At 43.4% G+C, this 230,686-nt stretch carries 184 protein-coding genes and 1 tRNA gene (2 of these 185 cut by a window edge); 109 read left to right on the forward strand and 76 right to left on the reverse strand.

The features are described from left to right. Together MHM98_RS13290 and MHM98_RS13295 are read left to right on the forward strand one after the other, a co-directional pair. Window positions 1-412, forward strand: partial view of a TonB-dependent receptor gene (locus tag MHM98_RS13290; protein ID WP_239439834.1) — the end only. The gene continues 2,273 nt to the left of window position 1, outside the view; 412 of the gene's 2,685 nt are visible here — the last part of the coding sequence; the start codon falls outside the window, past its left edge; the stop codon is at window positions 410-412. Window positions 413-433: 21 nt separating this feature from the next. Beyond that, the gene (locus MHM98_RS13295) at window positions 434-3,001 is read left to right on the forward strand and encodes a PKD domain-containing protein (protein ID WP_239439835.1); all 2,568 of its coding nucleotides are present in this window, start codon (window positions 434-436) and stop codon (window positions 2,999-3,001) included. 58 nt (window positions 3,002-3,059) lie between these two features. Here the strand turns inward: MHM98_RS13295 and speB are convergent, their stop codons facing one another. From speB to MHM98_RS13310, 3 genes are all read right to left on the reverse strand, one after another. Further along, window positions 3,060-3,884 carry an agmatinase gene (gene speB / locus MHM98_RS13300; RefSeq protein ID WP_239439836.1) on the reverse strand — a complete coding sequence of 275 codons (825 nt, stop codon included), beginning with the start codon at window positions 3,882-3,884 and terminating at the stop codon, window positions 3,060-3,062. 112 nt (window positions 3,885-3,996) lie between these two features. Next, window positions 3,997-4,425: an Lrp/AsnC family transcriptional regulator gene (locus tag MHM98_RS13305; protein WP_239439837.1), complete on the reverse strand. Its 429-nt coding sequence runs from the start codon at window positions 4,423-4,425 to the stop codon at window positions 3,997-3,999. 2 nt (window positions 4,426-4,427) lie between these two features. Next, a complete protein-coding gene (locus tag MHM98_RS13310; RefSeq protein WP_239439838.1) occupies window positions 4,428-5,135 on the reverse strand; it encodes a hypothetical protein in 708 nt (235 codons plus the stop codon). A 201-nt stretch (window positions 5,136-5,336) separates the two neighbouring features. Between MHM98_RS13310 and yiaY the strand changes: the two genes are divergently transcribed. Beyond that, window positions 5,337-6,485, forward strand: coding sequence for an L-threonine dehydrogenase (yiaY, locus tag MHM98_RS13315; RefSeq protein WP_239439839.1), 1,149 nt, complete (start codon window positions 5,337-5,339; stop codon window positions 6,483-6,485). Between the two features lie 95 nt (window positions 6,486-6,580). Here the strand turns inward: yiaY and MHM98_RS13320 are convergent, their stop codons facing one another. The 4 genes from MHM98_RS13320 to MHM98_RS13335 form a co-directional block, all read right to left on the reverse strand. Next, window positions 6,581-8,998, reverse strand: coding sequence for a PKD domain-containing protein (locus MHM98_RS13320; protein WP_239439840.1), 2,418 nt, complete (start codon window positions 8,996-8,998; stop codon window positions 6,581-6,583). A 14-nt stretch (window positions 8,999-9,012) separates the two neighbouring features. Beyond that, entirely contained in the window at window positions 9,013-11,751 is a 2,739-nt protein-coding gene (locus MHM98_RS13325; protein ID WP_239439841.1) for a TonB-dependent receptor, read from the reverse strand. Between the two features lie 81 nt (window positions 11,752-11,832). Next, window positions 11,833-12,816 (reverse strand): FecR domain-containing protein, encoded by a 984-nt coding sequence (locus MHM98_RS13330; protein ID WP_239439842.1) that lies wholly within the window; start codon window positions 12,814-12,816, stop codon window positions 11,833-11,835. 7 nt (window positions 12,817-12,823) lie between these two features. Then, window positions 12,824-13,339 carry a sigma-70 family RNA polymerase sigma factor gene (locus MHM98_RS13335; protein ID WP_239439843.1) on the reverse strand — a complete coding sequence of 172 codons (516 nt, stop codon included), beginning with the start codon at window positions 13,337-13,339 and terminating at the stop codon, window positions 12,824-12,826. A gap of 170 nt (window positions 13,340-13,509) precedes the next feature. On the opposite strand from MHM98_RS13335, the gene exbB reads away from it, so the two are divergent. Genes exbB through MHM98_RS13350 form a run of 3 tightly spaced genes read left to right on the forward strand, consistent with a single transcriptional unit; the run spans window position 13,510 to window position 15,760 of the window. Continuing rightward, window positions 13,510-14,475 (forward strand): tonB-system energizer ExbB, encoded by a 966-nt coding sequence (gene exbB, locus MHM98_RS13340; RefSeq protein WP_239439844.1) that lies wholly within the window; start codon window positions 13,510-13,512, stop codon window positions 14,473-14,475. Continuing rightward, window positions 14,475-14,900: a biopolymer transporter ExbD gene (locus tag MHM98_RS13345; protein ID WP_239439845.1), complete on the forward strand. Its 426-nt coding sequence runs from the start codon at window positions 14,475-14,477 to the stop codon at window positions 14,898-14,900. Before exbB ends, MHM98_RS13345 begins: the two co-directional genes overlap by 1 nt. A gap of 2 nt (window positions 14,901-14,902) precedes the next feature. Then, a complete protein-coding gene (locus tag MHM98_RS13350) occupies window positions 14,903-15,760 on the forward strand; it encodes an energy transducer TonB (protein WP_239439846.1) in 858 nt (285 codons plus the stop codon). 76 nt (window positions 15,761-15,836) lie between these two features. On the opposite strand, the gene MHM98_RS13355 is transcribed toward MHM98_RS13350, so the two are convergent. From MHM98_RS13355 to trxC, 3 genes are all read right to left on the reverse strand, one after another. Next, the gene (locus tag MHM98_RS13355) at window positions 15,837-16,082 is read right to left on the reverse strand and encodes a DUF3297 family protein (RefSeq protein ID WP_239439847.1); all 246 of its coding nucleotides are present in this window, start codon (window positions 16,080-16,082) and stop codon (window positions 15,837-15,839) included. A gap of 97 nt (window positions 16,083-16,179) precedes the next feature. Further along, window positions 16,180-16,383, reverse strand: a complete 204-nt coding sequence (locus tag MHM98_RS13360) for a ribosome alternative rescue factor ArfA (RefSeq protein WP_239439848.1) — start codon at window positions 16,381-16,383, stop codon at window positions 16,180-16,182. A 101-nt stretch (window positions 16,384-16,484) separates the two neighbouring features. Beyond that, window positions 16,485-16,916, reverse strand: coding sequence for a thioredoxin TrxC (trxC, locus tag MHM98_RS13365; protein WP_239439849.1), 432 nt, complete (start codon window positions 16,914-16,916; stop codon window positions 16,485-16,487). Between the two features lie 252 nt (window positions 16,917-17,168). On the opposite strand from trxC, the gene MHM98_RS13370 reads away from it, so the two are divergent. Next, window positions 17,169-18,560: a nicotinate phosphoribosyltransferase gene (locus tag MHM98_RS13370; protein WP_239439850.1), complete on the forward strand. Its 1,392-nt coding sequence runs from the start codon at window positions 17,169-17,171 to the stop codon at window positions 18,558-18,560. Between the two features lie 21 nt (window positions 18,561-18,581). Here the strand turns inward: MHM98_RS13370 and MHM98_RS13375 are convergent, their stop codons facing one another. Next, window positions 18,582-19,601 (reverse strand): AraC family transcriptional regulator, encoded by a 1,020-nt coding sequence (locus tag MHM98_RS13375; protein ID WP_239439851.1) that lies wholly within the window; start codon window positions 19,599-19,601, stop codon window positions 18,582-18,584. A gap of 129 nt (window positions 19,602-19,730) precedes the next feature. Here MHM98_RS13375 and MHM98_RS13380 point away from each other — a divergent pair, with 129 nt between their 5' ends. The 3 genes from MHM98_RS13380 to MHM98_RS13390 all read left to right on the forward strand — a co-directional run bounded on the left by MHM98_RS13380 (window position 19,731) and on the right by MHM98_RS13390 (window position 25,007). After that, window positions 19,731-21,008: a serine hydrolase gene (locus MHM98_RS13380; RefSeq protein ID WP_239439852.1), complete on the forward strand. Its 1,278-nt coding sequence runs from the start codon at window positions 19,731-19,733 to the stop codon at window positions 21,006-21,008. Between the two features lie 57 nt (window positions 21,009-21,065). After that, a complete protein-coding gene (locus MHM98_RS13385; protein ID WP_239439853.1) occupies window positions 21,066-23,384 on the forward strand; it encodes a TonB-dependent receptor in 2,319 nt (772 codons plus the stop codon). Between the two features lie 63 nt (window positions 23,385-23,447). Next, window positions 23,448-25,007: an AMP-binding protein gene (locus tag MHM98_RS13390; protein WP_239439854.1), complete on the forward strand. Its 1,560-nt coding sequence runs from the start codon at window positions 23,448-23,450 to the stop codon at window positions 25,005-25,007. A 136-nt stretch (window positions 25,008-25,143) separates the two neighbouring features. On the opposite strand, the gene MHM98_RS13395 is transcribed toward MHM98_RS13390, so the two are convergent. After that, on the reverse strand, window positions 25,144-25,476 hold the full coding sequence (locus MHM98_RS13395; protein WP_239439855.1) for a DUF2185 domain-containing protein: 333 nt from the start codon (window positions 25,474-25,476) through the stop codon (window positions 25,144-25,146). Window positions 25,477-25,619: 143 nt separating this feature from the next. On the opposite strand from MHM98_RS13395, the gene MHM98_RS13400 reads away from it, so the two are divergent. Together MHM98_RS13400 and MHM98_RS13405 are read left to right on the forward strand one after the other, a co-directional pair. Further along, the gene (locus tag MHM98_RS13400) at window positions 25,620-25,877 is read left to right on the forward strand and encodes a type II toxin-antitoxin system ParD family antitoxin (protein WP_239439856.1); all 258 of its coding nucleotides are present in this window, start codon (window positions 25,620-25,622) and stop codon (window positions 25,875-25,877) included. Then, on the forward strand, window positions 25,864-26,160 hold the full coding sequence (locus tag MHM98_RS13405) for a type II toxin-antitoxin system RelE/ParE family toxin (protein WP_239439857.1): 297 nt from the start codon (window positions 25,864-25,866) through the stop codon (window positions 26,158-26,160). Before MHM98_RS13400 ends, MHM98_RS13405 begins: the two co-directional genes overlap by 14 nt. Before the next feature lie 40 nt (window positions 26,161-26,200). Here the strand turns inward: MHM98_RS13405 and MHM98_RS13410 are convergent. The 6 genes from MHM98_RS13410 to rpsU form a co-directional block, all read right to left on the reverse strand. Continuing rightward, window positions 26,201-26,277 (reverse strand) — tRNA-Ile (locus MHM98_RS13410). 222 nt (window positions 26,278-26,499) lie between these two features. Continuing rightward, window positions 26,500-26,919 carry a VOC family protein gene (locus MHM98_RS13415; RefSeq protein ID WP_239439858.1) on the reverse strand — a complete coding sequence of 140 codons (420 nt, stop codon included), beginning with the start codon at window positions 26,917-26,919 and terminating at the stop codon, window positions 26,500-26,502. 208 nt (window positions 26,920-27,127) lie between these two features. Continuing rightward, window positions 27,128-28,975, reverse strand: a complete 1,848-nt coding sequence (rpoD, locus tag MHM98_RS13420; protein WP_239439859.1) for an RNA polymerase sigma factor RpoD — start codon at window positions 28,973-28,975, stop codon at window positions 27,128-27,130. Window positions 28,976-29,074: 99 nt separating this feature from the next. After that, the gene (gene dnaG / locus MHM98_RS13425) at window positions 29,075-30,850 is read right to left on the reverse strand and encodes a DNA primase (protein ID WP_239439860.1); all 1,776 of its coding nucleotides are present in this window, start codon (window positions 30,848-30,850) and stop codon (window positions 29,075-29,077) included. Window positions 30,851-31,013: 163 nt separating this feature from the next. After that, window positions 31,014-31,460 carry a GatB/YqeY domain-containing protein gene (locus MHM98_RS13430; protein WP_239439861.1) on the reverse strand — a complete coding sequence of 149 codons (447 nt, stop codon included), beginning with the start codon at window positions 31,458-31,460 and terminating at the stop codon, window positions 31,014-31,016. Between the two features lie 25 nt (window positions 31,461-31,485). Further along, window positions 31,486-31,701, reverse strand: coding sequence for a 30S ribosomal protein S21 (gene rpsU / locus MHM98_RS13435; protein WP_239439862.1), 216 nt, complete (start codon window positions 31,699-31,701; stop codon window positions 31,486-31,488). Window positions 31,702-31,887: 186 nt separating this feature from the next. Here rpsU and tsaD point away from each other — a divergent pair, with 186 nt between their 5' ends. Continuing rightward, complete coding sequence (gene tsaD / locus MHM98_RS13440) at window positions 31,888-32,916, forward strand: tRNA (adenosine(37)-N6)-threonylcarbamoyltransferase complex transferase subunit TsaD (RefSeq protein WP_239439863.1); 1,029 nt, start codon at window positions 31,888-31,890, stop codon at window positions 32,914-32,916. Window positions 32,917-32,943: 27 nt separating this feature from the next. Continuing rightward, on the forward strand, window positions 32,944-33,477 hold the full coding sequence (locus MHM98_RS13445; RefSeq protein ID WP_239439864.1) for a polymorphic toxin type 28 domain-containing protein: 534 nt from the start codon (window positions 32,944-32,946) through the stop codon (window positions 33,475-33,477). A gap of 141 nt (window positions 33,478-33,618) precedes the next feature. Here MHM98_RS13445 and MHM98_RS13450 read toward each other — a convergent pair whose 3' ends face one another. Both MHM98_RS13450 and plsY read right to left on the reverse strand, forming a co-directional pair. Continuing rightward, the gene (locus MHM98_RS13450; protein WP_239439865.1) at window positions 33,619-33,993 is read right to left on the reverse strand and encodes a hypothetical protein; all 375 of its coding nucleotides are present in this window, start codon (window positions 33,991-33,993) and stop codon (window positions 33,619-33,621) included. Continuing rightward, window positions 33,994-34,602 carry a glycerol-3-phosphate 1-O-acyltransferase PlsY gene (gene plsY / locus MHM98_RS13455; protein ID WP_239439866.1) on the reverse strand — a complete coding sequence of 203 codons (609 nt, stop codon included), beginning with the start codon at window positions 34,600-34,602 and terminating at the stop codon, window positions 33,994-33,996. Window positions 34,603-34,797: 195 nt separating this feature from the next. Here plsY and folB point away from each other — a divergent pair, with 195 nt between their 5' ends. The 4 genes from folB (at window position 34,798) to MHM98_RS13475 (ending at window position 38,848) form a co-directional block, all read left to right on the forward strand. Further along, a complete protein-coding gene (gene folB, locus MHM98_RS13460; protein WP_239439867.1) occupies window positions 34,798-35,154 on the forward strand; it encodes a dihydroneopterin aldolase in 357 nt (118 codons plus the stop codon). Continuing rightward, complete coding sequence (gene folK / locus MHM98_RS13465) at window positions 35,154-35,651, forward strand: 2-amino-4-hydroxy-6-hydroxymethyldihydropteridine diphosphokinase (RefSeq protein ID WP_239439868.1); 498 nt, start codon at window positions 35,154-35,156, stop codon at window positions 35,649-35,651. Before folB ends, folK begins: the two co-directional genes overlap by 1 nt. After that, window positions 35,651-36,448 carry an undecaprenyl-diphosphate phosphatase gene (locus MHM98_RS13470; protein WP_239439869.1) on the forward strand — a complete coding sequence of 266 codons (798 nt, stop codon included), beginning with the start codon at window positions 35,651-35,653 and terminating at the stop codon, window positions 36,446-36,448. The genes folK and MHM98_RS13470 overlap by 1 nt, the downstream gene beginning before the upstream one ends. Window positions 36,449-36,748: 300 nt before the next feature. Continuing rightward, the gene (locus MHM98_RS13475; RefSeq protein WP_239439870.1) at window positions 36,749-38,848 is read left to right on the forward strand and encodes a hypothetical protein; all 2,100 of its coding nucleotides are present in this window, start codon (window positions 36,749-36,751) and stop codon (window positions 38,846-38,848) included. Window positions 38,849-38,921: 73 nt separating this feature from the next. On the opposite strand, the gene MHM98_RS13480 is transcribed toward MHM98_RS13475, so the two are convergent. Next, window positions 38,922-40,130 (reverse strand): multifunctional CCA addition/repair protein, encoded by a 1,209-nt coding sequence (locus tag MHM98_RS13480; protein ID WP_239439871.1) that lies wholly within the window; start codon window positions 40,128-40,130, stop codon window positions 38,922-38,924. Window positions 40,131-40,270: 140 nt separating this feature from the next. Here MHM98_RS13480 and MHM98_RS13485 point away from each other — a divergent pair, with 140 nt between their 5' ends. From MHM98_RS13485 to MHM98_RS13525, 9 genes are all read left to right on the forward strand, one after another. After that, window positions 40,271-41,866, forward strand: coding sequence for an ExeA family protein (locus MHM98_RS13485; protein WP_239439872.1), 1,596 nt, complete (start codon window positions 40,271-40,273; stop codon window positions 41,864-41,866). Further along, window positions 41,866-42,567, forward strand: a complete 702-nt coding sequence (locus tag MHM98_RS13490; RefSeq protein ID WP_239439873.1) for a general secretion pathway protein GspB — start codon at window positions 41,866-41,868, stop codon at window positions 42,565-42,567. The genes MHM98_RS13485 and MHM98_RS13490 overlap by 1 nt, the downstream gene beginning before the upstream one ends. A gap of 76 nt (window positions 42,568-42,643) precedes the next feature. Further along, window positions 42,644-43,768 (forward strand): YjgN family protein, encoded by a 1,125-nt coding sequence (locus MHM98_RS13495; RefSeq protein WP_239439874.1) that lies wholly within the window; start codon window positions 42,644-42,646, stop codon window positions 43,766-43,768. Next, complete coding sequence (locus MHM98_RS13500; RefSeq protein WP_239439875.1) at window positions 43,768-44,793, forward strand: M48 family metallopeptidase; 1,026 nt, start codon at window positions 43,768-43,770, stop codon at window positions 44,791-44,793. Before MHM98_RS13495 ends, MHM98_RS13500 begins: the two co-directional genes overlap by 1 nt. A gap of 93 nt (window positions 44,794-44,886) precedes the next feature. Beyond that, window positions 44,887-45,519: a signal peptidase I gene (gene lepB / locus MHM98_RS13505; protein WP_239439876.1), complete on the forward strand. Its 633-nt coding sequence runs from the start codon at window positions 44,887-44,889 to the stop codon at window positions 45,517-45,519. 115 nt (window positions 45,520-45,634) lie between these two features. Beyond that, on the forward strand, window positions 45,635-46,636 hold the full coding sequence (locus MHM98_RS13510) for a Fe(3+) ABC transporter substrate-binding protein (RefSeq protein WP_239440117.1): 1,002 nt from the start codon (window positions 45,635-45,637) through the stop codon (window positions 46,634-46,636). 93 nt (window positions 46,637-46,729) lie between these two features. Continuing rightward, on the forward strand, window positions 46,730-48,361 hold the full coding sequence (locus tag MHM98_RS13515) for an iron ABC transporter permease (protein ID WP_239440118.1): 1,632 nt from the start codon (window positions 46,730-46,732) through the stop codon (window positions 48,359-48,361). 1 nt (window position 48,362) lies between these two features. Next, window positions 48,363-49,397, forward strand: coding sequence for an ABC transporter ATP-binding protein (locus MHM98_RS13520; protein ID WP_239439877.1), 1,035 nt, complete (start codon window positions 48,363-48,365; stop codon window positions 49,395-49,397). Window positions 49,398-49,446: 49 nt separating this feature from the next. Further along, on the forward strand, window positions 49,447-50,364 hold the full coding sequence (locus MHM98_RS13525; RefSeq protein ID WP_239439878.1) for a Dyp-type peroxidase: 918 nt from the start codon (window positions 49,447-49,449) through the stop codon (window positions 50,362-50,364). Between the two features lie 166 nt (window positions 50,365-50,530). Here the strand turns inward: MHM98_RS13525 and argR are convergent, their stop codons facing one another. Beyond that, window positions 50,531-51,001 carry a transcriptional regulator ArgR gene (argR, locus tag MHM98_RS13530; RefSeq protein WP_239439879.1) on the reverse strand — a complete coding sequence of 157 codons (471 nt, stop codon included), beginning with the start codon at window positions 50,999-51,001 and terminating at the stop codon, window positions 50,531-50,533. A gap of 365 nt (window positions 51,002-51,366) precedes the next feature. Here argR and mdh point away from each other — a divergent pair, with 365 nt between their 5' ends. From mdh to deoA, 17 genes are all read left to right on the forward strand, one after another. Further along, window positions 51,367-52,302 (forward strand): malate dehydrogenase, encoded by a 936-nt coding sequence (gene mdh / locus MHM98_RS13535; protein ID WP_239439880.1) that lies wholly within the window; start codon window positions 51,367-51,369, stop codon window positions 52,300-52,302. 146 nt (window positions 52,303-52,448) lie between these two features. Beyond that, the gene (locus MHM98_RS13540) at window positions 52,449-52,940 is read left to right on the forward strand and encodes a prepilin-type N-terminal cleavage/methylation domain-containing protein (protein WP_239439881.1); all 492 of its coding nucleotides are present in this window, start codon (window positions 52,449-52,451) and stop codon (window positions 52,938-52,940) included. Continuing rightward, window positions 52,930-53,469 carry a prepilin-type N-terminal cleavage/methylation domain-containing protein gene (locus MHM98_RS13545; protein WP_239439882.1) on the forward strand — a complete coding sequence of 180 codons (540 nt, stop codon included), beginning with the start codon at window positions 52,930-52,932 and terminating at the stop codon, window positions 53,467-53,469. The genes MHM98_RS13540 and MHM98_RS13545 overlap by 11 nt, the downstream gene beginning before the upstream one ends. Next, a complete protein-coding gene (locus MHM98_RS13550) occupies window positions 53,469-54,251 on the forward strand; it encodes a type II secretion system protein (RefSeq protein WP_239439883.1) in 783 nt (260 codons plus the stop codon). Before MHM98_RS13545 ends, MHM98_RS13550 begins: the two co-directional genes overlap by 1 nt. After that, window positions 54,241-54,678 carry a hypothetical protein gene (locus MHM98_RS13555; protein ID WP_239439884.1) on the forward strand — a complete coding sequence of 146 codons (438 nt, stop codon included), beginning with the start codon at window positions 54,241-54,243 and terminating at the stop codon, window positions 54,676-54,678. The genes MHM98_RS13550 and MHM98_RS13555 overlap by 11 nt, the downstream gene beginning before the upstream one ends. A 117-nt stretch (window positions 54,679-54,795) precedes the next feature. Next, window positions 54,796-59,568, forward strand: a complete 4,773-nt coding sequence (locus tag MHM98_RS13560) for a DUF6701 domain-containing protein (RefSeq protein ID WP_239439885.1) — start codon at window positions 54,796-54,798, stop codon at window positions 59,566-59,568. A 169-nt stretch (window positions 59,569-59,737) separates the two neighbouring features. Beyond that, window positions 59,738-60,781: a rod shape-determining protein gene (locus MHM98_RS13565; protein WP_239439886.1), complete on the forward strand. Its 1,044-nt coding sequence runs from the start codon at window positions 59,738-59,740 to the stop codon at window positions 60,779-60,781. Between the two features lie 60 nt (window positions 60,782-60,841). Next, window positions 60,842-61,702, forward strand: coding sequence for a rod shape-determining protein MreC (mreC, locus tag MHM98_RS13570; protein ID WP_239439887.1), 861 nt, complete (start codon window positions 60,842-60,844; stop codon window positions 61,700-61,702). Between the two features lie 2 nt (window positions 61,703-61,704). Continuing rightward, window positions 61,705-62,196: a rod shape-determining protein MreD gene (gene mreD / locus MHM98_RS13575; protein WP_239439888.1), complete on the forward strand. Its 492-nt coding sequence runs from the start codon at window positions 61,705-61,707 to the stop codon at window positions 62,194-62,196. Between the two features lie 25 nt (window positions 62,197-62,221). Next, complete coding sequence (locus tag MHM98_RS13580) at window positions 62,222-62,797, forward strand: Maf family protein (protein ID WP_239439889.1); 576 nt, start codon at window positions 62,222-62,224, stop codon at window positions 62,795-62,797. 58 nt (window positions 62,798-62,855) lie between these two features. Further along, the gene (rng, locus tag MHM98_RS13585) at window positions 62,856-64,316 is read left to right on the forward strand and encodes a ribonuclease G (protein WP_239440119.1); all 1,461 of its coding nucleotides are present in this window, start codon (window positions 62,856-62,858) and stop codon (window positions 64,314-64,316) included. Further along, a complete protein-coding gene (locus MHM98_RS13590; RefSeq protein WP_239439890.1) occupies window positions 64,316-68,209 on the forward strand; it encodes a YhdP family protein in 3,894 nt (1,297 codons plus the stop codon). The genes rng and MHM98_RS13590 overlap by 1 nt, the downstream gene beginning before the upstream one ends. Then, window positions 68,169-69,005, forward strand: coding sequence for a carbon-nitrogen hydrolase family protein (locus MHM98_RS13595; protein ID WP_239439891.1), 837 nt, complete (start codon window positions 68,169-68,171; stop codon window positions 69,003-69,005). Before MHM98_RS13590 ends, MHM98_RS13595 begins: the two co-directional genes overlap by 41 nt. A gap of 37 nt (window positions 69,006-69,042) precedes the next feature. Then, on the forward strand, window positions 69,043-70,488 hold the full coding sequence (gene tldD, locus MHM98_RS13600; protein ID WP_239439892.1) for a metalloprotease TldD: 1,446 nt from the start codon (window positions 69,043-69,045) through the stop codon (window positions 70,486-70,488). A 163-nt stretch (window positions 70,489-70,651) separates the two neighbouring features. Continuing rightward, entirely contained in the window at window positions 70,652-72,208 is a 1,557-nt protein-coding gene (locus MHM98_RS13605) for a PAS domain-containing methyl-accepting chemotaxis protein (RefSeq protein WP_239439893.1), read from the forward strand. Window positions 72,209-72,495: 287 nt separating this feature from the next. Then, window positions 72,496-73,263, forward strand: coding sequence for a deoxyribose-phosphate aldolase (gene deoC, locus MHM98_RS13610; RefSeq protein ID WP_239439894.1), 768 nt, complete (start codon window positions 72,496-72,498; stop codon window positions 73,261-73,263). 11 nt (window positions 73,264-73,274) lie between these two features. Continuing rightward, complete coding sequence (gene deoA, locus MHM98_RS13615; RefSeq protein ID WP_239439895.1) at window positions 73,275-74,612, forward strand: thymidine phosphorylase; 1,338 nt, start codon at window positions 73,275-73,277, stop codon at window positions 74,610-74,612. Window positions 74,613-74,833: 221 nt separating this feature from the next. On the opposite strand, the gene MHM98_RS13620 is transcribed toward deoA, so the two are convergent. Together MHM98_RS13620 and MHM98_RS13625 are read right to left on the reverse strand one after the other, a co-directional pair. Then, complete coding sequence (locus MHM98_RS13620) at window positions 74,834-75,127, reverse strand: HigA family addiction module antitoxin (RefSeq protein ID WP_239439896.1); 294 nt, start codon at window positions 75,125-75,127, stop codon at window positions 74,834-74,836. Continuing rightward, on the reverse strand, window positions 75,127-75,405 hold the full coding sequence (locus tag MHM98_RS13625) for a type II toxin-antitoxin system RelE/ParE family toxin (RefSeq protein WP_239439897.1): 279 nt from the start codon (window positions 75,403-75,405) through the stop codon (window positions 75,127-75,129). Before MHM98_RS13625 ends, MHM98_RS13620 begins: the two co-directional genes overlap by 1 nt. 148 nt (window positions 75,406-75,553) lie before the next feature. On the opposite strand from MHM98_RS13625, the gene MHM98_RS13630 reads away from it, so the two are divergent. The 10 genes from MHM98_RS13630 to MHM98_RS13675 all read left to right on the forward strand — a co-directional run bounded on the left by MHM98_RS13630 (window position 75,554) and on the right by MHM98_RS13675 (window position 89,095). Further along, entirely contained in the window at window positions 75,554-76,291 is a 738-nt protein-coding gene (locus MHM98_RS13630; protein ID WP_239439898.1) for a DUF1538 domain-containing protein, read from the forward strand. Next, window positions 76,288-77,094, forward strand: a complete 807-nt coding sequence (locus tag MHM98_RS13635) for a DUF1538 domain-containing protein (RefSeq protein WP_239439899.1) — start codon at window positions 76,288-76,290, stop codon at window positions 77,092-77,094. Before MHM98_RS13630 ends, MHM98_RS13635 begins: the two co-directional genes overlap by 4 nt. A 2-nt stretch (window positions 77,095-77,096) precedes the next feature. Then, window positions 77,097-77,447, forward strand: coding sequence for a P-II family nitrogen regulator (locus MHM98_RS13640; RefSeq protein WP_239439900.1), 351 nt, complete (start codon window positions 77,097-77,099; stop codon window positions 77,445-77,447). After that, window positions 77,444-77,827, forward strand: a complete 384-nt coding sequence (locus tag MHM98_RS13645) for a CBS domain-containing protein (RefSeq protein WP_239439901.1) — start codon at window positions 77,444-77,446, stop codon at window positions 77,825-77,827. Before MHM98_RS13640 ends, MHM98_RS13645 begins: the two co-directional genes overlap by 4 nt. A 399-nt stretch (window positions 77,828-78,226) precedes the next feature. Beyond that, a complete protein-coding gene (gene hsdR / locus MHM98_RS13650) occupies window positions 78,227-81,754 on the forward strand; it encodes a type I restriction-modification system endonuclease (RefSeq protein WP_239439902.1) in 3,528 nt (1,175 codons plus the stop codon). A 269-nt stretch (window positions 81,755-82,023) separates the two neighbouring features. Beyond that, the gene (locus tag MHM98_RS13655) at window positions 82,024-83,145 is read left to right on the forward strand and encodes a Fic family protein (protein ID WP_239439903.1); all 1,122 of its coding nucleotides are present in this window, start codon (window positions 82,024-82,026) and stop codon (window positions 83,143-83,145) included. A gap of 25 nt (window positions 83,146-83,170) precedes the next feature. After that, window positions 83,171-84,784 carry an N-6 DNA methylase gene (locus MHM98_RS13660; protein ID WP_239439904.1) on the forward strand — a complete coding sequence of 538 codons (1,614 nt, stop codon included), beginning with the start codon at window positions 83,171-83,173 and terminating at the stop codon, window positions 84,782-84,784. Further along, window positions 84,784-86,259: a restriction endonuclease subunit S gene (locus MHM98_RS13665; protein WP_239439905.1), complete on the forward strand. Its 1,476-nt coding sequence runs from the start codon at window positions 84,784-84,786 to the stop codon at window positions 86,257-86,259. The genes MHM98_RS13660 and MHM98_RS13665 overlap by 1 nt, the downstream gene beginning before the upstream one ends. 9 nt (window positions 86,260-86,268) lie before the next feature. Further along, window positions 86,269-87,975 carry an AAA family ATPase gene (locus MHM98_RS13670; protein WP_239439906.1) on the forward strand — a complete coding sequence of 569 codons (1,707 nt, stop codon included), beginning with the start codon at window positions 86,269-86,271 and terminating at the stop codon, window positions 87,973-87,975. A gap of 1 nt (window position 87,976) precedes the next feature. Further along, on the forward strand, window positions 87,977-89,095 hold the full coding sequence (locus tag MHM98_RS13675; protein ID WP_239439907.1) for a hypothetical protein: 1,119 nt from the start codon (window positions 87,977-87,979) through the stop codon (window positions 89,093-89,095). A gap of 157 nt (window positions 89,096-89,252) precedes the next feature. Here MHM98_RS13675 and MHM98_RS13680 read toward each other — a convergent pair whose 3' ends face one another. Then, the gene (locus tag MHM98_RS13680; protein WP_239439908.1) at window positions 89,253-89,882 is read right to left on the reverse strand and encodes a cation transporter; all 630 of its coding nucleotides are present in this window, start codon (window positions 89,880-89,882) and stop codon (window positions 89,253-89,255) included. 84 nt (window positions 89,883-89,966) lie between these two features. On the opposite strand from MHM98_RS13680, the gene MHM98_RS13685 reads away from it, so the two are divergent. After that, window positions 89,967-90,368 (forward strand): helix-turn-helix domain-containing protein, encoded by a 402-nt coding sequence (locus tag MHM98_RS13685; RefSeq protein ID WP_239439909.1) that lies wholly within the window; start codon window positions 89,967-89,969, stop codon window positions 90,366-90,368. 5 nt (window positions 90,369-90,373) lie between these two features. Here MHM98_RS13685 and MHM98_RS13690 read toward each other — a convergent pair whose 3' ends face one another. Next, on the reverse strand, window positions 90,374-90,982 hold the full coding sequence (locus MHM98_RS13690; RefSeq protein WP_239439910.1) for a hypothetical protein: 609 nt from the start codon (window positions 90,980-90,982) through the stop codon (window positions 90,374-90,376). A 137-nt stretch (window positions 90,983-91,119) separates the two neighbouring features. Here MHM98_RS13690 and MHM98_RS13695 point away from each other — a divergent pair, with 137 nt between their 5' ends. The 7 genes from MHM98_RS13695 to MHM98_RS13725 all read left to right on the forward strand — a co-directional run bounded on the left by MHM98_RS13695 (window position 91,120) and on the right by MHM98_RS13725 (window position 103,161). Next, window positions 91,120-95,340, forward strand: coding sequence for a DEAD/DEAH box helicase (locus tag MHM98_RS13695; protein WP_239439911.1), 4,221 nt, complete (start codon window positions 91,120-91,122; stop codon window positions 95,338-95,340). Window positions 95,341-95,447: 107 nt separating this feature from the next. Beyond that, window positions 95,448-96,374, forward strand: a complete 927-nt coding sequence (locus tag MHM98_RS13700) for a MipA/OmpV family protein (RefSeq protein ID WP_239439912.1) — start codon at window positions 95,448-95,450, stop codon at window positions 96,372-96,374. A gap of 9 nt (window positions 96,375-96,383) precedes the next feature. Continuing rightward, window positions 96,384-96,788: a DUF3019 domain-containing protein gene (locus tag MHM98_RS13705; RefSeq protein ID WP_239439913.1), complete on the forward strand. Its 405-nt coding sequence runs from the start codon at window positions 96,384-96,386 to the stop codon at window positions 96,786-96,788. A 14-nt stretch (window positions 96,789-96,802) separates the two neighbouring features. Further along, the gene (locus MHM98_RS13710; RefSeq protein WP_275441606.1) at window positions 96,803-97,510 is read left to right on the forward strand and encodes a response regulator; all 708 of its coding nucleotides are present in this window, start codon (window positions 96,803-96,805) and stop codon (window positions 97,508-97,510) included. Further along, window positions 97,510-98,796 carry an ATP-binding protein gene (locus MHM98_RS13715; protein WP_239439914.1) on the forward strand — a complete coding sequence of 429 codons (1,287 nt, stop codon included), beginning with the start codon at window positions 97,510-97,512 and terminating at the stop codon, window positions 98,794-98,796. The genes MHM98_RS13710 and MHM98_RS13715 overlap by 1 nt, the downstream gene beginning before the upstream one ends. A 73-nt stretch (window positions 98,797-98,869) precedes the next feature. After that, window positions 98,870-100,996, forward strand: coding sequence for a hypothetical protein (locus MHM98_RS13720; protein WP_239439915.1), 2,127 nt, complete (start codon window positions 98,870-98,872; stop codon window positions 100,994-100,996). 2 nt (window positions 100,997-100,998) lie between these two features. Then, entirely contained in the window at window positions 100,999-103,161 is a 2,163-nt protein-coding gene (locus tag MHM98_RS13725) for a hypothetical protein (RefSeq protein WP_239439916.1), read from the forward strand. Window positions 103,162-103,186: 25 nt separating this feature from the next. Here MHM98_RS13725 and MHM98_RS13730 read toward each other — a convergent pair whose 3' ends face one another. From MHM98_RS13730 to MHM98_RS13740, 3 genes are all read right to left on the reverse strand, one after another. Continuing rightward, complete coding sequence (locus MHM98_RS13730; RefSeq protein WP_239439917.1) at window positions 103,187-104,260, reverse strand: hypothetical protein; 1,074 nt, start codon at window positions 104,258-104,260, stop codon at window positions 103,187-103,189. 82 nt (window positions 104,261-104,342) lie between these two features. Continuing rightward, a complete protein-coding gene (locus MHM98_RS13735; RefSeq protein WP_239439918.1) occupies window positions 104,343-105,494 on the reverse strand; it encodes a nuclear transport factor 2 family protein in 1,152 nt (383 codons plus the stop codon). Window positions 105,495-105,637: 143 nt separating this feature from the next. Further along, window positions 105,638-109,192: a thrombospondin type 3 repeat-containing protein gene (locus MHM98_RS13740; protein ID WP_239439919.1), complete on the reverse strand. Its 3,555-nt coding sequence runs from the start codon at window positions 109,190-109,192 to the stop codon at window positions 105,638-105,640. A 305-nt stretch (window positions 109,193-109,497) separates the two neighbouring features. Here MHM98_RS13740 and MHM98_RS13745 point away from each other — a divergent pair, with 305 nt between their 5' ends. After that, complete coding sequence (locus MHM98_RS13745) at window positions 109,498-109,956, forward strand: SRPBCC family protein (protein WP_239439920.1); 459 nt, start codon at window positions 109,498-109,500, stop codon at window positions 109,954-109,956. Between the two features lie 44 nt (window positions 109,957-110,000). Here the strand turns inward: MHM98_RS13745 and azu are convergent, their stop codons facing one another. Further along, entirely contained in the window at window positions 110,001-110,444 is a 444-nt protein-coding gene (gene azu, locus MHM98_RS13750; RefSeq protein ID WP_239439921.1) for an azurin, read from the reverse strand. Between the two features lie 269 nt (window positions 110,445-110,713). Here azu and MHM98_RS13755 point away from each other — a divergent pair, with 269 nt between their 5' ends. Beyond that, entirely contained in the window at window positions 110,714-112,237 is a 1,524-nt protein-coding gene (locus MHM98_RS13755; RefSeq protein ID WP_239439922.1) for an MFS transporter, read from the forward strand. A gap of 9 nt (window positions 112,238-112,246) precedes the next feature. Further along, on the forward strand, window positions 112,247-114,694 hold the full coding sequence (locus MHM98_RS13760; protein ID WP_239439923.1) for a glucan 1,4-alpha-glucosidase: 2,448 nt from the start codon (window positions 112,247-112,249) through the stop codon (window positions 114,692-114,694). Between the two features lie 62 nt (window positions 114,695-114,756). Here the strand turns inward: MHM98_RS13760 and MHM98_RS13765 are convergent, their stop codons facing one another. Then, complete coding sequence (locus tag MHM98_RS13765; protein WP_239439924.1) at window positions 114,757-115,155, reverse strand: hypothetical protein; 399 nt, start codon at window positions 115,153-115,155, stop codon at window positions 114,757-114,759. Between the two features lie 70 nt (window positions 115,156-115,225). On the opposite strand from MHM98_RS13765, the gene MHM98_RS13770 reads away from it, so the two are divergent. Together MHM98_RS13770 and MHM98_RS13775 are read left to right on the forward strand one after the other, a co-directional pair. After that, the gene (locus tag MHM98_RS13770; RefSeq protein WP_239439925.1) at window positions 115,226-116,275 is read left to right on the forward strand and encodes a serine hydrolase domain-containing protein; all 1,050 of its coding nucleotides are present in this window, start codon (window positions 115,226-115,228) and stop codon (window positions 116,273-116,275) included. Beyond that, entirely contained in the window at window positions 116,275-116,784 is a 510-nt protein-coding gene (locus MHM98_RS13775) for a DUF1697 domain-containing protein (RefSeq protein ID WP_239439926.1), read from the forward strand. The genes MHM98_RS13770 and MHM98_RS13775 overlap by 1 nt, the downstream gene beginning before the upstream one ends. A 45-nt stretch (window positions 116,785-116,829) precedes the next feature. On the opposite strand, the gene MHM98_RS13780 is transcribed toward MHM98_RS13775, so the two are convergent. The 8 genes from MHM98_RS13780 to MHM98_RS13815 all read right to left on the reverse strand — a co-directional run bounded on the left by MHM98_RS13780 (window position 116,830) and on the right by MHM98_RS13815 (window position 128,325). Then, window positions 116,830-119,259 (reverse strand): ABC transporter permease, encoded by a 2,430-nt coding sequence (locus MHM98_RS13780; protein WP_239439927.1) that lies wholly within the window; start codon window positions 119,257-119,259, stop codon window positions 116,830-116,832. After that, window positions 119,256-119,972, reverse strand: a complete 717-nt coding sequence (locus tag MHM98_RS13785; RefSeq protein WP_239439928.1) for an ABC transporter ATP-binding protein — start codon at window positions 119,970-119,972, stop codon at window positions 119,256-119,258. Before MHM98_RS13785 ends, MHM98_RS13780 begins: the two co-directional genes overlap by 4 nt. Window positions 119,973-120,004: 32 nt before the next feature. Continuing rightward, complete coding sequence (locus MHM98_RS13790) at window positions 120,005-121,261, reverse strand: HlyD family efflux transporter periplasmic adaptor subunit (RefSeq protein ID WP_239439929.1); 1,257 nt, start codon at window positions 121,259-121,261, stop codon at window positions 120,005-120,007. Window positions 121,262-121,440: 179 nt separating this feature from the next. Beyond that, complete coding sequence (locus tag MHM98_RS13795; protein WP_239439930.1) at window positions 121,441-122,715, reverse strand: HAMP domain-containing sensor histidine kinase; 1,275 nt, start codon at window positions 122,713-122,715, stop codon at window positions 121,441-121,443. Beyond that, window positions 122,696-124,063 carry a sigma-54 dependent transcriptional regulator gene (locus MHM98_RS13800; protein ID WP_239439931.1) on the reverse strand — a complete coding sequence of 456 codons (1,368 nt, stop codon included), beginning with the start codon at window positions 124,061-124,063 and terminating at the stop codon, window positions 122,696-122,698. The genes MHM98_RS13795 and MHM98_RS13800 overlap by 20 nt, the downstream gene beginning before the upstream one ends. A 135-nt stretch (window positions 124,064-124,198) precedes the next feature. Then, a complete protein-coding gene (locus MHM98_RS13805; protein WP_239439932.1) occupies window positions 124,199-125,218 on the reverse strand; it encodes a LacI family DNA-binding transcriptional regulator in 1,020 nt (339 codons plus the stop codon). 126 nt (window positions 125,219-125,344) lie between these two features. Further along, a complete protein-coding gene (gene fucP / locus MHM98_RS13810; protein ID WP_239439933.1) occupies window positions 125,345-126,613 on the reverse strand; it encodes an L-fucose:H+ symporter permease in 1,269 nt (422 codons plus the stop codon). Between the two features lie 71 nt (window positions 126,614-126,684). After that, a complete protein-coding gene (locus MHM98_RS13815) occupies window positions 126,685-128,325 on the reverse strand; it encodes an alpha-glucosidase (protein ID WP_239439934.1) in 1,641 nt (546 codons plus the stop codon). A gap of 431 nt (window positions 128,326-128,756) precedes the next feature. Here MHM98_RS13815 and MHM98_RS13820 point away from each other — a divergent pair, with 431 nt between their 5' ends. Both MHM98_RS13820 and MHM98_RS13825 read left to right on the forward strand, forming a co-directional pair. Then, window positions 128,757-131,561, forward strand: coding sequence for a TonB-dependent receptor (locus tag MHM98_RS13820; RefSeq protein WP_239439935.1), 2,805 nt, complete (start codon window positions 128,757-128,759; stop codon window positions 131,559-131,561). Window positions 131,562-131,856: 295 nt separating this feature from the next. After that, on the forward strand, window positions 131,857-133,341 hold the full coding sequence (locus tag MHM98_RS13825; RefSeq protein WP_239439936.1) for a tryptophan halogenase family protein: 1,485 nt from the start codon (window positions 131,857-131,859) through the stop codon (window positions 133,339-133,341). Between the two features lie 323 nt (window positions 133,342-133,664). Here the strand turns inward: MHM98_RS13825 and MHM98_RS13830 are convergent, their stop codons facing one another. Beyond that, on the reverse strand, window positions 133,665-135,332 hold the full coding sequence (locus MHM98_RS13830) for an alkaline phosphatase (RefSeq protein ID WP_239439937.1): 1,668 nt from the start codon (window positions 135,330-135,332) through the stop codon (window positions 133,665-133,667). A gap of 192 nt (window positions 135,333-135,524) precedes the next feature. Between MHM98_RS13830 and MHM98_RS13835 the strand changes: the two genes are divergently transcribed. From MHM98_RS13835 to MHM98_RS13845, 3 genes are all read left to right on the forward strand, one after another. Continuing rightward, complete coding sequence (locus tag MHM98_RS13835; protein WP_239439938.1) at window positions 135,525-136,142, forward strand: hypothetical protein; 618 nt, start codon at window positions 135,525-135,527, stop codon at window positions 136,140-136,142. A 109-nt stretch (window positions 136,143-136,251) separates the two neighbouring features. Further along, the gene (locus MHM98_RS13840) at window positions 136,252-136,716 is read left to right on the forward strand and encodes a DUF4920 domain-containing protein (RefSeq protein ID WP_239439939.1); all 465 of its coding nucleotides are present in this window, start codon (window positions 136,252-136,254) and stop codon (window positions 136,714-136,716) included. Then, window positions 136,709-137,275, forward strand: a complete 567-nt coding sequence (locus MHM98_RS13845) for a PepSY-associated TM helix domain-containing protein (RefSeq protein ID WP_239439940.1) — start codon at window positions 136,709-136,711, stop codon at window positions 137,273-137,275. The genes MHM98_RS13840 and MHM98_RS13845 overlap by 8 nt, the downstream gene beginning before the upstream one ends. Here the strand turns inward: MHM98_RS13845 and MHM98_RS13850 are convergent. Both MHM98_RS13850 and MHM98_RS13855 read right to left on the reverse strand, forming a co-directional pair. Next, window positions 137,272-138,312, reverse strand: coding sequence for an AraC family transcriptional regulator (locus MHM98_RS13850; protein ID WP_239439941.1), 1,041 nt, complete (start codon window positions 138,310-138,312; stop codon window positions 137,272-137,274). The genes MHM98_RS13845 and MHM98_RS13850 overlap by 4 nt on opposite strands. Beyond that, on the reverse strand, window positions 138,309-139,319 hold the full coding sequence (locus MHM98_RS13855; protein WP_239439942.1) for an AraC family transcriptional regulator: 1,011 nt from the start codon (window positions 139,317-139,319) through the stop codon (window positions 138,309-138,311). Before MHM98_RS13855 ends, MHM98_RS13850 begins: the two co-directional genes overlap by 4 nt. Before the next feature lie 123 nt (window positions 139,320-139,442). Here MHM98_RS13855 and MHM98_RS13860 point away from each other — a divergent pair, with 123 nt between their 5' ends. Together MHM98_RS13860 and MHM98_RS13865 are read left to right on the forward strand one after the other, a co-directional pair. Next, complete coding sequence (locus tag MHM98_RS13860) at window positions 139,443-139,868, forward strand: SRPBCC family protein (protein WP_239439943.1); 426 nt, start codon at window positions 139,443-139,445, stop codon at window positions 139,866-139,868. Further along, window positions 139,868-140,686: a sterol desaturase family protein gene (locus tag MHM98_RS13865; RefSeq protein WP_239439944.1), complete on the forward strand. Its 819-nt coding sequence runs from the start codon at window positions 139,868-139,870 to the stop codon at window positions 140,684-140,686. The genes MHM98_RS13860 and MHM98_RS13865 overlap by 1 nt, the downstream gene beginning before the upstream one ends. Before the next feature lie 24 nt (window positions 140,687-140,710). On the opposite strand, the gene MHM98_RS13870 is transcribed toward MHM98_RS13865, so the two are convergent. After that, a complete protein-coding gene (locus MHM98_RS13870) occupies window positions 140,711-141,397 on the reverse strand; it encodes a flagellin (RefSeq protein WP_239439945.1) in 687 nt (228 codons plus the stop codon). Between the two features lie 399 nt (window positions 141,398-141,796). Between MHM98_RS13870 and MHM98_RS13875 the strand changes: the two genes are divergently transcribed. After that, window positions 141,797-146,275 (forward strand): EAL domain-containing protein, encoded by a 4,479-nt coding sequence (locus MHM98_RS13875; RefSeq protein ID WP_239439946.1) that lies wholly within the window; start codon window positions 141,797-141,799, stop codon window positions 146,273-146,275. Here the strand turns inward: MHM98_RS13875 and MHM98_RS13880 are convergent. Continuing rightward, on the reverse strand, window positions 146,272-146,748 hold the full coding sequence (locus MHM98_RS13880) for a DUF2947 domain-containing protein (protein WP_239439947.1): 477 nt from the start codon (window positions 146,746-146,748) through the stop codon (window positions 146,272-146,274). The two genes, MHM98_RS13875 and MHM98_RS13880, sit on opposite strands and share 4 nt — an antisense overlap. A gap of 114 nt (window positions 146,749-146,862) precedes the next feature. On the opposite strand from MHM98_RS13880, the gene MHM98_RS13885 reads away from it, so the two are divergent. After that, a complete protein-coding gene (locus MHM98_RS13885) occupies window positions 146,863-148,695 on the forward strand; it encodes a DUF4153 domain-containing protein (RefSeq protein ID WP_239439948.1) in 1,833 nt (610 codons plus the stop codon). Here MHM98_RS13885 and MHM98_RS13890 read toward each other — a convergent pair. From MHM98_RS13890 to MHM98_RS13900, 3 genes are all read right to left on the reverse strand, one after another. Beyond that, window positions 148,692-149,996, reverse strand: a complete 1,305-nt coding sequence (locus tag MHM98_RS13890) for an NAD(P)/FAD-dependent oxidoreductase (protein ID WP_239439949.1) — start codon at window positions 149,994-149,996, stop codon at window positions 148,692-148,694. The two genes, MHM98_RS13885 and MHM98_RS13890, sit on opposite strands and share 4 nt — an antisense overlap. Before the next feature lie 215 nt (window positions 149,997-150,211). Next, a complete protein-coding gene (locus tag MHM98_RS13895; RefSeq protein WP_239439950.1) occupies window positions 150,212-151,441 on the reverse strand; it encodes an ectonucleotide pyrophosphatase/phosphodiesterase in 1,230 nt (409 codons plus the stop codon). A 39-nt stretch (window positions 151,442-151,480) separates the two neighbouring features. Next, on the reverse strand, window positions 151,481-152,368 hold the full coding sequence (locus MHM98_RS13900) for a DMT family transporter (RefSeq protein ID WP_239439951.1): 888 nt from the start codon (window positions 152,366-152,368) through the stop codon (window positions 151,481-151,483). A gap of 345 nt (window positions 152,369-152,713) precedes the next feature. Here MHM98_RS13900 and MHM98_RS13905 point away from each other — a divergent pair, with 345 nt between their 5' ends. Both MHM98_RS13905 and MHM98_RS13910 read left to right on the forward strand, forming a co-directional pair. Beyond that, on the forward strand, window positions 152,714-154,321 hold the full coding sequence (locus tag MHM98_RS13905) for a YdiU family protein (RefSeq protein WP_239439952.1): 1,608 nt from the start codon (window positions 152,714-152,716) through the stop codon (window positions 154,319-154,321). A gap of 310 nt (window positions 154,322-154,631) precedes the next feature. Continuing rightward, the gene (locus tag MHM98_RS13910; protein WP_239439953.1) at window positions 154,632-155,618 is read left to right on the forward strand and encodes a rhodanese-related sulfurtransferase; all 987 of its coding nucleotides are present in this window, start codon (window positions 154,632-154,634) and stop codon (window positions 155,616-155,618) included. 70 nt (window positions 155,619-155,688) lie between these two features. Here MHM98_RS13910 and MHM98_RS13915 read toward each other — a convergent pair whose 3' ends face one another. Next, entirely contained in the window at window positions 155,689-156,075 is a 387-nt protein-coding gene (locus MHM98_RS13915) for a DUF1761 domain-containing protein (RefSeq protein WP_239439954.1), read from the reverse strand. Window positions 156,076-156,197: 122 nt separating this feature from the next. On the opposite strand from MHM98_RS13915, the gene glpK reads away from it, so the two are divergent. From glpK to MHM98_RS13930, 3 genes are all read left to right on the forward strand, one after another. Next, on the forward strand, window positions 156,198-157,679 hold the full coding sequence (glpK, locus tag MHM98_RS13920; protein WP_239439955.1) for a glycerol kinase GlpK: 1,482 nt from the start codon (window positions 156,198-156,200) through the stop codon (window positions 157,677-157,679). Between the two features lie 125 nt (window positions 157,680-157,804). Then, entirely contained in the window at window positions 157,805-160,519 is a 2,715-nt protein-coding gene (locus tag MHM98_RS13925) for a response regulator (protein ID WP_239439956.1), read from the forward strand. A gap of 1 nt (window position 160,520) precedes the next feature. Continuing rightward, window positions 160,521-161,366, forward strand: a complete 846-nt coding sequence (locus MHM98_RS13930; RefSeq protein WP_239439957.1) for a sulfurtransferase — start codon at window positions 160,521-160,523, stop codon at window positions 161,364-161,366. Here the strand turns inward: MHM98_RS13930 and mgtE are convergent. From mgtE to MHM98_RS13965, 7 genes are all read right to left on the reverse strand, one after another. After that, entirely contained in the window at window positions 161,363-162,724 is a 1,362-nt protein-coding gene (gene mgtE, locus MHM98_RS13935) for a magnesium transporter (protein WP_239439962.1), read from the reverse strand. The genes MHM98_RS13930 and mgtE overlap by 4 nt on opposite strands. A gap of 182 nt (window positions 162,725-162,906) precedes the next feature. Then, the gene (gene rapZ, locus MHM98_RS13940; RefSeq protein ID WP_239439963.1) at window positions 162,907-163,776 is read right to left on the reverse strand and encodes an RNase adapter RapZ; all 870 of its coding nucleotides are present in this window, start codon (window positions 163,774-163,776) and stop codon (window positions 162,907-162,909) included. A gap of 186 nt (window positions 163,777-163,962) precedes the next feature. Continuing rightward, window positions 163,963-166,260, reverse strand: a complete 2,298-nt coding sequence (pbpC, locus tag MHM98_RS13945) for a penicillin-binding protein 1C (protein ID WP_239439964.1) — start codon at window positions 166,258-166,260, stop codon at window positions 163,963-163,965. Then, window positions 166,260-171,086, reverse strand: a complete 4,827-nt coding sequence (locus tag MHM98_RS13950; protein WP_239439966.1) for an MG2 domain-containing protein — start codon at window positions 171,084-171,086, stop codon at window positions 166,260-166,262. The genes pbpC and MHM98_RS13950 overlap by 1 nt, the downstream gene beginning before the upstream one ends. Window positions 171,087-171,361: 275 nt before the next feature. Next, window positions 171,362-171,649: an antibiotic biosynthesis monooxygenase family protein gene (locus tag MHM98_RS13955; RefSeq protein ID WP_239439967.1), complete on the reverse strand. Its 288-nt coding sequence runs from the start codon at window positions 171,647-171,649 to the stop codon at window positions 171,362-171,364. 16 nt (window positions 171,650-171,665) lie between these two features. Continuing rightward, on the reverse strand, window positions 171,666-171,878 hold the full coding sequence (locus MHM98_RS13960) for a SlyX family protein (protein WP_239439968.1): 213 nt from the start codon (window positions 171,876-171,878) through the stop codon (window positions 171,666-171,668). Window positions 171,879-171,893: 15 nt separating this feature from the next. Then, window positions 171,894-172,862: a hypothetical protein gene (locus MHM98_RS13965; RefSeq protein WP_239439969.1), complete on the reverse strand. Its 969-nt coding sequence runs from the start codon at window positions 172,860-172,862 to the stop codon at window positions 171,894-171,896. Between the two features lie 200 nt (window positions 172,863-173,062). On the opposite strand from MHM98_RS13965, the gene fkpA reads away from it, so the two are divergent. The 4 genes from fkpA (at window position 173,063) to MHM98_RS13985 (ending at window position 176,414) form a co-directional block, all read left to right on the forward strand. Next, window positions 173,063-173,857: an FKBP-type peptidyl-prolyl cis-trans isomerase gene (fkpA, locus tag MHM98_RS13970; RefSeq protein ID WP_239439970.1), complete on the forward strand. Its 795-nt coding sequence runs from the start codon at window positions 173,063-173,065 to the stop codon at window positions 173,855-173,857. Between the two features lie 211 nt (window positions 173,858-174,068). Further along, complete coding sequence (locus MHM98_RS13975; RefSeq protein ID WP_239439971.1) at window positions 174,069-174,614, forward strand: cytochrome b; 546 nt, start codon at window positions 174,069-174,071, stop codon at window positions 174,612-174,614. 12 nt (window positions 174,615-174,626) lie between these two features. Beyond that, window positions 174,627-175,199, forward strand: coding sequence for a YceI family protein (locus MHM98_RS13980; RefSeq protein ID WP_239439972.1), 573 nt, complete (start codon window positions 174,627-174,629; stop codon window positions 175,197-175,199). A gap of 111 nt (window positions 175,200-175,310) precedes the next feature. Next, on the forward strand, window positions 175,311-176,414 hold the full coding sequence (locus MHM98_RS13985; RefSeq protein ID WP_239439973.1) for a PQQ-dependent sugar dehydrogenase: 1,104 nt from the start codon (window positions 175,311-175,313) through the stop codon (window positions 176,412-176,414). On the opposite strand, the gene MHM98_RS13990 is transcribed toward MHM98_RS13985, so the two are convergent. The 3 genes from MHM98_RS13990 to MHM98_RS14000 form a co-directional block, all read right to left on the reverse strand. Beyond that, window positions 176,409-177,401 (reverse strand): phospholipase A, encoded by a 993-nt coding sequence (locus MHM98_RS13990; protein ID WP_239439975.1) that lies wholly within the window; start codon window positions 177,399-177,401, stop codon window positions 176,409-176,411. The genes MHM98_RS13985 and MHM98_RS13990 overlap by 6 nt on opposite strands. 65 nt (window positions 177,402-177,466) lie before the next feature. Next, window positions 177,467-177,907: a hypothetical protein gene (locus MHM98_RS13995; protein WP_239439976.1), complete on the reverse strand. Its 441-nt coding sequence runs from the start codon at window positions 177,905-177,907 to the stop codon at window positions 177,467-177,469. A 183-nt stretch (window positions 177,908-178,090) separates the two neighbouring features. After that, complete coding sequence (locus MHM98_RS14000) at window positions 178,091-180,622, reverse strand: zinc-dependent metalloprotease (RefSeq protein ID WP_239439977.1); 2,532 nt, start codon at window positions 180,620-180,622, stop codon at window positions 178,091-178,093. Window positions 180,623-180,901: 279 nt separating this feature from the next. Between MHM98_RS14000 and MHM98_RS14005 the strand changes: the two genes are divergently transcribed. The 5 genes from MHM98_RS14005 to MHM98_RS14025 all read left to right on the forward strand — a co-directional run bounded on the left by MHM98_RS14005 (window position 180,902) and on the right by MHM98_RS14025 (window position 184,879). Further along, complete coding sequence (locus tag MHM98_RS14005; protein WP_239439978.1) at window positions 180,902-181,378, forward strand: hypothetical protein; 477 nt, start codon at window positions 180,902-180,904, stop codon at window positions 181,376-181,378. Between the two features lie 86 nt (window positions 181,379-181,464). Next, window positions 181,465-181,866 carry a hypothetical protein gene (locus MHM98_RS14010; protein ID WP_239439979.1) on the forward strand — a complete coding sequence of 134 codons (402 nt, stop codon included), beginning with the start codon at window positions 181,465-181,467 and terminating at the stop codon, window positions 181,864-181,866. 18 nt (window positions 181,867-181,884) lie between these two features. Continuing rightward, window positions 181,885-182,595 (forward strand): response regulator transcription factor, encoded by a 711-nt coding sequence (locus MHM98_RS14015; RefSeq protein WP_239439980.1) that lies wholly within the window; start codon window positions 181,885-181,887, stop codon window positions 182,593-182,595. Beyond that, a complete protein-coding gene (locus MHM98_RS14020; RefSeq protein WP_239439981.1) occupies window positions 182,595-183,941 on the forward strand; it encodes an ATP-binding protein in 1,347 nt (448 codons plus the stop codon). The genes MHM98_RS14015 and MHM98_RS14020 overlap by 1 nt, the downstream gene beginning before the upstream one ends. A gap of 224 nt (window positions 183,942-184,165) precedes the next feature. After that, window positions 184,166-184,879 (forward strand): sterol desaturase family protein, encoded by a 714-nt coding sequence (locus MHM98_RS14025; RefSeq protein ID WP_239439982.1) that lies wholly within the window; start codon window positions 184,166-184,168, stop codon window positions 184,877-184,879. A 64-nt stretch (window positions 184,880-184,943) separates the two neighbouring features. Here MHM98_RS14025 and MHM98_RS14030 read toward each other — a convergent pair whose 3' ends face one another. Continuing rightward, window positions 184,944-185,183: a DUF465 domain-containing protein gene (locus MHM98_RS14030; RefSeq protein ID WP_239439983.1), complete on the reverse strand. Its 240-nt coding sequence runs from the start codon at window positions 185,181-185,183 to the stop codon at window positions 184,944-184,946. A 183-nt stretch (window positions 185,184-185,366) separates the two neighbouring features. Here MHM98_RS14030 and MHM98_RS14035 point away from each other — a divergent pair, with 183 nt between their 5' ends. Beyond that, window positions 185,367-185,870 (forward strand): putative 4-hydroxy-4-methyl-2-oxoglutarate aldolase, encoded by a 504-nt coding sequence (locus tag MHM98_RS14035; RefSeq protein ID WP_239439984.1) that lies wholly within the window; start codon window positions 185,367-185,369, stop codon window positions 185,868-185,870. A gap of 4 nt (window positions 185,871-185,874) precedes the next feature. On the opposite strand, the gene yjgA is transcribed toward MHM98_RS14035, so the two are convergent. Beyond that, window positions 185,875-186,402, reverse strand: coding sequence for a ribosome biogenesis factor YjgA (gene yjgA / locus MHM98_RS14040; protein ID WP_239439985.1), 528 nt, complete (start codon window positions 186,400-186,402; stop codon window positions 185,875-185,877). Between the two features lie 119 nt (window positions 186,403-186,521). Between yjgA and pmbA the strand changes: the two genes are divergently transcribed. From pmbA to MHM98_RS14060, 4 genes are all read left to right on the forward strand, one after another. Then, window positions 186,522-187,865, forward strand: a complete 1,344-nt coding sequence (gene pmbA / locus MHM98_RS14045) for a metalloprotease PmbA (RefSeq protein ID WP_239439986.1) — start codon at window positions 186,522-186,524, stop codon at window positions 187,863-187,865. Window positions 187,866-188,069: 204 nt separating this feature from the next. After that, window positions 188,070-190,508 (forward strand): GGDEF and EAL domain-containing protein, encoded by a 2,439-nt coding sequence (locus MHM98_RS14050; RefSeq protein WP_239439987.1) that lies wholly within the window; start codon window positions 188,070-188,072, stop codon window positions 190,506-190,508. A 258-nt stretch (window positions 190,509-190,766) separates the two neighbouring features. Then, window positions 190,767-193,031 (forward strand): aminotransferase class V-fold PLP-dependent enzyme, encoded by a 2,265-nt coding sequence (locus tag MHM98_RS14055; protein ID WP_239439988.1) that lies wholly within the window; start codon window positions 190,767-190,769, stop codon window positions 193,029-193,031. A gap of 102 nt (window positions 193,032-193,133) precedes the next feature. Next, complete coding sequence (locus MHM98_RS14060) at window positions 193,134-193,619, forward strand: hypothetical protein (protein ID WP_239439989.1); 486 nt, start codon at window positions 193,134-193,136, stop codon at window positions 193,617-193,619. Between the two features lie 89 nt (window positions 193,620-193,708). Here the strand turns inward: MHM98_RS14060 and MHM98_RS14065 are convergent, their stop codons facing one another. From MHM98_RS14065 to MHM98_RS14085, 5 genes are read right to left on the reverse strand one after another with little or no spacing between them, the layout of a single operon-like run. Next, window positions 193,709-194,944 (reverse strand): ABC transporter permease, encoded by a 1,236-nt coding sequence (locus MHM98_RS14065; protein ID WP_239439990.1) that lies wholly within the window; start codon window positions 194,942-194,944, stop codon window positions 193,709-193,711. Further along, window positions 194,944-196,128, reverse strand: coding sequence for an HlyD family efflux transporter periplasmic adaptor subunit (locus MHM98_RS14070; protein ID WP_239439991.1), 1,185 nt, complete (start codon window positions 196,126-196,128; stop codon window positions 194,944-194,946). The genes MHM98_RS14065 and MHM98_RS14070 overlap by 1 nt, the downstream gene beginning before the upstream one ends. After that, window positions 196,125-197,279 (reverse strand): efflux RND transporter periplasmic adaptor subunit, encoded by a 1,155-nt coding sequence (locus tag MHM98_RS14075; protein ID WP_239439992.1) that lies wholly within the window; start codon window positions 197,277-197,279, stop codon window positions 196,125-196,127. The genes MHM98_RS14070 and MHM98_RS14075 overlap by 4 nt, the downstream gene beginning before the upstream one ends. Next, on the reverse strand, window positions 197,276-198,241 hold the full coding sequence (locus MHM98_RS14080) for an HlyD family efflux transporter periplasmic adaptor subunit (protein WP_239439993.1): 966 nt from the start codon (window positions 198,239-198,241) through the stop codon (window positions 197,276-197,278). The genes MHM98_RS14075 and MHM98_RS14080 overlap by 4 nt, the downstream gene beginning before the upstream one ends. Next, a complete protein-coding gene (locus tag MHM98_RS14085) occupies window positions 198,241-198,945 on the reverse strand; it encodes an ABC transporter ATP-binding protein (protein WP_239439994.1) in 705 nt (234 codons plus the stop codon). The genes MHM98_RS14080 and MHM98_RS14085 overlap by 1 nt, the downstream gene beginning before the upstream one ends. 279 nt (window positions 198,946-199,224) lie before the next feature. On the opposite strand from MHM98_RS14085, the gene MHM98_RS14090 reads away from it, so the two are divergent. Together MHM98_RS14090 and plsB are read left to right on the forward strand one after the other, a co-directional pair. After that, window positions 199,225-199,467, forward strand: coding sequence for a DUF6289 family protein (locus MHM98_RS14090; protein ID WP_239439995.1), 243 nt, complete (start codon window positions 199,225-199,227; stop codon window positions 199,465-199,467). A gap of 146 nt (window positions 199,468-199,613) precedes the next feature. Next, window positions 199,614-202,043 carry a glycerol-3-phosphate 1-O-acyltransferase PlsB gene (plsB, locus tag MHM98_RS14095; protein ID WP_239439996.1) on the forward strand — a complete coding sequence of 810 codons (2,430 nt, stop codon included), beginning with the start codon at window positions 199,614-199,616 and terminating at the stop codon, window positions 202,041-202,043. Between the two features lie 624 nt (window positions 202,044-202,667). Here plsB and ubiA read toward each other — a convergent pair. Both ubiA and MHM98_RS14105 read right to left on the reverse strand, forming a co-directional pair. Further along, window positions 202,668-203,537, reverse strand: coding sequence for a 4-hydroxybenzoate octaprenyltransferase (gene ubiA / locus MHM98_RS14100; protein ID WP_239439997.1), 870 nt, complete (start codon window positions 203,535-203,537; stop codon window positions 202,668-202,670). Then, on the reverse strand, window positions 203,534-204,163 hold the full coding sequence (locus MHM98_RS14105; protein WP_239439998.1) for a chorismate lyase: 630 nt from the start codon (window positions 204,161-204,163) through the stop codon (window positions 203,534-203,536). The genes ubiA and MHM98_RS14105 overlap by 4 nt, the downstream gene beginning before the upstream one ends. Before the next feature lie 179 nt (window positions 204,164-204,342). Here MHM98_RS14105 and MHM98_RS14110 point away from each other — a divergent pair, with 179 nt between their 5' ends. Continuing rightward, on the forward strand, window positions 204,343-204,729 hold the full coding sequence (locus MHM98_RS14110) for a flagellar basal body-associated protein FliL (protein WP_239439999.1): 387 nt from the start codon (window positions 204,343-204,345) through the stop codon (window positions 204,727-204,729). Window positions 204,730-204,760: 31 nt separating this feature from the next. Here the strand turns inward: MHM98_RS14110 and MHM98_RS14115 are convergent, their stop codons facing one another. After that, complete coding sequence (locus tag MHM98_RS14115; protein ID WP_239440000.1) at window positions 204,761-205,615, reverse strand: rhomboid family intramembrane serine protease; 855 nt, start codon at window positions 205,613-205,615, stop codon at window positions 204,761-204,763. Between the two features lie 4 nt (window positions 205,616-205,619). Beyond that, entirely contained in the window at window positions 205,620-206,684 is a 1,065-nt protein-coding gene (locus tag MHM98_RS14120) for a polysaccharide deacetylase family protein (RefSeq protein WP_239440001.1), read from the reverse strand. Between the two features lie 24 nt (window positions 206,685-206,708). Here MHM98_RS14120 and MHM98_RS14125 point away from each other — a divergent pair, with 24 nt between their 5' ends. Then, the gene (locus tag MHM98_RS14125) at window positions 206,709-208,046 is read left to right on the forward strand and encodes an MATE family efflux transporter (protein WP_239440002.1); all 1,338 of its coding nucleotides are present in this window, start codon (window positions 206,709-206,711) and stop codon (window positions 208,044-208,046) included. Here the strand turns inward: MHM98_RS14125 and MHM98_RS14130 are convergent. The 4 genes from MHM98_RS14130 to MHM98_RS14145 all read right to left on the reverse strand — a co-directional run bounded on the left by MHM98_RS14130 (window position 208,030) and on the right by MHM98_RS14145 (window position 212,966). Then, window positions 208,030-208,329, reverse strand: coding sequence for a DUF962 domain-containing protein (locus MHM98_RS14130; protein WP_239440003.1), 300 nt, complete (start codon window positions 208,327-208,329; stop codon window positions 208,030-208,032). The two genes, MHM98_RS14125 and MHM98_RS14130, sit on opposite strands and share 17 nt — an antisense overlap. A 26-nt stretch (window positions 208,330-208,355) precedes the next feature. Further along, the gene (gene fre / locus MHM98_RS14135) at window positions 208,356-209,057 is read right to left on the reverse strand and encodes an NAD(P)H-flavin reductase (protein ID WP_239440004.1); all 702 of its coding nucleotides are present in this window, start codon (window positions 209,055-209,057) and stop codon (window positions 208,356-208,358) included. A 99-nt stretch (window positions 209,058-209,156) separates the two neighbouring features. Further along, window positions 209,157-210,635 carry a 4-hydroxy-3-polyprenylbenzoate decarboxylase gene (gene ubiD, locus MHM98_RS14140; protein WP_239440005.1) on the reverse strand — a complete coding sequence of 493 codons (1,479 nt, stop codon included), beginning with the start codon at window positions 210,633-210,635 and terminating at the stop codon, window positions 209,157-209,159. 540 nt (window positions 210,636-211,175) lie between these two features. Beyond that, window positions 211,176-212,966 (reverse strand): protein-disulfide reductase DsbD, encoded by a 1,791-nt coding sequence (locus tag MHM98_RS14145; RefSeq protein ID WP_239440006.1) that lies wholly within the window; start codon window positions 212,964-212,966, stop codon window positions 211,176-211,178. A 213-nt stretch (window positions 212,967-213,179) separates the two neighbouring features. On the opposite strand from MHM98_RS14145, the gene MHM98_RS14150 reads away from it, so the two are divergent. From MHM98_RS14150 to MHM98_RS14165, 4 genes are all read left to right on the forward strand, one after another. Then, window positions 213,180-213,689 carry an FxsA family protein gene (locus MHM98_RS14150; RefSeq protein ID WP_239440007.1) on the forward strand — a complete coding sequence of 170 codons (510 nt, stop codon included), beginning with the start codon at window positions 213,180-213,182 and terminating at the stop codon, window positions 213,687-213,689. 134 nt (window positions 213,690-213,823) lie between these two features. Next, window positions 213,824-215,743, forward strand: a complete 1,920-nt coding sequence (locus MHM98_RS14155) for a methyl-accepting chemotaxis protein (protein ID WP_239440008.1) — start codon at window positions 213,824-213,826, stop codon at window positions 215,741-215,743. A 25-nt stretch (window positions 215,744-215,768) separates the two neighbouring features. Continuing rightward, window positions 215,769-216,680: a prohibitin family protein gene (locus tag MHM98_RS14160; RefSeq protein WP_239440009.1), complete on the forward strand. Its 912-nt coding sequence runs from the start codon at window positions 215,769-215,771 to the stop codon at window positions 216,678-216,680. A gap of 237 nt (window positions 216,681-216,917) precedes the next feature. After that, window positions 216,918-220,094, forward strand: a complete 3,177-nt coding sequence (locus tag MHM98_RS14165) for an HD domain-containing phosphohydrolase (RefSeq protein WP_239440010.1) — start codon at window positions 216,918-216,920, stop codon at window positions 220,092-220,094. A gap of 443 nt (window positions 220,095-220,537) precedes the next feature. Here the strand turns inward: MHM98_RS14165 and MHM98_RS14170 are convergent, their stop codons facing one another. Continuing rightward, window positions 220,538-221,869, reverse strand: coding sequence for an MATE family efflux transporter (locus MHM98_RS14170; protein WP_343229218.1), 1,332 nt, complete (start codon window positions 221,867-221,869; stop codon window positions 220,538-220,540). Window positions 221,870-222,042: 173 nt separating this feature from the next. Here MHM98_RS14170 and MHM98_RS14175 point away from each other — a divergent pair, with 173 nt between their 5' ends. The 4 genes from MHM98_RS14175 to MHM98_RS14190 all read left to right on the forward strand — a co-directional run bounded on the left by MHM98_RS14175 (window position 222,043) and on the right by MHM98_RS14190 (window position 226,394). Beyond that, window positions 222,043-222,336: a co-chaperone GroES gene (locus tag MHM98_RS14175; RefSeq protein ID WP_239440011.1), complete on the forward strand. Its 294-nt coding sequence runs from the start codon at window positions 222,043-222,045 to the stop codon at window positions 222,334-222,336. Window positions 222,337-222,358: 22 nt separating this feature from the next. After that, window positions 222,359-224,008, forward strand: coding sequence for a chaperonin GroEL (gene groL / locus MHM98_RS14180; protein ID WP_239440012.1), 1,650 nt, complete (start codon window positions 222,359-222,361; stop codon window positions 224,006-224,008). Window positions 224,009-224,471: 463 nt separating this feature from the next. Next, window positions 224,472-225,551, forward strand: coding sequence for a hypothetical protein (locus MHM98_RS14185; protein ID WP_239440013.1), 1,080 nt, complete (start codon window positions 224,472-224,474; stop codon window positions 225,549-225,551). Window positions 225,552-226,013: 462 nt separating this feature from the next. Next, window positions 226,014-226,394, forward strand: coding sequence for a hypothetical protein (locus MHM98_RS14190; protein ID WP_239440014.1), 381 nt, complete (start codon window positions 226,014-226,016; stop codon window positions 226,392-226,394). A gap of 346 nt (window positions 226,395-226,740) precedes the next feature. Here the strand turns inward: MHM98_RS14190 and MHM98_RS14195 are convergent, their stop codons facing one another. Next, window positions 226,741-229,239 (reverse strand): EAL domain-containing protein, encoded by a 2,499-nt coding sequence (locus MHM98_RS14195; protein WP_239440015.1) that lies wholly within the window; start codon window positions 229,237-229,239, stop codon window positions 226,741-226,743. A 119-nt stretch (window positions 229,240-229,358) separates the two neighbouring features. On the opposite strand from MHM98_RS14195, the gene MHM98_RS14200 reads away from it, so the two are divergent. Further along, complete coding sequence (locus MHM98_RS14200) at window positions 229,359-229,697, forward strand: DUF4144 domain-containing protein (protein ID WP_239440016.1); 339 nt, start codon at window positions 229,359-229,361, stop codon at window positions 229,695-229,697. Between the two features lie 2 nt (window positions 229,698-229,699). Here the strand turns inward: MHM98_RS14200 and MHM98_RS14205 are convergent, their stop codons facing one another. Next, complete coding sequence (locus MHM98_RS14205; protein ID WP_239440017.1) at window positions 229,700-230,251, reverse strand: hypothetical protein; 552 nt, start codon at window positions 230,249-230,251, stop codon at window positions 229,700-229,702. Between the two features lie 204 nt (window positions 230,252-230,455). Here MHM98_RS14205 and MHM98_RS14210 point away from each other — a divergent pair, with 204 nt between their 5' ends. Beyond that, window positions 230,456-230,686 carry the start of a glutathione S-transferase N-terminal domain-containing protein gene (locus tag MHM98_RS14210; protein WP_239440018.1) on the forward strand. It continues 366 nt past the right edge of the window, so 231 of the gene's 597 nt are visible here — the first part of the coding sequence; the start codon lies at window positions 230,456-230,458; its stop codon lies beyond the right edge, outside the window.

A 230,686-nucleotide genomic window follows, 5' to 3' on the forward strand; every position in this document is an offset into this window, starting at 1 on the left:
CTTTATCGAAGTGTGCCATTACGGCAGTTTTCGCCGTGAACGTTGCAATGACTACGGCATCGCTAATTCGTATATCAATAACATGATCCCACCAAATCAGCACGCTAATGCAACTATTGCGGGACGGTGGTTGGATAAAACATTGGAGATTGGTACGCGTTTGACCTGGATGGGTAAGCGCAACGAAGTCCCTGAATTCGACGATCAAACCCAACAAGGGCGTTTACAGCCAATTGCTTGGCACAGTTATCAGCTCATCAACCTATTCGCTAGTTATAGCTGGAATAAACAACTCGATATCGATTTGAACATCGATAACCTTACTGACAAATATTATTTAGACGCACTGAGTCTCGGCTTAGTGCCTGCTCCAGGGCGGACAATGCGTCTTAATTTTACCTATCGCTTTTAAATTAATAACAGGAACTCAATAATGAAAAAATGCGTTAATCCATTTGCATTGACCGTTGCCAGTTCACTCGTCCTGATGCTGACGGGATGTGGTGGTTCAAGTGACACTAAAGTGACTCTGCCGCCGATGGCTGTTGCGCTTATTTCTCAAGACAAAGTTAATATCAATGAGAGTGTCAACCTTGATGGAACTCAAAGTATTTCGCCAAATGCAGGTGTAAGTCAGTGGACTTGGATGGTGGACTCTGCACCTGCTGATAGCATTGCTAAACCAGCTGAAAATGCGCAATCTACCACGTTCACTGCCGATAAAATTGGTGATTACACCTTGTGTTTAACGGTACAAGATGATCAGAAAAGTAGTGCGCCAAATTGTCAGCAGTTAACGGCGGTTAATCCTAATCCAACGGCAGTTTCTTTAGCTGAAATGGGTTCTAGTGTGGGTGATCAGGTGCAATTAGATGCCAGTAACAGTTTGCCACCAACAGAAGGCGATGCCAGTGCATTATCTTATCAATGGAAATTGATTAAAAAGCCAGAAGACAGTGCTGCTGAGCTCGACGATGCTGGATATGTTAAACCGCGTTTAACTACCGATATTGAAGGTGATTACGAACTAGAGTTGGTTGTTAGTTATCTCGATAAGGTTAGTCCCGCGATTAATGTCGTGATACGCGCCTCGGCGTTAAATGCTATTCCAAATCCAGAATTTACTATCACTGGTGGCGATGCGGACGGCTGGGTATTGGGAGATACCGTCACCTTAGATGCGAGCGCGACAGTCGATGCGGATGGTGATGAACTCGAGTATCGCTGGTTCTTGGGATCTGCTGAGCGTCCTTTCGTGCCAGATGGCTCAAGCGCAACATTAGATAAGCACACCGGTAAAGTAGTGACATTTACCCCTGATAAATTTGGTCAGTTTAGCGTTGAGCTAGCGGTATATGACGGCACTATTCGTAAAACAGTAAACAAGCGTATTGAGGTCAATCAGTTAGCGAGCGATCACGTTAACAATAAGCCAATGGCAAAAGTGGGCGCTAACTTTACAACTGGCACCTATGAAGTTGAGCTAGCGGATACCCTGCAATTATGGGCATTTGATAGTGTCGATATTGAGACAGGTAATCCTTATTACATGATGTATGAATGGGAACTATTGTCCTACCCTGATGGTTTTGACCCTGCGACAGCTGATTTAGCAAATCCATTTGCGCCATCACTATCTATGCCTGTTGCTGGTGATTATACTCTGCAGCTTCGCGCTAATGATGGCGTTGAGTGGAGTGAGCCAGTAACTGGAACTTTTACTGCGCTTGTCGGTGCCAATCGCAAACCTACTGCTTCAGCTAAACTCGCCGGTGCAGGGAATGCAGCACTAATCGGTCAAACTATTACATTTGATGGTGGCGAGAGTAAAGATCCTGACGACAATGAGCTGACGTACCACTGGACACTAATCGATAAGCCAAATGGTAGTACTGCAGAATTAAAAGATGCTAACAAAGTGACACCGTCGCTAGTGGCTGATAAAGCTGGTGCTTATGTTGTTGAAATGCATGTCACCGATAGTCATGGCGCAAGCAGTGTCGGTGGCTTTGCTGGACCACAACGTGTTTTAGCTATGGCAAAAGCAGAAAATAACTTGCCTATTATACGTCCGCAATTAGAGCGTGAGTTTTCTGATGAACAACCACTAGTTGTCTATCCTGTTACTGATTTGGTGTTCGATGCTGACACGGGTAATTTTGATCGACGCTCGCTTAATTCATCGGTTGTCGTAAGTAGTGATGCGTTCGATCCTGATGGTGATCCATTGAGCTACTTATGGCACTTAAAAGAATCACCAGAAAGTAGTGAATTGGTGCTTCCGGCTAGTATTGCAGGTTTTGGTTATAGCCATAGTCTATGTATGAATGGACGTCGTGTAACAAGTGATGGTGAATACAAAACCAATAAAGAGTTATTTGAAGGCGTATTAGCGATGCGTGAGTGGACTTGTCAAAATATCGGTTTTGCACCGTCTATAGCAGGAGACTATGTCGTGTCGTTACAGGTATCTGATGGCATTGAGACTACCGAGGCTGTAGAGTTTGCTATACCAGCCGTTGCACCTGCGGATTATCCTACATTGCTACTCGAAGACTTACATGACTCTGTAGTTTTGGGTCTTGATGGTTTACGCCGCCAAGCAGGCATGTCACATCGTCAGAAGTTGTTCCCATATAACGTAGCAGAAAAGAGTAACTTCCCGATCTTTAATTCGTACCTTAATGCTAATGGGGATACTTTAGCAAAACGTTTTACGTTAACTGCATTTGATCAAGATTACACTATTACTAACTTGAAAGCGGTTTCGCAAGATGACTTTACCGCTAGCTTTAAAGGGCTCGAAGATGGTCAAGTGATTAAGCAAGGTGAGTCTGTGACTTTCGATTTAATTATTACCTCGCCAACTGATGTAACAGTTAATCAATTTGACTCTACCAATGCCGGTGAAGAATTACATTGGTCGTTTGAGATTGCACAGCGCCCTAACTGGACATTCGATTACTCACCTTATATTTACGCGTCTCGCGCTAGCGAATAGACCTAGAAACTCATCCAATAAGAAGCAAGTAAAAGAGACGTCCGAGACGTCTCTTTTTTTACGCCAACATCTTGCCGCACACTTCTTTGTATAACTTAGTGGCGACCATAGCGGTCATGCCGTTGATATCCCGCTGTGGGTTATATTCTACGATATCAGCACCGATAACAGGTACATTAAGCGAGTGAATGACATCAAGAATTTGCCTCACGCTTAAGCCGCCGGGCTCGAAATGGGATACGCCGGGCGCATAAGCGGGATCTAAGGCATCTAAGTCGATAGTGATATACACAGGTTCATCAATATTAATTTGTTCTGCACCACGCCAGTTAGTCATCTCGTGTACTTCAACGTTAAACTTTTCGGCTTGGTCACGTTGGTGTTGGTTTAAAGTACGAATACCTATTTGCACTAAGTGATTTGCAAGTTTGTTCTCCATAATCCGCGCGAACGGGCAGGCATGGGAAAGCGGGTTGTTATCTAAAATATCGTACAAATCAGGATGAGCATCGAAATGTAGAATCGTAAAACTGCCGTGATATTTCGCCAGTGATTTAATAATAGGGTAAGTCACCGAATGATCGCCACCGAAGGTAAGTGGCTTGGCGCCTTGCTTACCAATAGCGTCTATCGCTGTTTCTAGATTATCAAAAGCCTTGTTGTCATCAGAGCAATCGACAACGCCTGCATCGACAATTCGAGGGTTATGATTGAGCTCTTGCCCGAGTTCAGTACTGGAATTGGCGGAGCCGCACCTCATCATTTCACGAATTGCAGCGGGCCCTTCGGATGGCCCACGCAGATGCGATGAATTAGCGTCGAAGGGCATATCCAATAGTGCGATATCGTCTTGGCTTAATGGTTTCTGTGGAGGTGTTTGCATGGTAGTCATTTTTGTATTTAGTGTGACTACTACTTTAATGAGCTTAGGTGAGTGCAGCTACCGCCAAATAGCGGGAATTGGTGACTAATTTTATGCAAAGTGACGGTTGGGACTAGCGCTGAAAAAACGAATTTAGAACGATGTTTGTGTCGGTATTACTAATACCGTCGATAGTGCCAAAATGAGCGAGTATTGCGTCGAGTTTAGCGACGTTAGCGACAGATAACTCGATAAACAAATCACCTTGGCCGTTAATTGCTGCGCAGCGCGTCACCTCTGGTATATCCTCAAGTTGAGCCACCACATCGTCAAATGCCTTAGTATCGACCGTTAACGTACCAATCACTGAAATTGCCTCGATACTATGACGGTTAACAATGGCTTTGTAGCCCGTAATCACCCCTTTATCTTGCAAGCGGTTTATCCGCTCAGTCACAGTGGTACGAGACAAATGCACCTGCCGCGCGATCTCGCTGACAGGCATACGCGCGTTGTCGGAGAGTAGTTCAATAATGCGTTGATCTTTGGCGTCTAGTTTCATGATTATTTTATTGTCGTATCGAGCTGAACTAATTGGTCTTTATCAACATAATACAAATGGAATTCGTCGGCTTTCTTTATAAGTACAGTATCGTCCTCGATGATACGGTAATGTTCAATGTTTTTGAGAAGCTGCTTTAGGTTCTTTCCATCACTATCTGAGACCCAGAAATCGGACTTATCTTCATCATCTAAAAAGCCATCTTGATTTGAGTCTTGAGGTATCAAAGTATATAAATTTTTACTGAGCAGATAAGCGTGTTCTGTTTTTTCTGTGTTTTTCAGCGAGGTATCTGCTATCAATGTATGCGATTTCAATAGCGGATAGCTACTTCCGTCAACACTAGTGAATAGTATGTTGACGGTGTGATGACTGAGGTAACTAAAATTGTTTTTTCCTGAATTTATAATGAGTGGGGCAATTGAACTTTCGCGATTCTCTTTTTGTTGGATTTTTATTTTATCCGACAAGATCTCAAATAGAAATTTGTCTTCTAATTTAGTTAGATACCGTTTCTTATAATCAATATTAGTCGTTTCTTTCGTATCATTGATCACTGTAATTGGCTGGTTGTAATGATCTGATTTAGTTAAATAATTTATTCCTTTTATGATTAATATAGCTGCTAAAAGTAACGCAACTAGTACTGCCCCCGAGAAGAAAATAACTCTGTTAGCTTTATCAATAAAGTTCATGAATTTAGACGACATTAAATAATCCTTATTTTTGCTTAGTCATTAAGTGGTTGAGGTGTCAGATAAGGGGCAACAATACCCAATAACCCTATGGAATGTCGAGGAAAAACAGTTACTTTATTTACACAAAGACTCCTTGTTTTAAATCAATATTGCGGCGATGGTGAAGTGCTAATTTATTCCTAGAAACTAAATAATCTCTAGGAGAGCACGACAATGAGCGCGATGTTTTTTATGCCGTCAATGAATTTAATGGGCGAGGGCTGTGTTAATGAAGCCGTTGAATTTATCAAATCACAAGGTTTTAAAAAATGTTTGGTAGTGAGTGATACCGTACTGAATGAAATCGGTGTGGTAAAAGGCTTTACCGACTTACTCGACACCGCAGATGTGCAAAGTGTGGTGTTTGATAAGGCCCAGCCAAACCCTACCGTAGGCAATGTAGAAGCTGGCCTTGCTGTGCTTAAACAACACGACTGTGATTTTGTTGTGTCATTGGGTGGTGGTTCGCCACACGATTGCGCTAAAGGTATTGCGCTGGTGGCTACAAATGGTGGTGATATTAGTGATTATGAAGGTGTCGATAAATCGGCAAATCCACAGCTGCCATTAATTGCTATTAATTCGACCGCCGGTACGGCATCAGAAATGACTCGTTTTGCGATTATTACCGACGAAGTTCGACACGTGAAAATGGCGATTGTCGATAAGCACACTACGCCAATTTTATCAGTGAACGATCCATCGATGATGACAGGTATGCCGCCGTCATTAACCGCTGCAACAGGTATGGATGCGCTAACACATGCCATTGAAGCTTATGTATCTACGGCAGCAACTCCACTCACCGATGCAGTTGCACTCAAAGCGATTGAGCTAATCAATCGATACTTACCAACCGCTGTACAAGATGGTAATAACATCGAAGCGCGTGAAAATATGGCGTATGCCCAGTTTATGGCTGGCATGGCATTTAATAACGCATCATTGGGCTATGTTCATGCAATGGCGCATCAGCTGGGCGGTTTTTACGACTTACCACATGGCGTGTGTAATGCGGTGCTATTACCTCATGTCCAGCGCTACAACGCGCAAGTTGTGCCGCAACGATTAGCAGATATTGCTCAGGCAATGGATGTTGATATTAGCGGTTTATCAGCTGAGCAAGGCGCTGAAGTGGCTATCGCGGCTATTGAAACACTGGCCAAAAACGTTGGTATTCCTGCTGGGCTAAAAGAACTAGATGTGCTTGAGAAAGACATTGCAACCTTGGCTGATAATGCGCTTAAAGACGTGTGCGGTTTAACTAATCCGAAGCAGGCTACTCACCAAGAAATTAGTGATATCTATCTCGCCGCAATGTAATGTTGAAGATATAGTGAGTAGCAATAAAAAAGGAGCTAAAAACTAGCTCCTTTTTGACTATTGCTCTTCGCTATTATTGTTATTTCAACGCTGGTTTATTTGATTTGACCAGCAGTACATTGTTCCCATTTACTGAAGCTGCTGTTGCTAGCACCTAACCAGTTTTCGTACACGAAAGTAATCTCTGGGATTTCTTTAATGTTGAATGAGAAGTGGAAGCCTTCGCCGCGCTCTTCGGTTCTTACACAAGGAATAGCTCGCATCCATGTTTTGAACTCAAGCGTTTCCCCTTTCTTAATGACTTGGCCTTCTTCAAGGTTTTCGAAACGTGGTGTTAAATCATCTAAACCGCCGTTAATGTGGCTAACTTTGACGTTTTCGATGGTGTAATCACCGTCTACGGCTTCAAGTGCCCATGCTATAGCGCTGTCTTCTTCGATTGGACGAGTTGCTGGACTAAATACATTTCCATAAGGTGGTTTATTTTCGTATGGAAGTGGGTGCCATAAGTCACCGCTTGAGCTAACGTTGCGCAGACGTACGCCTTTGGCGTCTTCAAAGCTATCTACTTTTACAACGAAATCGTATGGGTCGGCGTCGTCAATTAAGTCAGTCGCGTAGTAACGGAAGGTGTATTCTCCTGGTTTGGTAAATACCTTACCACGAGTGTTAGCACAGGAATCGTCGCTTGGTGAGCTAGTAAATTCGCCGCCTTCTGGCTTTTTGATTAATTCATTTTCAGTGTGCTCGAAAATATCGATTTCATCGCCATCAGAGTCAACGACTACTGGGCGGTGTAATAACGACATACAAGGAAGAATTTGGTAGTAGTTTTCCCCTGGATTCAAACGGCCCCAGTTACGCGCCCAAACTACTGAGCGAATTTCTGGTTTAGTGTTCGAGGTTTTTGCAAAGCCAGTATCTTGTTCGTAAGACTTAGCGCGTAGACCGCGATCATCTTCAACGATTAGGCGTGCCGTGTAAGAACCTGGAACGTCAGTTTTCACAACAGCTCGGCGTAGCTCGCCACTTTCTGGCTCAATAACTGGTGTGATAACTGCTTTACTACCGTCTGGTTTATCGGCTAATTCCCAGTGGAAAGTCATAGGATCGCCGTTACGATCACTGCTTGATGCGTCAAACACTAGGTCTTCACCAACAAGCACTGATTGGGCCTTCACATCGACACTTCGGGTTGATGGTTGTGAGTTAACTTGGCCGATAAGTGCTTGCATATTGGCTTCGGCGGTAATTTGGTTGACGCCATCTGAGATAGTCATGCGTACACTGTATTTACCGACAACGTCAAGTTTTTGAATTTTCTTACCAAGTGGTTTCCAGCTACCGATGTTAACGAGTTCTACAGTACTATCAGCAGGCTTTTCAATTAGCTCAGCACTAACGATTTGTAGCGGTTCACCTTCTGGATCGTAACCAACAAAGTTAAACTCAGCGCGACGACCAACTTCTTGTTCGCCAACACTGTATGAAGGGAAGTAGCCCGTTGCTTCGATTTTACCAACTGGTGGTTGGTTAGTTGTTACCGCAGGATCTTTTTCTACGGTGATAGTCACTTCTTTATCTTCGCTCTTACGTTCGCCGTCAAACACAAAGAACTTAAGTTTGTATTCACCCGCAGCCACAGGTGTGAAGCGCACTGTATCTGTTTTAGTGTCGAATAATTCTGGTACTGGTACACCACGCGGATCGACTGGAGAGTAAGACCAAGACCAGCGGTACTGCAACGATTCGCCTTCTGGATCGCTACTTGCACTGCCATCAATAACTACTTCTTTACCAAGTGTTACTGTCATATCTTCGGCTTTAGCCATCGGTTGTGCGTTACCCGAAGCTACTTTAACAGTGACTTCAACAGGTTTACTGCTGGTGTCTTCGAACTTAACAACTAGCTCAAGTTTGTATTCACCTTCTAGATCTAGGTTAATGCTCGCCTGTGCTTCATTGCTATTACTAATGTAACCCGCACTGTCAGCTGGCTTTTCTTTTAGCGTCCATTGGTAAACAAGGTCACCTGATTTACCTGTTGGTAAAGTACTCTTACTCGCGTCTAAACCGACGTTTTCAGTACCTAGTGTTACGCTGTAGTTGGTTTCTGAGTGAGCTACTGGATATGGGCTAGTCGCAGTGATTGTCATGCGCTTAGCTTCACTTTGCTGTTTGCCGTCATTGACGATTAGGCTTACAACATAGTCACCAGCGAGATCGGCAGTAAAGTCTGTTGTTTTCTCGTCGGTATTCGCTAGCTCGGCCATGCTCAGATCTGGACGAGAAATCATTTGCCACGCGTAAGTTAAGTTAGCATCACGCGGTGTAGTACTTGTACTGGCGTCAAGATTAACTTTTACGTTGCCATCTTTAAGAGAAAATGTGCTCTCTGTCGGTGCTGACATTGCAAATGCCGCTGTGGGTTTCTTTGGCGTGCTGCTGCCACCACAAGCGGTGAGCATGAGCGACAAGCCTATCGTGGCCAAGAGGCCAAGCGTTCGTTTCATTAGTTATTCTCCAGTTAAAATTGAAGGTTTAAGCCAAGGCGTGCAGTTCTGCCGGGGGCAGGTACTAGACCAAGGCTTAAAGCGTCGATGTAATAGCGATCTGTGACATTGTCGACAGTGAAATCGATTGTTATGTCGTCGCTGAATTTGTATTTAGCGTATAGGTCGAGTAAGCGATAACTCTCCCATAGCACCGGGGGATTAAAGCCTGTGTTTGCGTTGTAACGCGGCACTGAATTACGTTTACCGATGAAGGTTGCACGTGTGCCAAACTCGAGTTTTTGGTTGAGTAATCGGCCACCCAAGTGCAGCGTTGCCTGCCATTGTGGCGGGATCATATTGTTGATATAGCTGTGCTCAATGCCCCAATCTGTACACGCGAAACGCACCTCGGTGCCGTTGTGACATACTTCTATCAAGTTGTATTTGGTGCCTTTGAATTCGATGAGCCATTTGGTGGCGTCGTAGCTGACATCTAATTCAATACCTTCAAGATCTAAGCTTTCGATGTTGCGCAAACGGAAGAAATCGAATCCTTGTTGGCGCTCTTCCCATGCATTACGGCGGGTGCGAGTGATGTAGTCGTCAACGTGATTGTCAAAATAGGCTAATTTTGCGCGCAATTGATGCTGGTTATTAAATAGTGATTTATCGACATAACTGATGCCAATTTCATTATTTTTTGCGTGCTCGGGATTAATAGGGATATCGAGAGCAGGGCTTACTGACCAGCCGGATGTGCTTTCGAATAGACTCGGCATGCGCAGCGCCTGAGCGTGACGTAAATACATCATGATTTTGTCAGTTGGTTGCCATGTAATTGCAACTAATGGTGCACTACCCGAATGATCGTTTTTGTAGTTTACTGGCAAACATCCGTCGTTACCGTCTGATACGCAGGCTGGATCGCTGGTTTCCAATGGCAACGGATTGCTGTCTTTCGATTCAAATTTGCTGTATCGGATCCCTGCATCTAGCGTCCACTGTGGCATAAACTGCCACTTTAACGCACTAAATGCGCTAAATTCGCGACGCCAGCCCTTACGTGAGCCCGCGTAAAACCCTTCGGCTTCTGGCGTGTCTGTATCCATATCTTCCCATTGACCTGAAATGCCGTAATTTAAAGTCATATCACCCCATTGGAAGAAGCGCATACTATTGGTGATGTCGATACCCCAGCGCTGGTAATTATCTTGACGTTTAGTGTTATCTTCTAAATCGACCGAACCGACTCCCGGTGTGTTTAACACAGTCGTTGCGTCGGTATGCCAAAGGTTTGCACGTAAATCAGCCCAATCGTATTCGACAGGTTGCCAACGATAGCGGGCGGTGTAAGTTTTGTTGAGAACTTCACTGTCTAGCCACTGTCTGGCTTGCCCAAAGCGCAAAATTTGCGATGGCATCATCTCACCGTAAGCACTGTCATAACGGATATGGCTTAACTCAACACTTTGATCTTGTGGTAGGAAATAACTGCCTTTTAGCAGCAGTGATTCACTGGAAAAATTGGTATTGGGAATGCGCTCTGCGCCGCGAAAACGCGAAATGTATTCTAGCTTGACGGGGGTATCTGTTTTCCACGGGAAGACCTGAGGTTCGCCAATGGTTAATTCTGGCGTAGTGCCTTTGGTGCCCGAGTAATAATTGCCTTGCTCGCGTTTGGCATAGGCGACAACGATATCGCCCCAATCGAAACGCTTGCCGCCCGCTAAGCTGGCTGCATAACTATTGAAATTAAACAGTCCGGGCCTATCCATACCTTCTTCTGGTGCAAAATGCTCAGGCATTTTTGTGCGCTCAGGGCAGCGCGATGCAAAGCGACAATCGGAGAAGTAAACGGCTGATGAAACAATGCGCGCCGACTCTTTGTCGATACGTGTAGATCCATTTGGAATGTAGTAGCCAGCGTAAGTCCCTGCCGCTGGCGTTGATGATGTGTTGCCAACGCCAGAGACACGCATTCTAAAACCGGATAATTCTCCTTGTTTTACAATATCTTCGATGCCAAGCGTATTAACGCTCACCATACCGCCTGTAGCACCAGTGCCTTGAGCAACCATAGCAGGCCCTTTGACAATTTGTAAGTTGCCTATTAAATCGGGATCGATATAGCTGCGACTCGATACACCTGCATAGCCGCGGTACACCGTGGTTTCTTGACGACTGCCATCGATCAGAACAGGTACACGCCCTTGACCTTGCATGCCGCGAATATTGACATCGAGCCCGCCCGAGTTGCGGTTTTCACTGATTATTACACCCGGAGTGCCTTGGAAAATATCCCCCACCGATGTGCCACGAAAACGCTCAATAGTCTCTTGGGTAATGACATTGACAGAAGCTGACTCGCGGTAGGTTTTATCTTTGAGTTTAGCGCGCTGGCTTTCAACGGTGATGGTATTGAGCGTTGTACCGTCGCCATTGCCGCCAGCTAGTGACTTCTTTTTGATTAGCCATGCGTTATCGGTCACTTTAATTGGCATTAAATCGGTATTCTGCAACAGAGTGAATAACACTATATCGGCGCTGAAATTGCCATTGATAGCACTAACAGAAATACCCTCAACATCTTGCTGAGCATAAGACAAGGTGATTTTGGCTTGTCGCGATAGTTGGTCAAGAACATCGTTTAATTGACCAGCTGGTAGACTTACTTTCAATGGCGCAGTAGCAAATGCAGGCGTCGCAAGAGGAGCGATGCCCAAGGAGAGAAATGCGGTGATATACAGTGATTTTGTGACGCGATTAAGCATGTATTTTCGGCTCTAAAATTCAATTGACACTTATAAGCCGAATGAAAAATAAAAAACCGTAAATAAAATTGAGAATTATTTTTAATTAGGTGAAATTGTTGCCCAAAATCGAGTTAAGTAGCGTACTTTGGCACCTGCGCTTAAGGCAATAGTTTTGAGAATAGTATCCATATCTGCCAGTTGATATACCCCTGAGACAAGGGTGTTATCTAACTGTGAATCGCACTTCAGATACCCCGGATAATAGCGGCTCAATTCCTGTAGAAATGATTTCATGGGCATGTTGCGCACCGAAAAAATACCGTCAACCCAACTCGTATAATCAAAAGTATTGCTATTGAGAGATTCAACGCGATGTGCATCGACGCGATAGGTTTTCCCTGCCTCAATGGTTAATCGATGTTTCGAACCTTTGGCTAGCAATGAAGCCTTACCCTGCGAGACTTGAACAATGGCATGATTATTTGTGCGTCTGACAAAAATTTTACTACTCGCTGTTTTGAGCTGTCCAAATGGCATGTCGATGTGCAGTGGCGAACGTGCCTTTGCAACCGATAACGTCATTTCTCCACGGGTAAGTGCTAAATCACGTCTAAGGGGAGAAAAGGCAACTTCTACAGTGCTATCCCGATTCAGCCACAGCTCGCTATTGTCTTCTAGAATGTGAAAACGCGCATTACTACTCGATGCATAGTCTGCTTGAAGGTGCTCTAACGCCCCTTGGCGTTGGGCAACTAACGCGACAGCGCCAACGGCTAGTGCTGAACCTGCAACGCGTTTAATGGCTTGGCGGCGAGTCACATCTTGGTAGTCGGCGTCAGTTTTTATGAGCGTGTGTTTGACTAACGTTGAGGTCGTCGGTGTGTTAGAAAACGTTTGGTTAATGCGAGTGAGTCGTTGCCACGCAAGCTCATGGTCGGGATTTTGGGCGCGCCATTGGTTACAAGCATTGATGGTTGATAGAGGGCTTTCACTTGATTCAATTTGTACATGCCAATTAATGGCTTGATGGACAATTGCCTCGTCAATAGGCTGAGTATCTGCAGAGTGTTGCTGTTGATTCATTCGCTTACTACTCTTGGGGGTAACTTGCTTTGTAACAGGCCAACATGGCTTTAGCGACGTATTTCTCTACGGATGAGAGACTTACACTGAGCTCTGTGGCAATAACGCGGTAGCTTAGGCCGTCGAGTCTTGCCATCAAAAATGCTTGTTTTTCTATTGGTCTTAGGCCATTAAGCAATTTATCGATTTGTGTGAGTAAACTAAATACTAGCCATTGCTCTTCGCATGAAGGTTGTTCTGCTTCCGGTAACGTTGCGAGCATGGCGAGATAGTTCTTTTCTAATAATTGTCGCCGAGCTTGGTCAACCAATAAGTTGCCAGCTATTTTGGCGAGCCAAGAGCGAGGGCTTTGAATTGTCTCAATGACTTGAGGTCGATTGAGTAATCGAATAAAGGTATCTTGAGCTAAGTCTTGGGCACAGTCCCAGTTTGGCGAGCGCCTAGCAATCCAGCGCACCAACCATTGGTGGTGTTCTTGATAGAGTTTGTTTAACCCTGCATTAGCGTCAAATTTGCTGGCCAACAGCTACTTCCTCAACCGCATTAGAAAAAATGGGTCGCAATTGTAAATGATATTGATTATCATTTGAAGTCTGTAGGGCGACTATTTTCAAGTTTATTGAAAAAAAAGCTGCGTTAAATCGTCTTTCGTTCGTCATTAATAATAAAGCAATCAATACAAAGGGCTTGTCTATGCCTAGCAAAAAATGGCTTAACGCAGTTGTGTTAAGTGTCATGGGGTATGTTTTCTGCGGCGCGGCTGTAGCCAATACCGTTACACCTGTCCACGACTTGTCACCGTGGGGAATGTATTTAGCGGCAGATGCCGTTGTTAAGTCCGTTATGATCGGTTTGGTGATCGCGTCGTTGGTCACTTGGACTATTTTAATTTACAAGACAGTGCAATTACGCAGGGCAAAAGGGCATAGCGAGCGACTGCTAACTCATTTAATCCAGTGTGAAAGCTTCGATAATATGAATATCGAGCAGCAAGAGTCACAGGCTATTCGTCTGATTCAAGCCTGTCATCAAGAATTCGGTTTGAGCCTTAATGGTGTTGTTTCCGAAGCTGGCTTAAAAGAGCGAGTTAATGCTCGCCTTGAACGTATTAAAGCGTCAATTATTGCTCACACTAACCAAGGAACAGGAATTCTTGCAACGATAGGATCGGTTGCTCCGTTTGTCGGATTATTCGGCACTGTGTGGGGCATTATGAATAGTTTTATTGGTATCGCTGAAAGCCAAACAACTAACCTTGCCGTTGTTGCTCCGGGTATCGCCGAAGCGCTTTTGGCTACGGCCATGGGCTTGGTCGCGGCGATTCCGGCAGTAATGGCTTATAACTACTTCACTCGAGTAATCAGTGGCTATAAAGCGAATTTAACTGATATCAGCAGCGCGTTAATGATCTTACTGAGCCGCGAACTAGATCAGCAAAACGATCACGCCAAAGCGCTTAAATTATCGATTTTCACTTCGCAAGATGAGCAGGAAGAGATTGTTGAATCGCAAACAGATACTGAATCGACAAATACCGAAACCAGTGATTCTGATGAGCAAGTTGAAAAGACTGAACAATCCAATACACAAGAGGTTTTAGTAGAGTCGGAGTCTCAACAGTCAAATAAAGCACCATCTGCAGCGGAGTCGATTAGCTAATGGCATTTAATATGCAAAATGACAACGATGAATTTCAAGAGCAACACGAAATCAACGTCACGCCTTTTATTGATGTTATTTTGGTACTACTGATTATTTTCATGGTGGCGGCGCCACTTGCGACCGTGAGTGTGCCAGTCAATTTGCCAACCTCTACTGCCAGTAAAGAAGCGCCAAAGGCCGAGCCAGTTTATCTGACGTTGCAGCAAGATTTAACCTTAACGCTGGGCGAAAAACAGCAGGTTAGCCGTGAACAATTGACAGACCAACTATTGGCTAGTGATATTGGTATTGAGCGCCAAATTTATTTACGCGCTGACAAATCGGTACCTTACGGTGAACTGATGCAAGTGATGAATGTTTTAGCGCAAGCTGGTTACGTCAAAATAGCCTTAATGGGGCTAGAAGCTGCGGCTGAAAAGTAATCATGAATCAATTGTTTAAGGCATTGGCGCAACCTAAATGGCGCATCGCTCGTTGGGTATTGGCGGCAATTGCTGCTATTGCTGCTCACGCTGTGGTGATCGCTATTTTTTTGTGGCGACCTGATGCGTCACTTCAGATTGCGCCTGCTGCTGCGCCACAAATCTTTCAGGTTAGTATGGTCGCAGCTCCCAAAACAACCATGAGTCAAGAGCAAGTTGAGCCACAACAAGCTGTGGTGCCACAGGTTCAACAACGGCAACCTAAAGCTGTGGTTAAGCCGACTGTTGAAACCGTAAAACCGGTAAGTGATATCGCCTCTGACTTTGTGATAAAAAAAGTAGACAAGACTGAGCAAAAAACAGAGTTAGAACCACCAGAAGTACCTGCCGATAAGCCAAAACCCATTGTTATCGAGCCGAAAGAGCCAGAGAAGGAGCAAAAGCAGGCCGTTGAGGAAACTGCACCTGCGCAACAAGCTCAAGCCAGCAGTACACCATCGTTAAGTCAGGCAAAAGAAGCGCCGCAAGCATCTGCGCCGCGTGTTGGGGCGCTTAGCGAAATGGATGCACAAGCCGTTATTAGTTGGCAAAATAATTTAGCAGCACATTTAGAGCGCCGAAAGCGCTATCCCAGAGCGGCGCAAATTCGCGGTCAACAAGGTGTACCTTGGGTGAGTTTTACCATGGATCGCCAAGGCAAGGTGCAGGATGTGAAGTTGCATCGACCAAGTGGTGTAGAGGTGTTAGATCGCGAAGTCATCGCGTTAGTTAAGCGGGCTCAGCCACTACCAATACCGCCAGAAAATACGCCTGATAGAGCGTTGTCGGTTACCGTACCAGTGGCGTTTTTTATTCAATAAAGCCGAATGTAAAAAGGCGCTAATTGCAACAATTAGCGCCTTGTCAATGTGTAAGCATAGTTAACCTAAACTCAGGTTATTTATAAAACGCTTCAATCTCGCCTTTTACTTTCATTAGCAATGGCTGACCGCGACGGTCTAGCGCTTTGCCAGCCGCTACTTTTACCCAGCCTTCGCTGATGCAGTATTCGTCAACGTCGAAACGCTCTTTGCCGTTAACACGAATGCCGATGTCGTGTTGGAAAATAGCTTCGTTGTAAAACGGGCTGCGTGGGTTAACGCATAGGCGATCTGGTAATTCTGGTTTATTTGTTTCTGTCATGATGCTTCAACTTGAATTGAAAGAAAGTGGCTATTCTATGAGAGTTACTAAGCTCGCTCAATAGAAAGTCTTATGTAATGTGCGCTGATGCTGTGAGCTAAGCGGCCATTAAATAAGACTCTCGTCTTACGTGTTTGTTTTTACGTTGATAAGAGCCTTTACCTTTTTTCGCTTTGACTACCTGCATTTTATATTGCTTTGAGGTCACTAATGCAGCGAGAAAATTATCTTGTATTGTGCCGCGACCGATATCGCTTGCGTTGGACCGTGACTGTGTCACAGGTTTCTTTTGTTTAGCCATGATGGACTCCGAATAAATAGATGACGCTTTGCCTCAACGACAAAGCGCTGTGATTATAAATTATCCGACATTAAGATCAATCAAAGGCTAAAACAGAAGAGTTAACTTGCTTTTTGCACACAACTCATAATCCATTGTTTCATTTGTGACTCGTTTAAACCGCCAGAAATACGGTCTACCGCTTGGCCTTTATAGAAGAAAATAAGTGTCGGTAAGCTGCGGATTCCTGCGTCAGCGGAAATCTGTTGTACTTGTTCAGTATCGACTTTAGCGAACAAAAATGACGGTGTTGCCGCTGCTACTTTGCTAAACACTGGCGCCATGTTCTGACAAGGACCACACCAGCCAGCCCAAAAATCGACAATGACTGGTAAATCATTTCGTTCGATAAATGGATAAAAGGTGTTGTTTCCCAAAGCCACTGGCTGCGATGAATAAATCCCTTGTTGGCATTTGCCACATTTTCCCTTGGTGTGATCTTGGTCGTCTGGGATACGGTTGGTAGTGAAGCAATTAGCGCAGGTGATGTTCATAGTAAAATCGAGTTATGGTTTTAATTACGATGGATAGTAGCAGATTTTAGTTAGGCCGAATAACTCGAATCAACTGCAACATTTTGAGGACAAGAGCGGATAATGAGCGCTTTGTTCGCATTTTTTAAATCAATTCTCATTTAACCCGTCTTTTGCTATTTAGTTCTTGTCATATTTGGTTATTATGACGTCACTTAATACTCATTCTTATTTCCGTCTTCAGTATGAAGCGGCAGGACTTTTGATACTCCAATGGTAAAACGCAGCATTATCTTAAATACCGATTCTTACAAAGCATCGCACTATCTTCAGTATCCACCAGGTACTAGCCACATTTCTAGCTACATTGAAGCGCGTGGCGGTCAGTTTAAACAGGCGGTATTTTTCGGACTGCAAATGTTTATCAAAGAGTATTTAAGCAAGCCCATTACTCATGATGATGTCGATGAGGCTAAAGATATTATTACTGCTCACGGCCTGCCGTTTAATGAAGCTGGCTGGCGTCATATTGTCGATGCGCATCAAGGCTTTTTACCTATTGAGATTCAAGCGATTCCAGAAGGTACAGTCATCCCCGTGCTTAATGCCATGGTGCAGGTGACCAATACCGATCCTCAATGTGCGTGGCTAACGAGTTATGTTGAAACAGCGTTGCTGCGCGCTGTGTGGTATCCAACTACGGTTGCTACTGTGTCGTGGCATTGTCGCAAAGTGATTACGAAATACATGACTGAAACATGCGATTCATTAGACGGTATCGATTTCAAACTTCACGATTTTGGCGCTCGTGGCGCCACCACTGAAGAAGCTGCTGCTATTGGCGGTGCGGCGCATCTGGTGAACTTCATGGGCACAGATACTGTGAGCGCGATTGTCGCAGCGAGACAGTATTACAACGCTGAAATGGCGGGTTTTTCGATTCCAGCGTCTGAGCACAGTACCATTACCGCGTGGGGGCGTGAAAACGAGGCCAAAGCTTACGCCAATATGCTCGACCAATTCTCTGGCGAAGGCAAGCTGGTGGCAGTGGTGAGTGACTCTTACGATTTGTGGAATGCCATCGACAACATCTGGGGCGACGAGCTTAAACAGCGCGTTGAATCAACAGGCGGCACCTTGGTTGTACGTCCAGATAGTGGCGATCCTGTGGCTATTGTTACCGAAACCATTGAGCGTTTGATGGCGAGATTCGGCCATAGTGTGAACAGCAAAGGCTACCGCGTACTACCTGATTGCATCCGCGTGATTCAAGGAGATGGTATTTCGTTAAATACCATTGAAGCTATTCTAGAAGCCATGAAACAGGCTGGTTTAAGCGCCGATAATATTGCTTTTGGCATGGGTGGCGAGCTGCTACAAAAAGTGAATCGCGATACGTTAAAATTTGCCATGAAAGCTTCAGCAGTGACCATCGATGGCACTATGCACGATGTTTACAAGGATCCTATTACCGATAGTGGCAAGCGCTCGAAAAAAGGCATTTTAGCTGTGGCTCAAGATGACGAAGGTAACTTCCAAACCATTCGCCAACAAGACTTAGGTGATCGTCAGAATCTGCTGCAAACGGTGTTTAAAAATGGCGAGTTAGTTAAAGATACAAGCTTTGAACAAGTTCGAGAAAACGCGGCAGCTCATTGTTCATAGAGCTTGTTAGGTGAACTGAAATCAAGCCGATAATCTTAGCTTACGCCATACCTTAGGCGACATTTCATGTGTCGCCGTAAATGCGCGGGTAAAAGCGCTTAGCTCGCTGTAACCCAGCAGTCGTGATATTTTCGACAACGATAACTCTTGTTGCATCAACATTCTTACCGCGCAGGCATCCCGCACTTGTTGCACGGCTTTTTTGAAAGTCGTGCCTTCTTTCTTCAGTCTATTTTGCAGCGTGCGATGATGAATATTCATCATCTTAGCAACGCCTTCAATGGTGCAAAAATCGGTAGTTAAAGTACTAAAAATTAATGCCTTTACCGATGATTCGAAGGTTTGATTACTCGGAAAAATAACCGCGAGATCGATCATGCGTTTGAGCAGTGCGCCGTATTTTTTGTGGCAGAAATGATCGTTTGGCGTGAGCAGCGCTCGTCGTTTTAGCACCACGCCATCAAAGTCTTGTTCGTAACGGATAGGGCAATTGAAATAGCGCATTAATTCTTGCTGGCCTTCGCATTTAGGCTTAATCAATGACACATACTCGATGTTGTCATTATTGTCGTTAATGACTTTTTTGATGACGTGAAACGAATAGGACAGGCTGTATAGACTGTGCTCTGCTACGTTGTATTCGATTGAAGAAAAACTCGATCGTTTGATAAATAAGTAATCGTCATCGGTGTGCCAATCCCAATACGTAATTTCCGAGAAATGCTTGCGATATTGCAGAGCGTTTTGCAGCATTACGCCCAAATTGGGGGAGTTTAACAACAGGTCGACATAGAAGTTCTCGCCTTGCTGATGCTGTATTTTTGATAGCATTAACGACGGATGAGCGTAGGGTAGAACTTGCTTGAGGTGCTCTAACATATTCAAAAAACTGGAATAGGGTAACAACACCGATGGGTCAGTTTCGATAGACGGCGATAAGCCCATTTGTTGATAGATAGAGTCGGGACAAATATCGTGTTGGCGCAATAATTCGGAAACACCAACATACATAAAGCTCGATATATTGGGTTCACTATTCATTGCATATTCCTTAACAACTTTGCTGATAATTCACTCAGAATTTTCATTTTTTATGTCCTAATGTCAAGAATTACTTTTTTTGACTACTTAGTATTTGAACAGGTTTAGGACATCTGAGTTAAAATTTTAATGAAAAAGTTAATTGCAGTTAGCGCGTTACTTCCCCTTTTATTTCCCGTTCACCTTGTGGCAGAGCAAGCGAAAAACAGCGAAATCATGGCGGGTTTTCCTCCCACAGCAGAGACTCAAGTTACCTTTGCCAACTATCGCGATTACGGCAAAAGCAAATGGTCGTTTAATAACATCAGTGCCGTGTATAACACTGCACAAATTCCACGCGGTTTAAAATCTTGGCAGTTTAACGACACTGGCAACAAACTCAGTAAAGCCGATGCTAAAAAAATTAGCCAAGTGTTCGCCGCTAACGATGCGGATAGTGTCATTATCATTAAAGATGGCGCGATCTTACACGAGCAATATTGGAATTTTGCCGCGCCGCAAAAGAAACACATTTGGTTTTCTGTCACTAAATCACTGGTAAGTGCGTCATTTGGTGTGCTGGTGGAGCAAGGGAAAGTAAAACTAACAGATTCTCCCGCTAAATATCTACCTGAGCTTAAGGGCAGTGGTTTTGAGCGGGTAACTATTCAGCAGTTATTAAATCACTCCACTGGCATCGACTTTAAAGAAAACTACACCGATCTCAGCAGCGACTTTCTGCGCTATTACGCGCCAGCTATGAACATGGCGTATATTCCAGGTGGTCGCGATGCAAATCCTAACACCACTGACATTTACGGCATCTATGATTTCTTAGCTAACTTCATCAAAGCCAATAAAGCGATAACACCGGGAGATGTATTTGAATACAACTCCGCCAATACAGATGTGCTTGGCTGGCTTATCTCACGGTTAAGTGGCATGCCGCTGAACGACTATATATATCAACACATATGGCGAAAAATAGGTGCCGACCACGACGCATTCATTGCCGTCGACCGAGCCTACATGCCAGTTGCAACGGCTGGCATGAATTCCACCCTGCGTGATGCTGCTAAGTTCGGCCAAATGATTTTGCAAGATGGCCAGTTTAACGGCGAACAAGTGTTACCGAAAACATGGCTCGATCGCATCACTCAAGTGAGCGCTGTGCAAAAAGCCAAAATGAAGGCCAATCCAAAATATAAAAACGCCGGTTGGGAAGCTTACAACAACATGTGGTGGATCCTCGATAGCGATCAAGGAGAGTTCGCGGGCTCAGGCATTCACGGCCAAGTCATCTATATCAACAAATCTAAAAATACCGTCGCGGTGTTCTTCTCAAGTCAGAAAATAGCCGCCAATCCCTACAGTAAAAAATACGCTAACAAGCTGAACGCACTTAGAGAAGTAGTCAGTCAGCTGTAATGCGCTAGCAAGTCATAACGATAACAACAAAAATGCTTAAACAAGCGGGAGTAAACAATGAGAAAAACTAAAGGCTTTCCTCTTTCACTAGTGTGCTGTGCAGTATTGGCAGCGGGTAATACGGCTTATGCCGAAGAAAAAGAGAAATCGGCAGAGAAGAAAGACAACATTGAAGTCATCATGGTTTCAGCGCAAAAACGGGTGCAGCGGATTATTGATGTACCGACGTCTATTGTCGCGGTTAAAGGTGAAGACATCGAAAAAACAGGTGCGCAGCAATTAGCTGACATCGAACAAATTGTGCCGAACATGGAAGTGGAAGAGTTTAACTCATTTAACAACGCAGTCTACATTCGCGGCGTTGGTGCACACTCGCGTCAAATATCTTTCGATACACGAGTTGGTGTTTATCTCGACGGCGTTTATCTTGGCCAATCTCCCGGTTTAAATCAAGAGTTGATGGACGTTGAAAGCATTGAAGTATTGCGTGGTCCGCAAGGCTCGCTATTTGGTAAAAACACCGTGGCAGGTGCGGTAAATATTATTACTAAAAAGCCTCACGATGAATTTGAAGGCGCGGTAAAAGTGCGTTTGGGTAATTATAGCGATCGCAATCTCAGCGGCTTCTTCAACGTGCCGTTATCAGACGATGTATTTTTCAAAGCGACCGCCAGCACGACAACGCGCGATGGTTTTGTCGATAACGTCAACCCAGCCGCCAAAGGCACGCTAGGTAATCGCGATGTGCAAAATATTCGTGCGCAGCTACAAGTAGAAAGCTTCGAAAACCTAGAATTACTCTTTACGGTCGATGTCCTAACTGCTGACGAAAATCCGCTTTTTGGTGAGCACATCACTGACTTTGCAGGCCTGCGCACAGTTGAAGAAGAAGGAAAACCAATTCGTCAAACTAATAACAATACGCTAAATAAAGAAGCGCGTGATGCCTCCGGCGTTAGCATGCAAGCCCTTTACAATCTCGATAATGGCGGCTCGTTTAAATCGATCACCGCCAAGCGCAATACCGAGATGGATGTGCTGTGGGATCTCGACTACAGCTCGCTAAGCATGATGGATATTAACTATCGCGACGAATACGATCAGTTTACCCAAGAGTTTCAATATACCTCGCCAAGCGACGATAAACTTGAATATATCGTCGGTCTTTATTACTACAACCAAGATTCATCAACAGATCGCAAAGTAATTTCATTAGACGACAGCCGCTACGTAATGGATCAAACATTCCTAGCAGGCCTGTTAGCGGCCAATAACCTAACTCCACAGCCTAATGGCGCACTAACAGGTACGGCGTTTGAGTTTCTTTATCCCGGTTTAATTACCCACAAAGGCACCGTTGAAACTACCAGTTACGCGATTTTCGGTAACTTAACTTATCGCTTCGCGGAAGATTGGCAATTAGGTGTTGGCTTGCGCTATGGCGAAGAGAAGCGCAGCGTCGATTGGAGCGTTGACGGTAGTAATTCAGGCGCATTTAGAATCGCGACTCATCACTTGGTGGACGAACTTACTGATGATGATCTACTGCCATCGCTATCGTTAAATTACGACGTCGACTCAAACACAGTAGCTTATGCACGTTACGCTGAAGGCAGTAAATCGGGTGGCTACAACTTAGATTTCGTTAACCAACTGCAATTACAGGCACTGACTTTTGAGCCTGAAAAATCGAAGAATATCGAAGTCGGTATCAAAGGTTTCTCCAGCGACAGCAACTTCCGCTACTCGGTGACGCTATTTAAAACTACCTATGACAACTACCAACAATCGCAATTTATCGATGTCAGTGATGGTGATTCGTCGGCCACTGTCATCGCTATTTCGAATGCTGCAGAGGCATCAACTCAAGGTCTTGAAGCAGAGTTCTCCGGTGATATTACCGACAACCTAACCTACAGCGCTTCTATCGGTATTCTCGATGCAACATTTGATTACTTCCCTAACGGCGGTGCGGCTGCAGCGCCAGATGTGACGGGTAATCGCCTACCGCAGGCTGCCGAAAAACAAGCGGCATTCGCCTTAGATTACATCGCTGACTTTAACGATGGCGACGGTCAATGGTTTGCCCATGTCGATGTCTCTTACACGGGAGATGCTTACACCACTAATAACAATGTTAAAGAGCAAGCATTAGCGTCAGGCGAAACAGTGCCTTTTGGCTACATTCCAGATCGCACCTCAGTCAACGCACGTATTGGTGTTGAGTTTGAGAAATGGTCGGCGTCTTTGTGGATGCGTAACGCGTTAGACAGCGACGACGTTGTATTTAGCCGCCGCGAATTCTTCAACGGCATTAACGAAGGGTGGAACGCGCCGCGTACATTCGGCATTGAAGCAACCTACAAGTTTCAGTAAAGCATTTCACATTAATCAGTTGCCGAGCATTGCGCTCGGCGCTCAAGACAAGAGTTTAAGATAATGAATGAACAAACAAGCTTAGCCAATCACCTTGAACAAGCCTTGCATAAATACGCCGATAACCCTGCGTATAGTTGTCTCGGACAAACCCTCACCTTTGCCGAAATCGATGAAAAGTCTCGTGCGTTAGCGGCATGGCTGCAGCATCATCCGGCACTGTCGCAAGGAGACAGGGTCGTAATTCAATTGCCGAACATTACTCAATATCCAATCGCCGCCTACGCTGTGCTGCGTGCGGGCATGGTGATAGTGAACACCAACCCGCTTTACACACCAACCGAGATGCGTCATCAATACAAAGACTCTGGCGCTAAAGCGGTAATTATCTTGGCGGATTTACTGCCGAAACTTAATGAAGTAATTAGCGAAACAGATATTGGCTGCGTTATTTCTACCACGCCAGCCGATTTACTCACAGGCGCTATCAATGATAAAAGCGATGGCATTGTCTGTTTTAATCAAGCGTTGGCAAAGGGGCAAGAATTAGCGCTGCAACCGCGGATCAGTGAGCAACCAGGTGATATCTGTATTTTACAATACACTGGTGGCACTACAGGCGTGTCGAAAGGCGCAATGCTCACCAATAGCAATGTGATTACCAACGCCAAACAAACCATGTTGCGCTTGGCAAATGGCTGTCGCGAAGGACAGGAAATCTTTGTTTGTCCACTGCCGCTTTATCATATTTACGCCTTTACCGTGAACATGGTGACCTTTGCCTGCAATGGTAATTTGAATGTTTTAATTCCCAACCCACGTGATTTATCAGCGTTTATCGATGCCATTAAACCGTTCAAATTTACAGGCATGTCTGGCATTAACACGCTGTTTATTGGCCTGTGCATGCAAGATGCCTTTAAAGCGTTGGATTTTTCCGAGTTTAAACTCACTATCTCAGGCGGCACTAGCTTGACCTCAGTCGCTGCTGAAACGTGGCGCAAAGTAACGGGCTGCTCAATTTCAGAAGGATACGGTCTATCCGAAACCTCGCCTGTGGTGTGTCTCAATGAACCGGGTAATGAAGTGCTAGGCACCGTTGGTAAACCGCTAATCGAAACTGACGTTGAGCTGCGAAACGAAGCGGGTGAAAGCGTGCCTTTTGGTGATGAAGGCGAACTGGTGGTGCGCGGCCCACAAGTGATGAAAGGCTACTGGCAGCAAGCAGAAGAAACTGCCAAGGTTTTCACCGAAGATGGCTTTTTCAGAACGGGCGATGTTGCTGTGCGCTTAGCAACTGGCGAGATCAAAATTGTCGACCGTTTAAAAGATATGATTATTGTCTCAGGATTTAACGTGTATCCCAACGAAGTCGAAGACGTGCTTACCAAACACCCAAACATCGTCGAAGCCGCTGTTATCGGTGAAAGCGATGATAAAACGGGTGAGAAAGTCGCAGCGTTTATTACCGTGTCTAGCGATATCGCAGAAAACGATATCATCGAGCACTGTAAATTGATGCTAACCAACTACAAGGTGCCAAAAAAGCTGGTGATAATGGAAGAACTGCCGAAATCTACCGTCGGCAAAATCCTCCGCCGCGAGTTACGCACGGCGGGGTAGTAGCTTATTGGTTTTGAGTTAGTTGACTCTTTTGTGAAATGAAATCGCCTAGTGGTTGCTAGGCGATTTTTTGTGTGTGGATAGTTGTATCAGTCAGTAAACTTCAATTTATTCTGGCTCTATTGGTTTGGAATGCTTAGTAAACTAATTCAAGTGCATCAGTAAAAACATTTCGCTCTACTTCGGCTGGATAAGGTAGCGATAAAAATTCAGCAACTTCTGGAGCAACATCAACAATTGAAGTAGCGTTGTACATAGCAAAGTTATCGGGATTGTCTACGTACTCTTGGTTTTCTTCGCCAGAGAAAAAGCGCCAACCGCTGTCATCGTTATTTATTGGTTGCTCTCGATAGAAATAAACTATGCGCTTACCCTGTTGTATTATTTCGTTGCTAACAATGACGTAACCAATATCCATGGTTGTGCTCAATTCTTTAATGAATAAGACTAGAGAAATTAAACACTTCATCTCGGCCATTCAAGTTTTAATTTCAAATTTACTTTGACCTCATTAATTCATTGAGCTGACCATCTAGAGCAAGAACATTGGAAAAACTTGTAGTATGAAGTAGTATTAAATACTACTTTTGTCTTTTAAGAAGGAGACCTGCTATGGCAATGGTTAAGAAAAGTATCACCGTAACCGAACATCAAGAGCAATGGATGCAACATCAATTGGCCAGCGGAAATTACGCCAGTGATAGCGAATTATTACGCGACTTGATAAGAAAAGAACAGATGCGTACCAATGAAGTCGAAGTGATTAGACAAGAGCTTATAAAAGCTGAGAAAAGCGGTTTTAGCGTTCGCTCTACTGAAGATATTGTCAATGCAGTGATTACTCGGAAGCAGGCCAATGGCGGCTTATAGACTCAGTCGTGCCGCCGACCAAGATATTGAAAACCTGTTTGAATATGGTATCGATAATTTCGGGTTGCTTGCCGCGAAGCTGTATCTAGAAGGGTTGGTAAAAAGGTTCGACGAAATAGCCTTGAATCCCTTGCACTACCCAGCAGTCGATCATATTCGAATTGGCTATCGTCGCAGCGTATACGCTACTCATTCTATTTATTTTAAATGGAATGATGAGCAAGTTGATATCATGCGAATTTTGCGAGCAGAAAATATTTCAACTGCATTAGGTTTTGATTAGTTGTCAACTAATTGATTATAAGTGCATGGATTGAATTAAATGGTGGCCCCTCCCAGACTCGAACTGGGGACCTGACGATTATGAGTCGTATGCTCTAACCAACTGAGCTAAGGGGCCAAAAGATGCTAAACAGATTTGTTTAAGCGGCGGTAAGTATAAGCATTTATTTTTAATACGTCACGTGATTGGCGGTGATTTTCCGGTAAAAATCGTTAAATGGTTAATTATTCTCCATCGTTTTGAATTTTATAAAGTTCTACTTCCTACAAAATTAGCAAATAGAAAGCGCTGTCTGATGACGGCGCTTTTTGTTTTTGTGCTTGGGTAAATATCTGCATGTTAGGCGTCTAGATTGCGCTCTGCTGGAATATCTGACAGGTATTGCACTAGTTCGACTTCGTAGCCGTTGGGATCGAGGAAATAGATGTTTTTGCGATGAGCATCTTCGCGTAGTGGGATTTTTATTTCGAATCCAGCAGCCTGTAGGCGCTTAGTCGCAGCGTCTAAATTAGCCGTGCTAAAGGCGAAGTGGCTAAGGCCTAGCGTGTTAGTTTCTAAATCGCGATTGGTGCCTGTGCCGCTGTCGTTAAAGGTTAGGAATTGATAGTCATCGCCAAAGTGTACCCAGTTGCGTGGTGTGCCATACCAGTTGCCTTGGCCGCTGCTGCGCACTTTCCAGTGTGGGGCAATGGCGCTGTAGAATTTGATGGTTTCGTCGAGGTCTTTTACTACTAGGTTTAGGTGTTCGATAGTTAACATAAGTATCTCCTTGATAAGTCTTTTTTATCTTGTTCGTTGATTCGATGGAGCTACTGTAAAACCTCAACCTTAGTTGAGGTAAAGCGATTGGCGATTGTTGTTTTAGATGATGGTGATAGGTTTTTTCTATCTTGAATTACAGAAATAAAAAAAACCGTTATTTCCTGCGAAATAACGGTTTTCAATCAAGCGATTGTTAGCGAGTTAATTACTCGTCTAAGAAGCTCTTAAGTTGTTCTGAACGAGAAGGATGACGCAGTTTACGTAGTGCCTTAGCTTCGATTTGACGGATACGCTCACGTGTTACGTCGAATTGCTTACCAACTTCTTCTAACGTGTGGTCAGTGTTCATGTCGATACCGAAACGCATACGTAGCACTTTAGCTTCACGAGCTGTTAGGCCTGCTAGTACGTCGTTAGTTGCTAGTTTTAAGCCTTCAGACGTTGCAGACTGTAGTGGTAGTTCTAGCGTAGTATCTTCGATGAAATCACCTAGGTGCGAATCGTCATCATCACCGATTGGGGTTTCCATTGAGATTGGCTCTTTGGCAATCTTAAGCACTTTACGGATTTTGTCTTCTGGCATTTGCATGCGTTCAGCTAACTCTTCCGGTTGTGGCTCACGACCCATTTCTTGCAGCATTTGGCGAGAAATACGGTTTAGTTTGTTAATTGTTTCGATCATGTGTACCGGAATACGGATGGTACGCGCTTGGTCGGCGATTGAACGAGTGATTGCTTGACGGATCCACCATGTGGCGTAAGTCGAGAATTTGTAACCACGACGGTATTCGAACTTGTCTACCGCTTTCATTAGACCGATGTTACCTTCTTGGATTAGATCCAAGAATTGTAGGCCGCGGTTGGTGTATTTCTTAGCAATCGAGATTACAAGACGTAAGTTCGCTTCAACCATTTCTTTCTTCGCACGACGTGCTTTGGCTTCACCAATCGACATGCGACGGTTGATGTCTTTGATTGAAGCAATGGTTAAGTCAGTTTCTTGCTCGATGTCTTTTAACTTGTTGATGGCACGTAGGATATCGCGCTCGTTATCTTCTAGCGCTTGTACGTATGGTTCGCCTGATTGTAGGGCGTCCATTAACCAAGTTTTGTCAGACTCGTTGCCTGGGAATACCTTAGTAAATTCGCGTTTTGGCATTTTAGCGCGGTTAACGGCGAATTTTAGAATTAGACGTTCTTGAACACGGATGCGGTCCATCACGTCGCGCATGTTTTTAACCATGCGGTCGAATTGCTTAGGTACTAAGCGGAACTGACGGAATACTTCACTTAGGTCGCTAGTCGCTTTGATTGTATCAGCGTGGTCACGGCCTTTGTTGTTCGCTAGTTCTTTAACTTTTTCGAATGCAGCGCGAAGCTCGCCGAACTTTTCAGCCGCTTCTTCAGGATCTGGACCTGTATCTACTTCTTCGTCTTCAGAATCGTCGTCATCTGCTGATTCTTCGTCTTCTTCATCGTCTTGTTGCTCTTCAGTTAGGGCAGAGCCGATGTGTGACGCGCCAGCGTTTAGGAAGTCGTCTTCTTCGTTTGGATCGATAAAGCTGGTGATGATGTCGCTTAGGCGCATCTCTTCAGCTTCGTACTTGTCGTATTGATCAAGTAGTGATGCGATAGCAGCTGGGTAATCAGAAACTGCTACTTGAACTTGTTTGATGCCTTCTTCGATGCGCTTAGCGATTACGATTTCGCCTTCGCGAGTAAGAAGTTCAACGGTACCCATTTCACGCATGTACATGCGAACTGGGTCTGTGGTACGGCCAATTTCACCTTCTACGGTGGCTAGCACTTGCGCCGCTGCTTCAGCAGCATCTTCGTCAGTGCTGTTCTCAGACATCATCAGGGTATCTTGGTCTGGTGCGTTTTCGAACACCTGAATACCCATATCGTTGATCATCTGGATAATATCTTCAATCTGATCGGAATCGACCATGTCTGCTGGTAAATGGTCATTAACCTCGGCATAGGTTAAGTAACCTTGCTCTTTACCTTTAGCAACAAGAAGTTTTAGACGAGACTGTGAGGTTTGCTCCATAGATTTTATCCACTTTTAATGCTGACAAAAAAGATTAGCAACAAAAAGTTGCACAAGGTTTAAATTATAACTGTTTTGACCAAATGCCGCTAGCCCAAGTTAGCGCTCATTTGTGATTAATTGCGCATATTCTTTGCGCTCGTCACTGGTTAATCCTTCGACGCGGTCTTTGTGGGCAAGTTGCTCTAATCGCAGCTCTAAATGCTTGTTAATAATTTGCACTATGGTGTCGACAAAATGCGATTGTAAGTTGCTGTCGTCAACGTCGTGTTGCCAGCTAGCAAGCTTGAGCAAAGCGCCGTATTCTGGGGCGTTACGCCAGCGCTCTAGTAATTGCGGGGCGCTAATTTGTGGATTCTCACGCACTTGGTCGACGAGCTTTTGCAGTAGATCTGTGCCCTTGAGATTTACCTGATCAAGCGGCGGCATGCCTTCGAGCGATAGCGCTAAACTTGGGTGCTGAACCAGTAAACCAATGGCTTGACGAACGATAGTGCCGCGATTGGCTTTTTTGCGTTGCTGTTTGTTTTCACTTGGCGTTTCTGGCGTGATGAAACGGTTGAGTGATTCGCTGTCCATACCGAGGTATTTCGCCAGCTTGTCCTTCATCATTTGCTGGAATACGCCATCGCTGATGCTGTTGACCATCGGCAGTGCAAGGTTGGCGAGTTTTGAGCGGCCATCTTCACTTGCCATGTCGACTTGGGCGATGAGGTTGTCGAACATAAACTGCGACAAGGGCAGGGCATCGTCCACTAATTTTACAAATTCGTCGTGGCCGACTTCGCGGATCATTGAATCGGGATCCTCGCCATCGGGTAAGAACATGAATTTGATTTGGCGGCCGTCTTGCAGCTGCGGCAATGAGTTTTGCAGTGTGCGCCATGCGGCATCACGACCGGCGCGATCGCCATCGTAACAGCAGATAATTTCGCTGGTGTTGCGAAACATCAGTTGAATTTGTTCACTAGTGGTGGAAGTGCCAAGTGAGGCCACCGACCAATCGACGCCGTGTTGTGCGAGTGCTACTACGTCCATGTATCCTTCTACAACGAGTAGACGTTTTAAGTCGCGATTGGCTTGTTTAGCTTCGTAAAAACCGTATAGCTCAAGGCCTTTAGAGAAGATTGGCGTTTCTGGCGAGTTGAGGTATTTCGGCGTTGAGTCGTCGAGTACACGGCCACCAAAACCAATAACACGGCCACGACGATCGCGGATCGGAAACATCACGCGATGACGAAAACGATCGTAAACCCGGCCTTTTTCGTTTTTGATTAATACACCGGTATCTAACAGCTGAGTTTCACGTTGCTTGTCGAACTTGCCGCCGTTGTGGGTAAATTTATCTTTAACCACTTGCCAGTCATCTGGCGAATAACCAATGCCGAAACGTTTGGCGACATCGCCGCTAAGACCGCGCTTTTTCAAGTAGTCGATTACCTGTTGACTGTTGGTGTTGGTTTTAAGCTGCTGACGGTAGAAACTCGCTACCTGATCCATTAGCTGGTAGTAATCGAGCTTTTGTTGCTTTTCGATGCTGTATTGCTGCGCCGATTTTTTGCTATCGCCACTTTGCTCGCGCGGTACATCAAGATTGTACATGCTGGCGAGTTCTTCGATGGTGTCAACAAAATCGAGGCGGTCGTATTCCATCAAAAATGAGATGACATTACCGCTAACACCGCAACCAAAACAATGGTAGAACTGCTTTTCTTGGCTAACGTGAAACGATGGTGTTTTTTCACCGTGAAATGGACAACAGGCGACGTGGCTTTTACCAGCCTTTTTGAGTTTAACTCGTGAATCAATTAGTTCGACAATATCGGTGCGTGCAATGAGATCATCAATAAATTGTTGTGGAATTAAACCGGCCATGAAAAATCGTGTGTCTCTTAGGTGAAGCAAAAAAGTTAGTTTACATCTTTCGAACTGGGATCAAAAGCGAGTAAATTTATTGGGGAGTAGAAATAAAAATGCCGCGCTAAAAGCACGGCAAATTTATCACTAGTTGTGCATTGCTGCACTGAAAGATTAGGACTTAGCTGTTTAACGCAGCCTTGATTAAGCCACTAATTTTTCCTAAATCAGCGCGACCTTGAACTTGCGGCTTGAGTAGGCCCATGACCTTACCCATCTGTTGCATTGAAGTCGCTCCGGCTTCTTCGATAGCAGCTTTGATCAACGTGTTGATCTCGTCATCTGTCAGTGGTTTTGGAAGGAATTCCTCAATCACTGTGATTTCTTGCTGTTCTACCTCGGCAAGATCTTGACGATCTGCTTCAATGTATTGCTGTGCGGCATCGCGGCGTTGTTTAACCATTTTAACGAGTACAGCTAGTACAGCTTCGTCGTCTAATGTGGTTTGCTCGTCGATTTCGATTTGTTTCACAGCAGCTTGAGCCATGCGAATTGTCTTTAAGCGTAACTTTTCTTTGTTACGCATAGCGACTTTCATTTGCTCAGATAATTGCGCTTTTAGTTCCATGATCTTACTAAAATCCAACTAGTGCTTAGTAAAGACGCTTGCGACGTGCGTTGTCACGGCTTAGCTTTTTAGCTAAACGCTTAGAAGCTGCAGCTTTAGCGCGCTTACGCTCAGTTGTTGGCTTCTCGTAGTGCTCACGACGACGAACTTCAGATAAGATACCTGCTTTTTCGCATGAACGTTTGAAACGACGTAGTGCTACGTCAAATGGTTCGTTTTCTCTAACTTTAACTATTGGCATTTGCCTTTCACCTCGAAGGTTTGTTTCATTAAGCCAATTGCAATTTTTTGCAGGGCCGTAAAAATTTGGTGCGCTATTTTAGTCTAAGCAGCGGGGGCTTGTAAAGAAAGATCATAAGCAAGCTGCAAAATTAATTTCATCAGCGTACAATTGCCGCCTATTTATTGAGTTTGAAGCGACAAAAAGATGCGAATTTTAGGAATTGAAACCTCTTGTGATGAGACTGGGATTGCCATTTATGACGATGAACAGGGACTGTTAGCACACAAATTATACAGTCAGGTTAAGCTGCATGCCGATTATGGTGGCGTTGTTCCTGAATTGGCTTCGCGTGATCATTCGCGAAAGATCATTGGTTTGATCCGCGAGACGTTAAAAGCGGCAAATTGCACGCAAGACGATCTCAATGGGATCGCCTACACCGCAGGACCAGGCTTGGTTGGCGCGTTATTGGTTGGTGCATCCGTGGCACGATCCTTAGCTTATGCGTGGAACAAACCAGCGGTTGCTGTTCATCATATGGAAGGCCATTTATTGGCGCCAATGCTGGAAGAAAATAAGCCTGAATTTCCGTTTTTAGCCTTGCTAGTTTCTGGCGGTCACACGCAAATGGTCAAGGTTGATGGCATTGGTGAATATGAGGTAATGGGCGAGTCTATTGACGATGCGGCCGGTGAAGCCTTCGATAAAACGGCAAAATTGCTTGGTTTGGATTATCCGGGTGGCCCTCGTTTATCTAAATTAGCAGAATCGGGAGATAGCTCACGTTTTACTTTCCCGAGACCGATGACTAATAAGCCGGGTTTGGATTTTTCGTTTAGTGGTTTGAAGACTTTTGCAGCAAATACGATCAACGATCATAGCGAAAATGGTGAAATGCCAGACCAACAAACGATGGCTGATATCGCCCGCGCATTTGAAGATGCCGTGGTTGATACGCTAATGATCAAATGTAAGCGCGCGTTAAAAGAAAGTGGCCTAAAGCGTATAGTCATTGCTGGCGGCGTAAGTGCCAATCGTCATTTGCGTGAGCAATTAGAAATTTTAATGAAGTCGCGTGGCGGCGAGGCGTTTTATCCAGCGTTGGAGTTTTGTGCCGACAATGGCGCAATGATCGCTTACGCAGGCATGCAGCGTTTGAAAGCCAATCAAACAGTAGGCTTAGAGATTAGTGCTACGCCACGTTGGCCAATGGATCAACTGCCTCCTGTTTAGGTAAGGTTTTTGTAAAGGAATTACACAGTGAAATTATTTATTAAATTAATGTTGGCGCTTGTCATCATCGCAGTTGGTGGGCTTTTTATTCTTAAAAAGCCAGACGGCACACCTTGGCTCAATATAAATGATTTCACGCCATCAACATCGCCGTTAGAAAATATTACTAAGCAATTTGAAAGCTCATTAAATGATGCCCAGCAAAGCGCGGCTGAGCTTATCGGCGACAAATCAGTTGAAAACAAACCTGTCATTTATCGATGGAAGAATCAGGATGGTAACTGGCAGATGTCTGATTTACCTCCGACGGACGGCACGCCTTTTGAGACAGTGCATGTCGAGCAGAGTGGCAATATCATTGATTTGTCTGCTGGAAGTTCTCAAGTTGTTGAAAATAACAAGCCAAGTGTAATAACTAATTATTCATTAATGATTCCAACTCCTACGACAACTTCGTCACAGCAAACCAAAAAGCTTATTGAAGACGCTAAGAATATTCAGTCTTTGTTAGATAAACGTGCCGAAAAAATCAAGGCTGCGACTGAAAGCACAAAGGATTAGTAGTGCACGAGATGTAACGGGCATCACGCATCGCCTTTCTTCTACTTTTAGTAAGAACTGGTTATTCAAATGAGTTTTTCATTTATATCGTTTAGCTGAAGCTTGAGACGATATTTGACTTAAATTTTTATCCTTTCTGAATTATTTATTCTTGTGCCAACTGTCATTATTCTTTACCGAGCAGTCAGCGTTTAATTCAACAACTTCGATTGCTTCAGGTACATGTCTGAAGTTACTAAATTTCCATTTGTAGAAGCTTGTTATTAATTGCGTACTTAGTTCTTTGGGGCCTTCTATAACACGGACATTTGAAGGTGATTTATTAGTGAGTTCAAATCTAATTTTGAAGACTGCATTAGCGCAAAGCTTTTTATATTCTTGCTCGATTTTAGGCGAGTAAGTGATATGTCTAATACCTTGAGGTGGGCAATAGTTATGTTCTTTGCAGGCGGTTATAGCTAATACGTTAGTTGATACCAGCAACGCTGAAAGCAGCAAAAGAAATCTTATTTTCAATTAGTCTTCCCCTTTCTTAAACTTCTTCCACACCTTAGGCTCTTCACCTTTTAATAATCGTTGGATATTTGGATGGTGACGGATGACGATGAGTGCGCAAAGCATGACTACGGGAATGGTGTATTCGGGTTTAATGTAAAAGGTAAAAATTGGCGTTAAAAATGCGGCGCAGATTGCTGCAACTGATGAGTAGCCAGTAATTAATAAGATCACAAACCAACAAGCGATGAGCATGCCGCCGAGATCTGCACCGATGGGGAAAATTGCGCCCAGAGCGGTCGCAACGCCTTTTCCGCCTTTAAATTCAAAGAAAATTGGGAAGATATGACCAAGACATGCCGCAATAGCGATAATGCCAAGCGCTACGGGTGGTAAGCCAAGGAAGTAAGAGCACCAAACGGGAATAGTGCCTTTGAGCATATCTGCTAAGAGGACAAGAATGGCGGGCGTTGTGCCGCCAATTCGCAGCATGTTTGTCGCACCGGGGTTGTTAGAACCATGAGTTCTTGGGTCTGGCAGTTTGTATGCGCGCGCAACAATAACCGCACTAGATAACGATCCTGCAAGGTAGGCAATAATAACCATCATTATGGTAAGAGGGATCGTCATTTAGTTTCATTCATCCTAGCGTGGTGGCGATTGCAGTAGATTTAGACATTATGGCTGTTTTCCTTTTTAAAATAAGCTATATTAGCGCCGTTTGTTAATAGCTTACATTTTGCCCTTAGCGGCTAAGTATATGCTGTTAAAATAAAAAAAGGTATCCGACCTTTATTAAGTTTCACACCTTATTTGAGAAGCCCTATGGACATCGTTTTTATTAATCAGTTAACCGTTGAGACAACAATCGGCGCGTATGACTGGGAAAAGACTATTAAGCAAACGCTTAAGATCGATCTTGAGATGGCATGGGACAATAGAGCGCCTGCGCTGAATGATGACTTAACCAAAGCGTTAGATTACGCCACTGTGTCTGAGCGCATTACTAGCTGGTTAGAAGCGCAAAAAATCGAGTTAATTGAAACTGTTGCCGAGCGCATTGCGGAAATGCTGATGGATGAATTTGCTATTGAATGGCTCAAGTTGACTATCCACAAACCAGATGCAGTAGCCAATGCTGGCGGTGTTGGTGTGATGATTGAGCGTGGAGTTAAGCGCTAATGGCGCGTATTTATATTAGCTTAGGAAGCAATATCAATAAGGCCCATAATGTGCGTCAGGGTATTGCTGCTATGCGTGAGTTCATTAGCGATTTTAGTGTCTCAGATGTCTTTGAAAGTGAGTCTGTCGGTTTTGATGGCAGTAACTTTTATAATTTGGTGTGTGGTGGTGAGACACAGCTCAGTGTTGATGAAGTTTGTACGCGTCTGCGTCAAATTGAAGTGGATAATGGGCGTGATCGCAGTGCTAAAAAGTTTAGTTCGCGCACCTTAGATCTCGATTTATTAGTGTATGACGATTTGGTTGTTGAGCAACCGGCGCAATTACCGCGTCATGAAATTGATAAAAATGCGTTCGTATTGTGGCCGTTAGCGCAAATTGCTCCGGAATTTATTCACCCTGTATTAAACCTTTCTTTTTTATCGTTGTGGGATAACTACGACAAATCTCAACAATCGCTATGGGCGGTTGAATTCGACTGGCAAGGAATTATTTAATGTCGATTCTCGAAATCTTCATCTTGGCGCTGATCCAAGGTTTTACCGAATTTTTACCTGTTTCAAGCTCGGCGCATCTTATTTTACCGTCGCAAATTTTAGGCTGGAATGATCAAGGCTTGGCATTTGATGTCGCTGTCCACATCGGGACATTATTGGCGGTAGTGATTTATTTCCGCAAAGAAGTCTTTACTCTCTTGGGAGCTTGGGGCGCGTCATTTACTGGAAAACACAACGGCGAAAGTCGCTTGGCGTGGTTTATTTTATTAGGCAGTATTCCACTGGGCTTAGCAGGTTTTTTAGGGAAAGATTTTATTGAGTTGTACTTGCGTAGCGCTTGGGTGATTGCTGCATCGACTATTATCTTTGGTCTGTTGCTGTGGTGGGTCGATGTTAAAGCAAAGCAAGTAAAAGATGAGTACGAGTTAACCTTGTCTAATGCCTTGTTTATTGGCTTGTCACAAGCAATAGCACTTATTCCTGGTACGTCGCGTTCAGGTATTACCATGACGGCTGGTTTAATGCTGGGAATGACGCGTGAAAGCGCAGCGCGCTATTCTTTTCTATTGTCGATTCCTGCAATTATTATGAGTGGCGGCTACATGGCACTTGGCTTTTTAGATGAGGGTGTTGTAGTCAATTGGAGCGAGCTTGGCTATGGCGCAATTTTGTCTTTTGTCAGTGCGTATTTGTGTATCACATTCTTCCTGAAAGTGATTAGCAAAATGGGTATGTTGCCATTTGTGATTTATCGTTTATTACTCGGTGCAGGCTTAATTATCTTCTTATCAGTTTAGAGCCATTCTTTAGTATGGTTAACGATGAAATACCATGGCGTTTTTGCGAGCGGTGGTGTTTCATCTTAACTTTTTCATTAGTTTCTATCCTTTCTATTTAAATCAAATCGTTAGTTAATTTTACTCATCTTACCTCCTTGTTATTTCGAGTGTCATGGCGATTTTTCGTGCATATATTGCACTCTCTACTAAGATCTACAGGCCCAGTAAGGGCTTATCTGGAAAGCTGAACTGGGATTTAAGCTATACCGTGAGAGGTATATGTAGGTTCCGTTCAATTAACAGATAAAGGTAGTTGCTATGAAGTATTTTAGTAGTTTTAAGATGTCCTTTATGTTGGTGGTTAGTTTAGTTTTAACTGCTAATGGTCTATTTGTTAGCAAGGCATACAGCTCTGCTGACGATCAACGTAAAAAGATTGCAGATATTCATTTCCCCGACAGTAAATTCCGACGTTGTATTCAAGATCATCAAAAGATCTATGTAAAAGATCTCTTTTCAATTTTTTGTAATTCACGAGATATCAGTGATGTTACTGGAATTGAAGAGTTAAGAGCGCTGCGCATAGCGCACTTAAATAACAATGAGATACGCAAAATAGATGTCAGAAGAAACATTCATCTCATTGGTTTGTATTTGAACAATAATCAATTGAAGCATCTAAATGTTAGAAAGAATAGAATGCTTAAACGATTGTTTTTAAATAATAACAACATCAAAAAAATTGATCTAACGAGTAATGCGAAGCTGGACTATTTGCTCTTGGAAAATAATGAACTTAATTATTTATATCTTGGAAAAAATCACTTGTTAGATCGATTGAATGTTAATGGCAATCAACTCAAGAAACTTCTACTACACAAAAATCCTAACTTATTGATGCTTAAAGCTGATGAAAATCACTTACAAACTTTAGACATTAGCAGTAGTAGTGAATTGGAGTATTTATCGGTTATTGATAACGAGCTAACCGAACTGAAAGTGGGTAAAAGTCCTAAGCTTAAAGTATTGAAAGCTATTTATAATAATTTCGATCGTCTGCACTTGGTCAAAAATAAAAAGCTAAAAGAACTATCTTTTAATCAAAAAGTTAAGTGTATTGGTGCGGTGTGCCCAATGGCAACACATGAGCGTCCGCGACTCGCAGATATAGCGTTTAAAGACGGTAATTTAGAACAGTGTGTGCTTAATGCTAATTCCGATTATGTTGATCAGTTATCGACTCTAAGCTGTGTTGGTAAAGGGATTATGTATAGCGATGGCCTTGAGCAGCTCACAGCGCTTGAACATTTAATATTGCGCCAAAATTATTTAACCACTATCGATGTGAGTCAGATGACGATGTTGCGAGAGTTGAGCTTGCTCAAGAATAGTATTCGAAATCTAGATATTACGCATAATTCGAAATTAGAAAGGGCATTATTGGGGAGTAATGAGTTAACCGAATTAGATGTAACGAAAAACGCTATGCTGACGCATTTATTCGTTAACAGTAATAAGCTTGAGCAGCTCAATGTCGATAATAACCCTGCACTAGTTAGTTTGTTTATTCGTGAAAATCCGATGGTAAGTATCGATGTTAGTAATAATGCTGCCTTAGAAACCATTAACCTCGATGCGACCACCGTGTGTTATGGCGAACCTTGTCCTAAATATATTGTTGATTCACAAGTCGTCGGTAATGGAATTTTTAGTCCTTCTGAATTGCTTGTAAATCACGGGCATGTGGCTAAATTCTTTATCAGATCAGATGTCGGTCATCGCATTGCGAATCTGGTGGGGACATTGGATTGTGCTGGTGAGTTAGATGGCAATATTTATACAACACAGCCTATTACTCAGCGCTGTCGTATTTATGTTAGCTTTGAGCAAGAAAAGCTAGTCGATATTGCTTTTGCTGATGAAAACCTCAGAAACTGTATTCTTAAAGCTAATGAAGATAAAACTCATGCCTCTGAAATTACAAAAGTTAATTGCAGTAGTAAGGGTATAGTGTCAGCTAAAGGCATCGAAAAATTAACTGAATTAACCAGTCTAACTTTGCGCAACAATCAGCTTACCGATATCGATTTATCGCACAATACTAAGTTGCGTACTCTCTCTTTATTAAAGAACCAGATAACAGATATCGATTTGTCTAACAATGGATTGCTCGATCGTGTTGTGTTAGGTAATAACCGATTAATGGCATTAGATGTGAGCAGTAATACGGCGCTGACGGCACTGTTGTTAAACGATAATCAGCTCACGGCAATTGATGTGTCTAATAATCCAGTCTTGTTGCAGCTGTATTTATTGCGTAATCAGTTAACTGATGTGGACTTAACCAACAATACCTTGATTAATGATTTGCAAATTGATGATGGCGTTACTTGTGTCGGTATTGCCTGCAATAACTAATTTGCTATAGCTAATTTTGCAAAGAAATGAATTAGCCCAGCTAGTTTTAATTAATAGCTGGGCTTTTTGTGTCTTAATCCGAAATAGCGGCAACGCGTGCTTTAAAGAGTGCTGGTTTGATCGCTGGACCTGTAATGCCTTGTTTAATGATGTCTTGCACATTAACAGCACTGGCTTTGTTCAAATAATCGAGCATAGTTTGGCGTTGTGGATAAGGTTCATCTTCAAAATGGAGGCGGCCTCTGGCGTCGGCTTCACAAGCGAGTAGAAATTGCTCGAAACGCTGTGGCTTACGCCAAGCATCGGTCTTATCAAATAGCTTAACAATGGTATCTTTGCGCATTTCATCCATGCGATGGATTTTACAGTGATGATCGCTAACCATCAGTGCTAAATCTTTGTAGGTATTTGGCACTCGCAAGCGCAGACACAATTGTTCGATGAGTGGCAATCCGAGTTGACCGTGCCCGTGATGAGAAGGCCACTTCTCTGGTGGAGTGACGGCTTTACCAAGATCGTGAATGAGGGCGGCAAAGCGCACTTCGCTATCAGTAGTTAGTTCACCGGCTTTTTGCAAAACCATCATGGTGTGAATGCCACTATCAATCTCAGGATGCCATTTGGCGGGATTTGGCACGCCGTAAAGGTTGTCTAGCTCTGGGAAAAGCACTGCGAGTGCGTCGCAAGCTCTTAAAACTTCGAAAAACACCTGTGGTGATTGTGAATCCAGTGCGCGTGATGTTTCTTGCCACACGCGTTCGCAGGTGAGGTGATCGAGTTCGCCACTGTTTGCTAGCTCTCTCATTAACTCGATAGTGCTAGCGTGTACGGTGAACCCTAGATGCGCGAAACGAGCAGCGAAGCGAGCGACGCGCAAAACGCGTAGCGGGTCTTCACTAAATGCTGGCGATACATGACGTAATATACGATTGTCGAGATCGGCCTGTCCACCGTGTGGATCAAACAGTTCACCTTGCTCGTCTTGAGCAATGGCATTTATGGTGAGATCGCGACGAATAAGGTCGTCTTCCAGCGTGACATCTGGCGCACTATACACCGTAAATCCGGTGTAACCGCTGCCCGACTTGCGTTCGGTACGCGCTAGCGCATGCTCTTCTTTGGTTTTAGGGTGGAGAAATACTGGAAAGTCTTTACCAACTTGTTGAAACCCTTGCGTCAGCATTTGCTCAGGTGTAGCGCCAACTACCACCCAATCGTGGTCTTTTACTTCAATATTTAATAGTTTGTCGCGAACTGCACCGCCAACGAGGTATATTTCCAAAACACTTTCCAATTCATTCAATAACGCGACTAGTATATTAAAAATTAATCATTGCTCAAAACGCAGCTGAACTTTATGCTATAGCGCGGATCTGAGAATGAGTTTCAGTTGTTTTAATTGTAGGGATGAAGGAATAAATTATGTATCAGGCTTTTTACGGCCTTAATGAAGCGCCATTTACCATAGCGCCCAATCCCAAATATTTGTTTTTAAGCCAGCAGCATCAGCAGGCGGTGACTCATTTACAATACTGCCTTAAAGAAGGCGGTGGTTTTGTGCTGCTCACCGGTGAAGTGGGCACAGGAAAAACTACCTTAGCCCGTTCATTGCTAAGCCAGCTTGATGACACCACTGATATCGCATCTATCTTAAACCCAGCGCTGAGTGAATTAGAACTGCTGGCGACGCTGTGTGATGAGCTTAAAATCGATTATCCGGCTGATCCAACGCTCAAACAGCTTACTGATCTTATCGCAGAATTTCTATCGAATAATCATCAGCAAGGGCGTAATACCTTATTGGTTATCGATGAAGCGCAACACCTACAAGCCGAGGTATTAGAGCAGCTTCGTCTTTTGACCAATCTTGAAACTGATCATAAAAAGCTATTGCAGGTAGTGCTAATTGGTCAGCCAGAATTGCAACAACAACTCAAACAAAATCATTTGCGTCAGTTGGCGCAGCGCATCACTGCGCGTTATCACTTATTGCCACTCAATAATGTTGATGTTAGTGCTTACATCGCCCATCGATTAGCTATTGCAGGACGCGATAGTGCGTTATTCACTAAAGCGGCTTGTAATAAGGTGCATCAATTAAGCGGCGGCATAGCCCGTATTATTAATTTGATTTGTGATAAAGCACTGCTTAGCGCTTACGGTCAACAGCTGACGGAAATTGGCCCGAAAACGATTACTGAAGTCGCACAAGATATTTTGGCGATTGATATGCCTGTTAATAAATCAGTTGCTACGCCGCCATGGGCAATGCCAGCTTTGGTGAGTGTTTTTACTATGCTGATCGGTTATGGCATTACAGCTTGGGCATTAAATCAAACCGCCCAAGAGCAACAAACCAAGGTGATTACCCAGCCTGTTAAAACGATACAGCCATTGGTTGAAATGAAAGCTGATAATAGTCAACTGACGTCTATTTTGCGAGAAGCAACCAGTCAATCAACGGCGTTTTCGGCACTAATGGGGGCATGGGGCACAGCACATGGCGCAGGTAGCAATGGCTGTGTGCAGGCTAAGAGTTATGGCCTGCGTTGTTTCGCCGCTAGCGGTTGGCAAGCGTTATTAGAATACAATCATCCAGCATTAGTGACGCTAAAAGACGGCGGTCAATTGTATTACGGCGTGATTTTAAACGCCGATGATGAGCAAGCTATCAAAATGCAATTTAATCGCTCGCAACTCACCGTTACCAAAGCGTGGTTATTAGAGCGATTAACAGGGGAGTTCACCTTGTTATGGCAGCCAAATTTTGATTATGAGCGCGCATTAAATATCGGTCAGCGTGGTCAAGGAGTGAGTGAGTTAGCACAAATGCTCAATCAGCTTTATGCGCCGGGGAGTTATCCCAGCGATGTGTTTGATGATCAGTTGCGACAAAAAGTGAGACGTTTTCAAAGCGACAATCAACTGATGGTAGATGGAATTGCTGGTGCAAAAACACTGATTCGCTTGCAAAGCGTTACTGGCAAAAACACACTGCAGCTACGAGGTAATCAATAATGAATCAATCGTTTAATAGCTGGTGGCTGTTACCGTTAGTAACTTTGGGCTGTGGTATTGCTATTGCCGTTTTTAATCATACTCCGACTCCGACGATTAGCGCGGCGACTGAGAGCTTACAGCAAGTGCCGATGCAACAGCCTGTTTCCGCTGCACAAACAACAAATACTCCATTGCAAGTGACTCAAGTATCACTGCCTCCTAAGCCACTGCCATATCAGCCGCGATTAACGGCCAAGTTAAAGAACGATCGCGTGGTGGTTGAGCAAGAATCGGCGCTGACAACTATTCAGCCTAAGCCAGCGACAAATGCTGCGGTTGTAGAGGACTTTTCTCGCGTTAAGGACTCTGTTCAAGCAGGTCAGTTAACTGCTTCGCAATCGAAATTAGCCCAGCAGTTTAGCCAAGTGATGCAGGAGATGGCCAATGAAGAGGCAGCTCCGAAATCAGAGGTGAAGTTGCACGCGCAGCCGCTGACGCTTTACCCGCAATGGTATCAAGATTTGGTACCCGCCTTAGAGTTTAGCTCGCATATTTATGCCAGTAACGCGGATGATCGTTGGGTTCGAGTTAACGATCAAGTGGTGAAAGAAGGCGAGCTCATTAACGCAAATATGCGTTTGGTTCGCGTCGAGCCGCAAGAAGTCGTGATTGAAATGCAAGAACGCCACTTTACGCTACCAGCTTTGAGTAGCTGGTAATATTTTATTTTTTTAATCTACACTTTGTAAACGCGTGCTCAATGAGGTGTGCGCATTACAGATAAGGAATCACAATATGGACGTTATCGATACGCCACAAAACCCACCTGAAAATTCTGAGCCAGCGCTAGTAACACCGCCGCCAGCTCCACCTTACAGAAAAGTACCTGTTGTTTTTGGTGGCGATGCCAAAGAATTCTTCGGTATCTGGATTGTCAATGTGCTACTAACGATAGTTACATTGGGTATTTATTCTGCATGGGCTAAAGTGCGCACTCAGCAATACTTTTACGGCAACACTAAAATCGAAGGCCACGCCTTCAGTTATTTAGCTCAGCCATTGCAAATTTTGAAGGGACGAATCCTTGCGGTAATTTTATTTGCTATCTACACACTGACACTGCAATTTTACCCAGTTTGGGGGTTGGTAGTGATTTTTGCGATGTTGTTTTTGGTGCCTTGGCTTATCAATCAAAGTCTGCGTTTTAACTTGCGAATGAGTAGCTATCGCAACGTGCGCTTCTCCTTTAAGGGCTCATACGGCGAAGCCTTTGTCTATTTCATTTTGTTGCCTATTGCCTCTGTTTTTACTCTGTATTTGATGCTGCCATTTGCATTTAAGAAAATGGATGAATACGTTCACAATAACATTAGCTATGGCGATAAAAAACTGAGCGCTAATCTCAAATCGGGCGAATATTACGTGACAAGTTTACTCGTGTTTGCACTGTCGTTTGGGGTGATTATCGCTATGGGTATTATGATGGCGGTGTTTGGCGGCATGGGCGCGTTAGCTGGTGTGGAGTCAGATGCTGCAACGACAGGCATGGGTATTGTTATGATGGTGGCAATGATGGCAATGTACATCTTGATGATCAGTCTTTGTAGCGCGGTTTATCGCGGTAGAATTCGCAATCACATTTTGAATAACTGTGAGTTTGATGGACTAGCACAGCCTCGTTCTAACGTTGATATTTGGAGCTATGTGAAGCTTATTTTTGTCAATGTGTTAGCCGTTGCTTTAACCTTTGGTTTTGCCTATCCATGGGTGAAAGTGCGTACGGCACGTTTCTTATCACAAGCAACGTCAGTGCTAATCGATAATGAAGCAGATGGCGCTATCGATGAAATGGTAGAGTCGCAATCGGCCTTTGGTGAAGAAGCTGCCGAAGTATTTGACGTTGATATTGCGTTAACCTAATGCAGTCAATTCACGGAAATTACTACTTCCCAAGAAGTAGCAAATCGAAAGTCGCAACGGTATCAGTGGTTTCTGATACCGTTAGTGTTCATTACGACAATCAATGTGCGTTCATTGTTGAAAAAGATCACATTCAAGTTAGCTCTCCCATTCCAGGTGTCGCAACAGAAATTGAGTTTAAAGACGGTGGACGTTTTATTGCAAGTGACGCGAGTCAGCGGCTTGAGGTCGGTAATTCTCAACTAGAAAAGTTGGAAAAGAATAAGCCACTTATTGTTGCATCTATTGCATTAATACCTTTGTGCTTATGGTTTATTCTGGCGGTGGGAATGCCTTACGTCGCTGATAAATCTGTGGCTCTGGTGCCACAATCTGTTCCCGAACAAATGGGTAAGCAGTCGTTTGAAATTATCGAAGAATTATTTCTTGAGCCTAGTGAACTGCCAGAAGAGAAGCAAGAAGCGGTAAAGAAACAATGGCAAGATGCCATTGCTAGCTTGGTTCTATCACAAGACGTTAATTACAATCTTCACGTTTATAAGAGTGAGTATTTTGGCCCCAATGCTTTCGCATTGCCCAATGGCACTGTAGTTATTACCGATGCCCTGATTGAAAAGCTCGATGATAAGCCAGATGCAATCCTCGCTGTCTTGTTACATGAAATTGGCCACGTAGAAGGCAAGCATAGCCTGCGTTTAGTGGCGCAATCTATCAGTAATACGCTGGCTATTGCGGTTATTTTCGGTGATGTCGACACGCTGGGTGAGGCCATTCTAGGTACGGGCTCTGCGTTAGTGATGAACGCGTTCTCTCGTGAGATGGAAGAGGAAGCGGATGATTATGCACTAGCTCATTTGGTTAAGCTGGGCAAATCACCTGAAGCATTTGGCGATGCGATGTCAGTGTTTCTCGATCTAAAATCTCAACACGAAGAATCTGACTTACTTAAGTATTTATCGACTCACCCAGAGGTAAAAGACCGTATTAAGAAAGCCAAGGAATACGGACTGTTTACTGAGGAGTAGTATTTAGTTACACATTGTTTGGCTAGATCGAAATGCCGTGGGAACTTATTTAACTTATTGATCACTAATCCTTTACTAACACGAGGATGAGTTATGAATAAAGTGAAAAAGTTTATTAAAGAAAACCGCGGTATTATGATCTTTTTACTCTTAATGAGTATGTTTAGAAGTGCCGTAGCCGACTATAACAGTGTGCCAACTGGCTCGATGATTCCCACCATTATCCCCGGTGATCAAATCACCATCGATAAACTTGCTTACGATATTAACGTTCCCTTTATTTATCATTCCTTAGTAAAGCTTGGTGACCCCAAACGCGGCGAAATAGTAGTGTTTGAATCGCAAGCCGCTGATATGCGCATGGTTAAGCGAGTGATTGGCGAGCCGGGTGATGTCGTTGCAATGCGTGACAACAAGTTATTTATTAACGGCAAGGCCATGGATTATCAAATGAACTCGGCGGAAGTTGTTGAGCAATTACCTGAGCTTGCGCATCAAATTCAAGTTGTTGGCTATAGCGATATTACATCATTTGGCCCAGTGACCGTACCGCAGGATCAATACTTGGTACTTGGCGATAATCGCAATAATAGTTCTGACTCACGCGTTTACGGTTTTATTCCACGTGATGAGATAATCGGCCGCGCAACACGCGTGATGGTTTCATTTGATTATGATGCTCATTACAAGCCGCGTGGCGATCGTTTGTGGAAGCCGCTTATTTAGATCGCTATTGCAATCCTTATGTAAATCTTTGTATAAATGCTTGCCAGTTAAGTCAAGATGGCTATAATGCCGCTTAATGATAATTATTACTATTTAGAAGGTTGCTATGAAATCGATGATCGCAATGGCTGTTGGCATGATGTCAGTAGCGGGTTCATTCGCAGTACAAGCTGCAGAAGAAGTTAATATTTACTCTTACCGTCAGTCGTTCTTAATCGATCCTGTGGTAGAGAAATTTGAAAAAGACACAGGCATCAACGTAAACGTAGTATTTGCTAAGAAAGGCCTAGCGGAGCGTTTAAAGCGCGAAGGTAAATTAACTAAGGCAGACTTGGTATTAACTACTGATATCAGCCGTCTAATGGAATTAAAAGACAAAGGCCTAGTGGCTGCAGTCGATAGTAAAGTTATTGAAGGTAACGTACCTGCAAACTTACGCGATCCAGAAGATGAGTGGTTTGCATTAACAACGCGCGTACGTAATGTTTACGCGTCAAAAGAGCGCTTTGGTAACAAAGCGATCAGTTACGAAGATTTAGCTAAACCTGAATTCAAAGGCAAAATCTGTACTCGCAGTGGTAAGCATCCTTACACAGTAGCACTTGTGTCTTCGATGATTGCACATCACGGTGAAGCGAAAGCTAAAGAATGGTTAATGGGCGTTAAAGAAAACTTAGCGCGTAAACCGCAAGGTAACGATCGTGGTCAAATCAAAGCTATTGCTGCTGGCCAATGTGATGTTTCACTAGGTAACAGCTACTACTTCGGTAAAATGCTAACAGACGCTAAGCAAAAACCAACAGCCGATCAAGTACACATCTTATTCCCGAACCAAGACGGTCGCGGTGCACACGTAAACGTGAGTGGTATGGCGCTAACTAAATATGCTCCAAACAAAGATGCTGCTATCAAGCTAATGGAATACCTAACAGGTGATTTAGCTCAAGGTATCTACGCTCAAGTAAACATGGAATACCCAGTTAAACCAGGCGTTGAAAAATCTAAATTAGTTGCTTCTTGGGGCGACTTTAAAGCTGACGATTTAGCGATGAGTGACATTGCGAAGTACCGTCCTACTGCACTTAAGTTATTAGACCAAGTTAAATTCGATTTATAATCAATAGCGGCCCAGCCTATCTTAAGCTAAGATAGGCTCAGCCAATATTTAGGACAGGTTAGTCCTTGATAAATTGAATGTTATAAGAGACTTATTTTGATAGTGCTCAACAAGAAATGGCCAGCGTTTAGCTGGCTTTTATCGTTTTTACTCTTCCTTCCGCTACTCGCTATTATTTGGCAATCCTTTGGCGATGACGGCAATGTATTTGCTGAGTTATGGCAAAGCGTACTGCCTGATTACATGCTAAACACCGCACTTGTCGTTGGTACCGTCGGCTTTTTATCGATGCTAATAGGTGTACCTGTCGCTTGGCTGGTGGCAATGTGCGAGTTTCCGGGGCGCAAATTATTTTTATGGGGCATGTTGCTTCCTTTAGCTATGCCATCTTATGTTGTTGCCTTCGTTTATACCGATTTATTGGAATATGCCGGGCCTGTCCAAACGGCGCTGCGTGAATTCTTCGGCTGGAAATCGGCACAAGACTACGCATTTTTCGATGTTCGTACCTGGTTTGGCGCCGCGGTGATGCTGGCTCTCGTGTTATATCCTTATGTTTATTTGTTGGCGAGAACGGCGTTTCTCGAGCAATCACAGTCATTGGCACAATCCGCGCGGATGTTAGGTGCCAATGCGTGGCAGAGTTTTTGGCGGGTGTCGTTACCATTAGCGCGTCCAGCGATAGCTGTTGCTGTGGCTTTGGTGGCCATGGAGTCACTGGCTGATTTTGCGGTGGTGCATTATTTTGCGGTGCCGACTTTAACAACTGCGGTGTACGATACGTGGCTTGGTTACGGCAGTTTAGCGGCGGCTGCGCGTTTGTCGGCGTTAATGCTGGCTGTCCTGTTTGTACTTATCGCATTAGAGCGCGTTGGCCGAGCCAAGCAGCGCCATTATCAGCGGGCTGATTCGGGCGAGCCTGTTATGCGCCATCAGCTTAGTGGTATCAAAAAATGGTTAGCGACATTGTTGTGTTTAACTATCTTTATGGCGGGCTTTGGCGTGCCATTTATTTCATTAGTGAATATGGCGATTGATTATTTTGATGTGTCGTGGAATCGTGAGTTCTTCGATTACAGCGTCAATAGCCTACTGTTAGCATCGACGGTTTCCTTGGTGTGCTTGTTTATTGCTATCTTACTTGGTTACTTTAAGCGTCTATCAAGCGGTAAATATGCTGCGCTAGCGCCGAAAATCGCTAGTACGGGTTATGCACTGCCGGGCACTGTGCTGGCGATTGGTGTGATAATTCCGCTGACACTATTCGATCACGGCATCAATGAGTTCCTTGAGTCTTTCGGTATTGAAGGCCCGGGCTTGTTGCTTTCAGGTACTGTCTTTGCCATTGCTGCAGGTTATACGGTGCGCTTTTGTGCCATCGCTATCGGTTCTATTGAGTCGAGCTTTAATAAGATTTCGCCATCGATTGATATGGTAACGCTGACCTTAGGAAAATCACCATTAGGCATGTTGTTTAAGGTGCATTTACCACTGATCAAAAAAGGCTGTTTTGCGGCGCTGTTGTTAGTGTTTATCGAATCGATGAAAGAGTTACCAGCCGCGTTGTTATTACGCCCGTTTAACTACGAAACACTTGCCACTTATGTTTATCAATTTGTGTCTGACGAACAATTAGAATACGGCGCACTAGCCGCTATTGTGATTGTTTTGGTTGGACTAATTCCTCTTGTTTTCTTAAATCGTTCACTGGAGCAACAACACTAATATGACGCAGTTAACTATCAGTAATTTGTCGAGCAAATACGACGACAAAGCCGTTATCGAAGGGTTGTCGCTTAGTTTAGAAAGCAATGAAATCGTCGCGTTATTAGGGCCTAGTGGTTGTGGTAAAACGACCTTGCTGCGTGCCATTGCAGGATTGCAGCCTATTTGTGACGGTGAAATATCGCTGGGTAATACGGTAATCAGCACGCCTAAGAAATCAGTGCCGAGCGAAAAGCGCAATGTTGGGATGATTTTTCAGGATTATGCCCTGTTTCCACATTTGAGTGTTAACGACAACGTGGCCTTTGGTTTGCAAAAACTTGATAAGTCGAAACGTCAGGCGGTGGTTGATGACATGCTGCGCTTGGTTAAGTTATTGGGCTATGGCGATCGTTTTCCACATGAATTATCAGGTGGTCAGCAGCAACGTGTCGCTATCGCTCGTGCTTTGGCCTACAAACCGCAACTCATGCTACTCGATGAGCCTTTCTCAAATATCGATAGCCAGTCGCGTGGCGAGATTATGCAAGAGATGCGTCAGATCCTTAAAGAGCAAGGCGTGCCAGCGGTTTTTGTGACTCACAGTAAAGACGAAGCCTTTGCGTTTGCCGATAAAATTGCCATCTTTAACGATGGAAAAATCGAGCAAATTGATAGTGGGAGTGTGTTATATGCACAACCTAGTTCTTGCTATGTCGCTAATTTTATGGGAAAAACTAATTACTTAACCATTGAAAGTGCTACCAAAGAGCATTTGAATACGGCACTGGGACCACTAACGTTGAATGGCGCTGAGCTGCCATTGGATCATAATGTGGTGATGTTGCGACCTGAGCAAATTGTTATTGATGAAAACTCAGCGCATAGATTTGTTGTTAAACAGGCGATATTTGCTGGTAGTCATTGGATTTATCAAGTTGCAGCAAAAGCTGACGATAAGGTGTTAGTGGAAGTGCATTCACATGAGCGTTTAGCGCTGGACCAAGAGCTTGGTTTGACGGTGACAGCGCACCAATGGGTAACTTTTAAAACATAACTCTAGAATAGAATAATAATCAGCACGCGCAGCAAGCGTTGGAGTAATAATGGCAAGAGAACAATCTGGAATTTGCGCCGAAGGAAATTTACATAGCCAATATTTGCTATTCGATTGTCATGAAGGCATGGAGGCTGCTATTCGCAGCCAGCTGGTGGAAATCAGTCACTATCTCGAAGAGATGGCTGACGAATACAGTGATGTGGCGTTTTCAGGCTTTATTGCCGTGGGCGCCAATTATTGGGAAAACCTCTATCCCGATTCCAAACCAAAGATGCTAAGGCCATTTCCATCACTCAGCCAAGATGATCGTCATGCGCCAGCTTTTCCTATCGATCTCTTTATTCAAATTCGCTGTGATCGCAGCGATATTAATCATTTGGTCAGCCGTGAGATTTGTTTGATGCTTGAAGATCTTGCCAGCCTCGTCGAAGAAGTTCGTGGATTTAGATACTTAGACAGTCGCGATCTTACTGGTTTTGTCGATGGCACCGAAAATCCTAAAGGCTTGCATCGCCAAGAAGTGGCGTTAGTTGGTGAAGAAGATAATGAATTCCGCGGCGGTAGTTATGTTCATATTCAGCGTTATGTTCATGATCTTACACAGTGGGATAAGCTAAAGATCAAAGCACAAGAAGATATTATTGGCCGCACCAAGCAAGACAATCACGAATATTCATCGTTTAACAAACCGAAAACCTCGCACATTCGCCGTACAGGGTTAAAAGATGATGCAGGCAATTCTGTTGAGATCTTACGCCAGTCGATGCCTTATGGTGATATGAAAGAGCAGGGGCTGTTCTTTATTTCCTGTTGTAAAACGCCGCTAAATTTTGAATTAATGCTGCGTAGTATGATTGTTGGTGACAATAAAGGGCATTACGATCATTTACTCAAATATACCCAAGCAGTAACTGGTGCAGCGTTCTTCGCGCCAGCGGTGAGTTATTTTTCAGCGCATAGCTAGTTTGCCTTTCAGGCAATAAAAAAGAGAAGATAAGGCTTCTCTTTTTTTATGTTCCGGATAAACGGGCAGGGTATATGCTCCTGCAATCCCTAAGTACCGACATCCTTGTCGGCAATGCCGCAGTACCATGGATGGCCAAAAATGACGGGATTCGAGCTCGAGTAAATTACAAACTAACGTTAAAAATCTCTTTGATAGTTGCCAGTGTTTTTTGAATTTCGCTGACCTGTGCTGGCGCGATGAAGATAGTGTCGTCACCGGCGATGGTGCCTAAGATACCTTCAGCTTTACCAATAGAATCTAGTAAGCGAGCAATAAGCTGCGCTGCGCCTGGGCTGGTACGGATAACGATCATTGAGTCGTTGTGATCCAAATCGATTACCAAGTTTTTCAGTGGACTACTGGTGTTTGGAACGCCCATTTCTGCTGGTAGGCAGTAAACCATTTCTTGTTTGGCGTTGCGGGTGCGAACGGCACCAAACTTACTGAGCATGCGAGAGACTTTAGATTGATTGATATTTTCAAATCCTAATTCTTGCAGTGCGTGAACGATGTCGCCTTGAGAGCCAAAACACTCTTCTTTTAATAGGGCTTTAAATGCTTTTACAAGCTGGTCTTGTTTTTGAGAAGGTCTCATTTTGTACCATTATTGTTGTTATTTTTGGAAATGATATGCATAAGTGATGCATAAAAACACAGTTATATTCAATAACTATGTGCATTATTGCATAAATCAAGGGCTGTAAACCATTATTTTTTTGTGATGTAAGTATTTATTTCCAGTTTTTATAACTTTGCAAAAAAATGCCTAAGACAAGCGTTTAAGATGGCTTTGGCTTGCGTAAAAACTAGGTTATACTGCGTGCGAATTTTACAACGGGTGCAGCTTTAGTCGCATGGTTTTTAGCGATTAATTTCACTACAGTGAATGCATCTCATCGTTAGACATATTATCGGCTGACGATTTATTAAAAATTGAAATAATCTCTAAGGGAGAAAGTTATGAAAGTTGCAGTATTAGGCGCTGCTGGTGGCATTGGCCAAGCACTAGGTTTATTGTTAAAAACTCAACTACCTGCGGGCAGCGAGTTATCTCTATATGATATCGCGCCAGTAACTCCAGGTGTTGCTGCTGATCTTAGCCACATCCCAACTGATGTTAAAGTAACAGGTTTCGCAGGTGAAGATTCTACGCCAGCACTTGAAGGTGCAGACGTAGTATTAATCTCTGCAGGTGTTGCACGTAAGCCAGGTATGGATCGTTCAGATCTTTTCAACATCAACGCTGGTATCGTTAAAACGTTAATCGGTGCTTGTGCTGACACTTGTCCAAAAGCATTAATCGGTGTTATCACTAACCCAGTAAACACAACAGTTGCTATCGCCGCTGAAGTATTAAAAGAGAAGGGTGTTTACGATCCAGCTCGTTTATTCGGTGTGACTACACTTGACGTTATCCGCGCTAACACTTTCGTTGGTGAAGCTAAGGGCGTTAACCCTGCAGACGTAAACGTTCCAGTAATCGGTGGTCACTCTGGTGTTACTATCCTACCGTTACTATCTCAATCTGGTTTCGAATTCTCAGACGAAGAAATTGCTGCACTAACAAACCGCATCCAAAACGCTGGTACTGAAGTTGTTGAAGCTAAAGCTGGTGGCGGTTCTGCTACATTATCAATGGGGCAAGCTGCTGCACGTTTCGGTCTATCACTAGTTCGCGCATTAAACGGCGAAGAAAACGTTGTTGAGTGTACTTATGTTGAAGGTCCAGGCGAGAAAGCTCGTTTCTTCGCACAGCCAGTTCTTTTAGGTAAGAACGGTGTAGAAAAAGTATTAAGCTACGGCGAAGTTTCTGCATTTGAATCTGACGCACTAGAAGGTGCTTTAGAGACGCTAAAAGGCGACATCACTTTAGGTGAAGAGTTCGTTAACGCTTAATCGTTAATCCTCTTTCTTGGAAAGCCATATCACTTCGGTGATGTGGCTTTTTTTGTTTATGCTTCATGAGCTTGATTAAGGTTTAAACCAAGCTTATCATGATTTACTCATTCCATTTCTTTTCGGCACCACAATAGGAAGCACTGATGAAGTATTCACGCGCTTTTACATTGATAGAGCTAATTATGGTGATTTTAATCATCAGTGTTTTGGCGGTCACTATAGTGCCTAAATTCTTTACGTCATCCGAAGTTGAACACTTTGCGGTTCGCGATCAATTGATTTCGCAATTGCGTTTGGCTCAGCTTAAGTCAATGAATCAAATAGATAAGTGTCATCGAGTAGTGATTGATTCAAGTGGTGCTAAGTTGGCTGAAATGACTTTGAATACGAGCGTAAATCCTAGTGTTTGCAATAGTAGTTCACTGGTTGTTTTACAAGATTCCTTGCTCGAGTTTTCAGAAACATCAGTTAGTCTCGCAGTTTCATCACCTCCTTCAATTTTGAATATTGACTTTAAGTCTGACAATCAAGGCATTGGGCAATGCAATGGTTCAGCGGGCTGTACGATTGATATCATTGGCTCTGAAACACTACAAATAAAGATAGAAAGTCAGGGGTATATTCATGCGCTTTAATACCCCTTCTAAAGGATTTACCTTAATAGAGCTTGTCATTGGCATCGTGGTATTTTCCGTTGCCATGACTATGGTTTTTTCGGTGATAGTTCCCCGTGCTGAGCAAAGTGTCGACCCAATTTATCAGGTACGCGCCGCCAAGCTCGCGAGTGCTTTAATGAGTGAAATTAGCAGCAAAGCTTATGATGAAAACTCTAATCCATCCTTAGCGCAGGGCCCTTGTGGCAGTAGCACTAATCCATTGGCTTGCACCGTATCGCTAGGCCCTGAAGAAGGCGCAGCGGCGCGTAATTTATTCGATGATGTTGACGATTACGATGGCTTTACCATTGACGGTCTTCTGCTCAATGACAATAGTGCGAAATACGCCGATTTATATGCCAATTATCAACTAAGTGTCAGCGTCGATTACGATGGCAATTATGATGGCACTGCCGATACGGCAACCAATGCAAAATTAATTACCGTCACAGTCACCATGCCGAATAACGAGCAAGTGTCTTTTGCCAGCTATCGAGGTAACTACTAATGAAGCGTAACAACGGCGGTTTTACGCTCATTGAGTTGGTGCTAGTCATTTTAGTGCTAGCTATTGTTAGCACGGGGATAGTGACTTTTATTCGCTATGGTGTGCAGACCTATCAAGACACGGCGGGTCGTGATAAGCAAATCAGCGATAGTCGATTTGTGATTGAGCGTATCACGCGCGAGTTACGCAATGCGTTGCCTAATAGCGTGCGAGTGACTAATGGCGGCGATTGTGTTGAGTTTATTCCTATCTTGGCAAGCTCAACTTATGTCGATATTCCGGTTTTACCAGATGCAGCAAGCTCGACGGTGACGATAGTTGCTAGCAGTGAACCTTTTACACCAACCAATACCAAATTGGTGGTTTATCCGCTGAGTGTTGGCGAAGTTTATGTCAATGGCACTCAAACAACGGGTAAAGTATTTAATGTTGATAGTTATTCTGCGGCTGTCGATAATGTAGTTACTGTGACTTTGACCAATGCAGTGCATTTTGATGATGATTCCCCCAACCAGCGTTATTTCATTATTCGCGAAAATGTGGCGTATTGCTGGGACACTAGCGGTGATATCAAGCGTTATCAAAACGTTGCTAACCCGCCTAGTGGTACAGGCGTATTGATGGCAGAAAATGTAGTTAAACCAAGCGGTTCGACGCCGATATTTAGTTATCAAGGTGATACGCTAATTCGCAATGCAATCGTGTTAATGGACTTTAGCTTTCGATATGACGATGAGCGTTTGCGACTCGTTAATGAGGTGAATATTGCCAATGTTCCGTAATCAAACCTCTAGTCCTCAGCTTAAAAAACAGCGTGGTAGCATGTTGGTTATCGCGTTGTTCGTGATTATTGTACTGGCCTTCTTAGCCTATGCGATGATACGAATTACTAATACTAGCGCCAGCGCCAATGTGTATGAGGTGTATGGGACTAGGGCGCTCAACGCCGCAAATTCCGGTGTTGAAAAGGCACTCAATGATATCTTCGGACCAGGCAATTCAGGAACCAGTTGTCCTGCTGCGGCGTCACTCACCAATCTATCTTTAGGCGGAACACCAGAATTCGCAGGTTGTATTGTCAATGTGACCTGTAATTCATTTACCGTGACGCAAACAGGATTTGTTCATTTTCAGATAGAAAGTACGGCAAATTGCAGTGCTGGTGATTTTACTACCCAGCGTAGTGTAGTGGTTGAGGCGAGAAATTAGTCGTTATTTTTGAATGAATGTAGTAATTTTTTAGTGTGTAACTCGTTCGTATAGACTAATCGTACGATTGATAAACTTGTTTAGTATCTTTTTATTTTGATGAGAACGAAATTTACCATGCCCATTATTTCTTTGAAAAATCTGTTTTTTTCGATCTTAATTATCAGCTGCACGTTTTTCATTAATGAAAAGTCTTTTGCTCGTGATGGTACTTTACGACATCATTATACTTTTGATGAAAATTGGACTAATCAAGTCTTGGATTCTATTGGCGGAAGAGACGGAGTATTAAGAGGAGTCTCTATTTCAAGAATTGATGAAACTGCAGCTGGCAACTTTTCTGACGGATGTTATGCCGCTCAGTTCTCTGGCTCGGGTATTTTTGTACTAGACAACACCAAAGTTAAAACAGGTAACAATCAGGTTAACTCTTTCTCGTTTTGGATGAAATGGTATGGTGCTAATAGTCAAATGCCAATGGCTTTTTCTCTATACGATTTATGGCTATATAACTCTAAATTTGGCTTCAATTCATGGGTTAACAATGTTTATGGCATTAATTCTTCAACTGTAAATAATCGATGGGTGCATGTTGCTGCCGTTTTCAAAAATGGTGATATGGGCTCAAATAAGCTATATATCAATGGTATTGAACAGAACCTTTCTGGAACCATTAGCAATAGAAATGCTGATGCTACTAAAGATATGGCGATTGGTGGCCATATATCAGGAAACGGCTCGAACTATCGTTTCAATGGAGTTATTGATGAGTTTAAGATTTATAATGGTGAAATTTCTTCAACTCAAATTGCGAATGATATGGCGGCAGTTACAAATGGCTGTGGCATAAATATATCTGCTATTGAACTTACGAGTATAAGTACTGAGTCAGACGCGAATGTCTGTGCTGTAGATGGGTATCGTTTACGTTTACTAGACGGTAGTAATCAAGTTATTAACAGAGCTGGAACCACTGTTAGTTTATCAAGTAGCGATAATCGCGGTAGTTGGTCAGTCCGTCAAGGATATGGAACAATTGAAGCTAGTTCAGATGATAATGGGCAAGCCAGTTACACTTTTAGTGCTTTAGACAATGGCGAAGTTATTCTTGACTATATTCATAATGATTCAGGAACTGTGAATTTGTCGGCACAGTTTAGTTCTTTGAATTCTACGGTTACAAGGTCATTTAGTTCAAATAACCCTTTATCGCCATGGAAGCTTGAAGCAGGTAATTTTACACTTGGATCATCTAATTCTCGTAATGGTTATGAAAGAATTGATTTTAAGCAGACATATCCATACCCACCAATAGTAACAATTAATCCAACAAACCAAGAGTCGGACCCTGTTGAAGTTCGCATTAAAAATGTCACAACAACTGGTTTTGATGTTTCTACTGTGTCTTATCGAACTAATCAAAATATTAATTCGATGAACTTGTCTTATATAGCTGTTGAACCAGGGCGCCATCAGTTTACAGATGGCAGGGAGATTGAAGCTTGTGTGGTGTCAACTCGGCAGTTTCATGATAAAACTGATGGTAGTTCATCTGAACGGTCGATTAGTTTCACTTCGGCGTTTCAGCAGGCGCCAACTATAGTCACTAAGCTACAATCTGTGAATAATACGACAGATCGCGCTAATGACCATTACGTAGCACCTTGGTTTACAGCACCATCACGAGTGACAACAGCAAGCGGAACTCGAATTACTTTAGAACGTTCAGAGGCAATCACTGGCACAATACGTTCTACCGAAGTTGTCGGCTATATTGCTATTGATGCGAATGCTACCGGCAGTTTTAGTAGTAATAGCGGCAATTCAGTGAGCTATGAATCAATCACAACGCCAGATGCTGTGACTCATGTTGTTTATAATGTTACAACTCAATTGTCATTGTCTTCACCACCCTTGTGGGCTGGTTCAAAGATGACCCAAGACGGTGGTGACGGCGGTTGGGTAGTGCGCCACAATGTTTCGAATAATGGTGTCTTTACTGCAGTTGATGAAGATGACTTGGATGGTGAGCGTGCTCATACGACAGAGCGTTTAGGTATTTTATTATTTACTCGCGATTTTGATGCGATCATTTCCCAAGAGGTGCTCGATAACCTAATTGACTACACGGAAGATGGAGCGCGAGTTGTTCAAATTACCGGTAATAACGTGACCGCTTGGAATAGTAACTTGAACGACGCTCCTTCCGTTGACTGGCGGCCTCAAGGGAGTTTATGGTCGACGGAGCAGCCTGATTCATTGGTTTCATTCAAGGTAAATACGGATAGTGGAGCAACTTGGAATGGCAATACTAACTCTCAAGCTTATGGTATTTTAGTTATTGATGCACAGCGTGAAATAACATCTGATATTTTGGCTGCATCTAATATGCACTCTGATGGGCAAGCTACTCATATTCAAGTCTTTGCTTATGACGGCCCATCGCCAGCAAATATTGAGGTTCCAGCCTCTGTATTGTCGCCTGCCAATAGTGCTAACTCTCCTGCTTATAATGCAAACGGATGGGTAGAAGTCTTATCAAAATCACCGATTAATCAAAACCCAAGAAACAACTTAACATCTCCTACGCGTAATTCAGTAGTGATGACTCGTTATAATCTCGCACAAAAGCATTCAGCACGCTGGTGGAAAGTTCATGTATATAATGATGGTACTGGCTCTCCATCAGATCCTAGTTATATCGAGCTACGCTCATTTAAAATTTTTGGTGAAGTGACACCTGAGCTAGTTGATCATTTTAGATTCGACTTTTCACCCAATGGTCTAACGTGCCAAGCTAGTTCCGTGAGGTTAACAGCTTGTGAAAACGCCAGTTGTAATAACAAATCAACTATAAATACGAGCTTTACATTGTCGCCAGCAGGGCAGTGGACTGGCACGGACGTCACCAGTGACAATGTAAGTTTTACTAAGGAAACTGATTTGTTTTTGTCGCAAAACTCATTAGCGACAATTGCTTTAGGTGGCAGTGGATTTAATCCAACACCGTCAAACTCAACGCCGATTCAATGTTATAACGGTACAACGCCAATCAATTGTGAGATTGCTTTTAAAGATAGTGGCTTCTTGTTCAATCAAATACCCACTCAAATCTCCGGTAAGCCTTCCAATACTGAATTCAATAAGAAAGTTTTGACAATAAAAGCGGTCGCGAAAAATTCGGTCACAGGTGTGTGTGAAAACGTGTTCGCTAATAATACTGACGTGATGCTTCAGCTGAAAACAAACTGTCATGTTGATATTGGCAATTGCAGTAGTGCATTTATCACCAAAGAAGGTGGTACTTCTGCTGAACAAATTAATGGAACCTATAGTGATGTAACCTTGAGGTTTGGCGCAGGTTCAACAGCGCAATATTCCTATGAGTACTTTAATGCGGGTGAGATGTCGCTGAGCGCTCGAAAAGTAGTGACTTTGCCGTCTGGAGACAACGCTGTTTTGGAAGACAGTTCTAATAGTTTTGTTATTAAACCATTTGGCTTTAAGTTTGTTTTCCCTGAAGATTCAGATCCGTACGACGATGGCAATCCGAGTGGGGATTTCTCGAAATTTAAGCAAGCTGGTCAAGCGTTTAAAATTACTGCTGTACCAATCATGTGGCAATCAGGGGAGGATGGAGATCCTAATGTACCGTCAACTCATGATGGTAATATCGATGCAAACAAAAATGCAGATGACAACGTTGCTGTAGCTAATTTTGCTGGTGAAAGTGTTAAGTTGGCGCATCAGTTAGTATTGCCTACAGTTGCTCAAGGCGGCAATGCTGGCTCCTTTACTGCAACTAATACGGCCTTAGATAATTCTATGGCTTCGTTTGTTGATGCGCGTTGGAATGAAGTTGGAATTATTAATATTGCCGCTGATTTAGTCGATGGCAATTACCGCGGCGGTGGCAATGTCATTGGTTATGCCAATAATGTTGGCAGATTTTATCCTGATCATTTTACGGTGAGTAACCTCGTTACCGGTGATTTAACAGGTCAATGTGTCAATCAAACATTTATTGGTGAGTTGACTGCAGATGGTGCCGATAGTGATAGCGCGCTTGATGGTGCTTTGCGCTATTATTCTACGAATCCTGCAATGCGAATTAATGCAATGGCGAGTGATGGCACAACGGTATTGAATAATTACCGCGGCAATTTTATGCGCTTGCAAGATAGCAGTGTGACAGTGAGCCCTGCGATAAGCACCAATGGCTTGACAGTCAATAGTTATAAAGATAATCGTGATGTTGAAACTGGTACGATAAACGAATCTGCTGGTGTCGTTACCTATACTATGTCAGATAACGACAACTTTACATTTGATCGCAACACTGCAGCTAAAATAGCACCCTTTAGCGCAACATTAAATTTCCCTGTGGCACAGATAGAAGATCTGGATAAAGTAGTTTTAAAAACAGGAGTGAGTGTGACTTTATCGGCCGCGTCAACGGCTGGACACAAAATGGTCTACGGCCGCATTAAACTCCACAACGCTTTTGGTCCCGATAATCAAGCGTTGGCAATGCCAGTGGAGCATCAGTTGTACAATGGCACTGAGTTTGTCACCAATACCGTCATTGGTAATGGCTGCTCTTATCCTGTGACGCCAAGTAGCGATTTCACCTTGGGTACTAGCCCGTTTGGCGATATCACTGCAGCCTCGTTAACAACACCTCTGACTTGGCAATCAGGGCTTGGTCGTTTATTGCTCCCTGCAAGTAATTTTAGTGGCGAATTGCCAATGGAGATGGATGTTCCGACTTGGTTAAGGTTTGACTGGGATAATAAACCTGCAACTGCCGATACTAATCCAAACGCCAATGCAGTCTTTGGTCGCTATCGCGGAAACGATCGCGTGATCAATTGGCGCGAACGTCGCTAACAGCATTCGAAAGACGTTTAACAACCGTCATTTTTGTACAAAAATGACTGTTTTTTTAAATTGTTGTCGATATGTCGTAAATCAGTGATTTGAATGCTTGTTTCAAGCGTTAGTCAATGGCATAGTTGCAGGGTTTTATTTCTGTAATTTTTCAAGTTGGGCGTATTCGATGTTTAAAAAGCTACGTGGATTGTTTTCAAACGATCTTTCAATCGATCTTGGCACTGCCAATACTCTAATTTACGTACGTGACCAAGGGATTGTTTTAGACGAGCCATCAGTGGTTGCTATTCAAGATGATCGCAGCGCTGGTACACGCCGTGTGGCTGCCGTAGGTGCAGACGCAAAACGCATGCTAGGTCGTACTCCTGGCAACATTAAAGCTATTCGTCCAATGAAAGACGGTGTAATCGCCGACTTCCACGTGACAGAAAAAATGCTGCAATACTTCATCAAGCAAGTTCACAACAATAACGTTTTACGTCCAAGTCCTCGCGTTTTGGTGTGTGTTCCTTGTGGGTCTACGCAAGTTGAACGTCGTGCGATTAAAGAATCTGCTGAAGGTGCAGGTGCACGTGATGTTCACTTAATCGATGAGCCAATGGCTGCGGCGATTGGTGCTGGCTTACCGGTATCTGAAGCTATGGGTTCTATGGTTATCGATATCGGTGGTGGTACAACAGAAGTTGCAATTATCTCGCTAAACGGCGTGGTTTATTCAAGTTCAGTGCGCATTGGTGGTGACAAGTTTGACGATGCCATCATCAACTATGTACGTCGTAACTTTGGTAGCTTAATTGGTGAAGCAACGGCTGAGCGTATCAAACACGAAATTGGTAGCGCTTACCCTGGCGATGAGCTGCGTGAAATTGAAGTACGCGGTCGTAATCTTGCCGAAGGTGTACCACGTAGTTTCAGCTTAAACAGCAATGAGATTTTAGAAGCTCTGCAAGAGCCATTAACGGGTATTGTCAGTGCGGTAATGACTGCACTTGAGCAATCGCCACCAGAGCTAGCGTCAGATATTTCTGAGCGCGGTATGGTATTAACAGGCGGTGGTGCACTGCTTCGCGATTTAGATCGTTTGATCATGGAAGAAACTGGTATTCCAGTTGTTGTGGCTGATGATCCACTAACTTGTGTTGCTCGTGGCGGCGGTAAAGCCCTTGAGATGATCGATATGCACGGCGGTGATATTTTTACCTATGAGTAAAAATTATTCCTCGGTGAATATCCGATTGGAATCTCTACAGCAATGTGTGGGGCGTGACTAATGAAGACTATTTTCACTCGTCGCTTCCCTGCTAGCGTTAAAATCTCTGCGGTTTTTATTTTGTCATTGGCACTGTTTCTCAGTGCCGATTCACTTGCGCCAACTCGTCAATACCTCGCTACTTTTTTTAGTCCTTTGCAAATCATTGCTAGTGCACCTTTAGAAGCGCTAGATAATGTCTCTGAAACGGTTAAATCTCGCGAAACCCTGATGGAAGAAAATCAGGCGCTGCGCCAATTGGAATTGTCGATTAGTGATCGCTTACTCAAGCTTGAGCATCTCGAACAAGAGAATGCGCGCTTGCGAGCTATGTTAGGATCGCCAGTTGCTACGACACAGCGTAAACTCATTGCGCGTGTCCAATCGGTGGATTCCGACCCATTTCGCCTGCAAGTCGTATTAAACAAAGGTGCTAAAGACGAGGTTTTTGTCGGCCAGCCTGTCGTCGATGAACACGGCGTTGTAGGGCAAGTGGTGGAAGTGAATGAGCTTTCCAGTCGCGTATTGTTGATTGCTGATAACAGCCATGCCATTCCGCTGCGTAATCAGCGCAACGATGTTCGCCTGATCGGGTTAGGTCGTGGCGATGTTCACCAAATGGAACTGCAGTACGTGACCAAAAATACCGATGTAAAAATTGGCGATATGTTGGTGACTTCTGGTCTTGGTGATCGTTTTCCTGAAGGCTATCCTGTGGCGACAGTGACCGGCATCGAAAATCGCGGCTCTGAGATTTATTCCACCATTCACATTCGTCCTATCGCGCAGTTAGATCGTATTCGCTATGTTTTACTATTGTGGCCTGAGTTAGCCACTGGTGACGATAACGCCGAAGTTACGCCTCAAGCATCGAGTCAATAATCATGCGCCGCGGCTCTTTCTTTACCTTAGTTATTATTTGGCTATCACTGATTTGTGCGGCGTTTTTACAGGTGTTGCCATTGCCGCCGTTTATTGATGAGTTTCTAAGGCCGCAATGGATGTTGCTAACGGCGATGTATTGGGCGCTGGCATTACCACATCGTTTCGGTATTGGCAGTGCATGGCTAGCTGGTTTGACGCTAGATATTTTATGGGGCTCAACACTTGGTTTTAACGGACTAGCTTTTGGTTTGTGTGCGGCCTTTATCGTTGAAAACTGCCATAAAATACGCACGTATTCGGTATGGCATCAAGCGCTTATTTTACTTGGTGTCGTATTGGTGTATCAGTTGATTTTTGCGGGGTTATCTTCGTGGATTGATCACGCCTTGGTGCCAAATAGTTACTATGCATCGAGCTTTATCACCTTATTAGCATGGCCGTGGATTTTCTTTACCCTGCGTAAAGTTCGCCGTCGTTTATTCCTTTCTTAATCTATTTGTTCAGCGAACTACTATTATGTCTGCAAGTATTTATCTCGCCTCTCAGTCTCCGCGTCGTCGCGAGTTACTCGAGCAAATTAATATCGGTTATGAGTTATTAAGTGCCAGTATTGATGAAACGCCGCTCGACAATGAGGCAGCTGCCGATTATGTTAAACGATTAGCGGTTGAAAAAGCGCGAGCTGGTCAAGCATTTGCGACCGAAAACAAACCTGTATTGGGCGCTGATACCATTGTGGTTATCGATGAAAAATTGCTAGGTAAGCCTCGAGATCAAGAACATGCTATTTCGATGTTAATGGCCCTTAGTAATCGTCAACATCAGGTAATGACAGCAGTGGCGTTGGTGCTGGATGATGAGGTTGTTTGCGATGTGGTAACCACTAGTGTGACCTTTCGCGCAATTAGTGAACAAGAAGCACTGAACTATTGGCATAGCGGCGAGCCTAAAGACAAGGCGGGAGGCTATGGTATTCAGGGATTAGGTGGTCAATTCGTTGAAAAAATCGATGGCTGTTACTTTGCAGTCGTCGGTTTACCACTAATGAAAACACAACAGTTAATAGCTGAACTATTATCTACACAGAAATAAGCGACGTTGATAAAACGCTAAGCGAGTATCTATGCCACAAGAACAGGAACAAAAGAATATTGCTGCCGAGCTACTGATTAACGTGACGCCGAGTGAAACCCGTGTTGCGTTAGTTGAAGATGGTACTTTGCAAGAAGTACATATCGAGCGACTCGCTAAAAAGGGCATTGTCGGCAATATCTACAAGGGAAAGATAAGCCGTGTGTTGCCGGGTATGCAGGCGGCATTTGTCGATATCGGATTAGATAAGGCGGCGTTTTTACACGCGTCAGATATTGTGGTTCGCCGCGAAGGCGAAGATGACAAAAATGCGAAAGTGCCTGATATCACTGAGCTGGCTAAGCAAGGTCAGTTTATGACGGTGCAGGTGATTAAGGATCCTATTAGTTCGAAAGGCGCTCGCTTAACAACGGATATTACGCTACCGTCTCGCTATTTGGTGTTTATGCCGGGGGCGAAGCACGTCGGTGTGTCACAGCGCATCGAGAATGAAGCCGATCGCAATCGCTTGAAATCCGTTGTTGGTAAATATACGCATGAACACGGCAGTTATATTATTCGTACCGCCGCAGAAGGCATTGGTGAGCGGGAGTTAGAGCAAGACGCCGCATTTTTAAAGCGTTTGTGGAGCAAGATTATTGAGCGCCGTCAGCGTTCTAAAACCAGTGCCTTGTTGTATGAAGATCTGAGTTTATCACTGCGTCTGTTACGCGACTTTGTTGGCACAGATCTAGAGCGGATTCGCGTTGACTCTAAACTAACATTTGAAGCCTTAAGTGAATTCACACAGGAGTTTGTGCCTGAGCTTAACGATAAGCTTGAATATTATTTCGGTGAGCGTCCTATTTTCGAGTGTTATCAAGTCGAAAATGAAATTAAGCGCGCCTTAGAGCGCAAAGTGGAGCTTAAATCCGGTGGTTATTTGATTATCGATCAAACCGAAGCCATGACCACCATAGATATCAATACTGGTGCCTTTGTTGGCCACCGTAATCTCGAAGACACGATTTTCTCGACTAATTTAGAGGCGACCAAAGCTATTGCGAGACAGCTGCGATTGCGTAATCTCGGCGGTATTATCATTATCGACTTTATCGATATGGAACAAGATGAGCATCGTCGCCGTGTCCTCAGTGCGCTGGAAAGTGCATTAGCTAAAGATCGCGTGCGCACCAATGTGAGTAAATTCTCATCCTTAGGATTGGTGGAAATGACCCGCAAGCGCACCCGTGAGAGTTTAGAGCACGTGCTGTGTAAAGAGTGCCCAAGCTGTAAAGGACGTGGCTCGTTAAAAACTACTGAAAGTATCTGTTATGAAATTTTCCGTGAAGTAATTCGTGTCGATCGCGCTCATGCAGCCGATCGTTTTGTGGTTTACGCGTCGGAATCTGTGTGTGATGCACTACTCAATCAAGAGACACATTACCTTGCCGATCTAGAGCTATTCCTTGGCAAAGAAGTGAAAATTGAACCTGAGCCTCGCTATGGCCACGAGCGTTATGACGTGGTGATGATGTAATGAAATGGTTGCCTACCCTTTGCAAAAATTGCATTGCCAAATTGTGGATGGTAGGCATAGTCGCGCTTGTTTTAGTGGCATTAACCTTTAGCGCTATTCGCGGCGCATTACCTTATTTAAATCAATATCAAGAGCAAGTATCGCAAGAGCTTTTTGAGCGTTACGACATTCACTTGGCCATGAAATCTGTCAAAGGTTTTTGGCATAACGGTGGCCCACTATTGGTTGTTGATGAGCTCAGCTTTGAAAACAGCGAAAAGCTGGGGATTAGCGTTAGTGCCAAACAAGCCAAATTACACTTTGATATTGTTGAATCGGCGTTGGCGTTATCGCCGCGTTTTAAGCTGATTGAAATAGACTCTCCCCATATTTTTCTCGATGATCTCAATAAGCTGAAATCAGAACCTACAGCAGAAGATGAGCAAGATTCGGGAGAATTGCTACACCTAACTCGCTCAGCAGTGATTAAGAACGCTAAGGTGGAGTTTGCTGAGCGATTTGGCGCGTTACCAGCGATAGATATTGCTCGGGTGGCATGGCATGACGCTATCGAGCAGCGTCAGTTACAGGTGTTGTTAACAAAAGACAATAAGCAACAGCAGCCATTAAAATTGATTGTTGATCTGCATGGCGCAACTCAGCATGAACTGCGTGGTCAAGTTTATGTAAAAGCGCAAGATTGGCATTGGCTTGAAAATTTAAAACCTCTACTTCCGCAGCTAGCGACTAATGCTAGTGCACAAGCAAGCTTTGAATTATGGGCGGATTTTTCCGCTGGCCAGTTAGATTCAATGATGCTTAAGCTCGGTGAAAATAACCTTTCTTGGGACGGGGCAACGAAGCGAGAGCGATTAGAATTCAGACCTGAATTAGTCCAATGGTTACCCTATCAACAAGGGTGGGTTTTTGAAGCAAAAGCCATTATCCCAGTGCTGAATAAGCAAGACCTAGCGCCGTTAAATATTGCTATGCATCGTATAAACGACCGCTTACAACTCGATGTTGAGTCTATCCCTGTGGCTAAGCTTGCGCCTGTCGCTGGCTTATTATCGAGTGTTGATAAAGCGACTTTAACGCTGCTTGAAAAGTTAAAGCTGACGGGGGACTTAAAAGGTGTTTCCTTGGTATCGAGCCCTGACAATTTACAATATCGCGGTCGCTTAACTGACTTTTCAATGGTCAATGTTGATGGTATTCCCGGTGTTAAGCCGCTGACCGCTGTTTTTGAAGGGAGTGACAACGCTGGCTCGGTGACGATTGAAGCAAGCGAACAAAGATTAGATTTCGGTCGTTACTTTAAGGCGCCCATAGCACTTAGTAAGTTAAACACTGAGCTTAATTGGCGCTCACAAGATGGTGTATTTACGTTAGCGAGTCCAATGACTCAGTTAGCCAATGATGATCTAACAACGGCTATTTCATGGCAACTGCAGTTTGCCGATGGCCATGCGCCAACACTTTCATTGCTGGGTGATGCCAAACTCTCAGACGCTAGACAAGCGCAATATTATTTACCCCGTGTGATACTCAGTGATGAACTCGTAGATTATTTATCGGGGGCGATAAAAGCGGGACACAGTGATAATGTAAAACTGCTGTGGCAGGGTAACGTTGAACATTTTCCTTATACAGCTCATCAAGGTATTTTCGAAATAAATGCGCTGATTAAAGACGCTTCTTTTGATTTTGATAGCGACTGGCATCCGGTTACTGATGCTACGGTAGACCTACTGTTTAGAAACGAAGCCATGGTGATCACGGGCTATGAAGGCATCTTAAATAACCTTTCTTTTGAGGCGTTAACCGTTGCTATTCCTGATCTAATGGCAGACACAACTAAATTAGAAATTCGCGCCGATGTAAAACAACCACAACATAAAATAAATACCTTTGTTAGTGATTCACCAATCAACGATAGTTTAGGCCCTGTATTGAGCCAACTTGATGCTAAGGGAGATATTCTCACCAAGCTGGCGATTGATATTCCGTTTGACGGAACTCTGCCACAAGTATCTGGTGTGGTTAAGCTTAACAACAATGACTTGTCGATTAAGGCAATTGATTTAGACATTGGTAAGTTAAGTGGTGATATCGCATTCAACGGCGGTGATATTTCCGCTAAAAATCTGCAGGGCATTCTCTATCAGCAGCCTGTGACTTTGGCGCTAGAAAGCCGCCCATTCGGGGACTCTTACGGTATTGAAGTTGATCTAGATGCCAAGTGGCATACCAATAAAATGCCAGACATTTGGCAGCAGTATTTAAATCCTTACATAGACGGTAGTCTCGATTGGCAAGGGAAACTAACCCTAAAAATCAGTGAAGACGATGTTTATTATCAGTCTTTTGTACGCTCGCCGATGACGGGATTGGAATTAAAACTACCTAAGCCGTTAGATAAATACGTCGACCAACAAGAAGACTTATTGGTGACCAGTAGTGGTAATGTCGAGGGCGGGTTATTTAATCTAGCACTTGGCTCAAGAGCTGAAGTGTTTGCGCGCATTGATTCCAGCGATTCGAGTGTTGAAGTGCCTGCTATTACATTGTTGGTTGGCCGTAAATTCAAAGCACAAGACGAGATTGCCGAGAACGGCATGACCATCAATATCGATCTCGATTCACTAGCGCTGGATGAATGGCAAACCTTTATCGATAATATCGAGCAAGGACAAAGTAAAGATCAATTATTCCCACCTCTGAATCGCATTAATGCTCGTGTCAAAACGCTTTCAGTACTAGGCCATGATTTTAGCGATGTCCAACTCGGCGGTGCTAAAGTTGACGATTATTGGCAAGTACAAGTCAACAGTGAGCAAGCCACTGGCCAACTGCAATTATTCGATGATTGGTTTGGTAAAGGTATTGTCGCCAATTTTGATCGCTTGGTGCTCGATAAGCCAAGTGAAGAGGGTAATGATAAAGCTGCTACTCGTGAATCATTAAGAGAGTTACCGCCTTTAAACTTTAAATGTGTAAGTTGTTTGGTCTCTGGATTTGAGTTAGGCGAAATAAGCTTTAATTCTGCACCGCATTTGCAAGGTATCGCCATTAACAAAGTTAAAGTTAAAGTTAATGCCAATGAATCGAGCTTATCGGCCAATGCAATATGGGGTTTTGATACCGATGGCGAATACTTCTCGGTAACAGGTGATATCAACAGTAAAAACATTGAGTCTATGTTGGCGATTTTTGACTATTCTACCAGCATCAAAGAAAGTAGTGTTCGCACTGATTTTGATTTGATGTGGCGCGCTGGCTTAGATAAATTATCGTTGGATAAACTCAGTGGTGATGTTAAGTGGAAACTCGGCGAAGGGCACATTGCAGAGGTCAGTGATAAAGGCGCGCGAATATTTTCACTATTTAGTCTAGATTCGCTACGTCGTAAGCTGGTATTAGATTTTAGAGATGTTTTCCAGAAAGGGATCTTCTTTAACGATTTCACTGGCAGTTTTAAGATTACTAACGGCGTAGCCGTTACTGAAGATGCGCATATGGATGGTGTTGCTGGTGGCGTTGATGTTGTTGGTTCAGTTAACTTAACCAGTCAAGAGCTCGATTATTACATTAGTTTTTCACCGGCGCTGTTTTCAAATCTACCTGTCATCGCTGGTGTGGCGGCGAGTGAACCGCAAATGTTTGTATTAACTTTCGCCATTACCAAAGTGCTCGAACCTATTGTTGACGTTATATCGCAGGTTAACTTTAAACTATCTGGCACTGTCGATGAGCCTAATTTTGAAGAAATTGACCGCAAACAGAAAAAATACAAAGTCCCTGAACATATTTTACCGCAGTCCAAGCCTGTGACTGCTCAGCCTGCATCCCCCGAAGGAGAAAAAGTTGCCGATGAACAACGTCAAACTGATCGCAGTACAACTCGTATCTAGTCCATCAATTGAAGAGAATCTTGTTGCTATCGACGAGCAACTGCAGGCGATTCGCAAGCAATATCCAAGTGGTGATATCTTGGCGGTGTTGCCAGAGTGTTGTCTGATGTTCGCCACTAAAGATAGCGAAGTCCGCCAATTTTCAGAGCACAAAGGACAAGGGCCAATGCAGGACGCCTTGTCCGAGCTAAGTCAAAAGTATCAGCTGTATATCGTCGCCGGAACCATTGCAATTAAAGCTGAAGACGGTCGCCACTTTGCCGCTAGTTTATTATTTGATCCGCAAGGTAATGAGTTAGGACAATACAACAAAATCCATCTCTTTGATGTGGATGTCAGCGATGGCTACGGCAGTTACCGCGAGTCTGAAAATACCCACCCTGGGCAGCATATAAGTGTTGTTGAAACGCCAATTGGCAATATCGGCATGGCGGTGTGCTATGATTTGCGCTTTGGCGCATTCTTCAATGAAATGCGCGCCCGCGGCGCCGAAATACTGGTGTTGCCGAGTGCTTTTACTCATGCCACTGGTCACGCGCATTGGGAGTTATTGTGCCGTGCCCGCGCGGTTGAAAACCAGTGTTACATGGTGGCGTCAAATCAAGGTGGCTTGCACAAAAATGGCCGCGAAACATGGGGCCAGTCAATGGTTGTTGACCCTTGGGGCGCTATTGAATCACAAATTGCTAGTGGCGAAGGTTATGCCGTTGGCGAGTTTGACCGCGACAAATTAGCGGCAATTCGTCAGAAGATGCCAATGGCTAGTCAGCAGCGATTTGAATCGAAATTAAAATAAAAAATTTGGTGCATTGCGCCGTATAACTGAGAAATTTATGAGCTTTAACACCGTTAGTGAATCACTGTTAACCCAATCAGGTTTAACCGTTGATAGTTTACAGCAGCATTTGTCGAATCTTACTACCCACCAAGTCGACTTTGCCGATCTGTTTTTTCAAGCGTCACATCACGAGTCGTGGGTGCTTGAAGATGGCATCATCAAAGAAGGTAGCTTTAACATCGAACGCGGTGTTGGCGTGCGTGCGATTAGCGGTGAAAAAACGGGTTTTGCCTACGCCGATGAAATTAACGATAAGTCGATTAATCAAAGTGTGATTGCCGCGCGCGGTATTGCCAGTGCAGGACAAAGTGCCAGTGTACAAGCGTGGAAAAAGAGTGAGCCCATTGCTACTTACCAAGGCCTTAATCCATTGAGCTTAATGAGTGAAGTAGAAAAGCTTGATATCTTGCGTTCGATGGACACCTTTGCTCGCGGTTTAGATCCGCGCGTTAGCCAAGTAGTCGCTAGTATCACAGGCGTTTATGAAGAAGTGCTGGTGGCAGCAACAGATGGCACCTTAGCCACTGATATTCGCCCGTTAGTGCGTTTAAACTGTAGCGTGATTGTTGATGACAATGGCAAACGTGAACGCGGTGCTGCTGGCGGCGGTGGACGTACAGATTACAGTTTCTTTACCCAAATCCACAACGGTGAAAAGCGCTTTGAAACCTACGCCAAAGAAGCAGTGCGCCAAGCTCTTGTTAACCTAAGTGCCATCGATGCACCCGCAGGCTTAATGCCAGTAGTGCTTGGTAATGGTTGGCCAGCTGTATTACTACACGAAGCCGTTGGTCACGGTTTAGAGGGAGATTTTAACCGTAAGGGATCATCGGCGTTTAGCGGTAAAATCGGTCAGAAAGTAGCATCAGAGCTGTGTACGGTGATTGATGATGGCACCATCGGTGATCGTCGTGGTTCATTAAATATCGACGATGAAGGTACACCTGCCAAACGCAATGTTCTTATCGAAAACGGTATTTTAAAGGGCTACATGTTTGATAAGCACAATGCGCATTTAATGGATACGCAAAGTACGGGTAATGGCCGCCGTGAATCATATGCATCATTGCCAATGCCGCGTATGACTAATACCTTTATGTTGGCGGGTGAAAGCGATCCTAAAGATATTATCGCCAGCGTTGAAGAGGGCATTTATGCGCCGAACTTTGGTGGTGGTCAGGTAGATATTACTTCGGGCAAATTCGTATTCTCCGCATCCGAAGCCTACCTAATTAAAAACGGTGAGATTGGTGCTGCTATTAAAGGCGCAACCTTAATTGGCAGTGGTTCTGAAGCCATGCAGCAGATTTCTATGGTAGGTAATGATCTGTCTCTCGATCCAGGCGTTGGCGTTTGCGGCAAAGACGGTCAAAGTGTTCCTGTAGGTGTTGGTCAGCCAACACTTAAACTCGATGAGTTAACTGTTGGTGGTACGCAGTAAACTCTATTTCAAGAGCGGTGTGCGCGCCGCTCTTGTTGCTTGTAACAAATTGTTTAGGAGAACAATTGGGGATTGACACTGATCAATTTACATTCAAAAAATTAAGCGTATCTTGATATTTCTTAATTAGTTCAATAGTTTGAGTATTGTATTAGGAAGTATTGTGAAGCATAACCTACCCATTTCTGATAAAGAAAATGTGCTGGACAAGGACGCTCTGCTCATTTCAACAACCGATTTACAAGGCCGGATTACCTTAGTCAATGACGACTTCGTTAAATACAGCGGTTTTTCTGCTGCAGAACTAATCGGTCAACATCATAATATCGTGCGACACCCTGAAGTACCTGCAGCTGTTTTTGCCGAAATGTGGCAAAAACTCAAAGGCGACAAGTCTTATATGGTCGTGGTAAAGAATCGCTGTAAAAACGGGGATTTTTATTGGGTGAATGCATACGTAACACCGGTGACAGAAAATGGACAAACCATTGGTTATCAGTCGGTCCGCACTAAGGCTAGCGATGAAGATATAGCTAGCGCTAAAACTTTGTATCAACAGCTTAATCATAATAAACCGTCGATTTCTATTAGAGACTTAAGGCTGAGCATTAGTGTGCCATTGTTAATCGGTATCGCGAGCTTGCTGCCTGCATCTGTGAACTATTTTGCGCAGTTAAGCGATACCATGGCGCTGTTGGTTGATTTGATGGTCGCAGGTAGCATGGCTTTCTTGGGATGGTTAATGATAGCGCCATACCGTCATTTAGTCGCCCAATCTCAGGATTTTATTAATTCGAAAACCTTGAATCGATTATACGCGGGCTCAGTTAGCGGCATTGGCCAATTAAAAACTCACATTAGAATGAACGAAGCACAGCTGCAAACTCTAATGGGGAGAGTGTCTCATTCGTCTAGAGATCTTACTAAATTGAGCACTGGGGCTAACGACATAGCTAAGCAGACGAGTCAATCGCTGTCACTACAGAGCCAAGAGCTAACCTCGATGAAGGTTGCTTTTGAGCAAATGGTCGCCAGCATTGCTGAAGTTGCACAAAATGTTCAGTTGACCGCTAATGAAACATCTAATGTAAGTAGGGAAACCGAGCATTCAGCGTCTTTGATTAGCACCACTATTGTTGATATTGATAATCTTGCCACTAAGTTGGACGAAGTGCTCAATCGATTATCTCGTTTGAAATTAGCTTCTGAAGATATTGGTAAGGTATTGGAAATTATCACTGGTATTGCGGAACAAACGAATCTACTCGCTTTGAACGCAGCAATCGAAGCCGCTCGAGCGGGCGAGCAAGGCCGTGGTTTTGCCGTTGTTGCTGATGAAGTACGTTCATTAGCCACTAAAACGCAAGAATCAACAGAGCAAATTCGCGATACTATTCAATCGTTACAACAAGAAGCTATTATTGCTGAACAGCAGACCCATCAAGTGCAACAACAAGCGCGAGTGTGTGTTGATAATGTGAATGAATCTGGCGACAAGATCACAATGATCAACAACGCGATCGAGTCGATAGATAAAATGAATATGCAGAACTCGTCCACCGCCGAAGAGCAGCGAGTTGTCAGTCATAATATCAATGAACAGCTCACTAATATCAGCAGTGAAATCAATGCAACAGAGCAGCTATCATTAAAAGCTAGCCAATCGGCTAATCAACTAGTGAATTCAGTGCGCGATATTATGCAATCACTAACTAGGTAGGTATCAATAATAGAATTTATAAACGTTAAATTATGATCTCAGTCATTAAAGCTGGCTGTGCAACTTGCAGCGAGCACAATAATTTCATTTAATGAGCGCGCTTGTTATTGGTTTACACCTAACATGCGGTATAAAAGGAATTAAATTTGCGGCTCCTATGGAATTGGAGTGAATAGCAAAGTCTTCAAGGAACCAAGTCCACGACTCTATCGCACATAGAGAGTGAACTATCTTCTCTTATTGAGAGCCTCTCTCCTTTGTGCCATTTATTACTATTGGAGAACCTCATGTCACAATTAAAAGTTGCCGCGCAAAAAGCCCTAGGCTTAATGGATTTAACCACTTTAAACGATAACGATACTAACGAAATAGTTGCAGCTCTGTGTCAGCAATCACGCAGCGCAGCTGGTGAAACGGCGGCAATCTGTATCTACCCACAATTCATACCTGCGGCTAAAGCAGCTTTTGCTGAGCTTGGCATCGATAATGTAGCCATCGCCACAGTGACTAACTTCCCACACGGTAATGATGATGTTGCTATCGCGGTGAGCGAGACTCAAAAGGCCGTTGAATTAGGCGCTGATGAAGTAGATGTTGTATTCCCATATCGAGCGCTGATTGCTGGCAACACACAGGTAGGTTTTGATTTAGTTAAAGCCTGTAAAGAAGCCTGTGGCGATGTGATGCTAAAGGTCATTATCGAGTCTGGCGAATTAAAAACACCAGAGTTAATTAAGCAAGCGAGTGAAATTTCAATCGATGCTGGCGCTGATTTTATCAAAACCAGTACTGGTAAAGTGCCAGTAAATGCGACGCTAGAATCTGCTGAAATTATGCTGAATGTTATTAAGGCAAAGAATACTAACGTTGGCTTTAAAGCTGCTGGTGGCGTTAGAACAGCGAGCGATGCTAAAGAATATTTAGATTTAACTGCGCAAATCATGGGCGAAGAGTGGATCGACGCTCAGCACTTTAGATTCGGTGCATCTAGCTTATTAGCGGATCTACTCTCAACGCTAGAAGTTGAGCATCAAGTGGCGAAAGGCGATTACTAGGAGCAACGATTATGTTTCTAGCTCAAGAAATTATTCGCTTAAAGCGTGATGGCAATGTGCTATCACATGCTCAAATTAAGCAATTTGTGCAAGGCATTGGCGATAACTCAATTTCCAATGAACAAGTAGCTGCCTTTGCTATGGCTACTTATTTCAACGGCATGAACATAGACGAGCGCGTGGCACTAACCACCGCGATGCGCGATTCTGGTGATGTGCTTAATTGGCAAGCGCTGAATCTTAACGGCCCTATTGTCGATAAGCACAGCACGGGCGGCGTTGGCGACTTAGTATCCTTAGTACTCGGTCCTATTGTCGCTGCTTGCGGCGGCTATGTGCCTATGATTTCTGGTCGCGGCCTTGGTCATACAGGCGGTACGTTAGATAAACTCGATGCCATTCGCGGTTATCAAACGCAGGTGACTACCGATAAATTTCGTCAGGTGGTTAAAGACGTTGGCGTTGCAATAATTGGCCAGTCTGCCAACTTGGTGCCTGCCGATAAACGCATGTACGCGATGCGTGATGTTACTGCGACTGTCGAGTCGTTAGATCTCATTACCGCTTCTATCTTATCCAAGAAACTAGCTAGCGGCTTAGATGCCTTGGTGATGGATGTTAAAGCAGGCAGCGGCGCTGTGATGTCGACGTTTGAAGACTCTGTAGCGCTGGCGAAAAGCATCGTTGAGGTTGGTAATGGCGCAGGTGTTAATACTAGCTGTTTAATCACCGATATGTCGCAAGTGTTAGCCGATAGTGCAGGTAACGCGCTAGAAATTCGCGAAACCATCGACTTTCTAACAGGTAACTACCGCTCGCCGAAACTAGCCAATGTAATTTATGCGCTAGCAGATGAAATGTTAGTGGTATCGGGCCTTGCCGCGAACAAAGAGCAGGCGGCTGTTAAGCGTCAAGCAGTGCTGGACTCTGGCGCGGCAGCCGAGAAGTTTGCTCACATGGTGGTAGAACTAGGCGGACCCGCGAATTTACTTGAACAACCGGAAAGCTATCTGCCAACTGCGCAGCTAATCAAGCCTGTGTACGCGTCTCAAACGGGTTATCTCACGGCAATGGATACACGCGCCTTTGGCATGGCAGTAGTTAGTCTTGGTGGTGGTCGTACTCGCGCATCGGATCAATTAGATTACGCAGTGGGTTTAAATCAAATCGCGCATTTAGGCACGCAATTAGACAGTGAAACACCACTGTGTTTTGTCCACGCACAAGATGAAAACGCCTTTAAAGAAATTGAACAGCAGCTACAAGCCGCAGTGACTGTTTCTGGTAAGCCGAATGAGCCTGTGACTAGCATCTATCAGTCGATTGCTAAGCAGGACTTGATGCATTAGTAGCAGATATGTATGTGAAGTGAAAAACGCCTCATATTTTTGATATGAGGCGTTTTTATATACCCGTAGTCGTTGGAAAAGCTTGAATTTATTGTGAGAATAAAATGTAAGCTTCAAGGCGCGTGATTGAGCAATAGCTGGCTATTGGGATTGAACGCAACGCAGAAGATGTCATTTTTGGCCACAATAAAACAAGCACCTTCATTGATTACGGGTACATATTACGCGATAGCAAAGTCGATGCTATGTACATTTGTAAGGTTAACGCTTTGTTTGGCTTGCCATAGATTGTAATTATCTTGCATTTGCAACCAACTCTCTGGCGTACGCCCCAGTGTTTTTGAAAGTCGTAGTGCCATCTCAGGGGAAATAGAGCTTTGACCTTTTAAAATTCTATTTAATGTCGATGCTGAAACATCGAGCTTCTTAGCGACGAAGCGGCAGCTGTAACCAAAGGGCTCCATATAAACATCGGTAATAAACTCACCCGGATGCGGTGGATTATGCATAGTCATTAGTGATAATCCTCATAATTTAAAATGTATGCATTGCCATCGATAAACTCAAAAGTGACGCGCCAATTGCCGTTCACGGTAACTGACCAGATTCCACTTCGATTGCCTTTTAATGGATGAAGTTTAAACCCTGGCAAATCAATATCATCGATAATTGAAGCGGTATCGATAGCGGCTAATTGCATTCTTAGACGGCGTTCGTGTTTGGCTTGAATACCTGCCTTGTTTCCCGTCTCAAAGAATTTTTTTAGACCTTTATGCTTAAATGATTTTATCATTTGATGAGTGTAGCGTGTTGCGCAACAGCTGTCTAATCAACAACCAATAAATTTTTATTTTACTACCCCGTTACTAGTTGCTTTAGATCAAACCTTGGCTGCAAAAGTTTGATTAAGATCACCATTATTAAACGGAGGTAAATGAACATTGCGTGACACCTTAATCAAACTTCTCAAGTTTCTTGTCGGTAGCATCAGGGATTTAGCACCCATCATCGCTGTGGTGTTGTTCTTTCAGCTCGTTGTCTTACAGCAACCGCTGCCAAATGTTGGTCAGTTAATCGTGGGCGTGCTTTTTGTACTCCTCGGTTTAACTTTCTTTATTCACGGCCTTGAACAAGGGCTCTTTCCCATTGGCGAATCGATGGCGCATGCCTTTGCCCGCAAGGGCAGCGTGCCTTGGTTGCTAATTTTTTCCTTCGCATTGGGTTTTGGCACCACGGTCGCTGAGCCCGCATTAATCGCTGTTGCTGCCGAAGCGGCAAAAGTCGCTGCCGATGGACAGATGATTCAGTCAACACCCGAGGCGATGAGTAGCTATGCCGATGGTCTGCGGATGAGTGTGGCGCTTAGTGTTGGTTTAGCTATTTTGCTCGGCGTGTTACGAATTTTAAAAGGCTGGCCTGTGCAGTGGTTTATTATCGGCGGCTATATCTTAGTGGTGATTATGACGGCCTTTGCACCGGAAGCCATTATTGGTATTGCGTATGATTCTGGTGGTGTAACTACCTCGACTATCACTGTACCGCTTGTGACCGCGCTGGGGGTCGGCTTGGCATCGTCAATTAAAGGCCGTAATCCAATGATCGATGGCTTTGGCCTGATAGCTTTGGCTTCGCTAACACCAATGATTTTCGTCATGGGCTACGGGATGATTGTCTTATGATATTAAGTGATGTTTTAACGCAAATCTTTGATACCACGGTAGCGACTTTCCGTGATGTATTGCCTATTGCCGCCATCTTATTTGGTTTCCAATTTGCGGTGATCCGCAAGCCGTTACCGAATTTTATGAAGGTTATTACCGGCTTTATTTGGGTACTTATTGGCTTGTCGCTATTTTTAATTGGTCTTGAATGGGCGCTATTCCCACTCGGCCGCCTGATGGCGGAGCAGTTAACCAATCCAATGTTTATTTCGGGCGCGCAATCTGCCGCCGAAGCTGCTGATGTGGTACTTCATTGGACGGATTATTATTGGGTGTATATTTTCGCCTTTCTCATTGGCTTTGCCACGACTATTGCCGAACCATCGCTTATTGCTGTGGCCATTAAAGCCAACGAAGTATCCGGTGGCTCTATCGGTATTTGGGGGCTGCGTTTATCGGTGGCACTTGGCGTGGCGGTAGGCATTTCGCTGGGCTGTTACCGCATCGTGGTTGGCGATCCTATCCATTACTACATTATGTTTGGTTACGTTGTGGTGGTGATTCAAACCGTGATGAGCCCGAAATTAATTATTCCATTGGCCTATGACTCCGGCGGCGTAACGACCTCTACCGTGACAGTGCCTTTAGTTGCGGCACTTGGACTTGGTCTTGCCGAAACAGTACCCGGTAGAAACCCATTAATTGATGGCTTTGGCTTAATTGCCTTTGCTAGTTTATTCCCAATCATGTCGGTAATGGCTTATGCCAAAATTACTGAAATACTAACATCCAGAAAACAAAGTGAAGAGGATGGAAACTGATTATGCATTTTAAATTAATCGTTGTTTTTTGCGAAGACTCTCGCACCGATAAAGTGATGGACGCTGCCCGAGACGCTGGTGCTACAGGCGCTACCATCATTAACAATGCCCGCGGCGAAGGACTAAAGCAATCGAAGACCTTTTTTGGTTTGACCCTCGATACTCAGCGCGATGTATTACTGTTCATCGTTGAAGAGCACTTGAGTCGTCATATTTTAGAAACCATTAATGTGGTCGGTAAGTTTGATAGCAAGCCAGGCTCTGGCATGGCTATTCAAATTGATGTCGAAGATGCCGTTGGTGTTAATCACCAAATCAATCAACTTAAATCAACTGTGGAGAACGAACTGTGAGCACTGGACCATTAATTAAATCTCAAGATGTGATGTCGAATAACTTCGTGAAACTCGACGGTATGTGCACGGTACAAGAAGCGATTGATGCCATGCGCGCAAATAACACTGACGTGATTATTGTCGATAAGCGCAGTGAGCACGATGCTTACGGTATTGTAGTGTTGTCTGATATTGCAAAAAAAGTGATGGCAAAAGATCGCGCGCCAGAGCGAGTGAATATCTATGAAATCATGGCTAAGCCATTAATCTCTTTGCCACCACATATGGATGTGCGTTATTGCGCCCGCCTATTCGAGCGCTTTGGATTAGCGTATGCGCCTGTGATTGAAAACGAAGAAGTATTAGGGCTCGTGGGGTATCGCGAGCTAGTATTGTAGGATTAGTGATAAATACTAATTTGACGGCTCATCAATTATTGCATGAGCTGTAGTAGCTCAGACTTGATCTGACAGTTACCCGTTTTAATAACGGTGTCTGTCAGGTTAGATTTGAGCTAAATTCTTTTCAGCCCAAAGTGCAGCCACCGAACTGGTATTTGATGCCATAGTAAAACTATGTGGTGAACTGCTTTAACTCTGCATATTATTCCTCGCAGGAAAACGATCATCCTGCAATAGCCGCCAATTTCATAGGGATAAGAGTTTCTGCAAGGTATTGCAGATAAACGGTTATATCGTCTTGCCAAGACTATGACTAACCCTCTGTGAAAGTTGAACAAATTCCGTTATTCTAAGTAACAATAAGACAAAAAATAACGGCTCGAAGGAACGATATCAGTGGCGAGTAATTTCAGTTTTTTAGAAAGTCATGACCCTATTTTTTATCAATTAGCGCATAACGCAGAAACCGTTTTTGCGACAGACCCAAATACTACATTGATAAAATTGCGACAATTTGGCGAAGCCATTGCACAGGAAATTGCGACTGGCGCAGGGATTTTTTTTGATGAACAGACTAGCCAAAAAGATTTACTCTTTAGAATTCATCGTGACTTAAATTTAGATCCGCTTATTAAAGATGTCTTTCACCACCTTCGTATTGAAGGCAATAAAGCAACTCATCGGTTTAAGACAAAACATAAAGAAGCCATGGACGGGTTGCGTGTTGCTCGCCAACTGGCAATTTGGTTTCATAAGTCGTCAGATAAATGCCCAGCCAATTTTAAGCCTGGTCCATTTGTGCCACCAGAAGACCCAAGTGAACACCATAGAGCACTGCAAAAACAAATTTTACAGCTTCAGTCTGAACTGACAAATACTCACCAACAGCTTAAGTCAAATCAGCAGCTTACTCAGCTCTTACAGCAAGAAAAAGAAGAGTACGCCGTATTAGCTGAGCAAATGGACAAAGAGGCTCGCCAATATAAATCATTGTTCGAGTCACAAGATAAAGAGTTAGAAAAGCAGCGTGCTGAATTCAACGAAAAATTAGCAACGACGCAAAAGCAAGAGCAGCAGCAAAGCGACGAAGAAAAACAAGCAACCAGACAAAAGCAAAAGATTTATGCCAAGCAGCTTAGAGAAGCCACTAAGGTGCTGTACCTCAATGAAGAGGTTACTCGTATTGTTATCGATCAGCACTTAATTGAAGCTGGTTGGGAGACAGATACTGAAAACTTAAACTTTAAAAAGAACAAAACCATGCCTGAAAAAGGCAAAAACATGGCGATTGCCGAATGGCCAACGGAGTATGAAGGTAAAAAAGGCTATGCCGATTATGTTCTGTTTAAAGGGTTAACACCGATAGCAGTGGTAGAAGCGAAAAAAGAAAACACCAATGTCGCCGGTAAAATAGGTCAAGCTGAACGCTATTCCAAAGGATTTAAAGATACGCCTCCTTTAATACCAGCTTGGGAGCTTGAAGGCAGAACCATTGCATGGCCAGAGGGAGAACAAGGCCACTATCATGTGCCATTTGTATACTCATCGAACGGACGTCCGTTTGTAAAACAGCTAGCTGAACAATCAGGGATTTGGTTCCGCGATGTGCGTGACCACAGCAATATTGCAAGGTCGCTAGCTAATTTTCACAGCCCAACAGGCCTTGAAGATAAATTAACGCGTAGTAAACAAGCTGCAGAGCAAACACTAAAGAACGAAGGTTTCGGCTACCTTAAGCTGCGCGACTATCAAGAAAAGGCAATTAAAGGCGTTGAAACAGCGTTAGCGCAAGATGCCCAGCAATGTTTGTTAGCCATGGCAACAGGCACAGGTAAAACCCGAACGATTATTGGCTTGATGTATCGATTTTTAAAAGCAGAGCGGTTTAAACGGATATTGTTTTTAGTCGACAGAACGTCTCTTGGGACTCAAGCACTAGATAGTTTCAATGAAGCGCCACTCGAAGAAAGTAAACCGCTTTCTAAAATTTATAACATTGCTGAACTTGGCGATATGGCGGCTGAAGCAGAAACACGCATACAAGTGGCAACCGTTCAGGCAATGGTTAAACGCTTGTTTATGTCAGACTCGCCAATTCCTGTTGATGAATTCGATTGTATTATTGTTGATGAAGCGCACCGGGGTTATACGCTTGATCAAGAAATGACTGAAGGTGAACTTGAAACAAGAGATGCTTCACAGTACCTGTCCAGCTATCGTCGTGTGCTCGACTATTTCGATGCGGTGCGTATTGGTTTAACAGCTACGCCAGCGAAACATACAACTGAAATATTTGGCAAACCCGTATACACCTACTCATATCGTGAAGCCGTTGCTGAAGACTGGTTAATTGACCATGAACCGCCTATTCGATACCAAACTAAGCTATCAAAAGCGGGTATTAAATTTGAGAAGGGTGAAAAAGTCAGTGCCATCAACACAGGAACAGGTGAAGTAGAGTCGGCCGAACTGGAAGATGAAGTTAACTTTGCGGTAGAAGCATTTAATAAGCGCGTGATTAACGAAAACTTTAATCGTGTGATCTGCGAAGAGTTGGTTAAAGAACTTGACCCATTTGGTGAAGAGAAAACCATGATTTTTTGCGCAACCGATATGCACGCTGACATGGTTAAACGCTTACTCGACGAATCCTTCAAAGAGATTTATAACGGCGATTACAATCAAGCTGCAGTATTAAAAATTACAGGTCAAACCGACAAAGTTGAAAAGGCCATTAGCCGTTTTAAAAACGAAGACTATCCGAACATTGCTATTACCGTAGATTTACTAACAACAGGTATCGATGTACCAAAAATTTGTAATTTGGTGTTTATGCGTCGAGTGCGTTCGCGCATTTTATATGAGCAAATGATAGGGCGCGCAACGCGCCGTTGTGATGACATTGGTAAAACGGTTTTCCGTATTTACGATCCAGTTGATATATACGCTGCACTTGAAGATGTTTCTACCATGAAGCCTTTAGTGAAAAACCCGAACATCACCATAGAACAGCTAGTGGATGAGCTCACCGATGAAAAGCGTTTAGAAAAAGCGCTCGCCACTCCCGGAGAGAATAAAGGTGAGGCAGCAGATACATCTCATGCAGATGACTTACTTGATCAGCTCAGCCAAAAGGTCATGCGTATATTGCGTAAGGCAAAGAAAAAAGCGGAGTCTCGACAAGACATCAAAGAGAAGCTTGAAGAGCTCACTCAGCTCTGGGGAACCGAAACAGATAAACTTCCACAGCACCTGCGTGAACTCGGTCCTAAGCAAGCAGTAAAGTTTATTAAAGATAGCGGTGGTTTATTACCTCAGCTTACTGCGGTCAATCAATTACTAGGTTCAGAGCGTTACCCTCTTATCTCAACACATGAGGATCAACTAGAGGTCCGTGAGCAAAGTTATGGCAAATATAAGCGTCCAGAAGATTATCTCGGTAGCTTTGAAAGCTTCATTAAACACCAAATTAATGAGTCAGTAGCGCTTTCCACAGTGGTTAACAAACCAAAAGACTTAACACGCGAACAACTGAAAGAAGTACGACTAATGCTCGATGCCGCAGGCTTTGGCGAAAAAACATTAGAAACAGCGTGGAAGAATAAAACCAATCAAGACATTGCAGCTTCTATCGTGGGGTATATTCGCCAAGCAGCCATTGGTGAAGCGTTAATGCCATTTTCTGAGCGTGTGCAACTGGCTATGCAGAAAATGTATCAACTGCACAACTGGGCACCTGCACAACGTAAATGGCTTGACCGACTCGCGAAACAGCTTACACATGAAGTGGTTGTTGATAAGAGCTTTATTAATCAGCGCTTCGCAACACATGGTGGTATTAAAACGCTTAATAGGGTTTTGAATGACCAACTAGACGATGTATTAAATGAAATAAACGACGCATTATGGCCTGAGCAGGCGTAAAACTGCCTTGAGCAGGCATAAGGCTAGCAAGGCGGTTATGGCAACTGCACATATTTAGGCATATGTATCTTTTTGGCTTTTTCTATACATAACTTAATTACGTGTCGAAAAATTTTGATTATATCGACACAACTCCTTTATATGTCGATAGTATCGACATAAGTTCATTACATGTCGAAATATCGAGCTTTTTTCGACATAAAGTGTTTACATGTTGATGCAATCGACATAAGCTAATCGTTATGTTGATATTTTAAGGTTTTTTAAACATGACATGGCAAGCTGAACAGCCGTTTAATACCATGCCACCATTACCGCCGTTAGGTGATACCTTGGAAAGTATTGAAATACTTAAGGCATGTATACCAGCTAGAGCTGCGTTAGCAGAACTAAAGCAAGCAGGGGAGCTACTGCCAAACCAAGGCCTTCTGATCAACCTCATTCCATTACTTGAAGCAAAAGACAGTTCTGAAATAGAAAACATCGTCACCACAACCGATAAACTATTTCAGTATGCGCAAGAAGACAGCAGTGCCGATAATGCCACCAAAGAAGCACTACGATATCGTACCGCTTTGTATGAAGGCTTTATACAGCTTTCAAAAAGGCCACTAAACACCAATACCGCAGTAGAAGTGTGTAGCACCATCAAATCGGTTGAGATGGAAATACGCAAAGTGCCAGGCACTGTGCTAAGTAATCAGGCAACGGGTGAAATCATCTATACGCCACCAGTAGGTGAGCAAGTGTTGCGAGATCTACTATCAAACTGGGAGCAATTCCTTCACGCAGAAGACGATATTGATCCACTCATTAAAATGGCAGTATCCCACTATCAGTTTGAAGCAATTCATCCATTTATTGACGGTAATGGCCGTACTGGCAGGGTACTTAACATTTTATATCTGATAGAGCGGGATTTATTAACACTGCCTATTTTGTACCTCAGTCGTTACATCGTACAAAATAAGCAAGATTATTATCGACTGCTCTTGTCGGTAACTCGTGATGGCGATTGGCAGCCATGGATTATCTATATGCTTAATGCAGTTGAACAAACCGCCAAATGGACAACCAATAAAATAGCTGCAGTGCGAGAACTTATTGAACACACAACCGTATTTGTAAAAGAACAGCTACCCAAAATTTACAGCCATGAGTTAGTACAAGTGATTTTTGAGCAGCCTTACTGCCGCATTAACAACTTAGTGGAAAGCGACATAGCAAAACGACAAACAGCTTCTGTTTACTTAAAGCAACTCTGTGATATTGGTGTACTAACAGAAGTCACAGCAGGTAAAGAAAAGCTATTTGTTCACCCTAAGCTTATTACGCTCATGACAACAGACAATCATAATTTCTCTCCTTACTTCTCAGAAAGCCAAGTATAAAAGTAAGGCACATAAAGGACTCAACATGACCCATAACGACATCGTACAAAAACTATGGAACCTGTGTGACGTATTACGTGACGACGGTATTAACTATTCAGACTATGTAACCGAGCTGGTATTGCTGCTGTTTATTAAAATGGTGCACGAGAATAACGAAGCCGGCATTTTAAACCGTCACCCATTGCCAGAAGGTTGCCGTTGGCAAGATTTAAACGGTAAAGACGGACTGGTACTACTTAACGACTATAAAGCAATTTTGTTGGCGTTATCAACCGGTAAACGCACCGAAGCTGATCCTGAAAATCCAGGTCAAACCATGGAAGTGACTATTCATGAAGATCCGCTTATACAAGCTATTTATGCCGATGCACAAACACGTTTACGTGAACCACGTCATTTAAAACAGCTTATTGAAGCCATTGATAAAATCGACTGGTTCAGCGCAGCAAAAGACGGCCTAGGTGACTTATACGAAGGACTACTAGAGAAAAACGCGAACGAGACGAAGTCGGGCGCAGGGCAATACTTCACACCACGCGCACTTATTGACTCTATGGTGCGTTGTATTAAGCCGCAAGCAGGTGAGGTAATTCAAGATCCAGCCGCGGGTACCGCAGGTTTCTTGATTGCCGCTGATAACTTCATTAAAGAACAAACCGATGATTTGTTTGACTTAAACGAGCAACAGCAGCAATTTCAAAAAACTAAAGCTTATATGGGGGTAGAGCTAGTACCCAACACCCGCCGTTTAGCGCTTATGAACTGCTTACTGCACAATATTGAAGGCGACGACGAAGGCGCGGTGCATTTAGGTAATGCTTTAGGTCAAGTGGGTTCAAGCTTAGCTAAAGCTGATGTAATCTTAGCAAACCCACCCTTTGGTACGTCAAAAGGTGGTGAGGCCTCCATTACCCGTGACGATTTAACCTACCGCACTAGTAACAAACAACTAGCGTTTTTACAGCATATTTACCGTAACTTAAAACCGGGTGGCCGTGCCGCCGTTGTATTACCGGATAATGTGTTGTTTGAAGCTGGCGTGGGTACCGATATCCGTCGTGATTTAATGGATAAATGTAACCTGCATACTATTTTGCGTTTACCAACAGGCATTTTCTACGCACAAGGTGTAAAAACTAATGTGCTTTTCTTTACCAAAGGTGCTGCTGACGATAAAAGCCAAAAAGAAAGCTGTACCAAAAATGTTTGGGTCTATGACTTAAGAACCAATATGCCTTCATTTGGCAAACGCACCCCGTTTGGCGAAAGCCACCTTAAGCCGTTTGAAGCAGTTTACGGCGAAGATGCTAACGGCACATCACCGCGCACTGAAGGTGAATACAGTTTTGGTGCAGAGGAAATCGCAGTAGACAAAAGCGCAGAAGAAAATAAAGGAGTTGATGGAAGCGAGGAAGCGCAGCAAAAGTTAGCCCATTCACGCTGGCGCTGTTTTACACGTGAATGGATAGCCGATACCAAAGGTGATTCACTCGATATTAGTTGGTTAAAAGACAAAGACAGTGTTGATGCTGCCGACCTACCTGTTCCGGAAGTATTAGCACAAGAAGCCAAAGATGGATTGACCAGTGCGCTGGTGGAGTTGGATGAGTTGCTTGATGAATTGGGAGAAGCTTAATGGTTGAGCAATGGACAGTCGTTAAGCTTGCTGATATAGCAGAAATTCAAACTGGATCGACACCAAGTAAGAAAAATCCAGAGTTTTATGGTGGAGAGTATCCTTTATTCAAACCAGGTGATCTTGGAAGCATTTATCCGGTAAATAAAACGGAAGATTACTTAACAGAATCGGGCAGAGAAGTTGCAAGACAAATACCAGAGAATAGTACGTATGTAACCTGTATTGGGGCAACAATAGGTAAGACAGGGTTTGTGGATGTTCCTGCAACTTGTAACCAGCAGATCAACACTCTTTCTCCATTGAATGGAGTTGAGCCGAAGTTATTATTTTATTGGATGCTTTCACCTCAGATGAATAGACAGGTTGTACTGGGCTCATCCAGTACAACGATGCCAATTATTAATAAATCTCGGTTTTCAAATCTGGATAGTGTTCTCCCCCCTCTCGCTGAGCAGAAGGTGATTGCGGACAAACTGGATAAGTTATTAGCGAAAGTCGACAGCATAAAAGCGCGCCTCGACGCCGTCCCCGACACCCTAAAACGCTTCCGCCAATCAGTCCTCGCCGCCGCCGTAAGCGGTAAATTGACCGAAGAGTGGCGAAAAGATAACGCTGAGAAAATCTTATGTAAAAGTCAATTTATCGAACTACTTAATGAGTTAAACACAAGTAGAACGAAAGTTGATATTAAACGTATTAATAAGGTTAAAAATAGTGATTGGTTTTATGACAAATCAGATTTAGTTCCTAATGGGTGGATCCAGGCAAACTTGATTGAAGTTACATCGTTAATCACATGTGGGGTTGCGAAGAAGCCTAACTATGTAGAAGAAGGAATCCCTTTTCTATCAGCTCAAAATAGCAAACCTTTTGCACCTAATCTAAATAAGATTAAGTATGTTTCTGAAGACGATTTTCGAACGTTTACTGTAGGTGGAGCCCCAAAAAAAGGTGATATTTTATACTCTCGAGTCGGCGCAAACTTTGGAGAAGCATGCGTCGTACCATGGGACTTTGATTTCGCTATTTATGTTAGTTTGACACTTATCAAACCTATTCAAAAAGTACTAGATAGTGAGTATCTGACAATCTTTCTGAATTCATTAGATGGTGTTCTGCAATCTCGAGGAGGGATAATGGGCTCTGGGATTCAAAACTTGAATGTTGAAAGTGTTAGAAAGTATAAGATTTTACTTCCATCCATTGATGAGCAAGCTGAAATCGTCCACCGTGTAGAAAAGCTCTTCGCCTACGCCGACAAAGTTGAAGCTGAAGTCAACGCAGCTCAAGAGCGCGTAAATAAACTCACCCAATCGATCCTCGCTAAAGCGTTTCGTGGTGAGCTCACCGCCAAATGGCGCGAGCAAACCCCTGAACTCATCAGCGATGAAAACTCAGCAGAAGCCTTGCTAGAAAAGATCAAAGCCGAGCGGGAAAAGCTCAAGCCTACAAAGAAGAGAAAAGCGAAATAAGGAAGTTGTATGAAGTTAATTAGCGTGGAGCTGACAGGAAGTTATAAGGGATTGCACGACAGCGTTTTCGACTTCTCTGAATCCAATAGTTTTTTGCTCGCATTTATAGGGTTAAATGGGTGTGGTAAGTCGCAACTTTTGGAGCTTGTCGCCGAATCATTTGCATTTATAGAGCGCTGTCAACGTCGCGAGTTTAGAATTCGAAAACCATTAGGTTTTGATGTGGCTATAGTATATCAATTGAGCCTTCCGACTAATCACAGTACTGGCTCAGCAAACATGGTCGCTGGTAGTCGTATGGCAGTTGCTGGAGGAATCCATAATCCAAAGTTTAAAGTTAACATCAAAACTGATGGTGACGTAAAATGTTATATTGATACAAATGAGACTTGGCAAAATATAGGTATTGGAGAACTGACTCTTCCTGATTATATAGTTGGTTATTCGTCAGGTCTGAATGAGAATTTGCAGAGAGCATTTTTAAAAAATGCAGTTCAATATTTTGATGTCATGAATACGAAGCTGAAATGGCGAAAAGAACTGTCTGGTGAGCTGAATGATACTCAAATGGTTGAGGTGAATGAAAAATATTTAACCCGATATCCGCACATATTTGATGCTCCAACAGGTGAGGCTCTTGAACAAGATGGTCTTATGTCGCTTCGGGAAAGGCCTGTTAATCTTAGTCAGCTCGTATATTTAGATTATGACAGTGCAGGATTAGTTGTTGCTTCATTAGCTATGTTAGATCGCGCTTTCCGACAAGAAGTGTTTGATCAACTGAGATTCAAACATCCTTCTCGCTTGGTTATTGAATACGATTTAAGGGGAGACCTTGGGGAAGAGGAGTCTATTCGCGATATTAGAGTATTGATAAGGATTGCGGGCAGAGATAACTTTGAAGGAATTGGTAAGCAAACAACAGATACCCAGTTCGATCTTTATGAACTGGACTACCTTCATGGAAAAATTACATTTGATTTTAATGATGTTGAAACCTTGTCACGCCTCAGAGAAGAGAACTACAGCGACCCTGTAATTTTCTTTGCTCGTTTATATAAGTTACAACAACTTGGAGCCAAAAACTGGCGCGGTGTAGACAGGACTGCGCTAAGAAGAGACGACTTCCTTGGAACCGTTAAGAAGCCATTAAAAAGCAAATTGCCACTCACTATCCGGTTGATGGAATTGGCTGATGACGAAGGAGAGTTTGCTAACTATGATGACTTATCAGATGGCGAGGCACAATTACTCCAAACACTAGCGTGTTTAAAGGTATTTAGCCAAGATCCAAGTAATCAGAGGCAGGCGCTTTTTCTTTTTGATGAACCCGAAACTCACTATAATCCTGCTTGGCGAACGTACTTCCACAAACACATAAAACAATGTTTAGGGGGAGACATAAGCAGAACTAAACTTCTAATGACTTCTCATTCACCTTTTATGGTTTCATCCTTAAAGCAGGAAAATGTTTATTTCTTTGAGCGTGATGAGCAATTTAAAGTTCATATGAAACCGTCGCGTGAGCAAACTTATGGCGCCTCTTTTGATGTACTAATTAAGCAGTTCTTCGGTCTACGTTCATTAATTTCACAAACAGTAGTAGATGAGATTCGAAGGCAATTGAAGCAAGGAGATGCTCAAGTGCTTGAATGGATTAGAGAGAATTTGGGTAGCTCTCCCGAAAAGGCCTATTTACTCAGGAAGCTTGGTTGATATGTTGTTTGTTCTAGATCCTACTAGCCCTAAATTTATGGTGTTTGAAAAGTTAAACGAGGAGTTATTATACTTTCTACAACATTCGGTAGCTGGAGGTCGGTTTAAGCGGTCTTTACTCTCTCGACATGCTGTAGGTCAAGCATGTTGGGACAATGCGAAAGCTAACAATGCTGGAGCAAAAGGAGATTTAACACGCGATAAATTTCATAAGCTGTTCTTAGCTTTAAAAGAAGAAGCTCAAGCAGTACGACACCAGTTATTCGTTACAATGCAAAACAATCAGAACTTAAATACGTTTTTTTCAGCCCCTAACCGGTCTTTGCTGAGCTTTCTTTCAGATAACAGCTTTAAGGCGTTGAAAAACCTGGCAAGTCACTTGTATTGTTCTACAAAAGATTTACAAGGCGTAATTACAGCAGCAAACAATAAAAATATTGGCAATCATTTTAATGATTTTAGATTGATTAACGGGGAGGTCTGTCGAGCTTGTGGTATGGAAAAGCTTGCTCCGTTTAGGGCTCATGTTGATGATGAAGAGCAATGGCGAGCTGACTATGACCATCAACTTTGTAAATCTAAGTATCCTCTTTATGCTGTTCATCCTGACAACTTAGTACCACTTTGCCGAACATGTAATCAAGATGCTAAGAAAGCTAAAGATCTTTTTAAATGCACTAATGGCCTGGATCGATTAGCTTTAAACCCATTTACAGAAGATGCCCATAACTTTCTGACTGTTGAAATTGAAAATTTATTAGATCCAGAACCTAAAGCGATACTAAAATGGAATACTCGTAATGCAGCCACGTTAGATAAACTGAACACTTGGGACGATGTATATGAAATCCGCAATAGAGTTGAAGGTAAGTACATTTCGATAGTTAATATTATCCAAGATGAGATTAACCCTTCAAATGCACAAGAGCTTGATGTTGGTGTACAAAGTAAAACAAGGCAAATAAATGCAAACACATTAAAGCGGAAGGAGTGGGCATTCTGGGAACGAAAAGTATTTTCTGCTATCAATGCTGTTGATAAATCGGCATTTTGGGCGCAACTTGAATTTAGCAATGAACAAGGGGAGGAAGGTGGCGAATATATAATCCAAGGTGATTAGCATTGCAATTTAGATTTCGATGCATTTTACGCAAATACGCCGTGAAAACATCCTTGTTGGCTAAATTTTTCATCCTTGAAAAATAATATTTGCTCCATATACATCAAAATCTATCCCGTTTTATCTCTAAACGTTAAAGCGCTCTTGCCACGGCTCATCAGTGATGATGAGCTTGCTGCGCGTCTCGCTTCTCCGTTGTCGCCTGCTGAACAATTTTCCATGCTGAATTGAGAAATAGTACGGCTAAGAATGCTGCTACTGCCAGATCGATGTAGGCGGAGTTGGTGAACCACACACCAGATGCTGCGATAACGATAACGACGTTTCCTATGGCGTCATTGCGGCTACATAGCCAAACCGAACGAACGTTAGCGTCGCCATCTTTGTGTTTGCGCAATAGCCATACACTGAGTAAGTTGGCGAGTAGTGCGGCGATAGCTACTGATCCCATAGTAAGAGCGTGAGGCTCATTGAGTACAAATAAGCGGTAGATAGTGCCGCCAAAAACGATTAGCGCCATAATCACTAAGCTATAACCTTTAATGAGTGCGGCATTGCTGCGAATGGTAATGGACTTGCCAATTACCCATAAACTCAGGCCATAGGTAAGACTGTCGGCGAGAAAGTCTAGCGCATCTGCTTGCAAGGCTTGTGATTCTGCACCGATACCCGAAATCATTTCCACGCCAAACATGATGGCGTTGATGGCAATGACCCACCACAAAATGCGGCGATATTCTGCGCTCATTCCATCAAAATCTTTTTTGTGTCCACAGCAGGCTGACATGATTTTCTCCGTAGAAAAATACTGACAATAAGGTTATCTTAAAACCTCTAGTTACTAGAGGTTCAAGCTTTTGGGTGAAAAATTATGAAAAAAACTGAAGTCTATAGTATTGGTCAGCTAGCAAAGGCGACATCAATAAAGATCCCAACCATTCGCTACTACGAAGAAATCGCTATTCTGCCAGCCGCTAATCGCAGCTTGGGTAATCAACGACGTTATAGCGCGAAACATCTTCAGCGGCTTAAGTTTATTGGCCACTCACGCGCCTTAGGTTTTAGCTTGGAGGAGATCAAGCAGCTAATTCATTTGCAAGAATGCAGTAATCATTCATCGCATGAAGCCCATGCAATCGCGACCAAGCATTTGGTGGATGTGGAGCAAAAAATAAGCCAGCTACAGGCGCTGGCTCAGGAGTTATCTAATATAGTGGCGAGTTGTCATTGTGAAGATGAATATCACTGTCGCGTATTAGACGCACTTAATTAAAAAGCTTAGAACGAGAATGAGACAGTAACGCCACTGTAAACATCATCGAGCGCTTCCCAGTCTTCGCTGTCGATTTGCCTATAACGAACTTGGCCATTAATTGATATGCGATCTAATTTAATACCGCCGCCGATACCGACATAGGCATCGAGAGAATCGCTGCGGTGATAATGATTGTGGCCAAAATCGTGGTCATGATCATGATAGCGATCGTGATAGTAGTCATCGTCATCATAGTAATGATCGTGGTCGTGATAACTATCTTCATCCAAATGACCGCGGCCAAAAAGCTCCCCTAAATCGACACCCGCTTCGAGATAGAGAGATACATCTGAAAAATAACCGATTTTGCCGCCGAGTTCCCACGCTAGATAGTCTTCGACATTGAGCTTGGTGGTAACAATGTCTGCGCGTCCAAGCGACATGGAAATTGCACCACCAAAATTGCTGTCGTGTTGCTTAAAGTTAAAAGCCGCACCAGCGCTAGAAATATTACTTTCGCCATTGACTTCGTGAGTAACAAAAACTGATGTCGATTCATCTCTGTGGTCGGCAAAGCTCACGCCACTGATAAATAAAGAGAGAGCACTTATAAGGGGGAGCGTATTTTTCATAGTAAGACTTCCTGTGTTTTGGAAACAGAACTATAGGTTGCTGAAACTGAACGCCAGTTTAAGCGCGTAGATAAGACGGTGAAATATTTAAATAAACGCGATACCATGGATTTAATATTCAAATTTAGAACCTCAATATGTCGTTTCTTACTAACATTGACGTTGCCATCTACAAACACAAAGCCCTTTATAATGCTCTCGCTAGCGATCAACAGCTGGTGTTAAAAGTGTTGGCGGTGATTAATCATCGCTTGGGGCAAGCGAAGTTCAGACAGATCTTACAAGAGTTAAGCCACCTCGATGAATTCAATCGCATCAAGCTTCACAATACTTTTAGCCATGAAGTGCGCGATGAGTGGATAGTTCAAGATTTAGTTTCGGTAACCCAAGACGGCATTTTGCTAACCCCTTATTTGGCGGATGAACTGACGCGTGAAGCTTTAGATGAAGGAGCCTTTGAAGCCATTACTGAGGTTGTCGAACGTGTGCATCCTATGATGTCAGCGTATTCGTGGGGACGACCGAGTTACAGCAATACTCAGCGCATAATTCGCGATAGTTTTTATCGCAACCAATTTCAGCTTTGCGGTGAGTTATTTGAGTTTAATAAAGATCCACAACGCGTCGACGATCCTGCCTACAGCACCCTGATCAAACTGTGTTTCTACCCATTTCGCGAAGATAAGTTTTTGCAGTTGCCGCCGCAAATGGAATATGTGGCTTTTGCTAGCTTGTTGCGCAAACTACGAGAAGGGAATAAAGATCGCACAGAAGTCGTTGAACTACTAGCGTCATTGCAAGACAAGCTGTTTCCTCTCAATGACAATTTTCGATTGCTGCTAGCAGAGCAATACATTTATCAAAATCGTTTACAACAGGCGACGGCGCTGCTTGGACAAGAGCAATCGACCTACGGACTACAACTGCAGGGAATTCTAGCGGTTTTAAATGGTGAGATGGCTGTTGCTATCAATATTTTTCAGCAAGCGCTGGTGGCTAAAAATAAAATCTCTCGTCGCAAACGCCAATACATTGGCGAACTCAGTGGCTTATTTTATGCCTTTGCACTGTTGGAGCAAGGTAGCGATCAAGCGCCTGAACAGCTAACGGTATTGGCAAAGGAGTGGGACAATCAAGTTGAAGATCGCCGCTTTGAAAGTAGCTATCAGCAAAGTTATGCCTGTTTGCATCGTTTTAATATGGTGCTCTCGGGACGCGCTAAACAGCTGGAGCTTAGCGAACCTTACTCCCACATTAAAAATTATTCCTATAGTGTTTATGTCACTGTCTGCTGTCTTAGTTTGTTGTGGTCTAATCAACAACCTAGCGCGGTATTCCTTCGTCAATTAAGCGAGGCTTATCAGGACTTTGCTGATAATGGCGAGTGGCTATGGGCTAAAGTGGCCGCCGATGTTTTGAATCGGTGTCAGCAAGTTTTACCTGTCGCCCTTGATTGCCAAGACAATGGCATCAATCTTTCTCAAATTATTCGCCGTAAAGAGCAATGGGATTTAGCGCTTGAGCAATTGTTGGCGTTAGATAAAACGCCGACAAAGCCTATACCGAGTGACAAACAACAGCGCTTAATTTGGATATTACAGCATTCTCGCTATGGTGATGAGTTAGTTGCCAAAGAGCAAAAGCTGGGAAAATCTGGCTGGAGTAAAGGACGTACTGTTGCCCTTAAACGACTAGCCGATGAAATCACGACATTTGATTACTTATCTCCTCAAGATCACGATATTTGTCAGCAAATTAAAGCAACCTATGTTGGTGGCTATTACGGCAAAGAGCACTATGCGTTAGAAGGTGTTAATGCACTTCGTAGTGCGGCTGGCGCAGAGAATATCTATACCGAAGACGATTTAACAACGCCTATTGCTATTTCCGAGCGTGAACCTGAGTTAATCATTACTAAAAATAGTGACGGCTATTTACTGGCAATGAGTAACCTGCCTAGCGATTTAGATGATGGTGACAGCTGTTATTCACTCACTGAAATTGCCGCTAAAAAATACGAACTTGTGGTTTATGAGCGTAAACATCGGCAAATAGCTGAGATTGTCGGTGAAAGTGGCATATTGGTACCGGAAGAAGCCAAAGAGCGTGTGATGCAGAGTATTAAGGTTATTGCGCCAATGCTAAACATCCAATCTGATCTCGAAGGTATTAGTACGTCAGTCGCCCAAGTTAACGCCGATAATGCGCTCTATATCAACATTGAACAGGCAGGCGAAGGCTTGAGTTTTCAAGTGTGTGTTCAGCCATTGGGACCTGATGGACCTAGCATTGCGCCGGGTCAGGGCAATCCAATGTTATCGCAAGAGATTGGCGGCAAACGCCAGAGTACTCAGCGCAATTTAGATGCTGAGCGTCATCAATTATTTTCGCTGTATCAACATATTCCGCTGTTCGAACAAATGATCGATTCACGCCTGCTGTGTGACAGGCTCGATGAAGCGCTAGAAACTCTGCAAGATTTAGAGTCGGTGGTTAAAGCGCCACAAGACTTTGGTGGTTTATCGCTAGTGTTGCAATGGCCGAAAGGCAAGAAGCTTAAGCTGAGCGATCCTCAAGAAATGGCCCATCTTAAACTGGCGATTACCAAACAAAAAGAGTGGTTTAGCCTCGATGGCACTTTAACCGTGAGCGACGAGCAGGTATTAGCGCTTAAAGAGTTAATGGACTTACTCAAGCAAGGAAATTCACGTTTTATAAAGCTCGATGAACAGCAGGTGTTGGTGCTAACCAAAGAATTAGCGCAACGACTGCACGAAATCGAAAATATGACTCTCGACGGTAAGTTTCACGCCATTGCCAGCCCATTAGTCGATGTGGTGACTCAAGGCATGCGCATGAAAACACTTCATGCGTGGGAACGACAACGAGCACTGCTCAAAGAAGCGGAATCACTAACGCCAGAGGTGCCATCGACGCTGCAAGCACAGCTTCGAGACTATCAACTCGATGGTTTTGATTGGGCAATGCGCTTGGCACATTGGGGCGCTGGTGCTTGTTTAGCCGACGATATGGGCTTGGGTAAAACACTGCAAGCATTGGCAGTAGTGTTGGCGCGCGCACCGCAAGGACCGAGTTTAATTCTAGCGCCGACCTCGGTGTGTTTTAACTGGCAGCAAGAAATTGCCAAGTTTGCACCAACCTTAAAAGTGCACGTTTTTGGCCGCGATAGTCACATCGATGATCGCCAGCAGGTGTTAGACAAGTTAACTGCGTTTGATGTGGTGATTTGTAGCTATGGCTTACTGCAACGAGAAGGTGAGCGTTTGGCAAAAGTAGATTGGATTAGTGCGGTTGCCGATGAGGCGCAAGCATTAAAAAATCCAATGGCCAAACGCACGCAAGCGGCATTGGCGCTGAACGCAAAATTTAAAATGGTAACTACGGGCACGCCGATTGAGAATAATCTAACGGAATTGTGGAGCATTTTCCGTTTTATCAATCCGGGCTTATTAGGCAGTCAAAAACAGTTTCACAAGCGCTTTGCCCAGCTTATTGAAAGTAATGAAGAGAGTGATGCGGCTGCTAAACAGCGGGCTAGCTTTGGCTTACGACAAGTGATCGCGCCATTTATATTACGCCGCTTAAAACAACAGGTACTGACTGAATTGCCTGCCAGAACGGAAATCAATTTACCTATTGAACTGTCGCAAGAAGAAGTGACCTTTTACGAAGCGCTGCGCCGTCAAGCTATTGAGAACTTAACCCAAGAAGAGGTAGAGCCGGGACAGCAACACATCAAGATGCTAGCGGAAATTATGAAATTGCGCCGCGCTTGCTGTCATCCAAGCTTGGTGATGGAACAAAGCACTATCGAAAGCTCAAAGCTCAAGGTTTTTGATAAGTTGATGGTCGAACTGCAAGAAAATAATCACAAATGCTTGGTGTTTAGTCAGTTCGTCGGTCATTTACAAATTCTAAAACAACGTTTGATGGCCAATGGCATTAGCTTCCAATATCTCGACGGTGCAACCACTGCTCAGGCGAGACAAAAAGCGGTTAATGATTTTCAGGCGGGCGTTGGCGATGTATTTTTAATTAGTTTAAAAGCGGGTGGCTCAGGGCTTAACCTGACCGCGGCTGATTATGTGGTGCATATGGATCCGTGGTGGAATCCTGCGGTGGAAGATCAAGCAAGTGATCGCGCGCATCGCATGGGACAAACCCGCCCAGTAACCATCTATCGCTTTATTGCCAAAAACACCATTGAAGATAAGATTTTGTCGTTGCATCAACACAAACGCGATTTGGCCAATAGCCTACTCGAAGGCAGTGATGACCTATCGAAAGTATCAACAGAGGCAATGATGGCGTTGTTGCAAGAGTCTTGGACGGCTTAGACCAATGTTGATACAAACTGATACATTTACAAAAATACTGTTACGCATATTTCTAAACATTGTCGTTAGGATGAAAGCACAAGATAGGAACTAAGGAATACAGGACAATGAAACGACTACTGCTCTCATCACTTATTGCCATGGCCACGGCTGCACCAGCAGCTTCGGTATTGGCGGAAACTCAGGATACCGAAAAGAAAGAAAAACCAACGGTTGAGCACGAAAAGAAACACAAACACACTCATAATCACGACAGTGACGAAGACGGACGCGAGTTTAATATTCGTATCGGCTTCGAAGATGACGATGAGCACGAACATGATAGCGGTAATGTGCGTGATGGATTCTACCTTGGCTTAAGTGCTATTAGCAGCTTTGGCGATGATTTTCGCGATCCGTTACATGACGATAGTGACGCGGAATTTGAAACCGACATTAGTTTCCGCGCCCAAATTGGCGGCTTTTTTGTTGAATCACCGGGTTTGAGCTCTCGTCGTATACACGGTTTATACGCCCCGTCAGCTTGGGGTTATAACTTCTACAGCGACGATACTTGGGCGATGGATCTGTACTATGAGACCTCGGTGCGTCACATCGAAGGGCTTGAAGGTATTGAAAACCTACATCGCAGTAAACGCGGTGGTTTACGAGCAACAGGATATTTCGATTCAAGTCAGTTGCAAGTGATGTTCTCACCTTACAGTCCCGACAATGGTGACGAAGACGGTGTTGAGGCGTCAGTGTCTTACAACATGGAATGGCAGGTTCGAAATGTCGGCATTTATAGTGCAGTTGGTGCTCATTATCGCTCAAAAGACGTGATTGACAGCTACTCACACAAGCTCGACGGTTCAGAAGATTATGCTGGCGTTAGCTATTCTGCCGAAGTTGGCTTGGAATATCCGATAAGCACTGATTGGGTGTTTGGTGGTTTCGTTCGCTACGAAACACTGTCAGAGCGCACTAAAGCGGCTCGCAACGATGGTGTTAAAGATGGCACTCGTGCCGGTGTTCTTCTAACGTATGTGTTTTAGGACGGCGCCATGAAATCTATTGTAATGACAGTATTTGCCTTTTTAGTGACAGTTGGCTCATTAACTTCTGCGGCGCAGGCAATGCCGGCAACGCCAGATCCAAAACTCGTGGTACAGCCAGAACAATGCGTTGCTATGAAACAGGGCAACCCGTGTTTTGCAAGCGTTGAAATCGCGTGGAAAATGCCGGAGCAAGGCCACTATTGTTTGTATTCAAACATGCAACAGCAAGCGATTCGTTGCTGGAAAAACCACAATGCGGGCCAAGCGGAGTTTGAAGTTAAGGCAACCAATAATGTGGTATTTACTATCAGGCAAGCCAATGAAGAGTCCGTATTAGCTACCGGTTTAATGAAGCTTGCGTGGGTATATAAGAAAAAAGGTCAACCTCGTCGTTCTTGGCGATTGTTTTAACAAGGATTAAATAGTTGATAGAGCAAGATCACATACTGCTAGTTGAAGATGACATCGCACTCGCGCAGTGGATGCAAGATTATCTAATTGCCCGAGAATTTAAAGTGACTACTTGTCATCGCGGCGATGAAGCGGTGGATTTAATTGAGCAATTAAATCCCGATCTCGTGCTTCTCGACGGTATGTTACCAGGGATGGACGGTTTAGATGTGTGCAAAGCCGTTCGCCCTCAGTTTGCCAATCCCATTATTATGATAACGGCGCGTGACGAAGAAATCGATGAAGTGCTAGGGCTAGAAATGGGCGCTGATGACTACATGACTAAGCCTATTCGCGCCCGTGCACTACTGGCGCGCATCAAATTGGCCTTGCGTCGTCGTCCAAGTGTTGAGCAAACGCTTTCGAATCTTCACCAAGTCGTGCTTGGTGGGTTAATTGTCGATAATCAAAATCGCAGTGTGATCCTCAATGACGAAGCTATTAATGTTTCTTCTAATGAGTTCGATGTGTTGTGGTTGTTAGCGAAACAAGCGGGAGAAGTGGTATCTCGGGAATCATTAGTCGCAGACCTCAGAGGCTTTGATTATGACGGCTTTGATCGGTCTGTTGATCTGCGAGTCTCACGCCTGCGCAAAAAACTTGGCGATGATTCAGCCAGTCCTTATCGCATTAAAACCATTTGGGGCAAAGGCTACTTGCTCGCTAAGGATAGTTGGTCGTAATGCGCCGTCTTATTATTTCACTCATTGTTGTGTCACTGGTGGCGACTATCGGCTTAGGGCTGGTGTTCGATAAAGTGGTGGCACAGTATTTTATCAGTCATACCAAGGCAGATAATGATGCGATTAGCGAATTAGAAGTATTGGGTGAGCATTTGGCTAAAACGCTTAATCAGGTTGCTGAGCCCGCAGAGTTCGTCGAAAACTGGCCTGTGGCAGATAGCCATCAATTGTCGCTGCTCTCCGCCCAAAAACCGTTGTTGCCACAAGCGTTAATAAACGAGCTAGTTCACGGCAAAAGCGTGATGTTAGAAACAGATAGCGGCTTATCGCTCTATTTTCTCCTCAAAAACCATCAACAATTGTTAGTGCTACAAGCGCCGCCTTTAACCTCTCATGCCATTGATTCGTCGCTGCGGATTATTCTCACCAGTGCCTTTTATCTACTAATGATGTTATTGATGTTGGCGTGGCTTTATCCACTATTGCGCCGCTTACTCAAACTGCGTCAGGTGGCCAAAGCCTTTGGTGAAGGAGATTTGTCACAGCGTGTTAATGTGAGTTCGGTGACTTATATTCGTGATTTAGAAACAGAGTTTAACCACATGGCGCAGCGCATCGAAGATCTGGTGAGTGATGTTAAGTTACTCAGTAGCGCCGTATCTCACGATTTACGCACACCATTAGCTCGCATTCGCTTTGGCCTAGATACGTTAGCGGAAGAAGACGATCCGAAACTCCGTCAACGTTTTGAACAACGTATTAGCGATAACGTTGATGAAATGGTGGAGCTGGTGGAAACCCTGCTTAATTACGCGCGGTTAGATCAAGCTATGGTGAATTTAGATAAGCACCGAGTTGCTATCAGCCCTATTATCGACAGTTGTATTAAGAATAAAGCCAGCGACCAAATGTCGATTTCCACGACAGGTGAGAGCGACATAACAGTGTATGGTGATTCCGCCTATTTGATGATTTTAATGAATAACTTGCTGCAAAATGCGGTGAACTACGGTGAAAGTGAAGTTATGGTCGATATCACATCGGAAAGTGAGCAAGTTATTATTAGCGTAAGTGATGATGGTAATGGTATAGCTCCTGAAGATCGCGAGCAAATTATTAAACCCTTCATTCGTGGTAATGACAGCGAACAAACAGTCAAAGGCTATGGCATGGGACTCGCCATTGTCAGCCGTATCTTACAATGGCATCAAGGAAACTTAGCCATTTCACATTGCGAAAAACTCGGCGGCGCTAAGTTCTCCATCACACTTCCTTCACAATCCTAAATGTTAGCCAAGCGTCTTTGAAATAGCCGCCTATACTTATCGATTAACTTTACCAATTAAAAGGAAGTGATTGATGGATGAGTTGCGGGTGCTGGCGTTAGTTATCTCTTTTATTTCGTTAATTATTTGGATTGTGCGGATGCGCCGATTTAAACAAACGAAAAAGGAAGCGGAACAACGAGCTAAGCAATTGGTTACTGAGCTTGCTAGCGAATCAGAGTTGTCTGACGAAGGCTTTGAGACCATGCAGGCGTTTTATCAGCAATCGTTTTCCAATCGCGATCTATTTATGCTGTCTGGTGAACTTTCGATCACCCAATACGAAGCTCATGGTCAGGTGCGAGATAGATTGGTTATGCTTGATGGCACTCGTATTCATCTCCCTGAGCCTTTAGTTCCTTATGCAACCACTGACGATGAAGTGTCGATGCGTGGCATTATTCACCAAGATACTTTTTATCCCGCTGCTATCGATGGCTTGTGGCACGTGGTGGACGAAGCGTCGCAATTTGATGCTTATCAGCAGCTAGAAGCAGCCTATTTAGCGCCTAAAATCGGTGAAATTGCCGATATTGATTTATCCATTGTTGGTAGTCGCGAGTTAGATGAACGTGAGTGGCCACTGGTGAGAAAGCAAGGCGTTGGCGCGAAATGGTGGGGCTGGTTGTATTTTCTCGTGCTGATTTATTATGGCGTATATTGCTTTATGGCGGAGGGTGAGCTGAATGATTGGTGGTTTATAGTGCCGCTGCCAGTTGTGCTGTTGATTGGCCATCTATGGCATTGGTTAAGCTTTGTTAAAAACAACAGCCAGCAACGGCCTAAAGTATTAAAACTACAGGGCAAGGTGGTTAATCTTTCGATTGATAAAGCAAATACGGAGGTGGCAGAGCTATCATTTAATGACACCACTTTCGACGACAAACTCATTCGTTTTACCGTGCCACTTGCTTGGATTGATGATCGTATTGTGGGTCACTCGGTAACATTAGAAGCCGCTCGCATTGGTAAAGAATATCCTGCAACCTTGTCATTTAACGACCGACGTATCGTTGATTATCACGCCACTAAGCAGCAATCTAATCATCGCCAGTTTCTTTACGCTATTGTTTTTACCTGTTGTTTCGTCATGTTGTCCTTGGCAACAAATTGGAGCGAGAATTACCGTTGGCTGAGACAAGTAACGGGGCAGACGACACATCATCAAGTAGACAGTTATCAGGCCTTGCAGGCAGCGAATTTAATAAGCGGAGATCGCGTTACCTACACTGGCGATATGCGTTGTCATATAAATCCCCATAAGCCGATTTACGGTGCTCGCAATATGTGCCACTTCGTCAGTTTTAAGAAGCCGACAAGTGAGCTTGTATTGTCACCGCGCGCAAAGGCGGTGCTTAATGCGCGAGCCGCTAAGTTATTGATGCCAAGAAACTCGGCGATTATGCAGCGCAAAGCGCAGCTTTATTTAATGGCGCATAGCAAGGGCTATATCTCGCCGCGTGGCATTGTGGTGTTGGACAATAATCGGGTGCAAAAAATCGCTCAGTTTTTGGAAGATCACTGCCAAGAATTAAATCACTGTCAGGAGTTTAAGGCCTATTTTATTAAGAATTTTCGCGAGGGAGTGATTCAAGAGCCTGCAGCGAATGACGACGACATTTGGCGGGCCATTTTGGCCAATGAACAGCTTTATAACTTCTTCGCCCTAAGAACTCACAGTGATTATAGCAATCTGGTAAATCGGTTTTACGATACAGAGCTCCATATGATTATCATGCAAATCAATGGCGAGAAATCGCCGTTAACTGCAAGTTTTGGACGATCTAATCCAGAACTTAATAAGCAATCTGCTAACGCTCTCAGCGCGGCGTTAAAGGGCTTTGATCAAACTAAATTCGATAAAACACTCACCGCCATGCAGCAGCTAGCACAAGCGCAGCGTCAAGAATGGGTTTACCTTAATCAAATTCCGCAGTTAAACCGTTTGATATTCACTCCTCAACTTGCGCCGCAAGCGCAATTTATGCTGGATGCAAGAATGTGGATGTTAGCTGGCTTTTTGAGTCTTTATCTCGTGCATCTGTGGCGCTTTTTCAAGTGGCGCGACAAAGCCGACGCACTTTCGGATGCCGTAAATCGAGATATCGCCAGCAACAAACATGCATCTGAATTGCTTCGCATAGTGCAAGAGGAGGGATGACAATGGATTTTATGGAAACTGTCGATGCTGTATTTTCGCTAATCTTTGGTTTTGCATTTATTGTATTTGGTCTTGGCGGCGTAGTCACAGAGCGCCACCAAAAGCATAAACGCGAAAGAGAGTCGCAAACACCGCTAATGTCATATGCAAATTTAGAATCACGAGGAGAGATTACTGAATCAGAAAAGGAGGCACTGGAAGAGCTATATCGGATCGAAGTTGCCGATGACTCAATGTTTTTTGTTCAAGGGGATTATGAATATGACAGTGTTGAATTTCGTACAAGCCACGGTCTACCAACCTTAGAAATTGTAGACGTCACTGTGGTTATTCCTCACGCCGTCAACCCCATTCTCATGAACAATCAAGCTGTTGCTATAACGGGCGTTGTTTATGAAAATAGGTTATACCCATTGGCTATTGCCGATCAGTGGAAGTTATTTGATTTCTCTGATTCAGCGATTGAGCATGTCGCCAAGAAAAAGCGTAAAGCAGGCAGCACCCAACAACAGGGTGAGCGTGAAATTACACAAGCGGAATGGCAGGTTTTATTTAATCACAATTTTAGCTGCTCGCTAACATCTTGGGTGTTATTCGCGCTGTGTATTTATGTGGGAATTTTCTTCTGGGGTGCGGATGGCATAACCACGAGTTGGCAATTTATAGTGCCTGTTGTGGGAAGCCTTGCGTTTAATCTCGTATATATTTGGCTGGCTAAGCGTCATTTTAAAGGGCGAGAGCGGCCGAAAATTATTAACGCTCGCGGCACCGTGCTGGATCTTAAAATTCATGTCGGTGAACACGATAAGATAGACTTGGTTATCGGTAAGCAAACCTTTGTCATGCCGGTAAATTGGGTTACGCCCACACTGCAATACTCACGAGTGAATTTTAGCTATGCCGAGCTTGCTAGGCGAGAGCCTTATTTGTTGTCATTAGGCAGGCATAAATTAGTGGACGATGCCTTTGGTCAACGGCCTAAGAAAAGCTATCTAACATCACACTTTGTCTATTTGTCCATGTTATTAATCATGGTGTTTATGAATCTTGATTGGACGCAAAATTTGCGCGCGTTGCGACCTGTGTTAGGCATGACGGATCACTATCAGTTATCCACACCGCAACAGTTTTCGTCAACCAATTTTAAAGCAGGCGATACGCTAATTTACTCTGGAAAACTACGCTGCTTAATCGGCGACATTATTGATTTAACGCCAGTTTGTAATCACGTCGTGTTAGATGAGCCATCAAATGAAAAAGTAGATGAAATAGCGTTAGATAAATGGTCAATCGAGGCCATTGATGCTTTTAAATCATCCGTTTTCTATCCGCCCACTAAAGGTTATAAATACACTATGCTGGCGGTTAATCACATCAATTCCACCCGCAGCATGTATGCTCGTTCGACAACTGATATGTTGGTTTTCGATCGCTCCCGTCTGCAGGAACTGGCCAAGACTATCGATAAATACTGCGACGGCAGTGTTAGTTGCTTCGATCTCAAAGAACATCTATCGATAAATTATCACGCGCTCGTGAAAAAGCAGAATGCACACCAAAGTAAGGAGATTTCTGCACAGGTCAAAGAGCGATATTGGCAGGCGATGCGCAATGGCGAGCACAATGTTAATTGGATATTTAGGACAAGCAGCACATATACCTTGCTTGTTAATGCACATCGTCGCTATCTCGAACAAATGGCGTTGGATGAGCTTAATCAATTTGACGATGATGCCGTGATGCTAACCCTCGTTCAGAGCAAAAACAAAGATAGTTTTAATAAAATAAACCGACGTTTTCGAGAATTAATTCACAACCTATCAGCGCCTAACTATCAGACGCTGCAACTGGACATGGGGAACTACTCACAACAGAACATCGGCCAGTTAACCTTCGATTACCTTGATAAGCACAATCAAAGCCCTGTGTTTATTCAGGGAAAAACAAGCTCGTGGTTTACTGCGATTAATGTGTCAGTGTTTAGCCTAATCTTAATCGTTGTAGGCTATTTGATTCTATTTAATCGCTGCACCGCTTATTGGCAACTGCGCAGTCTTTTCAGCGACGATATTTATGCCGAGCGTGAGAACAACGCCGAAGCGCAGCGAATTATCGCGCAGGAAATTGCCCGTGTTAAACGAGAAGCTGAGCGCCACTCTGACTAATGCTATGCGTTAAGTATGAAGTGAGCTAGATACGGACATCTACTTGATGAACGCCATAGGCTTTACCTTGTTCTGTTAACGCGACACTCGTTCGAGTGAGTTTTGCTTGTAGCTCGTCGTTTTTGTCGTAGAAATTAAACGGAGTCGAGGTTGCTGCAAGATTAATAGCGTGAATGTCAGTATCGGCGAGGTTACGCCAACTTTCGCTGCCATTGGCGTCAACTTGCCAGATCTTTAGTTCAGAAAATGCCTCATCTTCGCGATCGAAAAAGCCATTGCCATTGCTATCGAGTGTGCGTAAATCGCTAAAACCATTGCCTGATTGTGGGCCAAATAGTTCGCTGCCATCATCGACTCGGCCGTTATTGTTTTTATCGTGAACTAAATAGCCGACATCTCCTTCGAACATTGGTAAACTGTCGATAACACCGTCGGAATTAATATCGACGTCGCGTTTTTGGCCGTTAAGCGGGCCGATGGCTTTTGGGCCAAATTGCAACAGTAGTGGATCTTTGAGGCTTATCGCTGGAATAGTAGCTTCAGTCATTGAAGTTCGCTGTTCAGACAGTGAGAATTCAAAGGTGGAGTGAAAGACTTTATCGTTAATTTTGTAGGTGCCGCTGGTGGAATAATTTAGTGATTGCGAATCGGTTACCGCATTCATTATGACCAATTCAGAATCTTCATCAAATGATTGACCAAAAGCCAGTACGGCGGTGCTAGTTGGTAATTCTTCAAGAGTTCCTTGGGCGAACGACTGGCCGGTGACTTCTATTTCATTAATCGCCTTGGCAAGAGCCTCGTTATCTCCCTCGATTTTTACATCAAACACTTCTTCGAGCAGGATTTTGGTGCGCAGAATATCCACAGATAGTGGGCGGGGGTAAATATGCTCAGGTGGTTCGCCTTCTTGATGGCTGACGGAAATTGCTTTGGAAGAAAAATCGACAACGTCCATCGCAATTTTTTGCGCGCCGCTCAACCCATCGCGGCTCGAATGCCTAGGATCGTCTTTTTTAATCTCAATAACGCGCTGACTGCGAGTCTGGCTTGCTTGATAATCTACTTTTGATTGCTGACTAATTTGCTCAATAGACATGGTCGATTCCCTGTTGATGATCTAATTAGGTTATCGACCATAAGTGTTATTTATTGAGCAAATATACCTCATTTAGATGTAACTAATTGTTAGCGTCTAATTGCTGTAGTTTTTCAATTATTTGCTTAGCAACCAAAGATGATGATTGATAGTTTTGGCCAGTGATGACACGACCATCGGTTATCGCAAAAGGTTTACCGCGTTCACCAATTTCAAAGTTAGCACCACGCAGTCGCAGGTGCTTAGTCATATCAAATGGAAAATGCTGGAAATAGTCCGCTTTGGTATTTTCAAATTTGGTTGGGTAGCCACTAATGCGTTTACCATCGATGAGGTATTTACCATTACTTAGTTTTAGGTCGGCAATGCCCGCCGTGCCATGACAAACCGACGATACTATGCCGTTGTGCTGTTCGTAGATCTCCATGCTAATGGCGGCAATTTGTGGGTTGTCGTGGACACCATACATGGCGTTGCTACCGCCAACATAATGCACTGCGCGGTAATCTTTGGCATTCACTTGTTGTGGTGTTTTAGTGTGAGCTAACGCATGCATAAATTGATGATCGTAAATGTATTTCTTGTGGCTCGGTAGCGATGTATCAATGTAGGCGAGGGAGACAGCACCGCCATCTGGGCTCATAAAGTCAACGGTATAGCCCGCCTTTTTGAATTCTTTGTAAGCATTTACTAACTCAGAAAAGCTAGTACCAGCTCGCATCTTTGAATCTCCGTGAAAACTATGGCTAGAAACAATAAACAGAATGCGCTTGCCGTGTTGATTAGATGCTGCTTTAGATGCGGTTTTGCCGATGATTTGCCATTGGTCATCAAGCTTCTTCAGTAGCATGTAATCGACAAATCGTGCTTGGCCTTTGGGGATCATGATTTCAACTTTGGCCATGGCGACATCGTCGGCGATATCAATTGAGATAATCTCACCAATTCGGCCAGTGAATTTACCGAGTTCTTTGTTTTCAAACCAGCTGCGATAGGTGGTGGCTGGTACTATCCAATGTGGCGCGTCTTTCTTTGTCAGATACAAATTAGCCTGTGGCGCGAAGGCGCGGTCGATTTGTTTGGGATTTGAATAGGAAGTGCCTTGAATATAATTATTCAAGGTGTTCTCAATTTGAATGCGATTATTTACTTCGTCCAACTCAGTTGACGATTCGGCAAATACGCTCACAGTGAATAAGCCAATAGCGATAAATAAAAGTTTTGATGAATGCATAATAGTTTCCTTGTTGAAGATTGTTTAGGAAACTATCTGACTAACCGCAGTTTTACATTAACGATATATAATTCAAGATTCCTAATTTATAAATTAGGAATCTTAGAGCGGAGTTTTTAGCTCCGCTCTACTATGGTAAAGGGCTATCTACTTTTACGAAGTCCGATCAATCCTATCAATAGAATCAATGTGTAAGCAATAGAACCACCACTTGATGACTTCGTTTCGGGATTGCTTATTTCAGGCTCTGGTGTAGGAGGCTCTTTAGTTAAGAAACTCTCATTAATTGAACTTAAATTGATAGACTTTAATTTATCTCCATCAATTCCTGAGTCGGAAAGACCTATTCCTTTCAGATAAATTCGATTCGAAGAATATTCAAACATGTAGAGGTTTTCTTTATCGGAATAGTATTTATATGTTTCTTTAAGTTCGACATAATCATAAGACTGACCATTCCATGTCTTTGTTCCAAAATCGGATATTTCGTGTACGATAGTGACATTGAATTTTTCAATAATTTCATTAGTAAATATGTCTCTATTTGCTGATTTTGCCGAAGTAGACTTATACTCTCCGACTTGAAGATTTCTTGGTAGTATGCACCAATTCGTTAATTCGGACTCTGGTAAGTTTCCTTCAGAATCAACGACAGTTTTCACCAGTAGGCAGGTGTCTGATACTTCTAGTGTATAATTATCTCCATTTCCGTTTATAACATTGTAAAGATTATTGTTATCTGTCTTGGACATTTCAAGAGTATATTCTTGCTCGCCTTCTTCAAACAACATAGTAATGTCGCCCAGAGGGTAATAATCTAATAAGTTAAACTCTACATAATCATTTTTTACTGTTGGATTTTTACCTGCTGTAATTTCATATAAATTTGTTGCACCATCTCCATCAAAGTCTTTCAGTGCGTCGCTGGCATCTTTTGGATTTAAAAAATCGTATAACTCTTCTTGCTCGTTAGATAATCCATCGTTATCAATATCACTATCACAAGCATCGCCATAACCATCATTGTCAAAATTAAGTTGTTCTGGGTTAGCAATAGATTGGCAATTATCAAAACCATCACCATAGCCATCATTATCTTCATCTTGTCCATATGGATCTGTGTCACATTCATTACCAATGCCATCTTCATCATTGTCGTATTGATAAGGGTTAGTGGTGTTTGGACAGTTGTCTGAAGGATCTGAAATACCATCAAAATCAGAATCTTGACCAAATGAGAAGTTATCTAGGCTAAATTCAGCTTTAGAGCCATTAACGTTGTATGATGACTTTCCTACAAACTGAAAGCTAATTACATGTTCCCCTTCGCTAATTTTAAATTGATATAATATCCAGCCGTTTGACTTAGAGTGAGAGGTTGTATCTACAACATTACCATCGATTTTTACTTCTAGCTTATGACGATAATCATCCCAGCCTTCAATTTTTACTTCAATGCCTGCAAGCCCCGCAGTAAACCTATTTATATACTTTATTTCACTATTATGCTGTGACTCAGGGGCTGCTACTGAGCGTAATAGGTAGTTATTTTTAGCGTCTAAAACAATTTCCCATGGTTTGATGTGAGTGGTGTTATTTTGGAAAAAATTGATTGGTAATTTATCTTCAAACTCTTCTTTTACATTGGTTATTGCTTCAGGGAAGCTTTCTGAATTGTCTAAAGCTGTATTTGAAATAAATTCTAATAAGTTCGAAAATTTGTCATTGTCTAAATCTAGTAATGCATCAACACTCTGCAGAGGATCTAAGCCGGCACTTACTTCAGCTAAGTCAGAAATACCATCATTATCATCATCTGTGTCGCATATGTCGCCAGTTCCGTCGGCATCTGTATCTAATTGATTACTGTTTGCTTCATTGATGCAGTTATCTTTTAGATCGTTGATTCCATCTTTGTCTGTGTCAGGTAAATTTGAAAAATCGTAAGCATTTAAATGAACCTTTCCATTCATCTTTTCAACTACAACTATCGAATTTGTAACAGGAATTACTCGCTCTAAAGTGTTTCCATTAAAGAAGTATTCGTCCAATAATTGGTAGTTACTTGCCCATGTCTGTAGTAAATTACTCCCTGATTTTATAGTAATAATCTGGTTTTCTAACCATACTGCGCTTGTAATATCGTTAGCGATATTGTCAATTACATTTAAAGAAGTCGCGTCAATTATTTGTCCACTTCCATTGAGCAATTTAGTTTTGTCATGTGAAATGATCAGCGGTGGAGTAGTGTCCAGAGTATCTCCATGATAGGGAGAGTCGCCATCGTTAGTAAGTTGTCCAGTGATAGGATCAACTTCTGCCCACTCTAAATCATTAGGAGAGGTACCATCTCTAAAATGATAAACTCGGTTTGTTTTATCGTTCCAAACATATAATTGACTTGGATGGCGCCATTCTTCTCTGCTAACAATGTTGCCTAATTTATCTAAAGTGTAATGGCTCGACCACGCTCCTGATGCATCTACTGCGAATAAGTATTTATCGACGGCTAGAAGGCCTAGTACTTTTTGTGCTAATGAAGTTAAATGCTGTTCTGTAGGCTTATCGCTACTTAAATCAAAATAAGATATTTTTCCACTATCATATCCAAGGTATAGGCGGTTATGGTCATCTGAGTATGTCATCCAATTTGGTGGCGATAATAAAGGATATGATGTCACGTAGTCATTTTGGGCTTTTGACCATCTAAATATGCTGAGACTTTCCTTATCAAGCATAAAGACGATGTCTTTGCCATCGGTATTGTAAATCTCGGGTATAAAACTAATGGAATTTGCATCTATTGGCTGTCCAGCCTCTGGTAATTTAAATTCTGAGATATCATAACTAGTGAATGAAATATCATCATTTGAAATAGAAAAAGCTGTGACAATATCATCATTTACTGCAATATAAGACGCACTTTCAGTGAGAGGGAAGCTACCTTGTTCCTGATTGCTGCTATTGAACAAGTGAAGTGCATTTTCGGAAAGAACGATAGGATTGTCATCTGAAAACGCCATATGTTCGACATTTACAGAAATGCTTCCTGCGTAAGTTAGATCCGCAACGAAATAACTTATACCAGCATTATCATATACTTTATTTTCACTAGTGTTTAAAAATAAAGTATCTGCAGAAGGGTAGTCACCATGATAAGGGCTTTCTATAGATGCAACGAACTTTCCTGCGTCATCTAGGGTTACTTTATGAATATCTGAAGGGCTGACGCCTTGATCTCTATAAATAATAGTTTGCTCTGTTATTAATGTAGTGAGCTTATCAGAGGAGTACCATAGGCTTTTACTTTCAACGTTTGATAATGATGCTTTGTCAATGACACTTAAAGTGTCACCGTCCATATAAGTTATGTGTCGTGCTAATAATCCAATATTGGTGATGGTATTTGAGCTATTCTTAACGAATTCAGAAACCTTCGATTGTCGGTTAATTCTAGAAAGTTCACGTTCAAACGATAAATAGAAGTAATCGTCGTCAATAGCAAAACTTGTTGGCGCTTTGGTAAGCTCAATAGGCGCCAATAGCTTTTGTTCCGTGAGACTATATTCCACAATTTTATTTGGAGAAGAAAACAGAAAGTAGACGCTATTTTTATGAGTTTTAGTGTCAATTAATTCTGCAAAAGAGTAAGGGGAAAATAAAATAAGTGAGGTTATAAAAAGGTGTATGATTTTCATTAAATTCATCCGTTGATTATCGTCTTCTATGACAGCGCAGCATACTATATTAAGTGTAATAGAATGTAAATATTATAAGCTTAATTTATTGATTACAAAGATTAATTTTATATTTATGTTCTCAAATAATGAAAGTTTAAGCTTGTAGGTATTTAAAGGATTCATCCACATAGTAATTAAATTTCAAAATAATAGCGTTTCTTCTGTTCAATTCGTTGAACGCTACTTCGGTTAGAACGTCGGTTAGATTGTCGATCTTTTAGCCTACATTTGTTATAGCTATTATTCTTACTTGAGGTGTAGCCATGAAGATTTCCGTTAACACAACCATTGATAGTTCTGCTGAGCGAGTTTGGCAGGTAATAACAGATTTTGAAAATTGTCCGAATTGGATAGCCGGAATTTTAAGTCTAGAGGTACTTGAACGGCCGGAATCAGGATGGATTGGGTTTAAATGGCGAGAAAAGCGTGAGATGTTTGGTAAAGAAGCGACTGAGACAATGTGGATTACCGATTGTGTCGATGGCGAATATTATCAAACGCGGGCTGAGAATCACGGGGCTGTCTATGTGTCTAAATTAATGGTGCAACAGCAAGGTGAGCAAACCTTGTTAACCATGGAGTTTTCCGGAACGTCGGAATCGTTTTGGGTTAATTTACTATCGTCGGTAATGAGTGTGTTTATGAAGAAATCGATGATTAAGATGATTGCGCAAGATTTGGCAGATATTAAAGCTTATGTAGAAGCGAATGCTGCGAAATAGTTATAGGCGCGATTCATCTGAGATGATCGCGCCAAAGTGACAAATTAAATGACAGTCACTTTACCTTTCATAATTGCCCAGTGGCCAGGGAACGAACAAAAGAACGCGTAGTCGCCGCCTTTAGTTAGTTTGCTAGTATCAATTTCGATAGTATCAGATTGACCACCACCAATGATTTTAGTTGCTGCAATCACTCGGCTATCACCAGCAGGCAGGTAGTTGTTGTTTAGGCCTGCCGCTATGCCAGCACTGGCGACATTAGTCACATCCGCGCTGGATGTCATTACCCAGTTGTGACCCATTGCATTAGCTGGCAGTTTACCAGTGTGTTTTAACGTTAAAGTCACTTTTTTACAGCTTGAATCGACGGTAACTTCGGTTTTGTTGAACTTCATTGCATCGTTGGCTTCGATTTCGACAGCGCAATTAGCGGCGAATGCAGAGCTTGAGGCGAAAAGTAGCGCTAGGCTTACTAGGTATTTAGTCATGATAATGGACCCTTATCTTTAGTTGAAAATAATTCTCATTACTATGCCTGCTTTTGAGTCTTTTTTCTATGTTTTATATCAATAAATTAGCAAGCTATTTACTCTCTAAATACGGATGAAATCTCAGCTCCGATCAATCGTTATTGAGTGAGTTTGCTGCTGAAGATTGTTGCAAAATTGTGATGAATACGTATGCAAATCCCTAGGCATAAAATGACGCTCGCTATATTATCAATGGCTATTTCGACCGTTGTAAAATAGAGGTGTTTATGTCGCAACAAAAGCCTAACCTGAGCTTTTGGCAAATCTGGAATATGTGCTTTGGATTCTTAGGCATCCAGTTCGGTTTTGCGCTGCAAAACGCCAATGTTAGTCGTATTTTCCAAACCCTAGGTGCCGAGATTGATGACCTGCCTATTCTTTGGGTCGCTGCGCCGCTGACAGGTTTAATCGTTCAACCGATTATCGGTTATTTGAGTGATAATACGTGGAACAAATTAGGTCGTCGTCGTCCTTATTTCCTCTATGGTGCCATTGTTACTTCCCTTGCCATTATTGTAATGCCTAACGCACCTGTATTGTGGATTGCTGCGGGTACGCTGTGGATTATGGATGCATCTATCAATATTACCATGGAGCCGTTCCGCGCCTTTGTTGGTGACATGTTGCCGGAAAAACAACGTCCGACGGGCTACGCTTTTCAAAGTTTCTTTATCGGTATCGGCGCTATTGTCGCATCGGCATTACCGTGGATGCTAACTAACTGGTTTGATGTTGCTAACATTGCGCCAGAAGGGCAGATTTCAGACTCAGTAACCTATTCGTTTTACGCGGGTGCTGTGGTGCTATTAGCTGCTGTCGGCTGGACTGTGTATCGCACTAAAGAATATTCACCAGAGCAACTTGCGGCATTTGAAGCTGCAGAAGATGCATCTAAAGCGGCGCATGTCGAAAAGCATCGCACAGCAGGGCAATACTTCAGTGGTTTTGCTATTTGGACGCTAATTGGCAGCGCTTTCCTAGCCTTTATTTACACCAATTCGCTAGACAAAGAACTATACCTAGTTGCGGCTGGTTTAATTGCCTTTGGCCTGATTGAATTAATCAGCGGCTTAATGGTTAAGCGCCAAGCGATTAGCAATGGTTTTTATCAGGTGGTGAATGATTTATTCCACATGCCAAAGACGATGAAGCAGCTGGCGGTAACGCAATTCTTTTCATGGTTCGCGCTGTTCGCGATGTGGATTTATACCACCTCTGCGGTAACCGCTTTTCACTTTGGCAGCACAGATACTACGAGTCAGTTATATAATGATGGCGCCGATTGGGTTGGTGTATTATTCGCATCTTACAACGGTTTTGCCGCCATCGCCGCTATTCTCATTCCTGTAATGGTCAGCAAGATGGGACTGCGAGTCAGTCATCTTGTGAATATGTTCTTGGGCGCTGCTGGCTTGATTTCCTTTATTTTCATTGAAAATCCAGACTACTTGTTAGTGTCTATGGTGGGTGTTGGTTTTGCGTGGGCATCGATTTTGTCATTGCCTTATGCATTGCTATCAAACGCTCTACCAGCCCACAAAATGGGCGTCTACATGGGTATTTTCAACTTCTTTATCGTTATTCCGCAATTATTAGCGGCGAGTATTCTCGGCGTATTAGTGCGTTACCTGTTTGAAGGTCAAACGATTTATGCCCTCGCACTTGGCGGCGCTTCGATGATTATTGCTGGCGTATCAACGCTGTTCGTAAGCGATCCACATTCTTCAACGACACCATCACAACAACAATAGGAGTCTGTCGTGAAACCATTATTTAAACCAAGCCTTATTGCCGTAACTCTTGCTAGTGCCCTTGGCCTTGCAGGGTGTGGTGAAAAATCGTCTGCGCCAGGAACAGCCGCTACGCCTGCTATTACTGCTGCACCAGGTGCTCCGGGCGCGCCTTCAACGTGGGCCTATGCAGGCAAGACGGGTATCGGTAGCTCTTACGAAGCCTATAAAGATTTAGCGTACAGCGATGAAGCGGCGACGGGCAAAGTCTCGAAAGTTTGGTTCTCGCTAGCGCAAGGCATTATTACCGAAACTATGTTTGGTCTTATTCACGAAGCACAAATTAAAGACATGCAGTTTGTGGTGACAGGTAAAGGCTTTGTCGACACAGAGCAACATGACACCGTATCAACCATCGATTATCTTTATAAAGACGACGCTGGCCGTCCGCTCTCTTTGGCGTACAAAATCGTTAATAAGGATAAAGAAGGTAAATACAGCATTGAAAAGCACATCTTTACCGATCCTAGCGAAAACACATTGTTCGTGAAAACCTATTTCACCGCTTATGAAGACGGTATTACCGCCAACTTAGTTGTTAATCCGCATGTCAATAACAATGGTAGCAACGACATGGCGATTGCGACTAAAGACAGCTTATCGGCAGAAGATAGCGGCAGTTATCTAACTGTGCTGAGTGATGCTGATTTTGCTAAAACTTCAGTGGGCTTTATCGGCGAATCAGATGGCTTAACCGATCTTAAAGACGGCACTATGGACTGGCAGTATCAAACCACAGGCGAAGTGACTGGTAACGTTGGTTTAACGGCGCAGTTTGCACCAGTTGCCCTAAATGGCAAAGAAAGCGTAACGGTCGAATACGACATCGCCGTTGGTTTTGGTCACTCAAAGGCAGACAGTGAAAGTGCCGCTAAAGCGTCACTTAAGCGCGGTTACACAGACGTGTTAGCCCATTACAACGGTGAAGGTGAGCACCTAGGTTGGGAAGATTATTTAGCAAGTTTGTCTGGTTTACCTGCGATGACCGAGATGACCACCGACAACGGTAAGCTACTTTACACCAGCGCTTTGGTCTTAAAGGCGCAAGAAGATAAAACTCATGCCGGTGCGCTTATCGCATCATTGTCTAACCCTTGGGGCGATGCGGTTTCTGCCGAGAAAGGTCACACGGGCTATAAAGCGGTTTGGCCACGTGATTTCTATCAGTGTGCAATGGCATTACTTGCACTTGGCGATGAAGAAACTCCTTTAGTATCATTTAACTACCTTGAGAAGGTGCAGGTATCAGATAAGTTTAAAGAGAACAAAGGCGATGGCGGTTGGTTCCTGCAAAAAACTCATGTTGATGGCACTATCGAATGGGTTGGCGTGCAGTTAGATCAAACAGCAATGCCGATTATGCTTGGCTGGAAGCTGTGGCAAAACAAGGTGCTATCAGATGAGCAGCTAGTCGCTTGGTACAACAAGATGCTAAAGCCAGCAGCCGATTTTCTAGTGAAAGGCGGTACGGTAAATATCGATTGGAACAACACTAAGATCACACCACCAATGACCCAGCAAGAGCGTTGGGAAGAGCAATCTGGTCATTCACCATCGACCACCGCAGCTATTATTACAGGTTTAGCGGCAGCGGCTGATATCGCTAAACTAGCTGGCGATAAAGTTAGCGCCGAGTTATACGAACAAACGGCGACTAAATACGCTGGCGATATCGAAAAACTGATGTTCACCGATAAAGGTGCCTTTACTCAAGGTGATGATAATGGTCGCTATTACATTCGCATCAACAAAGATAAAGATGTTAACGATAGCGAAAAGCTTAATGATAACAACGGTAAGCCGGGGCTTGATAAGAAGAGCATCGTCGATGGCGGTTTCTTAGAGCTTGTGCGTTACGGTGTTCGCAGTGCCGATGACACGGCGGTATTAGATTCATTAGTAGAATACGACAGCCAAAACATCGAAGATAACCTCCGTGTTAAATACAACTTTACCTTTGACGGCGTAGAAGGCACTTTCCCGGGTTGGCGTCGCTACGGTAACGACGGTTACGGCGAAGACATCATCAAAGGCCGTGGTTATCACGCAACAGGTCAAAACATCGAAGCGCAACGCGGTCGTGTATGGCCATTTTTCACTGGCGAACGCGGTCATTATGAGTTAGCTGCTGCCAAGCTAAAAGAGCAGCAAGTAAGCTCACCAACCATGGATAAACTGCGTAACACTTACGTACGCACCATGGAGCTATTTGCTAACGAAGGCATGATGCTACCAGAGCAAGTATGGGATGGCGTTGGCAGCAACGAGAAGTACGGTTACAAGTTAGGTCAGGGCACTAATGGTGCAACACCACTGGCTTGGACCCATGCTGAATACGTTAAGCTGTTACGCTCATACGCCGATCAGCAGGTGTGGGATAACTATAGTGAACTAACGGACCAGTTTAAACGTAAGTAGTTTTAGATATTTACCGACTCAATAATGATAAATGCCGCTTTTTAGCGGCATTTTTATGGCTTTTAATCTATGTTAGTAGCACCACGCCAAAATAAATAACCACTCAATCCGCCGTAAATAGCACCAATTATCGAAAACGTAAGCGAATCAAAATACCAGATAACGAGTATCATTCCTGAAATTAAACCCAGAGTGGGGAGTATCAATTTCTGTTGATTTTTAAATTTTAAACTCAGGATATAAATCGGAACACCAATAATAGCGTTAAAGATTGCACAAAAAGGTAGTGAACCGAATAGGAAGAATGTCGTGTGTATAATAAACCCAAGCAGAAGGTCGGAAAAACCAACATTGAAAGCACTTTCAATAGTGAGGATTGTTCCTGCAGATATGGAGCCGAGAACAATAGCGAATAGGCTATTGATATATCCATAGAGTATATTTTGGAAAACTAATGGCATCGAATTATATTCAACATTTTATGTTATTGTTTGATTTAAAAATAACGAATCATTTAAGTGATATGCCATCATGAAAGATAAGTCAAAAACTATCAAATTTTTACGAATTCTTGGAGCCATTGCTGGCATCTCGTCGGCGGTGATTTTTGTGCCTTGGAGTTTGGTTTTCGCTTGGTTACCGCCGCTAACCAATTCCATTGATGAGGAATTGAATCGTGCGTTAGAACAGGGATTTGATGGGGCTATCGTTTATGTTGATAAGGGCGGAGAAGCGCCGCAGCGTTATAGCGCAGGTTATCACGATAGAGCGTTAAAAACGCCTGCCGATCCCGATGCATTATTTAAGATTGCCAGTATTGGCAAACTCTATGTTGCTGCGGCGACAGTAAAACTCGTTAATGAACAAAAGTTGTCGTTAGACGGCACGCTTGCCGAGTACTTTCCTGATTTAAAAGATAGAATTGAGAACTCCGAATCTATCACCTTGCGGATGATGTTGCGCCATCGCAGTGGGATACCTAACTATATCGATAGCCCGCGCTTTTCTTGGGATGAGTTACCCCAAAACGATCGCGAAGCGATTGAGTTGGCGCTAGATTTACCAGCCAGTTTTGCACCTGATTCTGATTACGAATATTCCAACACCAACTACATGTTGTTGGCAGAGCTGATGGATAAAACCCTTGGTTACAATCATTTTGAATATATTCGCCAGACCATGCTTAAACCACTGGGCATAACAAATATGTATAACTCCATTCGAGAAGCGCCAGTCGGTGAAGTTATGAGTGGTTATTACGTGGGAATTGAGGACGATTTAAAGCAAAACTATTATGGTTCGATGATTGCCACTGCCCAAAATGTAGCAGTGTTTTTACGCGCGTTAAATGATGGTTCGTTGTTAAACGAAAAAGAACAGGCGATTTACAAAGATGTGTACAAGTTTGAGCACACCGGATTAGTTCCCGGTTATCAAAGTATTGCCCGTTACGATAGCGAGACAGATACCGTGATTATTCAATTCACTAACACCACCAATTTTCAGGGATATAACTGGGAATTATCGGAAATTTTATACAGTCGCATTAGTAAGTTAGCTGCTGCGCAAGGAGATCAATAATGACCAAGTACGTGGTGTTGTTTCGCGGAATTAATGTCGGCGGCAACAATAAAGTGGCGATGAAACCCTTGGTCACAGCACTACAAGAAGCAGGCTTTAGCGATGTTAAACACTATATTCAGTCGGGAAATATCGTTTTATCTAGCAGTAATGAGCCGACCAAGGACGTTGGCGATATCGTTGAAACTATGTATGGCTTTCGGCCCCAGATTATGGCGATAACGGCAAGTGAGTTTAAAAGTATTGCTGCGAAAAATCCTTATGCGGAACAAGAAGGTAAAACGGTGCATTGTTTTATCTGTAGCAAAACACCTCAATTGGAGCATGAGAAGGTTGAACAATATCAGTTGCCTAGCGAGCAATATCGGTTGGATGGTCGAGTATTGTATTTGTTTGCACCAGAAGGTATTGGCCGCTCTAAATTGGCGAGTAACATGGAGTCTTGCTTAGGCGTGGCGGCAACTGCGCGCAACCTAAACACCATCAATAAGGTGCTCGAAATGATATAACAAACCGCTTACCCCTAGGGTAAGCGGTTTGTTATTGCTATTGTGTTATTCACTTCCGCGCAGTGAATGTATTGCTGGGCGGTTAATGAACTGGCGTAGTGGCCAGTAACAGGCGAATAAGGCGATAACGGCAATGGTCGTTATCGTTACAACAAACACCGGAATGAGTTGTAGCGAGAAGTAATCAGCTAATTCGCTCTGGAACCCGATATAGCCACCAAGTAATAGAATCACGCTAATCACCATACCAATGCTCACAGCGCCCGTGTTTTCGCGCACGATAAGCTTGATAATGTCACGTCCCTTAGCGCCAATGGCCATCCGTGTTCCTATTTCAAAGCCGCGCATTTGCGTGCTGTAACTTAAGATACCGTATAAACCTATTGCCGAGAGAACTATTGTTAGCACGGCCAATACGGCACTAGTTACCGCTGTGGTGTATTGGGTAAACAGCATTTCATCACGGCGATCGTCCATTTTCACTAAATCAAATACCGTGTATTGCGTCGTCACCTCTTTGAGCACGGTAACCGCTTGTTCCCGTGTTAGCTCTTGGCCATCTGCAATACGCAGTGTCATCACCGTACTCGCTTGTGAGCCAGGGCGATAAGTTTGCATTGGAATTTCTTCTTGGCCTGGGTACAAGGTCCCTTTTACGATGCCAATAACAGTTGCAACTTGATCGCCGCCAAAGCTAACTTGTTGACCAATAGCGCTACCTTCCGGCGCTAGGGCTTTAGCAAACGCAGTGTTAATAATCATCACTGCGTTGCCATCCTTGATGTCGGCTGCGGTAAAGTTATCGCCTTCGAGCATAGTTTGGCCAATCATATTAAAATAGTGCTGGTCGATAAACTTAGTATTGACGACGAAACGCTCATTAGTAGCAACTGACGTTTGTGCGTTGAGACTAAAGTTATTAAGTGGTGCACTCGATTGATTGATGGCGACAACTTGCGGTAATTCCATGAGTTTTTGACGCAGCTCGTTCATCACCGGAATTCTTTCTGCTTCAGGTGGTGTCGTAGTCGCCGATACTGATAACGACAAGGTTGTTAGATTGGCCGTGTTATAACCTAGCGGCTTTTCAATCGACCCTTTAGCGTCTTGAAATAGGCTGATGTTAATAAATACCAAGGTTGTCACTATAGTCACCTGACTGATGATAAGCAATTTGCGAATACCTTGTGACACCTGTACGCCAGTGCCTTTACCGCTTGATTGCAGCGTTGAATTAAGGGCTTTGTAGTTGATCATGCGGGTGCTAAGTCGTGCGAAAAACACAGCCAAACCAAAGGCGATCACCACGGCACAGCTCAGCGTAAACCAGTTGATAGATAGCTCATTAACGCGCGGTAATTGTTGTGCTAACAACTGTTGCATCATATAGAAACCACCACTGGCAATAACTAATGCAATGCCTACAGAAAGTAGCATCAACAAGTTAGTTTCGGCGAATATCGTGCTAAATAGGTGCTTTTTATTTGCACCTACGGCGGCGCGAATCGCCAATTGGCGTTGCTGCTCTGCGGTGCGAGAAATAAACAAGTTGGCGATGTTGGCACAAGCAATCAATACCAAACCTATAACACCAGCGAGCAATAGGTACACCGTGCGCTCACTGTCACCAAGAATTTCGGTCTTAAAGCTCTTGGTATCCATCGCGATATTCCAGCCCTTGAAGAATTCGATCGAGATGACTTCCGATTGCCACTTGTCATTAACCAAAGCGGTTAGCGTTTGATTGATTTGGCTAATGGTCATTGGTGTAGTGAGCTTGCCAATGTACATTTGAGCGTTGCTAATGTTTCCCCAAGCTGTTCTTAAGCGCGGGCTAGCGTGATTGTAGTCCCACGGTAAAAATACGCTAGTTTTGACACCTGTTTCATAAAGTTCTGGCTCAACGAATTCTTGCGCTAACACCCCGACAATGGAAAAGCTATTGCCGCTAAAATCCATTTTCTTGCCTAAGATATTTTCGTCACCAGCAAATTGTTGTTGCCACATGTCATAACTAATAATGGCTACTGGATTGTTTGTATCTTTTGCTTCAGTCTCTTCAAAGCGGCGACCCAATGCCATAGGTGCATCAACAAGCCCGAAGTATTCAGGTGTCACAAACAACATTTCAAGCGTTGGCTGATTAAGTGAGTTAATCAACACATCTTCAGACGCATAAAGTAAAGCTGAGTCACTAAATACCTCTTGGTTTTCATACATGTGCACCAAACCCGGGTAAGTGAAAGCATTGCCAACGCGTTCGCCTTTGTTATTGCTAAAAATGTTGTTTACTTGAAACAGCTGCTCTTGATCTGGATAAGGCAACGGCTTAGCAATTAACACGTAAGCCAAGGTAAGTACACATAGTAAAGCACCGAGTGTCGTCCCCATAGTCGCGACTATGGCTGCGATGAAACCAGGTTTTTTCTTTAAACCTGCCCATGCCTGTTTTTGTTGGTAGGAAAACTGACTCATACTGCCTCCTGCTCAACTGTTTCAAGATTTGGCGTAGTTAAGATAGCGCCGTCTAGCAGTTTTAATTGAGTCGTTGCCATGTCGGCGTAACGAGGATCGTGAGTTACCATACAAATAGTGGTGCCAGCTTTGTTTAGCTGCTCTAGCACATCCATGACTTGATCACCGCTTTTAGAATCGAGGTTACCTGTTGGCTCATCGACTAGCAGAATCGCTGGTTTGGCAACAAGCGCACGAGCTATGGCGATACGCTGTTGTTGACCACCAGAAAGCTGATTCGGTTTGTGGCTGATACGATGGCTCATATCTACAAGTTCTAAACACTCTTGAACCCGCGCTTTGATTTGTTCATCGCTCAGCTTGGCTTTGCCATAACGCAGCGGTAGGGCAACGTTGTCGAATACGGATAATTCATCGATTAGATTGAACGACTGAAAGATAAATCCAATTTTACTGCTGCGGATCTCCGCCGCCATATCCAACGATAAGTCGGTAACATTAACGTCTTCGATAAAGTACTCGCCGCCGCTTGGCATATCCAACAACCCTAAAATTGAGAGCAGGGTTGATTTACCACAGCCAGACGGGCCAGAAATCGAAACGTAATCACCTTCGTAAATCTCTAAATCGATGCTCTTGAGGGCATGTGTCTCGAGTTCATCAGTTTCAAAGACCTTAGCGATGTTTTTCATTTTTATTTTGATATTTTTCATGGGTAATTCCTTGTTGTTTAACTAATGCGCTACTAAGACTTAATGCCTAGCACTGTTGCGGTTTTAGTGATGTTTGATAGATCGGAAACGATAAACTGTTGATTGTCTTTCGCTCCTGAAATGATTTCGATATAGCGGCCTGCTTGGCGGCCTAATTTCAGCTCAACTAACTCAGCTTGCTGTGTTTGTGGATCGACGCGATAAAGCGATACCTTGCTATTGGATTTAATGCTTGGTGGACGCTGGATGTAATGGACGTTTTTCAGGGTATCGGCGGTGATAATACCGTCGACATTAAGCATTGGTCGAGCGCTGGCAGGCAATTGCTCTGGTAGTTCAATTTCTACTTCGACGGTATTGTCCGCAACAATAGGATCGATGCGAGATACAGTACCCATAATCTTATCGCGGCGCGTATCTATGATGGTTGATTGGCCGATTTCGATTTGTTGTGCTTGGCTTTGTGGTACGCGAATAAGGGCGATCAGGTCGCTAACGCTACCGATCAATGCTACTTCTTGTCCTGCCGATAGGCTTTGTCCTAATTCCACTGATAGACGCTGTAACACACCATCGAAACCTGCGCGTACCGTTAGTTTATCGAGGCGAGCTTGGGCGATATCTAATAGGCCTTGTTGTTGATGAACGCGATCTTGAGCGATGCTCACTGCTTCTTGGTGAACTAAATCGAGCTGAGCTAGGCGCTGTTTCAAAATGGCTATGCGTTTTTTAAGTTGTTGCTCATTCAGCAATGTTTGCTGGAAAGTGAGGGTCGAAACGATGCCTTGCTTTTCTAGTTTTTCTTCAGCAATACGTTTGAGTGAAGCTGTTTCGTAGTTCGCGTTAATTTGTGCCAATGCAGCAGCTTCATTGAGTTTTTCACGCTGTTGATTGAGCTTTAGTTGGCGTAGATTGGCTTTTTCCTGACTCAGGGCACGCTTGGCGCTGTCTAGTTGCTGTTGTAATTCAGGGTTATCTAACAACACTATGACGCTGTCGGCTTTTACGTTAGCACCGGGCTTAAGCACGATTTCTTTAACCGTTGCGCGGGAAAACGCCGTAATAAGCTGCTGCTTGTCTGACTTGAGGCTGCCGTATCCTTCGATAATCACATCGAGATCGCCGCGTTTAACTTGGTCGATCAAAATCTCGCCGCGCTTAACTGATACCGAACTGGCACTTTGATTAGCCCAAAGCGCTAACACTGCAACCACCGCGATGCCGACCACTAACAACGTTTTGTTAGACCAATTAATCGTGGCTTTCTTTTTTGTTTTAACTACGTCCATGACGCCCTCGGAATTATTCGATAATTTATTGTTGTGTAGCGAGGAGCGTGCCAATCTTTAATCTTCTTATAATTCAGTGATTTATATTGTTTGTGGTAGTATGGAGACAGTTGTTGGTCCGATATCGGACTGGCTACTTTCGATATCGGACTGATAGGGAGCTGAGGATTGTCTGTTGTTTAACTGATGTTGCTAGGCAGTTTGATCGTGACAGTCACGCCACCTTGTTTGTTGTTTTCTAATGCGATAGAGCCGTTGTGTTGTTCGACAATGTTGCGACAAAAATTAAGCCCAATACCTTGGCCCTGTGTTTTGGTAGTAAATAACGGGACAAATAGATTATCGAGATTGGCAAAGCCGTGACCATTGTCGGTTACTGTTATCTCATGTTGCTTGCCGTGCTGACTAATGGCGAGCGCAATATCATTTGCGCCGGCTTCCACTGCGTTTTTTATCAGATTAATAAGCACTTGTTCTAAAAAGGTTTGGTCGGCCCATAACCATTGGCAGTGTAGCGAAATATCCAGTTGTTGCTCGTTGAACAGGCCGTTAAGGCGCTCTTTTAATTGCGCGGTGTTTATTTGTTTTGGCGCGAGATTAAATTGCTGAGATAGCGACGAATAACGACTAACAAAGTCTTGCAGGTGATGACAGCGTTCGTGAATTAGCGCTAGCGCCTTTTGATCTCGTTCGCTACTGCTGCGCGTGGCGAGGCTTTCCGCTAACGAAGACACTGGAGTTAGCGAATTACGAATTTCATGGCTCATAACCCGAATAATTTGTTGCCATGCGGTCTGCTGACTTTCTCGTTTAACTGATTCGATGTTGGTGAACACAAGTAGTTGATGAGTTTGTCCGTCGTCTATGAATTCACTTTGGCTAATTTGCCATTGCTGGCTTTGCTTCTCGAGCTGCCATTTATTATCACGCTTACTCAGGTTGAGTAGCTTGGGGGAGGCATTGCGAAACATTTGCCACGGCTGCGCATAAAGCATCGAAAATGCGCCATTGGCGTAGCTCAATTTATTTTTTTGATTAAAGACTAAAATCGGAATGTTTAACTGATCAATGAGTTGATACACCAAAAAGGCGTGCTGATCGTAGCGGGACTTTTGCTCTGCTAAATGTTCGCTCAGGGCTCTAAGTTGCTGATGCAATTCGGCAGCGGTACCTTGCTTAAAATCTGACTTAGCGTATTGGTTATAATCTTCAACGCGCATCGACTCGATATGTAACAAGCTGCGCTCGTATGTTGCGATTATTCGGCGATAAATCTTATTTAGTGTAATGGCGCAAAACAGTCCGATGAGTCCCAATAAAATGGCAATATTCCACGGTGCCATTTCAAGCTGATAAAGTATGACTCCACATAACGCGAGCAATACTGCCGTCAACAAGACAAAGCGAATAGCTAGGTAAGACTCCAGAGAGCGATTAGCGTGCAATGTGATCATACTTTTCCAATCGGCGATAAAGTGAAGACTTAGTAAGCCCTAGTAACTTCGCCGCCTGTGGCACGTTTTTCTCGGTGCGCGCCAGAGCTTGTTCTATAAGGCTTATTTCCGCTTGCTCTAGCGTCATAAAGGTCATGGTATCGCTATTACTTCTCGCTGTGGTGATAGGAAGATCGGCTTCGTTTAACACAGGATTGTCGTCGCTTGGCATTGACAGTAGTAGAGCGCGTTCAATCACATGGCTTAGTTCACGCAAGTTTCCTGGCCACTGATAAGCGAGCAGCGCTTGCTTGGCACATTGACTAAAGGATGGTGGTTGGCGGTTATATTTTTTGGCAAACTCCGCCATAAAGTGCTCGGCTAGTGGCACGATATCGTCGAGTCTTTCCCGCAACGATGGCACTCGAAACTCTAGGGTGTTGAGGCGATAAAATAGATCTTCTCGAAACTGCTCCTGAGCAATAAGTTTCGTGAAATCGCCATTGGACGCGCTGATTAATCGGCATTGTGTTTGCTGAGTTTTACTACTGCCAAGCGGTTCGAATTCACCTGATTCAACCACACGTAATAGTTTGGCTTGTTGCGATAGCGGAATATTGGCAATTTCATCAAGAAATAGCGTGCCTTCTTGCGCTAGCTCAAAACGGCCAATACGACTGGATTTCGCATCGGTAAACGCGCCTTTAGTGTGACCAAACATCTCACTTTCAAATAGTGATTCTGAAATAGCGCCCATGTTGACGCTAATAAACGGCTTGTCGGCCAGCTGCGAGCGCTGGTGAATGTGTTTGGCGAGCTGGCTTTTACCCGTGCCGTTATCGCCTGTGAGTAAAATCGCGACATCGGTCGCCGCCACGTTGTCTATTTGCTGCAGTAACTTAACCATACAAGGTGAGCGCCATTGGTAGCTATTTTGTGGCTCAGGCTCAAGGCGTTGATGGAGTCGTTGATTTTGTTGTTTTAACCCCGCCATGGTGAGTTGTTGGGAAATAACTTGAAGTAAGCGTTGATTTTTCCATGGCTTTTCAATGAAATCACTGGCGCCAATTTGCATCGATTTTACCGCTAGTTCCACATTCGACCATGCCGTCATTGCAACTGCAGGAACCTGTGGGTGATTCTTCGATAGCCATCGCAATAACTCTAATCCTTCATCACCAGACGTAGTATCGAGCGCGTAGTTCATATCGAGTAACACAAGCGACACAGAATTTTTATCGATGATTTGCTGCGCTTGATAAGGCGATTCAGCTTCGAGAACTTGGTAGTTATTGTCCTCTAACAGAAAGCTTGCGCTTAAACGAATGTCGGGCCGATCATCGACGATAAGAATGGTTGCAGACGCCACTTTTTTTCCAGATATAAACAAGTCGTGCTTGCATAGTAAGGGCAAATTGTGAGGACTACAACTGGGAAAGTAAATCTTAAATGACTGAATGCTATGAACATTCAGTATTTAAAGTGATTGCGGGAGTGACTAGTTTTACCCGCAAGACTCGCGGATAACGAGTTGTGGCTCGATGATTGAACCTGACGTTGGCTTGCCTTGGATACGTTCGATAAGGTTTTTCACCATTAACTGACCAGCCAGTGTTGTGTCTTGGCGCACTGTGCTGAGCGGCGGATTGGTAAATTGTGCCACTGAGATATCGTCATAACCAACCACTGCGATTTCTTCACCTACGGTATAACCCAAATCAGTGATGGCTCGCATAGCGCCAATAGCCATTAAGTCACAGGCTGCGACAATACCATCGATATCTTTGTGATTTTCGAGCAGTGTTTTTGTGGCTTCATAGCCTGAGATCTCATTGATCTTGGCATCAATATGCATCGATTTATCTGAAGCTAGATTTCCGGCTTTGAGCGCTTTGCAATAGCCATTATAACGGGCTAGCAGCTCAGGTGTTGCCTCGGTTGCTTCACCAATAAATCCAATTTTCTTGCGGCCTCTCTCAATCAGGTGCTGAGTAATTTCAAAGCCACCTTGTTGGTTATCACAGCGCACCGAAGTGGCACTTAGCTCTTTGTCATCGGCGCCCCACAACACAAAATGGGTTTCTTGTTCGATGAGTTGATTGAGCTTTTTCTTGTAGGCCAAGTAGTCGCCATAACCAAGCAGGATTAAGCCGTCGGCTTTGTGGCAATCTTCATACTCTGCGTGCCAGTCGCCCTTCATTTCTTGGAATGATACTAATAGATCATAGCCCGCGTTAGCGCAGGCCTTGGTAATGCTGCCGAGCATCGAAAGGTAAAATGGATTGATATTGGATTCATCAATGGCCGCATCTTCAAACAACAACAGTGCTATGGTATGGCTGCTTTGGGTGCGTAAATTACTGGCGTTTTTGTCTACCTTGTAATTGAGCTCTTTGGCAATGGCTTGAATGCGCTGGCGAGTGGCTTCACTAACCAGTGGGCTGCCACTTAATGCACGAGAAACCGTCGATTGAGATACGCCTGCGTGATAGGCGATATCGAAGGATGTAGCTTTGTTTCTCATGGTGGATTCTCTGGCGAATGACAGCATTGATAATACCTAAGTTTACGATGACTCTCAAACAGCTAAAAAGTAATCTGAAATTGGTCGGAAAAGCGCCGCTAGAGAGAGGAAGCGGCGCTTGAGGGGTTATTTTTTCGCAGGCACAACCTTAGAGCCAATCAATCCATAATAAGCGATATAGATATAACAAATTAATGGTAGGGCGAATGATAGTTGAATGCCTACGGCGTCAGCCATTAGACCTTGCAATGGTGGGATTAATGCGCCGCCGACAATTGCCAAACACAAAATGCCCGAGCCCTGACTCGTTACCTTGCCTAATCCCGCGACACCCAGTGAGAAGATAGTTGGGAACATAATTGAGTTACACAAGCCAATCAGTAACACGGCGTACATCGCCAGTTGACCTTCGGCGATAATGGTTATAACGAGTAGTAATACCGCTGCACCAGCGTTAAAAGCTAGCACTTTACCTGCAGCTAGCTTTTGCATCACAGCTGCGCCGATGAAACGGCCCACCATAGCACCGCCCCAGAAATAGGTGAGGTATTTGGCGGCATCGGCGTGATTAAGACCTGCGATATTTTCTAAACCGAAGAAGTTAACCAAGAAGCTACCTATTGCTACTTCTGCGCCAACATACATAAAGATGCCAACAGCACCTAATACAAGGTGGCGGTGATTCCATGCGCTGTCGTCTGTTACTTCACCACTTGTATCTTCGATGGCATCGATTACAGGTAGTTTTAATTGACTGAAAATAGCCGCCAAAATAAGAAGCATAGATGCCAATAGAATATATGGCATTTGTACCGATTCAGCCTGCGCTAGGCGCTGCGCATCAGTCATGCTGCTAACATCGTGGGCAACTGCAGATAGTATGAGTAATGAACCAAACCACGGCGCGATGGTGGTGCCGAATGAGTTTAGTGCTTGCGTTAAATTAAGACGACTGGCCGCTGTTTTTTCAGGACCTAACGCCGTTACATAAGGATTGGCGGCAACTTGTAAGATGGTGATACCAGAAGCTAGTACAAAGAGTGCACCTAGAAAAACAGCATATTCTTGCATCGATGCAGCCGGGTAAAACAACAGACAACCGATGGCGGCGATGATTAAGCCTGTGACAATACCGCCTTTATAGCCGATGCGTTTAACAAGGATACCCGCTGGAATTGAAACAATAAAATAAGCGCCAAAGAAACAGAATTGAATCAGCATGGCTTGGAAGTGGGTTAATGAGAACACACTTTGCAGATGCGGGATCAAAATGTCGTTAAGACAGGTAATAAAGCCCCACATAAAAAACAGGGAAGTTAGACTCACTAATGCGAAACCGTAGCCGTTATTTGGCTGGCTGCTGGTTGCATTAGGTGATGATGTTGCAATGCTCATAAGTCACCTTTTACTTATTATTGTATTTTTGTAAAAAAGCCAACGCAGTGGTTGGCTTTAATTAAATTGTGTTATTCAACGTGGGCGTAAAATCCGCTAAATCCATCGATATGAAGAGAGTTTGTATCTAATGGTAGCGAACTAGTGTCCATTACGAACGGCGACGCATCGATAAATTCGACGATATTTTGCGTCAGCTTGATCTCGGTGGCTTGTTCATTGAAATTAAAACCGCAGAGGATTTTTTGTTTTTCTGCTTGTGGACAATGGCGAATAAACAGCAAGACATTATCGTCGGTGCTAATAAATTCAATGTCACCAGTTACTAGCGCGCTGTGGGCTTTACGCCATTTCATAAAGGTGCGGTAGCTATTGAGCGGCGATCGTGGATCCTGCTCTTGGGCATCGACACTTAGTGGCAATTGCGCAGCAGATACCGGTAGCCAAGGCTTCACCTGTGAGAAGCCACCATGAACTGCATCTTGTTGCCACGGCATTGGAGTACGACAACCATCGCGCCCTTTAAATTGTGGCCAGAAAGTAATGCCAAATGGATCTTGCAGCTCTTCAAAGCTTAGTTCTGCTTGCCCTAAACCGAGCTCTTCACCTTGATAGGTACAGATGCTGCCTTTGAGTGAGCCAAGCATTGCTGCGAGCATGCGTGCTAATTGAGTGTTTTCTTTGCCTTTGCCCCAGCGGGTAACAACGCGGTCTGCATCGTGATTACTCACCGCCCAACACGGCCAACCACCTGTCATTTGTTCTTCTAATGACGAGACAGTATCTTTGATGTGCTGCGCTGAAAAATCATCGGTTAATAGCTCAAAGCTATAGGCCATATTCAAACGCTGATTGTTGTGGGTATACAACGCCATGTCTTTGAGTGAGTCTTCAGAAGAGATTTCGCCAAGGCTGACCACCTCATCGTACTTATCAAACAACTGACGCAGCTGCTCCATAAACTCGAGGTTCTCTGGCTGAGTATTGTTGTAATAGTGATACTGATAAGCGTACGGATTATCTTCGCTAAAGCCGCGACCTGCGCGTAATTCCTTGGGTTTAGCTGGATTATCGCGTAGCTGTTTATCGTGGAAACAAAAGTTAATTGCATCTAATCTAAAACCGCCAACACCGCGTTTAAGCCAAAACTCAACATTGTCTAAAACTGCTTTTTGAACATCGGGGTTATGGAAGTTGAGATCCGGTTGGCTACTTAAAAAATTATGTAGGTAATATTGGCCACGACGGGGCTCCCATTGCCAAGCTGTGCCGCCAAAGATCGACATCCAATTGTTTGGCGCTGTGCCATCGGGTTTCGGGTCGGCCCAGACATACCAATCGGCTTTTGGATTGGTTTTGTCTTGGCGTGATTCCTCGAACCAAGGGTGCTGATCTGAAGTATGGCTCAGCACTTGGTCAATAATGATTTTGATGTTTGATTGATTAGCACGAGCGATAAGGGCGTCAAAATCTTTAAGTTCACCAAATAACGGGTCTACATCGCGATAATCACTGATGTCATAACCAAAATCTTTCATTGGCGATTTGAAGAATGGCGATACCCATACGGCGTCTACTCCTAGTGATTCGATGTGATCAAAGCGATCGATTATCCCTTGTAGATCACCGATACCATCGTTATTCGAATCCATAAAACTGCGTGGGTACACCTGATAAATCACGGCGCCTTGCCACCAAGGAGTATGCTGCATATCAACCTCAATCATTGCTGCTGTGTTTCTGTGAACACATGCTATTTATTGGCTAAATTCATTGTGAAACTAGGCCAATTTAAGTTGCAGGCAGAATACGTTAGGTTCGCTAATTTGTTCAATACTACTGCATACGTATGCATAACATCGATGGAATCACACTTTTTTACATTGATTTTTTTATTCTTTAAAAACAATAATTTATTTGTGTTGTTGTGGCTTTTTTAACGCCGAAATGTGGCGTTTTATGTTAACGAAATGTAGCAAAATGGCTTTGAATACGTATGCATAAGGTTGTTTGTTAAACAGAGAGGGGAGTAGTATCGCCTCAAACTATAAAAGTAAGCACGACCTTTTATTTCGGTAAGCCAAATCACATTAACGCTTGCCTTATATAAGTAGAATAAAAATCAAAAAAGTGGAGTCTAAGTATGTCGAAGTTTAAGCCTAGTTTGCTGACGCTGGCGTTAATTTCAGCCGGTTTAGCTGGTACGGTTCACGCGGCCGATGCCGATAAGAAAACCGATAAAGAAAAAGCTGCCGAAGCAACTAAAAAAGCTGTTGAAACCATTGAAGTAACAGGTTTCCGCCGCAGTGTTATTCAATCGTTAAACACTAAGCGTTATTCATCTAGCGTTGTTGAAGCGCTGTCAGCTGAAGACATCGGTAAACTTCCAGACTCTTCTATTGCCGAATCAATCGCTCGCCTACCTGGCTTAGCAGCACAACGTTTAGATGGCCGTGCTAGTCGCGTAACTATCCGTGGTTTCGGTGAAAATGAATCAAGCACGACTTTTAACGGTCGTGAGCAAGTATCTATCAGTGATAACCGCGGCGTTGAGTTTGACTTATACCCATCGGAAATCATGAGTGGTGTAACGGTTTATAAAACACCTGATTCATCATTAGAAGGTGAAGGTATTGCTGGTGTTATTGATTTACAGACAATCAAACCACTATCTGTTGACGAGCGTGTAATTCAGTTCAACGGTCAAATTGAGCAAACTGGTTTAGAAAAGCTTAACCCAGATGGCGACCGCACTGGTTTCCGTGGCACTTTCTCATACGTAGATAAATTTGCTGATGACACTGTTGGTGTTGCATTTGCTCACTCAACAATGAGCTCACCAAACCAAGAAAATCGCTGGAACGCTTGGGGTTACCCAGAGTTTGAAGTTGGCGGTAACAAGTTCTCGATTCTTGGTGGTGCTAAGCCATTCGTACGTTCATCAACGCTAGATCGCGATTCAACTATGTTAGTGATTGAAGCATCGCCAAACGATGATGTTCACATGACATTTGACGCGTTATACGTTGATTTTAAAGACACAAAAATCTTACGTGGTATCGAAGTTCCTTTCGCATGGGGTCAAGGCTCTATCGACGCGGCAACGGCAACTGTTGATGAAGCAACAGGTTTCGTAACGAGCGCTATTACTAAAGGTCAACGCGTTGTTGTTCGTAATGATGTTGAAGAGCGTAAAGCTGACTTAACGTCACTAGGTTTTAACACAAACTGGACAATCAACGAGACTTGGGCACTTGATGCTGATATTAGCTACTCTAAAGTAAAACGTAAAATCTGGAGTATCGAGAGTTACGCAGGTACAGGCCGTGGTAACGATGAAGGTGTTGCAGACGATATCGGTTACACGTTCGACGGTGGTAATACTGGCGCTAAATTCACCCATGGCTTAGATTACAGCGATTTTGATTTAATCCAATTGGGCGGTCCATTAACATGGGGTTGGAATGGCGCGTTAAACGATAAGTTTAATACGGCTGGTACGCCATATGAAAATGCTGCACAAGATGGTTTCATCAACGCACCAGAAATCGATGATGAATTAATGTCATTGAAACTAGCTGCAACACAACAAATTGATTCAGAAGTAATTTCAGATATCACCTACGGTGTTTCACACCGCGCACGTGAAAAGAACAAGAAGTCTGAAGGTTACTACATGACGCTAAATGCGTTCCCTGGCACTTTAGTTGTTCCTGAAGAATACCGCGAAGGTAGTGTTTCATTAGATTTCATCGGCATGGGCAACATGATTGCTTATGACACACAGGCGCTAATCGACGATGGTTACTACTCGTTAACAGCACAAAGCATCAGCGATCCAGCGCACGCCACTAAATCGTGGAATGTTGAAGAGAAAATCACAGCGGCATTCGTAAAAGCTGATATTAACGCTGAAATCGGTGATATGCCGTTAACAGGTAATGTTGGTGTACGTTATGTTCACACTAAACAGTCTTCAGACGGTTCTGCTTTTGGTGTTCGCGACGGTAAAGTTGTTACTCCTGCAAACTACCGTGAGCACAGCTACAGCAACGTTTTACCAAGCTTGAACTTATCGCTTAAGTTAGACGATGACCAAGCATTGCGTTTCGGTGCTGCGAAAACGTTATCTCGTGCACGTATGGATGACATGAATGCATCGCAAAGTGCGACATACAGCCAAGAACGACCTGATGACAATGGTAACTACTGGAGCGTTAGCGGTGGTAATACAGCGCTTGAGCCAAAAGAAGCTATTGGTTACGACTTCACATACGAAAATTACTTCAGCCAAGAGGGTTACTTCTCGCTAGCTTACTTCTACAAAGATCTAAGTAATTGGATTTTCGACGGTAGCTATGAGCAAGACATGACTGGCGTTGCAGATCCTGCAACAGGCAATATTCCGCCAGCAGACCGCAATACAGCAACGGCTTCTGGTAAGGTAAATGGTGGCGGCGGTACGCTAAAAGGTTGGGAAGCGTCTATTACTTTCCCATTCAACATGATTAGCGACAGCCTAGACGGCTTAGGTTTAATCGCCAGCCACACTAGCGTATCTTCTGACATTAAAGATCAGAACGACAACGACTACGAGCTACCAGGTTTATCTGAGCGTATTCAATCATTCACGCTTTACTACGAGAAATCAGGTTTCGAATCTCGTGTAAGTATGCGTAAGCGTAGTGACTTTAAAGGCGATGTTTACGGCATTGGTTTTGATACGCAACAAGTTGATATCTTGGGCGAAACTATCGTTGATGCGCAAATCGGCTACAACTTCGGTGACGCTGGTTTCGAAAACCTAGAAGGCCTATCAATCTTCTTACAAGGTCAAAACTTAACAGACGAACCATTCACGTCGTTAAGCGGTGACAACGCACTACAAGTTCGCGATTACCAACAATACGGTCGCTCGTTCTTGTTAGGCTTCAGCTACAAGATGTAATCTGTGGTAGTTAAGCTATAAAACGATAAGCCCTTGCAATGAGAGTTGCAGGGGCTTTTTATGTTCAGGATGAACGGTCAGACTTTATGCTCCTTGCAAAGTCTAAGTACGTACATCCGTGAACGCAATGCCGCGGTGCCATGGCAGAAAATTGTTCCAGACATTTTCTAAGTACCTACATCCATGTAGGCAATGGCAAGGAGCGGCGTTCTCAAAGCGCTCTAGTCTCTCGAATATGAGTGATAACAAAACCGAGAGAGTTTATTATACAGAGCGTGTTTTGACGGAGTTTGCAATGGATAAAATAAAAAACATCACCATAGTTGGTGGTGGTACCGCCGGTTGGATTAGTGCGGCGTTGTTAGTTAAGGTGCTTGGGAAAACTCATAACATCACGCTAATAGAATCGGCTGCGATTGGTACTATTGGTGTGGGCGAGGCGACGATTCCGCCGATTACTCACCTCAACAACGCATTGGGTATCGATGAGAAGACGTTCCTTAAAGCCACGCAAGGCACGATGAAGCTGGGTATTGAGTTTGAAAATTGGAGTACTCAAGGCTCTAAATACATGCACGCATTTGGTGGCGTGGGTAAGAATCTACCTTTTTGTGATTTTCACCATGCTTATTTGCGTGCTAAAGCATTAGGTGAAAATCGATTTTTTGGCGATTTTTCCTTGAATTATCAAGCGGCAAAACAAAATAAGTTTGCCAAGTTGCCCAACATCACAGGCACCAACTTACCGGGTATTGTTTACGCCTATCACTTTGATGCATCGCTTTATGCCAAGTTGTTGTCTGAATACAGCCAAGGACGTGGTGTTAAGCGCATTGAGGGTAAGGTAGTTGATGTTACTCAAGAGCAAGTGACTGGCAATATTACCGAATTGACGTTAGAAAACGGCGAGCGAATTAGTGGTGATTTGTTTATCGACTGTAGCGGTTTGCGTGGCTTGTTGATTGAACAAACACTAAAAACGGGTTACGAAGATTGGGGCCATTGGTTACCTTGTGATCGCGCTGTGGCTATTCCTTGTGAGTCACCAACACCAATAGCGCCTTACACCCGCAGTGTGGCAAAAGACGCTGGTTGGTGCTGGCATATTCCGCTGCAACACCGCATGGGCAATGGCATGGTTTATTCCAGCGCTCATATGAGTGATGAGCAAGCAGAAAATACGCTGCGCGAATCGCTTCCTGGCAAGGCACTGGCTGATCCTAATTTTATTAAATTTAAAACCGGTCGTCGTCTAAAGCAGTGGAACAACAATGTTGTTGCTATTGGCTTATCTAGTGGCTTTTTAGAGCCGTTGGAATCTACCAGTATTCACCTTATTCAAATGGGAGTAATTCGCTTATTAAAATGCTTCCCACACCACGGTATAAAATCGTGTGAAGTTGATGAATACAACCGCCAATCGAAAATGGAATTTGAAAACATCCGCGATTTTATTATCTTGCACTACAAAGCTAATCAGCGCGACGACAGTGCCTTTTGGCAACATTGCCAACGCATGGAAGTCCCACCGTCTCTGGCCCGTAAAATCGATTTATTCGAACAAACTGGCAAGGTATTTCGCGAGCAAGATGATTTATTTACCGAAGTCGCTTGGCAACAAGTGCTTCTAGGGCAGGGCATTACACCGCATGATACACACCCTATGGCCAGTACGTTATCTGACGAGCAGCTAACGGATTTAATGGATAATCTAGATACCCTTATTCAGCGCTCAGTAGCGCAAATGAGTGATCATGAAGAGTTTTTAGAAAAATTGTAGAAATTGGCTTACGTACAACAAGTTTGTAGAGTTTTTTAGGAAGCTTTTCGCGCGGATCAATCCCGACTTTTATTGCCTTAAATTAGAAATTGTCCAATACAAAAATCATGGATGGTTTTTGAGTATTTGCCGCAGGGATGCGGATCAAATACGGTATTGAGCAGGCAATTTATCATTTAAGGGCAGCGATAAAACACGGGTCGCCTTTCTTTGGTTACTTTCTTTGGCGACGCAAAGAAAGTAACTGGTGTGCTTTCGACTCTTTGAAATAGACAGAAGAGTTTATAAGCACACCAAAGTATCACTATAACTAAATTGGCCAGTTATTTCGCTATCAACGCATCTATCATCTTCTGACCTAAATCAACATGATGTTGCATCGTTGAGAATTTAGCGATGATATCTTGTGGCCCGAATGCGTAAACAGGCACTGGCGCGGCGGTGTGGGTCCCTGTACCCCAGACAACATTTTGATCGGCAGCTAATGCGCGGCCAATTAGGTTGCCGTGGATCTCATCGCCGTAAACGTAGAACTCTTTAAAGTCGACGATTTTCGGGAATTGATCAGCGGCTAAATACTTGTGGCCATCGACGAAGTATTCGTTGTTTTCACGCTCGGTGATTGGCTCTGCTTGTTGTGCAGATACCTTGATTTCACTCTTAGCATTAATCGCATCAGCCCATTCTTGGCCTGTGGTAGAACTAAAGTCCCAATCGCCATTTACAGCATCCATCATGTCGTAGAAGGTACCTGATTGAGCGTAAAGTTTGTCGAGAGTTGCTAAAGGACCAAAGTTAAAGTTTGGTTGATAGTCGCGCCCTTGCATACCGTCGCCTGACAGTGTTACTGCTTGCGGTAAGTCTTTGCGCGAGTAACTAAAACCGAAGCTGCCTGTTTCGTGATCGGCAGTTACAACGACTAAAGTATCTTGGCGATCTTTAACCCACTCGTGCACTGCGGCAACTGCTTCGTCGAATTTGATTAGCTCGTGCAGCATCCAGCCTGCGTCGTTTTGGTGGCCAGCCCAGTCAATTTGACCGCCTTCGATCATTAGGAAGAAGCCATCTTCGTCTTTGCTTAGCACATCTAAAGCTTTTAGCGTCATTTCACGTAGTGATGGCTGAGTACAGCTGTTATCTTTTTTACAGGCGGTGTAAGCGATGCCGTCAGCCATACCGGAGTTAGCAAATAGGCCTAAGATCTTATCGCCATCTAGTGCTTGTAGTTGTGTGTTGTCGAATGCAACTTGGTATCCGTGAGCGTCTTTTGCTTCAACAATGACATTGCGATCGTCTTTGCGTTTTGATTTCTTGTAAACGCTTGTTGGCGCACCTAAATCAGCCATTACTTGTTGGCTGTCTGTATTGGTTTTGATATCACTTGGCAAGAATACGCGTGCGCCGCCAGATAACATGACATCGACATTACCTGATTCTACTAACTCAACCGCTATTTGGTCTTCCAGTGAGCGATGTGGTTGATGTGAAGCGAAAGCAGCAGGTGTTGCATGAGTGATACGAGTGTCAGAAACTAGGCCTGTTGCCTTACCTTGCGCCTTGGCTTTTTCGAGGATGGTTTCCACAATGTTACCGTCAATATCTAAACCAATCATTTCTGAGCCAGACGCAAGGCCAGTTGCAAGTTGTGTCGCTGAACATGCCGAATCGACAACTAGACTGCCTTTGTCACCATGAGGTGCATTAAGCGACAAGCCCATCAAACCGTCTTTAGCGAGTGTTGATAACGCAGTTTGGTTGCCTTTATCGTTATAGATAGAGTTTGGAGCGCGGCGGGCATACTCTTCTAAAAGACCGACTTGTTGCGCGCCCATACCATCGCCAATCATTAGAATCACGTTCTTAACTTGGCCAGCTGCCGGTGCTGTTGGTTGAGGTGTTGGGGTTTCTGTTTTGGCGTTGTTTGAGTCACCGCCACAACCAGTAAGTAGGATGGTTGATACTGTTATTGCAGCCAGAGATTTTTTAAACATTGTGCTATCCATATGAAGGTTAAAGAAAATTTCGATATAGAGTAAAAACACTATGTGACAGTAATAGTTAACTTTTTTGGCAGTTGTGTGGCGAATAGATGACAACGCCTACAAAGTTTGATCACTTTCTTACAATTTGATGGCGTGAAAACTGACACACTATCGTCATGTTGACTAGTTAGGAAGTTTTATATGAAATCTCGTTATCGTTTATTGTTGGTTGGTGCCTTTATCGCTGTAACCTCAGTTGTTTCTGGTTGCACCAGCATGCAGGAATTTATGTTGTGGTCGGCGGATGAACAAGGGGCTAAGTTCACGTTTAAAGACGGCAATAGCAACAGTGACACCGTGTATATGAACGGGGTTATTTACGGCAATACCTTGGACGATGTAAAAACACTTTTCAAGCAACACCCAAAAGTAAAACGCATTGTGATGGTTAATGTGCCAGGCTCAATTGATGATGAAATCAACTTACTAGCATCGCGGGAGATTAGAAAGCACGGCGTAGCAACCCATATTCCCGCCGATGGTATGGTGGCTTCTGGTGGCACAGATATGTTTTTAGCTGGGGTAACTCGCACCATTGAAACGGGTGCTAAGCTTGGCGTCCATTCTTGGAGCGATGGTGAGAAAGAGGCATTAGATTACCCACGTGAGCATCAAGATCACGTTAAATATCTCGATTATTACAAGGAAATGGGTATCCCGACGTCTTTTTATTGGTACACCCTAGAAGCGGCTCCAGCTGACGATATTTTCTGGATGACACCAGAAGATATTCAAACTTATCAGGTATTAACTCAATAGTAGATTTGATTAAACACAAATAATTACCATTTATATTTGTTTGGCTCTTTCAAGCGCGTCTGTTCCGTGGTAAAAACTCGTCCACAAAAACAATTTTTGGAGAATCCCCATGCGCGCTTTAATTACCTCTGTATTACTAAGCTTTGCCATAGCCGTTAGTGTTAATGCCAAGGAACTGACTTTCGGCGAACCTGTTAACGCTAAAGAAACCATGAAAATCTCTAAGCTATTGGCGTCTCCGCAAGACTACCTCGATAAAAAAGTGACCGTGGCCGGCACTATCGTTGGTGTATGCCAAAAGCGTGGTTGTTGGATGAACCTTGCTTCTGACGCGCGTTTTGAAAAGCTACGCATAAAAGTACGCGACGGTGACATGGTTTTTCCTATGAGTGCTAAAGGCCGTCACGCGCTAGCAACTGGCTATTTAAAAGAAATTAAACTTAGCCTTGAGCAAACTCAACGTTACAAGGCTGCTTTGGCTAAGCGCGCTGGTGAAAACTTTGATTTGGCGTCCGTAACCTCTGGTATGTCAATTTACCAAGTATCGCCAATTGGGGTGAAAATCCTTGACTAGAAAGCAGGGCATAAACTGGTTTCGGTTAAATCGAGAGTTACATCGCGATATCGGTTATTTCTGTATTGGACTGACGCTAGTCTTTGCGATTTCAGGTATTGCGTTAAATCATTTGCGCCATTGGAATCCCAATTACATTGTCGATCGCCAAGAGCAGCAGGTGATGCTGGACAACAGTTTGTCAGATGAAGCCTTGAATCAGACGCTGTTAGCTAAATTTGATATTGGTGAAGACATTCGCGCCACCTATTGGGAATCACCGCAAATCTATAAGGTGTTTTTTGAAGAAGGTGGTACCTTAACCCTGAGCTTTACCGCAAAAAAGGCAGTATTTGAGCACGTTAGGCCGAGACATGTATTTAAGCAATTTAACCGTCTGCATCTCAATGAAGCGCAAAACGGTTGGATTGCTTTTTCTGATCTTTACGCCGCCTTTCTCATTTTCTTATCGCTATCAGCTTTGTTTATGGTAAAAGGAAAACACAGTCCGTGGCGCCTACGTCGTGGCTGGTTAGTGCTAGCTGGTGGCATAGTTCCTACCGTTTATATTTTCCTTTAAACGTCGTTATTAGCGCTGTTTTTGCGAAAGGCCGCTGGCGTCAACTGGGTATGTTTCTTAAATACAGCATAGAAAGTTGATGTCGAGTTAAAGCCACATTGCAGCGCAATATCGTCGATTTTCATATCCTGTGTTTTGAGCAGTTGCTTGGCATCGTCAATGCGATATTGATTGATGAAGTTGACAAAGGTTAACTGCATATTGTCATTGATGAGTTGTGACAAATAGGGCGCCGATTTACCTAGGCGTTTGGCGACGCGATTGAGGGTGATTGAAGCGTCGCGATGTAACTGCTGCTGGGTGAATAACTGTTTAAGCGCTGCTATATCTTGGTTTGCCTGTTCTGGCGCGATTTTTTTATCACTATATTTTTCCGCTTCCGGCTCCTTGACTACCCGCTTGCGCAAAGCGAAAAACAGTAAGTTCAAATAGAGCACGACCGAAAACGAGAGTGCGCCTGCAATGTATGAGGTGTAATGGGAAGTAAAATACGCCAGCCAAATTAAACTAACACCGACTAGCACACTGATTAAGGTAATGTCGTTAGCGTCATTGAGCCGTTTTTCTTGCCAGAGCTTTATCAATACATCACGGGCGCAATAAGCTGCCAGTAGGATATACACCAGCCAAATGCGATTAATCAAATAGAAGAATAGTGACCAAGTCTCGGAATCTTTGGCGTAGGGCACTTGCCAAAATGTGTAGCCAATAATCCCGATAAAGCTGACTAATTGTATTTTCCACGATAGCCACATGCTATCGAGTTTATTCATCGCACTGGCGCTGTAGAAATACAAGAAAGGGCCAATCAATAAACAGGCGCTAAGACCAAGGTGAAGAAATTCGTTGGCGAGTTGTGGATTGAAAAAGAAAAACACCGATTTGCTAATGCGGATGCTCACCATCAATAGCAACATCGACAAGAAGATATTGGCGATGTTGCGCCTTTTCGCTAGCAACAAATACCCGCTGAGTAATAAGCCATTAAACGCTCCTAAGGCGCTAAAGAAAAATAACAGCGTGGCGGAAGTATTCATGCGTTGCCCCGCGTTTGCGACTGTTTTTGTAAGTAAGCTTTAGGCGTGCAATTGAACCAGCGTTTAAAGGCACGATTTAATGAGCTTTGTTCGTTAAACCCAAGTTGCTGTGATAATTCTCCCAGCGGCATTTTGCCAATTAAGGCGATTACGCGACGTTGGCGCTCGCTGTCGAGCAGTTCGCCAAATTGTTGATTTTCGGCTTTGAGTTGGCGTTGCAGAGTACGAGGTGACACATGTAATGCGGCAGCAAAGCGGATCAGGGTACAGTTATTTAAATCGACCTTGGTACTGAGTAGATCGGCGACGCGATTTTTAGCGAGATCGTTGTCGTTGAGTTTACTCAGTTGTTCTTGTGACAAGGCCATTAAGGCTTGGTGAATTTGCGGGTTGTCATTGCGAAATTCGAGATTGAGAAATTCAAAAGGAAATTCGATCTTGTTGGTCTCAGCATTGCCATAGACCGGACAATTAAATAACTTTCTGAGCTCTTGGAGCTGCTCTTGAGGAAATGGATAGACAAAGCTGACACTGCTAGGCGCCAGCGTATAGCCGATAAGCTGGGTTGTGGTGGTAAACCACGCTGCCATATTGCGCAGCACCACTTGTTCACTACATTCGCTATGCGGGGTCCAAGCAATACTCGCTTGCTCAAGATTATGGCTAAACACGCAGTTGCCGATATTGGCGACGATTCGATCAAACTTCAATAAATCATTGATGGCGCTACCGAGGTTTTCGCAGGACTCGATCAGAAAGCCCAACACACCGTAATCGGCGTTATGAATATCAGCGCCAAGATAGCAGCCGAATAGCGGATTGTTGGTGGCCTTTTTTCCAAATTCCAATAACGCTGAATAATGGCTAAGAGATACTCGCTGCGGGTCGGCATAGTTTTCAAAATCGCTGAAATTAATCGCCTCAAGCGCGGTATCGCGAGCTATGCCTTGTTGCTCTAGATAGGTCAAGACACCGTTAAAGTAACTAATCGAAGTGGAGTTTTTCATCGGACTGAGTTTGTTATTATGATTATTTGTCGTCTAAAGACAAAAATCTTGTCACAACACGGCAAGTTTGCCAAGGGGAATTTTTCTATCTTAATAGCATTCTAAATTTTATTGGGTGATGAAATGATCACTATATCTCTATCGCAATCGATAAATGCAAGTGCTGAAGAGGTGCGTACAGTGCTGCTTGAACACGATAAATTAGGACGCTTTTTTGATGGCAAGTTTGCTATTAAGCAGCCGCAGCAGTGTGACTCCGGTGCTGGCTTAATTCGCGAAATCACCATGCGCGGGCAAAAGTTTTGCGAAGAGATCGTCGCTGTTACCAAAAACTGCATCCACTATCGCATTATTGGTACTAAGCCGGTGAATAATCATTATGGCAGTATTCATTTCATCGATACTGGGGATGGTTGTCAGCTTAATTATTTCATTACCTGTAAGGCGCAGTGGTGGCAGCCGAGCTTTATTGTTCAAAAAGTCATAAATCAGGATATTAGTCAGGGTTTGATGAAACTGCGAGATTATTTTGACGGGGAGGCTAAATAATGGATGTCACTCTAATTTTATTGGCCATTAGCCCGATATTTTGGCTGTTTATCGCTTATGAATTTATAAAGTATCGCAGTCATTATGAGTTAAAAGATTCGGCGGCAAATACGGTGTTAGCGTTGCTACATCAAGGCACAGATGCAATTGCGCTGGCGATTTTAATGCCGTGGTTTTACGTGCTGCACGAATATCGATTATGGGACATCGAAATTAGTGCCTTAACTTTGTTTGTCGCGTTTTTATTGCAAGATTTTCTCTATTATTGGTTCCATCGCGCATCACACAACATTCATTGGATGTGGGCGGCGCATGTTGCCCATCACAGTTCAACCCACATGAATTTTTCGACCGCCTTTAGGCAATCACTAATGTATCCCATTGCTGGTATGTGGCTGTTTTGGACGCCGATGATAGTGATTGGGTTTGATCCGGTATTGGTGTTTGCTGTGGTCGCACTTAACTTGGCATTTCAGTTTTTTGTTCACACCAAGATTATTGGCAAACTAGGGGTTATTGAGAAGATTTTCAATACACCATCGAACCACCGTGTGCATCATGCGATTAACCCGCGTTACATCGATCGCAATTACGCTGGAGTGTTAGTGATTTGGGATCGTATGTTCGGCACTTATGTGGAAGAGGATGAAAATGAGCCTTGTGAATTTGGTATTGTCGGTCAGCTAAACAGCAACAATCCCATTAAAATTAGCTTTCATCAGTGGATTCATATGCTTAAACAAGCAAAACGCGCCAACTCGTGGCGCGCTCGATATAAGGCTTTATTTGGTTACCCAACGAGTTCCGAAGGGCACTAGGCAAGTACTAAACCAGTGTAACCGTTAAACCATTTGATTGAAGAGGAGCCCTTTACGCTCTTCTTCGGTTTTCTTAATGCTTAATGATGCTTGTAAAAGAATATCATTCTTTTGCTGCTCGCTAGTGCTTTGAGCAAAATCAGTATCGCGAATTCGAGAACGTGCAGCGCTGCTGTTAGTGCTAGTGATTTCGTAAGTGCTAATTTGGCTTTGTAGACCGTTAGATTGAGCGCCTAGGCTAGAAGCTTGCTCGCCAACACTGGCTAGTGCGGTTTCAACCGCCGCTAGTGATGCCGCTGGATCGTTGGCATCTAAACCAGAAATAAAGCTGTCGTTCCCTAAGGCTTGACCCGCAATAGCATTAATTTCGCCAGTAATTTGATCGAGTTCACCTTGAATAGCAGAACTGTCTGACAGTGGGCTACCAGCTTGAACCGCTAGCTCATTGGCGCGTTGTAGGCTACTGGTAATCGAAGACAACTGTGCTGAAGCAACATTGTTTAAATTGATTTGATCGCGAGAGTTAACGGCTTGTTGATCTAAGCCATTAATTTGCGAAGTAAGACGATTAGAAATCTGTAAACCCGCGGCATCATCTGCTGCGCGGTTGATCTTAAATCCTGACGAGAGTTTCTCCGTTTCCTCTTCGTGCTTTTTCTGCGCCTGTTCGATAAAACTAAGTGATGAAGACTGATTAATTGAAAAATTCATCAAACACTCCTTACGTTAGGGTTGAGTATTAATTCTAATGTCAGTGCTGTTAAGCGTAAATAGTAACAAAGTGCTGGAAAAATGGCCTCAAATTTAAATTATTGATGTTGTTCACATTAATTTTACAGCTATGTTTGAAGTTTTTATTGGAATACACATTCGCCGGCGGTTGATGGATTGATTATTGATTGAAGTTGATAATTATTCTCTTTAAAAGCCTTGATACACTTAGTTTTCAGATAAATAGATAGTTTCTTGACCAATGGCAAAAAATCACAAATTTTATACTGGCTTTACTTGGTAATTCATTGATACATGAGATATAACTAATATGAAAGTTGTAACATATTATTAATTTAAGCATAACGACTTGTTTGCGTTATCGTCGCGTGGCTGCCTATGAAAATAAAAGCATTTTGGGGACTATTAATTGCCATTGTTTTGATGGCATGCGTGTTTACGAGTTTCGCTGCTGAATACAGCCGTTATCTAAAAAACTACTCTGTTGAAGATGGTTTGTCACAAAGTATGGTCAACCAAATCGTGCAAGACGACTTCGGTTATTTGTGGGTTGCGACAGAATATGGACTCAATCGATTCGATGGTTATACCTTTGAAGAAGTCCCCGGCCCGGAGAATCGCTTTGCTAGTGATGGTATTGTTTTTCTATTAAAGTTGGGCAACGGCAAAATCTTTGTCAGTACATATTTTAATGGTGCCTATTTACTTTCTCCTGAATCCTTAGCCGTTGAACAGATATTTAGTGGCAAACTCACTGAAATCAGCTCAGAAAGTATGTCTGTTGATTTTGCGTATGAATTTCAAAATGTTTTGTGGCTAGCTATTGGTCAACGCCTTTTGAAATATGATTTGGCGAATCAAAAGCTCAGTATTGTGTATACGCTTGAAAATGATGAGCATGGTATTAGAGCGATTACCCATCAAGAAAATACGTTGTTACTCGCGACTTCTTTAGGTTTAAAACGTTATGATATTGCCACTGCAACGACCCGAGAATTGCAGCATTTACCCGAAGGCGCTAAGCAAACAATAGATAATACAAATACTAAGAGTTTTTTGCGAACATCCAATGGCGATTTGTTAATAGGGACTGTCCAAGGACTTTATCGTTATGACGTCGAAACTGAGTCAGCACTAGGTATGCTGATACCAGAACTCAATATTTGGAGTATGGTTGCTGTAGACAATGAAGTTTTTGTCGGTACTCAAAAAGGCCTATTCAGTTTAGATATGAGCTCGACCCAGCTAACACCTGTTGCGACTTTTTCTGATATTGACCCTTTGATCACCGATAACAATGTAAAGCATGTTTTCCGTGATAAATCTGGTTTAATTTGGCTGTCATCTCAAATCAAAGGCTTTTTCAGCTTCGATCCGCAGGTTAGGCGATTTTCTAGTTTCAGTCGTCTGTCTAAATTAAAAATATCCGATTCTACAGTATTTGATTATTTGGAAGCTGAAGCCGGAGTATATTGGGTTGGCACGGGGAATGGTTTAAATAAAATTGATTCAAATACTGGTGAAGTCGAGATCTTTTTTTCGTCGAACGATGAGAAAGCGACATGGGGAAGACACACTATTTATCGAATCTTTCCGCAGAGTAATGGTAAATACTGGTTGTGGCATGGTGAAGGGTTAACTTTATTCGATCCTGAATCAGGGACAGTGGTGCCATCTTCTATAGAGCCGGCTCTCCATCGTGAGTTTGTGGAATCCTATCCTAGTTCTTTATTTCAAGTGACTGACTCTCAGTTTGTCTTTTTAACGTCGAAGGGACACTTTCTGCTGGACTTGAAGTTAAATAGTATTAAGCCACTCACAAGATTGAATAAAGACTTTGCCCCCGAAGCATCTGCCAGTTTTTTATCTAGTTTTTCAGGAAAAGATACTGTTTTACTGGCAACTACTGGTGGCCTACTAGAATATGATTTCATAGAAGATACTTATCAAACACGATATAAAATTGAGGATTTTCACTTTCATGATTACAAGTATGTCAGTGATTGGAAAAAAGATACTAAAGGCCATATTTGGCTAGCTGTTAACGGTATTGGTGTTGTAGAGCTCGATAAAAATTACAAAGTACAGCGCACCCTAGGGAAGTCTGAAGGTCTCAAGGATGTAAGATTAAATGCATTAAACTTAGACTCTGATGGCAATTTATGGGTAAGCTCTCAATCAGGTATGTACCTGATTGATAAGAAAGGTGATATTCAACTTTACTCTGCTGCAGATGGGCTAATTAGTAGTGAAGTTTATGAAGTTGCTAGACGCTTCGATAATGGACATTTAGCATTTAACACTGCCGCGGGGTTACTGCATTTTGACCCGAAAAATGTGCAAGATGTAAAGAATGTTCCTCCAAAAGTAAAACTCGTGGCAGTAGCTATTTCTTCGCAAATGAAAACACTGACGCCATTAGCTTTGTCTGAAAAAATGCTAGAGCTTGGACACGATGATTTTGGCTTGTCGTTTAGTTTTTCTACCTTTGATTTTGCGCTACAACATAAGCTGCTGTATCGCATCGAGTTAATTGGTAAAGATGCGGCGGTGTTCGATAATTATCGCAAAAATATGGTGGAGTTTAACAAGCTTGAACCCGGCCACTATACCTTGAAAATACAAGCTAAAATGTCAAAAAATGGGGCTTTAAGTGATCCCACATTTTATAAATTTAAGGTTAATTACAATCCACTGACCTCACCTGTTGCTGTCTTGGCCTATATTTGTTTCTTTGCTGTGAGTTTCGGTATTTTTTATCTGCGCAGGGTTAAGCAACAAGCGATATTGCAGCGCGCCCATGATCAATTACTCAACGAGCAACAAAAATCGACGTTAGCGCTAACTGCCAGTAATAGTGGTATCTGGTCTTTTGACAAGCGCAGCGGAGAGTCTATTCAGCAACGCATGATTGAGCTCGGGCATCAAGTGCCGGAAGTGATGAATATTGGAGATTTTTTCACCTATATCCATCCCGAAGATGGCGCTAAACTAAGGGAAATGTGGCAACTATTTACCGACGGCCAAATCGATCATTGGGATGTTTCCTATCGCGTGAGAAATAGTGATGGTCAGTGGATTTGGTTTCGCGATCTCGGCAAAGCATCGGCGTGCAGCGTTGGTAATCAACCTGTATTGTTTACTGGAACTTACACTAATGTTAATGCGACCAAAGCCAGCGAATTGCAGGCGCAGCTGTATGGTCAAGCACTAAGGAAGATGAACGAATGGTTATTGATTCTAGATAATAAACTGGTGCCTGTAACTTCCAACCCTGCATTTAACAAACGCTTTATTTCACGCGGCGAAAAACTCAGTATTGATACGATTAACAGCTTGTTTAGTAGACGGCAATTGGAGCAATATATATCTAATATCAAGCAGTTATCGTTAGAGCAAAAATTTATCCACGAAGATGTGGTTAAGGTGCCTGCAGGTTTTGACATCCCAGTATTGATTTCAATATCAGCAATCGGCGATGAGACGATCGATAATTATGTGATTGTTATATCTGATTTAAGTGAGCAGAAAAAAGTTGAAAACAAACTTAAATATCTCGCTAATTTTGATTCTCTAACTCATTTAGCAAATCGCAGTTTGATTCGAGATCGTATTGAACAAGCGATATTACATAACGGTAATAATCAGTTGGCATTGTTATTTATCGATTTAGATCGCTTTAAGCAAGTCAATGATATCTACGGTCATGCTGCGGGAGATCAGCTGTTGGTGGAAGTGGCGTATCGTCTTAACGCTATTGTTGGCGACAAAGATAGTGTCGGTCGTCAAAGTGGTGATGAGTTTATCGTCTTATTGGAGGATATTAGCTGTGTCGATGAAGTGAGTCGCTGTGCTGAAAAACTTACAACCTCTTTAGTACAACCTTACTTAATTGATAATAAGGTCATTAATATTAGCTCATCGATAGGCATTGCTTTGTATCCTAATGATGCCGCTGATTGTGAAGAATTAATGCAGAACGCCGATATTGCGATGCTGCATGCCAAGCAACGTGGCCGCAATGGCTATCGCTTCTTTACCGATGAAATGAATGCGCAAATGACCAATCGCGTATTGCTCGAAAATGATTTTGTGCAAGCGGTGCACGACAATGCTCTGACCAATTTTTATCAGCCAATTGTCGATATTGAGCGTCAAGAGGTGGTTGGGGCTGAATTGCTTCTACGCTGGTTTAACAATGAAAAAATGATTTCACCTGCGGTGTTTATTCCAATTGCTGAGAGCTTGGGACACATCATTAAGATAACTGAACAAGCACTGAGCTGTGCCCTTGATGAGTTAGGCGAATGGCTTAACGAAGAGCGTTATTTGTCGATTAACTTATCGGCAATTCATATTGTACATCCTGTGATTGTTGAATCCCTCCTTAGTATTGTTCATGACAAAGGCGTGAGTCCGAGTAAAATTCGTCTCGAGATAACAGAAGGGGTTTTGATCGACGATACGGATATCGCCAAGAATCAATTACGAAAACTGCGCGAGGCGGGCTTCCATCTCTTCCTTGATGACTTCGGTACTGGGTATTCTTCACTGACTTACATCAATCAGTTCCCTATTGATGTGATCAAGATTGATCAGTGTTTTGTCCGTCAGATGATAGAGGATAAAACCAGTCGCGCTATCGTTCAAACTATCGCTAACTTAGCACATAACATTGATAGCTATTGCGTGGTTGAAGGTGTTGAAGAACTAGAGCAGGTTGCGATTTTAAAACAGCTTGGCTGTGAAACTATGCAGGGGTATTTCTTTGCTAAGCCAATGAATGCGCTGGATTTACTCTCAGAGGAAACGACTCAACGCATTATTGTAAAAATCCATGAAGCGGATAGTATTTAGCTATTTTTATTGCCAATACGATAGGTGCCGTTTGACATAAACTGCACCACTTGGTCACGTTTTTTGCCAATGAGTAGCGGGCCATCATCCATAAATAAAAAGTTTTTCCATGTGCGTTTAAAGACGTCCCACGTTGTTTCAATCACTTGCTTGCGATCGTTACAAAAGTAAACCACGGTGTTATTAGGCCATTCAAGGTGTTCTAAAATAAGCGCTGGTAAATCTTCCTCATCACTGTCCCACTGGGGCTCCCATTTGCCTTGTTCTTGCCAAGTATTGGGATTAAAAGGCCAATCACCTTTCTTGAAAAAGTCGGGATGGTCGACTTGTTTACTGACAAAGGTATTCCAGAACGTTGTCGCACGCTGCGCTTCCATTGGTTTGATCTTATTGAGATCGTCATCGTTAATTGGCAGGTTTTGTTGCTGAAAGATCCACGCCTTGGGATGTTGTGAAATGGGAAAGTACGCCATGGAATTAATACCTTATGAAACGGAGTTGGTGATTATACCCAATTCAGTGCTTAATTGTTAATTCAGATTAAGGGAGTATGCTATCAACAGTTGTGCTGATTATTGGGAAAGACTGTGAAAAATTTTATTAATTCTCATACGCTTGTAGGCTTGCTGCAAGGTTTAGTTATCGCGATATTTGCCGCCTTGGAAAGCTCTAGTGATCCCTTTGGCGCCGGTTATGCGTTAATTGATAATGAGCTGGTGGTTAATCAAACCTTGCTGCATACACTTACCTTTAGTATCAGTATGTTGTTGCTGTTCATTCAACTAACACCGACGCTTCATCAGTTAAAGAAAACCAATAAGATAGCTTGGCTAATGATCGCAGGTTTTCACAGCTTAATGTGGGGGCTAGGGTACTTATTACTGGCTGGGTTAGACGATGATTATTATGCCATTTGGTTTTTAATCTACACCATTGTCTCTTATTTTATATTGCCCTTTGTGCAACTCGCTGCCGCCGGACATACCAAGTTTTCAATGTGGTTTGGCCCTCAATATCATCAACTCTTTTCCCACGCATGGTGTAATGCAATTTTAGTGAAATTTGGTTGGTTTACTGTTGGAGTGGTTTGGTTAGTACTGATGTTGTGGTGGTCGTTATTTGAAGTCATTGGGATTGATTTCTTTGAAGAGCTTTTTACTGATAAATGGTTTGCCTGGCCAGTGCTGGGTATGGTGTTTGGGATTGCTTTATATACAGCGCAACACCAGCTCACTATTATCGACAATTTAAAGCGATTATTACTTAAAATGTGTGGCTTGCTGCTGCCACTCGTCGCGTTGTTAACCTTGAGCTTTGTCGCCAGTGTTGCGGTGACTGGTTTAGATAAAGTGTGGGATACGGGCGTTGCCACGCCGCTGATTTTGGTGTTGGTATTCTTAAATATATTGCTTATCAATGGTTCGAGTTTGCCTGAGAGCGAATCAGCAACCGCATTAGCAATGCCACAAAATAAATTCTTCAAATGGACGGTATTCATTAACATTGCAGCACTAAGCGCCTTGATGTTAATCGCGGTTTATTCAACTTATTTACGCATCGATCAATACGGCTGGACTGTGCCGCGTGTTTATTTAGCACTGCTGGTACTAGTAATGTCGCTTTATAGCGTTGCGTATTTAGGTTTACTAATTAAAAGGGACACTAACTTTAATTGGTTGCGTCGCAGTAATGTCGCAATTACTTGGCTGGTGCTGGCACTGGTGATAGTGACTCACAGTCCTGCGTTTAACCCGATAAATATGACGATTAACAGTCAGCTATCGCGTTTACAGCAACAATCGGTTTCTGCGCAAGAGTTTGATTACGCGTTATTTCAGTTTGAGCTGGGAAAACGCGGCCAACAGGCACTGATTAATTTCATTGAGCAGGAGCAACATCCACAGCTTGCAGAGATAAAAACCTTAGTTGCTATGGTGCAGGCTGCATCATCAAAATACGATTTTTCTAACAAGAAAGATGAGCTATCGGTCAAGCCGATTAAGGTGAATTGGTTAAATGAGCCCGTTATCGATAATTCGGAAATAGCGCGATTAATAAAACTAGGCAATTTCAGACGTAAGATTTGCCAAGAAGAAGCCTGCTATGCCCATAGTATCAATCTAGATGACGATGATGGTTTAGAAGTTTTGCTAATCATGGGGCATGGGCCCATGTTGTACGTTATGGATTCTATTTTAGGAACTAATCGCTGGTATATCAGCGCTGAAGTGGAAAATCGTTACGGCTATCAGGACATTGACGAGTTCATCGATAAGTTAAAATCTTCCCCTATCGAGACAGTACCACGCCGCTATAAATCAATAAAAATTGGAGATAGTATTTACGGTGTTGACGCTATGGCACTTGAAAAAAACGCTGACGCTGAAGATACTTCAGCGTCAGCGGTTACTGCAGATTAATGCAGTTTCATGCGCGGTCTAACAACGCGCATGATTTTCTCGGCGCACCACAAGCCAATGGTTTTTAAGGTGCCGTGAATGGCGCGTTGATGCATCCGATACAGCGATATATACATCAAACGCGCTATTTTCCCTTCCACAAACATCGAGCGGTTAGTGAGATTGCCCATCAAACTGCCTACCGTACTAAAGCGGCTAAGATTCACCAATGAACCGTAATCGGTGTATTGATATTCTTGCAGAGGCTTATTGCCAGGCACGTTAATTAAGTTTCTCTCGACACAAGACGCCATCTGATGTGCTGATTGCGCTCTTGGTGGCACCCAATTGCCATCGGGGAGCTCACAGGCGCAGCAATCGCCAATAACAAATATGTCTTGATGATTAATGCTTTGCAGTGTTGGCTTAACGATGATTTGATTGGCCCGATTGAGCTCAAAAAAGTCAAACTTAGCGATGAAATCAGGCGCTTTAACACCCGCTGCCCACAACATTAAATCTGCTTTAATTAATTTGTCTTCACTGGTGATAAAACCCTCGCTATTCGCCTTGGCAATACGCGTATTTTCCATCACATTAACCCCGAGCTTTTCCAGCTCTCGTTTAGCGCTTTGGCTTATTCTAGGTGGCAGAGCTGGGAGTATTGTGGGATCTGCTTCGATTAAATGAATATGCAACTTGGCACTGGTCATGTTGTTAAGGCCGTAGATTTTCAGTAAATCGGCAACATGGTAAAGCTCGGCAGATAGCTCGACACCAGTCGCTCCTGCGCCGACAATTGCAATATCCAAGTCAGTAGCTTGTGTATTTTGATGAACCTGCGTAAAGGCATTAAGAAGAGCATGATGAAAGCGATCTGCTTGTTTGTGAGAATCTAAAAAGAAGCAGTGTTCTTTAACGCCCGGCGTGTTGAAATCGTTGCTGACACTGCCTACGGCAATGACTAAGTAGTCGTAGTTTACTTGTCTGCTGGGCAGAATTTGTTGCTGATGTTCATCATATTCAGGGGCGAGGGAAAGTGTTTTCTCGGCGGGATTTAAATCGCAAAAGGTGCCGAGCTGAAATTGATAACCGTGTTTCGCGGCATGGGCGCTGTAGACGACGCCATCTAAATTCGAGTCAAGAGAGCCCGTCGCCACTTCGTGTAAAAGCGGTTTCCAAATATGACTGCGATTTTTATCAATAAGTAGAATATTTGCTCGTTGTTTCTTCCCTAGTTTGTGTCCTAATTGCGTGGCCAGTTCGAGTCCGCCAGCGCCGCCGCCAATAATAACGATATTAGGAATGGTTGATGTAGTCATGGTGTTATCCTCTGAAAAATTAGAGGACTGCCAATTGGCTAAACAGCCTAGTCAATAAGCACTCCTGTATATTCTCAGGAGAGGAAAGTAGCACCACGAGGCTATAAACTAGTGTATTTTTTGAAAGATGTCGAGGCAGATTTGGAAGTCGTGGATTAAGAGTGTGGCAATAATTTATTCCGGCGCTAATGCACCGGAATAAATGGCAAGGTATTTTACTTTAACAATGGTTTCAGCGGTTCAAGTTTACCGTCGATGGGGCCGTTAATTTTGACGCCAAGAATATGCGCCAGTAGGGGCATGACGTGGATGTTTTCTACCGTATCGATTTGGAACTGCTTTTTAAACGCAGGGCCTTGAGCGTAGAAAATAGCATCCATATCTGTGGTGTTAAATTGACTCCAACCGTGATCGCCTTTGCTGGTTCTGCCGTTAAAACCAATTGCCCAATCTTTATCGGCGAAACAGGTGATATCTCCCATGCGCGGCGATTTTGACGCGTTGAATTTTGCTGGGACATCTCGATATTCATAACACTGATAGTGTTTCGCTTGTTTGCGGATATCACTTAGCGCCTGTGATACATCGATGTTGCTGTCTTTGTTTTTATATAAATGCACAATTGTATTAGCGGCGGCAATTTTAAAATCGTCCTTTATCCATGCAGGCATATATTCGTAGTTGCTCGATGGATAATCATCCATGCCGTGGTCGGATACAATCACGAAATTAACATCAACATTCAATTGTCTAACGCGAGTCACGAGCTGTTCGATGGCTCTGTCTACTGAGTTAATTGCATTAATTAACGGCGATGAATCTTGGCCGTAGGTGTGGCCTGCGCTATCAACATCGTGGAAGTAAGTGGTAATGAACTGCGGACGTTTTTCTTCTGGTAATTCGAGCCATTTTACTATGGCATCAACACGTTTCTGATGGCGCTCGGTGTGTTGGTATTTCATGTAAATACTTGGGCGAACGCCATCAATTTCGGCTTCTGAACTTGGCCAAAAATAGCTGGCGGCATTTATTCCTTGTTGCTGTGCGTAAACCCACAGTGGTTTGCGCAGGTAAAAATCGCTATTAGTTACTGCTTCGCTGTCTTTGATGTAATAGGTCTTATCCAAATCTGGCGCATAGAATTTATTGGCAACAATCCCGTGATTTTGTGGGTATGAGCCAGTGACCAAGGCTAGGTGATTCGGGAAGGTTTTCGTTGGAAACGATGGACGGAGTGACTTTAAGCTCGCACCTTCTTTGGCAAATTGTGACAAGAATTTTGGCTGGTATTTGTCGACATAATCCCAGCGAAAACCGTCGATTGAGATCAAGATGACATAAGGTTTTTTCTGTTCGATTTGCTGTGTGGCGTTAGCGACAGAATCATCGTTTGAAGTACAGGCGCCAATTAAAAATAGCGCACCTAGAATGAGTAGTTTTTTCACAAAATTTCCTAGCACAAGTGTTGTGCTAGGAATGATGCGCTACAACTTGCGTAGTTGCAATGAAAATTGGCGTCCCCAGAAGTAAATCCCAAGGCCTAGCGTGATTAACAAAGCACCAGCGATTAATAAATGGCTAATGGTTTCTCCGTTAAACAATGCCCCTAATGCAATGGCAAAGCTCGGTGTGATGAGTGTGGTTAACGCAACTGTGCTGGTGGATAAGCGCTGTAATACGAAAAAGTAAGCGATAAAACCCACTAGTGAAGCGAAGATACCAAGATATACGATGGCGAAAATGGAGCGCTCCTGCCAAGAATCGACATTCATTTGTCCATCTGTAATTAACCAAGCTGCAAAAAATAGTGGTATTGCACAATACAATGTACCCAATGTCGTCGCCAATGGGTGAATATTGATAGATACGCTTTTCACGAGCACGCCACTTAAACTGAAAAAGAACATAGCGACTAGCAACAGTCCAATGCCGATATAGCTATCACTATTCAATGATAGTTTGTCCCAGCACACAACAAGCAGACCTAACATACAAATTAACATGGCGATTTTTTTGCTCATATCAAATGCCGGCTCATTTAAAATTCGCTGCGCTAATATGCCTGTTACAACGGGTGATAGGCCGAATACTAACGACATAAATCCGGATGACACATAAGGTGCAGCCATGTATCCACAGCTCATGCCGCCAAAAAGGCCTAAGGTAGAAAAACCATAGAGCTTCAGTGCTGTCGGGGATATCGGCAGTTTGATACGCATGGTGATTAACAATAAAGTGCCGAGCGTTGCCGCAATGACCATGCGCATTAATACAGCCATTGTTGGTGATACAGTTTCACTGCTCCAAACAATACCCAATGGCGTTGTAGACCAGATGATAATAACGGCGAGATAACTAGCTGAGACTTTCATTGATAACTCCTCTTTTTTAATGAGCCATCTCGCGGTTTAGAAATAAAAAAAGCCGCAGAGGGTAGGCTGCGGCTTGATTGATATAACAAGAAATCTAATCGAGTCGCTTGTGCAACGAGACCATCACACTGGCTACTTGCCAGCGTGATTTAAGCATCAGATTACAAACGATAGAATGAGTCATTGTTATAGATTAATGAGTGAATAATGAGCTCATATTGCGGTGTCTAAGAATTAAAGTCAATCGACAATTTCGATTCATTTATCCTTAAAAAATTTGCGGATTAGTTTAGCCAATAATCCAGTTATACTGACCTTATCTTCACTTGTGCAAAGAGCTGCATTTTGACTGCTTTAAAATCTAAATTTACCTTTGAAAATCGTTTTATCGATAACCTCCCAGCTGATCCCGAACCTGCGAAATTTGTGCGTCAGGTTCACGGTGCTGCCTATTCATTTGTGATGCCTATTCACGTCTCTAATCCACAAGTGATAGCGACGGATAACGATTTGGCCAATGAGTTAGGGTTTAGCGAAGCGGATTTAAGCGATGAGCTATTTCCACAAGTGATGGCAGGTAACGATTTATTGGATGGTATGGCGCCTTATGCCATGAATTATGGCGGTCATCAGTTTGGCAATTGGGCGGGGCAACTTGGTGATGGGCGCGCGATAAATTTAGGGGAGCTGGTGACGCCAACAGGCGAGCATAAAATCTTGCAGCTTAAAGGTGCTGGCTTAACACCCTATTCGCGCCGCGGCGATGGTTTAGCCGTGCTACGCAGCTCGGTGCGTGAATTTTTGTGCTCACAAGCGATGGAGCATTTAGGTATCGCTACTACCAAGGCATTATCGCTAAGCTTAACTGGCGAAGAGGTAATGCGAGACATAATGTATGACGGCAATGCTGCATTAGAACCAGGCGCTGTGGTGTGCCGTGTGTCATCATCTTTTACGCGTTTTGGCAACTTCCAATTACCCGCTTTCAGGCAAGACATTGAATTATTACGCGCATTAGCCAATCACACTATAGAAGCGGATTTTCCTCATTTAGTTGTAGACAGCGATGTTATTGATAAAGGCGTTTACTTAGCGTGGTTTAATGAGGTGTGTCAGCGCACCGTTAAATTAATTGTCGGTTGGCAGCGCGTGGGCTTTGTGCACGGAGTAATGAATACCGACAATATGTCGATTATTGGTGAAACTATCGATTATGGCCCTTACGGCTGGATTGATGATTTCGACGTAAATTTCACGCCAAATACCACCGATAGACAATACAAACGCTACCGTTTCGGTACCCAAGGTGAAATTGCCCAATGGAATTTATTTCAGTTAGCTAATTCCATTTATCCACTGGTTGAAGAGGCTGAGCCATTGGAAGCTATGCTTAATGAATTCGCTGATGACTTTCAGCTCGCATGGCGCGAAATGATGGCGCAGAAACTTGGTTTTGAGCGTTATCAAAATGCCGATGATTTAACATTATTTGAGTCATTAGAAGCGCTACTTAGCTTGGTGGAAACTGACATGACAATTTTCTATCGTCAATTAGCTAAACTCGACGTGACTCAGGATTTCATGCAATCAAATCATTGGTTACCAGTGTTAGAAAATGCTTATTATCAAACCGAACAATTAAGTGATACCTACGTTGAGCAAATGTCACAATGGCTATGCAAATACCAGCAACGCCTAGTGCTGGATAGCCGCGATAGTAAGGCTCGCATTGCACAAATGAACGCCACTAATCCTAAGTATGTACTGCGTAACTATCTGTCACAACAAGCGATAGATAAAGCTGAGCAAGGCGACTACAGTGAAATTCATCGTCTGCAACAAGTGCTGAAACATCCGTATGACGAGCAGCCAGAGTTTGAACAATACGCACAAAAGCGTCCTGATTGGGCACGGGAGAAGGTAGGTTGTTCGATGCTTTCTTGTAGTTCGTAAATAGCGCTTAATAAGCTAGGGTTTTGGTGTATGTGGAGCAAATATTATTTTTCAGGGAAGAAAAATGAAGCCAACAGGGAAGTTTTTACGGCGAATTTGCGTAATATGCATCGAAACCTTCGAATATCACACTCTTTTTTTGATTGAACCTTGGTTCATAGATCGCAGTTTTGATGTAAAAGTTATCCCTCAGAAGCTGACTTTGTTATACTGCGCGCCGCTCGATATCGAGTAATTTATTGGGCACTGCATAGGGCGGTGTCTTCCACAGCACTGGATTTACGTTCCAGCTCGTTCAATGGGAAATAAAATGTCAAATATTCACGTATGCGCCATGTACAAATTTGTGCGCTTAGAAAACTTCGAAGAAATTCGTCAGCCGCTATTAACCTTAATGGAAAACAACGATGTACGCGGTACCTTGCTGTTAGCTTTAGAAGGTATTAACGGTACTATCGCTGGTCCACAAGCGGGCATCGAAGCGGTGCTAAACTTCTTAAATAACGATGAGCGCATCAATCCTATTTCTTTCAAAACGTCTTACAACGAAGAAAACCCATTCCAACGTACCAAGGTTAAACTCAAGAAAGAGATTGTGACCATGGGTGTTGAGGGTATCGATCCTAACTACGTGGTAGGTACTTACGTTAAGCCAAAAGATTGGAATGCACTTATCTCTGATCCTGATGTGGTATTGGTTGATACGCGTAATGATTACGAAGTTGAAATCGGTACTTTTAAGGGCGCTATCGATCCTAAAACCGAAACTTTCCGCGAATTTCCACAATACGTTGCCGATAACCTAGACAAAAACAAGCACAAGAAAGTTGCTATGTTCTGTACGGGTGGCATTCGTTGTGAAAAATCAACTGCTTACATGAAAGAGCAAGGCTTTGAAGAGGTTTATCACCTTGAAGGCGGCATCTTACAATATCTTGAAGATGTGCCAAAAGAAGAGTCGATGTGGGAAGGTGAGTGTTTCGTATTCGACGGCCGTGTTGCGGTAAACCACGATTTAGAACAGGGTCAATACGATCAATGTTTCGCGTGTCGCTTCCCGTTAACTGAAGAAGAAATGAAAAGCGAACACTACGTTAAAGGTGTGAGTTGTCATCGTTGTCACGACAAAGTCACTGACGAACAACGCGCGCGTTTTGCTGAGCGTGAGCGTCAAATAAAATTAGCTGAGCAACGTGGTGAAAACCACATCGGTGGTGATGTAAAAGAAACTATCGTTGAGCGTCGCGAGCAAAAGATTGCCGCTAAGAAAGCTGCACAAGAGAAAAGCAACGCGTAATTATTAGGTTGCTTTGATAAGAAAAAGTCCTCGCCTTGGCGGGGACTTTTTGTTTCTGGCTAAATTAGCGCTAGTGCCAAGCTCCCAAAATCGCGCCGTAGATAACAAATTGACCGACGTGATAACCAGCATCGATAAGCAATAGGCGGATGCTTTTGTTGCTAAATTGATAATTGATGCCAAAGCTGGTGGCGACAAAGCCAAGACCAACGTATAGGCCGAAAGTGATTGCGCGCTCTAATTCCGGATTGGGACCTAATAACGTCGCAAACACAAAGGCAGCAATTAGGGTGAAAATAAATGAGGTGCCAAAGACCTTAGCAGGATGTTGTTCGTCACCTTTGATGCCAGTTTCCGCCATCCACACTTTTCCGAACAGCAGTGAATACCACACACCGCCCAGCATAAAGCTGCTAATTGCGGCGACAAGTACCGCGAGTAAATTGATATCGGGCATAAGCCTCTCCTTTACTATTGTTATTGTTATTGTTGTTTTAAATATTAGTTATACCATAGCTTGTTGTTCTTATTACATGCTAGAGTAACTCCATCTTTTTTATAGAATAATATGTCATTGTTATGCCTAACTATATCCTTTCAATTGACCAAGGAACTACCAGTTCTCGCGCCGTGCTATTTGATGATGGAGGCAAAGTTGTCGCTAAATCGCAAACCGAGTTTCAGCAGCATTTTCCGCAAGATGGTTGGGTAGAGCACAAGCCGAACGACATTTTATCCACCGTAGTACAATGCGCTAAAGAAGTGATGGCAAGTTCTGCGGTTGATGTCGCCGATGTGAAATGTGTCGGTATTACTAATCAGCGTGAAACTACCGTGGTGTGGGACAAGACTACCGGCGAAGCAATTTATAACGCCATTGTTTGGCAAGACAGGCGTACTAGCGAAAAGTGTCGTGAGTTGGTCGAGAGTGGCCATGAAAAAGTGGTAACGAGTAAAACAGGCTTGCTACTCGATCCCTATTTTAGCGCCAGTAAATTGCAGTGGATTTTAGATCATGTCGAAGGGGCACGTGCTCGTGCTGAAAAGGGCGAGCTAGCCTTTGGCACCATAGACACCTTCTTATTATGGCATCTTACGCAAGGTCATCAACACGCAACAGATGCAACCAATGCATCTCGTACCATGTTGTTCAATATTCATCAGCAGCAGTGGGATGAAGAGCTGCTAACGCTATTTAATATTCCTAAACAAATTCTGCCGCAAGTTAAAGATAGTAGTGATGATTTCGGCATGACAGATCCTGCTATTCTAGGTCAAGCGATACCAATCACGGCGATGATTGGCGATCAACAAGCTGCACTATTTGGGCAAACCTGCTTTGAGAAAGGTATGGCCAAGAGTACTTATGGCACAGGATGTTTTTTAATGCTCAATACGGGTGATGAAGCTATTACGTCGAACAATCGTTTATTGTCGACTGTTGCCTATCGACTTAACGGCAAAACGACCTATGCCCTCGAAGGTAGTATCTTTATGGCAGGTGCGACAGTGCAATGGCTTAGAGATGGTCTAGAATTCATTAAGGACGCGAGCGAGACACAAGCAATTGCTGAGCAAGCCCCGATAGATCATGGGGTATTCTTAGTGCCTGCTTTTACCGGACTTGGTGCGCCATTTTGGGATCCAAATGCTCGTGGCGCTATTGTCGGTTTGACGCGAGATTCAGGCATTAAAGAGATCGTTAGCGCGGGATTGCAATCGGTGTGTTATCAAACCAAAGATTTGCAAAAAGCGATGGAATCAGACGGTGTGCGCCCAACATCGCTGCAAATTGACGGAGGCATGAGTCAAAACGATTGGACGATGCAGTTTTTGGCAGACATTCTAGGCGCCAATATCAGTCGCAGTAGTATTATGGAAACAACGGCTTTAGGTTGTGCTTACTTAGCGGGATTACAAGCGGGGGTTTTTGAATCTTTAGCACAAATATCGAGTCTATGGCAGCAAGATAAGCTCTTTACACCTAATATGTTAGCGACGCAGCGCAATGGACTTTATCAGCAATGGCTTACCGCCGTTAATCGCGTGAAAACTCAATAGACGACAGTAATTTTGAAAGGGAATTTATAGTGGGCTTACTGGGAAGAACAATAATAATCGCACTGAGTTTGATGTGGACAATAACTTGTTATGCATCTGACATTGAGATCGACTTTGAGGAGTATTTGCGATCTCCCACACCCACGCAATCCATCACCGAAATAAACGCATTGCTGTCAGCAAAGACGCTTACCCCGCAATCACAATTAAAAGGTTATCTCGCGTTAGCGCGGCTATACAATACCACTGCGCAGCCTGAGTTGGCCTTTAAAGCAGCGAACGATGCGCTAAAATACGCGAAAACGAAAAAGCTGGCTGATGGCGAAGCCTTTGCGAATAAGCTACTTGGTATTTTGCATTTCTATCGTGACGAGCGCCTGATTGCTATCGAATATTATCAAAAAGCGTTAGTGCATTTTCGCAATTCAAAACAGCACATTCAGCAGGCTCATCTTCTTAATAATATGGCGCTGGCCAATGTCGCAGTTAATAACTTTGAGGCTGCCATTGGCCAATATGAAATAGCAGCTAGCTTGTATAAGCAGCACGGTGAAGTTATCGACGAGCTAGATGTTCAGTTTAATATCGGGATTTTATACAACCGCTTGTATCAGTTTGATACCTCACTTGTGATCTATAAACGCCTCAATGACAGGTTTACTGCGCTTGGCAAAAGCGAACGACTAAGTCGTTTAAACATTGAAATTGGCAGGACATATCGCGATATTCGTAAATTTAAACTCGCCGAGCAATACTTGGAGCTGGCCTATCAACAGGTTAAAAAGCTTGATAACGACTTTCATCTCGCTATTGCTGCTGAGTTATTAGCTCAGGTCAAAGTTGATTTAGGATTAGCAGATGAAGGGCGAAAACTGGCTAACGAAGCCATCAAGTTGGCAGACGTTGGGAAAAATGTCGATGCGATGATTGGTGGTTATATTGCCTTGGCAAGCGCTAGTTATTTAGCGGGAGATTATGATGACGCATTAGCTAAGCTATCTCATGCTAACGCGATTATTGAACCCGAAAATAACCCACAGCGTCCTGAGACTATTTGGTCGATTAAATCATTAATTTTTGCGGCCCAAGGAAAAGCAGATAAAGCGTTAAAAGCGCAGCAACAGTTCGCTTATCTCAAAGGGCTGCGAACCAGCGAGCAGGCCAACATTAGGCTCGCGAGGTTTCAAGCAGAACTCGATACAGATAACTTATCGCGTAAAGTAAAAGATTTGACTCAAAAGGAGCAACTGCAAGCACTGGAGTTTGAAAAAACGCAGCAAAGATATTTGCTGTGGATGGGAACCGGGATATTTGCCGTTGTCATCATGTTCTTTATGTATCGCGGCCATGTTCAAGCAAAACTCAAACAAAATTTGGCACAAAAAGTTAAATTGCGCACCGAAGAGCTCGAGCTGTTAATGGAAGAGGTGCAGGAAGCAAACGCAACTAAAAATCAGTTTCTCGCTAATATGAGTCATGAGTTACGTACGCCATTAACGGCGGTGATCGGTCAAGCCGAGGCCATTATTGCTGGCGACGTCGAACCTGAGTTTGTCCATAAAGAAGTCGAGATAATTTATAGTAACAGTACCCATCTTTTGACGTTACTTAACGATTTACTTGATTTGAGCCGCATTGAAGCCAACAAGCTAGAGTTGGAGTTAAAACAGCACGATATTCATAAGATTATTGATAAAGTTGGCAGTTTTTTCAAAGAGCAGGCGCAGAAAAAAGGCTTAGAGTTTGTAATTGACAATCAACTGTCGACGCCGTTTGTGATGATGGTGGATGAATTACGCTTGAAGCAAATTTTAATCAATCTCTGTTCCAATGCTATTAAATTTACTTATCAAGGCAAGGTATCTATTGAAATAAAGTCGGATAATCATTGTGTTGTGTTTAAAGTTATCGATACTGGAATTGGTTTAGACGAGCAGCAATTAGCACAGATTTTCAATCGCTTTACTCAAGGTGATAGTTCCATTAGTAGACGCTTTGGCGGTTCTGGTTTAGGACTTTGTTTATCACAGCAATTGGCGTTGATGATGGGGGGCAATATAAAAGTGACTAGTGAACTTGGCCTTGGCAGTGAGTTTGAGTTTACGATGCCCGTTTCAGATAAGCCGTGCTATGTTCAGCAAGAATTGCCAGCTGTTACTCAACGTTTAGATCCTAATCTATCGTTAAATGGATTAGTACTACTGGCAGATGATCACAACGATAATAGGCGCCTTACAGAGCGTTTATTACGTGTATTGGGCCTCAATGTTGTCACTGCCGCTGACGGTTATCAAGCGATTAAACAATACAACCTACGCAAACCTGATCTCGTCTTACTCGATATTCAAATGCCAGAAATGGACGGTATTGAAGCTTTTAAGGCCTTGCGCCAGCAGGGTGCTCGAGTACCAATTATCGCCCTAACAGCCAATGCGATGAACCATGAGATTGAACATTACATGCGTTTGGGTTTTGATGATTATATTAGTAAACCCATTGTTAGAAACTACTTCGTGCAGGTGCTAGCCCGCAACCTTCATCAATCAGTGTCTAATGCCCAAACCCAAGAGCTTGCTACGGTGGATACATCTGATATCTCGAGTGATTTTAAAGCGTCATTTGCCAAGGAGCGAGAGAATTTTACTGAGTTATTATCGACCTTTGATTACACAGAATTAGCGAAAGCGGCACATCGCTTTTCTGGTGCTGCAGCTATGTTTCAGTTTACGAAATTAGCTGTACTTGCCGCCGATATTGAAAAAGCGATAAAACAACAGCAGCAACTCAAAGCTAAAGAATTAACCCAAGAGCTCATTAACCAATTAAGTAATGAACACTAGTATGTCACTTTCTAAAGAATCCCTGTTAGTCGATTGTCATTGGCTTTCACAGCAATTAGCTAATCCAAAGGTCAAGATTGTTGACGCTAGTATGAACAAGATCTTGGGACGAACCCCAATCTTATATGATGAGCCGACGTGTATTGTTGGTAGTCTTGATTTGGCGTTAGAAGAGGCGCTAGCTGATCCCGACGCGCCGCTGGCTAACACGATTTCTTCCGCCGCGCAGTTTGCTGCGCATATGGATAAATTGGGCATTGCCAATGACGATATTGTGGTGATTTATGATAATCAGGGTGTATATAGCTCACCGCGCGCTTGGTGGCTATTTAAAACAATGGGTCATCAACAAGTTGTCGTTTTGAACGGTGGTTTGGTTGATTGGATAAAACGTGGTTTTGCGACAGAGTCTAAGCACTCAAAAGCGGTGTTTAAACAAGATTATCAAGCACAAATTGATGATAGTTGGTTGGCGACACAAGAACAGGTTGAACACGCAATTGACGAAACAAATAGCGCGATTATTGATGCCCGCGGTGAACTTCGATTTAAAGGGCTGTCTAAAGAGCCGAGACCAAACGTGCGACCAGGACACATTCCGTCATCGCTAAATTTACCTTTTGCCGAAGTACTAAATGATGAGTTTTATAAAACATCGGCGCAATTGCAGATAGTTTTTCAATCTTTAATTAACTCGCAATCTAACGTTATTTTTACCTGCGGTTCGGGTATTACCGCTTGTATTATTATGCTGGGCGCTTACATCGCCGGTTATCAAAACTTGCGTGTATATGACGGCTCATGGGCAGAGTGGGGCGCTGATGAATCGTTGCCTGTAGAAACTTAACTATAGGCCAGCGTAGCTGTCCCTAAGAACGCGAATATACCAACCACATCGGTGATAGTGGTAAGTACTACACCACCTGCCAGTGCGGGGTCTATTTTTAGACGTTTGAGAGTCAGTGGTATGAGCACACCAGATAAACCTGCCGCCGTCATATTAGCGAGCATGGCGAAGGCTATTACTAGGCTCAATTTGAGATCTTGTTGCCACAAACCGACAACCGCGGCGAGAATAGCTGCCCACAGCAAACCGTTTAACGCACCAATCGCCAATTCTTTACCGATCAACCAGCGCTTATTACGATCGCCAATGTGGCCCAATGCCATACCACGAATGATTAGAGTTAGGGTTTGATTTCCGGCAATACCACCCATGCTTGGTACTAACGTATTGAGAATGGCGAGAATAGCCATTTGCGCTAGTATTGGCTCGAATAAACTACTTACAGCAACAGCTAGCAGCGCTGTTAACAAGTTAATACCCAACCATACAGAGCGCTTGCGAGTACTTTTAACTACTGGCGCAAAAGTATCTTCTTCATCGTCTAGACCCGCCATACTCATCATCGAGTGTTCGGCTTCTTCACGGATAATATCAACCACATCATCGATAGTGATACGGCCTAGTAGCTTGCCGTCGGCATCAATAACCGGCGCTGATAACCAGTCGTGACGCTCGAATTGCTGTGCCACTTCGGTTTCATCCATGGTAGCTGGGATTGCTTCGATGGTGCGATCCATCACCTGCGCGACCGTCATAATTGGATTGGTAGTAATCAAAGTTGACAGGGTAACACCACCGAGAAGCTTATCTTCTTTGTTTACCACATACAGCATATCCGTCGCTTCAGGCAGCTCGCCTTTGAGACGTAAGTAACGCATCACCACATCGAGATTTACATCTGGGCGTAAGGTGACGGTATCGGTATTCATGATACTGCCAGCGGTATCTTCTTCATACGCCATCGCAGCTTCAACACGGCTGCGATCTTGAGCGTCCATCGCCCCTAGAACTTGACGATAAACACTATCGGGAAGTGTGCGTAATACGTCGGTAAGATCGTCGGTATCCATGCCCTCGGTTGCGGCAGCAACTTGGTGGGCTTGCATCTGCTTAACAATACTTTTTTGAACGTCTTCAGAGAGTTCTTCGAGGATATCACCTTGATCGTCATGATCGACTAGCTGCCACAATACTTGGCGGCTTTTATAGGGGCTTGATTCAAGTAGTAGCGCGACATCACAGGCTGGCATATCCATCAATATTTGCCGAACGTGCACGAACATGCCGCTATTGAGGGCATTTTGAAGCTCGTCGAACTTTTTGTTCGAGAAATCTTGTTCGATGACTGTTTCTGGCATAACTACAGTACTTTTATTGATGAAGGGTTAATGCCAATCTAACCGCGTTAGCACACTGTTAATTACTGCGATTGGCTAATTGAAACTACTACAAAATCGATTGATTTGTATAGCAATAAATACTACCCGATGTTTGAATTATTTTCAGCTACTAAATGCTGGTTTTGCCAATTTACATCAAATTAGTTTGAAACTTTGATCAATCCCTTGCGCACCATTTCACGGTGGTGGATCTGAATGTTATGGCGTTGCTCAGAGAAGTTCTTCGCTAGCTTTTGCGCTAAATAAACACTGCGGTGTTGTCCGCCAGTACAACCGATAGCGACAGTGACATAGCTGCGGTTATTGCGTTCTAACTCTGGTAACCAATCGGTAATAAATTCAGTAATTTGATTTTCGAGTTTGTTTACTAGCGGCTCGCTTTCCAAATATTCCTGCACTGGACGGTCGAGTCCCGTTAGCGGTCGCAACTCAGGTTCCCAATGTGGGTTTGGTAAAAAGCGTACGTCAAATACATAGTCGACATCACGGGGTAAACCGTGTTTAAAGCCAAATGATTCAAACACTAGAACCAGTTCACTGCTGCGAGTGCCTAGCAGGCGCTTTTTAATCAGGTCACTGAGCTGATAAATAGTGAGATCGCCAGTTTCGATTTTTAGATCTGCGGCGGCGGCCAAGGGTTCTAACATCTCTTTTTCAGCTTTTACAGCTTCGGTGAGGGTTAAACATTGCTGAGTCAGAGGATGTAAACGACGTGTTTCGCTGTAGCGTTTAATGAGCATGGTGCTCGACGCATCCAGAAACAGGATTTCTAATTCACAGTATTGCTTTAACGATTCAAGTAACTCGTTTAGCTCTTCGGTTGAATTAGGAATATTGCGAATATCGAGACTCACCGCAACAGGTTGGTCCGAATCCTCGGTATTCTTGATAAAGGGAATTAACAGATTAATCGGTAAATTATCGACACAGTAGTAGCCAATGTCTTCCAAGACGCGTAAAGCGACGCTTTTCCCTGCGCCTGATGTACCACTAATAATCGTTAGTTTCACTGTATTTCCTGTCTTAAAAATCAATTAACTCATTCATTTTAGAAGTTAATTTTTGTTTTGCAATCAAATGTTAGTCGTAAAATATACCGACTATATGTTTCGAAATTATGTCGAGTGACGGAAAATCGTCGAACGTTAGTTATTTTGACACTAAGTGTGGTTAAAAAACGCTAAAAGTCTTGAACATTATTCGACGAAAAAATTTACTTTATCCAATTGTCCTTGCATCGACAATGCAATTAATTGGTAACTTCCCTGATTTTTAACGATTAACTCGTTACTTTTATCGATTAACACGCCATTTAAGAACCAGAAAATTTGCTGTGTTTTTTGATTGGTAAGCAAAGGTAAGTGCAGAGCTTTAGCTTTTATCCGTATAAAATGACTTCCGGGTTTTATGGAGGTGATGATTAGTGGTTGTAGTGATTGTTGCTCAGGCGGACATTGACTACTGAGTCGCGGAAATCGTTGCTGATTTCGCAATTTGGAGGCCACCCAAGGATCAAGTGCTGGTGGCCATAAAGCGATTGTTTGTGCCTTTGCATCCTCGCTGGCACATAACAAATTGGCGCGTGTGCCGTCGGGCTCCAGATAGTAATTGTGTTGTAAGCGACTACTAAAATCAGGGCTTATACTCGCCAATGTACTTGGTGCTTGGTTATCAACTAGCCAAGCCTCTTTTAATTCTAGACAGTTTTCACTGGTTGATTCGCTAGCGAGTTTACCACTTGGCCAGCAGATCTTTTGTTGGCTAACGTTTGGTGGCCGTTGTGGCTGATAAGTATCATTAAGCTGATTGGCAGTTTGTAAAAACAATGGCAGCGCGTGATTGTTACCTGTGTTGTTGGCAACACTAACAGCATCGGCGCGGCCTATCCATACGCCGATAATGTAGCGTCCGGAAAAGCCAATGACCCAAGCATCGCGAAAATCGTAGCTGGTGCCAGTCTTCCAACCTATATTTGTGTTTTGATGTGCTGATAAATGCTCGCTCAATCGCCCTGGTTGTTGCTGTTGGCGCAGAATATTTTGAATTATCCATGCGCTTTGCGGCTCTAGTAAGAATCGCGGTGCTAACGGAGTGTCTTTGCGGTAACGCGGCGCAATTGCTTGCCCTTGGTTGATAAGGGCTGAGTAGGCAGAAACTAATGATTCGAGCTTGACGCCAACACCACCTAAGACGAGCGCTTTATTGGCACTCGCATAGCGTGGCCACCGCAGTTGTAATCCCGCATTGTTTAATCGGGCACTAAGTGCCTCACTAGCGCCGTAGTTTAATACTTGTAATACGGGTAAGTTGAGGCTGCGTAGCAAGGCGTCACTGGTGGAGACAGGCCCCGAATAACCGCCACTAAAATTGTGTGGCCGATAATCGCCTTTGATAATTGGCGTGTCGTGTAATAGAGATTGCTCGTGAATTAGACCGTTCTCAATGGCGTCGCCATAGACAAATGGCTTAAGTGTAGAGCCTGGTGAGCGAACCGCCTTGATCATATCAACATGGCCATAACGCTCATTATCACTAAAATCACCTGAGCCAAGGTAGGCTTTTACTTCGCCATTTAAACCATCCATCACTAAAACGGCAGCAGATGTCTTTGCGGGCAGACGGTGTAAGTAATCTTTGACTTGGTATTCTAATTGTTCTTGTAAGTTGCCATCGATAAAGGTGGCGATATCAGTCGCTAGATCTGACGGTTTAGTTGCTGATTTTAAACGACGGCTTAGCAGTGGCGCGATATTTGGTTGTGCAAAATAATCGGCGTAAATGGGATCGGCTTTTAAGGTATCGACTAGGCTACGAGGCCATTGCTGATAAGTCACCATGCGTTCTAGCAGTTTGTTACGTGCTTGTAGTGCTCGCTTAGGATAACGATCGGGGCGATAACGGCTAGGAGACTGTGGTAATACAGCGAGCAGCGCCGCTTCGTTGTGAGTTAGTTGCGATGCTGGCTTATCGAAATAAACGTAACTAGCGGCTTGAACACCTTCAATTGGGCCGCCAAAAGGCGCGATATTGAGATAAATCTCAAGAATTTGCGCTTTACTAAAATGCCATTCTAATTGCAGCGCGCGCAACATTTGATAAAGCTTACCGTTGATAGAACGCTTGTTAGGGTGGAGTAAACGCGCCACCTGCATGGTGATGGTTGAACCGCCAGAAATTGCTTTGCCGTGATAAATAGCTTGGCCAACCGCGCGTATCATCGCAAGGGGGTTTACGCCGGGGTGTTGGTAAAAGTGACGATCTTCATAGGTAAATAGCGCCTGCAAATAGTGAGGACTAACATCTTCGACTTTTACGCGATAGCGCCAAATGCCTTGTGCATTGGCAAAAGCACGCAGTGGTCGGCCATCACTATCGCTAACCACTACTGCGCCATCGTTGAGTTTAGATAAATCCAATGGCGCTAATTTATCGGCGATGGTCAGTGACAGTGCCACTGTTACCATCGCCGCGATAGCGCCTTGCCACCAACGCATTATTTGACGCGAATGTTCGCGCTGTTTTTGCCAACGGCGTTAACGCCTTCGAGGTACATGGCTTCTGCCATCACAGGTGGATGTTTGAAAATACCCGGTGTGACAGCTTGTACACGGTAAAACAGCTGGGTTTCGTTGTAAGAGTTAATAGAAATAGAGGCAATAAAGCGATCGTCTAAATTTCCCTGATAGTCAATGTTATAACGATTAATGTGATCGGTAATTCGACGGCCATCGATCATAAGATCAGTTAAACCAGCACTGGCATCAAAGTCGCTATTTTCTATTTCGAAACCTGCTGGCAGAAGGTCCACCACCATAATATCTTTGATATTGTCTTTATGGCTACGAGCGCGAATACGGACGATAAATTGCTCGCCACTCTGCACATTATCAATATCAATCGCACGCCCTTGCATATCGTAATAATCACGGCGGATACTCATGCCATTGGAAGCGCGATCTGGGGCAGTTTTTGGGTAGCCCTGTGAAATTTGATCGACAAACAATAGTTGATCAGAGGTATTCGTCAGCAGGCTGCTGTTAATCGCTGAACCATCGACGCGATAAAACGCGCGTCCTTGATCTGGGCCATTAAACTCGCTGTCACCGACGATAAGCTGATAGTTAAATTCATCACCAAAGTGTTGCGCTAACTGAGCGTCAGCAAGTACTAAAGCGAGGCGCTCTTGGGTGCTAAACCATTGTCTATTCTGTTTATCTTGCCATAGACTAAATGCAAGTTTTTGCGCCCATTGGCTATCGAGGTTGTGTTTCAGCAACAAGTTAATGATTAGCCCTTTATCGCGAATAACTGACGCGTAAGTACCGTTATAAACGCGTTGATAAGCCGTAGATTTTGCTTGTTTTAGCAGAGTTTTCGCGCTCTTTTTGTCACCCATTAGTTCAAAGGCGACCGCCAGCTGTACTAATGCTAGAGGCGATTTGCTGTCATTAGTGTTTTTCATCAATTGACGCATATGGCTTTGATTAGCACGCGATAGCGACGCTAATACCATAGCGGCATAGGAACGAGTGGCAAAGCGATAGTCTTCCATATCACCGTAACCGCTAAAATTACCGCGTCTTAGGTAGTAAGCAATGCGTTTAAGCAGTTTTTCTAATTGCGCATCTGGCACGAATACACCATTCTCTTGTGCCGCTAGCAACACCTGAGCGCCATAGACACTAAGCCAAGGTGCTTCTCGGTCGTTACCGCCCCAGAGGCTTAAACCACCGTTATAGGTTTGCATACTTAGAATGCGCGCAACGCCTTTATTGATAAGCTCATTGCGATCGATGTTAACTAGCTCTTTTTGCAACTCTTGTTGTGTTTTAGGTGCTAGTGCTAGCCACGGATAGAGGCGGCTACTTGTTTGCTCAAGACAGCCTAGCGGGAACTGATAAAGCTTGCTCACTTGATCGCTCAGATCAAATTGCGGCCTAGTGGCAATGCTAATGCTTGATTGGATATCAGGCAACCAACCACGGGTATTTGGCGCAAAAGAAAACTGCGCTTTAGGTGATAGCGTTTTACTCTCGCTGCGACGTTGTGCCGGATAAGGATGGCGCACGCTTAAATGCCATTGGCGCTGCGTGTTGTATGAATCGCCCTTGATATTAAGCGATATTGGCGCTTTATCATGCGGTTTGGTTGGCGCAGCGCTCAGCTTGATACTATCACTTTGTTTCGGTGCTAACTCGATGGCTTTATTGACGTCAATACCAAGCTCTGGTGCGCTGATTGACACAGCAAGTGATTGCACAATATCAGTGGTGTTAGTGAGATCGACCGACAAGGTTGCGCTATCGCCAATGGCTAGGAAACGCGGCATATTTATTTGCGTAACCACATCATCGGCAATGGTCATGGTTTGTTCATCGCTGGCGAACTTATCCTCGCTATAGGCGATGGCAAATAAGCGTAAGCGGCCATTGAAATACGGTACGGGAACATCAAAGCTCGCTTGGCCATTTTCGACTAATTGCGGCGCAGATAAATACGAAACAATTTGGACATGAGCACTGGCTTGTTGGCCGCCGCGATCCATTTCGGCGCCGCCGCCCCACAGAATATCTGCTTTGGCAAAATCATTGGGGGCGATTATTGCGCTAAGGTTGTCTTTGATTTCGATGTCATAACGACGCTTGGCAAAGAAGTGGGCAAAAGGATCTGGCGTTTTAAATTGATGAAGATTTAACACACCTACATCTACCGCCGCCAGCACAACATGGGTTGCTTGCGCTGCATTATCGACAGCTACCGTCACTTGCGCAGTGGTGTTTGGTTTGATTTTCTCTGGCGCATTGATAGAGAGTTTTAGTTTTCTATTCGCGCGATTTAGCGGTACGTGAGTGATTCCCAATGCGCGTTTAATGCCTGCATCTTTGCTCATTGGCGCTATAAGATAGGCTGTTAAATACACATCGTGTCGTTGCCAATCTTCAATAGGAACTTGCAGTTGGTTTTGTCCTTCTTGCAGACTAACTTGTTGTTGCCACAACACATCATCAGCCTCTAAACGCAACCATGCTTGCCCCGCATATGGCGAGTCGATGTTAACTAGTGCTGTTTCGCCAGCGCTATACGAGGCTTGATTGAGTGCTAAGTCAATTTGATCGGGACGGACACTGCCATTGTTTTGTTGTGACCAGCGCCAATACCAATCCTCACCGGCATTGAAAAATAGACGGGCAATTTGCTTGTCGGAATTGGATTTTACGATTAACTCATATTCTCCCCATTCAACGGGCACCGAGATAGCAAGTGGTTTATCTGCGGTTAGCGTTAGGTTGTCTTGCCATACTGGGTAGACACTTTCTCGTTTGTGACGCTGCCAACCTTCTTGACGGCTGTGCTCCCAGTAGTATTCCTTGTGATGGCGGAACAGGCTAACAAAGACTTCATCGTTTGCTAATGTGCCGCTGATATCACTGCGTACCAGTTCAAAATTCACTTGTGTTTCGCTGTCGCTGGTTAGATCGTCGAAATGTGGTTTTATGCCCAACATTTCACGGTGCGGCCACCATAAACGTTGGAATCCCTTGCTGACTTTACGGCCACTATTCTCATACAGATAGGCATAGCCATTGAGGGTGAGCGCTTGATTATATTTGTGCCACGTATCCTCAAGCATTAGCGTGCCTTTACCCGCTTGATCAAGAGTAATAATGTTAAGCTCATTGCTGGCGAGGGTGCCTTGTTGCTTATGCTCTCCGAAATAGAAATTTGGTAAGTTGGCAACCGCTTGGTCAGTGGTCTTTAGTTGCAATAGTCCATCAACTTTATGTTCGCTAGCCGGCGCGCCATAGAGGAATAAGCCGGTTAATGGTTGCTTGGCATTGCCAGCGCGAGTTAATGGCGCGGCATCTGCTGGCAGCTTAATTTCAAGGCGTTGCGGCATAAAGTCTTCAACGCTAAATTGATGATTAAACTGCTGGCTCGCTAAATTGAATTTCAGTTGATAGTGGCCTGTTAGTGCATCGGGAGCGATGGCGAAATCAAACTGATATAAGCCATCTTTTGGCGATAATAGGCGGGTTTTTAGAATATTGCCGTTGGGATCTTGCAGCTTAGCTTCAATTGGCATGGCGCTAACGCCGCGTCCGTCTTGATCTTTAAGGAGCCCATAATAAGTCACCGAATCGCCGCGGCGATAAAGATCGCGGGCGCCGAATACGAAAAGCTCTAACGCGCTGTTTTCAGTGCCTGCAATGGCGAAATCACTTAAATTAAGCGGTTGCTGGCGACGGGTGTTAATGACGCTAAAATCATCGCCACGAGTCAAAGTGATGAAAGCTAGGCTTTCGTTCTTTTTGATTTTAGTTTGCCCTAACGCATCGGTGGTTTGGATCTTACTCATGGTTTGGTATTGAGAGCCAAAGGCTTGCACCTTAACACCTGCGGCAGGCAAGGCGGTGTTTTGCTCTGCAACTGTCACCAAGAAATAATCACTGTATTCACGTACTTCATGGGTTAATTCGCTAATGGTAAAGCGGGCGATTTGATAAGATTCGTAATCATTTGGCGTGCGTAATACGGCGAAATAAAGGCCGGGCTCTTTTAATGCATCAATGTGATTGGTTGCCAGAACGCGTTCAATTCGCTGATTTTTTTGTGCCTTGGTATCGTATTTTTGGGTGCTTACCAATTCGCCGTCTTTGGCGAGGCGCTCAACTGACCATGAATATATGCTGCTAGTGCTGTTGTAAGACAGGAGATCGGCATAATTGGCGCCTTTAACACGATAAAAATTAACTTCCACCCACGGTTGGTTAATCACCATTACTGGCAAACCGTCGCTAAATTGTGGATTTAATACTGAACCGCGCTGGGTGAAAGAGGCTGTTGGCGTCAGGTGTGGGCTAGTGAATGTTTTCTTATGAAATTCTGAAACCGCTGTATTATCAGTGCTTTTTAGTGAGCGATCGACCACGATGTTATATTTGGAATCAGGCTTGATATTCACGTAATACGCATTAATACCTTCATCGTCTAATTGCCATGCTTTAGGGAGATAACCACTATTATCACTTAAGGTGATCGCCTGATTAATATCTTGGCTACGGTTTACTGGCTTACTAAACATCACCCAAGCCGCTGGCAGTCCATTGAACTCGCGATAGCCACTATTGACCACAGAGAACTCTTTGATTTTGCTGTAATCCTTTTTAACTTTTGCTGGCGCACTTGATGTCGCTGGAGACTGTGTTGTGGTTTGCTGGGCGTTAGATGTAGTCTTGTCTTTAGCTTCGTTTTTGTCGCCACAAGCGGTTAATTGAAAGGTTAAAAGCAAGATAATGAGCAGCGTTAATTTCCGTGTCATGACTGTTCCGTCTGTTTATGTGGCAAGGTGGTTTGCACACTATAATTTTGTGTTTCTGAATTGGGTGTGAATCAAAACAACGCCTTGTTGGCGTTGTTGATGTCACGGCAAGAGCATTATAATTTAGATTTCGATGCATCCTACGCAAATACGCCGTGAAAACATCCTTGTTGGCTCAATTTTTCATCCTTGAAAAATAAAATTTGCTCCATATACATCAAAATCTATCCCCTTATAGCGTTAATCTTTAAAACGCTCTCGCCGTGTTATTGATATTAAGTTAATGCAATGTAGCCTGCACCGCTTGGTGGCGCGCCAAACAAGATCATGGCGGCTTGCATTTCTTCGCTGGGAAAATTAGCTAACGAGCGTTGATGATCTTCCACACTGCGCCATTTCTCGATGACGGCAAATTTGTGCTCGTTGTCTGATTGACGCAATACTTCGCAACCTAAATTACCATCACAACCGCTAATATAAGGGACTAATGACGCTAGAAAAGCGGCTAGCTCGTCAGCTTTATCATTGGCAGCGGTAAAGTGATTAATCCTTGTAATAGACATTGTTGTTCCCTGTGAATTAATAGTGTGGCGGCGGTGGCTCTGGTAATTGTGCGCCCATTGGCGCTTGTGAGATTTCACCGAGTTTATTAGCAAGGTATTCTAATTGGGTGCGCTGACGATCGATGAGTTCGTTTAATAACGCAATTTCATTGCTCAAACTCTCGATAGTGTCTTCTTGGAAGGCGACCTTCATTTCCAAATCGTCGAGGCGTTGCTCGGTGTTACTCATGATATTTCCTGTGGATTAGCGGCTACTACCAATTTTCCAAAACTCGGCAAAGCCAGAACTGCTTTCGGTGACTAGTGTACCCGATTTTGTTTCGCCAATGGCATAAATAACCGAGCTAACTGGGCGCGAATCTTTGCGCGGTGTCACTTTCCACTCTTCTAACTCGATGCCTGAGCTTGTTTGCCAGCGATTAAGGACACGGCCGGGGCTGCCCGTGAAGAGTTGTTTCGAATCATTAGAAAACCTTACTGCGCTAAAAACACGGGAGCGAGACTGATATTGCAAGCGGCTAACTTCTTTACCTGTTTTTAAGTCCCAAATAGACGACTGACGCTGGCTGCCTGCACTAAAGGCATATTTCCCTGTGGTGTCTAAAGCCACTTTAGTGACTCGTGTTGGATGGACAAATCGGTGAATAACTTGCGCGGTTTGAGTATCCCAAAACAGCGCAGTGTAATCACTACTGCCCGATAGTGCATAGCGACCATTTGGCGAGATAGCAACGCTGTTAATTTTTTCACCGTGACCTAAAAACTCGATGCGCCTGCCGCTAAAGATATTGACGTGAACCACCACGCCGTTCACTTTACCGATGAGTAAATCGCCGTTGTTGGCAATGGCAATATCGCGAATAGTGGATTCGCGAACCTTGGAATAAGTGAGTGATTTGCCCGTTTCGATATCCCATACGACAAAGGCATCCTTTTCAGCGGATACAGCATATTTGTTGTTGTCAGATATTGCGGTAAAAAGCACGAGGTTTTCTTTACCTTGTGCCCAACGGTATTTCTGGGCGTTGGTTTTTAAGTCCCATAAAATCAGATCGTTAAAACTCGATGATACTAGCGCTAAGCTGGCGTCTTGTGAAATTGCAGCGGCGAGGGCGCCATCGGTTGCATGCTCCCAAATTTTTTCGGGTTTATCGCTATCGCTACACGCAGTAAGCGTGGCGATGAGGCAGAACAAAAATATCCGTTTGAGCATGAACTTTTACCTAACTTTTTTATCTATATGACACATTCGAGGGCGCATATTCCGATAATATGGTTCAAATGCAGGCTAATCAATAACTATCTTATTAAAAAGCTTGTATAACCAACTGAGAATATGGCATAAACACCAACACTTAAAATAATACGAAATGCCGCTGCAAAGTGGTGATTGACCCCGTTAAAGGAAGTTTCATGAACAAGATTTTAAAAGTTTCTGCGGTAGCCGCAGCATTGCTAACAGTTGCAGCTTGTAACCAAGAGAAAAAAGCTGAGCCAGTGGCTAAGGCTGCACCAGCAGCTGTTGAATTAAAAACAGATGACGAAAAAGGCGCTTACGCGATTGGTGTTTCATTTGCGAAATACGTAAACAAGAGTCTTGAGCAAGCGTCAGAAATGGGCGTAGAAGCAGATAAAGATTTAATCATTAAAGGTTTTAGCGACACTGTTAAAGGCAACGAAGTGCTAAATGACGAGCAAGTTCAAGCGGCGCTAATGGCTTACGACAAGAAGATGAAAGAAGTTCAAGCGGCTAAAATCGTTGCAGAAGAGAAAGTTTTCTTCGATGAGTACGCTAAAAAAGAAGGCGTGAAATCAACAGCGTCTGGCTTGCACTACGAAGTTGTTAACCAAGGCGAAGGTGAAAAACCAACAGCCGCTGATTCGGTAACTGTACACTACACAGGTACGCTAACTGATGGCACTAAATTCGATAGTTCACACGATCGCGGTGAGCCAACGTCATTCCCATTAGGCGGTGTAATCCCTGGTTGGACTGAGGGTCTGCAATTAATGAGCCCAGGTGCGGTATACAAATTTGCTATTCCTTCTGGAATGGCTTACGGCCCACGCGCAAACGGCGGCATTCCTGCTAACTCAATCCTACTGTTTGAAGTTGAGCTTATTTCTGTTGATAAGATGACTCCACCATCAGCAGATGATGCACCAGTTGGTGAAGTACAAGCTGACGAGCACGGTCATATTCACTAACAATTGAGTCGGTGGAATTAACGCCGAGTTAGAAAATTTAAAAATCCGCTGAGTTTTGGCTTAGCGGATTTTTTTTGCTTTATTACGGTGGAATATAACTTATTTCCATTCTATTACGAGTTATATGGAAACAATAACTTGTCAAATAAGCTATTTATTAAGAATAATTCTTATTTTATTATGAACCAATTCGAACAAGCGGTATCTATTTATGATGAAAAATACTCAACACAGTTACGGATACTTTGCTATTGGCATGCATTGGCTGGTAGCAATCGCGGTCTTTGGATTGTTTGGGCTTGGCTATTGGATGGTGGGACTAGGTTACTACGATCCTTGGTATAAAACCGGCCCCGATCTTCATCGCAGCATTGGTATGATCTTGTTGCTGCTAATGATAGTTCGCGTGGTGTCTCGCGTTATGCAGCCTCAGCCACAGGCTTTAGAAACGCATACGGCAATAGAGCGCAAGGCTGGTCATGCAGTGCATTTAGCGCTTTATTTGTTGCTGTTTTTTATCATGATCACTGGTTATCTAATTTCAACCGCCGATGGCCGTGGTATTGATATTTTTGGCTTGGTGACGGTGCCAGGTTTTGGTGAGCTGTTTACCAATCAAGAAGATTTAGCGGGAACTGCCCACGAATATGCTGCCTATGCTGTGGTTGCTATAGCTGTTTTGCATGCGCTGGCGGCATTAAAACATCATGTTATCGACAAAGATAATACCCTCAAACGAATGTTAGGAATGAAATAAGAGAGAAAGACTATGAAGAAATTACTTTTAGCTTCTGCGTTAGCTGGCGCATTACTAAGTCCAATCGCAAATGCGGCTGACTATATTGTCGATTACAAAGGCGCTCATGCTTCTATCAACTTCAAGATTAAGCATTTAGGCTACAGTTGGTTAACTGGCCGTTTCGATAAGTTCGACGGAAAATTTAACTACGACGCGAAAAATCCAGAAGCGACTAAGATTGTGGTTAATATCGATGCAACAAGTATTAACTCAAACCACGCCGAGCGTGATAAGCATTTGCGCAATGATGATGTATTGGATGTGTCAAAATACGCAGCGGCTAAATTTGAAAGCACGTCGGTTAAAGATCTTGGTAATGGCAAGCTAGAAGTTAAAGGCAACTTAACCCTACGTGGCGTGACCAAGCCGATTATTATCGACGCTGAAAAAATCGGTGAAGGTAAAGATCCTTGGGGTGGTTACCGCGTTGGTTTTAGTGGCACAACCCGCATTAAAATGGCGGATTACGGTATTCCAATTCAATTGGGGCCACAGTCAACACATGTTGATTTAGATCTTCATATTGAAGGTATCCGTCAGTAGAATTGATACTGAATTAAATAATTAAGAGGCCAAACATAGTGTTTGGCCTTTTTGTTTGGTCTTTGGCTTTTTATCAGTACAATCGAGTGAAAGATAACAACGGATAGAATTATGAAATCGCAGTGGATCAAAATCGCAGTCGCGCTGATAACGCTTGGAATGACGCTTCAGCTTAATGCTCAGCAGAAAGTTGATAAACAGCTAGTTGTAAAAGAGTCGGGTATTGTGTGGGGAATGACTTGGCTGCCTAATGGCGATATGTTGATGACTTTGAGAAAGGGTTTATTAAAACGCGTCAATAAAACCTCTGGTGAAGTTCAGATTATCGAGGGCCTACCAAAGATAGCGACAGGTGGGCAAGGTGGATTGCTCGATATCATTTTGCATCCAAATTATGCCGACAATGGTTGGCTTTATTTCTCTTATGCCAAGCGTGATACCAAAGGCCACAAAAGTACGGCCATTATGCGCGCTAAACTCAAGGGCAATCAGTTAGTCGAGCAGCAAGATATCTACGTGGCTCAAGCTTATAGTAACAGCGGCGCGCATTTTGGAAGTCGCTTGGCATTTGATAATCAGGGCTACTTGTATTTTTCCATTGGCGATCGCGGTCAGCGCGATCTTAATCCACAAAACTTAAGCCGTGATGGCGGTAAGGTTTATCGCTTGCACGACGATGGCCGTATTCCAAAGGATAATCCTTTTGTTAATCAACAAGGCGTGAAACAAGCGACATATTCATATGGTCACCGCAATCCACAAGGAATGATAAAACACCCAAGTAGTGGTGCTATTTGGACTCACGAGCACGGTCCTCGCGGTGGTGATGAAGTCAACATTATCAAAAGTGGTGAGAACTACGGTTGGCCTGTTATCAGCTATGGCATCAACTACAGTGGCACACGTTTTACTGACTTAACGGAAAAAGAAGGCATGTTACAGCCACTGTGGTATTGGGATCCTTCGATAGCGCCATCGGGTATGACCTTTGTTACCGGTAATAAGTATCCACAATGGCAAGGAAAGTTGTTGGTTGGTTCATTAAAGTTCGGTCAACTTGTGATGTTAACGCTAAATGGCGATAAGGTGACTAAGCAAGACATTGCGGTGGATGATCTAGTGCGAGTGCGCAATGTCACTCAAGCGCCAGATGGTTATGTTTACGTGGCGCTAGATGGACAAGGCGTTTTCAAATTAGTGCCGACTAGCTTATAGCCAGTCGGTTAACTTAATGCCAATACCGATTTGCTGGGTACGCTCGTTGTAATAAATCAGGCTTTCTCCATAGCCGTTGAAATACTCGACGTATCCTTGCAATCGTTTATTGATAGGGAAAGACCAGCCTAAAGTGATAGCCCCTTTGTTGTCTTTTTTGAGATTGTTGCGCAGCATCACGCTTAAGTTATGGTGCTCGTTAATTTGCCAAATCGCGCCAAATTCGCCTTTGCCGAGATAGTCTTCAATGTCAGGGTTGTCATCGCCTAAACCATCAGGTGTTTCTTTGGGATCTTCTGGAATACGCCACCAGGCTCTAACACCATAAATAACCGGGCCATGACTCATCACTAGGCCACCAATTATGCGGTTCCAGCTACGCGAAAATTCGCCGCCTTTACCGTTTGATTGATGATTGAATGACACATAAGTCATATCGATTGGTACGCCGAATAACTCCCAAGGCTCTTCGTAGGTGAATATGACTTCTGGCTCATAGTTTGTTTCGCGAAATGGCGCTGACAGCTCTGAGTTATAGGTTTGCCACCAGCTGGTTGCGGTGAAGGCAAACTGCATATCGATATTGTCAAAGATGAAATCTTGATAAGCGATGTATTTAATGGATATTTGAAACTTAGCTTCAACGGGATCGTATTCATCACCATCGAGAATGTGATCGTAAATATCGGTATCGACATTAGAGTAGGTAAAAGGCAGTAAATAGTTAGGCTTATGAGGCAAGATAGCAAATGGATTATCATTGACTTGCTGCTCATAATGGCCGCGCTGTGCCAAGGCGCTTAGTGATTCTTTTTCACATTGCTTACGCAACTCAGCAATGGTGGTTTCACTGCTAGCATTTTTTAATTGATTGCTCATGCAAACCAAAACAGCAGTTGATGGCGTTTCTTTGGTTGCGTCTTGAGCGTAGCTGATGACGTTAAACAATACCGCTGTGCTGACGAGAAGCGTGTGAATAAGTTTCATGGGGTTATCTACCTTGATTAAGTGCGCTGATTATATCGCTTAACGGTTATCTTGGTGAATCCCTGTTAGGCTTCATTCTTCATTTTTTTTAATTTCTCTTCGTTTAGGGCAATTAACTGCGCACTTAGCGCCATCATCTGATTGGTGAGTGCTTTAATTTGCTCTTTTGCCGCTTCGGTATTTTGATTTTTTAGCTTGAGAATTTCTTGTTGCAACTCGCGAATTTGTTCGCGAACTTGTTTGATCTTTTCATCGAGTAAATCACCTTTCTCGGCGCCTTCTTCAGTGGCTTCTGATTCATTGACTAAATCTTTTGGTTGCTTAAGAGCATAGCCAAAGTCATTAGTTTTACTCGCTTGTTGTGACAGCTCTCGGCCTTGTTGAGAAATGTGCACTGTCGATGTCGATTCATTGTCATTATTTACAGTCCAATAACCTGTTGTTGATGCTGGTGGCTGGACATGTGTTTGCGCGTTGATGGCAATATTTGGTGGATTGATTTTCATGATGATGAACTCTAGTTGCATAGAATTACTATCGGCCTGAATATGCAAAACTGTACCCATAATCAATAATGATGTTTGTTTTGCAGCAGCCTAAAATACTATCTACTGCGTTACCAACGACTACGGGTATTAAAAAGGCCGCTAAATTTTCATTTAGCGGCCTTGAATATCGCAGGTGATCAATTAGCTGTGTATAGCGTTTTTGATAAGTAGAGCGATATAGGCATTGTGATCTTTAGTTACCGCGTCCTGACCGAAGCCAAAACCAGATGCATTGTCGTAAATTGCATTTAACTGACCTAGCGCTGCAGCGCGTGCAAGGTTGTCATAACGAGATGGCTTACTTACACCAACGATGGCAATTAGGCGTTTAACATAGTCAGTTTGAATGTTTTGGCTGACAGTAGTTAGCTTACCGCTGTTAAAGATCGCAGCGGTTAAATCCGTCATTACTTCGGTTAGCGAATATTCGTTGCCGTATAACGATGTATCAGAGATGCGTTTTAATACATTTGGATGCATTAAGTGCGCTAATACATTGCGCTGCATGCCGATGATCATATCGTGTGCACGTGGATCTTCGTTGCGACCACCGTGGTTAAAGCCACGACGCTGCAATTGCATGTAGTTATACAGCGGCGCCATCGACTCAAGCACGTCGCTGTTAAATACCTGCTTAGCAAGCGTGTTCATCGCCGCTTTTTGGGTTGCCTTTGGCACTGGCGTGTAAGGCGTGTGTTTGTTGTCTTTGCTGTGGAAATCACGCTCGACATAGACACCACCGATTTGGCGAGACACGATACCAGCTTGGGTGCGGTATTGACCAAATAGTGAATTGGCAGAAATCAGTAGCGGTTGGTAAGACGCGCCTTCTTTAAGCGTTTTGTTTTTAAGGTTGCTAAACATGCCGTCGATCAGCTCCATACGCTGACTGGCATATGCCACTGGATCTGAAGACATATCACCAATCATCACACGTGGATCAATATGGCTACCAGGGCGGCGCATGTCGTCGGCGTCGTTACCAAAGGCATGACCGTGTTCGCTTGAACGATTTAAAATAGCCGCTAAACGCTTAGCTTCTGCTGCTTCGTCTTCTAATGCTGTGGTGTAACCAAACTCAATTGCCCAATCGTCATATGGACCTGGTTTAGTTTGGAAGAAGTTACCTTGACTCATACCTTTAGGCGCAACGTTTACCGCAGTGTAATCCATTACTGAGCCAGCTAGGATACCTTGGGTTTTATTGATGTCGTGAATATCTTTTTCATTCCACAAGATAGATGCTTTCATGTTGTGGTTTAAGCCTAGTGTATGACCAACTTCGTGAAGAATTAACCAACGTAAACCTTCGTCAAGCAACTGTTTACCTTCAACTGAATTAGTATCAGTGATGGTGTTAGCCATAATCATGCTTTGCTGTAATAAGTGACCTGAGCTACAGTGCAGGCCTTCTTTTTCAACATCGTGACCTGCAACACTTAAGCTCGCAGCGCCTTGGCTGTATAAGCTGTCGTAGATCCAGCGATTTTTCATGAATACATACTCAAGCATGATGTCTGCACCGAGCATTTCACCTGTTAATGGATTGGCAAGCGATGGGCCGTAGCCACCAAACGGAGGATTTGGCGATGAAGTCCAACGCAATACGTTGTAGTTGATATCACCTGCGCTCCATTCGGCGTCATCTGGCTGAATTTTTACAACGATAGCGTTTTTAAAGCCTGCTTTTTCAAACGAGCTGTTCCAGCTAAGAACTGCCTCTTTAATAGTGTCGCGCCATTCTAATGGGGTGGTATTTTCAATCCACCAAACTATTGGCTCTACTGGCTCTGACAATTCAGCACTTGGATCTTTTTTCACAAGATTCCAACGCTTGATAACATCTTTATAAGGTGCCCACTTGGTTGATGTCATTTCATCGTATTGATGCGTGAAGTAACCAACGCGCGCATCGTCGTAACGCGGTTTGAAGTCGCTCTCTGGCAATTTAACGAAAGAGTGCTGAACTTTAACCGACGTTGAACGTGGATCAGAAACGGCGCGAGAACCACCTACGCGTGGGTTTGGATTACTAAATACGTAATCAATAACTAAATCAACGTTGTCGTCGAAAGCACGTTTGTCTAAGAAACGTGATTTTTTGCTGTCTAGTTTACCAACGCTAAAGCGTTTGGCTGCCGCTTTACCAGAGCTTGGCCATGGTGAAACGCGGTGTAGTGACTCACCTAAAAATAGCTTGTTAACGTTAAGAAGGATTTTGCCATCTTCTTCTTTTTTAATCGGCAATGAAGCTAAAACTGCTTCACTAATATTGGCATCTTTCGCGCGGCTAATTGGATTGTTTTCATCAAATAAGAAACGCGGTGTTTTGGTGATAATATCGATGCGGTTGAAGTAGCGACGAAATTCAATAATCTTAACGCCGCGATAGCCACCGCGAAAATGTCCTGCATCGAGTAAACCGTCAACAGTGTGGGCAAAGTGAAGAATTGGTGTGTCTAGTTGATCGTCGTTTAACACCATCAACATTTCACCTGACTTCTTATCTTGGTAGAAATTGAATAAGCCTTTCGTTTCTTCTTTTTCTTTGATCATTGAGGCTAGCGAGGTGTCTTTCTTATCAGACTTAGATTTTTTGGCATCAGCCGCCAAAGCTGGCGAAGAAGCGCCAATGCTGAGCATAAGTGCCAGCGAAAGAGTAGTTAATTTCACGGGATATTCCTTGATTTTTTATCAATTATTATGGGCAAAATATTTGCGGCGATAGCCATTCTACGCAAACAATTGAGCAAGCTACAACATTAAAGGTAACAAGTTGTAAATTAGTACATTTCTAGGTTGCCGCTGGCAATAATTGTTACCTCTATTGTGGCTAGTTTTAGCCTCTAATTTTTATCTATTTAAGCTAAGGTGTTGAAAGGTAAGTATTAAAATATATTGGCTTAACCATTGCTATGTGCAAGCTAATTAGTGTTTTAGTTAGGGATAACAATGAATTTCTCCATTTTAAATCTCAATCGCCAATATCAGGTTGCACAGCAAGAGCAGCTTAGAGCAACTGAGCAGTTATCATCACAACCGCAAGTTGCCGAGCCGCAGTTGCGTGTAGCTGATGATAAAGTCACCTTATCTCAACAAGTACAGGGTGGACATAAACATAATAGCGTTGAAGCAAACACCTATGACCAATTAGCCCCTCAAGCCCGAGGAATTTCAAAAGTATCGCAGAGTAGTGATAAGCCAACTTCTCAAGAAACACTTTTTAAAGACGCCATGGCTTCGATTATTGAAGGGCGGTTAGGTGTAGATAAGGAAAAGATCAAAGAGATCGAAGCTATGATGGAAGAGGTAGCAAAAGATGAAACATTATCGTCTGAAGAAAAAGAGCGCCGTATTGGCGAGTTGCAAGAGTTGTTAGATAAAGAGTATGAGAAGGCTGCAGAAAAACAAGCACATCAGCCTGTCTAATCAGCTTAGCTTTACATTTCTTTACTACGGCGGAAATTTAGGCGAGATACAATTCTCTTTGAAATTATTTAGAGAGAAAATTTAATATGAAAAAATTCATTGTATTAGTAGCGTTATTTTTCGCTTGTTGGACACATGTGTACGCTGGTGAGAATGCCGATTTCCAGCAGCGATTTGAAAAGGTAAAAGAGCGTTTACAATTAACACCGCAGCAGGTCGATATTATTACTCCGATACTCATTGAGAGCGCCGACCGCACTAAAAAGGTGCTAGCCAAATACGATATCAATCTCGATGAAGCCAATAAAGACAATCGTGCTAAGCTTGGTTTTAGTCAGTTGCGTAAGTTAGCAAAAGACATGACTGCTGAGCGTGAAGTTACAAGTAAAGCGTTAGCTAAGCATTTAACGGCACAGCAAATGGAAACGTTTCAGTCATTGCAAGAAGAGCGCAAGAAAGAAATGCGCAGCCGAATCTTAAACCGATAGTTTGAGGGAGATAGAACGATGACTGCCGATAACATCAAGATCCTGATGGTGGACGACGATATTGAGCTAGGAAAACTCGTCAAAGAATATCTAATCAATGACGGTGGATTTGATGTTAATTTCTGCTTCGATAGTTTACTTGGTGTAGAACTAGCAACCACCCAAGATTTCGACGTTATTATCTTGGATGTCGGTATGCCAAAGCTCAATGGCTTTGATGCCCTTAAACAAATTCGTCTCCAAAAACTGACTCCTGTTTTAATGCTTACCGCACGAGGAGATCACATCGATCGCGTGATTGGCTTGGAGATTGGCGCCGATGACTATTTGCCTAAACCTTGTAATTTAAGAGAGCTTAGCGCGCGAATAAAAGCACTTCATCGGCGCTCTTCAATCAGTAATACCTCAAGTGAATCAACTAAAAGTAGTGGTTTGTGTGTTGGCGATTTATGTCTCATGTCTAGCTCGCAAACCGTCACTATTAATGATGAGTTAATTGGCTTAACAGGTGCTGAGTTTTTGGTATTGGAAATCTTGATTCAGCAAGCAGGGCAGGTGGTTGAAAAAAATGATATTGCGCAACACGCCTTAGATCGGCCGATAACTTTCTTTGATCGCAGTGTTGATGTGCACGTTGGCAATCTGCGCAAGAAACTAGGTCCTTTGGCCTCAGGACAACAACGTATTAAAACCGTGCGTGGCCGTGGTTATCTCTATGTGAGTGACTAATGAAACAATTCTTTTTACGCATTTTCTTTTCTATTTGGATTATTTTGCCTATTACTGCCGTCACAACGGTACTTACTGGTAAGTTATTCCAGCACACAGGATGGTTTGCACCGCCCACAGACTTTGAGTCAGCGCTTGTTGAAAAAGTCGTTAATGATATTGAAAGCATGTCTGATTTACCGGTGCAGATAACGGTAGATAGGCTGTTGGCTAGGCATGTGCTCGACATGGAGCAAATGATGCAGATTTATGTGTTATTGCCTTCTGGACAAGATGTGTTGCAGCGTGAGTTACCGAGGTTTATTTTGTCTCATTTAAATAATAACCAAGTTGCTAGTTCTGCATTAGACGATTTTAGAATGGTTGGTATTTCTCGAACATCACAAGGATTCACAGTTATTGGTCACAAGGCGCCATATCCGCTGGTGAGAATGATTTTTCAACCTAAAATTCGCATCGTGTTGTGGAGTGTCATGATACTGGTTAGTGCATTGGTGACTTGGCGATTGGCCCGTTATATTGTGGCGCCGTTGCGTGTATTGCGCCAAGCTAGTGTACAAGTGGCTGAGGGAAATCTCGATATTAGAATTGCTAATACTGTAGAGAACCGGCGTGACGACATAGCGCTTTTGGCGCAAGATTTTGATGCGATGACCGAAAAAATTGAGCTATTGATATCATCACAGCAGCGGTTAATGCGCGATGTCTCTCATGAATTGAGATCGCCCCTTGCTCGCTTACAAGCAATGATCTCTATTGCAAGTCAACAGTCGGATAAGCACGCGGTAGATTTAGTTAGAATAGAGCAAGAGCTTGAAAAATTAGATGCATTAATTGGCGACATTCTGTCTTTTTCACGTATAGATACAACGCAAAAACTCAATGTGCAACGCACCGATTTGCGAGAACTTATCGATGTTATTTGTGAGGGCGCAGAAATTGAAGCTGCCTGTGAGATAGAAAGAATTGATGTATCAGGCCCCGAGAGATTACTACTCGATGTGGATCCTAAACTTATCGGTAGTGCGATTGAGAATATTGTTCGCAATGCGCTGAAATTTTCTCCAGCGGATCAAAGAATATCACTCTCGATCACTCATAGCCGCAATACGATAGAGATATCTATTGTCGATAAAGGTCCTGGTGTTCCGATTGAGAGTTTAGAGCATTTGTTTACCCCATTTTATCAAGTGACTAGCTCAAATCGAGGCAGTGGTGTTGGTTTGTCTATTGCTCGAAGAGCCGTCGAGTTGCATGGTGGAAATATATCTGCTGTTAATCACACGCCCCATGGTTTAATGGTGGTGATTTCTTTGCCACACAAAGGTGCCGCATTAGAGATTTAGTTTGTGAATACCACTGAACTTTACATTTCTTATCATTGATAATGATCTTGTTTACAGTCCAGTTTTTATAATGCCCCTATTCGCAATTTGGCGATTAAACAAGAGCGTGGGGGCCTATGGACTATTCAAATTTTTTATTCTTACTGTTGCTACTAGTGTGTACTTTACTGGAAGCAGCGTGGATTACATTAGTACAAAGAAAATCTTATCCATGGACCGATAGCGTGAGCAATTTTGGCGTTGGCATTTTAAAGCGCGTGATTGATTTGTTGACGTACGGCGTAGCGGCAGCGGTTTTGTTTTGGGTTTATCAGTTTCGATTAGCCACAATAGAAATTAATAGCTTGGGTATCGCCGTTGTATTTTTCGTGTTATTTGAATTTGCTTATTATTGGCATCATCGCTGGGCGCATGAGGTTCGCTGGATGTGGGCAACGCATAGCGTTCATCATTCGGCAGCGACAATGAATCTATCGGTGTCGGCGCGCTTAGGCGCAACGGGGCTGATTTCTGGCAGTATTTTGGTTTTCGCACCACTCGCTTTAATTGGCTTTCACCCGCTGATGATTGCATTTACATTGGCGGCGAGTTTGTTTTATCAAGTGTTCTTGCATACTGAATTAATTAAAACGCTTGGTCCGTTAGAGTGGGTGCTAAATACGCCATCGCATCATCGAGTGCACCACGCTTCTAATCGTCAATACATCAATAAAAATTACGGTGGTGTGTTAATTATATTTGACCGAATGTTTGGCACTTTTGCCAAAGAAGAGGAGGCGGTAAAGTATGGTTTAACTATTCCGTGTGAGAGTAAAAACCCAATTAAAATTGCTTTGTTTGAATGGGGCAGAATCTTAAGAGATTGCCGCAAAGCGACATCACTATTTCAAATGTTTGGTTATATGTTTTTTGGCCCAGGATGGAAACCTAAGCAGTAATGCGAATAAAGGTGTTAGGGTCGTGAAGGCACAGGCGGGTGCCTTCACGATAATTTGTAGGCTATTACGCCTTTCTAAGCATGGTGAAAAGCTCGTCTTTTAAGTGCAGGCGACGTAGCTTTAAGTTTTCCAAATGCTCGTCAGATGAAACCTCTACAGCGTCTTCAATGCGGCGCACATCGCGATCTAAATGATGGTATTCATCGAACAATTTACTAAAGTGACGATTATTCATTTTTAGCTCGCGGATCTGGTCGTGAAACTCTGGGAATTCGTTGTGTAAGTGATGGTTTTCAATAGTCATTTTGACGTCCTTCCTGATTAATTTCTATAACTTCAAATTACGCCGATTGGGCAAAATTTAGTTGATCTAAATCAGATTGTTAACTGCTTTTTCAAATAAAAAATAATGAGTATTTAGGCTCGTGATATGCCTTGTAAATTTCGTTGTTTTAAGATGGTTGAGTTAACTGAATAAGGAAAAAGCATGTTGGATTTATTACCAGAGATTTGCGACCAATACCCAGAGCACGTAAAAATCATAAAACCAATGTTCCAGTCCTATGGCGCAATAGAAACCTTCTATGGGGAAGTGGTCACCTTGAAGGCTTTTGAAGATAACTCGAAGGTTCGTGAGCTGGCTGCCAGCGATGGCCGAGGAAAGGTGCTGGTAGTGGACGGTGGCGGCTCGTTAAATCGCGCCATGCTGGGTGATATGCTGGCTGAGAAAGCTGCGAAAAACGGTTGGCGTGGCATTATCATTAATGGCTGTATTCGCGATGTAAACGCGATTGCACAAATAAAACTTGGGGTGCAGGCATTGGCGGCGCATCCTTTGAAAACCGATAAGCGAGGACTAGGGGATATCGGTGTTGCTATTCACATTGGTGGTGTTGATATTGATGCGGGCGATTATATTTATGCCGACAAGAATGGGGTGTTAGTGACTAAAACGCCGCTAGATTTAGCGGCGTTAGGGTGGCTGGATTAGGTAATTACAACGTTTTACATTCTTTTATGTATTTGAAGAGTTCTTTATATCCTTTAGCCAGTTTTTCTTTTTTCACTTCTTTTGCTGCCTGGCGCACCAATTGACGCAGTTTTTGGCGGTCAGCTTGCGGATGATTTTCTAGAAAATCGTTAATAGCAACATCACCCATTTTGATCAGGCGATCGCGCTGTTTTTCTAACTTTTTAGATTCAACATCGGCGCGTTTATCGCGTTTATCAAATTGAGTTAGTGACTCTCTAATCTCGTCGACATCGCTGTTGCGCAGCATTTTAGCAACGAATTGCATTTGACGACGAAAGCCTTCCTTTTTGTTGCGAATGCGGTTTGCTAGTTCGACGGCAGCACGTAGTTCGTCATTCATTGGGATCATTGCACGCTGACTATCTGCTAAATCCATAATGGTGCGACCTAGGGCGTGTAGATCATCGGCTTGGCGTTTTAGCTCGCTGCGGCTCACCCAATCGTCTTGTTCATCGTTTAAATCGATGGGGGCTTTTTTCGCTTTGCTCATGTGTGTTCTCGAAATAATAAAGTCAATTGCGCGTATTGTATCATTAATTTCAGATCCAGTATCCAGCGAGAACGTGAAGCGTGCTAAGATGTCGCAAAATTATTTGAAGGAAGAACTCTGTGGCAGCTAACGACGATATTTTTGATGAATTAGCGCGAGTAAAAGAATCGGTGGCTAAAGCCTTAGATTCAGCGAAAAAACACGGTGCAACCAGTGCTGAAGTATCGATGAGTAAGCAAACAGGCTTGAGTGTATCGACTCGTTCGCGTGAAGTTGAAACTATTGAATTTAACCACGATGGTGCCTTGGGCATCAGCGTTTATTGCGGTCACCGCAAAGGCAGTAGTTCAACCTCAGATCTAAGCGAAAGCGCGATTGAAAGTGCAGTTTCTGCAGCGATTTCTATTGCTAAACACACTTCTGAAGATCCCTATAATGGCTTGGCTGATGCCGAACTTATGGCGACAGATATTCCGGATTTAGATTTGTATCATCCGGGTTCACTAGATCCACAGTACGCGATTGATCTAGCGCTTGAAACTGAAGCCGCTGCTTTGGATTTCAGCGATAAAATTACGTACTGTGATGGCGCTTCTTACAGCTCACATCAAGGTCTACGCGTATACGGTAACAGCCATGGTTTAATCGCTGGTTATCCAAGTACCCGCCACAGTTTGTCTTGTGTCACTATTGCCGAGCAAGACGGGGAAATGGAGCGCGATTACGAATATAGCGTGTCTCGTTATCCTGATCGCATTGATGCCGCAAGCTACATTGGCGAGCAAGCATCAAAAAATACCCTTGCCCGCTTAGGCGCCAAAAAACTTGATACCATGACGGTACCAGTGGTGATCAGTTCACAACTTTCTGCGGGTTTTATTGGTCATCTAGTGTCGGCAATTGGTGGCGGTAGTCTGTATCGCAAAGCCAGTTTCTTACTCGATCGCAAGGGTGAGCAGATTTTCCCTGATTGGTTATCGATTGAAGAAAAGCCCCATTTGAAAGGCTATTTAGCCTCAACGCCTTTTGATCATGAAGGATTGGCGACGAAAGATCTGACTGTGATTGATAACGGTATTTTGGCCTCGTATCTGATCACGAGTTACGCGGGACGCAAACTTAATATGGCGCCGACAGGACATGCTGGTGGTACCCATACTTGGTTTGTAAATCACACCGTTGAAACTCAGAGCGAGCTGTTAAAACAAATGGGCACTGGATTATTAGTGACCGATTTGATGGGCTCATCTGTCAATATTATTACCGGAGACTATTCGCGTGGTGCGGCAGGTTTTTGGGTGGAAAATGGGATTATTCAATACCCTGTTCACGAGATCACTATTGCAGGCAACCTCAATGATTTATATCGCAATATTGTTGCGATTAGTAATGACCCTGATACCCGCAAGAGTACGCTGTGTGGCTCTATTTTATTAGAAGAGATGAAAGTAGCAGGGAATTAATTCAATTGTCATCTAAATTTCATATACCTGTCATATGGAAGGACGCCGCAAATTTTTGCGGCGTTTTTTTATTCAGCTGAAAATATCCAACTTAAATGGTTACGACGTTAGTCTACTTAAATTTCAATTACTTGGCTGTTTTTTATTCTTTTTAATACGAAAGTGCTAGCAAAAGTTGATATTTAATCCAATAATTAGAGTTATTTGACGTTTGAAACTGGCGAAGAAATGTCGACTTATGAACAAATAGATTCAGCGCTGTTTGATACTACTGCAAGTTTTGAGATTTCAATTTCAAAGCACTTTGATTTGTCGCTTATTAGCGTTGATGATTTAACGTTAACGCTATTCTCATTAGATACCCAATCTGACTTTGATGAATTTTTTCATACTAATATAGCCAGTTCTCTTGCCCACGGTCTAACTCATCTGCACCGAACAGCTCAAGGCCGCAGTTGTTTTCGAGTTCCATTTACCATTACCACCGACAGCTCACACCTTGATTCTATTTTATTGCTCAATGTTCAAGAAAATTATCACAAGGCGATTGTTCACATCGTCGATCTAACTCAATTTAGTGAGGCCAAGTTTCAGTTAGAAGAGTTAATGTTGCGCTACGAGCTGGTTGTTGAAGGGGCCTTTGGGGCTATTTGGGACTGGGATTTGGTTAACAAGAGTGTTCATTTTTCTGAAAGTTGGTGCCAGTTACGCGGTGGAACTAAATCTGATTTCACTGGCGATCAGAACGAATGGGTGGAGTCAGTTCACCCTGATGATTTACCACGAGTTATGCAGGCGGTTGAAGATCACTTTGCTGGTAAAACGGAAGTTTTTGAAGAAGAGTATCGAATTGTTGATAAGCAAGGTGGTATTACTTGGATTGTCGATCGCGGTATTGCTAAACGCAATGCACAAGGTGAAGTTATCCGAATGGCGGGTTCGGAGTTTGATATCACTGAGCAGCGCGCGCATCGCGAGGAATTAAAACTGGCGGCGAGTGTGTTTGAAAATATCACTGAAGCGGCAGTGATTTTAGATGCGAATGGTTACATCATCAATGTGAACGAGGCTTTTAACCAGTTATTTTGTTCGCAAAACATCCCGCTGGATTCAATGCATTTTAGCGAGATTTTTTCGATTTCGCAGCGCCAAATCATTAAAGATTTATTAGCTACCCATCCGATAAAATGGTCCGGTGAAACACAAATACATACCCTAAACCACGATGCTGTAGCCTGTAAATTGACGGTAAATCATGTAAAAAATGGCGAGGAAATTACCCACTTTGTTTGTTTGCTTGCTGACATTAGTGAAACCAAAAAGACACAGTCGCTATTGTATGATCTCGCTTATAAAGATGCGCTAACAGGCCTACCTAATCGCTTATCTCTCAATAGTTATTTGATGTCGCAAATTAGGCAATATCGAGAAACTAATAAGCAATTGGCATTGTTGTTTATCGATTTAGACAATTTTAAATTCGTCAATGACAGCCTAGGCCATAAAGCGGGTGATGATATCGTTAAAAAAGCGGCGAGAATAATTAACGATGTCATGGGAGAACACTGCTTTATTGCGCGCCTAGGCGGCGATGAGTTCGTTGTTGTTTTACCGATAAATCAAGCGACGAATACCGCTCAACAAGCCGCTGAAAAGCTGGTTTCTAATCTTAAGCACCGCGTAGATATCCAAGATAAAAAAGTCATGGTGTCTGCCAGTATTGGTATTTCAATTTATCCCAATGATGGCGTCGATAGCGACACCTTGATTCAGCATGCTGATGCTGCAATGTATCAAGCGAAAGAGCGCGGTAAGCAAACCTATCAGTTTTACACTCAATGCTTAACGCAAAAGGCGATGGACAGAATGCAGCTGGAAGCGAATATCGATCAAGCTATCGCTAGAGAAGAGTTTATATTGCACTATCAGCCGCAAATAGACATCGCCACTGATAAGATTATTGGTGTTGAAGCGCTGATTCGCTGGCAACCACATGAGCATCCTTTAATTTATCCGGATCAATTTATTACGCTTGCAGAAGAGAACAATACCATTATAGAAATTGGCCATTGGGTGCTAAGAGCTGCATGTCAGCAAGCAAAGCAATGGTTAGATAGTGGATTGGTGTTCGGCGCGATGTCGGTAAATGTTTCCGCTAAGCAATTACAATCTGACGAATTAATCAATCATGTGAAAAACGCACTGGCGGTGAGTGGTTTAGCGCCACAATATCTCGAGCTAGAGATCACCGAAAGTTTCATATTACATCAGCCTGATGACGCGATTGCCCGTTTGCATAAATTGCGCGAACTTGGCGTTACACTGGCTATCGATGACTTTGGCACCGGATATTCATCATTGAGTTATCTCAAGCGTTTGCCGGTGCATCGCCTGAAAATAGATCGCTCGTTTATCGGCGATATTCCGCAGGACACAAACGACACAGCTATCACGCAGGCGATTATTGTTATGGCTGAGCAACTAGGGTTGGCGATAATAGCAGAAGGGGTAGAAACCCAAGAACAAGCGCAGTTTTTATTGCGAAACAAATGTTCTCAGGCTCAGGGGTACTTGTATTCTAAGCCACTTGATAGCTTACAAGCAGAGGCTTTCATTAGTAAGAAGTCCTCATTATTGGTGTAATCATTTAGGTTATTTACTGTCCAAATTTCGCCTTCATGTTATTGGCGATTCAGTTAGTATTGGGGTGGACGATTGATATCGTCTGGCACACTCCATTGTTCATCGCGCTTTCTCCAATCTAGTCAATAATCCGCATTTTTTTAAGGGTTGAATAATAGACAATTGCTGTTAATATGCTTATCTGAAATTAGATATTACTTTTAGTTATATAGATCTTTTTATCAATGTAAGCACCTTCAGTTAGTAGAGAATTCAACTATGTCATTGCAACAATCACTTAGCCAAATTTACTTGGACGCTAATGCCACGACCCCTGTATTACCGCAAGCTGCCGACGCAGCACTTGCCGCCATGAAAACTTCGTTTGGTAATCCAAGTAGTAGTCATGTCACTGGCTTACGCGCTAAGCAGATCATGATGCAAACGCGTGAGCGCGCGCAGCGTATATTAGGCTCTGGTGAAGGTGAGGTGATTTTTACCAGTGGTGCAACAGAAGGCATTCAAACTGGGATTATTTCGGCGTTAACTGCGGCAAGACAAAGCATGGAGTCTGGCAAGAAATATTGTTTGCTTTATGGTGCAACAGAGCACAAAGCAGTACCTGAGTCGCTTAAGCATTGGAATCATATTCTGGGGATTCACGCGGATGTGGTTGCTATCCCTGTTGATAACAAAGGAACACTAGATAAAGAATTTATCGCGCAGCACGTTGGTGATGCATTAATGATTTGTACCATGGCGGTTAATAACGAAACTGGAGTTTATCAAGATTTATCGGCGATAGAGCAAGTTATCCGCGCCAACAATCCACACGTATACTGGATGGTTGATTGTGTGCAGGCGCTTGGGAAAACAGGGTTAAATTTAGCGCAAACGACAATTGACTACGCCCCTTTCAGTGGCCATAAACTCTACGCGCCAAAAGGTATAGGGTTTGTATATATTAGAAAGAGTGCGCCTTTCACGCCGTTTATTGCTGGCGGTGGTCAAGAAGGTGGCTTGCGCTCAGGCACAGAAAACTTACCGGGTATGGCGGCACTAAATGAAATATTTGCGATTATGTTGGGGGAATCAGACTTCGCTTTTACCCCAAATGAGCAATTGCATAAATTTAGACACCAACTGCGTGCATCGCTAGAAAAAGCCTTTGGCAACGTGGTGTTTAATCACGATTTTGATAACAGCGTGCCAACGACGTTGAACTTTGCTATCGAAGGCTTTAGCTCAAAAGAAATCATGGACTTATTCGATGCGGCAGGCATTCGTGTAAGCTCGGGTTCGGCGTGTAGTTCAAAAGTGACGCGCAGTTTTGTACTCGATGCGATGGGACTGCCTGTTTGGCAAAGTGAAGCGGCAATTCGCATGTCGTTTGGCCCTGCAATGACCCAGAGTGAAGTTGATGAAGCCTGTCAGCGTATTGAGCAATCGGCAATGGCATTGGGTCACAGCTGTTTGATGTCGCAACATCACATCGATGATAAAGCGCCGCTATCAGGGCTAGTGCAATTTAAGGTTGGCGGCAGTTGTACCTGGTTGTATGTTGAGCCAAGTGATAAATCGGCAATTGTTATCGATCCACTAAGTGAAGTTAGCAGCCGTATTAATACCTTGATTGAATGTCAGCAGCTTAATTTAGTTGCCGTGATTGATACTCATGGCCATGCCGATCATCAGTCAAGTCGTAACGACATTAGTGATAAATACTTAGCGTCGCAAACTTGTGATCACTTAGGTTGGCCGTCGAATACTCAATCAGTTTCTGTTGGCGATAGTGAATTTGAATATATCGAAGTCAGCAATAAGTGGCTAGTGCGCATTGTTACGCCAGGCCATACGAATGACAGTATTAGCATGGCATTGTGTGAGCCTGTGACAGATCATTTAGATGCACAATACTTATTCTGTGGCGATACTATCTTGATGGGCAGTTTAGGACGCACTAACTTTGAGTGTTCAAATACGGCGGATATGTATCACAGCCTACGTTATATTGATGCCTTGGTTTCTCGCGATACCTTGTTGTGTCCTAGTCACGATTACAACAATGAATTTACTAGCTCGATTGATGCTGAAGTCGCTCGTAATCAGTTATTGCAGCAAACATTAGATGGTGTGATTAATCAACAACAATTTGTGAATCAGAAAGATGTGTTAGATCAGCATATTGTCGATGAAAGTGGCAGTGAAATAATCTGTGGTGCCTTTGTAGGCGAGTGTCAAAAACAGAAAATGAATGAATATGATAGCGAATCATTAGCACGAGCGATGCAGTCCAAGCATGCGATTAAATTGATCGATATTCGCGAACCACACGAATACGCATTAGAGCATGATGCGTCATTTGACGAAAATGTGCCGTTGACGCGATTCGTTCAGTTTATCAATGAACACAAGCATGATAAAAACGCTGAAATTGTGTTGCTATGTCGCAGTGGTAGCCGTTCTTATGTTGCCGCTCAAGCGCTAATTCGTCTTGGTTTTGAAAATGTTGGCCACCTTAAAGGCGGTTACGCGCTTTATTAACGGCGTTATCTGATAAAGGTGCAATGAATTTTAAATAATTCATTGCACCAGCACTTGATAATCATTATCATTTGTGTGTTTTGTATATATCGGAATGCTCAAATGAAAAAAATGTTAATCGCTTTATCGCTTAGCTGCTTATCAGCTAGCGCATTTGCTAACAGCAGCGATCTGTTAGACAACTACGGCAAGTTAGCCAAACTAACCACGCAACAAATCAATACAGCATCTTATAAAGATCTTGGTACTGCATCGAGCCAGTTAGTTGATATTGCTAAAGAGTTTTTACCTGCATTTAGTAAGAGCAATCCAGTGTGTAAAGAATACGTCGATGCCATCATGAAGGCGGCGGATTCAATGCAGAAAATTAGTCTTGAAGAAATTGAAGCTGATTACCACCACGATGGCAAACTACCAAAAGTAACTAATGGCAGCTGTTACCACGCTAAAGATTTATTAGTTCATCCAGCAACTGTAGTAGTGATGGCTAATACATTAAAAGACACCAAAGAGAATCGCCAAAGTATGGCGGCTGAGCTTTACGAAGTTATCGCTCACCTAGGTGCAGTAAAACAAGCGGTTAAATAAGACAATCGTTTATTGTTAAAAAGCCGATACATCACAAGATGTATCGGCTTTTTTGATCCCAGTGCGAAGGAAAGTGCGGGCAAAGTGAATTAGTCACTTTGCAGGGCGTCGATAGGGTCTAGCTTCGATGCTTTTACTGCAGGATAAACTCCGAAGGTTAAACCGACTAGTGCACAGATGCTAAACGAGAGTACGATGGCGCTAATTGACCATGACACCGCCCACTCAGAGTAGACTGAGATTAGTTCTGATAGCAATATGCCAAAAACCACCCCCAAGATGCCACCGAGAATCGAGATGGTGAAACTCTCGGCAATAAACTGCATTTGAATGTCTTTTTGAGTAGCGCCAACGGCGCGTAATAAGCCGATTTCCTTAGTACGTTCAAGTACCGTCGCGAGCATGATATTCATAATTCCGATGCCGCCCACCAGTAATGAAATACCTGCGACACATGACATAACAATATTAAATATTTGCTGTGTTTGTTTCTGCTGCGCGAGAAGGGCTGCTGGCACTATTAACTTGTAATCATCAACATCATTGTGGCGACGTTCAAGTAAATGGCTGATAGCCTGTGCTGCGGCAACAGGGTCGACATCTTCGCTAACCTTTAACTTAAGGCTAGTGACTTCACTCACCAAATCTTTGCTCGGGAATTTATGTAGCGCAGTTTTTAGCGGGAGAAACACTTGGTTTTGATCGCCGCCAAGCTTGATGCCTTGGAATTGCTCTTTCTTTAAAAATGGTGCTTTGAGGACACCAACTACCTTAAACCACAGGTGATTTATTTTGACATTTTGACCGACGGCATTACCTAACGGGAACAGCTGCTTTGCCGTAGTTGAGCCAAGTAATGCGACTTGGCTAAAGGCTAAATCATCGTTGCTATTGAGTAGTCGGCCGCTAGCCAGCTGAAATTTTGATAATTCAAAAAAGCTCGGGCTAACCCCAGTCGCTTCACCATCACTTTTGCCTTGTGCACTAAAGATACTGTAGGTATCAAGTTTCTTTTGCGCGCTAAACTGGGTGATAAAAGGCAGTGACGCGACGCTGATTTCGCCATCGCGTATTGAAAGCCCCGTTGAGTGTTTACGCTGCTCTTTGAGTTCTTTTTCTTCGAAATCTTTGCTTTCGACGATGAGGTTATGCAGCCCCATAGTATTAATCATTTTAAGCGCTTCACGCTCGGCGCCTTCGCCAATGTTAAGCATGGCGATAACCGCACCAACACCGAAGATCATACCTAGCAGCGTGAGTAGGGTACGTAGTTTGTGATGCGCCAGTTCGGTCAACGTATCGACAAATAGAGATAGATATTTCACTAGCCGTGTTCCTTATTCGTTAGTGAGATTTGCTCGCCGCTGTCGAGCCCTTGGGTGATTTCAACATGACTTAGGCTGCTTTGGCCTAGTGTTACTGGCGTTTCAACAAATTCGCCATTGTGATAGCGATAAACCACCGTTTGTTGATTAACCGTGAAAACACTTTGTAGCGGCACTATGACAGGTTGAGCTACAGAGGCAACGTGAATAATGGCTTCTAGTTTACGACCCGGCATAAAGAGCTGAGGCTGTTGCGTGTCTAGCTCCACAGTGACTTCGAAATATTTTTGCGGATTGCCGCGTTTGACCGATTTAGGAAAGGGCGCAACGCTATCTATTTTGCCACTGTATTTGGTTGTCGCATCGACGTTGAGATAGAAATCTACCTTTTGTCCCGCTTGCAGATTAATCGCTTCATTTTCTAGCACGAAAAGCTTTGCCTTCATGTTGCTAATATCCGGTAATTGAGCGATTTTTTCTCCTGGCCAAACACTTTGTCCTGCGCGAGGTTTTTCGCCGCGCCAGTTAGTTTTATAGGTCAGTAAGCCGTCGTGGGGGGCTTTGACTTCAAGCAATGCTAGGCTCTGATTAAACTGATCGATTTTCGATTGATGCTGCTGTTCACGCATCTGCAATAGTCCCAGTTCCCCTTCAGAGCTTTCAGAAAAACTGTCGTTTTTCCACAGTAAATACTCTTGCTTAGAACCGAGGTAGGCGGCATTTTGCATTTGATCTAGAATTTCTAACTTTGACTGAATGCGAATGTCGTCGATGGAAAAGCGATCGGCAAAATCTTTCTCTTGGTCGATCATGCCAATATCTTTCTTAAGCGCACTAATTTGTTGTTCAAGAGAAGCATTTTTTTCGGTAATTTCTTCCCGTGTAATGGCTAGTTCATTGGTTTTTTCCTGCGCTTTAATCATCATGGCTTCGCCGTCGATGCGGGCGATAACGTCGCCTTTTTTAACGCGGGTAAATTCCGGGGCTAGCCATGCGAGATTTTGCATACCACGCCTAGTCATGGGTGCCGAAATATTGGTGGCTTTGGCGGCAAATAGTTCACCTTTAGCAGGTACTTCAACCTCAAGTTTTTCCGTTGTTACTGTATAGAGCAGCGGCGTTGCTGTTTCATCTGAGCAAGCCATTAAACTGAGTAGGCTTGCGGCAATAATTAACTTTTTCATAATGCGACCTTATCTCCCGCGCTCAGGCCATCTTTGATTATAACTTTTGTGCCGTTGACGGCTTTAATGTCTAAGGTAACGAGTTCATCCGACACTGTTCCGACTCGAGTAACCTGCGGTTTACCATTGTTAATGTTAACGATAGAAGCTGGTAAAGTGAGTTGATCTTTAAGGGTGTCAGTGACGATATCAACGCGTGCGGTCATACCGGGACGTAAACGAGAGTCACTGCTATCAAATGCAATAATAACGTCGAAAATCCGGCGCTTGTCTTGAAATGATTTATCGCGAAATACGCGGCCTAGATTTTCAATCTTTCCTTCAATAACGATTTCTTGTGTGCCATCTAAGGTGATTTTTACCCGCTGACCAACAGCTACTTTACCGCTATCAGGTTCTGCCACTTGGGCTTTGAGCTGCATTTGTTCGATAACGGCAATCTCCATTACTGGCTGGCCAAATTGAACACTTTCACCAGCCGCTGGTTTTTCACCTTCCCAGTTACTGCGATAGATCACCATGCCATCGATAGGCGACTTAACATTAAGCTTGGTAATATCTTGTTGTAGTTCTTTGACTTCTCCCGTCAGGCGATTAACTTTGGCGCTCATTTGCTTGATGTTCAACTTGTTGTTTGAACGATGAAAATCGAGTTTTTTGCGCGCCAAAAACAGGTCGTTTTTAGCGATGGTAAAGTCAATAACCGCTTTTTTACGATCATTTTCAGAGCGACTGTTATCTAGGATATTTGCCTTGCGCTCCGCCTTCTCATATTCCATTTCTTTTTCGGCAATGGCGAGAATCAACTCTTGCTCTTTTTCTGTCTCTTTAAGCTTTTTATTTTCTAGCTCTTTAACCGCGCGATCGAGATTGGCTTGTTTATCTACCATGCGATCTCGAACTTTTTTATCGTCAAACGCAATTAAAAACTGGCCCTTTTTTACCTTAGTATTTTCAGGAATAATCTGCTTGATAGGATATTGCCACATGCGAGAGACCGACGGTGGCGCAATAATCGCAGTTTGCTTGGACTCAAGTTCACCACTGGCGTTAACCACAAGTTCAACATCTTCTACTGTCACTTCTTGGGTTGGAGCTTGCTCACAACCAGCTAGCAATAATAGCCCGATGATAGGAAACAGTTTTTTCATTTGCTTTGCTCCTTAGCATCGTCAAAGGAGATTTGGCCACTCATGCCCGGTAAGATTTTCAAGCCATTAGGATTGCTAAAAGCGAATTTTGTACGGTAATAAACATCATTGCCCCATTCTTTGCGGGCTTCTGGTTGAGTCGATATTTCGGTGAGTGTGGTTTGCATTGGCTGCTTTAAGTAGGCGTCTAATGTCAGAGTTGCTTTGGCATTTATTTTGAGGTGCTGATAATCGACTTCGTGTACCCAGGCTTCCATGTATAGCCCATTTAATGAAGGTATTTCAGCTATTAGCCAAGATGGTTGTGCCGTCATGCCAACAAAGACTTTCTCGCCGTTCCAAGGGTGATTGGCGTAAATAACTGGGCCAGAACGTTCGGCACGCAATCCCATTTTACCAAGTTTACTGCGGTTATAATTCAGCGTTTTCTTAAGTTGGCTAATCGAGAGTTGTTGTTTGTTGAGGGATACTTTATTAGTAACTTTAGTTTGCGCTAGTTGCTCCTTTGATTTTGCAGCCTCTACTAGTGCTTTCTCATAGTTGAGTTGGTTCTGCTGATAATCGTATTCGCTAAGGTGCTCTTTGCTGACGTTCGCATCAATTCGCGCTTTTTCGAGGATAAGTTGGCTTCGTTTGTGATTAAATTCCGCCTCTAATAAGTCTTGTTCAGCCTTGCCCTGTAAACGGAAAAGTTCTTCTTCTGCCGCTAGTAAGCTATCAGTGGTTTGCTCAATGGTACTTTCGATAGAGCTGCCATCAAACACCACAACTAAATCGCCTTCCTTCGCAATGTCACCTTCAGGCAGCATCCATTGAACTTGTACCCGCCAGTTGTCAGTTTTAGGCGAGAAAAAAGATTGATTGTCACCGGCTTTCACTTGGCCAGTAAAAATTATGGCATCGTTGGCGATAGCGTTACTTGATGTCAGCAGTAATAATGCTGACAAAGTTGATTTCAACATTAGCTAACCTCACGCTTGGTAGTATAGTTTTGTGTTTGTTTGTCTTCGATAACTACGCCGTCTTTCATGCGAATAATGCGCTGGGCATATTCGGCAATATCTTCTTCGTGGGTCACCATGACAATGGTTTGTCCTTGTTGGTGAAGCTCGGTCAATAAATCCATGATTTCGTAGGAGGTTTTACTGTCGAGGTTACCTGTCGGCTCGTCGGCGAAAATAACTTGTGGTCGGTTAACCAAGGCGCGGGCAATTGCAACACGCTGACGTTGACCACCCGACATTTCAAAAGGCTTGTGATGGGAGCGTTGGGCAAGTCCAACTTTTTCAAGCATTTCCATGCCGCGTTTTTTGGCTTCTTCTGGTGTAACGTCACTGTAGCGAAGCGGTAAGATCACGTTATCTAATGCCGATAACCGAGGCAATAAATGGAAAGTTTGGAAGATAAAACCGATTTTTTGATTGCGAATTTTCGACAGTGACACATCGTCGATATCGGATATTAGTTGGTTGTCGAGTCGGTAATCTCCGCTGCTAGGGCTGTCCAAGCAACCGAGGATATTCATAAAGGTGGATTTACCGGAACCGGAAGTGCCCATTACGGCGACAAACTCGTTTTCTGCGATAAACAAAGAGACTTCTTTGAGGGCGTTAACGCGGGTTTCACCACTGCCGTAACAGCGACTAATATTGTCGACTTTAATCATTTAAACATCCTGTTATGACTATTGTTTTAGAACGCATTGTATACAAATTTAATTATTTTAGTAGTGGAGCTTATTTCTACACATCTTATGTGTTGATGACAAATGACTTTAAAATTAATTATTTACAAAATGTAAAATAAGAATTATTGTTATTTGGCGTTATGGAAGACGATTTAATTAATTCGAGACGATGCAGTACTTTCAACCGAAGTTGTTTAATGCAGTATTGACTCTGACGTAATGCAAAATATTAATTAAAATAAAAAAAGGATTATAAAAATGACTTTAAAGAAAAAAGCACTATTAGCTAGTATTTTTGCAACCGCTGTTTCATCTTTCGCTTATGCTGCATTCCAACCAACTCATCATGTAGAGATTGAGTATTATAGTGATGCTGCAAAGACTAAACATGTTGGTTCAAGAATTCATACGTGTACTGGACGAACATTTGGTTCTGGTAGTACATCTCAGTATTTTGTCGTTGAAACAACATTCGCGTGTAATCGCGGCGGTGAGCTATAGTTCGCGTTTTTTCTGAAGCGGATTTATTCCGCTTCATTTTTATCTTTTCTTACATTCTTATTAATTTTAATACCTATTATTTCTAGGGCATTAATTGGAAATTCGCTATAATTAGCGCCAATTTGTTGGGCTTATTTGGAATTTTCATGTCGAATTCACTTTCACACTGGGTTAATGTTTTACGCTGGCCAGTGCGTTTATTGGTTAAGAGTAAATTAGTGCCGCGCGATCCTTGTGCAGAACTTGGCATCGATCCTCAAAAACCAGTGATTTATATTCTTAAGACGGAATCAGTTACAGATTTAATCGCCCTTGAGCGCATCGCTAAATCACTTGGACTTCCCAACCCTAATACGCCAATTACCATTGGCGGCAAAGAGATCCCGCGTTATTTTTCTGTCTATGGTCGCATGCCTTTTATCGGTAAAGCCGCCCCGCAAGATGAAAAATCAATCGCTCAATTTAGTGAGTTGGTGCATCTATTAAGAGATGAAAAGCAACATGATATACAGCTGGTTCCTGTCGCACTGTTTTGGGGGCGTAAGCCTGGCAACGAAGATAGTTCGGTAAAATCGGCTGTTTTAGAAGACGATCAAGCGTCATGGCTGCGTAAATTAATGATGGTGCTATTTTTAGGGCGCGATAATTTTGTCCGCTTTAGCCAACCCATTTCAATGACTCAAATGTTAGATGGTCGTAGCAGTGATGAGCGCATTGCTCATAAGTTATCTCGCTTAGCACGCTTTCATTTTTATCGCTTAGCGCAAACCATGCTTGGCCCCAAGTTGGTTTATCGCAATTCATTAGATAAGCGCATTATTAAATCATCAGCATTAGCACCAGTGATGGAAGAGTATGCCGCGCAAAAGAATTTAACCACTGAACAAGTTCATGCCGAAGTGGCTAAGTTGGTGGATGAAATCGCGGCTAATTATTCGGAACGATTGTTGCGAATTGGCGATCGCGTATTGTCTTGGTTGTGGAATAAGCTTTACAAGGGTATCAGCATTTCGAATGCCGAACGGGTGAGGCAATTATCGCAAGACGGTGAAGAAATAATTTATGTGCCTTGTCACCGCAGCCACATGGATTACTTACTACTGAGTTACGTAATTTACCGTCAAGGCATGGCGCCACCGCATATTGCGGCGGGTATTAACTTGAGTTTTTGGCCAGCAGGGCCAATTTTCCGCCGTGGTGGTGCGTTTTTCATGCGCCGTACCTTTAAAGGTAACAAGCTGTATGCGGCAGTATTTAGAGAATATCTCCATCAATTGTTTAACAATGGCTATTCTGTGAAGTACTTTACTGAAGGTGGCCGCTCTCGCACGGGACGCTTGCTCAATCCTAAAACTGGGATGGTGGCAATGACTGTGCAGGGATTATTGCGTGGTATTGAGCGCCCGATTACCTTAGTGCCGGTTTATTTAGGTTATGACCACGTGATGGAAGTGAGTACTTATCACGGCGAATTGAAAGGTAAATCGAAAGAGAAAGAGTCGATGGGGCAAGTATTTAAAACGCTTCGTAAGCTCAAAAATTTCGGTCGTGCTTATGTGAATTTCGGCGAGCCGATTTCTCTCAATAAATACTTAGATCAAAACGTAGCCGAGTGGCGCGATTCCATCGACCCTATTGAACTGCAAAAACCGAGCTGGTTAACACCGACAGTTAATGATATTGCCAATCGGGTGATGACTAACATTAACAACTGTGCAGCAGTTACGTCTATTACGTTAACCGCGCTGGCTGTGCTGGGTGTTGAGCGCCGTGCTATCGCTAAAAACAATCTGGTTAGTCAGCTCGATTGGTATCTAGACTTGTTGCGCAGTGTTCCTTATACCGACGGCGTAACAGTGCCAGAAGTTTCTGGTGCAGAGCTGTTAGAGCAAGCTATCGAGTTAGATAAATTCACTGTCACTAATGACGAACTTGGTGATGTGATAAGCCTGAGCGCTTCTGGTGCTGTCACTATGACCTACTATCGCAACAACATCCTCCATTTGTTTGCGCTACCATCTTTAGTTGCTGCTGGTTTGGTGTATAAAAACTTCACCACCAAAGCGCAGTTACAAGATTTAGTGCATAGTTTATATCCACTGATTCAAAACGAGTTATTCCTCGGTTTCGAGCAATCGGATTTAAATGATTACGTCGATGCTATAGTAGATAACCTGAAGCAAGCGGGACTGATTGAGCTTAATGACCAGCAAATTAGTGTCAATAGTAACACTAAAACACAGTTGATTATTATGGCGCAGCATATTCAAGAGACGCTACAACGCTATGCGATTGTTCTTAAGATCATGCAGAAGAAGCCAACAATAGAGCGTTCGGCGCTAAGCCATGACAGTCATGTGCTAGCGCAGCGTTTATCGAATATTCACGGTATTAACGCCCCTGAGTTTTTCGATAAGAATGTGCTATCTACTTTCATCACTGGGCTTAAAGAGTTGGACTACTTTACTGGCGAGCAAGATGAGCACAATAGCGAAGAAGTTGCACTGCTGGTAGATACTGTAACAGGGCTATTACGACCAACAGTGTTAGCGACGATTAAAGCGAGTTTAAATTAGTCGATTTGAGGCCAAATGAGAATTACTCTTATCGACCTACGGCGTGTAAGATATATCTCACAAATACGTGCGTAAATACGCTAGGCGTTGTGAAATATAGCCGTTAATAAAATGTTAAGCCCATGATTTTAAATTGATATTTGTAGTTTTGTTTTGGTTTTATCGCTGAGCGTAAAAATTAATTTAAAAAAGCATATCGCCACATTAGCGTGATTCCCATAATATTAATCACAGCTAGGAAGCACAGAGCAAAAGGAAATGCTCACCTTGTCAGGGAAAGGAAGTACAGACAGACGCTAGGAAGGTGTCAAAAAGGGATGCTAAGGACTGGCTCGCTAGGATGGCGAAAGTACTAATGGATTGGTATTTAACTCAGCGGATGAAAGCTCTCACGGAAAGAGAGAAAAGGCACAACTTCGGTTGTGCCTTTTTTTATGCTCATGGATGAGCGGTATGCCGCGATGCCATGGATGGCAAGGAGCGGCGATATTCAGGATGAATAGTATCTCGCGGTGCCATGGCAGAAAATCTGTTCCAGACAGTTTTGTTTCAAAAGAGCCTAAGTACCTACATCCATGTAGGCACAGACTTTATGCTCCTGCAAAGTCTAAGTTTTTCGCACCATCACATTCCCACCAGCAAATAATGAATGGCTATCGCTGCGAACAGTACCCAGCCAACATGGTTATTGGCTAAAAATGCTTTAAAACACCGCTCTCGATCGCGCTCTTTGGTTTGTATAAACTGAATTGCGAACAGCACGGTCATTACAGCGAGGCCAACGTAATAAACTGCGGATAAACTCTCTAATAAACCTACTTGAATCAAGCAGCCTAAGGTGGTGAGTTGGAGTAACGCAATGGCAATACGATCGTATTGGCCAAACAAAATCGCAGTCGATTTTACGCCGAGCTTTAAATCATCATCGCGGTCTACCATTGCATAATAGGTGTCATAAGCGACTGTCCACGCGAGATTAGCACTAAATAGCCACCACATACTGGTTGGTAGTTCATTGCTTTGCGCAGCAAAGGCCATTGGGATTGACCAGCCAAATGCGGCGCCAAGGACGACTTGAGGCAAATGCGTGTAACGCTTCATGAATGGGTAGGTGGTTGCCAGTGCTACAGCGACAAAAGACAGGCCGATGGTCAGACTGTTCATGGTTAGCACCAATAAAAATGATGCGAGTAGTAAGCCAAAGAACAAGGCTAACGCTTCTTTACTCGACACCACGCCAGTCGCTAATGGCCGCTGCGCCGTACGTTTCACCTTGCCATCGACTTTGCGATCGGCAAAGTCATTAATAACACAGCCTGCAGAGCGCATCATAAAAACGCCTAGGGTGAACACAATAAAAACATCAAGACTTGGTAGGCCGTCTGCACTTAGCCACAACGCCCAGTAGGTTGGCCATAATAAAAGTAGCGAGCCAATGGGTTTGTCTAACCTCATTAGCTGAATAAAGCCTTGGAATTTAGCTGCTGACATCATAATAAGTTCTTTGAATAAGCGTAACTGGCGGGAAGAAAAAATTCGACGACGCATAGCGGCAGATCTTGGAGGTAAAACATCGAACGACGGCCCCAAATAGTTTGCTGAGACGGTAACAATAACTGCTGACTCATCATGGCAAGCGGCGATAAATCGTTAAATTGGCACACTTCGATGGTGCTGCGGCGCATGCTTGGATCGCTAAACAAAATCTCACCAAGTGATGTATTACCTAGAGTCGCTAATTGCTCGTTGGCGTGATTGAGCGTCTCGCGAGGGATCAGCGTGCGCGCGTACACTTGCGCTTGCTCATCGCACACCAGCAAAACTTCTCGGCATGCAATATCCCCAGAGGCAAAGAGCTCTTGCTCTTGAGGGGATAACTGAGATTGCGACTGATTCAGCACGATAACTTCAAAATGATTACTGTGATTGACAAGGCGCTTGGTTAGCGAAGCACTATCAAATAGCCAGTTGCTTAATGGTTCGCTTAACGCTGGTAGGTTTTCGCATTGAGCGTCTAACCAATGAGCGGTCAAACCGCGCTTGAATGGCATAGTAATTGAATGATAATTAGGCACTATCTTAGTACAAGATTTTGACGGTGCTTGTGGTATTGAAGTCACATTGTCTAACTGTCGAAAAATAATGGCCTTATTATGCGTCAGCTAACACTAAAAATCATGTGAAAGTGGTGAATTAATTGCTAAAAACGACGCTTGGCTTTACCATTAACAACAAGTTAAAACGTTGTGAAGTTTAAGAAAAAGATTTTGGGGAGTGGATTGTGTTTAAGAAAATCCTTTTGAGCTTATTATTTGTATTTACCGTGGCATTAAGCCAGCAAAGTCGCGCCGAAGGTGGCGAAGACACCTATGCTTATTACGGATTTGAACCTGATATCACCACCAACTTTATCAGTGATGGCAGCAAGCTGGGCTTTATAAGAATTACCTTAGAAATTATGGTGAAAAGTCCTGATCACGTTTCAATTATTGAACACCATGCACCTTTATTGCGTGCCAAAGTTGTTGAGATTTTAGGTGAACAACGCGAAGAAAAAATTAAATCGCCTGCTGGTAAAAGTGAGATTCGCGATATATGCCTTGAAGAGGTCAATAAATTGCTGAAAGAAGAAACTGGACAAGAGCTAGCTGTTAGTTTGCTATTTACTAAGTATATTTATATGTAAATTTAAGCCTATTTTAACTTTAAAGCCCTTACTATAAGGGCTTTTTAATGTCCTCTTTCTGCACAAGTGCCATTAATAATCCAGTGATTAATCCACTAATTAGCATTGGAGTGGTATTTTGCAGTCCAAATATCCCGAAATAGCAGCACACTAGCCAAACTAGATAGAAAATAAATAAGCTATTATCCAGATTAAGGTTTCCGGAAGGTGTGATTTTTCCAGATAACCAGCTGTAGGCTATTACGGCATAAACAACACCTGCAATACCGCCAAAATATTCCATTGTATTAAACTGAACAAGGTTAGAAATGATGGCGGAAACTAAGAATAAATTTAATAGTTTCCAAGATGAGTGCTTTCTTTCGATTTGCCCTGCGAAAATGACCCATATAGTTATATTGATTATCAATTGATAAAAGTCAAAGTGAAGAAATGAAGGAGTTATCAGGCGCCACGGCTCGGATAAATTTAAAGTTTCGCCTTTATTCACAATAAATAAATTATTGATAAAAGATTGGCTAAAATACGATTCAATTACAAATAAAAATACACAGGCGAGCGCGACTGTAGAGGTTATTATTCCACTTATATCAAGAATAGAACTGAGAGAAAACCTCGACCGTCCTGCATACCAATAGTTAGTTAAAGAGTCACTAGTTTTATTTGAATGCCAAGATGACATCCAGTATTTATCGTTTGTTGGATCTAGCGAAAACTCTTCAAAGATTGAATCTGCGAGTTCTAATTTCTCTACATCAGCTAGTTGTATAATGTATGTAGCATTGTCTTCGTCGTATTCATAACTACAATTCAACTGTATGGTGTTTGCGTAATCGACAAAGGCTTGGGCTAATCTTATATTGTCTACAGAGCCTATATATTTCATTTAATTATCCCTCGGGCCAGCTGCCGTCTTCGTTGCGATTAATCCATGGTTGTGAAAACCAGTAATAACCTGATTTAGTGCGGCTCTGTGCAGTACAGTTATAGCGTGAGCGACCTGCAGGCAAGTCAACGTTAGAGGCAATGCTAAACGAAGATTTATCAATCCAAGTGACATCGACGCGTTCACCTAAAATGTAGCAGGCAAGGGTTGGTTTATAGATGTCAGATAAATCTAAGGTGACGATAAGCTCAGGACGCTTAGGGTTGCCTTGAGTGTGTTGATCAAGCTGTGGGTTGTCATTTTTAAGCTTCTTAACAGGCATCGCCATGCTCTGTAGTTTAACTTTCAACGTCTTCAAATTGGCATAACGACCTGATGCTGGAAAACGCGGTAGGGTTTGCCAGTCTGACTTTTTAGATAGCGCGCCTGAATGCTGACCAAAAGCAGTGAAATCTAGCGATTTCACCAATGAAACCAACTCGGTATTGTATTCACCATAAGGGTAGGCAAGATATTTAGGTTGCAGACCTAATTGCTCATCAATCATAGCTTGCGCTGTGGTGATGTCATCGCCAATTCGCTTTTTCCACGTCTCTACATCTTCATTCTCTAGCTGGCGATTTAAATGATCATGCTTTAGGCTGTGATTCAAAATTAAAACGCCTTGCCTTGATAGTTCTTTTAGCTGTGGCCATGACAGCATATTGCTGCGACCCTCATTAATTTCCTGCGGTGCAACGAAGATAGCGTAAGGAAACTCATTGGCTTTCAAGATAGGATCGGCGTTGGTTAAAATATTGAGATAACCATCATCAAAGGTAATAGCGACAGTTTTCGCAGCAAACTTTTTACCTTTCTTAAGGCCGTCAACGACTTCGTTTAACGGTAGCACTTTGAAGTTTTGCTGCTTTAAATAATTCATATGCAGTGTAAACTGCTCAATAGAAATTGAGGTAGAGGCGGGAGTCGTATCACTCACGTGATGGTATTGTAAAATCACAACAGCCTTGGCGTTAAAAGCGCCAATCAAACTCAACAACACAATAAATAACAACTGCTTAACACGCATATCAGCTTCCTAAGGTTAATTTCAATGAGCATTGTCGCCTCCATTGCAACACAGCGCAAGTTATTGCTTTTGGCATTGCCAATGATCTTATCCAATATCACCACGCCACTGCTTGGTATGGTGGACACTGCTGTTATCGGTCATTTAGAACATCCGTATTATCTTGGCGGTATTGCGGTAGGTTCAATGATTATTAGTATCATCTTTTGGCTATCTGGCTTTTTACGGATGTCTACGACAGGCGTTATCGCGCAAGCTAATGGCGCTGACAATATCGATGATGTGTGGCGTTATTTCTTTCATTCCAGCATGCTAGCGTTGGGTATTGCGTCGTTATTACTGGTTTTTCATGCACCACTGATTAGCACTATTTTAGGGGCAATGGATGCGAGTGATGAAGTCGCGCAATACGCTAAAGTGTATTTCGATATTCGAATTTTCTCTGCGCCTGCGGCATTGCTTAATTTAGTGGTATTAGGTTATTTCGTTGCTCGTCAGCAAGTGAAGTGGGTGGTGTATCAGCTATTTGTTATCAACGTGATTAATATTACCCTCGATATTCTGTTGGTGGTGTATTGGGAGTGGGGCGTTGCTGGCGCGGCAACTGCATCGGTGATTGCGGATTACTGCGGCTTAGCGATGCTAATGTTGGTGCTAATGTCACAAGCTAAACAAGTGGATTGGCGCCGATTAATTAAGCCGCAGGCGGCTTTTTTCAACCGTCTGCTTAGCCTTAATAAAGACATTTTTATTCGCTCACTGGCACTGCAAGCTTGTCTTGGTTTTGTCACCATCACAGGCGCTGCGTTAGGCGATGTCACCGTTGCAGCTAACGCTATTCTGCTTAATCTATTTTTATTTGCCTCATACGGTCTCGATGGTTTTGCTTATGCCGCTGAGTCCCTAGTCGGAGAAGCAAAAGGGCAACGGGATAAACAGCGCTTGCATCAGGTGGTGATGGTGAGTGGATTGTGGAGTGCTATTGTCGGTGGCTTGTTCGCACTAGTTTTATATGCCATCGGTAATCAGTGGATCGCTTTTCTTACCGATTTGTCAGCAGTACGCGATTATGCGGCGGAATATTTACCATGGATGATCGCAATTTGCGCTATTGGTTGGTTAACATTTTTGATGGACGGTGTTTATGTTGGGCTGACTCGCAGTAAGCAAATGCGCGATTCTATGTTGCTATCCTGCGTGGTCTTTTTTGCGGTTTGGTTTAGCTTCGAAGAGTGGCAGAATCACGGCTTGTGGCTGGCGTTTTTCTGCTTTATTGCCACACGTTCCATTAGCTTGGCTATCGATTATGCACTGTTTTATAGTAGTGGCAGAATGGAACAAGAGCTTAAAGCTGACGGGTAAGAATCTGCCAGAACATCTTCCAGTCACCCATTAGACTCCACAGTGGATAGGTGAAAGTGGCTGGTCTATTTTTCTCAAAAGCAAAGTGGCCGACCCACGCGAAACCATAGCCGATAATTGGCAGACTAATGAGCCAAATAAAGTGCTGTGAGTAAAGGATATAGCCTAAGACAATTAGGATTAATGCGCTGCCAATAAAGTGTAATCGACGGCATGTTGGATGCTGATGCTGGGAAAGATAAAAGGGATAAAACTCACTAAAACTCTGATAACGTTGTTCCATGGTTTATCCCCTTTATTGGTGATGGCCTATTTTAGGTAAGGTAGTGCGTCACCGTGCATGTTTTCGATGTTCATGCCTTGCGTTAAGAAGGCATCGCGTACTACGCCAACCATCTCGAAACGACCAGCGGCGTAGATTTCATAAGCGCTTAAATCGCTAATGTCTTTCATTACCGCTTTGTGTACTTGGCCTTCGCCGCCGTTCCAATTCTCTGGTGTGTTTTCAACAACAGGAATAAAAGTTATCTTGTCGTGTACATCGGCTAATGCTTGCATTTCGTCGAATAAGTACATGTGCTCAACCGCTTGACAGCCCCAGTATACGGTAACGTCGCGCTTGTCTTCGGTTGCCATTAACTCACGTACGATAGAGCGTACGTAGCTAAAACCTGTGCCGCCAGCCACTAATAAAATTGGACGTTCGTTGCTGTTGTCTAGCTGGGCTTCGCCGTGTGGCGCAAGAATAGTAATTTCGCCATTTTCTTTCATGCGATCGATAACTTGCATTGGGTAGCTTTGCAGCTCCGATGCGCCAATGTGTAGTTCGATTAGTTCGCCATCACTTGGCGCGCTAGCAATCGAAAATGGGCGTTTGTCGTCGTCAGACATCTTTACCATGAGGTATTGACCAGCCTCGAAGCTAAACGGCTGCTCTGGACGTAATACAACGTGGAATACGCTGTCGTTAAAAGGTTCTAATTTAACAACCTGACAGTTGATTTCTGACATTAACTTACCTGAATTTGTCTAAATGAGTTGGAATTGCCTAAGAATATCGCAATTGGGCGAGGTTTAGAACTCGCCCAACCAAGTAATCGGCGGTTTTATCTACTTTTCTTTGGGGAAGATCGCTAACTCATCCCAGATATCGTCGACGCGATCTTTCACTTCTTGCGTCATGACTATCGGCTCGCCCCATTCGCGATCTGTTTCACCTTGCCATTTGTTGGTGGCATCTAGACCCATCTTAGAGCCAAGACCAGCCACTGGTGAGGCAAAGTCGAGATAGTCGATTGGCGTGTTTTCGATCATAGTGGTATCACGAGCTGGATCCATACGGGTGGTAATGGCCCAAATCACATCATCCCAGCTACGGGCGTTTACGTCGTCGTCACACACAATCACGAACTTGGTATACATGAACTGGCGTAAGAACGACCACACACCCATCATCACGCGTTTGGCATGACCTGGATATTGCTTCTTAATAGTCACCACCGCCATGCGGTATGAACAGCCTTCTGGTGGCAGATAAAAATCAACAATCTCAGGGAATTGTTTCTTTAAAATCGGCACGAATACTTCGTTTAGGGCAACGCCTAAAATCGCTGGCTCATCAGGTGGACGGCCAGTGTAAGTACTGTGATAAATCGGATCTTTACGATGGGTAATATGAGTGACGGTAAATACCGGAAACTCTTCTACTTCGTTGTAATAACCTGTGTGATCGCCATAGGGCCCTTCTGGCGCCATCTCACCTGGCTCTAGATAGCCTTCAAGTACATATTCGGCACTGGCTGGCACTTCTAAATCATTGCTTAAACACTTAACCACTTCGCTGCGACTGCCACGTAGTAGTCCGGCAAAGGCATATTCAGATAGCGTATCAGGTACAGGCGTTACCGCGCCGATGATCGTTGCAGGATCGGCACCTAAGGCAACAGAAACAGGATAGCGTTCACCGGGATTTGTTTGTTGGAATTCTTGGAAATCTAACGCACCACCGCGATGCGATAACCAACGCATAATTAATTTGTTTTTACCAAGCAATTGCTGACGGTAAATACCGAGGTTCTGACGCTCTTTGTGAGGGCCACGAGTAATGGTTAAGCCCCAAGTGACTAACGGTGCAACATCCCCCGGCCAGCAATGCTGAATAGGTAGTTTTGTTAAATCAACATCATCGCCTTCCATCACGATGTCCTGACAAGGGGCTTTTTTCAGGCGCTTAGTCGGCATGTTTAGTACTTGTTTGTACATCGGCAGCTGATCCCACGCGTCCTTTAAGCCTTTCGGCGGCTCTGGCTCTTTAAGTTTCGCCATCAATTCACCCACTTCACGTAATGCCTCAGTCGATGTTTGTCCCATCGCAAGGGCTACACGTTCTGGTGTACCGAATAGGTTGGCTAATACAGGTGTGGTATGGCCTTTGACGTTTTCAAATAATAATGCTGGACCTTGGGCGCGTAGGGTACGGTCGCCAATTTCAGTCATTTCTAGGTAAGGATCAATTTCTTTAGTGATTCTTTTTAGTTGACCTAGTTTTTCTAGCTGCGTGATGAAGTCACGTAGATCTTTGTATTTCATTTTCTTTCCCGAAAGGGTTTAGTATGTTGTTAATTTTTAGAACAACTTGAGTGCATCTGAGAATATGATGCGCTTAAAAATATAGCGTTACCATCAAATCTTATGAAAGCGCATCAGTTACTTTTCTTTATGTAATACATCCTTGTATTTCACCCTGCGGGCCAGCTAATCGCTGTTCAAATTTGTTCCTGACAAATTTGTGCGTCGCCACTAGAATATCTGGAATATTCTAGGACAGCTTCAGCTGGTCGCATAGCGATAAATTTCAGGACGAAATTTACAATAAAAGTAACCAAAAGAAAGGCGACCCGCAGATTTATCGCTTATCTCAACCTACGAATTGGCTGTTCAATAACGTATTTGATCTGCATCCATGCAGCAAATACTAAAAAATCGTCCCTGATTTTTTCATTGGCCAATTAGTACGTTGAGGCGATAAATAACGGGGAGTTTCCCACACTTTACTTCAGTCTCTATCTCTACAACTCTGTGGTTGTAAGCTTAGTGACAATGAACGTTATCAATTACGCTAACGCGATATTAGTCGATCACTAAATCTAATGTTTTCTTAAATTGTTCTGGCCCTTGAAAGCCAACCACTCGGTTGCTGTTCAGAGGGTTTCCGTCTTTATCAAACAAAATAATGGTGGGTAATCCCAATACCGTCATTCTCTCTTGAATATCGATGTCTAGTGCGTCATTGGCGGTAACATCAGTTTGAATCAATACCATTTCATCAAGCATTGCTTTGATCATTGGATCGGAAAACGTTTTGGTTTCAAAATCTTTACAAGCGATACACCAGTCGGCGTAGAAGTCTAGCATTACTGGTTTGCCTGCAGCCTTAGCGATAGCTAATTGCTCATGTAACTCGTCGTAGCCTTTTACTTGAATGAAATCTGTTGCATGCACAGATGCTGACGCGCTGTTTACGCTGTTATTTTCCGGAATTAACCAAGGTTTGATGCCCCATAGTGCGCTGCCGAACAAAATCAATAATGAGGCTACTAAACGCAAGCTTTTGCCAATGCTGGCGTTGGTGAATTGATTATGGTGTAGCAGGTAGGTAGCAAAGCTAACACCTAATAGGCTCCACGCGAGATTAACCCACAATTCGTCGACGAAGCGGCCGAGTAATACAATAACCACCGACAACAGCATAAAGCCGAATGCGCCTTTGACAACGTCCATCCAAGCACCGGCTTTCGGTAATAATTTACCGCCTGATGCCCCCATGATTAACAACGGTACACCCATGCCTAGTGATAGCGCATACAAAGTCACGCCGCCAAGTAATAAATCGCCTGATTGCGCCACGTAAATTAATACGCCAGATAATGGCGCTGTGGTGCAAGGCGATGCGACTAGGCCTGAGATAACACCCATGGTAAAGACGCTGGCGTATTTACCGCCTTGTTGCTTGTTTGAGGCGCTGTTGAGTTTCTCGGTCCAGCTGCTTGGTAGTTGGAGATTAATAAAACCAAACATCGACGCCGCTAAAAAGGTGAACAATACCGCTAGCGAACCCAACACATAAGGATGCTGGAAAGCCGCCTGAAATTGCAGGCCGAGGGATGCCACAACCAAGCCTAAAATCGAATAGGTTAGCGCCATACCTTGCACATATACAAAAGATAAGGCGAAGGCGTGCTTGGTGGAAATCTTGTTACCCGCGCCAACGATAATGCCAGATAAAATGGGATACATCGGAAATACACATGGCGTAAACGCAAGGCCAATGCCTAAGCCAAAGAATGCGAGTAATGACCAAAATAGCGTTTTGTTTGTTAACCAGCTGGCAAACATATCTTGCTCGCTCACCGGTGGTTGGTTCTGAGCTGCGCTTTGGCTTGCCGTTGCTTGTTCTAAAGTTTGTGTATTGATAAAGCTAGGATCGAAAAACAGCGATACTTTACTTGGCGGGTAACACAGCCCAGCATCCGCACAACCTTGATATTCTAGCGTTATTTCTTGGTCTCTCGACTTATCTGCGACACTAAACGAGAATTCAACACTGTCGCGATATACCTCTTGCTCACCAAAGTACTCATCGTAATGATCTTCGCCTTTGGGTAACGCAATATCGCTAATGGCCGTGGTTGGGCTTTTTATTTTAAATTTTTCTTTATAGAGGTAGTAACCATCGTGAATTTGCCAGCGAATGATTACTCGCTCTTGCTGCTGCGAAAAGCTAAAAATGAATGCTTGCTCTTGAGGAAGAAACTTCGGACCTTGCGAGAATAAATCAGTGAATGCGGTAGTTGCTTGGCTAACTTGAGCCGTAAATGTTAAAAATAGCAATGCCGTAGCAAGCAAAATGCGTTTGATCATGGGGTCGATGTTTCCTCAATACCTAAATAACTAAAGTTCAGTTATTAGCTAAAAAATGCGCCGTAATAGTAACTTATCTAGCGCTGGTTTGCTCGTGAATTATTGACCTTGGATTAGCGGTAATAATTCCATTGAATTGACATAAAATGACCCCATATCAAAAAATACAGTCCGTAAAAGGACACGTTAGTTAACAGTGAACCGAGGTGTAATGTGCTATTCATTCTATTTTTTATCTTTATCGTAATACCTGTAATTGAAATTACGGTATTGATTGAAGTTGGCGAACAGCTCGGCGCATTGACTACAGTAGCGCTTGTGATCCTGACAGCGGCGGTTGGTGCTTCGTTAGTACGTAGCCAAGGATTACAAACACTGCGCAGTGCACAGCAGAAAATGCAACTTGGCCAGCAGCCGGGACAAGAAATGATTGAAGGCATCATGCTAGCTATTGCTGGTGTAATGTTGGTAACTCCCGGTTTTGTCACCGATTTCCTTGGTCTTTTATTATTACTGCCTTTTACCCGACAGTTCTTTGCTAACAAACTACTAGAACGTATCATCATTAAAAATATGGCGCGCCAACAGCAACCCTTTAATGGTGGATTCGGCCAGCAACACAATCCAAATTCAGATGACGTGATAGACGGCGAATTTGTGAACAAAGATCACGATTTTCAACTAAAAAATCAAAATAAATCACCAGATCACAAAGACCAATAATTATTGTGGTAGCATCGACCGATTAGTTTTTTAGAACTACTTATTATCTTGTTGTAATACTTTATTATTATTTGTGTGATTTAATAGCCCATTATTGGTAGTCACACAGATAATGTATTTAAGCGGTTGGTGATATGAATAATTTATCGATAAAGCAAAAAATTATATTTCTCTTGGTGTTAGTGGTAACCGTTACCTCTATTTTCATCGGAGTTTTTAGTCAAAATACAGCGAAATCTATTATTGAGCAGCGCGTACTTAAAAACGAGCTGCCTAATATCATTAAGCAAATCAACCTCACCATCGATCGCCAAATCTCCATCATGCTCGCGGTATCCAAGCAGGTGGCCAACGACGAGTTTATTCTAGAGTGGAATACCGGAGACAAATCTGCCGTTGGTGAACAACGACTATTACAAAAACTCGGCCGTATTCAACGTGACTACGATCTGAGTAATGTTTCTTTTGCTAACCGTCAAACAGCCGATTACTGGAATCAAGACGGTTTCTTACGTCGCTTGCAGGACGACAATGTCGATGGCTGGTTTTACCGCTATGTCGAAAGTGGCCAAGAGAGCATGGTGAGTATTTATGCTTATCCTGATAGCGAACGTGTTGATTTATTCGTTAATCATCAACAACCTAATGGCACTGGTCTTAGTGGCGTATCACGTTCATTTGCCGATGTGGTAAATCTTCTCAACGGCTTTAAATTAGAAAAATCTGGCTTTGTTTATCTTGTTGATGACAAAGGTAGCGTGCAATTACATCGCGACCGCAGCTTATTGGGCAAAGCTTCACTGTCATCGCTTTACAACAACGACACTGCTAATCAACTGCTTAATAAAACCGAATTCAATTTAACGCATACCGACATCGACGGCGAAGATTACATCGTAGTAAGTAGCTTTATCCCAAGCATGAAGTGGTATGTAGTGGCACAAGTGCCAGCGCAAGAAATGTTTGCATCACTTAACAAAGCGACACTAAGCATCTTTATGTGGGTTATTATCGCGACAATTTTAGCGACGATATTCGCCTACTTTATCGCTAATAGCTTGAGCAAGCCTATTTTGAGTATGGCCAAAATGTTCTCTGATCTCGGCCAAGGCGATGCCGATGTTTCTATTCGTATGCCAGAACAAGGACAAAAAGAGCTAGTAGCAGTAGCGCGTGGTTATAATGCGTTTGCCAACAATCTGCAAAATGCCTTTGTCGAAATCGCTCGCAATAGCCATCAACTAAAAGACTACGTAGTGTCTTTACGTCACCAAGCGCAAGAAACGTCGCTAAATGCCGCCGATAATAACGTGCAAGTGCAAGAAGTGTCACAAGCTATTGTTCAAATCGACAATATGCTGGTTGATGTAGCGGGAAGTGCCTCTCAAGCGTTGGAAACTTCAAAAGTAATCGCTGAAAACGATGAGGCGATGAGTGAATTAGTGTCGCAAACACACCGCGAACTGTCAGATTTATCGTCGAAAATCGGCGATGTTGCTGGTGTTATTACCAATTTGACTGGCCGCACCGAAACTATTGCCAATGCATTAGGCGTAATCAAAAGTATTTCTGACCAAACAAACTTACTCGCACTTAATGCAGCTATTGAAGCGGCGCGCGCTGGTGAACATGGTCGTGGCTTCTCGGTTGTTGCCGATGAAGTACGAAATTTGGCCTCGAAAACCACTGAATCGACGGACGAAATTCAAAACATTATGGACGATTTGCAGCGCAGCTCGAAACTTGCGGTTACTGAAATTGAAGCCATTATTGGTCAGTCATCAGCGGCTAGTGACGCCTTTAGCAGTGCCCAAGAAGTCTTGTTAGCCAATAAAGACCACGTCGAAAGCGTTTATGAAACTAACAAGAGTGTGGCGGGCGCAACCGAAGAGCAATCGGCAAGTGTGGCGCAAATCTCTAGCAGCATGGCGACAATGCAGCAGGGAACACAGCAACAGAATCAAAGCATTGAGCAAATTGCTAATGATGCGACTAATATTGATGACTTGGCGGCAAATCTTGATAAACTCGTCGCCCAGTTTGAAAAGAAATAATTGATTCACCTAACAAGGAAGGAATATGTCAAATATTAAAGTTAAATCACCTAATCCACTGAAAGGGTTATCTAAGTTTTTAGTAGTGATCCCTGTCATCTTCGCAATTTGGATGATGTTTTACACCATCGACGAAGGTCATGTTGGTATCGTAAAGCGTTTCGGTGAAGCAACGGAGCAGGTTAATCCAGGGCTACATTTTAAACTGCCATTTGCCGATGGCGTTGAAGAGCTAGAAATTCGTACACGTAAAAATGCTGAGAAACTTAGAGCATCTACCTTTGAGCAAATGCCAGTTGATGCTGAAGTATCGGTAAACTGGACGGTAGTGCGCCCAGAAGCTTTTAACCTATACAAAAACTATGGTGGTTTAGAGCAGTTTGAAAACCGTATTCTAGATCCGCGTCTGCGCAGTGCCGCAAAAGATGCATTGGCACGCTACAAGGCAGAAGAAATCGTGCAAAACCGCGGTAAGGTAATTCAGAAAATTGAAGAGACTTTACTAGCAACTATGAAAGAATTCCCGGTGAAGCTAGATAGTGTACAAATCGAAAATCTCGAATTGCCACGTAAATACCTACAAAGTATTGAAACCAAGCAAACAGAAAAGAACTTAGCGCAAGCGGAAAAACACCGTTTAGAACGTCAAAAGCTAGAAGCGCAACGTGAAGTAAATACTGCTGAAGCTGCACGTGATGCCGACAAAGCTCGCGCCGATGGTTCTGCATACGCCATTTTGACCAACGCGAAGTCAGAAGCTGAAGCAATCCGCTTAAAAGGTTTGGCAGAAGCAGAAGCAATCAAAAAGAAAGCCGAAGCGATTAAAACCAACAAGGTTTTAGTAGATTACATGCGCGCGCAGCAGTGGGATGGCAAAATGCCAACAACCATGATGGGCAGCGACCAAAGTGTGCTTTGGAATATGAAACAGAAGTAAATAGTTTTAATCTCTCTTAAAACTTTTATTAACGATGTAAAAGGCGCTCACAGTTTCTGTGGGCGCTTTTTTTATGCGGTAAATTAATTAATCCAAATCAAAGGCATCTACAAATTTGCTTGATTTGTGACCAAAAATAGGTGGATACTAAATAAGTACTAAAAGTGTGGGTATGGCTAGTTAAAAATAATTATTTAAAAACTAACTCTCATTGCTAGCTAAAGAAAAGGAAGTCTAATGGCGCTAACGATCAAAAATTTGCAGTATAAATTTACCATCCGATTAGCGGTGTTAAGTGTTTTTATCTTAACTAATGTCCTCATCGTGGGGATTGCCTTAGGCCTGCAATATTATTTTAGTAAGAAAATGGCGACGGAATCGGCGTTTAATTACTATGATACAACAGCCTCGCAAACCGCTGATTATCTCCAGCGAATCGATTCCCAAGCTACTCAATCAACTAAATCTCTCGCTCAGATCCCAAGCCTTGTCGACGGCGATGAGATAGGCGCAGTCACCCAGCAGATATTCGCTCAAGTACTGCAAAGCTCCAATAGCTTCTATTCCGCCATTATCGGGTTTGAAAACGGCGATCTATACCAAGTGATTAACTTGGCGCTGAGTAATGATGTTCGTCGCAATCTCAATGCCGCGCCATCAGATCGCTGGCTGGTGGTGACAGTGCGTGAGCAACAGGGACGTCGCTTACGGGAAACAGCCTATTTTGATGAGACGTTTAAGCTGCGGGTTAGTCACGTTGAAGACAGTGATTACGATGTTAGAACACGCCCTTGGTACGTCAATGCCCTTGGCGGCGAGGTTCATAAAACCGCACCTTACTTATTCAAAAGCTTACAATCGCCGGGGCAAACGTATTCCACGGTCATTCCAAATTCCCGCGATGTGGTAGCGATTGATATTGCGCTATCGTCTATTTCTACCTACCTCAAGAAGCAAAAACTCAGTGATGAAGGCGAAATTTATCTCTATCAAAAAAGCGGTGAGATCATTGCCAGCAATCAAAAAAGCGAGTTGCAGGCGAGTCTTTCGCAAGTCTCTCAAGTGGAACTCACCGAACAGCAACAAACTTATTTAGCCGCTCATGGCAGTTTTAAGATCTCAAATTCCGCCGACTGGTCACCCATCGATTTTGCGATTTCTGGTAAGCCACAAGGTTATGCGATTGATGTGCTAGATATTGTTAGCGCCAAGACAGGCATCGAATTTGAGTTTGTGAACGGCCATACTTGGCCTGAGCTGATGAGCATGTATGACAATGGCCAGTTAGATGCACTGCCAGCGGTGTATGACAACGAAGAAAACAAAGCCATGGGTCACTTGTCAGATACCATTCTCGATATGCCTTTTTCTGTAATAACTTCGCCAAACGTCGCTGAAATATCACAAATTGAACAGTTATTCGGGAAAACTGTCGCAATTACCCAAGGTTGGTCATTTAGTAATATTCTGCGTAAAAATTATCCGCAAATCAATTTAGTCGAAGTGCCTTTGCTCAAAGATGTATTCGATGAGGTTCGTCAGGGACGTGCATTTGCTGGCATCGATAGCAAGCTGATTCTGCAACACACGGCGCAGCAGTTTTTTATCGATGATGTTGCCTTTCATCCGGCGCTAGATTTTGGCGGCGTTAAAGTACCAAGTACCTTGCATGTAGTGGCTAAAGATCCGCAATTAGTTGAAATCATCAATTTGGCGCTGGCTAAATTCACGCCGCAAATGAAAGCGCAATTAGATAAGAAGTGGGGTGTTAATCAACAGCGCGATGTTAAACCTGTCACTAACGGCGTTGTACCTTATTATCAGCTCATAACGCTAGCGCGAGAGTCGAAGTTCCACAACCAGATGACCATGCTGGACATCAATGGCACATCTTACTTCATCTACGTTAAGCCAATGGCCGATAGTACAGATACCTTTTCGGTGATTATGCCAGTGGATCAAGTGCTGGGCGAAAGTATGCTGGAAATCAAATGGTCGATTGTGATTACTGCTATCTGTCTGCTGTTTATGCTGTTTTTGACTGGCGCTTTTGTCTCGCCAATAGTTGCGCCGATCCGCAAACTATCGCATCAAAATGACAAGATAAAGCAGCGAAAATACAGTGAAGTGAAATATACGCCAAGTAGCATTATCGAACTTGAACAACTGTCGCGCTCGATGATCGAAATGGCGAAATCTATTGAGCAACACGAAAAAGCGCAAAAGAACCTGCTCGATTCCTTTATCAAGATTATCTCGCAAGCGATTGATGACAAATCTCATTACACCGGCGGTCACTGTGAGCGCGTGCCAGAACTCGGTTTACAACTGGCCCATGCGGCAAGCGAAGCAAAACACGGCGTATTCAAAGACTTTGAATTTAAAAACGATGATGAAATTCGCGAATTTACCATTGCCGCTTGGCTGCACGACTGTGGCAAGATTACCACGCCTGTGCATATCGTCGACAAAGGCACCAAGTTAGAGGTGATTTACAACCGTATCCACGAAATTCGCATGCGCTTCGAAGTGCTATGGCGTGACGCTGAAATTGAATATCTCAAGCAACTAGCCAAAACACCTGAGCGCCAAGAACAGTTACAACAAGCACTTGATAATAATCGCAAACAACTGCGCGAAGACTTTGCTTTTATCGCTCAAGCAAACGTTGGCGGTGAGTTTATGGATGAAGCACATATTCAGCGCCTCAATAGCCTCAAAGAAATCACATGGCAACGCTACTTCGACAATCGTCTTGGCCTGTCGCCAGTGGAAGAAAGTAAGCTCGACATGAGTGAGCAATCGCTGCCGATGACAGAATCTTTACTGGCAGATAAACGCGAGCACATTGAATACCGCACCAAACCTGTTGAGTTCCCGCCGGAATTCGAGATTAAGATGGAAGTGCCACAGTACGTGAGTAATCAAGGTGAAGTGTATAACCTGTCGATTGGCCGCGGCACCTTAACCGCGGAAGATAGATATATCATCAACGAACACGTCATTAGCACTATCAAGATGCTAGAGGCATTGCCACTGCCACCAGAGTTATCTCGTGTTTCTCGCTATGCATCCACTCATCACGAAACCTTAAAAGGTACAGGCTATCCGCGAAAATTAAGCGCTGAGGATTTATCAATTCCCGAACGGGTAATGGTCATTGCCGATATTTTCGAGGCATTAACTGCCGCTGATAGGCCGTATAAGAAAGCTAAACCTGTCAGTGTTGCCATCGATATTTTGCACAAGATGGCGTTGGATGAACACGTAGATATCGACTTGTTTGAGTTGTTGCTGACTAGCGGTATTTATAAGGAATACGCACAGCAGTGTATGCCTGAGGCGCAGGTTGATGAGGTGGATATTAGTAAGTATCTACGCAGCAAAGTTGAGGTAGCGGATACGTTGGCATAGGTTGAGGTCAATCTGTTTCGTTGTCCTTCTGGTGTGCTTATGAGTTACTCGTGTTCAAATTACTTTTGTGATCGCACACCAGTTACTTTTTTCTACCGCCAAAAAAGTAACCAAAAAGGCGACCCGCAGATTTATCACTATTCTTAAATAAAAAATAGTCTTTTCGATACCGTATTTGATCCGCATCTCGGCAACTGCTCCTGCGTTGCTCTACCTCCTGCATCCATGCAGTCGCCTGCGGCAAATACTCAAAAGTTTGTCTGGAACAAACTTTAACAGCTTTAGCTGGCCTCGAAGAGGTGAGTACATGGAATGTACGAATCAAAATCATCCCTGATTTTTACTCCGCGCAATCGGTTATTTAAAGCGATAATTAACGGGAGGTTGTCACGCGCTGAAAGTTGCTTAGATATAAAGTTATAGTGATTTCGAAGGTTGAAAAACTAACTACTCTTCCCTTCGGTAATCCTTGTCGCCAAAATATAACAAGCGCCACCCATCAGAATATTACCTATGGCAATTGCGGCGAAGACGCCGTTGGTGCCTAGTAACTCTTTACCTAGCCACACCATTGGTAGCATGAGTAAGAACAGGCGGGCGACGTTGACTAGCAATGACGCGCCGGGGCGGTTGTAGGCGTTTAACGCATTGGCAACCACAATCACCATACCGAGTGCGCCGTAGGCGAATGGCACTAGATAGAGGAACACAACCACGTAGTCGATAACGGCTTCATCGTCGCTGAATAAGCCAGCTAATGGGCGGGCGAGTAGGGCGATGATGACGTAGAGCACGAACTGGCTAATAATGGAGAATTTGGCGCTGCCTAGCAAAGCGCTTTTAGCCCGCTCAACCTGACCAGCTCCCATGTTTTGCGCCAAAAACGGCATGAGTGATGATGCCAGTGCTATCACACCAATGAGCATTACCGACTCGATGCGAATTCCCACACCATAAGCAGCTACTGCTTTGCTATCGATACTAGCTAACATACTCATGACTATGGCGTTAAACAGCGGATTTATCATCTGTGAAATCGCTGCTGCTTGGCCAACGCGTAACACGGTGCGCCATGTTTTTAATACGCCGCTAATTGTTAAATTTACCCAGCCAATGAGTTCGCTGCGATGAAGCATAATTAACGAGGCTACCAGCGACATCGCCCACGCAATTAATGTGGCGACGGCTGCCCCTTGAATGCCCATAGGCGCGATTGGCCCAAAACCGAAGATTAAAATAGGGTCCAGCACGACATTGACGATACCCGCGCCCATCATGATGTAGCTTGGGTATTTGGCATTTCCTGTGGCGCGCAGCGCGCTGTTGCCCATCATGGGAACGACTAAAAAGACGATGGCAATTAGCCATACATTGAGGTAATCGTGAATAAGCGGCAACAGCTTTTCTTCTGCGCCGAGTAATCTAAACAGCGGATCGCTGCCCCAAAAGCCTAACGTCGTTAGCACGGCTATAGTGACCAGTCCCAATAACAAGGCGCTAATGACAAAGCTTTTGAGATTGTCCGTCTCGCCTTTGCCAATCAACCTTGCCAACGCCGCCGATAAACCCGAGCCAAAACCGATGATGATGCTAGAGATAATAAAGGTCAGCGGAAATGTGAAACTAATCGCCGTTAACGCATCGGTGCCCAGCAAGCTAATAAAGAAGGTATCGGTGATGTTAAACAGCAAAATACTCAAGATGCCGAGACCCGTCGGAATACTCATCGAGGTTAAGACTTGGCGGGTGGGGGCGTTAAGTAAATCGTGTTTCAAAATGACGTTGCGCGAGCGAATAAAGAGTCAATTGTAACGACAAAAATAACTTTCACTAGTTAAATTTATGAAAATTTAGGGCAAGGTCTTGGATCTGTATTTTTCGTCCCCATTTCTAATGTAAATCAAACGGCAAAGCGCCGAGAACTAATTACACAGTAAGGAAATTTTCTATGACTATTCGTCCTTTACATGATCGCGTAATCATCAAACGCATCGAAGTTGAATCTAAATCAAGCGGCGGCATCGTACTAATGGGCAGTGCTGCAGAAAAGTCTACTCGCGGTGAAGTAGTTGCAGTTGGCACTGGTCGCATCCTAGACAGCGGCGAAGTTCGTCCGCTAGCAGTTAGCGTTGGCGACACGGTAATCTTCAAAGAAGGTTACGGCGCTGAGAAAGAAAAAATCGACGGCGAAGAAGTATTAATTCTGTCTGAGTCAGACATCCTAGCAATCGTAGAAGAATAATTAGGAATTTAAGGAAATTATCATGGCAGCTAAAGACGTAAAATTTGCAACAGACGCACGCGTAAAAATGCTAAGCGGCGTTAATGTTCTAGCAGACGCAGTAAAAGTAACTTTAGGCCCTAAAGGCCGTAACGTAATTATCGACAAAAGCTTCGGCGCACCAACCATCACTAAAGACGGTGTGTCAGTAGCTAAAGAAATCGAACTAGAAGACAAATTCGAAAACATGGGCGCACAACTTGTGAAAGAAGTAGCTTCACAAGCAAACGATGCAGCCGGTGACGGAACAACAACAGCAACAGTACTAGCACAAGCTATCGTAAACGAAGGCATGAAAGCCGTTGCTGCTGGCATGAACCCAATGGATCTTAAGCGCGGCATCGACAAAGCGATGACAGCTGCTGTTGACGCACTAAAAGATCTTTCTCAAGAATGTTCAGACAACAAAGCGATTGAGCAAGTAGGTACTATCTCTGCAAACTCAGACACTAGCGTTGGCGAAATCATCGCAACAGCGATGGCTAAAGTGGGCACCGAAGGTGTTATCACAGTAGAAGAAGGTCAATCACTAGAAGACGAGCTAGACGTAGTTGAAGGTATGCAATTCGACCGCGGTTACCTATCGCCATACTTTGTAAACAACCAAGAAAATGGCAGCGTTGAGCTAGAAAGCCCATTCATCTTATTAGTAGACAAAAAAGTATCTAACATCCGCGAATTAGTGCCAGTGTTAGAAGGTCTCGCGAAAACTGGTAAGCCACTACTTATCGTTGCTGAAGACGTTGAAGGTGAAGCACTAGCGACACTAGTAGTTAATAACATGCGCGGCATTGTGAAAGTTGCTGCTGTTAAAGCACCAGGTTTCGGCGACCGTCGTAAAGCAATGCTACAAGATTTAGCTATCCTAACTGGCGGTACTGTGATTTCAGAAGAAATCGGTATGGAGCTAGAGAAAGCAACATTAGAAGATCTAGGTAGCGCAAAACGCGTTGTTATCACTAAAGACAACACAACAGTTATCGACGGTGTTGGCGACCAAGCGGCAATCAACGCACGCGTTAGCCAAATCAAAGCACAAGTTGAAGAGTCTACTTCTGACTACGACAAAGAAAAACTACAAGAGCGTATGGCTAAACTAGCTGGCGGTGTTGCAGTAATCAAAGTTGGCGCAGCAACTGAAGTTGCAATGAAAGAGAAGAAAGACCGCGTAGACGACGCTCTACACGCAACTCGCGCCGCTGTTGAAGAAGGCGTAGTTGCTGGTGGTGGTGTTGCTCTAGTTCGCGCAGCAGCGACTATCGCTGGTCTAACTGGCGACAACGAAGAGCAAAACCACGGTATCGCATTACTACTTCGCGCAATGGAAGCTCCATTACGTCAAATCGTTAACAACGCAGGTGACGAAGCATCAGTAGTTTGTAACGAAGTTAAAAACGGCGAAGGCAGCTTCGGCTACAACGCTGCTAACGGCACTTACGGCGACATGCTAGAAATGGGTATCCTAGATCCAGCTAAAGTAACGCGTAGCGCACTACAATTCGCTGCATCAGTAGCTGGCCTAATGATCACTACAGAAGCGATGATCACAGACGCACCAGTAGAGGCCGCTGCACCAGCAATGCCTGATATGGGTGGAATGGGCGGTATGGGTGGAATGGGCGGCATGATGTAATAAACATCGCTGCTTATTGAGCATCATATACCGAAAAGCCCGAGCAGAAATGTTTGGGCTTTTTTATTAACTGTATATCTCCGCTATAGCATTAAGGTAACTTATAGACTATTAGTTTCATCCATTAAAATTAAATGTAGCGTGTATTTAACATATTAGAGAAGGCTATTAATGACCGATATTACAGATAACTATGCAAAGATCTCATTCGATGATCTAAGTATATACTTGAATAAAAAAGGTATTTCCACTCAATGTAGGGAGTGTGGCGTCTCAGATCCTTCTATTAGTGTAAATGAGGAAGATCTAGTTCATATTACTAATTTGAGCATTATTAATTCACCTAAACAGCAATATCATGTTTTTCATGTTGAATGTAATAATTGCCATAGTATGAGGTTTTTCAATTGGATTAGCATTGAAAAAGAGATTTTGAGAATGAAAGACGAGGGGATCTTTTACGATGAGAACTAAGCATTTAACAATTGCGTTAGTTATTTATGCAATGATATTTGTCCTTTTATTTTATGTATCCAATGAATTTGTTAAAAACCCTACTGGAAGTTTTGAGATATTTTCTTTGACGATAGAGTCATCTATGGTTGAGTCTTATCTAGCTTCGTCACTAGATAATATTATTTTTTTCTCAACTATAGGAATATTATTGTTTTTAATTTCCAAAGAGAAGCCTGAAAATAATAAGTTATTTGAAAAAATTAAATATATTTTTCCTATAGTTGAACAAGACAAACAGTTGAGTAGCTATTTAAAGAAGAAAATTTCTTCATTGGCTTGCATTGTGACCGAGTCAGAAAGAAATATAGAGTTAATGGAGTCTTCTAGTTGCGATAAGTTTGTAAAGCTCTCAATAAGTAGCGAATCTCATTTGAAGAATATTTATGGAAAAGATGATTTTATAAGTGATGAAATTATCTTTAGTGTAAAAGTTGACCCTGTACCTTTTGAAGACATCTATGGCGAGATTTCGGAAGTTTATATTACTGATACTTTAGAAGCTATTCCAAAGGACAATGAGAAACTTAAATTTATTAAACGTTTAGTTAAGGATGATTGTGAATTTTCTAAAAGGTTGAAGGTAAAACTAAAACCTAATAAAGGCGCTTTATATAAAACTACTGCATGGTATTGGCAAAATATTGATGAGAAGTTTAATTTTCATGTTAGTAGATTTACGGAAAAACAGATTTATAATGTGACCAATAGTACAGCTAATGCTATGAATGTAACGTTTGGCTCTAATAAAATAAAGCTTAACTTTAATCAAAAACTAAGCAAGATTGTTTCTAATCTTTCAAGTGGTGAATTTGTAGATTTTTTCCAAGATTCAAAGAAAGTAGATGATAGTTTAAGACAATTGGAGAGTGAGCACCTTAAAGAGTTAACATATTCGATAGAGCCTGGCGAAAGTGTGAAGCTAGAATTGGTAAATGTTACACCCGATGATCAGTTTACTATTCAAGTTAATCAGTCCGACACAAAATCTAATTTTTCAAAAGCACATGCAAATTTATCAAATCAGTAAAATTAATACTTAGAAAACTACAAAAATACCAAAAATGTGGTAATCTTTAATTTATGAATAAGTAACTCTACGATTAGGAGCTTGCAAATGATTGTGAATGGTTCAGATTTTACAGGTGCTTAGATAAAGCATAAATCCTGTATTGCTAAATGAAGCAGAGTTAATTTAAAACTTATCGATAAACCTTTGCTTAAAGTTGTTTAAATTAAAAGCCGAATAGAAATATTCGGCTTTTTTGTGTAGTGAAAAGATTTGACAGACGATCATTTCTAATTCATTGTCGAAATCATGTTGGCTTCGACTACATTTGATAAGCTTATATCGAGCGTAGTAGAAATCGAATATGACTAAAGCAAAACATCAGCTTACTGATTTGTCGGCAACTTCTTACTCTATAACTATCAATCATCCGGTTAATTTTATAATATCAGCTTCGAATTAAATTAATATCAAGGATGAATTATGCGCTTAAGCGTTATCGCATTAGTTATTGTTGCAGCTTCTGGCTGTAGTACCACTCAGCAACAAACTCCCGTAAAAAACACCAACGTTTCACTTGTAGCTCAACAAGAAGTTAAGCCGTCTGGTAATGAGAGTTACTCGATATTTTCTATCATTTCTAATCAAGCTTTAGCTTCTTATAAAACTAAATATAGGGAAGCGACAAATCATAAGGCATTTGCGCAATCTGCTGCTGGTGCATGGAATTGGCGATCTAATAGAACATCAAAGCAACACGCAATCGATAGTGCATTAATTGCATGCCAAGCAAACAATGAAAAATACGAGGCTAAGCATCCATGTCGAATTATCAATGTAGACGGTAAATGGATTACAGAATGATAAATAGAAGGTAGACATTTGATTGAAAAATATGAGGCTGGCGATCACTTTTAATTGATTGTTGGAATCATGTTAGCTTTGATAAGTTTGAACAGAACATAATTCTCTCCTTGCCCCTATTAGTTATTGGAGTATGATTAACTATTGATGTAGCAGACATGTAGAAGTATGACATCACGTAACCTTTGAGGTCGAGGCAGTGTCCGGTAATGACGTTCTGAATCCAAGATGATGTCTTGGCGAAGGCTCCCTAGATGGAGCCTTTGTTATTTCTTGTGTGGGATAAATGTTGAAACTCAGTCGGGGCTTTACTGGCAACGGTTATGAGCAAACCTTTCATTACTCGTTAATCCACACTCTCCACCGACTGCAAATACTGCCGATAAAACTCATCTGTTTTTATCGCGGGTGACCAGTAATATCCTTGGCCGTATTTGCCGCCCAGTGTTCGAATAACTTCTAATTCACCGTCGTTTTCTATGCCTTCGATAATAGTTTCTGATTGTAGGGTTTTGGCGAGTTTTAGCAGGGTTTCTACCACGGATTGGTTAATTGGGTTGTGGTCTATGCCGCTGACAAATGCCATGTCGATTTTTATTTCGTCGGGATCGATTTGACTGAGGTAAATCATTGATGAATAGCCAGTGCCAAAGTCGTCGATGGATATTTTAAAGCCCATTTCTTTTAGCTTTCGAATAACGGCGAATAGCTCTTGTGAGTTGTCTAAATCTTGCGATTCGGTGATTTCTAACATGATGTTAGCGCGGTTGATTGGGTGGCTTTCACATAGTTGCTGAATAAACGGGATAAATTGATCGTGCTGGAGATCGAATACCGATAAATTGATAGACAGAGAGATATCTGGCTTGTGCTGATTCATCCACACAAAGGCTTGGCGTAGCGCTATTTTGGTAATTTCAAAGATGAGGCCGCTGTGCTCGGCAATGGGAATGAACACGCCGGGGCTGATAAAGCCGTCTTCTTTGTCGTGCCAGCGCATTAAGGTTTCGCCGCCAATGACTCGTTGGGTAAATAAGTCGACTTTAGGTTGAATGTAGATTTCCAGTGCTTGTCGTTCGATAGCTAGCTCAAGTTTGTTGAGTAAGTTAACGCGTTCTTTCGCTTGTAGATCGAGGTTGATATCAAACAATGCCCAATCGCTGCTTTGTCGTTTTGCTTCAATGACGGCGGTGCTCGCTCTGCGATAGAGTTCGACGGGATCGTCTTTCATGTCGCTGACATCGAGAATACTGGCTCTGATTTGGATGTTGATGTGATTGGTAACTTGCGCGGTTGCGCTATGCCAACAGTTAATCACATTGTTGACCTGTGTTTCTGAGCTTTGCTCGCCTCTAACTAAGACTAAAACCTGCTTGGTGCCCATGAAAATAACTGAGTAGCTCTCGTTGCGAATTAACGAAATATCGCAGCTCCATGGCTGTTGAGTTAGTGCTTTATTAAACTCATTTAGGCAATTGGCAATGTATTTTGTCACTACCACGCTGCCGAGGAGGGTGGTTTGTTCATCGACGCCTTCCAGCTTGATTAAAACCATTTTTAAGCTGGCATCTTGTCCGCTTTTTTTTGCTAGCTGAGTTTTAAATTCTTGGTAATAAAAGTTGCTGTTAGGTAGTTTGTAAATCGGATCGATAAAGCTTTTACGCTTTTGCTGTAGCTCATTAAATTCAAGCCGTTTAGCGAGGGCAATCGATAGGATATAAAGCTCTAACAGAGAGCCGATTAAAAACGCGTGCATGGTAATGACGTTTTGCGGCAAAAAGCCTGCATAGGTTGATATGCCGACCAGTCCGCCAATGACAATTGAAAGCCATGATAAGAGGTATATTGATGCTGGCGAATAGCCTTTGATTAAGGCTTTGTATCCGACATAAATACAGGTAATAGCTACCGCTAACAACAAGGGCGTGGAAATGGCCATCATGGTGTATTCGGGGAGTACGAATCCTAATAAGCTGATGGCGGGCAGAAGCCAATGTGTGCGGGAGATAAATTTGTAGAGCTTCTTGGAATAGGTTTTCATTTCTAAGAAGTAGCAACTAAACAGCAAGGCAAACCAAATCAGGTTTATGTTTATCATGCTGATATGCTGGGCTAACCAGCGTATAGAAGCCTCAGGGAAGATGAAGTAGCCAAAGCCAAACAACGCAGAGAATTCTAGAAAAACTGCAGTTTGGTAGAGCATGTACCATTTGTAAGTAGCAGAGCGGTGCAGGGCATAAATAATCGCATTATAGCCGGACAACGCAATGAAGATGCCGATGATAACGCCGTAAAACATTAGGATATTTATTTTGTAGTCTGCTAGCGGTTGATGGCTCATTACCGTGATTGGCATGATCTTAGGGCCTTTGCTTTCTTTGCGGATCAGCAAGGTTGCACGCTCGTTTGGTACTAGCTCAAATTCGAATAGCACGCCGTGATAAGTTGAAGTAAGCGCAGGTCTATTCTTCAATCCAAGTTGGGCTGTGCGGTCTAAAACGCCGTCGCGGTATAGGTAAACGTCTAGCTGTTCAATAACATGTGATTGGAACAGCAGCGCGATGGTGTTGTTTTCACTGGCTATTTCAGAGCGAATGCTGAGTCGGTGCCAGTAGATTGCTCGCGATGCTTGATTGGATTCAGCGAATAATTCTGGCGTAAATTCTTTCGAGTAGAGCAGCTGGTTAGGATCGAGTTGGCTATTAGTTTTAAGGGTTGCTAAAGGCTGTAGGATGTTAACTTTAGGCTGTGCTTTACTTATGACAATATCAGCCCCAATGCTGTAAAAAGAGCATGAAAGAATCACGAGTGTGATGATAAGAGCTGATATTTTTTTGAAATCCATCCAAAGCTCCCCATCCTGAATAAGTAATACTTTTATAGCATGCCTCATGATAAAGTTGCAAAGCTGTGATGCCATTAAATCAACGGATTTTGAGCGAAATTAAATTATAGGAATACTCAGTGACAACTTGGCCTGCCATTATCAAATTCGAAGCAGATGACGAGCTGTTTTTCATCGCTGACGCAGCGCAGTGGAACAGTGATCGCGATCTTTGTGGCACTGACTATCATTCGTCAGACATCTTAATCGACGCCGCTGGTGCAATACATCATCTAAACCATCAATCTGATGGCAAAGTTACTCCTCAATCGACTAAGCAAGTGATGGAGCTTTCCAGCGCCATCGAACTGGTAAAAGCACATTTCTCTGCCATCGGTGCATGCTGCTCGGCAAAACTCTCCGCACGAACTTTTGAAGAATTATTTGAAATGGTTGGCGCTAGTGAAGCTCATAAGTGAGCTTATTTACGCTGGTAACGATCGAGTTCGATAATAATCACGTCAGTATCAGTTTGACTGATAAAATAAAATGGATGATGTCGCAGGGTTCCACTTTTCAGTGCTCTACCAAATGCCACTGCTTGTTCAATTTGCCCCTTATCATTCATGTACACCTTAAGTTGGCAGGTAGTACTGCGGCACTCGATATCCTTGAGACTAAATTGGGCTAATGAGTCGTCATTAATAAATATTTCGTGAACTTGATGAGTAAAATTATCAGCCCATTCATAGTCAATTGGTTGTTCTTTAAAAGGCTGTTGTTTGAGAGTGTTTTCTTCAATAGGGGAATTTTGTGTCGTCTCTATGGCAGTAATAATTTCCTTCTTCTCGAAACGTTCTTGAATTCTAGCTTGGGCTTCGGCCGTATCAATTATGGGAATATCGGTAGCTTGAATTGGCGCTTTTTCAGTAGCTGATTGCTGGCGCGTTATCGAATCATTCGTCTTGTTCATTGGAACTAATTGATAAGCTAAAGCCGCTGCGATAAGGATAAGTGCTAGGAAATATTTCATTTCACCGTCCGTTGGTCTCTTTATAGAAAATAACCTATTGATAATATGTTATTTAATTACAATCACCAATAGAATTTTGAGTTCGATAATTTTAGTTTATCAATAAATTAATAGATTTATCCCTCGTTAATGTTGAGGTAATTAGAGTGCTCACTCGCCAATCATGATGTGATGTAAATTAAATTTTCAAATGGAGATCTTTAAATGATTTTAACGGTAGGTACGGATTCGACTTGGTCATTGAGGGCGTGGATTTGTGCTCAGTTGGCAGATATTAAAACAGAGATTAATGTTATCGATTTATCGAGCGCTGATTATAAAAATGAAATTGCCAAGGTGTCAGATGCTGGACTGGTGCCTGTTTTGTCAAATGGTTCGCTGCGAATGCACGATTCGTTAGCGATTGTGGAATATTTTGATGAGTTGTCACAGGGC

It is taken from the genome of Psychrobium sp. MM17-31 (assembly GCF_022347785.1).
Taxonomy (GTDB): domain Bacteria; phylum Pseudomonadota; class Gammaproteobacteria; order Enterobacterales; family Psychrobiaceae; genus Psychrobium.

Excerpts from the sequence above, each read along its gene's own strand:
- MHM98_RS14080 (WP_239439993.1), bottom strand. The coding sequence starts at position 198,241 with ATGTTGAAATCAACTTTGTCAGCATTATTACTGCTGACATCAAGTAAC.
- MHM98_RS14085 (WP_239439994.1), bottom strand. The coding sequence starts at position 198,945 with ATGATTAAAGTCGACAATATTAGTCGCTGTTACGGCAGTGGTGAAACC.
- MHM98_RS13795 (WP_239439930.1), bottom strand. The coding sequence starts at position 122,715 with ATGATCACATTGCACGCTAATCGCTCTCTGGAGTCTTACCTAGCTATT.
- MHM98_RS13565 (WP_239439886.1), top strand. The coding sequence starts at position 59,738 with ATGTTTAAAAAGCTACGTGGATTGTTTTCAAACGATCTTTCAATCGAT.
- trxC (WP_239439849.1), bottom strand. The coding sequence starts at position 16,916 with ATGAACATCACCTGCGCTAATTGCTTCACTACCAACCGTATCCCAGAC.
- MHM98_RS14120 (WP_239440001.1), bottom strand. The coding sequence starts at position 206,684 with ATGCGTGTTAAGCAGTTGTTATTTATTGTGTTGTTGAGTTTGATTGGC.
- MHM98_RS14035 (WP_239439984.1), top strand. The coding sequence starts at position 185,367 with ATGTTGGATTTATTACCAGAGATTTGCGACCAATACCCAGAGCACGTA.
- MHM98_RS13310 (WP_239439838.1), bottom strand. The coding sequence starts at position 5,135 with ATGTCGTCTAAATTCATGAACTTTATTGATAAAGCTAACAGAGTTATT.
- MHM98_RS13695 (WP_239439911.1), top strand. The coding sequence starts at position 91,120 with ATGTCGTTTCTTACTAACATTGACGTTGCCATCTACAAACACAAAGCC.
- MHM98_RS14145 (WP_239440006.1), bottom strand. The coding sequence starts at position 212,966 with ATGATCAAACGCATTTTGCTTGCTACGGCATTGCTATTTTTAACATTT.
- fkpA (WP_239439970.1), top strand. The coding sequence starts at position 173,063 with ATGAACAAGATTTTAAAAGTTTCTGCGGTAGCCGCAGCATTGCTAACA.
- MHM98_RS13775 (WP_239439926.1), top strand. The coding sequence starts at position 116,275 with ATGACCAAGTACGTGGTGTTGTTTCGCGGAATTAATGTCGGCGGCAAC.
- MHM98_RS13685 (WP_239439909.1), top strand. The coding sequence starts at position 89,967 with ATGAAAAAAACTGAAGTCTATAGTATTGGTCAGCTAGCAAAGGCGACA.
- MHM98_RS13745 (WP_239439920.1), top strand. The coding sequence starts at position 109,498 with ATGAAGATTTCCGTTAACACAACCATTGATAGTTCTGCTGAGCGAGTT.
- MHM98_RS13855 (WP_239439942.1), bottom strand. The coding sequence starts at position 139,319 with ATGAAAAACTCCACTTCGATTAGTTACTTTAACGGTGTCTTGACCTAT.
- MHM98_RS13305 (WP_239439837.1), bottom strand. The coding sequence starts at position 4,425 with ATGAAACTAGACGCCAAAGATCAACGCATTATTGAACTACTCTCCGAC.
- lepB (WP_239439876.1), top strand. The coding sequence starts at position 44,887 with ATGAATAAAGTGAAAAAGTTTATTAAAGAAAACCGCGGTATTATGATC.
- MHM98_RS13730 (WP_239439917.1), bottom strand. The coding sequence starts at position 104,260 with ATGTCTATTGAGCAAATTAGTCAGCAATCAAAAGTAGATTATCAAGCA.
- MHM98_RS13475 (WP_239439870.1), top strand. The coding sequence starts at position 36,749 with ATGAAGTATTTTAGTAGTTTTAAGATGTCCTTTATGTTGGTGGTTAGT.
- MHM98_RS13995 (WP_239439976.1), bottom strand. The coding sequence starts at position 177,907 with ATGAAAATCAATCCACCAAATATTGCCATCAACGCGCAAACACATGTC.
- MHM98_RS14020 (WP_239439981.1), top strand. The coding sequence starts at position 182,595 with ATGAAACAATTCTTTTTACGCATTTTCTTTTCTATTTGGATTATTTTG.
- MHM98_RS13680 (WP_239439908.1), bottom strand. The coding sequence starts at position 89,882 with ATGTCAGCCTGCTGTGGACACAAAAAAGATTTTGATGGAATGAGCGCA.
- MHM98_RS13430 (WP_239439861.1), bottom strand. The coding sequence starts at position 31,460 with ATGGAACTAAAAGCGCAATTATCTGAGCAAATGAAAGTCGCTATGCGT.
- fucP (WP_239439933.1), bottom strand. The coding sequence starts at position 126,613 with ATGAGCATTGCAACATCATCACCTAATGCAACCAGCAGCCAGCCAAAT.
- MHM98_RS13510 (WP_239440117.1), top strand. The coding sequence starts at position 45,635 with ATGATCGCAATGGCTGTTGGCATGATGTCAGTAGCGGGTTCATTCGCA.
- MHM98_RS13840 (WP_239439939.1), top strand. The coding sequence starts at position 136,252 with ATGCGCGCTTTAATTACCTCTGTATTACTAAGCTTTGCCATAGCCGTT.
- yiaY (WP_239439839.1), top strand. The coding sequence starts at position 5,337 with ATGAGCGCGATGTTTTTTATGCCGTCAATGAATTTAATGGGCGAGGGC.
- tldD (WP_239439892.1), top strand. The coding sequence starts at position 69,043 with ATGAGCTTTAACACCGTTAGTGAATCACTGTTAACCCAATCAGGTTTA.
- MHM98_RS13360 (WP_239439848.1), bottom strand. The coding sequence starts at position 16,383 with ATGGCTAAACAAAAGAAACCTGTGACACAGTCACGGTCCAACGCAAGC.
- MHM98_RS13955 (WP_239439967.1), bottom strand. The coding sequence starts at position 171,649 with ATGTCTATTACAAGGATTAATCACTTTACCGCTGCCAATGATAAAGCT.
- rpsU (WP_239439862.1), bottom strand. The coding sequence starts at position 31,701 with ATGCCAATAGTTAAAGTTAGAGAAAACGAACCATTTGACGTAGCACTA.
- MHM98_RS13985 (WP_239439973.1), top strand. The coding sequence starts at position 175,311 with ATGAAATCGCAGTGGATCAAAATCGCAGTCGCGCTGATAACGCTTGGA.
- yjgA (WP_239439985.1), bottom strand. The coding sequence starts at position 186,402 with ATGAGCAAAGCGAAAAAAGCCCCCATCGATTTAAACGATGAACAAGAC.
- MHM98_RS13950 (WP_239439966.1), bottom strand. The coding sequence starts at position 171,086 with ATGACACGGAAATTAACGCTGCTCATTATCTTGCTTTTAACCTTTCAA.
- MHM98_RS14160 (WP_239440009.1), top strand. The coding sequence starts at position 215,769 with ATGTCAAATATTAAAGTTAAATCACCTAATCCACTGAAAGGGTTATCT.
- groL (WP_239440012.1), top strand. The coding sequence starts at position 222,359 with ATGGCAGCTAAAGACGTAAAATTTGCAACAGACGCACGCGTAAAAATG.
- deoA (WP_239439895.1), top strand. The coding sequence starts at position 73,275 with ATGTTTCTAGCTCAAGAAATTATTCGCTTAAAGCGTGATGGCAATGTG.
- MHM98_RS13545 (WP_239439882.1), top strand. The coding sequence starts at position 52,930 with ATGCGCTTTAATACCCCTTCTAAAGGATTTACCTTAATAGAGCTTGTC.
- MHM98_RS13765 (WP_239439924.1), bottom strand. The coding sequence starts at position 115,155 with ATGCCATTAGTTTTCCAAAATATACTCTATGGATATATCAATAGCCTA.
- MHM98_RS13380 (WP_239439852.1), top strand. The coding sequence starts at position 19,731 with ATGAAAAAGTTAATTGCAGTTAGCGCGTTACTTCCCCTTTTATTTCCC.
- MHM98_RS13875 (WP_239439946.1), top strand. The coding sequence starts at position 141,797 with ATGAAAATAAAAGCATTTTGGGGACTATTAATTGCCATTGTTTTGATG.
- MHM98_RS14205 (WP_239440017.1), bottom strand. The coding sequence starts at position 230,251 with ATGAAATATTTCCTAGCACTTATCCTTATCGCAGCGGCTTTAGCTTAT.
- MHM98_RS13320 (WP_239439840.1), bottom strand. The coding sequence starts at position 8,998 with ATGAAACGAACGCTTGGCCTCTTGGCCACGATAGGCTTGTCGCTCATG.
- mdh (WP_239439880.1), top strand. The coding sequence starts at position 51,367 with ATGAAAGTTGCAGTATTAGGCGCTGCTGGTGGCATTGGCCAAGCACTA.
- MHM98_RS13725 (WP_239439916.1), top strand. The coding sequence starts at position 100,999 with ATGGATTTTATGGAAACTGTCGATGCTGTATTTTCGCTAATCTTTGGT.
- MHM98_RS13490 (WP_239439873.1), top strand. The coding sequence starts at position 41,866 with ATGAATCAATCGTTTAATAGCTGGTGGCTGTTACCGTTAGTAACTTTG.
- MHM98_RS13830 (WP_239439937.1), bottom strand. The coding sequence starts at position 135,332 with ATGTTTAAAAAATCTCTGGCTGCAATAACAGTATCAACCATCCTACTT.
- MHM98_RS14155 (WP_239440008.1), top strand. The coding sequence starts at position 213,824 with ATGAATAATTTATCGATAAAGCAAAAAATTATATTTCTCTTGGTGTTA.
- MHM98_RS14090 (WP_239439995.1), top strand. The coding sequence starts at position 199,225 with ATGACTTTAAAGAAAAAAGCACTATTAGCTAGTATTTTTGCAACCGCT.
- MHM98_RS13495 (WP_239439874.1), top strand. The coding sequence starts at position 42,644 with ATGGACGTTATCGATACGCCACAAAACCCACCTGAAAATTCTGAGCCA.
- mreC (WP_239439887.1), top strand. The coding sequence starts at position 60,842 with ATGAAGACTATTTTCACTCGTCGCTTCCCTGCTAGCGTTAAAATCTCT.
- MHM98_RS13395 (WP_239439855.1), bottom strand. The coding sequence starts at position 25,476 with ATGAAGTGTTTAATTTCTCTAGTCTTATTCATTAAAGAATTGAGCACA.
- MHM98_RS13770 (WP_239439925.1), top strand. The coding sequence starts at position 115,226 with ATGAAAGATAAGTCAAAAACTATCAAATTTTTACGAATTCTTGGAGCC.
- MHM98_RS13790 (WP_239439929.1), bottom strand. The coding sequence starts at position 121,261 with ATGGACGTAGTTAAAACAAAAAAGAAAGCCACGATTAATTGGTCTAAC.
- plsY (WP_239439866.1), bottom strand. The coding sequence starts at position 34,602 with ATGACGATCCCTCTTACCATAATGATGGTTATTATTGCCTACCTTGCA.
- MHM98_RS14015 (WP_239439980.1), top strand. The coding sequence starts at position 181,885 with ATGACTGCCGATAACATCAAGATCCTGATGGTGGACGACGATATTGAG.
- MHM98_RS13910 (WP_239439953.1), top strand. The coding sequence starts at position 154,632 with ATGTCAAATATTCACGTATGCGCCATGTACAAATTTGTGCGCTTAGAA.
- MHM98_RS13965 (WP_239439969.1), bottom strand. The coding sequence starts at position 172,862 with ATGCTCAAACGGATATTTTTGTTCTGCCTCATCGCCACGCTTACTGCG.
- MHM98_RS13860 (WP_239439943.1), top strand. The coding sequence starts at position 139,443 with ATGATCACTATATCTCTATCGCAATCGATAAATGCAAGTGCTGAAGAG.
- MHM98_RS14125 (WP_239440002.1), top strand. The coding sequence starts at position 206,709 with ATGAGCATTGTCGCCTCCATTGCAACACAGCGCAAGTTATTGCTTTTG.
- MHM98_RS13370 (WP_239439850.1), top strand. The coding sequence starts at position 17,169 with ATGGTAAAACGCAGCATTATCTTAAATACCGATTCTTACAAAGCATCG.
- MHM98_RS13820 (WP_239439935.1), top strand. The coding sequence starts at position 128,757 with ATGTCGAAGTTTAAGCCTAGTTTGCTGACGCTGGCGTTAATTTCAGCC.
- MHM98_RS14175 (WP_239440011.1), top strand. The coding sequence starts at position 222,043 with ATGACTATTCGTCCTTTACATGATCGCGTAATCATCAAACGCATCGAA.
- MHM98_RS13870 (WP_239439945.1), bottom strand. The coding sequence starts at position 141,397 with ATGAATTTTTCAATTAATCAGTCTTCATCACTTAGTTTTATCGAACAG.
- MHM98_RS13880 (WP_239439947.1), bottom strand. The coding sequence starts at position 146,748 with ATGGCGTACTTTCCCATTTCACAACATCCCAAGGCGTGGATCTTTCAG.
- MHM98_RS14070 (WP_239439991.1), bottom strand. The coding sequence starts at position 196,128 with ATGAAAAAGTTAATTATTGCCGCAAGCCTACTCAGTTTAATGGCTTGC.
- MHM98_RS13850 (WP_239439941.1), bottom strand. The coding sequence starts at position 138,312 with ATGAATACTTCCGCCACGCTGTTATTTTTCTTTAGCGCCTTAGGAGCG.
- MHM98_RS13780 (WP_239439927.1), bottom strand. The coding sequence starts at position 119,259 with ATGAGTCAGTTTTCCTACCAACAAAAACAGGCATGGGCAGGTTTAAAG.
- MHM98_RS14115 (WP_239440000.1), bottom strand. The coding sequence starts at position 205,615 with ATGAAATATATAGGCTCTGTAGACAATATAAGATTAGCCCAAGCCTTT.
- MHM98_RS13960 (WP_239439968.1), bottom strand. The coding sequence starts at position 171,878 with ATGAGTAACACCGAGCAACGCCTCGACGATTTGGAAATGAAGGTCGCC.
- MHM98_RS13890 (WP_239439949.1), bottom strand. The coding sequence starts at position 149,996 with ATGACTACATCAACCATTCCTAATATCGTTATTATTGGCGGCGGCGCT.
- MHM98_RS13900 (WP_239439951.1), bottom strand. The coding sequence starts at position 152,368 with ATGAAAGTCTCAGCTAGTTATCTCGCCGTTATTATCATCTGGTCTACA.
- MHM98_RS13625 (WP_239439897.1), bottom strand. The coding sequence starts at position 75,405 with ATGATAAAATCATTTAAGCATAAAGGTCTAAAAAAATTCTTTGAGACG.
- MHM98_RS13705 (WP_239439913.1), top strand. The coding sequence starts at position 96,384 with ATGAAATCTATTGTAATGACAGTATTTGCCTTTTTAGTGACAGTTGGC.
- MHM98_RS13990 (WP_239439975.1), bottom strand. The coding sequence starts at position 177,401 with ATGAAACTTATTCACACGCTTCTCGTCAGCACAGCGGTATTGTTTAAC.
- MHM98_RS13805 (WP_239439932.1), bottom strand. The coding sequence starts at position 125,218 with ATGAGAAACAAAGCTACATCCTTCGATATCGCCTATCACGCAGGCGTA.
- MHM98_RS13550 (WP_239439883.1), top strand. The coding sequence starts at position 53,469 with ATGAAGCGTAACAACGGCGGTTTTACGCTCATTGAGTTGGTGCTAGTC.
- MHM98_RS13670 (WP_239439906.1), top strand. The coding sequence starts at position 86,269 with ATGAAGTTAATTAGCGTGGAGCTGACAGGAAGTTATAAGGGATTGCAC.
- MHM98_RS13620 (WP_239439896.1), bottom strand. The coding sequence starts at position 75,127 with ATGACTATGCATAATCCACCGCATCCGGGTGAGTTTATTACCGATGTT.
- MHM98_RS13470 (WP_239439869.1), top strand. The coding sequence starts at position 35,651 with ATGTCGATTCTCGAAATCTTCATCTTGGCGCTGATCCAAGGTTTTACC.
- MHM98_RS14130 (WP_239440003.1), bottom strand. The coding sequence starts at position 208,329 with ATGGAACAACGTTATCAGAGTTTTAGTGAGTTTTATCCCTTTTATCTT.
- fre (WP_239440004.1), bottom strand. The coding sequence starts at position 209,057 with ATGTCAGAAATCAACTGTCAGGTTGTTAAATTAGAACCTTTTAACGAC.
- MHM98_RS13355 (WP_239439847.1), bottom strand. The coding sequence starts at position 16,082 with ATGACAGAAACAAATAAACCAGAATTACCAGATCGCCTATGCGTTAAC.
- MHM98_RS13595 (WP_239439891.1), top strand. The coding sequence starts at position 68,169 with ATGAACAACGTCAAACTGATCGCAGTACAACTCGTATCTAGTCCATCA.
- MHM98_RS13345 (WP_239439845.1), top strand. The coding sequence starts at position 14,475 with ATGGCATTTAATATGCAAAATGACAACGATGAATTTCAAGAGCAACAC.
- MHM98_RS13640 (WP_239439900.1), top strand. The coding sequence starts at position 77,097 with ATGCATTTTAAATTAATCGTTGTTTTTTGCGAAGACTCTCGCACCGAT.
- MHM98_RS13755 (WP_239439922.1), top strand. The coding sequence starts at position 110,714 with ATGTCGCAACAAAAGCCTAACCTGAGCTTTTGGCAAATCTGGAATATG.
- MHM98_RS13325 (WP_239439841.1), bottom strand. The coding sequence starts at position 11,751 with ATGCTTAATCGCGTCACAAAATCACTGTATATCACCGCATTTCTCTCC.
- MHM98_RS14005 (WP_239439978.1), top strand. The coding sequence starts at position 180,902 with ATGAATTTCTCCATTTTAAATCTCAATCGCCAATATCAGGTTGCACAG.
- MHM98_RS13980 (WP_239439972.1), top strand. The coding sequence starts at position 174,627 with ATGAAGAAATTACTTTTAGCTTCTGCGTTAGCTGGCGCATTACTAAGT.
- azu (WP_239439921.1), bottom strand. The coding sequence starts at position 110,444 with ATGACTAAATACCTAGTAAGCCTAGCGCTACTTTTCGCCTCAAGCTCT.
- MHM98_RS13675 (WP_239439907.1), top strand. The coding sequence starts at position 87,977 with ATGTTGTTTGTTCTAGATCCTACTAGCCCTAAATTTATGGTGTTTGAA.
- MHM98_RS14195 (WP_239440015.1), bottom strand. The coding sequence starts at position 229,239 with ATGGATTTCAAAAAAATATCAGCTCTTATCATCACACTCGTGATTCTT.
- MHM98_RS13865 (WP_239439944.1), top strand. The coding sequence starts at position 139,868 with ATGGATGTCACTCTAATTTTATTGGCCATTAGCCCGATATTTTGGCTG.
- MHM98_RS14075 (WP_239439992.1), bottom strand. The coding sequence starts at position 197,279 with ATGAAAAAACTGTTTCCTATCATCGGGCTATTATTGCTAGCTGGTTGT.
- MHM98_RS13785 (WP_239439928.1), bottom strand. The coding sequence starts at position 119,972 with ATGAAAAATATCAAAATAAAAATGAAAAACATCGCTAAGGTCTTTGAA.
- MHM98_RS14055 (WP_239439988.1), top strand. The coding sequence starts at position 190,767 with ATGTCATTGCAACAATCACTTAGCCAAATTTACTTGGACGCTAATGCC.
- MHM98_RS13590 (WP_239439890.1), top strand. The coding sequence starts at position 64,316 with ATGAAATGGTTGCCTACCCTTTGCAAAAATTGCATTGCCAAATTGTGG.
- MHM98_RS14060 (WP_239439989.1), top strand. The coding sequence starts at position 193,134 with ATGAAAAAAATGTTAATCGCTTTATCGCTTAGCTGCTTATCAGCTAGC.
- MHM98_RS14165 (WP_239440010.1), top strand. The coding sequence starts at position 216,918 with ATGGCGCTAACGATCAAAAATTTGCAGTATAAATTTACCATCCGATTA.
- exbB (WP_239439844.1), top strand. The coding sequence starts at position 13,510 with ATGCCTAGCAAAAAATGGCTTAACGCAGTTGTGTTAAGTGTCATGGGG.
- MHM98_RS13415 (WP_239439858.1), bottom strand. The coding sequence starts at position 26,919 with ATGTTAACTATCGAACACCTAAACCTAGTAGTAAAAGACCTCGACGAA.
- MHM98_RS13690 (WP_239439910.1), bottom strand. The coding sequence starts at position 90,982 with ATGAAAAATACGCTCCCCCTTATAAGTGCTCTCTCTTTATTTATCAGT.
- MHM98_RS13665 (WP_239439905.1), top strand. The coding sequence starts at position 84,784 with ATGGTTGAGCAATGGACAGTCGTTAAGCTTGCTGATATAGCAGAAATT.
- mgtE (WP_239439962.1), bottom strand. The coding sequence starts at position 162,724 with ATGCCAGAAACAGTCATCGAACAAGATTTCTCGAACAAAAAGTTCGAC.
- ubiD (WP_239440005.1), bottom strand. The coding sequence starts at position 210,635 with ATGAAATACAAAGATCTACGTGACTTCATCACGCAGCTAGAAAAACTA.
- MHM98_RS13735 (WP_239439918.1), bottom strand. The coding sequence starts at position 105,494 with ATGCATTCATCAAAACTTTTATTTATCGCTATTGGCTTATTCACTGTG.
- MHM98_RS13525 (WP_239439878.1), top strand. The coding sequence starts at position 49,447 with ATGGCAAGAGAACAATCTGGAATTTGCGCCGAAGGAAATTTACATAGC.
- rpoD (WP_239439859.1), bottom strand. The coding sequence starts at position 28,975 with ATGGAGCAAACCTCACAGTCTCGTCTAAAACTTCTTGTTGCTAAAGGT.
- MHM98_RS14185 (WP_239440013.1), top strand. The coding sequence starts at position 224,472 with ATGAGAACTAAGCATTTAACAATTGCGTTAGTTATTTATGCAATGATA.
- MHM98_RS13520 (WP_239439877.1), top strand. The coding sequence starts at position 48,363 with ATGACGCAGTTAACTATCAGTAATTTGTCGAGCAAATACGACGACAAA.
- ubiA (WP_239439997.1), bottom strand. The coding sequence starts at position 203,537 with ATGATGTCAGCAGCTAAATTCCAAGGCTTTATTCAGCTAATGAGGTTA.
- MHM98_RS13825 (WP_239439936.1), top strand. The coding sequence starts at position 131,857 with ATGGATAAAATAAAAAACATCACCATAGTTGGTGGTGGTACCGCCGGT.
- mreD (WP_239439888.1), top strand. The coding sequence starts at position 61,705 with ATGCGCCGCGGCTCTTTCTTTACCTTAGTTATTATTTGGCTATCACTG.
- MHM98_RS13835 (WP_239439938.1), top strand. The coding sequence starts at position 135,525 with ATGAAATCTCGTTATCGTTTATTGTTGGTTGGTGCCTTTATCGCTGTA.
- MHM98_RS13700 (WP_239439912.1), top strand. The coding sequence starts at position 95,448 with ATGAAACGACTACTGCTCTCATCACTTATTGCCATGGCCACGGCTGCA.
- deoC (WP_239439894.1), top strand. The coding sequence starts at position 72,496 with ATGTCACAATTAAAAGTTGCCGCGCAAAAAGCCCTAGGCTTAATGGAT.
- MHM98_RS13540 (WP_239439881.1), top strand. The coding sequence starts at position 52,449 with ATGAAGTATTCACGCGCTTTTACATTGATAGAGCTAATTATGGTGATT.
- folB (WP_239439867.1), top strand. The coding sequence starts at position 34,798 with ATGGACATCGTTTTTATTAATCAGTTAACCGTTGAGACAACAATCGGC.
- MHM98_RS13330 (WP_239439842.1), bottom strand. The coding sequence starts at position 12,816 with ATGAATCAACAGCAACACTCTGCAGATACTCAGCCTATTGACGAGGCA.
- MHM98_RS13485 (WP_239439872.1), top strand. The coding sequence starts at position 40,271 with ATGTATCAGGCTTTTTACGGCCTTAATGAAGCGCCATTTACCATAGCG.
- MHM98_RS13500 (WP_239439875.1), top strand. The coding sequence starts at position 43,768 with ATGCAGTCAATTCACGGAAATTACTACTTCCCAAGAAGTAGCAAATCG.
- MHM98_RS13390 (WP_239439854.1), top strand. The coding sequence starts at position 23,448 with ATGAATGAACAAACAAGCTTAGCCAATCACCTTGAACAAGCCTTGCAT.
- MHM98_RS13635 (WP_239439899.1), top strand. The coding sequence starts at position 76,288 with ATGATATTAAGTGATGTTTTAACGCAAATCTTTGATACCACGGTAGCG.
- plsB (WP_239439996.1), top strand. The coding sequence starts at position 199,614 with ATGTCGAATTCACTTTCACACTGGGTTAATGTTTTACGCTGGCCAGTG.
- MHM98_RS14190 (WP_239440014.1), top strand. The coding sequence starts at position 226,014 with ATGCGCTTAAGCGTTATCGCATTAGTTATTGTTGCAGCTTCTGGCTGT.
- MHM98_RS13350 (WP_239439846.1), top strand. The coding sequence starts at position 14,903 with ATGAATCAATTGTTTAAGGCATTGGCGCAACCTAAATGGCGCATCGCT.
- tsaD (WP_239439863.1), top strand. The coding sequence starts at position 31,888 with ATGCGAATTTTAGGAATTGAAACCTCTTGTGATGAGACTGGGATTGCC.
- dnaG (WP_239439860.1), bottom strand. The coding sequence starts at position 30,850 with ATGGCCGGTTTAATTCCACAACAATTTATTGATGATCTCATTGCACGC.
- speB (WP_239439836.1), bottom strand. The coding sequence starts at position 3,884 with ATGCAAACACCTCCACAGAAACCATTAAGCCAAGACGATATCGCACTA.
- MHM98_RS14010 (WP_239439979.1), top strand. The coding sequence starts at position 181,465 with ATGAAAAAATTCATTGTATTAGTAGCGTTATTTTTCGCTTGTTGGACA.
- MHM98_RS13385 (WP_239439853.1), top strand. The coding sequence starts at position 21,066 with ATGAGAAAAACTAAAGGCTTTCCTCTTTCACTAGTGTGCTGTGCAGTA.
- MHM98_RS13930 (WP_239439957.1), top strand. The coding sequence starts at position 160,521 with ATGTCACTTTCTAAAGAATCCCTGTTAGTCGATTGTCATTGGCTTTCA.
- MHM98_RS13660 (WP_239439904.1), top strand. The coding sequence starts at position 83,171 with ATGACCCATAACGACATCGTACAAAAACTATGGAACCTGTGTGACGTA.
- MHM98_RS13400 (WP_239439856.1), top strand. The coding sequence starts at position 25,620 with ATGGCAATGGTTAAGAAAAGTATCACCGTAACCGAACATCAAGAGCAA.
- MHM98_RS13720 (WP_239439915.1), top strand. The coding sequence starts at position 98,870 with ATGGATGAGTTGCGGGTGCTGGCGTTAGTTATCTCTTTTATTTCGTTA.
- MHM98_RS13295 (WP_239439835.1), top strand. The coding sequence starts at position 434 with ATGAAAAAATGCGTTAATCCATTTGCATTGACCGTTGCCAGTTCACTC.
- glpK (WP_239439955.1), top strand. The coding sequence starts at position 156,198 with ATGCCTAACTATATCCTTTCAATTGACCAAGGAACTACCAGTTCTCGC.
- MHM98_RS13555 (WP_239439884.1), top strand. The coding sequence starts at position 54,241 with ATGTTCCGTAATCAAACCTCTAGTCCTCAGCTTAAAAAACAGCGTGGT.
- MHM98_RS13740 (WP_239439919.1), bottom strand. The coding sequence starts at position 109,192 with ATGAAAATCATACACCTTTTTATAACCTCACTTATTTTATTTTCCCCT.
- MHM98_RS13715 (WP_239439914.1), top strand. The coding sequence starts at position 97,510 with ATGCGCCGTCTTATTATTTCACTCATTGTTGTGTCACTGGTGGCGACT.
- folK (WP_239439868.1), top strand. The coding sequence starts at position 35,154 with ATGGCGCGTATTTATATTAGCTTAGGAAGCAATATCAATAAGGCCCAT.
- MHM98_RS13815 (WP_239439934.1), bottom strand. The coding sequence starts at position 128,325 with ATGCAGCATACTCCTTGGTGGCAAGGCGCCGTGATTTATCAGGTGTAC.
- MHM98_RS13560 (WP_239439885.1), top strand. The coding sequence starts at position 54,796 with ATGCCCATTATTTCTTTGAAAAATCTGTTTTTTTCGATCTTAATTATC.
- MHM98_RS13375 (WP_239439851.1), bottom strand. The coding sequence starts at position 19,601 with ATGAATAGTGAACCCAATATATCGAGCTTTATGTATGTTGGTGTTTCC.
- pbpC (WP_239439964.1), bottom strand. The coding sequence starts at position 166,260 with ATGCGTTGGTGGCAAGGCGCTATCGCGGCGATGGTAACAGTGGCACTG.
- argR (WP_239439879.1), bottom strand. The coding sequence starts at position 51,001 with ATGAGACCTTCTCAAAAACAAGACCAGCTTGTAAAAGCATTTAAAGCC.
- MHM98_RS14030 (WP_239439983.1), bottom strand. The coding sequence starts at position 185,183 with ATGACTATTGAAAACCATCACTTACACAACGAATTCCCAGAGTTTCAC.
- MHM98_RS13975 (WP_239439971.1), top strand. The coding sequence starts at position 174,069 with ATGATGAAAAATACTCAACACAGTTACGGATACTTTGCTATTGGCATG.
- MHM98_RS13915 (WP_239439954.1), bottom strand. The coding sequence starts at position 156,075 with ATGCCCGATATCAATTTACTCGCGGTACTTGTCGCCGCAATTAGCAGC.
- MHM98_RS13655 (WP_239439903.1), top strand. The coding sequence starts at position 82,024 with ATGACATGGCAAGCTGAACAGCCGTTTAATACCATGCCACCATTACCG.
- MHM98_RS13405 (WP_239439857.1), top strand. The coding sequence starts at position 25,864 with ATGGCGGCTTATAGACTCAGTCGTGCCGCCGACCAAGATATTGAAAAC.
- MHM98_RS13580 (WP_239439889.1), top strand. The coding sequence starts at position 62,222 with ATGTCTGCAAGTATTTATCTCGCCTCTCAGTCTCCGCGTCGTCGCGAG.